This window comes from Mesorhizobium sp. WSM4822 (assembly GCF_055811155.1).
In genome coordinates this window covers 520963-751068 of sequence record NZ_JBVVQM010000001.1, presented here as the reverse complement: position 1 = coordinate 751068, position 230106 = coordinate 520963, and the positions used below count along the sequence as shown (strand labels likewise).

At 62.4% G+C, this 230106-nt stretch carries 218 protein-coding genes and 2 pseudogenes (1 of these 220 only partly in view); 104 read left to right on the top strand and 116 right to left on the bottom strand.

Features of this window, described 5'->3' with window-relative positions; genetic code table 11:
• The 3 genes in view from AC0L3E_RS03695 to AC0L3E_RS03685 are tightly spaced (at most 33 nt apart) and all read right to left on the bottom strand, a layout consistent with a single transcriptional unit that may run on beyond the window.
• A protein-coding gene (locus AC0L3E_RS03695; RefSeq protein ID WP_473604234.1) for an ABC transporter substrate-binding protein crosses the window boundary here: on the bottom strand, nt 1-1111 show its 5' portion. It extends 527 nt beyond the left edge of the window; only the first 1111 of its 1638 coding nucleotides appear in the window; its start codon is at nt 1109-1111; its stop codon lies beyond the left edge, outside the window.
• A gap of 33 nt (nt 1112-1144) precedes the next feature.
• Nucleotides 1145-1921 (bottom strand): DUF427 domain-containing protein, encoded by a 777-nt coding sequence (locus AC0L3E_RS03690; RefSeq protein ID WP_127320795.1) that lies wholly within the window; start codon nt 1919-1921, stop codon nt 1145-1147.
• A gap of 21 nt (nt 1922-1942) precedes the next feature.
• Nucleotides 1943-3301 (bottom strand): LLM class flavin-dependent oxidoreductase, encoded by a 1359-nt coding sequence (locus AC0L3E_RS03685; protein WP_128309317.1) that lies wholly within the window; start codon nt 3299-3301, stop codon nt 1943-1945.
• A 190-nt stretch (nt 3302-3491) separates the two neighbouring features.
• Between AC0L3E_RS03685 and AC0L3E_RS03680 the strand changes: the two genes are divergently transcribed.
• The 3 genes from AC0L3E_RS03680 (at nt 3492) to AC0L3E_RS03670 (ending at nt 9226) form a co-directional block, all read left to right on the top strand.
• The gene (locus AC0L3E_RS03680) at nt 3492-5300 is read left to right on the top strand and encodes a dipeptide ABC transporter ATP-binding protein (RefSeq protein ID WP_473604233.1); all 1809 of its coding nucleotides are present in this window, start codon (nt 3492-3494) and stop codon (nt 5298-5300) included.
• Between the two features lie 171 nt (nt 5301-5471).
• Complete coding sequence (locus AC0L3E_RS03675) at nt 5472-7334, top strand: ABC transporter ATP-binding protein (RefSeq protein ID WP_473604232.1); 1863 nt, start codon at nt 5472-5474, stop codon at nt 7332-7334.
• Nucleotides 7334-9226, top strand: coding sequence for an ABC transporter ATP-binding protein (locus AC0L3E_RS03670; RefSeq protein ID WP_473604231.1), 1893 nt, complete (start codon nt 7334-7336; stop codon nt 9224-9226). Before AC0L3E_RS03675 ends, AC0L3E_RS03670 begins: the two co-directional genes overlap by 1 nt.
• A gap of 26 nt (nt 9227-9252) precedes the next feature.
• Here the strand turns inward: AC0L3E_RS03670 and AC0L3E_RS03665 are convergent, their stop codons facing one another.
• The 8 genes from AC0L3E_RS03665 to AC0L3E_RS03630 all read right to left on the bottom strand — a co-directional run bounded on the left by AC0L3E_RS03665 (nt 9253) and on the right by AC0L3E_RS03630 (nt 17634).
• Nucleotides 9253-10035 (bottom strand): ABC transporter ATP-binding protein, encoded by a 783-nt coding sequence (locus AC0L3E_RS03665; RefSeq protein ID WP_128309989.1) that lies wholly within the window; start codon nt 10033-10035, stop codon nt 9253-9255.
• Nucleotides 10036-10045: 10 nt separating this feature from the next.
• A complete protein-coding gene (locus AC0L3E_RS03660; protein ID WP_473604373.1) occupies nt 10046-10885 on the bottom strand; it encodes an ABC transporter permease in 840 nt (279 codons plus the stop codon).
• A 28-nt stretch (nt 10886-10913) separates the two neighbouring features.
• The gene (locus AC0L3E_RS03655) at nt 10914-11921 is read right to left on the bottom strand and encodes an ABC transporter substrate-binding protein (protein WP_473604372.1); all 1008 of its coding nucleotides are present in this window, start codon (nt 11919-11921) and stop codon (nt 10914-10916) included.
• 200 nt (nt 11922-12121) lie between these two features.
• Nucleotides 12122-13420, bottom strand: coding sequence for a hypothetical protein (locus AC0L3E_RS03650; RefSeq protein ID WP_473604230.1), 1299 nt, complete (start codon nt 13418-13420; stop codon nt 12122-12124).
• A 106-nt stretch (nt 13421-13526) separates the two neighbouring features.
• Nucleotides 13527-14258 carry a histidine utilization repressor gene (gene hutC / locus AC0L3E_RS03645; RefSeq protein WP_128309920.1) on the bottom strand — a complete coding sequence of 244 codons (732 nt, stop codon included), beginning with the start codon at nt 14256-14258 and terminating at the stop codon, nt 13527-13529.
• A gap of 32 nt (nt 14259-14290) precedes the next feature.
• Entirely contained in the window at nt 14291-15316 is a 1026-nt protein-coding gene (locus AC0L3E_RS03640) for a zinc-dependent alcohol dehydrogenase (protein WP_473604371.1), read from the bottom strand.
• Nucleotides 15317-15331: 15 nt separating this feature from the next.
• Complete coding sequence (gene hisD / locus AC0L3E_RS03635) at nt 15332-16654, bottom strand: histidinol dehydrogenase (protein ID WP_473604229.1); 1323 nt, start codon at nt 16652-16654, stop codon at nt 15332-15334.
• Between the two features lie 206 nt (nt 16655-16860).
• Nucleotides 16861-17634: an SDR family NAD(P)-dependent oxidoreductase gene (locus tag AC0L3E_RS03630; RefSeq protein WP_128309466.1), complete on the bottom strand. Its 774-nt coding sequence runs from the start codon at nt 17632-17634 to the stop codon at nt 16861-16863.
• A gap of 130 nt (nt 17635-17764) precedes the next feature.
• Here AC0L3E_RS03630 and AC0L3E_RS03625 point away from each other — a divergent pair, with 130 nt between their 5' ends.
• On the top strand, nt 17765-18868 hold the full coding sequence (locus AC0L3E_RS03625; RefSeq protein WP_127396910.1) for a histidinol-phosphate transaminase: 1104 nt from the start codon (nt 17765-17767) through the stop codon (nt 18866-18868).
• 212 nt (nt 18869-19080) lie between these two features.
• The gene (locus tag AC0L3E_RS03620) at nt 19081-19341 is read left to right on the top strand and encodes a hypothetical protein (RefSeq protein WP_127321364.1); all 261 of its coding nucleotides are present in this window, start codon (nt 19081-19083) and stop codon (nt 19339-19341) included.
• 138 nt (nt 19342-19479) lie between these two features.
• Here the strand turns inward: AC0L3E_RS03620 and AC0L3E_RS03615 are convergent, their stop codons facing one another.
• The 5 genes from AC0L3E_RS03615 to AC0L3E_RS03595 form a co-directional block, all read right to left on the bottom strand.
• Nucleotides 19480-20163: an SGNH/GDSL hydrolase family protein gene (locus AC0L3E_RS03615; RefSeq protein WP_127271777.1), complete on the bottom strand. Its 684-nt coding sequence runs from the start codon at nt 20161-20163 to the stop codon at nt 19480-19482.
• A gap of 64 nt (nt 20164-20227) precedes the next feature.
• The gene (locus AC0L3E_RS03610; protein WP_473604228.1) at nt 20228-21181 is read right to left on the bottom strand and encodes an ABC transporter permease; all 954 of its coding nucleotides are present in this window, start codon (nt 21179-21181) and stop codon (nt 20228-20230) included.
• A gap of 3 nt (nt 21182-21184) precedes the next feature.
• Nucleotides 21185-22147 (bottom strand): ABC transporter permease, encoded by a 963-nt coding sequence (locus tag AC0L3E_RS03605; protein WP_473604227.1) that lies wholly within the window; start codon nt 22145-22147, stop codon nt 21185-21187.
• 8 nt (nt 22148-22155) lie between these two features.
• Nucleotides 22156-23667: a sugar ABC transporter ATP-binding protein gene (locus AC0L3E_RS03600; protein WP_128309172.1), complete on the bottom strand. Its 1512-nt coding sequence runs from the start codon at nt 23665-23667 to the stop codon at nt 22156-22158.
• Between the two features lie 81 nt (nt 23668-23748).
• Complete coding sequence (locus AC0L3E_RS03595) at nt 23749-24828, bottom strand: substrate-binding domain-containing protein (protein WP_023809403.1); 1080 nt, start codon at nt 24826-24828, stop codon at nt 23749-23751.
• A gap of 343 nt (nt 24829-25171) precedes the next feature.
• On the opposite strand from AC0L3E_RS03595, the gene AC0L3E_RS03590 reads away from it, so the two are divergent.
• From AC0L3E_RS03590 to AC0L3E_RS03550, 9 genes are all read left to right on the top strand, one after another.
• Nucleotides 25172-25822 carry an SGNH/GDSL hydrolase family protein gene (locus tag AC0L3E_RS03590; protein ID WP_128309170.1) on the top strand — a complete coding sequence of 217 codons (651 nt, stop codon included), beginning with the start codon at nt 25172-25174 and terminating at the stop codon, nt 25820-25822.
• A 57-nt stretch (nt 25823-25879) separates the two neighbouring features.
• The gene (locus tag AC0L3E_RS03585) at nt 25880-26974 is read left to right on the top strand and encodes an ROK family transcriptional regulator (protein ID WP_127272189.1); all 1095 of its coding nucleotides are present in this window, start codon (nt 25880-25882) and stop codon (nt 26972-26974) included.
• Nucleotides 26975-27109: 135 nt separating this feature from the next.
• Nucleotides 27110-27802 (top strand): helix-turn-helix domain-containing protein, encoded by a 693-nt coding sequence (locus AC0L3E_RS03580; protein ID WP_127267132.1) that lies wholly within the window; start codon nt 27110-27112, stop codon nt 27800-27802.
• 3 nt (nt 27803-27805) lie between these two features.
• Entirely contained in the window at nt 27806-28885 is a 1080-nt protein-coding gene (locus AC0L3E_RS03575) for an extracellular solute-binding protein (protein WP_127267131.1), read from the top strand.
• Between the two features lie 24 nt (nt 28886-28909).
• Complete coding sequence (locus tag AC0L3E_RS03570) at nt 28910-29818, top strand: ABC transporter permease (RefSeq protein WP_127319891.1); 909 nt, start codon at nt 28910-28912, stop codon at nt 29816-29818.
• Complete coding sequence (locus tag AC0L3E_RS03565) at nt 29815-30603, top strand: ABC transporter permease (RefSeq protein WP_256747891.1); 789 nt, start codon at nt 29815-29817, stop codon at nt 30601-30603. Before AC0L3E_RS03570 ends, AC0L3E_RS03565 begins: the two co-directional genes overlap by 4 nt.
• Nucleotide 30604: 1 nt before the next feature.
• Entirely contained in the window at nt 30605-31714 is a 1110-nt protein-coding gene (locus AC0L3E_RS03560) for an ABC transporter ATP-binding protein (RefSeq protein ID WP_127267128.1), read from the top strand.
• A gap of 28 nt (nt 31715-31742) precedes the next feature.
• A complete protein-coding gene (locus AC0L3E_RS03555) occupies nt 31743-33125 on the top strand; it encodes an NAD(P)/FAD-dependent oxidoreductase (RefSeq protein ID WP_473604225.1) in 1383 nt (460 codons plus the stop codon).
• Between the two features lie 9 nt (nt 33126-33134).
• Nucleotides 33135-33491, top strand: coding sequence for a cupin domain-containing protein (locus tag AC0L3E_RS03550; protein ID WP_127267126.1), 357 nt, complete (start codon nt 33135-33137; stop codon nt 33489-33491).
• A gap of 252 nt (nt 33492-33743) precedes the next feature.
• Here the strand turns inward: AC0L3E_RS03550 and AC0L3E_RS03545 are convergent, their stop codons facing one another.
• From AC0L3E_RS03545 to AC0L3E_RS03500, 10 genes are all read right to left on the bottom strand, one after another.
• Nucleotides 33744-34001: a BrnA antitoxin family protein gene (locus tag AC0L3E_RS03545; protein ID WP_127397291.1), complete on the bottom strand. Its 258-nt coding sequence runs from the start codon at nt 33999-34001 to the stop codon at nt 33744-33746.
• Nucleotides 34002-34097: 96 nt separating this feature from the next.
• On the bottom strand, nt 34098-36959 hold the full coding sequence (locus AC0L3E_RS03540) for a nitrate reductase (RefSeq protein WP_473604224.1): 2862 nt from the start codon (nt 36957-36959) through the stop codon (nt 34098-34100).
• Between the two features lie 3 nt (nt 36960-36962).
• Nucleotides 36963-37292 (bottom strand): nitrite reductase small subunit NirD, encoded by a 330-nt coding sequence (nirD, locus tag AC0L3E_RS03535; protein ID WP_127809692.1) that lies wholly within the window; start codon nt 37290-37292, stop codon nt 36963-36965.
• Between the two features lie 5 nt (nt 37293-37297).
• Nucleotides 37298-39748, bottom strand: a complete 2451-nt coding sequence (gene nirB, locus AC0L3E_RS03530; RefSeq protein ID WP_473604223.1) for a nitrite reductase large subunit NirB — start codon at nt 39746-39748, stop codon at nt 37298-37300.
• A gap of 4 nt (nt 39749-39752) precedes the next feature.
• Complete coding sequence (locus AC0L3E_RS03525) at nt 39753-40550, bottom strand: ABC transporter ATP-binding protein (RefSeq protein WP_027035388.1); 798 nt, start codon at nt 40548-40550, stop codon at nt 39753-39755.
• A gap of 11 nt (nt 40551-40561) precedes the next feature.
• Nucleotides 40562-41452 carry a nitrate ABC transporter permease gene (ntrB, locus tag AC0L3E_RS03520; RefSeq protein ID WP_127326483.1) on the bottom strand — a complete coding sequence of 297 codons (891 nt, stop codon included), beginning with the start codon at nt 41450-41452 and terminating at the stop codon, nt 40562-40564.
• A 70-nt stretch (nt 41453-41522) separates the two neighbouring features.
• Nucleotides 41523-42839 (bottom strand): CmpA/NrtA family ABC transporter substrate-binding protein, encoded by a 1317-nt coding sequence (locus AC0L3E_RS03515; protein WP_127276282.1) that lies wholly within the window; start codon nt 42837-42839, stop codon nt 41523-41525.
• 356 nt (nt 42840-43195) lie between these two features.
• Entirely contained in the window at nt 43196-44434 is a 1239-nt protein-coding gene (locus AC0L3E_RS03510; RefSeq protein WP_473604370.1) for a CmpA/NrtA family ABC transporter substrate-binding protein, read from the bottom strand.
• 2 nt (nt 44435-44436) lie between these two features.
• Nucleotides 44437-45039, bottom strand: coding sequence for an ANTAR domain-containing response regulator (locus AC0L3E_RS03505; protein ID WP_473604222.1), 603 nt, complete (start codon nt 45037-45039; stop codon nt 44437-44439).
• 82 nt (nt 45040-45121) lie between these two features.
• A complete protein-coding gene (locus tag AC0L3E_RS03500) occupies nt 45122-47191 on the bottom strand; it encodes an oxidoreductase (RefSeq protein WP_473604221.1) in 2070 nt (689 codons plus the stop codon).
• A 279-nt stretch (nt 47192-47470) separates the two neighbouring features.
• Between AC0L3E_RS03500 and argE the strand changes: the two genes are divergently transcribed.
• Nucleotides 47471-48631, top strand: coding sequence for an acetylornithine deacetylase (gene argE / locus AC0L3E_RS03495; RefSeq protein ID WP_473604220.1), 1161 nt, complete (start codon nt 47471-47473; stop codon nt 48629-48631).
• Nucleotides 48632-48637: 6 nt separating this feature from the next.
• Here the strand turns inward: argE and AC0L3E_RS03490 are convergent, their stop codons facing one another.
• The 9 genes from AC0L3E_RS03490 to AC0L3E_RS03450 all read right to left on the bottom strand — a co-directional run bounded on the left by AC0L3E_RS03490 (nt 48638) and on the right by AC0L3E_RS03450 (nt 57444).
• Nucleotides 48638-49594 carry a LysR family transcriptional regulator gene (locus AC0L3E_RS03490; RefSeq protein WP_127267113.1) on the bottom strand — a complete coding sequence of 319 codons (957 nt, stop codon included), beginning with the start codon at nt 49592-49594 and terminating at the stop codon, nt 48638-48640.
• 124 nt (nt 49595-49718) lie between these two features.
• Nucleotides 49719-51236, bottom strand: coding sequence for an aldehyde dehydrogenase (locus AC0L3E_RS03485; RefSeq protein WP_473604219.1), 1518 nt, complete (start codon nt 51234-51236; stop codon nt 49719-49721).
• Between the two features lie 21 nt (nt 51237-51257).
• Nucleotides 51258-51932 carry a DUF1028 domain-containing protein gene (locus AC0L3E_RS03480; protein WP_127326478.1) on the bottom strand — a complete coding sequence of 225 codons (675 nt, stop codon included), beginning with the start codon at nt 51930-51932 and terminating at the stop codon, nt 51258-51260.
• Nucleotides 51933-51936: 4 nt separating this feature from the next.
• Entirely contained in the window at nt 51937-52353 is a 417-nt protein-coding gene (locus AC0L3E_RS03475) for a RidA family protein (RefSeq protein WP_127380986.1), read from the bottom strand.
• A gap of 41 nt (nt 52354-52394) precedes the next feature.
• A complete protein-coding gene (locus tag AC0L3E_RS03470) occupies nt 52395-53669 on the bottom strand; it encodes a flavin-containing monooxygenase (RefSeq protein ID WP_128308587.1) in 1275 nt (424 codons plus the stop codon).
• 204 nt (nt 53670-53873) lie between these two features.
• Nucleotides 53874-54575, bottom strand: coding sequence for an ABC transporter ATP-binding protein (locus tag AC0L3E_RS03465; RefSeq protein ID WP_473604218.1), 702 nt, complete (start codon nt 54573-54575; stop codon nt 53874-53876).
• Nucleotides 54568-55353: an ABC transporter ATP-binding protein gene (locus AC0L3E_RS03460; protein WP_245469824.1), complete on the bottom strand. Its 786-nt coding sequence runs from the start codon at nt 55351-55353 to the stop codon at nt 54568-54570. Before AC0L3E_RS03460 ends, AC0L3E_RS03465 begins: the two co-directional genes overlap by 8 nt.
• On the bottom strand, nt 55350-56525 hold the full coding sequence (locus tag AC0L3E_RS03455; protein ID WP_127292336.1) for a branched-chain amino acid ABC transporter permease: 1176 nt from the start codon (nt 56523-56525) through the stop codon (nt 55350-55352). Before AC0L3E_RS03455 ends, AC0L3E_RS03460 begins: the two co-directional genes overlap by 4 nt.
• A gap of 1 nt (nt 56526) precedes the next feature.
• A complete protein-coding gene (locus AC0L3E_RS03450) occupies nt 56527-57444 on the bottom strand; it encodes a branched-chain amino acid ABC transporter permease (protein WP_023809431.1) in 918 nt (305 codons plus the stop codon).
• A 193-nt stretch (nt 57445-57637) separates the two neighbouring features.
• Between AC0L3E_RS03450 and AC0L3E_RS03445 the strand changes: the two genes are divergently transcribed.
• The 6 genes from AC0L3E_RS03445 to AC0L3E_RS03420 all read left to right on the top strand — a co-directional run bounded on the left by AC0L3E_RS03445 (nt 57638) and on the right by AC0L3E_RS03420 (nt 64440).
• Nucleotides 57638-58768 carry a branched-chain amino acid ABC transporter substrate-binding protein gene (locus AC0L3E_RS03445; protein WP_127271535.1) on the top strand — a complete coding sequence of 377 codons (1131 nt, stop codon included), beginning with the start codon at nt 57638-57640 and terminating at the stop codon, nt 58766-58768.
• 93 nt (nt 58769-58861) lie between these two features.
• The gene (locus tag AC0L3E_RS03440; protein WP_473604217.1) at nt 58862-59956 is read left to right on the top strand and encodes an ABC transporter ATP-binding protein; all 1095 of its coding nucleotides are present in this window, start codon (nt 58862-58864) and stop codon (nt 59954-59956) included.
• Nucleotides 59953-60852, top strand: coding sequence for an ABC transporter permease (locus tag AC0L3E_RS03435; RefSeq protein ID WP_128288829.1), 900 nt, complete (start codon nt 59953-59955; stop codon nt 60850-60852). The genes AC0L3E_RS03440 and AC0L3E_RS03435 overlap by 4 nt, the downstream gene beginning before the upstream one ends.
• Complete coding sequence (locus AC0L3E_RS03430; protein ID WP_127271529.1) at nt 60849-61637, top strand: ABC transporter permease; 789 nt, start codon at nt 60849-60851, stop codon at nt 61635-61637. Before AC0L3E_RS03435 ends, AC0L3E_RS03430 begins: the two co-directional genes overlap by 4 nt.
• Nucleotides 61638-61741: 104 nt before the next feature.
• On the top strand, nt 61742-62773 hold the full coding sequence (locus AC0L3E_RS03425; protein ID WP_128308734.1) for an extracellular solute-binding protein: 1032 nt from the start codon (nt 61742-61744) through the stop codon (nt 62771-62773).
• A gap of 56 nt (nt 62774-62829) precedes the next feature.
• Nucleotides 62830-64440, top strand: coding sequence for a GMC family oxidoreductase (locus AC0L3E_RS03420; protein WP_473604216.1), 1611 nt, complete (start codon nt 62830-62832; stop codon nt 64438-64440).
• 43 nt (nt 64441-64483) lie between these two features.
• Here AC0L3E_RS03420 and AC0L3E_RS03415 read toward each other — a convergent pair whose 3' ends face one another.
• Nucleotides 64484-64609 carry a hypothetical protein gene (locus AC0L3E_RS03415; protein WP_281062094.1) on the bottom strand — a complete coding sequence of 42 codons (126 nt, stop codon included), beginning with the start codon at nt 64607-64609 and terminating at the stop codon, nt 64484-64486.
• Nucleotides 64606-65061 (bottom strand): GntR family transcriptional regulator, encoded by a 456-nt coding sequence (locus AC0L3E_RS03410; protein WP_128308733.1) that lies wholly within the window; start codon nt 65059-65061, stop codon nt 64606-64608. Before AC0L3E_RS03410 ends, AC0L3E_RS03415 begins: the two co-directional genes overlap by 4 nt.
• Nucleotides 65062-65591: 530 nt before the next feature.
• Here AC0L3E_RS03410 and AC0L3E_RS03405 point away from each other — a divergent pair.
• Entirely contained in the window at nt 65592-66725 is a 1134-nt protein-coding gene (locus AC0L3E_RS03405; protein ID WP_473604215.1) for an NAD(P)/FAD-dependent oxidoreductase, read from the top strand.
• Here AC0L3E_RS03405 and AC0L3E_RS03400 read toward each other — a convergent pair.
• The 6 genes from AC0L3E_RS03400 to AC0L3E_RS03375 form a co-directional block, all read right to left on the bottom strand.
• Nucleotides 66715-67536 carry a carbohydrate ABC transporter permease gene (locus AC0L3E_RS03400; protein WP_128308731.1) on the bottom strand — a complete coding sequence of 274 codons (822 nt, stop codon included), beginning with the start codon at nt 67534-67536 and terminating at the stop codon, nt 66715-66717. The two genes, AC0L3E_RS03405 and AC0L3E_RS03400, sit on opposite strands and share 11 nt — an antisense overlap.
• Before the next feature lie 2 nt (nt 67537-67538).
• Nucleotides 67539-68405, bottom strand: coding sequence for a carbohydrate ABC transporter permease (locus AC0L3E_RS03395; RefSeq protein WP_473604213.1), 867 nt, complete (start codon nt 68403-68405; stop codon nt 67539-67541).
• Nucleotides 68406-68461: 56 nt separating this feature from the next.
• Complete coding sequence (locus AC0L3E_RS03390; RefSeq protein ID WP_245469870.1) at nt 68462-69757, bottom strand: ABC transporter substrate-binding protein; 1296 nt, start codon at nt 69755-69757, stop codon at nt 68462-68464.
• Between the two features lie 81 nt (nt 69758-69838).
• Complete coding sequence (locus AC0L3E_RS03385) at nt 69839-71338, bottom strand: putative N-acetylmannosamine-6-phosphate 2-epimerase (protein WP_245469873.1); 1500 nt, start codon at nt 71336-71338, stop codon at nt 69839-69841.
• A 131-nt stretch (nt 71339-71469) separates the two neighbouring features.
• A complete protein-coding gene (locus AC0L3E_RS03380) occupies nt 71470-72219 on the bottom strand; it encodes a GntR family transcriptional regulator (protein ID WP_128308727.1) in 750 nt (249 codons plus the stop codon).
• A 129-nt stretch (nt 72220-72348) separates the two neighbouring features.
• Nucleotides 72349-73188, bottom strand: a complete 840-nt coding sequence (locus AC0L3E_RS03375) for an IclR family transcriptional regulator (protein ID WP_206631227.1) — start codon at nt 73186-73188, stop codon at nt 72349-72351.
• A gap of 40 nt (nt 73189-73228) precedes the next feature.
• Here AC0L3E_RS03375 and AC0L3E_RS03370 point away from each other — a divergent pair, with 40 nt between their 5' ends.
• The 8 genes from AC0L3E_RS03370 (at nt 73229) to AC0L3E_RS03335 (ending at nt 83445) form a co-directional block, all read left to right on the top strand.
• The gene (locus AC0L3E_RS03370; protein WP_473604211.1) at nt 73229-74332 is read left to right on the top strand and encodes a succinylglutamate desuccinylase/aspartoacylase family protein; all 1104 of its coding nucleotides are present in this window, start codon (nt 73229-73231) and stop codon (nt 74330-74332) included.
• Entirely contained in the window at nt 74322-75260 is a 939-nt protein-coding gene (locus AC0L3E_RS03365; RefSeq protein WP_473604210.1) for a threonine ammonia-lyase, read from the top strand. Before AC0L3E_RS03370 ends, AC0L3E_RS03365 begins: the two co-directional genes overlap by 11 nt.
• Before the next feature lie 158 nt (nt 75261-75418).
• The gene (locus AC0L3E_RS03360; protein ID WP_292560352.1) at nt 75419-76438 is read left to right on the top strand and encodes a sugar ABC transporter substrate-binding protein; all 1020 of its coding nucleotides are present in this window, start codon (nt 75419-75421) and stop codon (nt 76436-76438) included.
• 116 nt (nt 76439-76554) lie between these two features.
• Nucleotides 76555-79098: an ATP-binding cassette domain-containing protein gene (locus AC0L3E_RS03355; protein ID WP_473604209.1), complete on the top strand. Its 2544-nt coding sequence runs from the start codon at nt 76555-76557 to the stop codon at nt 79096-79098.
• A 10-nt stretch (nt 79099-79108) separates the two neighbouring features.
• Complete coding sequence (locus tag AC0L3E_RS03350) at nt 79109-80131, top strand: Gfo/Idh/MocA family protein (protein ID WP_128307637.1); 1023 nt, start codon at nt 79109-79111, stop codon at nt 80129-80131.
• A 10-nt stretch (nt 80132-80141) separates the two neighbouring features.
• Nucleotides 80142-81116: an ABC transporter permease gene (locus AC0L3E_RS03345; protein ID WP_024503985.1), complete on the top strand. Its 975-nt coding sequence runs from the start codon at nt 80142-80144 to the stop codon at nt 81114-81116.
• A complete protein-coding gene (locus AC0L3E_RS03340; protein WP_127323041.1) occupies nt 81113-81919 on the top strand; it encodes a creatininase family protein in 807 nt (268 codons plus the stop codon). The genes AC0L3E_RS03345 and AC0L3E_RS03340 overlap by 4 nt, the downstream gene beginning before the upstream one ends.
• Nucleotides 81919-83445: an aldehyde dehydrogenase family protein gene (locus AC0L3E_RS03335; protein ID WP_128307636.1), complete on the top strand. Its 1527-nt coding sequence runs from the start codon at nt 81919-81921 to the stop codon at nt 83443-83445. The genes AC0L3E_RS03340 and AC0L3E_RS03335 overlap by 1 nt, the downstream gene beginning before the upstream one ends.
• Nucleotides 83446-83488: 43 nt before the next feature.
• On the opposite strand, the gene AC0L3E_RS03330 is transcribed toward AC0L3E_RS03335, so the two are convergent.
• A complete protein-coding gene (locus AC0L3E_RS03330) occupies nt 83489-85051 on the bottom strand; it encodes a GMC family oxidoreductase (RefSeq protein ID WP_128307635.1) in 1563 nt (520 codons plus the stop codon).
• Between the two features lie 418 nt (nt 85052-85469).
• On the opposite strand from AC0L3E_RS03330, the gene AC0L3E_RS03325 reads away from it, so the two are divergent.
• A complete protein-coding gene (locus tag AC0L3E_RS03325) occupies nt 85470-85988 on the top strand; it encodes a YciE/YciF ferroxidase family protein (RefSeq protein WP_127268257.1) in 519 nt (172 codons plus the stop codon).
• A gap of 125 nt (nt 85989-86113) precedes the next feature.
• On the opposite strand, the gene AC0L3E_RS03320 is transcribed toward AC0L3E_RS03325, so the two are convergent.
• A complete protein-coding gene (locus AC0L3E_RS03320; RefSeq protein WP_473604208.1) occupies nt 86114-86320 on the bottom strand; it encodes a hypothetical protein in 207 nt (68 codons plus the stop codon).
• Nucleotides 86321-86587: 267 nt separating this feature from the next.
• Between AC0L3E_RS03320 and AC0L3E_RS03315 the strand changes: the two genes are divergently transcribed.
• The 3 genes from AC0L3E_RS03315 (at nt 86588) to AC0L3E_RS03305 (ending at nt 87787) form a co-directional block, all read left to right on the top strand.
• On the top strand, nt 86588-86986 hold the full coding sequence (locus tag AC0L3E_RS03315) for a GNAT family N-acetyltransferase (RefSeq protein WP_245463656.1): 399 nt from the start codon (nt 86588-86590) through the stop codon (nt 86984-86986).
• A gap of 150 nt (nt 86987-87136) precedes the next feature.
• Complete coding sequence (locus AC0L3E_RS03310; protein WP_127268255.1) at nt 87137-87391, top strand: DUF982 domain-containing protein; 255 nt, start codon at nt 87137-87139, stop codon at nt 87389-87391.
• Between the two features lie 69 nt (nt 87392-87460).
• Nucleotides 87461-87787 carry a hypothetical protein gene (locus AC0L3E_RS03305; RefSeq protein ID WP_127322793.1) on the top strand — a complete coding sequence of 109 codons (327 nt, stop codon included), beginning with the start codon at nt 87461-87463 and terminating at the stop codon, nt 87785-87787.
• Between the two features lie 29 nt (nt 87788-87816).
• Here the strand turns inward: AC0L3E_RS03305 and AC0L3E_RS03300 are convergent, their stop codons facing one another.
• The 8 genes from AC0L3E_RS03300 to AC0L3E_RS03265 all read right to left on the bottom strand — a co-directional run bounded on the left by AC0L3E_RS03300 (nt 87817) and on the right by AC0L3E_RS03265 (nt 91359).
• Entirely contained in the window at nt 87817-88149 is a 333-nt protein-coding gene (locus AC0L3E_RS03300; protein ID WP_127292269.1) for a hypothetical protein, read from the bottom strand.
• Nucleotides 88150-88151: 2 nt separating this feature from the next.
• Nucleotides 88152-88511: a hypothetical protein gene (locus AC0L3E_RS03295; RefSeq protein WP_473604207.1), complete on the bottom strand. Its 360-nt coding sequence runs from the start codon at nt 88509-88511 to the stop codon at nt 88152-88154.
• Nucleotides 88511-89731, bottom strand: coding sequence for an Nramp family divalent metal transporter (locus AC0L3E_RS03290; protein WP_473604206.1), 1221 nt, complete (start codon nt 89729-89731; stop codon nt 88511-88513). The genes AC0L3E_RS03295 and AC0L3E_RS03290 overlap by 1 nt, the downstream gene beginning before the upstream one ends.
• Nucleotides 89728-90324, bottom strand: coding sequence for a hypothetical protein (locus AC0L3E_RS03285; RefSeq protein WP_292560326.1), 597 nt, complete (start codon nt 90322-90324; stop codon nt 89728-89730). Before AC0L3E_RS03285 ends, AC0L3E_RS03290 begins: the two co-directional genes overlap by 4 nt.
• Before the next feature lie 16 nt (nt 90325-90340).
• Entirely contained in the window at nt 90341-90571 is a 231-nt protein-coding gene (locus tag AC0L3E_RS03280) for a hypothetical protein (RefSeq protein ID WP_031212583.1), read from the bottom strand.
• A gap of 83 nt (nt 90572-90654) precedes the next feature.
• Nucleotides 90655-90873, bottom strand: coding sequence for a hypothetical protein (locus AC0L3E_RS03275; protein ID WP_473604205.1), 219 nt, complete (start codon nt 90871-90873; stop codon nt 90655-90657).
• Nucleotides 90874-90877: 4 nt separating this feature from the next.
• On the bottom strand, nt 90878-91096 hold the full coding sequence (locus tag AC0L3E_RS03270; protein ID WP_473604204.1) for a hypothetical protein: 219 nt from the start codon (nt 91094-91096) through the stop codon (nt 90878-90880).
• Nucleotides 91093-91359: a hypothetical protein gene (locus AC0L3E_RS03265; RefSeq protein ID WP_473604203.1), complete on the bottom strand. Its 267-nt coding sequence runs from the start codon at nt 91357-91359 to the stop codon at nt 91093-91095. The genes AC0L3E_RS03270 and AC0L3E_RS03265 overlap by 4 nt, the downstream gene beginning before the upstream one ends.
• 350 nt (nt 91360-91709) lie before the next feature.
• Between AC0L3E_RS03265 and AC0L3E_RS03260 the strand changes: the two genes are divergently transcribed.
• The 3 genes from AC0L3E_RS03260 (at nt 91710) to AC0L3E_RS03250 (ending at nt 94202) form a co-directional block, all read left to right on the top strand.
• Entirely contained in the window at nt 91710-92495 is a 786-nt protein-coding gene (locus tag AC0L3E_RS03260; RefSeq protein WP_473604202.1) for an SDR family NAD(P)-dependent oxidoreductase, read from the top strand.
• 126 nt (nt 92496-92621) lie between these two features.
• Nucleotides 92622-93800 (top strand): zinc-dependent alcohol dehydrogenase, encoded by a 1179-nt coding sequence (locus tag AC0L3E_RS03255; RefSeq protein WP_473604201.1) that lies wholly within the window; start codon nt 92622-92624, stop codon nt 93798-93800.
• A 162-nt stretch (nt 93801-93962) separates the two neighbouring features.
• Nucleotides 93963-94202, top strand: a complete 240-nt coding sequence (locus AC0L3E_RS03250; protein ID WP_027036326.1) for a hypothetical protein — start codon at nt 93963-93965, stop codon at nt 94200-94202.
• Between the two features lie 19 nt (nt 94203-94221).
• On the opposite strand, the gene AC0L3E_RS03245 is transcribed toward AC0L3E_RS03250, so the two are convergent.
• Complete coding sequence (locus AC0L3E_RS03245) at nt 94222-94602, bottom strand: response regulator (RefSeq protein ID WP_027036327.1); 381 nt, start codon at nt 94600-94602, stop codon at nt 94222-94224.
• Nucleotides 94599-97739 carry a CheR family methyltransferase gene (locus AC0L3E_RS03240; protein WP_473604200.1) on the bottom strand — a complete coding sequence of 1047 codons (3141 nt, stop codon included), beginning with the start codon at nt 97737-97739 and terminating at the stop codon, nt 94599-94601. Before AC0L3E_RS03240 ends, AC0L3E_RS03245 begins: the two co-directional genes overlap by 4 nt.
• Nucleotides 97740-97871: 132 nt before the next feature.
• Between AC0L3E_RS03240 and AC0L3E_RS03235 the strand changes: the two genes are divergently transcribed.
• On the top strand, nt 97872-98633 hold the full coding sequence (locus AC0L3E_RS03235) for a response regulator (RefSeq protein WP_245270268.1): 762 nt from the start codon (nt 97872-97874) through the stop codon (nt 98631-98633).
• A 105-nt stretch (nt 98634-98738) separates the two neighbouring features.
• Here AC0L3E_RS03235 and AC0L3E_RS03230 read toward each other — a convergent pair whose 3' ends face one another.
• Nucleotides 98739-99011, bottom strand: coding sequence for a hypothetical protein (locus AC0L3E_RS03230; protein WP_027036330.1), 273 nt, complete (start codon nt 99009-99011; stop codon nt 98739-98741).
• 209 nt (nt 99012-99220) lie between these two features.
• Here AC0L3E_RS03230 and AC0L3E_RS03225 point away from each other — a divergent pair, with 209 nt between their 5' ends.
• The 9 genes and pseudogenes from AC0L3E_RS03225 to AC0L3E_RS03185 all read left to right on the top strand — a co-directional run bounded on the left by AC0L3E_RS03225 (nt 99221) and on the right by AC0L3E_RS03185 (nt 108446).
• A complete protein-coding gene (locus AC0L3E_RS03225; protein ID WP_473604199.1) occupies nt 99221-100327 on the top strand; it encodes an NAD-dependent epimerase/dehydratase family protein in 1107 nt (368 codons plus the stop codon).
• Entirely contained in the window at nt 100324-101397 is a 1074-nt protein-coding gene (locus AC0L3E_RS03220; RefSeq protein ID WP_473604198.1) for an NAD-dependent epimerase/dehydratase family protein, read from the top strand. Before AC0L3E_RS03225 ends, AC0L3E_RS03220 begins: the two co-directional genes overlap by 4 nt.
• Nucleotides 101394-102686 carry a TIGR04295 family B12-binding domain-containing radical SAM protein gene (locus AC0L3E_RS03215; protein ID WP_473604197.1) on the top strand — a complete coding sequence of 431 codons (1293 nt, stop codon included), beginning with the start codon at nt 101394-101396 and terminating at the stop codon, nt 102684-102686. The genes AC0L3E_RS03220 and AC0L3E_RS03215 overlap by 4 nt, the downstream gene beginning before the upstream one ends.
• Entirely contained in the window at nt 102671-103771 is a 1101-nt protein-coding gene (locus AC0L3E_RS03210) for a glycosyltransferase family 4 protein (RefSeq protein ID WP_473604196.1), read from the top strand. The genes AC0L3E_RS03215 and AC0L3E_RS03210 overlap by 16 nt, the downstream gene beginning before the upstream one ends.
• Nucleotides 103772-103773: 2 nt before the next feature.
• Entirely contained in the window at nt 103774-104904 is a 1131-nt protein-coding gene (locus tag AC0L3E_RS03205) for a CgeB family protein (RefSeq protein WP_473604194.1), read from the top strand.
• Nucleotides 104901-105956, top strand: a pseudogene (locus tag AC0L3E_RS03200) (CgeB family protein); the annotation flags it as partial. The gene AC0L3E_RS03205 and the pseudogene AC0L3E_RS03200, both read left to right, overlap by 4 nt.
• Before the next feature lie 36 nt (nt 105957-105992).
• Complete coding sequence (locus tag AC0L3E_RS03195; protein ID WP_127320993.1) at nt 105993-107096, top strand: CgeB family protein; 1104 nt, start codon at nt 105993-105995, stop codon at nt 107094-107096.
• Between the two features lie 23 nt (nt 107097-107119).
• Entirely contained in the window at nt 107120-108166 is a 1047-nt protein-coding gene (locus tag AC0L3E_RS03190; protein WP_127398875.1) for a UDP-glucuronic acid decarboxylase family protein, read from the top strand.
• 94 nt (nt 108167-108260) lie between these two features.
• Nucleotides 108261-108446, top strand: a complete 186-nt coding sequence (locus AC0L3E_RS03185) for a hypothetical protein (protein ID WP_473604193.1) — start codon at nt 108261-108263, stop codon at nt 108444-108446.
• Nucleotides 108447-108455: 9 nt separating this feature from the next.
• Here AC0L3E_RS03185 and AC0L3E_RS03180 read toward each other — a convergent pair whose 3' ends face one another.
• Nucleotides 108456-110198, bottom strand: a complete 1743-nt coding sequence (locus AC0L3E_RS03180) for a hypothetical protein (protein WP_473604191.1) — start codon at nt 110196-110198, stop codon at nt 108456-108458.
• 155 nt (nt 110199-110353) lie between these two features.
• Here AC0L3E_RS03180 and AC0L3E_RS03175 point away from each other — a divergent pair, with 155 nt between their 5' ends.
• From AC0L3E_RS03175 to AC0L3E_RS03130, 10 genes and pseudogenes are all read left to right on the top strand, one after another.
• The gene (locus tag AC0L3E_RS03175) at nt 110354-111457 is read left to right on the top strand and encodes an inositol-3-phosphate synthase (RefSeq protein WP_128288167.1); all 1104 of its coding nucleotides are present in this window, start codon (nt 110354-110356) and stop codon (nt 111455-111457) included.
• Nucleotides 111454-112050, top strand: coding sequence for a histidine phosphatase family protein (locus AC0L3E_RS03170; RefSeq protein ID WP_128288166.1), 597 nt, complete (start codon nt 111454-111456; stop codon nt 112048-112050). Before AC0L3E_RS03175 ends, AC0L3E_RS03170 begins: the two co-directional genes overlap by 4 nt.
• 14 nt (nt 112051-112064) lie before the next feature.
• The gene (locus AC0L3E_RS03165) at nt 112065-113165 is read left to right on the top strand and encodes a CgeB family protein (RefSeq protein ID WP_128306972.1); all 1101 of its coding nucleotides are present in this window, start codon (nt 112065-112067) and stop codon (nt 113163-113165) included.
• Nucleotides 113165-113968, top strand: a complete 804-nt coding sequence (locus AC0L3E_RS03160; protein WP_128306973.1) for a sugar phosphate nucleotidyltransferase — start codon at nt 113165-113167, stop codon at nt 113966-113968. Before AC0L3E_RS03165 ends, AC0L3E_RS03160 begins: the two co-directional genes overlap by 1 nt.
• A 2-nt stretch (nt 113969-113970) precedes the next feature.
• A pseudogene (locus AC0L3E_RS03155) lies at nt 113971-114724 on the top strand (TIGR04290 family methyltransferase).
• Nucleotides 114717-115649 (top strand): glycoside hydrolase 5 family protein, encoded by a 933-nt coding sequence (locus AC0L3E_RS03150; RefSeq protein ID WP_127380957.1) that lies wholly within the window; start codon nt 114717-114719, stop codon nt 115647-115649. Before AC0L3E_RS03155 ends, AC0L3E_RS03150 begins: the two are co-directional and overlap by 8 nt.
• A 6-nt stretch (nt 115650-115655) precedes the next feature.
• Nucleotides 115656-116804: a glycosyltransferase gene (locus tag AC0L3E_RS03145; protein WP_128306975.1), complete on the top strand. Its 1149-nt coding sequence runs from the start codon at nt 115656-115658 to the stop codon at nt 116802-116804.
• An 8-nt stretch (nt 116805-116812) separates the two neighbouring features.
• Nucleotides 116813-117787: a GNAT family N-acetyltransferase gene (locus AC0L3E_RS03140; RefSeq protein WP_128306976.1), complete on the top strand. Its 975-nt coding sequence runs from the start codon at nt 116813-116815 to the stop codon at nt 117785-117787.
• A gap of 3 nt (nt 117788-117790) precedes the next feature.
• On the top strand, nt 117791-118705 hold the full coding sequence (locus AC0L3E_RS03135; protein ID WP_127320154.1) for a class I SAM-dependent methyltransferase: 915 nt from the start codon (nt 117791-117793) through the stop codon (nt 118703-118705).
• Between the two features lie 463 nt (nt 118706-119168).
• Nucleotides 119169-119345: a hypothetical protein gene (locus AC0L3E_RS03130; protein WP_127270589.1), complete on the top strand. Its 177-nt coding sequence runs from the start codon at nt 119169-119171 to the stop codon at nt 119343-119345.
• On the opposite strand, the gene AC0L3E_RS03125 is transcribed toward AC0L3E_RS03130, so the two are convergent.
• Nucleotides 119346-119909 carry a sigma-70 family RNA polymerase sigma factor gene (locus AC0L3E_RS03125; RefSeq protein WP_127326434.1) on the bottom strand — a complete coding sequence of 188 codons (564 nt, stop codon included), beginning with the start codon at nt 119907-119909 and terminating at the stop codon, nt 119346-119348.
• A 290-nt stretch (nt 119910-120199) separates the two neighbouring features.
• On the opposite strand from AC0L3E_RS03125, the gene katE reads away from it, so the two are divergent.
• The gene (gene katE / locus AC0L3E_RS03120) at nt 120200-122311 is read left to right on the top strand and encodes a catalase (RefSeq protein ID WP_473604189.1); all 2112 of its coding nucleotides are present in this window, start codon (nt 120200-120202) and stop codon (nt 122309-122311) included.
• A gap of 75 nt (nt 122312-122386) precedes the next feature.
• On the opposite strand, the gene AC0L3E_RS03115 is transcribed toward katE, so the two are convergent.
• The 3 genes from AC0L3E_RS03115 to AC0L3E_RS03105 form a co-directional block, all read right to left on the bottom strand.
• Complete coding sequence (locus tag AC0L3E_RS03115) at nt 122387-122878, bottom strand: hypothetical protein (protein ID WP_127270596.1); 492 nt, start codon at nt 122876-122878, stop codon at nt 122387-122389.
• Between the two features lie 87 nt (nt 122879-122965).
• Nucleotides 122966-124258, bottom strand: coding sequence for an Nramp family divalent metal transporter (locus AC0L3E_RS03110; protein ID WP_473604188.1), 1293 nt, complete (start codon nt 124256-124258; stop codon nt 122966-122968).
• A gap of 326 nt (nt 124259-124584) precedes the next feature.
• The gene (locus AC0L3E_RS03105) at nt 124585-125175 is read right to left on the bottom strand and encodes a LysE family translocator (RefSeq protein WP_128306980.1); all 591 of its coding nucleotides are present in this window, start codon (nt 125173-125175) and stop codon (nt 124585-124587) included.
• A 226-nt stretch (nt 125176-125401) separates the two neighbouring features.
• On the opposite strand from AC0L3E_RS03105, the gene AC0L3E_RS03100 reads away from it, so the two are divergent.
• The 3 genes from AC0L3E_RS03100 to AC0L3E_RS03090 all read left to right on the top strand — a co-directional run bounded on the left by AC0L3E_RS03100 (nt 125402) and on the right by AC0L3E_RS03090 (nt 129251).
• Entirely contained in the window at nt 125402-126412 is a 1011-nt protein-coding gene (locus AC0L3E_RS03100) for an ATP-dependent DNA ligase (protein WP_128306981.1), read from the top strand.
• A gap of 106 nt (nt 126413-126518) precedes the next feature.
• Entirely contained in the window at nt 126519-128273 is a 1755-nt protein-coding gene (locus tag AC0L3E_RS03095) for a thiamine pyrophosphate-dependent enzyme (protein ID WP_128306982.1), read from the top strand.
• A 96-nt stretch (nt 128274-128369) separates the two neighbouring features.
• Entirely contained in the window at nt 128370-129251 is an 882-nt protein-coding gene (locus AC0L3E_RS03090) for a cytochrome c oxidase assembly protein (protein ID WP_128306983.1), read from the top strand.
• Nucleotides 129252-129720: 469 nt separating this feature from the next.
• On the opposite strand, the gene AC0L3E_RS03085 is transcribed toward AC0L3E_RS03090, so the two are convergent.
• The 8 genes from AC0L3E_RS03085 to AC0L3E_RS03050 all read right to left on the bottom strand — a co-directional run bounded on the left by AC0L3E_RS03085 (nt 129721) and on the right by AC0L3E_RS03050 (nt 136524).
• Nucleotides 129721-130146, bottom strand: coding sequence for a c-type cytochrome (locus AC0L3E_RS03085; protein ID WP_473604186.1), 426 nt, complete (start codon nt 130144-130146; stop codon nt 129721-129723).
• A gap of 402 nt (nt 130147-130548) precedes the next feature.
• Nucleotides 130549-130752 carry a CsbD family protein gene (locus AC0L3E_RS03080; RefSeq protein ID WP_013533227.1) on the bottom strand — a complete coding sequence of 68 codons (204 nt, stop codon included), beginning with the start codon at nt 130750-130752 and terminating at the stop codon, nt 130549-130551.
• A 395-nt stretch (nt 130753-131147) separates the two neighbouring features.
• Nucleotides 131148-131876: an ABC transporter ATP-binding protein gene (locus tag AC0L3E_RS03075; RefSeq protein WP_473604185.1), complete on the bottom strand. Its 729-nt coding sequence runs from the start codon at nt 131874-131876 to the stop codon at nt 131148-131150.
• The gene (locus AC0L3E_RS03070) at nt 131876-132640 is read right to left on the bottom strand and encodes an ABC transporter ATP-binding protein (RefSeq protein ID WP_473604184.1); all 765 of its coding nucleotides are present in this window, start codon (nt 132638-132640) and stop codon (nt 131876-131878) included. The genes AC0L3E_RS03075 and AC0L3E_RS03070 overlap by 1 nt, the downstream gene beginning before the upstream one ends.
• Before the next feature lie 2 nt (nt 132641-132642).
• A complete protein-coding gene (locus AC0L3E_RS03065) occupies nt 132643-133602 on the bottom strand; it encodes a branched-chain amino acid ABC transporter permease (RefSeq protein WP_245466214.1) in 960 nt (319 codons plus the stop codon).
• Nucleotides 133602-134513, bottom strand: a complete 912-nt coding sequence (locus AC0L3E_RS03060) for a branched-chain amino acid ABC transporter permease (RefSeq protein ID WP_023809510.1) — start codon at nt 134511-134513, stop codon at nt 133602-133604. Before AC0L3E_RS03060 ends, AC0L3E_RS03065 begins: the two co-directional genes overlap by 1 nt.
• Nucleotides 134514-134631: 118 nt before the next feature.
• Nucleotides 134632-135741 (bottom strand): branched-chain amino acid ABC transporter substrate-binding protein, encoded by a 1110-nt coding sequence (locus AC0L3E_RS03055; RefSeq protein WP_128306988.1) that lies wholly within the window; start codon nt 135739-135741, stop codon nt 134632-134634.
• A 147-nt stretch (nt 135742-135888) separates the two neighbouring features.
• Nucleotides 135889-136524, bottom strand: coding sequence for an RraA family protein (locus AC0L3E_RS03050; RefSeq protein WP_473604182.1), 636 nt, complete (start codon nt 136522-136524; stop codon nt 135889-135891).
• A gap of 238 nt (nt 136525-136762) precedes the next feature.
• Here AC0L3E_RS03050 and AC0L3E_RS03045 point away from each other — a divergent pair, with 238 nt between their 5' ends.
• Genes AC0L3E_RS03045 through AC0L3E_RS03020 form a run of 6 tightly spaced genes read left to right on the top strand, consistent with a single transcriptional unit; the run spans nt 136763 to nt 142483 of the window.
• On the top strand, nt 136763-137539 hold the full coding sequence (locus AC0L3E_RS03045; RefSeq protein WP_164873809.1) for an SDR family NAD(P)-dependent oxidoreductase: 777 nt from the start codon (nt 136763-136765) through the stop codon (nt 137537-137539).
• Between the two features lie 6 nt (nt 137540-137545).
• Nucleotides 137546-138208: a 5-oxoprolinase subunit PxpB gene (pxpB, locus tag AC0L3E_RS03040; RefSeq protein ID WP_127322232.1), complete on the top strand. Its 663-nt coding sequence runs from the start codon at nt 137546-137548 to the stop codon at nt 138206-138208.
• Nucleotides 138205-139185 (top strand): 5-oxoprolinase subunit C family protein, encoded by a 981-nt coding sequence (locus tag AC0L3E_RS03035; RefSeq protein WP_473604181.1) that lies wholly within the window; start codon nt 138205-138207, stop codon nt 139183-139185. The genes pxpB and AC0L3E_RS03035 overlap by 4 nt, the downstream gene beginning before the upstream one ends.
• On the top strand, nt 139182-140345 hold the full coding sequence (locus AC0L3E_RS03030) for an epoxide hydrolase family protein (protein WP_473604180.1): 1164 nt from the start codon (nt 139182-139184) through the stop codon (nt 140343-140345). Before AC0L3E_RS03035 ends, AC0L3E_RS03030 begins: the two co-directional genes overlap by 4 nt.
• Before the next feature lie 38 nt (nt 140346-140383).
• Nucleotides 140384-141415, top strand: coding sequence for an Ldh family oxidoreductase (locus AC0L3E_RS03025; protein WP_292679780.1), 1032 nt, complete (start codon nt 140384-140386; stop codon nt 141413-141415).
• 42 nt (nt 141416-141457) lie between these two features.
• Nucleotides 141458-142483 (top strand): proline racemase family protein, encoded by a 1026-nt coding sequence (locus AC0L3E_RS03020; RefSeq protein WP_127266698.1) that lies wholly within the window; start codon nt 141458-141460, stop codon nt 142481-142483.
• 17 nt (nt 142484-142500) lie between these two features.
• Here the strand turns inward: AC0L3E_RS03020 and AC0L3E_RS03015 are convergent, their stop codons facing one another.
• The 5 genes from AC0L3E_RS03015 to AC0L3E_RS02995 are packed head-to-tail and all read right to left on the bottom strand — an operon-like array spanning nt 142501 to nt 146734.
• Nucleotides 142501-143274 carry a LamB/YcsF family protein gene (locus AC0L3E_RS03015; RefSeq protein WP_127266699.1) on the bottom strand — a complete coding sequence of 258 codons (774 nt, stop codon included), beginning with the start codon at nt 143272-143274 and terminating at the stop codon, nt 142501-142503.
• A 36-nt stretch (nt 143275-143310) separates the two neighbouring features.
• Complete coding sequence (locus AC0L3E_RS03010; protein WP_128306995.1) at nt 143311-143700, bottom strand: acetyl-CoA carboxylase biotin carboxyl carrier protein; 390 nt, start codon at nt 143698-143700, stop codon at nt 143311-143313.
• Nucleotides 143690-145063, bottom strand: a complete 1374-nt coding sequence (gene accC, locus AC0L3E_RS03005; protein WP_127269420.1) for an acetyl-CoA carboxylase biotin carboxylase subunit — start codon at nt 145061-145063, stop codon at nt 143690-143692. Before accC ends, AC0L3E_RS03010 begins: the two co-directional genes overlap by 11 nt.
• 4 nt (nt 145064-145067) lie before the next feature.
• The gene (locus tag AC0L3E_RS03000; RefSeq protein WP_127269419.1) at nt 145068-145523 is read right to left on the bottom strand and encodes an acetyl-CoA carboxylase biotin carboxyl carrier protein; all 456 of its coding nucleotides are present in this window, start codon (nt 145521-145523) and stop codon (nt 145068-145070) included.
• Between the two features lie 8 nt (nt 145524-145531).
• Nucleotides 145532-146734, bottom strand: coding sequence for a pyridoxal phosphate-dependent aminotransferase (locus AC0L3E_RS02995; protein ID WP_473604179.1), 1203 nt, complete (start codon nt 146732-146734; stop codon nt 145532-145534).
• Between the two features lie 204 nt (nt 146735-146938).
• Here AC0L3E_RS02995 and AC0L3E_RS02990 point away from each other — a divergent pair, with 204 nt between their 5' ends.
• Together AC0L3E_RS02990 and AC0L3E_RS02985 are read left to right on the top strand one after the other, a co-directional pair.
• Nucleotides 146939-148117 carry an NAD(P)/FAD-dependent oxidoreductase gene (locus tag AC0L3E_RS02990; protein WP_127318269.1) on the top strand — a complete coding sequence of 393 codons (1179 nt, stop codon included), beginning with the start codon at nt 146939-146941 and terminating at the stop codon, nt 148115-148117.
• A gap of 106 nt (nt 148118-148223) precedes the next feature.
• Nucleotides 148224-148877, top strand: a complete 654-nt coding sequence (locus AC0L3E_RS02985; protein WP_023809526.1) for a GntR family transcriptional regulator — start codon at nt 148224-148226, stop codon at nt 148875-148877.
• A gap of 46 nt (nt 148878-148923) precedes the next feature.
• Here AC0L3E_RS02985 and AC0L3E_RS02980 read toward each other — a convergent pair whose 3' ends face one another.
• From AC0L3E_RS02980 to AC0L3E_RS02960, 5 genes are all read right to left on the bottom strand, one after another.
• Nucleotides 148924-149388 carry a VOC family protein gene (locus AC0L3E_RS02980; RefSeq protein WP_245463670.1) on the bottom strand — a complete coding sequence of 155 codons (465 nt, stop codon included), beginning with the start codon at nt 149386-149388 and terminating at the stop codon, nt 148924-148926.
• 5 nt (nt 149389-149393) lie between these two features.
• Nucleotides 149394-150173, bottom strand: a complete 780-nt coding sequence (locus tag AC0L3E_RS02975; RefSeq protein ID WP_024503240.1) for an SDR family NAD(P)-dependent oxidoreductase — start codon at nt 150171-150173, stop codon at nt 149394-149396.
• 94 nt (nt 150174-150267) lie between these two features.
• A complete protein-coding gene (locus AC0L3E_RS02970) occupies nt 150268-151746 on the bottom strand; it encodes an aldehyde dehydrogenase (RefSeq protein ID WP_127395449.1) in 1479 nt (492 codons plus the stop codon).
• A gap of 8 nt (nt 151747-151754) precedes the next feature.
• Complete coding sequence (locus tag AC0L3E_RS02965; protein WP_473604178.1) at nt 151755-152342, bottom strand: thiamine pyrophosphate-dependent enzyme; 588 nt, start codon at nt 152340-152342, stop codon at nt 151755-151757.
• 5 nt (nt 152343-152347) lie between these two features.
• The gene (locus AC0L3E_RS02960; protein ID WP_164748823.1) at nt 152348-152860 is read right to left on the bottom strand and encodes a thiamine pyrophosphate-binding protein; all 513 of its coding nucleotides are present in this window, start codon (nt 152858-152860) and stop codon (nt 152348-152350) included.
• Nucleotides 152861-153021: 161 nt separating this feature from the next.
• On the opposite strand from AC0L3E_RS02960, the gene AC0L3E_RS02955 reads away from it, so the two are divergent.
• From AC0L3E_RS02955 to AC0L3E_RS02925, 7 genes are all read left to right on the top strand, one after another.
• Entirely contained in the window at nt 153022-153957 is a 936-nt protein-coding gene (locus tag AC0L3E_RS02955) for a LysR family transcriptional regulator (RefSeq protein WP_127267891.1), read from the top strand.
• A 104-nt stretch (nt 153958-154061) separates the two neighbouring features.
• Nucleotides 154062-155210, top strand: coding sequence for an acyl-CoA dehydrogenase family protein (locus AC0L3E_RS02950; RefSeq protein ID WP_128306998.1), 1149 nt, complete (start codon nt 154062-154064; stop codon nt 155208-155210).
• A gap of 9 nt (nt 155211-155219) precedes the next feature.
• A complete protein-coding gene (locus AC0L3E_RS02945) occupies nt 155220-155960 on the top strand; it encodes an NAD(P)H-dependent oxidoreductase (RefSeq protein ID WP_127318279.1) in 741 nt (246 codons plus the stop codon).
• The gene (locus tag AC0L3E_RS02940; protein ID WP_473604177.1) at nt 155953-157083 is read left to right on the top strand and encodes a CaiB/BaiF CoA transferase family protein; all 1131 of its coding nucleotides are present in this window, start codon (nt 155953-155955) and stop codon (nt 157081-157083) included. The genes AC0L3E_RS02945 and AC0L3E_RS02940 overlap by 8 nt, the downstream gene beginning before the upstream one ends.
• Nucleotides 157084-157093: 10 nt before the next feature.
• Entirely contained in the window at nt 157094-157936 is an 843-nt protein-coding gene (locus tag AC0L3E_RS02935) for an HTD2 family dehydratase (protein WP_128306999.1), read from the top strand.
• Nucleotides 157930-158742 (top strand): HpcH/HpaI aldolase/citrate lyase family protein, encoded by an 813-nt coding sequence (locus AC0L3E_RS02930; protein ID WP_128307000.1) that lies wholly within the window; start codon nt 157930-157932, stop codon nt 158740-158742. Before AC0L3E_RS02935 ends, AC0L3E_RS02930 begins: the two co-directional genes overlap by 7 nt.
• A gap of 25 nt (nt 158743-158767) precedes the next feature.
• A complete protein-coding gene (locus tag AC0L3E_RS02925) occupies nt 158768-160144 on the top strand; it encodes an MmgE/PrpD family protein (protein ID WP_473604176.1) in 1377 nt (458 codons plus the stop codon).
• Between the two features lie 937 nt (nt 160145-161081).
• Here AC0L3E_RS02925 and AC0L3E_RS02920 read toward each other — a convergent pair.
• A complete protein-coding gene (locus AC0L3E_RS02920; RefSeq protein ID WP_024504011.1) occupies nt 161082-161981 on the bottom strand; it encodes a LysR family transcriptional regulator in 900 nt (299 codons plus the stop codon).
• 188 nt (nt 161982-162169) lie between these two features.
• On the opposite strand from AC0L3E_RS02920, the gene AC0L3E_RS02915 reads away from it, so the two are divergent.
• From AC0L3E_RS02915 to AC0L3E_RS02905, 3 genes are all read left to right on the top strand, one after another.
• Complete coding sequence (locus AC0L3E_RS02915) at nt 162170-163453, top strand: serine hydrolase domain-containing protein (protein ID WP_128309407.1); 1284 nt, start codon at nt 162170-162172, stop codon at nt 163451-163453.
• A gap of 32 nt (nt 163454-163485) precedes the next feature.
• Nucleotides 163486-164367: an NmrA family NAD(P)-binding protein gene (locus AC0L3E_RS02910; protein ID WP_128309406.1), complete on the top strand. Its 882-nt coding sequence runs from the start codon at nt 163486-163488 to the stop codon at nt 164365-164367.
• Nucleotides 164368-164812: 445 nt separating this feature from the next.
• On the top strand, nt 164813-165313 hold the full coding sequence (locus AC0L3E_RS02905; RefSeq protein ID WP_164898793.1) for a sulfotransferase: 501 nt from the start codon (nt 164813-164815) through the stop codon (nt 165311-165313).
• Between the two features lie 364 nt (nt 165314-165677).
• Here the strand turns inward: AC0L3E_RS02905 and AC0L3E_RS02900 are convergent, their stop codons facing one another.
• Nucleotides 165678-166226, bottom strand: a complete 549-nt coding sequence (locus tag AC0L3E_RS02900) for a TetR/AcrR family transcriptional regulator (protein ID WP_024504926.1) — start codon at nt 166224-166226, stop codon at nt 165678-165680.
• Nucleotides 166227-166338: 112 nt separating this feature from the next.
• On the opposite strand from AC0L3E_RS02900, the gene AC0L3E_RS02895 reads away from it, so the two are divergent.
• Genes AC0L3E_RS02895 through AC0L3E_RS02885 form a run of 3 tightly spaced genes read left to right on the top strand, consistent with a single transcriptional unit; the run spans nt 166339 to nt 168693 of the window.
• Nucleotides 166339-167790, top strand: coding sequence for an amidase family protein (locus tag AC0L3E_RS02895; protein ID WP_473604175.1), 1452 nt, complete (start codon nt 166339-166341; stop codon nt 167788-167790).
• 49 nt (nt 167791-167839) lie between these two features.
• Entirely contained in the window at nt 167840-168373 is a 534-nt protein-coding gene (locus AC0L3E_RS02890; protein WP_024504925.1) for a DUF302 domain-containing protein, read from the top strand.
• Complete coding sequence (locus AC0L3E_RS02885) at nt 168373-168693, top strand: antibiotic biosynthesis monooxygenase (protein WP_032899530.1); 321 nt, start codon at nt 168373-168375, stop codon at nt 168691-168693. The genes AC0L3E_RS02890 and AC0L3E_RS02885 overlap by 1 nt, the downstream gene beginning before the upstream one ends.
• A gap of 866 nt (nt 168694-169559) precedes the next feature.
• Here the strand turns inward: AC0L3E_RS02885 and AC0L3E_RS02880 are convergent.
• The 15 genes from AC0L3E_RS02880 to AC0L3E_RS02810 all read right to left on the bottom strand — a co-directional run bounded on the left by AC0L3E_RS02880 (nt 169560) and on the right by AC0L3E_RS02810 (nt 187288).
• Nucleotides 169560-170252 (bottom strand): ABC transporter ATP-binding protein, encoded by a 693-nt coding sequence (locus AC0L3E_RS02880; RefSeq protein ID WP_128307782.1) that lies wholly within the window; start codon nt 170250-170252, stop codon nt 169560-169562.
• Between the two features lie 2 nt (nt 170253-170254).
• On the bottom strand, nt 170255-171049 hold the full coding sequence (locus AC0L3E_RS02875; protein ID WP_050580513.1) for an ABC transporter ATP-binding protein: 795 nt from the start codon (nt 171047-171049) through the stop codon (nt 170255-170257).
• Nucleotides 171042-172958 carry an ABC transporter permease gene (locus AC0L3E_RS02870; protein WP_024504921.1) on the bottom strand — a complete coding sequence of 639 codons (1917 nt, stop codon included), beginning with the start codon at nt 172956-172958 and terminating at the stop codon, nt 171042-171044. Before AC0L3E_RS02870 ends, AC0L3E_RS02875 begins: the two co-directional genes overlap by 8 nt.
• Nucleotides 172959-173035: 77 nt before the next feature.
• Nucleotides 173036-174253, bottom strand: a complete 1218-nt coding sequence (locus AC0L3E_RS02865) for an ABC transporter substrate-binding protein (RefSeq protein ID WP_081714392.1) — start codon at nt 174251-174253, stop codon at nt 173036-173038.
• Nucleotides 174254-174941: 688 nt separating this feature from the next.
• On the bottom strand, nt 174942-175964 hold the full coding sequence (rhaS, locus tag AC0L3E_RS02860; RefSeq protein WP_473604174.1) for a rhamnose ABC transporter substrate-binding protein: 1023 nt from the start codon (nt 175962-175964) through the stop codon (nt 174942-174944).
• Nucleotides 175965-176029: 65 nt separating this feature from the next.
• Nucleotides 176030-176911, bottom strand: a complete 882-nt coding sequence (locus AC0L3E_RS02855) for an MBL fold metallo-hydrolase (protein WP_024504918.1) — start codon at nt 176909-176911, stop codon at nt 176030-176032.
• Nucleotides 176912-177152: 241 nt separating this feature from the next.
• Complete coding sequence (locus AC0L3E_RS02850) at nt 177153-178325, bottom strand: serine hydrolase domain-containing protein (RefSeq protein WP_473604369.1); 1173 nt, start codon at nt 178323-178325, stop codon at nt 177153-177155.
• 14 nt (nt 178326-178339) lie between these two features.
• Complete coding sequence (locus AC0L3E_RS02845; RefSeq protein WP_024504916.1) at nt 178340-179167, bottom strand: ATP-binding cassette domain-containing protein; 828 nt, start codon at nt 179165-179167, stop codon at nt 178340-178342.
• Nucleotides 179168-179187: 20 nt separating this feature from the next.
• On the bottom strand, nt 179188-180225 hold the full coding sequence (locus AC0L3E_RS02840; protein ID WP_245469493.1) for an ABC transporter permease: 1038 nt from the start codon (nt 180223-180225) through the stop codon (nt 179188-179190).
• Nucleotides 180226-180324: 99 nt separating this feature from the next.
• Nucleotides 180325-181329 carry a substrate-binding domain-containing protein gene (locus AC0L3E_RS02835; protein ID WP_024504914.1) on the bottom strand — a complete coding sequence of 335 codons (1005 nt, stop codon included), beginning with the start codon at nt 181327-181329 and terminating at the stop codon, nt 180325-180327.
• Between the two features lie 149 nt (nt 181330-181478).
• Nucleotides 181479-182444, bottom strand: a complete 966-nt coding sequence (locus AC0L3E_RS02830) for an ABC transporter permease (RefSeq protein ID WP_128307777.1) — start codon at nt 182442-182444, stop codon at nt 181479-181481.
• Complete coding sequence (locus AC0L3E_RS02825; protein WP_024504912.1) at nt 182441-184009, bottom strand: sugar ABC transporter ATP-binding protein; 1569 nt, start codon at nt 184007-184009, stop codon at nt 182441-182443. Before AC0L3E_RS02825 ends, AC0L3E_RS02830 begins: the two co-directional genes overlap by 4 nt.
• A complete protein-coding gene (locus AC0L3E_RS02820; protein ID WP_024504911.1) occupies nt 184006-184932 on the bottom strand; it encodes an ABC transporter permease in 927 nt (308 codons plus the stop codon). Before AC0L3E_RS02820 ends, AC0L3E_RS02825 begins: the two co-directional genes overlap by 4 nt.
• Nucleotides 184933-185093: 161 nt before the next feature.
• Nucleotides 185094-186293 (bottom strand): substrate-binding domain-containing protein, encoded by a 1200-nt coding sequence (locus AC0L3E_RS02815; protein ID WP_164752878.1) that lies wholly within the window; start codon nt 186291-186293, stop codon nt 185094-185096.
• Nucleotides 186294-186583: 290 nt separating this feature from the next.
• Nucleotides 186584-187288, bottom strand: coding sequence for a GntR family transcriptional regulator (locus tag AC0L3E_RS02810; RefSeq protein WP_473604173.1), 705 nt, complete (start codon nt 187286-187288; stop codon nt 186584-186586).
• A gap of 260 nt (nt 187289-187548) precedes the next feature.
• On the opposite strand from AC0L3E_RS02810, the gene AC0L3E_RS02805 reads away from it, so the two are divergent.
• Together AC0L3E_RS02805 and AC0L3E_RS02800 are read left to right on the top strand one after the other, a co-directional pair.
• A complete protein-coding gene (locus tag AC0L3E_RS02805; RefSeq protein WP_024504908.1) occupies nt 187549-187953 on the top strand; it encodes a hypothetical protein in 405 nt (134 codons plus the stop codon).
• A 10-nt stretch (nt 187954-187963) separates the two neighbouring features.
• Nucleotides 187964-188833, top strand: a complete 870-nt coding sequence (locus AC0L3E_RS02800; protein ID WP_024504907.1) for an alpha/beta fold hydrolase — start codon at nt 187964-187966, stop codon at nt 188831-188833.
• 72 nt (nt 188834-188905) lie between these two features.
• Here the strand turns inward: AC0L3E_RS02800 and AC0L3E_RS02795 are convergent, their stop codons facing one another.
• The 7 genes from AC0L3E_RS02795 to AC0L3E_RS02765 form a co-directional block, all read right to left on the bottom strand.
• A complete protein-coding gene (locus AC0L3E_RS02795) occupies nt 188906-189673 on the bottom strand; it encodes a carbohydrate ABC transporter permease (protein ID WP_245469699.1) in 768 nt (255 codons plus the stop codon).
• A gap of 62 nt (nt 189674-189735) precedes the next feature.
• A complete protein-coding gene (locus AC0L3E_RS02790; RefSeq protein WP_024504905.1) occupies nt 189736-190656 on the bottom strand; it encodes a carbohydrate ABC transporter permease in 921 nt (306 codons plus the stop codon).
• The gene (locus AC0L3E_RS02785) at nt 190649-192064 is read right to left on the bottom strand and encodes an ABC transporter substrate-binding protein (protein WP_473604171.1); all 1416 of its coding nucleotides are present in this window, start codon (nt 192062-192064) and stop codon (nt 190649-190651) included. Before AC0L3E_RS02785 ends, AC0L3E_RS02790 begins: the two co-directional genes overlap by 8 nt.
• Nucleotides 192065-192075: 11 nt before the next feature.
• Nucleotides 192076-192897: a helix-turn-helix domain-containing protein gene (locus AC0L3E_RS02780; protein WP_024504903.1), complete on the bottom strand. Its 822-nt coding sequence runs from the start codon at nt 192895-192897 to the stop codon at nt 192076-192078.
• Entirely contained in the window at nt 192891-193376 is a 486-nt protein-coding gene (locus AC0L3E_RS02775; RefSeq protein ID WP_196815414.1) for a Zn-ribbon domain-containing OB-fold protein, read from the bottom strand. The genes AC0L3E_RS02780 and AC0L3E_RS02775 overlap by 7 nt, the downstream gene beginning before the upstream one ends.
• Nucleotides 193343-194473 (bottom strand): thiolase family protein, encoded by a 1131-nt coding sequence (locus AC0L3E_RS02770; protein ID WP_032899524.1) that lies wholly within the window; start codon nt 194471-194473, stop codon nt 193343-193345. The genes AC0L3E_RS02775 and AC0L3E_RS02770 overlap by 34 nt, the downstream gene beginning before the upstream one ends.
• Before the next feature lie 60 nt (nt 194474-194533).
• The gene (locus AC0L3E_RS02765; protein WP_473604368.1) at nt 194534-195184 is read right to left on the bottom strand and encodes an SMP-30/gluconolactonase/LRE family protein; all 651 of its coding nucleotides are present in this window, start codon (nt 195182-195184) and stop codon (nt 194534-194536) included.
• A 364-nt stretch (nt 195185-195548) separates the two neighbouring features.
• Between AC0L3E_RS02765 and AC0L3E_RS02760 the strand changes: the two genes are divergently transcribed.
• Together AC0L3E_RS02760 and AC0L3E_RS02755 are read left to right on the top strand one after the other, a co-directional pair.
• Nucleotides 195549-198197, top strand: coding sequence for a CaiB/BaiF CoA transferase family protein (locus tag AC0L3E_RS02760; protein ID WP_473604170.1), 2649 nt, complete (start codon nt 195549-195551; stop codon nt 198195-198197).
• Nucleotides 198198-198252: 55 nt separating this feature from the next.
• Entirely contained in the window at nt 198253-199110 is an 858-nt protein-coding gene (locus tag AC0L3E_RS02755; RefSeq protein WP_024504898.1) for a nitroreductase family protein, read from the top strand.
• 75 nt (nt 199111-199185) lie between these two features.
• Here AC0L3E_RS02755 and AC0L3E_RS02750 read toward each other — a convergent pair whose 3' ends face one another.
• From AC0L3E_RS02750 to AC0L3E_RS02720, 7 genes are all read right to left on the bottom strand, one after another.
• Entirely contained in the window at nt 199186-199797 is a 612-nt protein-coding gene (locus AC0L3E_RS02750) for a flavin reductase family protein (protein WP_024504897.1), read from the bottom strand.
• A 130-nt stretch (nt 199798-199927) separates the two neighbouring features.
• Nucleotides 199928-200575 carry a nickel pincer cofactor biosynthesis protein LarB gene (gene larB, locus AC0L3E_RS02745; protein WP_127269186.1) on the bottom strand — a complete coding sequence of 216 codons (648 nt, stop codon included), beginning with the start codon at nt 200573-200575 and terminating at the stop codon, nt 199928-199930.
• Nucleotides 200572-201360 carry an ATP-dependent sacrificial sulfur transferase LarE gene (larE, locus tag AC0L3E_RS02740; RefSeq protein WP_024504896.1) on the bottom strand — a complete coding sequence of 263 codons (789 nt, stop codon included), beginning with the start codon at nt 201358-201360 and terminating at the stop codon, nt 200572-200574. Before larE ends, larB begins: the two co-directional genes overlap by 4 nt.
• Nucleotides 201353-202594 carry a nickel pincer cofactor biosynthesis protein LarC gene (gene larC / locus AC0L3E_RS02735; protein WP_281062083.1) on the bottom strand — a complete coding sequence of 414 codons (1242 nt, stop codon included), beginning with the start codon at nt 202592-202594 and terminating at the stop codon, nt 201353-201355. The genes larE and larC overlap by 8 nt, the downstream gene beginning before the upstream one ends.
• On the bottom strand, nt 202591-203853 hold the full coding sequence (locus AC0L3E_RS02730; protein WP_246675078.1) for a nickel-dependent lactate racemase family protein: 1263 nt from the start codon (nt 203851-203853) through the stop codon (nt 202591-202593). Before AC0L3E_RS02730 ends, larC begins: the two co-directional genes overlap by 4 nt.
• Nucleotides 203854-204130: 277 nt before the next feature.
• Nucleotides 204131-205219 carry a 3-isopropylmalate dehydrogenase gene (gene leuB, locus AC0L3E_RS02725; protein ID WP_292459598.1) on the bottom strand — a complete coding sequence of 363 codons (1089 nt, stop codon included), beginning with the start codon at nt 205217-205219 and terminating at the stop codon, nt 204131-204133.
• A 169-nt stretch (nt 205220-205388) separates the two neighbouring features.
• Entirely contained in the window at nt 205389-206273 is an 885-nt protein-coding gene (locus AC0L3E_RS02720) for a LysR family transcriptional regulator (protein ID WP_032899521.1), read from the bottom strand.
• A 262-nt stretch (nt 206274-206535) separates the two neighbouring features.
• On the opposite strand from AC0L3E_RS02720, the gene AC0L3E_RS02715 reads away from it, so the two are divergent.
• Both AC0L3E_RS02715 and AC0L3E_RS02710 read left to right on the top strand, forming a co-directional pair.
• On the top strand, nt 206536-207288 hold the full coding sequence (locus tag AC0L3E_RS02715) for an SDR family NAD(P)-dependent oxidoreductase (protein WP_024504891.1): 753 nt from the start codon (nt 206536-206538) through the stop codon (nt 207286-207288).
• A 64-nt stretch (nt 207289-207352) separates the two neighbouring features.
• Nucleotides 207353-208591 carry a metal-dependent hydrolase family protein gene (locus AC0L3E_RS02710; RefSeq protein WP_024504890.1) on the top strand — a complete coding sequence of 413 codons (1239 nt, stop codon included), beginning with the start codon at nt 207353-207355 and terminating at the stop codon, nt 208589-208591.
• A gap of 579 nt (nt 208592-209170) precedes the next feature.
• Here the strand turns inward: AC0L3E_RS02710 and AC0L3E_RS02705 are convergent.
• The 6 genes from AC0L3E_RS02705 to AC0L3E_RS02680 all read right to left on the bottom strand — a co-directional run bounded on the left by AC0L3E_RS02705 (nt 209171) and on the right by AC0L3E_RS02680 (nt 215865).
• The gene (locus tag AC0L3E_RS02705) at nt 209171-210007 is read right to left on the bottom strand and encodes an SDR family NAD(P)-dependent oxidoreductase (RefSeq protein ID WP_024504889.1); all 837 of its coding nucleotides are present in this window, start codon (nt 210005-210007) and stop codon (nt 209171-209173) included.
• A 327-nt stretch (nt 210008-210334) separates the two neighbouring features.
• Nucleotides 210335-211834, bottom strand: a complete 1500-nt coding sequence (locus AC0L3E_RS02700) for a tripartite tricarboxylate transporter permease (RefSeq protein WP_127326386.1) — start codon at nt 211832-211834, stop codon at nt 210335-210337.
• Between the two features lie 26 nt (nt 211835-211860).
• Complete coding sequence (locus AC0L3E_RS02695) at nt 211861-212379, bottom strand: tripartite tricarboxylate transporter TctB family protein (RefSeq protein ID WP_081714390.1); 519 nt, start codon at nt 212377-212379, stop codon at nt 211861-211863.
• 181 nt (nt 212380-212560) lie between these two features.
• A complete protein-coding gene (locus AC0L3E_RS02690) occupies nt 212561-213529 on the bottom strand; it encodes a Bug family tripartite tricarboxylate transporter substrate binding protein (RefSeq protein ID WP_164752848.1) in 969 nt (322 codons plus the stop codon).
• Between the two features lie 403 nt (nt 213530-213932).
• Entirely contained in the window at nt 213933-214871 is a 939-nt protein-coding gene (gene trxB, locus AC0L3E_RS02685) for a thioredoxin-disulfide reductase (RefSeq protein WP_128307958.1), read from the bottom strand.
• Nucleotides 214872-215028: 157 nt separating this feature from the next.
• A complete protein-coding gene (locus tag AC0L3E_RS02680) occupies nt 215029-215865 on the bottom strand; it encodes a glutaredoxin domain-containing protein (protein WP_473604169.1) in 837 nt (278 codons plus the stop codon).
• Nucleotides 215866-216278: 413 nt separating this feature from the next.
• On the opposite strand from AC0L3E_RS02680, the gene AC0L3E_RS02675 reads away from it, so the two are divergent.
• The 16 genes from AC0L3E_RS02675 (at nt 216279) to AC0L3E_RS02600 (ending at nt 229905) form a co-directional block, all read left to right on the top strand.
• Entirely contained in the window at nt 216279-217025 is a 747-nt protein-coding gene (locus AC0L3E_RS02675; RefSeq protein WP_024504883.1) for an SDR family oxidoreductase, read from the top strand.
• A 438-nt stretch (nt 217026-217463) separates the two neighbouring features.
• The gene (leuC, locus tag AC0L3E_RS02670; protein WP_024504882.1) at nt 217464-218894 is read left to right on the top strand and encodes a 3-isopropylmalate dehydratase large subunit; all 1431 of its coding nucleotides are present in this window, start codon (nt 217464-217466) and stop codon (nt 218892-218894) included.
• Between the two features lie 2 nt (nt 218895-218896).
• Nucleotides 218897-219511 carry a 3-isopropylmalate dehydratase small subunit gene (leuD, locus tag AC0L3E_RS02665; RefSeq protein ID WP_024504881.1) on the top strand — a complete coding sequence of 205 codons (615 nt, stop codon included), beginning with the start codon at nt 218897-218899 and terminating at the stop codon, nt 219509-219511.
• Nucleotides 219512-219661: 150 nt separating this feature from the next.
• Nucleotides 219662-220504 carry a fumarylacetoacetate hydrolase family protein gene (locus tag AC0L3E_RS02660; RefSeq protein WP_024504880.1) on the top strand — a complete coding sequence of 281 codons (843 nt, stop codon included), beginning with the start codon at nt 219662-219664 and terminating at the stop codon, nt 220502-220504.
• An 81-nt stretch (nt 220505-220585) separates the two neighbouring features.
• Entirely contained in the window at nt 220586-220870 is a 285-nt protein-coding gene (locus AC0L3E_RS02655; protein WP_196815412.1) for a protein-L-isoaspartate O-methyltransferase family protein, read from the top strand.
• Nucleotides 220871-220926: 56 nt separating this feature from the next.
• Nucleotides 220927-221820, top strand: a complete 894-nt coding sequence (locus tag AC0L3E_RS02650; RefSeq protein WP_024504879.1) for a LysR family transcriptional regulator — start codon at nt 220927-220929, stop codon at nt 221818-221820.
• A 213-nt stretch (nt 221821-222033) separates the two neighbouring features.
• A complete protein-coding gene (locus tag AC0L3E_RS02645; RefSeq protein ID WP_024504878.1) occupies nt 222034-223137 on the top strand; it encodes an isocitrate/isopropylmalate dehydrogenase family protein in 1104 nt (367 codons plus the stop codon).
• A gap of 24 nt (nt 223138-223161) precedes the next feature.
• A complete protein-coding gene (locus AC0L3E_RS02640; protein ID WP_032899540.1) occupies nt 223162-223911 on the top strand; it encodes an SDR family NAD(P)-dependent oxidoreductase in 750 nt (249 codons plus the stop codon).
• Nucleotides 223912-223929: 18 nt separating this feature from the next.
• On the top strand, nt 223930-224697 hold the full coding sequence (locus AC0L3E_RS02635; protein ID WP_024504876.1) for a 2-keto-4-pentenoate hydratase: 768 nt from the start codon (nt 223930-223932) through the stop codon (nt 224695-224697).
• Nucleotides 224698-224746: 49 nt separating this feature from the next.
• The gene (locus AC0L3E_RS02630; protein ID WP_024504875.1) at nt 224747-225802 is read left to right on the top strand and encodes an amidohydrolase family protein; all 1056 of its coding nucleotides are present in this window, start codon (nt 224747-224749) and stop codon (nt 225800-225802) included.
• 174 nt (nt 225803-225976) lie between these two features.
• A complete protein-coding gene (locus AC0L3E_RS02625) occupies nt 225977-226648 on the top strand; it encodes an amino acid ABC transporter permease (RefSeq protein ID WP_024504874.1) in 672 nt (223 codons plus the stop codon).
• Between the two features lie 10 nt (nt 226649-226658).
• Nucleotides 226659-227315 carry an amino acid ABC transporter permease gene (locus AC0L3E_RS02620; protein ID WP_024504873.1) on the top strand — a complete coding sequence of 219 codons (657 nt, stop codon included), beginning with the start codon at nt 226659-226661 and terminating at the stop codon, nt 227313-227315.
• Nucleotides 227316-227378: 63 nt separating this feature from the next.
• A complete protein-coding gene (locus AC0L3E_RS02615) occupies nt 227379-228182 on the top strand; it encodes a transporter substrate-binding domain-containing protein (RefSeq protein ID WP_127268071.1) in 804 nt (267 codons plus the stop codon).
• Between the two features lie 79 nt (nt 228183-228261).
• Nucleotides 228262-228978 carry an amino acid ABC transporter ATP-binding protein gene (locus AC0L3E_RS02610; RefSeq protein WP_032899517.1) on the top strand — a complete coding sequence of 239 codons (717 nt, stop codon included), beginning with the start codon at nt 228262-228264 and terminating at the stop codon, nt 228976-228978.
• 145 nt (nt 228979-229123) lie between these two features.
• Nucleotides 229124-229636, top strand: a complete 513-nt coding sequence (locus tag AC0L3E_RS02605; RefSeq protein WP_245466209.1) for an alcohol dehydrogenase catalytic domain-containing protein — start codon at nt 229124-229126, stop codon at nt 229634-229636.
• A 95-nt stretch (nt 229637-229731) separates the two neighbouring features.
• Nucleotides 229732-229905 (top strand): hypothetical protein, encoded by a 174-nt coding sequence (locus AC0L3E_RS02600; RefSeq protein ID WP_292459478.1) that lies wholly within the window; start codon nt 229732-229734, stop codon nt 229903-229905.
• Nucleotides 229906-230106: the final 201 nt, after the last annotated feature.

Below are 230106 nucleotides of genomic sequence, written 5' to 3'. Positions count from 1 at the left end.
CCTCGGCAATGTCCTGCTTGCGCTGCGGCACCGATGGATCGGCCGAAGGGAAGATCGGCGCGAACGGGGTGTCGTTGCCGACGATGGCACGGCCCTTCAGCAGGCCCTTGACCACCGCCTCACGGTCGATCGTAAGCGCCAGCGCGCGGCGGATGCGCTTGTCGGTGAACGGCGCCTGGTCGGTCCTGAGATGCACCTGGTCATGCGAGCTTGCCTGCACGCTCAGCAGCTTGAAATTGGGATTGCCCTCGATCGCCAGCTCCAGGCGCGTCGTGCTCGGGATGACGTCGAGCTGGCCGGCCTGCAGCGCCAGCACCTGCGCCTGCTCGTCGTCGAAAAACTTGATCTCGACCCGGTCGGGCAGCGCCTTGTCGCCCCAGTAGTCTTCATTGCGAACGAAGCTGGCGCCTTGCTTGGGACGAAAGGATTCCAGCTTGAACGGACCCGTGCCGTTGAAATTCTTCTCGAAATCGCCGGCATAGTCGGCCGGCAGGATGACGGCATTGTAGACGTCTGAGGAGACATAGAAAGGGAAGTTGCTGTTTGGGCCGTCGAGATCGAAGGCGACGGTTTCGTCGTCGACCAGCTTGGCGCCGCCGTTGGACAGGATGCCCTTGTAGGCGGACAGCGCCGACGAGCCGCTGGCCGGATCGACCAGCCGCTCGAAGCTCGCCACAACATCCCTAGCGGTGACCGCGCGGCCATCGTGGAATTTCACCCCTGGCCGCAATTTGAAGGTCCAGCGACTGGCCGTCTCGTTTGCTTCCCAGGACAGAGCCAGCTTCGGCTGCAGACCATCCTTCGGATCGTCGAGGATCAGATACTCGCCGACCTGGCTGATCACCCCGATGCTGGCCGGATCGGTGACCGAAACCGGATCGATCGCCTTGGTCGGCTGGCCGAGCCCGACGCGAACCGTGCCGCCGGCAGCAGTCGAGGCGCGCGCGCCTCCAAGCCCTTGCGAAGCGGCAAAGCCGGTCAGGCCGAGCAGTGCGGCGTATTTCAGGAGATCGCGGCGCTTGAGAAAGCCGCCCTGATATTCGTCGACGGCGACATTCCAGATGTCCCCCGACAGATTGCGAACTGCGTCGATATCTCTGAGTTTGGTCATGTTAAACCCCTGCCTTGAAATGAAGATTGAAAGCTATGCGACGGGTTCGCCGTCGAGATGGATGCGGTCGACGGCCTGCGGATAGAACGCGATGAGGCCCTTGATCTTGGGCATTTCCTCTATGGGATCCCGGTAGCTCCAGGCGATGTCAGGGCGCACCGAGCCGTCGCTCAGCAGGCCGGACCAATAGGAGGCGATGCCCTTGTAAGGACATCGCGTCGTTGTGACGGACGCCGTCAGCCGCTCCAGCCGGATGTCTTCCGCCGGCAGATAAAAACGCGTTGGCAGATGCGTCTCGAACAGCAGAACCGGGCGGTGGCTGTCGGCGATCGGCTCGCCGTCGAACCAGACCTGCACATGGCTGGAGCTCTGCAGCACATCGATGCGTGCGTAGGGATCGCGGGCGTGGACGAAGACTTCCTCTTCCTCCTCGAACCATTGGTCGACGGCTTTCCAGGTGAAGGCGATGCGGCCGGCCAGAGGCGCCAGGTTTTCATCCGGTGGCGACACGAACGCCCAGGCCGCGTTGGCGCTGCGCCTGTCACCGCTGTCGATATCCCAATAGGCGGTTTCGCCACCGACCGGGTGCGGTTCGCGATGCAGTGAGGGTCTCAGCACCGACGGGTCGACCGCTGACGGCGGGAAGAAATAGATCGGCAGGAAATGGTTGGAGCGCAGCACGAGCACGTTGCGGCTGTCGGCGATGGTGCGGCCGCCGAACTTGACGCGCACGCGCTTGGGGCTGTGCAGGACATTGACGAGCTGCGGCGCGGTGGCTTCGCGCGGCTGCAATCTTGGTGCAACGGTCATGATCGTTCTCCCGGCCTGACGTCAGGACACCGCGCGCGCATTGTCGCGTTGTTCGGCGAAGCGATTGGCTGGCCGCGCCAGGCCGAAGCGGTCGCGCAGCGTTCCCGGCGCGTATTCGGTCGGGAACACGCCGCGCCGCTGCAGCTCCGGAACCACCTGTTCGGCGAAATTCACCCAGTCCTCGGGCAGCAGCGGGAACATCAAGTTGAAGCCGTCGGCGGCACCGGAAACGAACCAGTCCTGCAACTGGTCGGCGATCTGTACCGGCGTGCCGGCGACGGTCGGCACCGAACCGCTGTTGGCGAGTTTGCGGGCGATCTCGCGCAGGCTGAGATTCTGCTTCGCCCATTGCCTGACCCGGTTGAGCGACGTGCGTCCGCCGTTGAACGTGCTCTCGTCCGGCAGCGGCGGCAATGGCCCGTCCGGCGGGAACAGCGACAGGTCCAACCCGCTCCAGCTGGACAGAAGGTCGATGCCGACCTGATCCGGCAGCAAGGTCTGCAGGTATTCCTGCTTTTCCCGGCCTTCTGCTTCGGAGGCGGCGACAACAGGCAGGATGCCGGGCAGGATCTTGAAGCTCTCCGGCCGCCTGCCGTGGCGGGCCAGCCGCTCGTTGATATCCTGACGGTATTTGATGCCATCTTCCTTGGTGCTGTAGATGGCGAAGTGCGCATCGGCCTGGGCGGTGGCGAAGTTCTTGCCGTCCTCCGAGGAGCCCGCCTGGACGATCAGCGGATGGCCCTGCGGCGGCCGCGAGACGTTGAGCGGGCCGCGGACCTTGAAGTGCTTGCCCTTGTGATCGATGGGATGGACCTTGTCGGGGTCGGCGAAATAGCCCGACGCCTTGTCGATCAGCAGCGCCTCGTCTTCCCAGCTGTCCCACAGCGCTTTGACGATATCGAGGAATTCGGCCGCACGCTCGTAGCGGAACGCATGTTCGATATTGCCGTCGCGGCCGAAATTGCGCGCCTCCTCGTCCATCGCCGAGGTGACGACGTTCCACGACGCCCTGCCCTTGCTGATGTGGTCGAGCGAGGCGAACATGCGCGCCACATTGTAGGGCTCGCTGTAGGAACTCGATGCCGTGGTGATCAGGCCGATATGCTTGGTCACGCCCGCCAGCGCCGAGAGCAGCGTCAGCGGTTCGAGGCGGGCATTGGCGTAGTGGGCGACGCCGCTCTTGACCGAATCCCAAATCGAAACGTGGTCGGCGACGAAGATGGTGTCGATCCTGGCGCGCTCGGCCGCCTGCACGAGATCGCGGTAGAATTCGAAGTCCAGCACCTCCCGCCTCGGCGCCCTGGGATGGCGCCACGACATCCGGTGATCGCCCTGCGGGTTGAAGAAGAATGCGCTGAGGATCATGTGGTCTCGAGCCATGACGGCCTCCTTCCAGATCTGCTCCGGAGACCGTCGCGCTGCTTGCCTAAGCCGCGACAATCTCTGCTGATGCGAGAAAGGTAGATTGCGCTCCGGCTTAATCCGAGTAATTTTATAGAGATAATTCACTCCGAAAGCGGAAGCGATTGCCCTCGATGGCGGCGCTGGAAGAAAGTGGTTTCAAGTCCCCATGTCCTCCTCGGTTCTGAACGTAGACCAGCTGTCCGTCGCCTATGACGGGCGCAAGGGATCGCATCCCGCCGTCAGCGGCGTGTCGCTGCACATAGGCCAAGGCGAGGCGCTCGGCCTGGTCGGCGAGTCAGGATCGGGCAAAAGCTCTGTGGCGCTCGCCATCCTGCGTTATCTGCCGAAGAACGCCCGTATCGCGGCCTCAGCGCTTGAATTCCAGGGCCGCGAAATCCGCGACCTTTCCGCCGAGCAGCTCCGCCGGCTCAGGGGAAATCAAATCGCGGCCGTCTACCAGCATCCGGGCGCGGCGCTCAATCCAAGCATGACGATCGGCCGGCAGATCACCGAGACGATCATGCGGCACCGCCCGGTTCGCCTCGACGAGGCGCGCGAGCGTGCGACCGAACTGCTCGGCCGGGTCCGCGTCAGCCATCCGGAGCGTGTGCTGGATCTCTATCCGCACGAACTCTCCGGCGGCATGCAGCAGCGCGCAAACATCGCCATCGCGATTGCGCTCGACCCGTCGCTGCTGGTGCTGGATGAGCCGACGACGGCGCTCGACGCCAGCGTCCAGTCCGAGATCATCGCCATCCTCTCCGACCTGCGCAAGGATCACAAAACCAGTATCCTGCTGATCAGCCACGACATCCACATGATCCGCCGCTCCTGCAACCGGGTGGCGGTGATGCAGGCGGGAGCCGTGGTCGAAAGCGGCGTTGCGGGCGATGTCTTCGACAACCCCTCTCACGCCTACACCAAAGCGCTCATCGCCTCGATCCCGGCGCTCAACTACACCAAGCGGGACGGAAGACTGGCGGAGACGGACGGCATGCCAGCGCACCCCACAGCCCAAGGCGAAGACGCCGGCTTGCCAAAAGAACGCCGGATCGCGATCGCCTGCAAAGGCATCAGTCATGCCTTCGGCAGCCAGTCAGTGCTGCACGGCATCGATCTCGACATCGGCCAGGGCGAAACCTTCGGGCTGATCGGCGAGTCCGGTTCCGGCAAGTCGACACTGGCAAGGATCGTCACCGGCCTGCAGACGCCCAGCGCCGGATCGGTCGAACTGTTCGGCAGGACGGTCGCGCCGCGCGTCGAGAAGAGAAACCTTGCCGAACGCCGCGACGTGCAGATGGTCTTCCAGTCGCCGGATCGCACGCTCAACCCGCGCCAGCGGATCGGCCGCATCCTCGGCCGCCCGCTGCGCCGGCTCGCCAGCCTGCGCCGCAGCGAGGTGAGAGCCCGCGTCGGCGACCTGCTGGCCTCGGTTCGCCTCGCCGGCGCCACGGCCGAGCAGAAGTCGCGCTCGCTGTCCGGCGGCCAGCGGCAACGGGCGGCGATCGCGCGCGCCTTCGCCGGCGTGCCGAAGGTCATCGTGCTCGATGAACCGACCTCGGCACTCGACGTCTCCGTCCAGGCGACCGTTCTCAACCTGCTCAACGACCTGCAGCGCGACAAGGACACGACCTATCTGTTCATCAGCCACGACCTCAGGGTGGTGCGCTACATGGCCGACAGGATCGGCGTGCTCTATCGCGGACGCCTGGTCGAAACCGGTTCATCCGACCAGATTTTCAAAGGCCCCAACCACCCCTATACGGCCCTGCTGCTGGCCGCTTCTTCCGATGAGGCCGAGCCGAAGTTATCCGCTCAAGCCGAGGTCGAGGCAGCCGGCATCCCGAACACCGGATGCGCCTTCGCCAACCGCTGCCCCCTGGTCCTGCCTGACTGCCGAAAGGCAGAACCATCAGCCATGGAGGTTGCGGCTGGCCACCGGATCGCCTGCTGGCGGCACGGCCAGGGTTCCTGAGCGGCTCAACAGCAGCCTGACGGTCCACGGCAGCACGTTTCCTTTCAGGCACAGTGCGATGTCAGAATTGGCTCTTGAAGGGTCAACTCGGACGCGCGTAACATCGCGCCATCTGAATTGAGTCTGCTTTATTAGTCCGGACTAACCTCCGGATTGGTTTGGATATTTCCCTTGAACACGCAAGCAATCGGCGGCGCGCCGGAGCGCGGCAAATCGTTTGCCCATGTGGCGGAAGCCTCCTGGGGCAAGGGCCTCAGCACCTTGCTCCGCATCGTGCGCATGACGCTGCGCCATCCCTGGCAGGTCGCCATCACCATCGTCTCGACCTTTATTGCCGCGACCTTGCAGCTTTTCATTCCCCGCCTGCTGGGCCGCGCCATCGACCAGGCGCAAGGTGTGATGGCCGCGGGTGCCGGCGCTGCCGCGGAACAGGCGCTGTGGAATACGGCGCTGACGCTGCTCGTCGTCTCGATCCTGCGCGGCCTCTTCACAATGGCGCAGAACTACTATGGCGAGGCCGTCGGCCACCGCACCGGCTATGAACTGCGCCTGGCTTTCTACGAGAATATCCAGCGCCTGAGCTTCGCCTACCACGACAGGGTCCACACCGGCGATCTCATCACGCTCGGCCTGCTCGATCTCGACGGCGTGCGCATGTTCTTTTCCACCGGCATTTTGCGCGTGGTGCTGCTCGGCGTGCTGATCGGCGTCGGCGCCTATCTCCTGGTCAGCACCGATCCCGTGCTCGGGTTGCTCAGTCTGAGCTTCGTGCCGTTCGTCGCCTGGCGGTCCTCGGTCACCCAGCTCAAACTGCGCAGCACCTGGCTGACGTTGCAGGAGCGCCTCTCGGTGCTGAGCCGGGTGATGGATGAGAACCTCGGCGGTATCCGTGTCGTGCGCGCTTTCGCAGCGCAGCGGCATGAGCTGGAAAAATTCGATCGCGCCAAGCGCGATGCACTGGACCTCGCCAATCAGCGCGTCGACATCCGCGTCGCCAACACCAGCGCCATGAATTTCTCGTTCCTGGCTGCCATGGGGCTGGTCCTGTGGTTCGGCGGTCAGAAGGTGATCGCAGGCCAGATCAGCGTCGGCACGCTGGCGCAGTTCCTCACCTTCATGACCATCCTGCAGATGCCGGTGCGCCAGCTCGGGCTGATGGTCAATTCCTTCGCCCGCGCCTCGACCTGCGGCACCCGCCTGTTCGAACTGCTCGACGCCGAACTCGACATCGAGGACGCACCCGGCGCCAGGGATCTCGTCGTCAGCGACGGCGTGCTGCGCTTCGACAATGTCGGCTTTCGCTATGAGGGCGCGGGCGGCCGGTCGACACTGTCCGGCATCTCCTTCGAGGCCCGGTCCGGCGAGACCATCGGCATTGTCGGCCCACCGGGCGGCGGCAAGTCGACCATCGCGCATCTGATCCCGCGTTTCTACGACGTCACTTCGGGTTCGATCACCATCGACGGCCAGGACATTCGTGAGGTGACGCTGAAATCGCTGCGCAAGGCGGTCGGCGTCGTGCAGCAGGATGCGTTCCTGTTCACCACCTCGATCGAGAACAACATCGCCTATGGCAATCCCTGGGCGCGCGAGACCCGCATCGGGCAGGCAGCCGAGTACGCCCAGCTGCACAATTACATCATGGGCCTCCCGGCCGGTTACACCACGGTCGTCGGCGAGCGCGGCGCGTCGCTTTCCGGTGGCCAGCGGCAGCGCCTGACCATTGCGCGGAGCCTGATGCTGCGGCCATCGGTGCTGGTCTTCGACGATTCGACCGCGGCAATAGATGCCGGTACCGAACAGCGCATCCGGGCGGCGATGAAGCGCTTCGCCAGGGACCGCGTCACGCTCATCATCTCGCACCGGCTGAGCTCGCTGATGCATGCCGACCAGATCCTGTTCGTCGAGGGTGGCCGTATCGTCGAGCGCGGCACGCATGAGGAATTGCTGGCGCTCAGTGGGCGCTATCGCGCGCTGTATGATTTGCAGCTGCGGCCGGACGACGACCGGCCTGTCGTGGCGGGAGCCGCATGATGTCGACACAGGCCGACGACGACAAAGAAGATACCAGCCGCCGGCCGACAAGGGCTGTCGTGGGCTCGCATCGCGAAGAGGAAGAAGTCTTCGGCAAGGCCTACGACCCGCGCATCGTCAGGCGCATCTGGAGCTTCGTGAGACCGTATCAGAGCCGGATCTTCATCTCGGTCGCCGCGGTGCTGGTGTTCACGCTGACGCAATTGGCGATCCCGCTGGTCATCCGCTACGCCATCGACCACGGCATGACGGCAGGCAAGCTCGACCAGTCGGTGATGATCGCCGCGATCGGCGCTTTCGCCGTCATCATCCTGATCAACTACGCCGCCAGCTATGTGCAGGAAAGCGTCGTCGGCAAGGTGGCCGAGAATGTGCTGTCCGATCTGCGCCGCGCCATGTTCAGCCACCTGCAGCGGGTCTCGTTGAGCTTCATGGACAAGACCGAGGTCGGGCGGCTGATGTCGCGCCTGCAGGGCGACGTCAATTCGATGCAGGAATTCCTCGAAACGTCGGTCATGTCGGTGGGCGACATCGTGCTGCTGTTCGGCATCGTCAGCGTGCTTTTGTGGCTGGATTTCCGGCTCGGCCTGCTGACGCTGTCGACCATGCCGGTGCTGTTCATCGTGCGCCTGTTCTGGCTGCCGCGCGCCAAGGTCGCCTTCATGGCCGCGCACGAAACCAACTCGATCGCCAATGGCGCGCTGGCCGAAGGCATCCATGGCGTGCGCACCGTGCAGAGCCTGGAGCGCCAGCACGTCAATTTCGACCTCTATGACGAGAAGGTGCTGGCCAATCTCAATGCCCATCTGACCTCGGCGAAATACGCGCAGGTGATGGTGCCGATCGTCGATACGCTGACCGGCATCGCCATGGCGACCGTCATCGTCGTCGGCGGTTCGATGGTGCTGTCGCACAGCCTCGACATCGGCGTCATGGTGGCGTTCCTGTTCTACATCCAGCGCTTCTTCGACCCGATCCGCTCGCTGACCATGCAATACAGCGTCATGCAGCGCGCCATGGCTTCGGGCCAGCGCATCTCCGAAGTGCTCGACGTGCCGGTCGACGTCAGCGACAGGCAAGGCGCGGTGACGCTGTCGCGCGACATGGACGGCTCGGTCGAGTTCAGGAACGTCACCTTCGGCTATAGGCCGAACCAGCCGGTGCTGAAGAACATCTCCTTTCGCGTCAATCCGGGCGAGACCGTGGCCCTTGTCGGCCCTACCGGATCGGGCAAGTCCAGCTCTATGGCGCTGGTGCACCGCTTTTACGATGTCTGGTCGGGCGAGGTTCTGGTCGGCGGCCATGATGTGCGTGACCTGACCCAGGATTCGCTCGGCGATCAGGTGGCGATGGTGCTGCAGGAGCCGTTCCTGTTCTCCGGCTCGGTGCTGGAAAACATCCGCTACCACAAGACATCAGCCAGCCGCGAGGAGGTGGTGCGCGCCGCACAAGCCGTCGGCGCGCACGATTTCATCGAGAACCTGCCCGATGGCTACGATACCGAACTCGAGCAGCGCGGCGGCAATCTCTCGCTCGGCCAGCGCCAGCTGATCAGCTTTGCGCGTGCACTGGTGGCCGACGCCAAGATCCTGGTGCTCGACGAAGCCACAGCCAGCATCGATTCCTACACCGAGATGCTGATCCAGAAGGCGCTGATCACCCTGCTGGAAGGCCGCACCGGGCTGGTCATCGCCCACCGTCTTGCCACCATCCGCGGCGCCGACCGCATCATCGTGCTGCAGAACGGCGAGATTGTCGAAAGCGGTAACCACGAACAGCTAATGGCAAGAAAAGGCCTCTACGCCCGCCTCTACAACATGAATTACGCCTCCTTCGACGACATTTCCGAAGGCGAGCTGGAGTTGGATGCGGCGGTCGGCAAAGCGACGTGATTGGGCCTACTGATGACCACAGGCGCCTACGCCATTTCGGGGCGTTTTGAACCTTCGCGGATGGCCTTGTGCACGCCGCGCTGCAGATCCATGAATGCAGGGCTTTCCATCACCTCTTCGCGGCGCGGGCGCTCGATATGGACGTTGAAGGTCTGCGTGATGCGTCCCGGGCCGATCCCCATGACGACGATGCGGTCCGACAGATAGACGGCCTCCTCCACATCATGAGTGACAAACAGGACGGTCAACCTGTGTTCCTCCCAGATCTGGGTGAGCAGTTCCTGCATCTGATGCCGGGTCAAGGCATCGAGCGCGCCGAAGGGCTCGTCCATCAACAGCATCTTGGGCCGGTAGGAAAGCGCGCGCGCAATGGCGACGCGCTGTTTCATGCCGCCCGAGAGTTCGGCCGGATAGCGGTCGGCGCTGTCGGACAGCTTGACGAGTTCGAGATGTTCCAGCGCGATCCTGCGGCAGGTCGGGCGATCGTAACCGGCGGCCTTAAGGGCAAATTCGATGTTCTGCCGCGCCGTCAGCCAGGGAAGCAGCGTGTAGGACTGGAAGACGACGCCACGGTCGAGACCCGGCTGCAGGATCGGCGCGCCATCGATACTGAGATCGCCGGCGTCGAAGTCCTGCAGTCCGGCCACGATCGACAGCAGCGTGCTCTTGCCGCAGCCCGACGTGCCGACCAGGGAGACAAACTCGTTGTCGGCAAGATCGAGATTGATGTCGCGCAGCACTTCCGTGCGCCGCTCGCCGGTGCCGAAGCTCTTGTGGAGACCGGCGATCCGCAATTTGGGGGGGCTCATCGGCTGGACCTCATTGCGAGCGGCCCTCTTGCTTGAACAGCACCTTTTCCAGCGCCTTCATCACCTGGTCGGTGATGAGGCCGAGCAGGCCGAGCAGCAGGATGTAGCCGATGATCGTGTTTGTCTGGAAATAGCGCTGCGACACGGTGATGCGATAGCCGAGCCCCGAAGTCGCGGCGACAAGTTCGGCCAGCACCAGCCAGGTCCATGCCCAGCCGAGGCTGATGCGCAGCGTATCCCAGATGCCCGGCAAGGCGCTGGGAACGACGATGCGCGTCAGGATCTTGCGATCCGGCAAGCCGAGTGTACGCCCAAGGCCAATGAAATCGGCTGGAACCCGTTTCACATTGTCCATGATCATCAGCACCTGCTGGAAGAAGGTGCCGATGAAGATGATCAGGAATTTCTGCGAATCGCCGGTGCCCGCCCACAGGATGGAGAGCGGCACGAAAGCGACGACCGGCATGTAGCGGATGAAATCCACCAGCGGCTCGATGGCCGCTTCCCAGGAACGGAAACTGCCGATCAGCACGCCGATCGGTATCGACAGGGCCGAGGCGATGAGGAAGCCGATGGAGATACGGTACATCGAGGCTTTGAGGTCCAGCCACAACGTGCCGTCGGCGGCGAGCTTGGCGATCTGCATAGCTACGCTGCCCGGCGACGGCAGGAAGATCGGCTTTACCAACCCCAGTCCGGTCGCCGCCCACCAGGCAAGGCCGAGCCCGACGAACACGGCCACCGCGACGATCAGGAAGCGCGACCTGGCGATGGGCACGCCGATCCCGGAGGATCGGCGGCGCCTCGCCTGTTTCGCGATCGGTCCTGCCGCCGGTCGCTCCCCGGGCATCTGTGTCACCACCGCGATCCGGCCTTGGTCATTCCGCCGCCTTGACGAAGGCCGGGTCGATCATCTGCTCCGGCGTCACATCGGCCTGCAGCAGCTTGGCGTTCTTGGCGGCGGCCTCGACATCGGTGAAGGTCTTGGTGGTGAAATCGCCTGTCAGCGCCGTCTTGTTTTCGGCGAGTGAGTAGTAGCGTACGCCGTCAAAGGCGGTGTTGAGGTCCTTGACGTCCGAACCGACGGCCTTGGCGATGATGGCGCGTCCACCGGGCGTGTCGGCATTGTAGTCCTTGAGCGCCGCGTCCCAGCTCTTGATCATGGCCAGCACCTGGCCGGGCCGCGACTTGATCACCTCGTCACGCACCACCAGCACGTCGCTGATCAGGCCGGGATCCTCGCCGGCGGTGAACAGCAACTTGAGGTCCTTGTTCTGCGCCATGGCGACGGTGAGGTACGGTTCATAGGTCACCGCGACCGGCACCTGGCCGGCGATCAAGGCGCTGCCGGCATCGGACGCCGGCATCGGAACCGGCTTGACATCGTCGATCGACATGCCGTTCCTGGCGAGCGCGTATTTGAGCAGAATGTCGCTCGTCGTGCCTTCCTCGAAGGCCACCTGCTTGCCCTTGAGGTCCGCGATGGAGGTGACGTCCTTGCCGGCGATGATGGCGTCGGCGGTCATGGAGACGTCGAGCAACAGCACGATCTTCACCGGCAGGCCGGCCGCAACCATGCCCATCGCCGTGTGGGTCGCGATGTTGGCGGCGTCGAGCTGGCCGCTTGCAAGTGCTGCGTTGATGTCCTTGTCCTCGGCGAAATTGACGATCTGGACGTCGCTCAGCCCGTTCGTCTTGAACAGGCCCTTGGCCTCGGCGACATGCCATTGGCCATAGCCGAGCCAGGGCTCGATGCCGATCTTGAACGCTCCTGCCTCGGGCGTGGTGGGAATGGCCGCATCGGCTGCGTAGGCTGCCGGGGCGGCGGCCAGCCCGATGGCGGCGGCCATCACGAGCGCGCGAAATTGTCCTGTTAGGTTACGCATCATCTTTATTCCCCTTGATGATCAGACCGCTTTTTCTAACCCAGGCAGCCGGTCTGGTGAGACTGCGGGTTTCTGCTCTTGCGGCACTGTGCCTCGGCATCTTACCTGCCACTTCATGGTGAAGTGCGAGGATATTTCAGCGTCAGCGGGAGCGGATGTCAAGGCTAAAATACATACATGCATATACAAGTTAGAAAGACTCAATTTTCACGCTTTTCCGGATCGATCCGGTCTAGGAAATCGGTCACCCGATCGGCTCCGGCAACGGGTTCGCTGCCGACCATGACCGCGACTGAGAAGGCAATGAGGGAGGAGACCCGCGTGTGGCTGCGCGCGCCGGCCCGCAGGTTCATGACCAGCGTCGGCGACAGGAAAAGACCGGCCCGCAGCACCGCGCGCCAATCGGCCGGCAGCATGCCGCGCCGTTTGAGCTCCAGCAGCAATGGCCGCCACAGCGCGGTCGCCTTGACCTCCAGCAGGTCGCGGCGGACGGGGCTCAGGTCCCAGTCCGTGTCGACATGGAGCAGATTTCCGTCCAGCCGCGCCTGGGCGCGAAAAGCCTCTGTCGCGGTCGCCGGATCATAGAGCCAGAACGGATGGGCAAAGATGTTGTGGAACGTCGCCTTCACCTCCGCCAGCAGCGTCGGGATATGCGAGCCGGCAAAGGCGGGATCGAAGAAGGACAGTTCCGCCCTCCCCGCCTTAGCCGTGTACCAGACATTGGCGTTGTGGGCGTCGCCATGCGCGACCACGCCGCCGGCATCGGCAAGCCGGTCGGGCCGCAAGCGCACCGCGGCGGCATCGAAAAGCTCACCGACGCTGTGGGTGTACTGCTGGCCGTTGATGACGAATTTCAGCCGGGAAAACCGATCCCAATCCAGCTCGGCACCGGGAAAGACGAACGGCTTGCCGACATAGAAATCGGCCAGCCGGCCGCCTGGCGACAAGCGTGTGTTTGCATCGATCAGCCGCTCATGAAACAGCCTGTGGATCGGCTCCGCCGAGACCTCCGCGACAGTCACCGGATGCAGCGTCTCGAGATAGACCTTGAGCAGCCTGGCCGACAGGTCGCGCTCGGCAAGAACGGCTTCTTGCCGCTTGCCGGCATCGTCCTGCGCATCTAGCGCGAACAGCACATCCGAAAATCTCGGATCCGTGCGGCGGCGGTAGACAAGGATCTGCTCGCCGGGCTGCGCCGACATGTGTATGGGTTGGTCGACCGGCAGGCCGGCGCGCGACAGAATCTCGGCGCGGTAATACTCGCCCGTCATCGCCTCCTCCCGCTCCTCCTGATGGAACTTGAAGAAGTAGGCCTTGCCGTCGTCTTCGAAGAAGCCGTTCAGGGAATTGAGGCTGTATTTGTCGAAGTTGATGCGCACATTGCGGGGACTCATCGCGAACAGGTCGCCCAGCAATGCCGCCAGCGCGCTTTGTGCTTCGGCAACATCATGCTGCGCGAGTGCCCGGATCTGCGCCGTGCGACTCGGTGTCTGCGTCATCTGTTGTCCTTCTTGGCCCGTCCATTCGAGAGCGAAAGTGTTCTCGTCAGTACATGTATATACATTGACAACGAAACCGCTCCGACTTGCATTCGTCCTGCTTCCGTTAGCTGCTTTTTGAAGGGGAATAGCGGCTGCCGAGCGAGTAGCGGCTGCCGGCATAAGTCAGCTTGCTGATGGTGGCCACCACCGCGCCTGTCCATGTCCGGCGGTGCAGGAAAAGGCAGCAGGCGCCGACATCGATGCCCAGATGCCGCGCCGTCTCGGCGTCGGCCGGGATCGCCGAGATGATATGCTCGACTTCGGTCACCGGGGTTTTCTGCATGAGATAGTCGTAGGTCGCCGTCTTCGAAAAATCCTGCTTGTCGTAATCGGGAATGAGGCTCGGATTGACGAAGCGCTCTTCCAGCTGTACCGGCAGATCATTCTCGAAATTGACGACGACGGAATGATAGATCGAGACGCGCTTTGGAAACTCGAACGACAGCGCCAGCTCCTTTGTCGGCATGATGGTTTCGAGGACGAAAACTTCGGAACGATGCCTGTTGCCGCGCTCGACGATCTCGGCTGCGATGTTGTTGATCTCGATCAGCGTCGATTGCGGCCGCGGCGGCGCGATGAAGGTTCCCACACCTTGCAGGCGGATCAGGAACCCGGCCGAGGTCAACTCTCTGAGCGCCCGGTGAACCGTCATCCGCGACACGCCGAGCGACGCCACCAACTCATTCTCGGACGGCAGCTTGCGATCCTTGCCCCACCGGCCCGTTCCGATGTTCGCCAGGATGTAGTCCTTCACCTTCTCGTAAAGAGGGCTGGCCGTGTCGGGCAAAGTGATCATTTCAAAAGTCCTTTCCGGCGATTCATCGGAAATCACGACTGCTCAACAGGTTGCCGCATACGGATGATTGTTTTCAAGCCGTCGCTGCGCCCCGCCAACAGCCGCTCATAGGCAGCCGGAATGTCATCCAGGCCGATCTCCTGGTCGATCAGCGCCAGCAGCGGTTCGCTGAGTTCGCCCAGCATCCGCACGGCCTCGGGCAGCTCGTCGGCAAAGGCGTGGCATCCCAGCAACCCGATTTCGCGTTCGACCAGTGTATTGGGATCGATGTCGAGGCGGCCATGGAAGATGCCGACCATGGCGATCGTGCCGCCTGGATCGACAACGCCGAGCAACTGATTGAATGCCGCGATGCTGCCGGTCGCCTCGACGGCCGCCACCAAGGGGGCATTGGCGGTTGCGGCGGCAATGGCATCCCGGTTCAGATCGACAATCGTTGCCCCCGTGACCTGCGCCACCCGGGCGCAGCGGGCCTGGTTGCGGTCGGCGACGAGCACGGTGCCGGCGAAGGTTCGCGACAGCAATAGCGCGGCAAGACCGCCGATCGGCCCGCAGCCGACGACCAGCACCGAGCCGGCCGTTTTCGGCAGGCGCCGCACCGCGTGCAGCGCCACCGCCAGCGGCTCGGCCATCGCCGCGACCCGCTCGTCGAGCCCGGCATCAATGATATGCAAGAGCCGTGCGGGCAGCACCGCCTGTTCGGCAAACCCGCCGTCGCAGACCTCTCCGACGAAGCCCAGTGACGCGCAGAGATGCCGCCTGCCGCCATGACATTGCGCGCAGTCTCCGCACCAGAACCGGGAATCAGCGACCACCCTGTCACCGATGGCGAAGGCGTCCACGCCCGCGCCGATGGCAGTCACCGTGCCGGTCAGCTCATGGCCGGCCGTCGAAGGCGACCGGCTTATCCACTGTCCCGTGCGGAAATTGTGCAGGTCCGAACCGCAAATGCCTGCGGCGTCGACTTTGAGCTTCACCCAGCCCGCATCCGGCACGCCCGGCGTGGCGATGTCCTCGATGCGCAAGTCACCAGGTCCATACAGTCGTGCGGCCTTCATCACGATCGCTTCCGCTCAACCGGCGAGATAGCGGTCGCGGATTTCCGAGACCGCGTTCTCATGCGAGCTGAAGCCCTCGTAGCGGGCGAGCCTGCGGGCGTGCAGAGCGAGTTCCGGATAGGCCACCGAGGTGACATAGCCGACCGACGAGCGCTTGACGAAATCCGTTACCGAAAGCGGCCCGTAGGTCCGCGCCCAACGGCTGGTCGGCAGCACAGCATTGGGACCGAGAACGAAGTTGGCCAGCGTCACCGGCGTGTGCGGGCCCATCAGAATTTCGGCCGCCTCGGTGATGCGCCCGAGATGCGCGAACGGCTCCTTCGACAGAATCTCGAGATGTTCGGGCGCATAGTCGTTGATGAAGCGGTAGCTGTCTTCCAGCGACGCGGTCAGCACGATGCCGCCGCGCTTGCCGGTCAGCACCGCGCGCGAAAACTCGACACGCTGCTCGGTCATCCGCGACCAATGCTCGGGAAGTGCAGCAAGCGCTGCTTCTGCAACCTTGCGGCTGTGCGTCACCAGATAGGCCGAGGAATCCGGCCCGTGCTCGGCTTCGATCAACAGGTCGAGCGCGGCAAGGCCGCCGTCAACGCTTTCATCGGCAAAGATGATCGCTTCCGACGGGCCGGCCGGAAGGCCTGTGTTGATGACCGAGGACAGCACGCTCTTGGCCGCGACCACCCACGGGCTGCCGGGGCCGACGATCTTGAGCGCGGGCTTCACCGTCTCGGTGCCGTAAGCGACGGCGGCAACTGCCTGGGCGCCGCCGCATTTGTAGACCGTGCCCACGCCGGCGAGACGCGCGGCGACGAGCGTTGCCGCATCCACCGAACCATCCGATGTCGGCGGCGTCACGATGGCGATCTGCGGCACGCCGGCAATCACCGCCGGCACCGACGTCATCATCGTCACCGATGGAAAGGCGCCCTTGCCGCGCGGCACGTAGAGCGCAACGGATGCGATCGGCGTGTACCTGTCGCCGGCATAGGCGCCCGGCCGGACTTCCTTGAGCCACATCGTCTCCGGCTTCTGCTCCTCATGGAAATGCCTGATGTTGTCGATGCCGAACCGGATGCTCTGGACGACATCCTTTTCCACCTTGTCGAACGCCGCGTCGAACTCGGCTTCCGACACCTGCAGTTCGCCCTCGGCGACATTGGCCTTGTCGAGTTCCCTGGCGAAGCGGATCAAGGCGGCATCGCCTTCGTCCTTGACGGCCTGGATGATCGGCCGGACCTTCTCGACGAAGACCGTCAGATCGGCCTCGGCGCGCTTCAGCAGACTGGCGCGCTGGTCGGCATCGATGGATGACAAATCGTGGAAGCTGATGTCGGACATGATTGCTCGTCTCCTGGAACTCTTGGAACGCAATGACGGTTGGCCCGTGGATGGCCATAGTTCTGCGGGTCGACAGGCCGACCGGGGCAAGGATCAAAGCCGTCGAGAGGCTTCACCGGGCAAAAGTATATACATGTATGTATGATAGTCGCCAGCAATTTTTCCATCATCCTTCCCGTCGAAACTACGGAGACAAACCTGCCTCGTCAGATCGAGGCGAGAAAGCCGCCATCGACCGGAATGGACTGGCCGGTTATGTAGGCAGCCGCATCCGAAGCGAGGAACACGGCGATGCCATGCAGGTCGTGGAGGTCGCCGAAACGACGCTGCGGGATCTTGGCCAGCATGGAGTGCTGCCATGCCTCGTTGCTGTAGAAAACGTCGGTCATCGCCGTCCTGAAATATCCCGGCGCGATGGCGTTGACCCTTATGCCAAGCTCCGCCCACTCCGCCGCAAGGGCGCGGGTCATGCCGAGCAGGCCCGACTTCGACGAGCCGTATGGCACCGCGGTGGGAATTCCGACTTCGGATGTCAGCGAGCACAGATTGATGATGGCACCAGGACGGCCGGCATCGCGCATCTGCCGCGCGGCGGCCTGGGCGCAGAAGAACGCTCCCTTGAGATTCGTGTCGACGATCCTGTCCCACAGCGCCTCGTCGACATCGAGCGAGGGCCGCACCTCCTCCATCCCGGCATTGTTTACGAGAATGTCGAGACCGCCAAGCAGGCCGGCAGCCTCGTTGGTGGCTGCGCGGCAGCGGCCGACATCGGTGACGTCGAGAGCGATGGCGTGCGCCACTCCGCCGGCGGCGCGGATGGCTGCCGTTGTGTCCTGCAATGAGGCCAGGCTCCGCGCCGAGACCGCGACGTCGGCGCCGGCAGCACTCAGCGCTTCGGCGATGCTGCGCCCGATGCCTCGGCTTGCGCCGGTGACAAGCGCCTTCCTGCCGGAGAGATCGAAGAGAGAAGCGTTGCGCATGTGATCCTCCTTGCCGGCGTCGGTTTCCGCTTCAGCGTCGAGACTATCAGACCAAGTTACATATACAAGCATATACAAACTATTTCGACTACGGTACGGATGACGAAATCCACCGCAGAGGAGCCCGCCCGTGTCGAAAGCCTCGGACATGGTCCGCACCGAAGTCAACCGTTTGTCGCCCTACAATTCCGGGCTGACCATTGACGAGGTCATGGAGCGATACGCACCGGCCAGGATCGCCAAACTGGGCTCCAACGAAAACCCGCTCGGGCCCAGCCCGACCCTCGCCACGACGATGCATGCCGGCTCCGAGATGTTCCGCCTCTATCCGGACCCTGCCGGGCGCAAGCTGCGCCAGGCGATCGGCGACAAATATGCCGTCGCCGAGGGCCAGATTATCCTGGGTAACGGTTCCGAAGATCTTCTCTCCGTCATCAGCCGTGCCGTGTTGCGGCCCGGCGATGCCGTCGTCACCCTCTATCCGTCGTTCCCGCTGCATGAGGACTACGCGACGCTGATGGGGGCGACCGTCAAACGCGTTGCCGTCAACGGCGATCTCACCATCAATGTCGATGCGCTGGTCGAGGCGGTGCGCGAAAGGCCGCGCATGCTGCTGTTTTCGAACCCGATGAACCCGGTCGGCAGCTGGCTCTCCGGCGGCGATCTGTCGAGGGTTCTGGATGCGGTCGGCGACGAGACGCTGATCGTCATCGACGAAGCCTATGCCGAATATGCCAAGGGCGACGATTATGCGTCGTCCCTGCCCTATCTCGAAAAGCTGGGCCGGCCCTGGATCGTGCTGCGGACCTTTTCCAAGGCGTTCGGTCTGGCCGGATTGCGGATCGGCTTCGGCATCGTCGGTGACCCGGAGCTGCGCGCGCTGCTCGATCGCGTCCGCACGCCTTTCAACGCCAACGCGATGGCCCAGGCGGCCGCACTCGCGGCACTGGCCGACGACGAACACCTTGCCAGGGTCGTCGCGCTGGCCAATGCAGAGAGAAAACGCGTCGAGACTTTCCTGGCGAGCAAGGGCCTCGATGTCGCTGCCTCCAGGGGCAACTTCCTGTTCTTCAACTGCCGGCAAGATGCTTCCGCCTTCGTCGAAGGCCTGCTGCGTCACGGCGTCATCGTCAAGCCGTGGAAGCAGCAGGGTTTTGACACCTATGTGCGAGTCAGCATCGGCTCGACAGCGGAGAACGACCATTTCATGGCCGTTCTGTCGGAGCTGTTGTGAATACACGCTTTGGTCGGGATTCGGACGGGCAAGTTGACCCGCGCCTTGCGGCTGCGATGTGCCAGTTCGGACACGATGACACTCTGCGGCGCAGTTCGTTGAACGAAGGCAATAGATTTTTTGGGCTTCAAGCCGACAGCAGGCCTTAACTTTCGCGGCGTGGGTTTTTACATCTCGGGGGTCTGCAAACGATCGACGCTGAGGAGGCTCCCTTGCAGCAACCAGATGACATCGCCGCCCGCCGATTGGGCATTCTCATCGAGCAATATGTGGAAGCGCGCAAAAAGCGCTACGACTATGTGTCGACCGAGCAGGCCTATCGGGCCATCCGGCAGGTCCTCAAACCCGCCATTCCCGATCGCGAACTCGACGACATGGTCGCCTCGCTTGCCGTGAAGAACGGCCTGGCGGTCGTTTTCGACCGCCAAACCAAATCGTCTGCCGATCATGTTCCTCGGGGCACAAGGCCCTAGATCAACGCAGGTCTGCAGGCGTCGAGCGCCACATCGATACGGGGCCAAACGGCCCCGTATCGATGTGCATCGCCGGAGGAACGAGCGATACACCCGCGCCGTAGGCCTGTGTGCCGCAAGCCGACGGGCGTGGCGGCTTCAGGCGGCAGTGCTGACCTTGCCCGGCTCAAGGATCGACTTGACCTTGTCGGCGACGGCGCGTCCCAGATCGGCGTTGTTTCCGGCAGTAAAATGGATGCCGTCAACACCATCCGTGGTGAGGTAATCGCCGGCATTGAGGAAATCGATCTTCATGAAATCCGCCATCGCCTTGTACTGCCTGGCCAGATCCCTGGATTTTTCGTGCCCGCCACCAAACATGCCCTCGAACCACGGATCGGGCATCGGGGTCAGCGGCGGCGGCGCAATGACCAGCGCCTTGGGAGCCGGATAAGGGGTGCCGATGCCGCCGGCACTGGTCAGGATCTGCCCGACCAGTTTCGCCATTCCATTGGCGATCTCATAAGGCGTCCGGCGGAAATAAGACTTGGTGTCGTTGGTGCCGAGCATGACGATGACCAGGTCGAGCGGCAGATGGCTGGCGATGGCCGAGGGCAGATAGTTCGCCCCGTTCAGGCGCGGATCGTTGGGGTCGTCGAGACAGGTCGTGCGCGCGCTCAGGCCTTCTTCGATGATGTGGTAGCCCGCCCCCAGCGCCGCCGCCATCACACCGGTCCAGCGCTGATCATAAGGGTAGCGGTAGGTCGGCGACCCTTCCTTGACCGGAACCCAGCCCCAGGTCAGCGAGTCGCCGTAGCACATGATGTTTTTTGGCGGTGACATCCATGTTTCTCCATCTGTTTGCAATTGTCTGAACGCCGGCGCACTTGCTCTTCGCCGTTTCAAATCAGGGGTTTCGCACGCGCACTCCGTAGAAGATCGCCGCGCCGAGGATGATGACGCCCTGCGCGATGAGCTTGCCGGGCTCGTCGATGCCGAGCACCGTCATCACCACGAACAGCAGCGCAAAACACAGCGCCCCGAAGAAAGGCCCCCAGACGCCGCCGTCGCCACGACCGAAGACGACGCCGCCGAGGATCGTTGCCGCGACCGCCAGGATCGGCAGGTCGAGGCCGATACGGACGCTGCCGACGGCGATGGAACCGGTCTGCACCAGGGCGGCGATCGCCGCTATCAGGCCGGCGAGCGTATGCGCCAGGATGACCGTGCGCTGGACCGGCACGCCGGAAAAATGCGCGGCTTCGGCATTCTCCCCGACCGAAGCGACGTAGCGGCCAAAGATGGTCCGCGACAGAAGCAGCCACACCGAAGCGGTCAGCAGGACCCAGAACAGCACCGGCGTCGGAACCGACAGGAATTTCGTGTTGTATAGGTCGTTGAACAGCTTCGGCACATCGCCGGGCGGATTGCCGCTCGACAGGAACTGCACCAGCCCGACCAGGATGATGCTGACCGCCAGCGTGACGATGACCGCCGACACCCGCCGGTTGCCGATCATGAAGCCGTTGAACAGGCCGATGACGAGGCCGGTGGCGAGCGCCAGCACGACGAAGAAAGGCATCGACGCGCCGGGGAAAGTGCCCGACGAGATGAAATAGTTGATGAGCAGGATGATGCCGCCGCCAGAGAGGTCGATCGACTTCACCCGCATGACGACGAGCTGCCCCAGCACCAGGATGCCGAGCGGCACGATCTGCCTGACGAAGATGCCCATGATGTTGAGGTTGAGCATGTTCGGCCGCGCGATCCACAGCGTCGCCAGCAGCACGATGAAGACAAAATAGGACGGCGGGGTGCGCAGCAGACGCCGGGCGATCGGATTTGCGAGAACGGCGGCCATCGCTCAGAGCCCCATTTTCTTGCGGGATTGCAACCCGACCACCGCCAGCAGGATGCCGCCCTTGATCGCTGTCTGAACAAAGGGCGAGACGTTGGCGAGGTTCATGCCGTTAGCCAGCAGCGCCATGACCAGCGCGCCGATCACTGTGCCGTGCAGGCTGCCGATGCCGCCGGAGAGCTGGGTGCCTCCGAGCGCCACGGCGGTGACGGTATCGAGTTCGAAAAGCAGACCGACATTCGGATCGCCCGACACGATGCGCCCGGCCAGGAAGACACCGGCAGCGGCCGCGAAACAGGAGCAGACCACATAGGCGAGGATAATGTTGCGGCGGTCGGAGACGCCGAAATTGCGGGCAGCGCTTTCGGCGCCGGACGCGATGCCGCCGCCGATCGCAAACAGATGCAGCCCGTACCGGGATCCGTAGAGCAGTTTCCACGCTGCCAGGATCACGGCGAGGCCCCAGAAAACCGGATAGGGAATGCCGAGGAAACTGCCCGAGACGGCATCGATGACGATCTCCGGCACGGTGCCACCGGAGACGGGACGCAGGATGCGCGTGATGCCGAGCACGATGTACTGCGTCGACAGCGTCGCGATGATCGGATGGACGTTGAAGCGGGTGATCGCCAGGCCGTTGGTCAGCCCGATGAGTGCCGCCAGCACGAAGACCGCCGGGATCAGCACGATCGCCGGCTGGTCGAGCGCCAGCACCGCGGTGGTGAAGCTGATGACCGAACCGACCGACAGGTCGAGCCCGCCGATGAGCACGACGACGAGCTGTCCGATCGCCGCGATGATCAGCGGCATCGCCTGGGCCACCAGGTTGAAGAGGTTTTCGGCCGTGGCGAACTGTGTCGTCTCGACGGCCAGCCACAGCGAAATGAGCAAGGCGACCAGAAGCGGCAGGCCCCACAGGCCTTGCCGGGTGTTCCGGCCACTCAGGATGTTGAAAAGCGAACGATGCATGGAGGCCCCTAATGCTGGCGCGTGGAACCGCCCATCAGGGCCGCGTCGAGGATCTTGTGTTCTGTCGCCTGCGCTGCCGGCATTTCGGCAACGATGGTATCGTCGTGGACGACGTAGATGCGATCGCAGAGCCCGATCAACTCGATCGTCTCACGCGACAGCACCAGCACGGCGCCGCCCTTGGCGGTAAAGTCGCGCAGCAGGTGGTAGATCTCGGACTTGGCGCCGATGTCGACTCCGCGGGTCGGCTCCTCGACCAGCAGAAGATCGAGATCGGCGGCTAGGTAGCGGCCGAGCAGAACCTTTTGCTGGTTGCCGCCGGACAGGGAGCCGACCGGCGCGGACGGCCCTGCCGCCTTTATGTTCATGACCTCCATCATGCGGGCGATCACGTTTCGATACGGCCGCGCCGCCGCGAGTTCGGATCGCCTCGAATGCAATCCGATGGCGATGTTGTGGGCGATTGGCAAAGCGAGGAAGAGCCCCTCTTCCTTGCGGTCCTCGGGAACGAAGCCGACCCTCAGCTGCTGCAAATGGCGAACGCCTGATGATGGCGGGAGCGGCATTTTCAGCGCTTTGCCGTTGACGGAAATCGTCCCGGCGGAGGGATGATAGCGGCCGATCAGCGATCTCAGGAAGCGCTGCTGGCCCTGTCCCTCCAGGCCGGCCAGGGCGACGATCTCGCCCTTGTGCAATGTCAGCGACAGCGGCCGCGATGTCTCGGTGATCCTCAGGTTCTCGACGCGCAGGATCTCGTCGCCTTTGTTATCAGTACGATCGGGAAAAAGGTCCTGGAGTTCGCGTCCGACCATCATGGCGATGAGTTCGTCGGTGGTGATCTCGGACACCATTCTTGTGCCGACCAGTGCGCCGTCCTTCAGCACCGTCACCGTGTCGCACAGCTCGAATATCTCCTCCATGCGATGCGAGATGTAGACGATGGCTTTTCCCTTATCGCGCAGCCGGCGGATGTTGCGGTTGAGCACATCGACATCGGCCGCGTTGAGCGCCGCCGTCGGTTCATCGAGGATGAGCACGCCGGCGTCGGCCTGGATGCAATGCGCGATCTCGACGAATTGCCGCTCGGCTATGGTCAGGTTTGAAACGAGTTGCGACGGGTCGAGCGTGAGGCCGAGTTCGCCAAGCGCCTTGGCGGTCTGGCTGCTCATCACCCGATAATCGATCGAGCCGAACCGGGTCGTCGGCTCCCGGCCCAGAAACATGTTTTCGGCGATCGACAGATTGGGCAGCAGCGAGTGCTCCTGGAAAACGGTCGAAATGCCGGCATCGAGTGCGGCTCGCGGCGATTTCAGATCGAGCTTCTCCCCGTTCATGAAGATCTCACCGGAATCGGGCTGATGCACGCCCGCCAGGATCTTCATCAACGTCGATTTGCCGGCGCCGTTCTCGCCCATCAGGGCGTGGACGCTGCCCGCCTTGAGATCGAGGGAAACGGAATGGAGCGCCCTGCTCCCTCCGAACGCCTTCGAAATGTGGGACATCTCGATAAGATTGGTCACGAAACCCTCGAACGAACCGGATTCGACAGATGGAATGGCCTGCGGGGAATGCTTGTCCACTCCCCGCCAGCCACGGCGCCGTCACTTCTTGCCGTAATATTCCTTGAGCTTGTCCTCGGGCAGTTCGCTCGGCCACCAGACATTGGCGGTCAGGTCGTCGCGATAGTATTTTTTGGCCTTGTCCTGGTCCCATCCGTCGGGATTATAGACATAGCGTTTGTAGAGCTGCTTGCCTTCCAGAAGGGCAACGGCGGCGCGCACGCCGGCCGCACCTTGGGCGGGGCTGTATTCCGGCGAGATCGACTTGAACCCGTCCGTGATCCACTGGCCGAAATAGCCATTGTTGCCCTCGCCCGAAATCGGCGGAACGGGCGTGCCGAACTGCTTGAAGACATCGACGCAGGCGCGCGTCATGTCAGCGCCGGACGACCAGATGCCGTCGACCTGCGGATTGTTCAGATAGAGCGTCTCGCACAGCTTCTTGGCCTTGTCGTACTGCCAGTCGCCATGCTCCTCGGCGATGATCTGCACATGCGTGCCTTTAAGTGATTCCAGTAAGCCGTTGTAGCGGTTGGTGTCTTCCGGATGGCCGGCCAGGCCACGCAGGACCCAGATCTTGCCGTTGTCGCCGACGGTCTTGACCAGCCAGTCGCCCATCACCTTGCCGAAATGCTCGGCGCCGCCCTGGATTTCGGTGGTGTAGGCGTCGGAATCGATGCGACCGGTGTGAAGGATGACCGGGATGCCGGCGGCGACCGCCTTGGCGATGCTGGCATTGGCCGACGTGCTGGTCACCGGCTGAACGATGATCGCGTCGACATGCTGCGCGATCAGGTCCTCGATGTCGGCCACCTGCTTTTTCTGGTCGAAGCCGGCATCGAGCAGGATGAATTTCGAGATGCGCTTGTCCTTGGCCGCGGCGTTCTCCGCCTCATGCGCCACCTGTACTGTCCAGGTGTTGGCGTTGACGCCGAAGTCGCTCATGCCGATGACCCAGGGCGGGTCCTTCTTGAACGCACCGGCCGCGGTCATGCGCGTGTCGTCGGGGCGCGGCGCCACGCCGTCCATCAGCTTGATGTCTTCCGCATGCGCCAGCGACGTCACGGCAAGCGTGGACGCAACGAGCATCCCCAGGCCGACGGTTTTCAGCAATCCTAACATTAAACTCTCCTCCTTGTGGTTGCCCCGGCCTACGAATTCGTATGGCCGGCCGTACGAATGCGTACGGCCATGAGACGCTCTCCCAATGCATGCTCGTTGTCGCAAACCGACCGATGCACGCAATTCTCCCGCCCCCGAACACATGCGTGCCGAAGCCCAATTCCTGCTGGACGATGATGACGGTCGAGAACTCCTCCGGGCACTTTAGAAGCACAGCGGATTCGCCCTGTCAATAGTTAGTCATGTTGAATGACTATTCCCTTGCTTGCCTTTCATCGCTCCTCTATCCATCATGATTGGCGCTCGCCGGCTTCGGCGCGCTGTCAGTCCCGGCGGGAAAAACATGCGATCAGTCTTGTGCTACGGCGACTCCAACACGCACGGCCAGATCCCCGGCAGGGGGCCGCTCGAGCGCTATGGGCCGGGTGAACGCTGGCCGGGGATATTGCGTTCTCAGCTAGACCCCGACTGGTATGTCATCGAGGAAGGATTGAGCGGCCGCACCACCGTCCACGACGACCCGATCGAGGGCGCCCACAAAAACGGCAGAACCTATCTTCGCCCCTGCCTGCAGAGCCATGCGACGCTCGACCTCGTCATCATCATGCTCGGCACTAACGATTTGAAGATCCGCTTCAACAAGCCGCCGTCGGAAGTGGCGATGGGGATCGGCTGCCTCGTCTACGACATCAAGGAGCTGGCGCCTGGGCCAGGCGGCTCGACGCCCGAGATCATGATCGTGGCGCCGCCGCCGATGCAGGACGACGTCAAGGAATGGAAGTCCATCTTCGCCGGTGCGCCGGAGAAATCGCGCCTGCTCGCGCTCGAGTTCGAGGTTCTAGCGGACTCGCTCGAACTCCACTTTTTCGATGCCGGCTCGGTGGTCTCGTGCAGCGAAGCGGACGGCTTTCACATCGATGCCGAGGCGCACAGATTGCTGGGCACCGCACTTGCCCGCGCGGTCGATGCCATCGGCTGGAGCCGCTCGACATGAGCAACCATACCGCCGCGAGGCAGCGCGCTCTTACCGACGGGGCGACCCTTGCCTGACATGAGGTTCGCACCACCTAATCCCTTGCGCATCGCCGATCGTGCAAGCGGGCTGAATGCGTTGAGCGTCCGCAGCTACAATGAGCGGCTGGTGCTGTCGCTGCTGCTTCAGAACGAGGGCATTTCGCGGATGGAAATCGGCGAAAAGACCGGCCTGTCGGCGCAGACGGCCTCGGTCATCGTCCGTTCGCTCGAGCAGGAAGGCCTGGTCTCGCAAGGCGAAGCGCAGCGCGGCCGCGTCGGGCCGCCCACCATCCCGCTTTCACTCAATCCGGAGGGCGCCTATGCGGTTGGCGTCGGCTTCAGCCGCCGCAGGATCGACATCGCACTCATCGATTTCATCGGCACCGTGCGCTTCCACACGCAATTGCCGGCGGATGAAGCCAATCCCTTCCCGCAAAGCAGCGATCTGTTCGGCGCGATCAGGCAAGCCATGACCAGCCTGCCGGTCGAGGCGCGCAGCCGGGTTGCCGGCATCGGCCTGGCCGTTCCCGACGATGTCGACACGATGGCTGCAACCCGCAACGGATCGAGCACCTCGCTGAAAGCCTTGCAGGGGGAGATCGAGGAACAGATCAAGCTGCCGGTTTTCGTGCAGAACGATATCACCGCGGCAGCCGGCGGCGAGAGCATGTTCGGCGTCGCCAAGCCGCTCAACGACTATTTGTTCTTCTATCTGGGAGCACGGCTGCAGAGCAGGCTCATCCTCAACCACCAGATCTACAAGGGAAACTCCAGCGCCAGCTTCGATCATGGGCTGATGCGCCTGGAGAGCGAACTGACCAAGCGCCGGCGCCCGTCCGAAATCATCTGGAGCAGCAGCCCCGAGTGGCCTGACCTTGGCGAGGCCTACAGCGAATGGCTAGGGGAATGCTCCAACCGCCTGAAAGCCTCTATTTCCGCACTGACCCAGTTTGTCGAATTCAGGACGGTCGTCCTGTCCAGCTACGCGCCGCAGAAGATCGCCAAGGCCTTGTGCGCCGACATCGGCCGGGAATTCCCCGGCATCGAAGCGCTGCCCGCGCGGGTCAGCATCAGCCCGAAGGCCGTCGGCGCGGCAAGCCTGCCATTCAGTTCGCGCTTCATGATCCAGTGATCGAGCCGAACCGGCGTTGCCGGTCGGCCGATTACGGGCTCTCTGCAGGTCCATCGATGATTTTCAAATGACAAGGCGATTCCGCTTGCCAGGACGCCTCACTTAATAGCATGTTAAGTGAACCCTGAGATCGCCATGAAAATCGCTGCGGATCACGCACTCAACGACAATGCCGCAACCAGCGCCGAAGCGCGCCGCTCGACGGTATTGGGCGATCGCATCAAGGCCTATCGCACCACGCGGCGCCTGACGCTGCGCCAGCTCGGCGACATGATCGGCACCACCGCCAGCTTCCTGAGCCAGCTCGAGCGCGGCCTTTCGGGTGCCAACACCAGCACGCTGATGCTGATCGCCAACGCGCTCGGCATCAGCCTCGCCGATCTTTTCGACGAACGCGAGGTGTCGCCGCACGCGGTGCTGACACGGGCCGAACGGCCGGCGCTGCCGACCAGCGAAGGCTACCGCAAGACGCTGCTGTCGCGCCGGCCGATCCGCGAGATGGAAGTCTATTGCGGCGAGTTCGCCGTCGGCGGCTCCACCGGCGACGTGCCCTACACGCATGGCAACGCGAACGAGATGTTCCTCGTGCTGCGCGGACGCGTGCAACTGACGCTCGGCGACGAGAGCTTCACCCTCGAAGAGGGCGACAGCATCGAATATTCGACCTCGACGCCGCACCGGACGATCAATGTCGGCGATACGGTGGCCGAAGTGCTGTGGATCATCGCGCCGCCGACAAGCGGCGCTGTCGACCTCGATCAATATGTAGCCCGGAAAACGCTCGCGCCCGGCCTGCCAAAATCAAACAGCGAGCCATCGGAGGGTTAGAAAATGGGAAGCAGATCAAGATTGGCCGGGCTTGTCGGCGCCGCCGCACTGGCCTTGCTCGCGGCCGCCGCTCACGCGCAGAACGCGCCGCCGGCCGGGACCGTGGTGGACGGGTCGCTGAAGGGCAAGACGCTGACCTTCGTCTCCTATGGCGGCATCTACCAGGACGGCCAGGTTGCCGCGCTTAAGGAATTCGTCGACAAGAGCGGCGTCAAGCTTTTGAACGACGGACCGACCGAAATCGCCAAGCTTCAGGCGCAGGTCGAATCAGGCAATGTGACCTGGGATGTCGTCGACACGGATGATTTTCCGCCCTTCGTGCATTGCGGAAAACTGTTCCAGAAACTCGATCTGACCAAGCTCGACATCTCGCACATCCCGCCCGGACAGGTCGGCGAGTGCAGCGTGCCGGCGATGAATTACGGCATGGTCCTGATGTACAAGAACGACACCTACAAGGACAATCCGCCAAAGGACTGGAAGGATTTCTTCGACACCGCGAAATTCCCCGGCACCCGCGCCATCGACGGCAGCGGCAGCCCGCTCGGCGGCCTGATCGAACAGGCCATCCTGGCCGACGGCGGCAAGGTCGACGCCATGACGCCTGCCGATATCGACAAGGGCATCGCCAAGATCAAGGCGATCGGCCCCGACACCATCTTCTGGAAGACCGGCGCAGAATCCCAGCAGCTTGCCGAATCCGGCGAGGCCGACATGATCATCATGTGGACCGGCCGCGCCATGACGGCGGTCAAGAATGGCGCTGCCTATACGCCGGTGTGGAAGGACTGGCTGGTCGTCATGGATCAGCTGACCATCCCGGTCGGCGCCAAGGACCCCGATGCCTCCTACGCGCTGATCAACGCCTATCTCGGCAAGAAGTCGCAGGAGATCCTGACCGAGCAGACCTCCTACTCGCCGATCAACAACGAGGCACAGCCAAAGGTCGACGCGTCCGTCGCCGCCTTCCTGACCAACACGCCGGACCACGCCAAGCTCGGCTATCAGCAGAACATCAAGTTCTGGGTCGCCAACTTCGCCGCTGCGTCCGACAAGTGGACGGCGCTGATGGCCGGCAACTGAGCCGGCTACCACTGAGGTGACGGCGTGAGCCAGACATCGCATACGCCGACGGCCGGGGGTGATTATCCCCGGCCGTCAGGTGCCGTGCAGGGGCCGCAGCGGCGCCTGCGCCTTGCCGCCTATCCGTCGCTGCTGGCGATGCCGGCCCTGCTCCTGCTTATCGCGGCTATGGGCTATCCCTTGCTGACCGTCACGCTGCGCAGTTTTTCGGACCCGGCCTGGGGCCTGCAGAACTACGTCTGGTTCTTCTCCACGCCGGTGAACGTCACCGTCCTGTGGCGCACCTTTTCCATCGCCGCCTGGGTCACCATCGTCTGCGTCATCGCCGCCTATCCCTACGCCTATCTCATGACGGCGGTCGGGCCGCGCCTGCGGCTGGTCCTCATCCTGTGCGTGCTCGTACCGTTCTGGGTCAGCGGCGTGGTGCGTACCCTGGCCTGGGTCATCCTGCTGCAGGATTCCGGCATCATCAATTCGGTCATCAGGCTGCTCGGCTTCGACGGCGTGAAGCTGATCCGCACGCAGACCGGAGTCGTCATCGGCATGGCGCAGGTGTTGCTGCCGTTCATGATCCTGCCGCTCTATTCTGTCATGCGCGGCATCGATTTGCGCCTCGTGCAGGCGGCGCGCAGCCTCGGCGCGCGGCCCGCACGTGCCTTCCTGCAGATCTATCTGCCGCTGTCGCTGCCAGGCGTCTTCGCCGGCGCCATCATCGTCTTTATCCTGTCGCTCGGCTTCTACATCACCCCTGCCCTGCTCGGCGGCCCGCGCAGCACCATGCTGTCGACGCTGGTGCAGAGCCAGGTGCTCAGCCTGCTCAACTGGGGACGCGGCGGCGCCATGGGGGTCGTCCTGCTGGTCGCGACCTTCGTGCTTCTGGCGCTCGCCGCACCGCTGATGCGCCAGCGCCACAAGCAGGCGGCCAGATCATGAGGCTGGCCCCCTTCCGCATCCTGCTCGGCCTGTTCTGCCTGCTGGTCGCCGTGTGGCTGGTCATGCCGACGCTGGTCATCATCCCGATGTCGTTCAACGAGAAGAAGTCGTTGGCCTTCCCACCCTCCGGTTTCTCCTGGCAGTGGTACGCGAATTTCTTCACCAATCCCGATTGGCTGTCGAGCTTCTTCAATTCGCTGAGGGTCGCGGGCCTCGTCGCCGTTGCCGCCACGCTGATCGGCACGCTGGCGTCGCTTGGCCTCAGCCGCATGAAACATTCCGGCGCCGGCCTGCTGCGCGCTATCCTGATCACGCCGATGATCGTGCCCGGCGTGGTGCTGGCGATCGGCATCTATGCCGTTTACCTCGACTGCCAGCTTGTCGGCACCACCACCGGCTTCGTCATCGCGCACACGATGCTGGCGATCCCCTTCGTCATCATCGCCGTATCGGCAAGCCTCGAAGTCTTCGACGTGCGGCTGGAAACGGCGGCGGCCAGCCTCGGCGCCAACCGCTTCACCACATTCCGCACCGTGACCTTGCCGCTGATCGCGCCCGGTATCCTGTCCGGGCTTTTGTTTGCCTTCGTCACCTCCTTCGATGAAATCATCGTCGCGCTGTTCATCACCAGTCCCTACCTCAAGACCTTGCCGGTGCAGATCTTCACCAGCATCACCCGCGACGCCGACCCGACGGTGACGGCCGTCGGAACCATCATCTTCATTGCCACGACGCTGATCATCAGCGCCGGGCTGATCATCAGCTCGAAATCGACGAGGAGTTGAGATGACTGCGAGGGAACGTGGCGCGGCCATCGACATCAAGGGCGCAACCAAGCGTTACGGCAATTTCACCGCGCTCGATGATGTCAGCCTGCATATCGAGCCGGGCGAGTTCATGACGCTGCTGGGGCCCAGCGGCTCCGGCAAGACGACCACGCTCAACGTCGTTGCGGGCTTCACCGACCTCACCGCAGGCGATCTTGCCGTCGGCGGCAAGAGCATCGTCGCCCTGCCGGCGCACAAGCGCAACATCGGCGTCGTCTTCCAGCACTACGCGCTGTTTCCGCACATGACGGTCGGCAAGAACGTCGCCTATCCCCTCACCTTGCGCGGCATGGACAAGCAGGCGCGCGACCGTCTCGTTGTACGAGCACTGGACATGGTCAAGATGGCCGATTTCGCGCATCGCTATCCCTCCGAACTTTCCGGCGGCCAGCAGCAGCGCGTGGCGCTGGCGCGTGCCATCGTCTTCGATCCGCCGCTGCTGTTGATGGACGAACCGCTCGGCGCGCTCGACAAGAAACTGCGCGAATGGCTGCAGCTGGAGATCAAGCGGATCCACCGCGAACTCGGCACCACCTTCGTCTATGTGACGCACGACCAGGAAGAAGCGCTGGTGCTCTCCGACCGCATCGCTGTGTTCAATCAGGGCCGCATCGAACAGGTCGGAACCGGCCGCCAGCTCTACGACGAGCCGACGACCTTGTTCGTGGCCAAGTTCATCGGCGAATCGACCAGTTTGCGCGGCGAGGCCCAGGCGTCCGGAGACCAGACCAGCCTGACGATCGCCGGCCAGAAGATCGTGGCCTACGGCAAGCTCGCCGGCGGCCGCAAACCGGTGGTCCTGCTGCGGCCGGAGAAGCTGTCGCTTGCCGGCACCAACACGCCTCCCGCCGCCGGGCAGAACAGCCTCACTGGTGAGGTCAGCGAAGCGATCTATCTGGGGTCGGGTTCGAAATACCAGGTGACGCTTCGCGATGGCTCGGTCGCCATCGTGCGCTCGTCGCTGGAAGCCACACCGTTCTCGATTGGTGACACGGTCGATCTGCGCTGGTCCGTCGTCGATGCAAAACTTCTTGCCGACGACGACCGCGCCGACATGACGATGACCTGACCGCTCTTTTCCCCGCAGGATTTTAGACATGGACGCCAAAGTCAACGGCAACGTCTCGTTCTGGTATGCCGACATCGGCCTGCCGGCCTATCGCGCGCCGCTTCCGGGCGACCTCGAAGCCGATGTCTGCATCGTCGGCGCCGGCTACACCGGCTTGTGGACGGCTTATTACCTGAAGAAGGCCGATCCATCGATCCGCATCGCCATCGTCGAGAGGGAGTTCGCCGGCTTCGGCGCGTCGGGCCGAAATGGCGGCTGGCTGTCCGGCGGCTTCAGCTGGTCGCGCGAAAAATATCTGCAGACCTCGACGCGCGGCGCCGTCATCGACATGGAAACCGCCATGCATGGCACGGTCGACGAAGTGATCGCGGTGACCGAGACCGAAGGCATCGATGCCGACATCCGCCGGGTCGACAATCTGACGGTCGCCACCAATCCGCCGCAGCTCGAACGGATCAAGGCCGCCTATGCCGATGCGATCGGCTGGAGCGTTCCGAGCGAGCGTGTCAGCCTGATCGGTCAGGAAGAGGCCAGAGCCCGCATCAACATCAGAAATGTGCTTGGCGGCTATATCCACCACGGCACCGCGCGCGTGCAGCCGGCCAAGCTGGTGCGCGGCCTGTCCGAAGCCGTCGAAAGCATTGGCGTGCCGATCTACGAGCAGACCACCGTGACCGGCATCGAGAAGGGCAAGGTCACGACGAGCCGCGGCACCGTGCGCGCGCCAATCATCATCCGTGCCACGGAAGGGTTCACGGCCGGCATACCAGGCAATGAGCGGCTCTGGCTGCCGCTCAACAGCGCGCAGATCATCACCGAGCCGCTGCCGCAATCGCTATGGGACGAGATCGGCTGGGAGGGCCATGAGCTTCTCGGCGACGCCGCGCACGCCTATTGCTATGCACAGCGCACCAGGGAAGGCCGCATCACCATGGGCGGACGCGGCGTGCCCTACCGCTACGGCTCGCAGACCGACGTGCGCGGCCAGACGCAGCAGGCGACGATCGAAAGCCTGCACGCGATCCTCATCCGCCTTCTGCCACAGACAGCCAAGCTTCGCATCGACCACGCCTGGTGCGGCGTGCTGGGCGTGCCCCGCGACTGGTGCACGACGGCCGGTCTCGACCCTGAGACCGGCATCGGCTGGGCCGGCGGCTATGTCGGGCTCGGCGTATCCAGTTCCAACCTGTCGGGCCGCACGCTGCGCGATCTCATCCTGCGGCGCGACACTGAGCTGACCCGCCTGCCCTGGGTCAACCGCCAGGTCAGCAAGTGGGAGCCCGAGCCGATGCGCTGGCTCGGTGTCCACTCGATGTATCAGCTCTACCGCGTCGCCGACGAACGCGAGGAGGCCGGCCTCCAGCACACGTCGAAACTCGCCGCAATCGCCGATCGCATCACAGGACATTAAGAGACTGCCATGACCGATTTCCAGACCTTCGCCCATCTCGCCTCGATCGATCTCGGCGAGCCCGAGCCCAAGCCGACCTCGATCAGCGGCAATCAGTTCGAAGCAGCGAAGACGCTGTGGACCTCGCCCGACGGCACGCTGGAAGTCGGCGTCTGGGAGTGCACGCCGGGCCGCTTCACCGCATCGCGCGACAGCAATTCCGAAACGTGCCACATCGTGTCAGGCCGGGTCTCGCTGCATGGTCCCGATGGCCGCAGCAAGGACGTCGGCCCGGGCGAAATGCTGGTGCTGCCGAAAGGGTGGAAAGGCGAATGGACGATCCACGAGAAGACGCGGAAGCTCTATATCCTGCACTTCGAGGCGTGAGCCGACGTCCGCTTTGGCCGAAGCCTCCCCAACTTCGTCATCCTAGGGCGAAGCAGGAGCGAAGCTCCGTCGCGGAGACCCTGGGATCCATTCCGTGACAGCCATCGAGGAATGCAGCGGAACAGAATTCTGCACACCGCTGCAGCGCTTTGAGGTCGCGGCATGTATCCCTTGGGCTGCGGAGCAGCTCCAGGGGTCTGCGCCGCGTCGCTACGCTCCTTGCTCCGCCCGTGGATGACGAAGCGATGGGCGCTACTCGTCGTCCAAACCGCCGGCCGTCGGCTTGCCTTCTATCGCCTGCCGCAAGGCGTCGTTGATGCGGTCCTGCCAGCCCGGCCCATCCTCCTGGAAGTGGTCCAGCACGGCGCGGTCGATCCGGATCGAAACAAGCTCCCTGACGCCTGGAGCGGCCGGCGGCTCGCGCACCGGAGCGGCCGGCTTCTTCACCGGTTTGAAAGCCGCCTCGGCGGCCTCCATCGGATTTGTCGGTCGGCGCGGGGGATTTGCCATTGGGATGACCCTGACTGAAGACGATTCGTGCGCAGCACGCTTGCGCCCACCATAGCCCAACCAGCGCCGTCGCGCAGGCCCCTTTGGTCGGGACAATCACTCGGCTGCTTGAAGACTTTGCGCGTCGATGATGACCCTGATCTCCGCGCGGCAGGAGCCGCAATTCGTACCGGCATGCAGGGCCGCGCCGATCCCCGCGACGCTGCCGCAGCCGCGGCGCACCGCTTCGGCGATCTGGTTGGCGCCGACGCCGAAGCAGGAGCAGACAATGGCGCCGCGATCGACGTCGACCCCGCCCGGCCGTCCGGCCACGATCGCCAGCCTTCCGCGCCGGTCGACATGATCGGCACTTAACTGTTCCGCCGCCCAGCCGCGCGACACGGCGACCGGGCCGGGCGCGACGAACAAGGCGCCTGACAGTTGATCGCCGTCGAAGGCGGCGATGCGATGCTGGCCGGCGTCGCAGTCATGATAGGCGAGCATTTCCGCACCCGGTGACGCGCCGAACAGTGACCCGGCAAAGCCGGCCCAGTCGATGTCGTCTTCGGCAAAGGCAAGCTCGACCCGCCAGCCGCCCTTGCATTTGGCCACGGCCCAATAGGCCGCGGCATCGGGCGACGGCCTATGCCGCGTCACCGCAAAGCCGAAGGCTTTTGCGGCGAATTTCTCGATGCGGGCGGCGACATGTTTCAGCGCCGGCTGGCCGGAAATGGGATCGGTCAGCGGCGCGGTCAGCGTGTCGAGCCGGCCCTTTGCCGAGAACTGATCGGTCCAGTGCATCGGCGCAAACAGGCTGCCCTGGCGCTGGCGTATCGTCACCAGCGCGCGCACCAGCACGTCACCGCGCGGGCTGGAAACGCGCACGATGTCGGCGTCACCGATGCCGAAGCGCTGCGCATCCACCGGGTGGATCTCGACGAATGGCTCGGCGATGTGCTGCGAAAGCCGCGGGCTTTTGCCGGTCCGCGTCATGGTGTGCCAATGGTCGCGGATCCGGCCGGTGTTGAGGATCAGCGGATAGTCGGGACTGGTGCGGACTTCCGTGGTCGGGCGGATGGCGACGAAGCGCGCCTTGCGATCGGGTGTGTAGAAATTGCCGTCGGCGAAGAAGCGAACCTGGAGCCCAGTCGTGCCGACCCCTTCTGGCCAACCTCCAGCTTGAGCGCCCCCCTCTGGCCTGCCGGCCATCTCCCCCTCAAGGGGGGAGATTGGCAGCTTCGCCGACTGCCCTCGTTTTGCGACGTTGTGAATTGGCGAAGGCTGTAGTGACAGCCGATCTCCCCCCTTGAGGGGGAGATGGCCGGCAGGCCAGAGGGGGGCGCCTTGGCTCGGCGCCGGCCATTGGAAAGGCTCCAATGCGTCGTAGTCTTCTTCGTCAACCCCGGCATAATGGCCAATATCGAAATCCCGCGCACCGTCATTCTCGAACCCCGACAGCGCGGCATGCTCGGCGAACACCTCTGCCGGCGTCGCATAGGAAAACGCCTCGCCGAACCCCATCCGCTTGCCCACCTCGGCGACGATCCGCCAGTCGGGCAGCACCTCGCCGGGCAGCTCCAAAAACGCGCGCTGGCGCGACACCCGGCGCTCTGAATTGGTGACGGTGCCGTCCTTCTCGCCCCAGGCGGCGGCGGGCAGCCGGACATGGGCATGGCGGACGGTGTCGGTCCGGGCCAGCACGTCCGACACCACCACGAAAGGGCACGCCTTGATCGCCGCTTCGACGGCATCGGCGTCCGGCATCGAATCGACCGGGTTGGTGGCCATGATCCACAGCGCCTTGATGCGCCCGTCGGCCAGCGCCTGGAACATCTCGACTGCCTTCAGGCCGGGCTTTCCGGCCACAGTCGGCGCGTTCCAGAAGCGCTGAACACGGTCGCGATGGTCGGGGTTTTCGATCTCCATATGGGCGGCGAGCATATTGGCCATGCCGCCGACCTCGCGGCCGCCCATGGCGTTGGGCTGGCCCGTCACCGAAAACGGCCCTGCTCCGGGTTTGCCGATGCGGCCGGTGGCGAGATGGCAGTTGATGATGGCGTTGACCTTGTCGGTGCCGGATGACGACTGGTTCACACCCTGGCTGTAAACCGTCACCGTTTTCGCCGTCGCTGCAAACAGGCTGTAGAAACGGCCAAGCTCGTCCTCGCTCAGGCCGGTGGCGGCGGCGACGCCGGCCAGGTCGAGCGCGGAGGCCGCGAAAAGCGCTTGCCCGAAGCCGGTCGTGTGCGTCGTGATGTAGGCGCGGTCGAGCGCATTGTGCTGGCCGAGATAAGCGAGCAGGCCCGTGAACAAAGCGACGTCGCCATCGGGCGCGATCGCCAGATGCATATCGGCGATGTCAGCGGTCATGGTGCGACGCGGGTCGACCAGCACGATCTTCATCTCCGGCCGCTTTTCCCGGGCAGCCGCGATGCGCTGGTAGAGCACCGGATGGCACCAGGCGAGGTTGGAGCCGACCAGCACGATCAGGTCGGCCAGTTCCAGATCCTCGTAGGTTCCCGGCACGGTGTCGGAGCCGAAAGCGCGGCGGTGGCCGGCGACCGAGGAGGCCATGCACAGGCGCGAATTGGTGTCGATGTTGGCCGAGCCGACAAAACCCTTCATCAGTTTGTTGGCGACATAATAGTCCTCGGTCAGCAACTGGCCGGAGACATAGAAGGCGACCGCATCGGGCCCATGCTCGGCGATGGTCTGCGAGAAGGTCGAAGCGACCAGGTCGAGCGCCTCGTCCCAGCCGGCGCGGCGGCCATGGATCTCCGGATGAAGCAGCCTGCCGTCGAGGTCGATGGTCTCGGCCAGTGCCGAGCCCTTGGAGCAGAGCCGGCCGAAATTGGCCGGGTGGTCGGGGTCGCCACGCACGGACACCTCATCGTCCGCGGCGACCTTCGCCAGCACGCCGCAGCCCACCCCGCAATAGGGGCAGGTGGTCCTCACCTCGCGCGCTTCGTCGATCTCCATTGGTCAAGCCGCGCGGCTGGCCAGCGCTTCCAGCGCAATGAACAGATGCTCGCCTTCGACCCGCACCGGAATGGTGCGCACCGCGCCCTCGTCGGCGCCGAGCGCTTTGCCCGTCTCCAGCGAAATCACCCAGTTGTGCAAGGGACAGGTCACCGCCGCACCGTGCACGATGCCCTGGCTGAGCGGTCCACCCTTGTGCGGGCAATGGTCGTCGATGGCATAGACCTGATCGTCGGCGGTGCGGAACACTGCGATCTTGCCTTCCGGGGTGGCGACGCAGCGCGCGCCGCGGCGGGGGATGTCCGAGATAGAGCCGATTGATACCCAGTTCATGATTGTCACTCCGCCGCCTGCGCAAACCCGACCGAGGCCATCGGCCGGAATTCGTGCTTGTCCTTGCCGGAAACGCGTTCCGACCACGGGTCGACCTGGGCGAATTTCTGGCTGAAGACGAAGCGGTCGTAATAAGCCTTGCGCTTCTCGCCATCGTCCATGATCTGGCGCTTGATCTCGGGGATGCCGATGCGTTTGGCCCATTTGTAGATGCGCTCGAGATAGCGGCCCTGCTCGCGATACATCTGCGTCAGCGCCACGATATGCTCCAGCGCCTCATCCTCGGTCTTGACCAGGCCGAGCACCTCGGTGCCCTTGATGTCGAGGCCGGCCGCGCCGGCAAAATGGATCTCGTAACCACTGTCGACGCAGATCACGCCGACATCCTTGCAGGTCGCCTCGGCGCAGTTGCGCGGACAGCCCGACACCGCCATCTTGACCTTGGCCGGGGTCCACGAGCCCCACATGAATTTTTCGATGCGGACGCCAAACCCTGTCGAATCCTGCGTGCCGAAGCGGCACCAGTCCGAGCCGACGCAGGTCTTCACCGTGCGCAACCCCTTGGCATAGGCGTGGCCGGAGACGAAGCCGGCCTGACCGAGATCGGCCCATACCGCCGGCAGGTCTTCCTTGCGGATGCCGAGCATGTCGATGCGCTGGCCGCCGGTGACCTTGACCATCGGGATTTCGAACTTGTCGACGACGTCGGCGATGGCGCGCAGCTCCGCCGCGTTGGTGACGCCGCCCCACATGCGCGGCACCACCGAATAGGTGCCGTCCTTCTGGATGTTGGCGTGGACGCGCTCGTTGATGAAGCGCGACTGGTAGTCGTCGGCGTACTCGTCCGGCCAGTCGCAGACGAGATAATAGTTGAGCGCCGGCCGGCATTTGGCGCAGCCGCAGGAGGTCGTCCACTCCAGTTCCTGCATGACGGCGGGAATGGTCTTCAGGCCCTTGGCGATGATCAGCCGGCGCACCTCGTCATGGCCGAGCGTCGTGCAGCCGCACATCGGCTGCACCGCCGCCGGATTGTATTTGTCGCCGATGGTCAGCACCATCAGCTTCTCGACCAGCCCGGTGCAGGAGCCGCAGGAGGCTGACGCCTTGGTGTGGGCGCGCACGTCGTCGAGCGACGTCAGGCCCTTCCCCGTAATCGCGCCAGTGATCTTTCCCTTGCAAACGCCGTTGCAGCCGCAGATTTCCGCATCATCCGGCAAGGCTGCAACGGCCGCCATAGGGTCCAGCGGGGCACCCCCCTGGTAGGACTGGCCGAAGATGAGCGTGTCGCGCATTTCGGAAATATCGGTCTGCTTCTTCTTGAGGTCGTTGAACCAGGCTCCATCAGCCGTCTCGCCATAGAGCACGGTACCGATGATGCGGTCGTCCTTCAGGACAAGGCGCTTGTAGACGCCGGCGGCCGCATCGCGCAGCACGATCTCCTGGCGGTCCTCGCCCTCGGCGAAGTCGCCGAGCGAGAACAGGTCGATGCCGGTGACCTTGAGCTTGGTCGGCGTGTCCATATGGACGAAGGCCGCCGCCTCGTTGCCGGCCAGCTGGCTGGCTGTGACGCGCGCCATCTCGTAGAGCGGTGCGACGAGGCCATAGACCTGGCCGTTGACCTCGGCACATTCGCCGAGCGCGTAGATGTCGGGATCGTTGCTGCGCATGCCGGCGTCGACGACGATGCCCCTGTTGACAGCGATGCCGGCCTGTTTCGCCAGCGCCGAATTCGGCCTGATGCCGACGGCCATCACCACAAGCGTTGCTGGGATAATGGTGCCGTCGGCAAGCTCCACCTGCCCGACCTTGCCGTTGCCTGTGATCGCCTGTGTGTTGGCCTTGGTGATGACCTTGATGCCGCGCTGTTCCACCGCACGCTGCAAGAGATAGCCGGCCGCCGGATCGAGCTGGCGCTCCATGAGCGTCGGCATGACATGCAGCACGGTGACGTCCATGCCTTGCGCGTTGAGGCCCGCCGCCGCCTCCAGACCCAGCAGGCCGCCGCCGATGACCACCGCCTTGGCCCGCGACTGGGCGGCGAGCATCATCGCCTGCACATCGTCGAGGTCGCGATAGGTCAGCACGCCCGGCAGGTCATGGCCGGGCACCGGGATGATGAACGGTACCGAGCCGGTGGCGATGACGAGCTTGTCGTAGGGTTCGGTGACGCCATGATCTGACGTGACGGTCTTCGTTGACCGGTCGATCGTGACGATCTTGTGGCCCTTGTAGAGGGTGATGTTGTTGGCGATGTACCAGCCGTCGCCGTGGATGATGATCTCCTCATAGGCTTTCTCGCCCGACAGCACCGGCGACAGCATGATGCGGTCGTAATTGACGCGCGGTTCGGCGTTGAAGATGGTGACAGTGTAGCGGCCCGGCGCCTGTTCCAGCAGGTGCTCGAGCATGCGCCCGGGGGCCATGCCATTGCCGATGATGACAAGTCTTTCGCTCATGGTGCTACTCCGCGGCTTCGACGAAGCGGTGGCGTTCGTAGAGGAACTTCAGCACCGCCTCGCGGCAGCGCAGGAAAGTCCGGTCGGAAGAGAGTTCGACGCGCCGGCGCGGCCGCGCCAGCGGCACGGGAAGCACTTCGCCGATGGTTGCCGCCGGGCCATTGGTCATCATGACGATGCGGTCGGAAAGCAGCACCGCCTCGTCGACATCGTGGGTGATCATGATCGTCGTCGAGCCGAGCCTGGAGTGGATGTCCATCACCGCATCCTGCAGATGGGCGCGCGTCAGCGCATCGAGCGCGCCGAACGGCTCGTCGAGCAGCAGTATCTTCGGCTCCATGGCCAGCGCCCGGGCGATCCCGACGCGCTGCTTCATGCCGCCCGATATTTCTGCCGGGCGTTTATCCTTGGCATGCGCCATCTGCACGAGGTCGAGATTGCGCATGATCCAGTCATGCCGCTCGGCCTTGCTCTTCGAACGACCGAAGACCTTCGACACCGCCAGATTGATGTTTTCGTAGACGGTCAGCCACGGCAAAAGGCTGTGGTTCTGGAACACCACGGCGCGTTCCGGTCCGGGGCTGTCGACCTCCTTGTCCTCGAGCAGCACGGCGCCGGCGGACACCTTGGTCAGCCCGGCGATCAGATTGAGCAAGGTCGACTTGCCACAGCCGGAATGGCCGATGATGGAGACGAATTCGCCCTTGTCGATGGTCAGCCTGATGTCCTTCAATACCTCGCTGACCTGGGCACCACGCGTGAAGGATTTGTCGATATGGTCGAGTTTCAGATAGGCCGTCATCGCCCCTCTCCTCACTTTGCCGTTGTGCCGCGGGTGACAAAGGCGCCGACCGCTGCGACCAGACGGTCGAGGCAGAAGCCGGTGACGCCGATATAGGCGAGCGCGACGATGATGTCGGGCAGCCGGGACGAGTTCCACGCGTCCCAGATGAAGAAGCCGATGCCGACGCCGCCGGTCAGCATTTCGGCGGCGACGATGGCGAGCCAGGACAGGCCGATGCCGATCCTCAGGCCGGTAAAGATGTAAGGCGCGGCGGCCGGCACCATGATCTTCACGAAGAACTCGAACTGGTTGAGCCGCAGGATGCGCGAGACGTTGCGATAATCCTCTGGGATGTTACGCACGCCGACCGCGGTGTTGATGATGATTGGCCAGATCGACGTGATGAAGATGACGAAGATCGCCGACGGGCTGGAATCGCGGAACGCCGCCAGCGACAGAGGCAGCCAGGCCAGCGGCGGCACCGTGCGCAGGATCTGGAACACCGGGTCGAGGCCGCGCATCGCCCAGATCGACTGGCCGACCAGCGCGCCGAGCGCGACGCCGACCACCGCCGCCAGGCCGAAGCCGATGGCAACACGCTGCAGCGAGATCAGCACGCGCCATGCCAGACCGATATCCTGCGGGCCATTGTCGAAGAACGGATGCGCGATCAAATCGTAGGCCTCGTTCCACACCTGGGTCGGCGGCGGCAGGCTTGATGTCGGCGACGAACAGGCGATCTGCCAGACGACCAGCATCAGCGCGATGACGATGATGGGCGGCACCAGCGCGCTTGCCAGTTTGCCGGCGATGGCGAGCGGCTCGAAGCGACGCCGTGCCTTGGCAGTGAAGGCGATGACCTCCGCCGGCTTGGCAGGAAAGGCCTTCACCTTGGTGTCCTCGATAGTCTGGATCGACATGTCTGGGGAAAACTCCGTGGGGCAGATAATTCGAGCGACAAACGGCGCAATGCGCCGTTTGCGCAGGGGTTCAGGCCGATGCCTTGATCTTCAGGCTATCGAGATAGGCGGACGGGTTGGCCGGATCGAAGATCTTGCCGTCGAAGAAGGTCTCGACGCCGCGCGACGACGACGCCGGAACGTCGGCAGCCGCAACGCCGAGATCCTTGGCCGCTTCGCGCCACAAATCCTCGCGGTTGACCTGATCGACCAGCGCCTTGATGTCGGTGGTCGGCGCGAACTTGCCCCAGCGGATGTTCTCGGCGAGGAACCACGTGTCGTGGCTCTTAAAAGGATAGGAGACGCCGCCCTTCCAGAACTTCATGGAGAGATCGGTGCCGTTGGCGACGCGGCCATTGCCGTAGTTGATGTCGCCCTTGAGGCGGCCGATGATGTCGGCGACGGGCACGTTCATCCATTGCCGCTTGCCGATGATGGCGGCCATCTCGTCCTTGTTCTCAGCGGCCTCGCACCATTGCTGGGCTTCCATGACGGCCATCAGGATCGCCTTGGTGGCGTTCGGGTATTTCTCGATGAATTCGGCACGCAGGCCGAGCGCCTTTTCCGGATGGCCCTTCCACAATTCGCCCGTCGTGGCGGCGGTGAAGCCGACGCCCTGATGGACGAGCTGCTCGTTCCACGGTTCGCCGACGCAGAACACGTCCATGTTGCCGACCTTCATGTTGGCCACCATCTGCGGCGGCGGCACGACGATGGTCGAGACGTCCTTGTCGGGATCGATGCCACCGGCCGCCAGCCAGTAGCGCAGCCACAAATCATGCGTGCCGCCCGGGAAGGTCATGGCGGCCTTGATTTCCTTACCGGCCGCCTTCTTGGCGGCAAAAGCATCTTTCAGCTTCGAGGCGTCGAGACCGACACCGGTGCCGGCATATTCCTGGGCGACCGAAATGCCTTGGCAGTCGTAGTTGAGCCGCGCCACGATCGCCATCGGCATCGGCTGGTTGTTCTGCGTCACCTTGCCCGTGTGCATGAGGTAAGGCAGCGGCGTCAGGATATGGGCGCCGTCGATGCCGTTGGCCGCGCCGCCGAGCATCAGATTGTCGCGTGTCGCACCCCAGGAGGCCTGCTTGAGCACCTCGACATCGGGCATGCCGAACTTGGCGAACAGCCCCTTCTCCTTGGCGATCATCAGCGGTGCCGCATCGGTGAGGGCAATGAAGCCGAGCTTGGCGCCGGTGACCTCCGGAGTGGCGGTCGCAGCATAGGCACCGGAAGGGAAGAGCTTGCGGGCCGCCACGAACAGGCCGGCCGTCATCGCGCTGCTGACCAGAAAATCGCGGCGCGTCATGTCTTTGAGGGTCGTTCCAGTCCTGATCCGTTTCGTCATCGTCGTCTCCGGTTGGGCGCGGCTTGGGATCCGCGTCGTCGATTGCGTGTTGATCAAAACAAAAAAGCCGCCAGCCAGGTCATCGCGTCCCGGTGACCGGGAGCGCGCATTAACCTGAGCGGCAGCTTTGCCTGTGGCGCCCGCCATTGGACGCCTGTTCCGTGACCCGCGAAGGGCCTGTCTATTTCAAAGCAGGAACCGTGCCAGTTTCGAGAAAGGTGAAAAAGATCAATAAAATCAGCAGCCCGCGCCGATCGCGGGCGCGCCGGGTCCTATGGCCAACAGGCCAAAGATTGTTCACTCGGGCAATCGTGCGCACAATTTTTGTGCAATGCACAAGAGTGGCGCGGAAATGATCAGGCTTCCGCGCGAACCGATTTCTGGCCGGTAATGTACGCGTCGATCTCGTCCGGATCGAAGATCTGGCCGTCGAAGAAACCGTCCGGACCGAGCACAAGGCCGGCGCCTGTCGCGCCGACCGCGGTGGCAATTTGGAGCGCACCCTCGACCTTCGAATTGGCGCCGGGAAGTGCGACGCCAAGCGGCTTCAACGCCGAACGATAGAGGTCGGGACGATAGCAATCCCGCGCAATGGCGAGGTTCTCAGGCGTGTGCGCCACATGCCCCCAGCGCACCATCTGCGTGTAGAACCACAGCGCATGGCTCTTCCACGGAAAGTTCGCCGCCTTGTCGAAGGGCAGGAAGAAGTCGTCGATGCTCCGCTCCGCGCCGCCACCCAGTCGGAGATGGCCGGTCAGGATCGGCATCTGCACGGCCGGCGGCAGGCCGAGGAAGCCGGCCTGCGCCATGACGGCAGCCAATTCGCCATGGTTGGCCGGATCCTGGCACCAGCGCGCCGAGTGATGCAGCGCGCGCAGCAACGCCGCCAAGGCCCCGGCGTTTTCGTCTGCCCAGGCCTTGCGCACGCCGATCACCTTCTCCGGGCTGTTACGCCATATCCGCGCCTTGACGGTGACGATATGCCCGGTGCCGGCGGCAACCGCAGCACTGTTCCAAGGTTCGCCTGCGCAGTACCCGTCGATGCGGCCGGTGGCCAGCGCATCCGCCATGAAGGGCGGCGGCACGATGACGATCTCGATTTCGCGCGCCGGATCGATGCCGCAGGCGGCGAGCCAGTAGCGGAGTTCGTAATTGTGCCCGGAATGCGGATGCACCACGGCGAAGCGCAGCGGGTCGCCACCGGCCGCAGCGCGCTCGCGAATGAGCGCGCGCAACGCCGCACCGGCGCGCGCCGGATCAAGATCGGCTTCGGCGCCGTGCGCCACCATTCCGGCCCAGACGGTGTTGGAGACGGTGACGCAATTGCCGCCGAGCCCGAGCGAGAACGGCACGATGGTTTCCGAAGCGAGTGGCGTCAGCCCGAGATTGCAGGCGAGCGGCATCGGTCCCAGCATATGCGCGAGATGAAAGTGACCGATGGCGATGCGGTCGCGGATGTTGGCCCAGGACGTCTCGCGGTGTAGGGTGAGGTCGATGCCTTCTCGTGCGGCAAAGCCAAGCTCCCCGGCCGCGACCAGCACGGCGCTGTCGAAAAGCGGCATGAAACCGGCGGTGATCTGGTGCGCAGCAGTCATGCTCATTCGTCCTCCGGCGGTCCCAGCAGCCCGGCGGCAGTCACCAGGCTCTGGGCGATGTCGCCGATCTTGCGGTTCTGGTTCATCGCCGTCTTGCGCAGCAGCGTGTAGGCCGCCTCTTCGGAGAGGCCGCGCGACTTCATCAATATGCCCTTGGCACGATCGATCACCTTACGGCTCTCTAGCTCGCCGCGAATCTCTTCCAGTTCGCGCGCCATGCGCGAAAAAGCGTTGAAGCGGCTTACCGCCATGTCGAGGATCGGCTTGACGCGCTCTTGCCGCAGACCGTCGACGACATAGGCCGAAACGCCGGCATCGACCGCCGCCTCGATCGAGGCCTGATCGGAGCGGTCGACGAACATGGCGATCGGCCGTTTCACGGCGCGCGACAGCTGGAACATGTTTTCCAGCATGTCGCGGTTCGGATTCTCGAGATCGATGACGATGACATCGGGCTCGATCTCGGCGATCCGCCGCGCAATGCCGGTCACGTCATGGATGACGGTGACTCGCTCATGGCCGGCCTCGCGCAATCCCGCCTCGATGATCGCGGCGCGGATGCGGTTTTCATCGATCACCAGGACGGCGAGTGCGGTTCGAACCATGCCTGCATTGTGACCAAGCGAAGGAATTGTGCAATGCAGTATGGTTGAACAACCCGATATTCGCTGACCGGGCCGCCGGCGTCTAATCCGCCGCCAACGCCGTGACCTCGCGGCGGAAGGGCAGTGCGTCGCCGATATCGGCTTCGTCCAGCTCGCGGGCGAAACGGTGGCCGGCGTAGGTTGCCCAGGCGATCGGACCCGGCGCCTCGGCATCGCCGATGACTTTGATCGAGCGGATGCCGCTATCGGCCCATTGATCCCGCCGCGCCTTCAGTTCGCACCAGACGCCATCGTCCTGTTGGCGCGACGTCACGAGCACGACGGCGTCCGCGGCGAAGTCGCGTTGGCTGCCCGTATAGGCGCACGCAGTGGCAACCCCACCCGCCACGATGCGCGTCACGGCCCGGTTCAGCACGATCTCGACGCCGAGTTCGGCCAGCCGGCGATGGATGGCGCCCTGCTCCAGCGTGTTGCGGGTCCAGTCGGACACATAGGCCGACGGCGTCACCAGCGTCACCTTCGCGCCCTGCCGCGCCATCAGCTCGGCCAGGACACCGCCCATGTAATAGTGATCGTCGTCGAACAGCACGACAGTGCCGGTCGGTATATTGCCGCCCATCAAATCGTCCGGCGTGTAGACCGGCATGGCCGGGTCCACCGGCATCGGCACGACATGCGCGCGCGCCACGCCATCGCGGCGCCATGTCGAGCCGGTGGCGACGGCAATGTTCTGGAAGCCGAAGGCGAGGATTTCCTCGGCCGACAGCCGGCTTTCGAAATAGACGTCGACATTGGACATCTGGCTGATCTGGTACTGGCGATAGTCGCGCACACGCCCCCATGCCGAGAGACCGGGCAAGCGGCACTCGCGCGCCACGCGGCCGCCGAGTTCGGTTCCGGCTTCGGCGATGGCCACCTGGTAGCCGCGCAGGCCGAGTGCACGCGCCGCCTCCAGCCCGGCCGGGCCGGCGCCGACGATCAGCACGCTGTCGCTGTCGCCCTTGGCCTGCATCCGTTCGGGATGCCAGCCCTTGCGCCACTCCTCCATGAAGGTCGGGTTCTGCGTGCAGCGAGAGATCGACATGGTCATGTCGCCGGTGATGCAGATGTTGCAGCCGATGCATTCGCGAATGTCCTCGATCCGCCCCTCCTCCACCTTCTTCGGCAGGAAGGGATCGGCAATCGACGGCCGCGCGCAGCCAATGAAGTCCAGCGTGCCGGACTTGATCATCTTCACCATCACATCCGGCGAGGTGAAGCGACCGACGCCGACGACCGGCTTCGAGGTCAGCATCTTGATGCCGGACACCAGGCTCTCCTGCGCGCCCTCCTCCTTGAACCGCGACGGCCCCGAACAGTCCTCCCAGGCGCCATGCGCCAGGTCCCAGAGGTCTGGCAGGTCGGCATGCATCTCGATCATGTCGCGCACTTCGGAGTTGCCGAAGCCAAGCTCGCCGATCATCTCGTCCAGCGACAGCCGCAGCGTTAGGCCGCACGTGTCGCCGATGGCGTTCCTGCCCTCTTCGATCAGCTCACGCATCAGCCGCGAGCGGTTTTCCAGCGAGCCGCCATATTCGTCGCTGCGCTGGTTCGTGGCGGTGGACAGGAAGTGCTGGATGATGCCGAAGCCATGCGCGCCGTAGAGGCAGACCAGGTCGAAGCCCGCCAGTTTGGCACGCTTGAATGCATTGCGGTGCCAGCGGCGCAGGTCGCGAATATCCTGCTTGTCCATGGCGCGCGCCTGCACCGGATCGTTGGTGAAGGTTCGGATCGGCAGGGCCGACGGTCCGCGCGGTACCTCCTTGGTGTAGAGGTTGGGACCGTTGATGCCCGAATAGGCCAACTGGATGCCGGCCAGCGCGCCATGCTGGTGCATGGCCTCTGCCATCTTCGCCAGCGCCGGGATATCGGCGTCGTCCCACAGCCTGAGCTCGATGAAGGGCGTGATCTCCGATGTGTGGTGCATCTCGGTCTGCTCGGTGAAGATGACGCCCCAGCCGCCTTCCGACTTGATGCGGCGCATCTCGGCCGCGGCCGAAGGATCGCGATAGCCGCCGCCATTGCAATGCGGAACCTGATAGAAGCGGTTCTTGGCGGTCACCGGACCGATCTTCACGGGCTCGAACAGAATGTCGTAGCGCGGATCGCGCATGGAACGTGCCTTCCTGCCAGCGTCGCCTTGCACATGCCCGATCATGGTTTCGAGCCAAGGTGCAAGCCGGCCAGCCCAGTGGGTTGATGCCGTGAGACCATTCATAAGTTGCGGCAAGCGCCGGGAAACAACAGATTTCTTCTGTGCCGGTTAGGACGCGCCTAATCGGCAGCACTGCATGGATTAGCATCCGCTGAATCCCGGCTGAGCCAAATGCGACTTCAAGGCCGCCGCCGCGCAATGTTAGATAGCGCGCACGCCCAATGAGACACAAGACGCATGGACAGCATCCAGATCCTTGAAAAACTGATCGCGTTCCCGACGGTGAGCCGCGATTCGAACCTCGCCCTCGTCGGCTACGTGGCGGAGCTGCTGGACGCGCACGGCATTGCCAGCCAGATCATCCACAGCGAGGACGGCCACAAGGCCAATTTGTTTGCCACCATCGGACCGACTGATGCTTCCGGCATCATGCTGTCCGGCCACACCGACGTCGTCCCCGTCGACGGCCAGGCTTGGACGCTGCCGCCCTTCGAGATGACGAGCCGAGACGGCAAGCTTTACGGACGTGGCACAGCCGACATGAAGGGTTTTGTGGCCTGCGCACTCGCGGCGTGCCTTAAAGCATCGAAAATGACGCTGCGCACGCCGCTGCATTTGGCGCTCTCCTACGACGAGGAGATCGGCTGCATCGGCGTGCGCAGCCTGATCGACATGCTGCAAGCAGCCCCGCAGCGGCCCTTGCTGTGCATCGTCGGCGAGCCCACCGACATGCAGGTGGCGACGGGCCACAAGGGCAAGCTTGCCGCACGCGCGCTTTGCAAGGGACGCGAGGGCCATTCGGCGCTGGCTCCGTTGGCGCTCAATGCTATCCATCTCGGCTGCGACTTCGTCGCCGCCTTGCGCCGCGAGCAGGACCGGCTGGTGCGCGATGGCGCCCGCGACGGCGACTACGACATTGCCTACACGACCGTCCATGTCGGCAAGATCAACGCCGGCGTGGCGCTGAACATCGTTCCGAACCTCTGCCAGGTCGACTTCGAGATCCGCAATGTCGCGGCCGACGATCCGCATGAGATTCTCGACCGCCTGCGCAAGGAGGCTGCTCATATTGCTTCCGAAGCCTCGACCATCGCGCCTGAGGCGGCAATCGACATCGACATCACCAACACCTATCCCGGCCTGGACACGCCGGCCAGTTCGCAAGCCGTCGCTTTCATCAAATCGCTGACCGGCGCCAACAACACCATCAAGGTTGCCTACGGCACGGAGGGCGGCCTGTTCAGCCGCGATCTCGGCACGCCGACGGTCGCGTGCGGACCGGGATCGATGGCGCAGGGACACAAGCCGGATGAGTTCGTCAGCGTCGAGCAGATGCGCCGTTGCGATGGCATGCTGGAAAAATTGCTGCAGCGGCTTGCCGACCAGCAGTTGGCTTAACCGGGGCTACTTCTGTGGAAGTGCTGCCTGGCCGACAGCCCGCTCGGCGCCGAACACGCCTTGCTCGACGACGAAATGCCGGCAGTGGTCGATGAACGCCTGGACGGTTTGCGTGCGGTGTTCGGAACTGGGCAAGGCGACGCCCATGGTCAGCGGCCGCAGATCGCCGTCCAGCGGCACGAAGACCAGCGGCTTGCCGTCCGGCGCCAGCGTGTTGAGCGGCCGCATATTGGCGATGCCGTAGCCGAAGCCGTTGGCCACCATGGAACGCATGACGGCGATGTCGCCGGTACGCTCGGCAATGTTGGGGCGGATTCCCCGCTGGTGGAATGCCGACAGAAAATATTCGCGGCTGAACGGCAGGTCGAGCAGAACCATCGGCTCGTCGGCCAGCTCCTCCGTCGTGATCGACGCCTTTGCCGCAAAGCGATGCCCCGCCGGCAGCATGACGTACGCCGGCACCAGCATCAGCGGCTCGAAGGTCATGTCCTGCGACAGTTCGAGATCGTAGGTCAAGGCAAGGTCGATTTCACCGCGCTGCAGCATCTCGAGCAATTGCCCCTGATTGCGCTCGAACTGGCGCACCCGCACATCGGGATAGGCACGCTCGAACCGCATGCGCAGCGCCGGCAGCACGATCTGCGCGAACGTCAGCAGACATCCCACCGCCAGCGGGCCGCGCACCTTTTCGGCAAAATCGCCGGCGACGTCATGCAAGGCGTCGGCATCGTTGAGCAGCCTTGCGGCTTCCTTGAGGAAGATGCGGCCGCCGGCTGTCAGCGACAGGCCGTGCGAATGCTTGCGGACAAAAAGCTGCACGCCGAACTCGGTTTCCAGTTGTGCGATGGAGGCCGAAATCGACGGCGGCGACACATTGACCTGTTCGGCCGCCTTAGCGATGGAGCCGGCTTCGCCCACGGCGACGAAATATTCCAGCTGTCTGAGCGTGAAGCGTAGCGGCATGGCTGGCTATGTTGCTGGTTTGAGGGCTTCGATCAAGCCTAATGCATGTCGCGCAAAAGTGGGCCCGGTTTTGCGCAAATGACATGCATAGAGCAAAGGCCAAAAGCGCATCGCTTGAATCCGTTCAATCGCGATGCGCTTTAGGCGCCCAACAGTACTTGATCCATGTCGTTTTGAGCGCGGTGTATTTGTCGAGCGCATGCAGCGACAGGTCGCGGCCGAAGCCGGATTGCTTGAAACCGCCGAACGGCGTCATCGGGCTCAGCGCGTCGACCGTGTTGACGGAAACCGTGCCGGCATGCAGCCGGCCGGCGATACGATGCGCGCGCGACAGGCTGTCGGTCCACAGCGATGCGGCCAGCCCGTATGGGCTGTCATTGGCGATACGGATCGCGTCGGCCTCGTCGTCGAAGGCGATGACCGAAAGCACCGGCCCGAAGATCTCGTCGCGGGCAATCGGATCGGCGGGCGCGACATTGTCGAAGATGGTCGGCTGGACAAAGCTGCCGCGCCCGTTGACCGTGACCAGGTCGCCGCCCGCGACCAGGCGCGCGGTTTTCTTGCCGGCTTCAACGAAGCGCATGACATTGGCCGCGTGGCGGGCATCGACCATCGCGCCCATTTTCGAAGCTGGATCGAGCGGATCGCCGGGCTGCGTGGCCGCCGCACGTTGCACCAGTTTCTCCACCAGGGCATCCTTGATGCCGCGCTGGACGAGCAGGCGTGAATTGGCGGAACAGACCTCGCCCTGGTTGAAGAAGATGCCGAAGGCCGCCATGTCGGCTGCCGCGTCGAGATCGCCGCAATCGGCAAAGATGAGGTTCGGGCTCTTGCCGCCGGTCTCCAGCCAGACCTGCTTCATGTTCGACTGGCCGGAATACTGCAGGAACATCTTGCCCACGGCGGTCGAACCGGTGAAGGCGAGGCAATCCACATCCATATGACGGCCAAGCGCCTGGCCGGCGGTTTCGCCAAGGCCGGGCACGACATTGAGCACGCCTGCGGGCAGGCCCGCTTCCATTGCCAGTTCCGCCAGAAGCAGGGCCGACAAGGGCGACTGCTCGGCGGGTTTCAGCACCACCGAATTGCCTGCCGCCAGCGCCGGTGCGCATTTCCAGGTCGCCATGTCGAGCGGGAAATTCCACGGCACCACCGCGCCGACCACGCCAAGCGGCTCGCGCCGCACCAGCACCAGATCGCCTTCGCCGGTCGGCGCCACTTCGCCATAGATCTTGTCGATGGCCTCGCCATACCATTGGAAGATCGCTGCCGAGCCGGGAACGTCGACCGCGGCCGCATCCCTGACCAGTTTTCCCATGTCGAGCGATTCAAGCAGGGCCAGTTCATGCAGGTTTTCGCGCAGCAGCTGCGCCAGCCGCAGCAAGACCTCCTTGCGGTGCGCCGGACTGGTGCGCGACCAGACACCCGCATTGAAGCTGCGCCGCGCTGCGGCAACCGCCAGATCGATATCTTCCTCGCCGCAGGACGCCACTTCGGCCAGCACCTCGCCGGTAGCCGGATTGACGCTGGCGAAGGTCCGGCCCGAACGCGCTGCGACCGTCTTGCCGTCGATGAACGCCTTGTCGCGAAAACGGATCGCGGACGCCTTGCCGATCCAGTCCTTGTGACTGAGTTCGCTCATCGCAGGTGACCCCTGTCTTGACTATTCGTCGCCCGGCACGCCGTAGCTCGGCGCATCGGATGGGTTTATCGCGCGGGTCACATAGGCATCGAGCTGCGGTTTGTAGAGTTCCCACAGCGTCGCCAGTTGCTCGATCGGGCAATCGTCGGTCCAGTCGCAGCGCAAATCGGCGACCGGCCACGCCACCTCGCGCACCAGCTTCATACCGGCGGAATGGACAGGACCCGCCTCGCCGCCCGCTTTCAGCGCGGCGCGCATGGTCGCGATGAGGCGGTCGCCGAGATGCCCTTCCGACGCCAGGAACGCCTCGACCATGGCTTGCGGAACGCCGTCATGGGCCAGCATGTTGCCGCCGCAGGCGACATTGTCCGCACGCGCCTCCGCCCAGATGCCAAGCGCCTTGGGCCCTGAGTGGATAGCGGTCGTCCCGGCGGCATCGACAGCCAGCACCTGCCGGTATTCGGGATAGGCACCGGTGCGCTTCAATATGACAATCGCCTCTGCCGCCGACGCGCCGCGCGCCAGCAATTCGAGACCGCGCAGTCCCAGCGCAGGATCGGTGACGTTCTGACTGGCAACGGCGCCGGCGCCCGCCTGCGCATAGGCGCAGCGCGCCGCCACAGCAGGCGACGAGGAGGACACCGCGACCCCGAACATGCCGGTGCGGCTGCACCGCGCGACGATGGAGAATGTCATGACTTTAATCCGGGATAACTGCGGTGCCGTCGATCTCGACCAGCCAGTCCGGCCGCGCCAGGGCCTGCACGACTAGGCCGGTCGAGACGGGATGCACGCCTTTGATATACTCGCCCATGGTGCGGTAGACCGCCTCGCGATGGCGGACATCGGTAATGTAGACCACCACCTTGACCAAATGCTCGATGGTGCCGCCGCACTCCTCGATCAGCTGGCGGATGTTCTGCATGACCTTGTGCGTCTGTTCGACCGGATCATGGCTTTCGATATTCTTGGCCGTGTCGAGGTCCTGCGGGCATTGGCCGCGCAGATAGACGGTCCTGCCGCCCCGCGTAACGACCGCCTGGCACAGATCATTGTCGAGCTTCTGCTCGGGATAGGTGTCCTTGGTGTTGAACTTGCGAATTCTTGTATGGGCCATCTTGGTCTCCGTCAGTCGGCTCGAGGTCGGGACGTCCGTTTCTATGCCACTTTGGTCTCGCGCTTTGCGGACGCATGGTAGGCCAGGTACTTGCGCTGCGTGGAGATATGGTCCGCCACATGCTGGGCGTCGTGCCAGACGCCCCAGATGAAGCTCGACCCCCGCCGCGATTGCCACGGCAGTCCCAGGAAATAGATTCCCGGCTCGGTCGACACGCCGCGCTGGTGCTTCGGCTTGCCCTTTTCGTCAAACACATCGACCTTCAGCCAGTTGTAATCGACGGTGAATCCCGTTGCCCAGATGATCGAACCTATCCCGGCTTCCGCCAGGTTCAGCTCGAGAATGGGATCAGTCATGCATTGCGGGTCCGGTCCGATCTCGCGGGCCGCGGGCTCCTCGGGAAGGTCGAGGCCGTTGCGAGCGACATAGGCGTCGGCCTCGTCCAGCACCGACATGTAGTTCGCATCGCCGCGCGCGATATTTTTAGCCAGATCCGGAGCGAAGGTCATGACCCCTTCCTTGTAGGATTCCGTCCGGCCAACCAGCGTCATCCCTTGCGCGGCAAGACGCCGGAAGTCGATCGTCTGGCCGCCCCGCGCGCCGCTCACCGCGATGGTGACGTGTTCGGTGCCAGGCGCCGGCGCTTGGGCGTCCCATTTGCCCAAAACCCCCAGCCACCAGCAGAAGTCACGCTCGCGATAGGCCCGCGGCGGCCGATCATGCGGCCCGACCGAGAGGTAGACGCGCCGTCCCGCGCGCTGGAGTTCGTCGGCAATCTGCACTCCCGAAGATCCCGAGCCGACCACCAGCACCGCACCTTCGGGCAACTGGCCCGGATTGCGATAGGCGCTGGAATGGATCTGCATCGCTCCGGCATCCCCGGGGACAACCGCCGGAATGACCGGATGCTGGAAAGCCCCGGTGGCGGCAACCACGCTCCTGGCCTCGATCACGCCATCCGAGGTTTCGACCCGGAAGCCGGGACGGCCGACAAGCCTTTCCACGCTCCTGACCTCCACGCCGCAGCGGATGGGGGCAGCGATCATGCCGGCGTAAGCGACAAAATAGTCGGCGACCTTCTCCTTGCCGACAAAGGCGTCGGGACCGGCCTCCGGAAATTCCATGCCGGGAAAACGATCATGCCAGGCGGGACCATTGGCAACCAGCGAGTCCCATCTTTCGGTACGCCAGCGTTCGGCGATGCGGCTCCGCTCGAGCACGAGATGCGGCACCCCGCACTTGCTCAGATGCTCGCTCATGGCCAGCCCCGCCTGGCCGCCGCCAACAACAAGCGTGTCTACCGTTTCGACTGGCATTTCAGCGGCCCTTTCTGGCTCTCCCCGGGAGTGTCTGCGGATGTGGCGGAGATCTGATCGTTTGGTTTACTGGAGGCACCGGGCAGCGAAAATTATGATTTCATGTGGCAGTGGTTAGCTTGTCCCTAAATGCCGGGAAGCATGGCCGAAGATGTGGAGCGCGGGGCGTGGATCATCACTGTTGAGTCAGAAGAAACGGACGGCTCAGAGATAAAGGCTTCTGGCCGCCTTGGACGAGAGCAACTCCTTTGCCGGCCCCTCCTGGGCGACCTTACCCTTGACCAGCACATAGCCGCGATCGGCGATGCCCAGCCCCATTTCGGCATTCTGTTCGATCAACAGGATGGTCGTGCCTTGGCGATGGATCTCCCTTGTGATCTCGAAATACTCGCCGATGAGTTTTGGCGAGAGACCGAGCGACGGCTCGTCCATGATCACCAGTCTGGGTTCGCCGATCAGCGCGCGCGCCAGCGCCACCATCGCCTGTTCGCCGCCCGACAAAGTCCCGGCGACCTGGCGCAGGCGCTCCTGGATGCGCGGAAACAGCTTGCACATCTTGTCCAGTTGCACCCCGAAATTGGGTCCCCTGCCCGACACCGCGTCATAGCCCAGGCGCAAATTCTCCACCACGGTCAGGCCGGGGAACAGCCGGCGCCCTTCGGGAACGAGCCCGACGCCGAGCGACGCCAGGTTTTCCGTGCCGAGCGTCGCCATGTCCCTGCCCATCACCTCGACCTTGCCGCGCTGCGCCCGCACGACGCCGCAGACTGTCATGAAGGTTGTCGTCTTGCCGGCGCCGTTCGGCCCCAGCAGGCAGACCAGTTCGCCGGGGCGCACGCTCATCGCCACGCCGCGCAGCATCGGCACCGCGCCATAGGAAGTATCGACATCCCTGAGTTCAAGCATGGGCGACCGCCTTCCCGAGATAGGCTTCCTGGACGCGCGGGTCGGCTCGCACCGCCGCGAAGTCGCCCTCGGCGATCTTGCTGCCATAGTCGATGCAGGTGACATGCTGCGGGAACGCTTCGACCACCCGCATGTCGTGCTCGATCAGGACCACCGACAGAGCAGGGTTTTGTACGCGCAGCCGCGTGATGTCGGCCACCAGCGCGTCGGTTTCCGTATCGTCCATGCCGACCGAAGGTTCGTCGAGCAGCAAGAGCTTGGGCTGCGATGCGAGCGCTCGGGCAATTTCCAGGCGCCGCCTGTCGGCTTGGGCCAGTGTACTCGCTGGCCGGTAGCGTTGTTCGAACAGGTCGCCGGAGCCGAGCTTGAGCAGGGTTTCGGCCTTTTCCACGCAAGCCGCCATCTCGCGGCGCGATGCGCCAGGCCTAAACAGCGCGGTCAGCACGCCGGTCCTGGTGCGGGTGTGCATGCCGATGATGACGTTGTCGAGGACACTGAGGTCGGAGAACAGACGCGACGACTGGAATGTGCGGGCGATGCCGCGGTCGACAACTTCGTAGGACGGGCGGCCGGTGATCTCGGCGCCGTCGAAGGTCACGCGACCGGAGGTTGGCCGGTAGACGCCGGTCACGACATTGAACAGCGTCGACTTGCCGGCGCCGTTCGGGCCGATGACGGCGAGCACCGCGCCCTTGTCGATCGACAGGCTGACATCGTTGAGCGCGACCAGGCCGCCGAAGCGCATCGTCAAATTCTCGACCTTGAGAAGCGCGCTCACAGTCCGCCTCCGTAGCGCCGCATGCGTTGCGGGAACAGACCTTGCGGCCGGATCATCAGGAAGCCGATGATGACGACGCCGAAGAACAGCAGGCGGTAGTCGGCGAACGCGCGCAATTTCTCCGGCAGGATGGTCAGCAGGAACGCACCGACGATGACACCGAAAATATTGTCCATGCCGCCGACGATGACCATGGTCATGATGGTGACGGAGACCAGGAAGGTGAAATTGTCGGGAGAAATGTAGGAGACGTAGAAGGCGTAGATCGTGCCGGCGAAGGCGGCGAGAAAGGCGTCGACGGCGAAGGCCAGAACCTTGAACCACGCCACATTGATGCCTTGCGCCTTGGCGGCGATCTCGTCGGCGCGCAGCGCATTCCAGGCCAAACCGATGCGCGAACCGTGCAGCCGATGCGCGGTGACGATGGCGACGACGACCAGTGCGGCCGACAAATAATAGAAATTCGCCTGGCTCGGCAGCTTCCAGCCGAAGATCACCAGCGGATCGGCAAAGGAATGGCCGAACAGGCTGGGCGCCGGAATGCCGACCAGTCCGTTGGGTCCGCCGGTCCAGCTGAAATTGTTCAGCAATTGCTGGACCACGACACCGAAGGCGATGGTGACGAGCGCCAGATAAGTGTCGCGCGTGCGCATCGACGGGATGCCGATGATGAAACCGAACAGGGTCGCCGCCAGCGCCGCGACCGGCAGCGTCAGCCAGAAGCTGACGCCGAAATTGATCGCCAGCAGCGCCGACACGTAGGCGCCGATGCCGTAGGAAGCGCCGGTGGCGAAGTTCGGGATGTTGGCGCTGCCGAGCTGGAAATTGAGCGCCAGCGCCAGCACCGCATAAAGCTCGGCGACGATCAGCAGATGGAGGATATAGGTGTTGGATCCGACGAAGAACGGAAAGGCCAGCACGATGACCGCCGCAGTGATCATCGCCACGAGCGGAACCCGGGCAAAGCTCGCCAACGCATAGTCGGCGATCCACGGCAGCCTCTCCAGCAGATAGAAACCGAGGCCGAGCAAGGCCAGCAGGCCGACCACCTGCCAGCCGCCGTCGACTCTGAGGATGAGGTACAGGAACGCTGCCCCGATGATTTGCGAGGCGATGGCGAAGACCGTGGCCGCGGCTATGCCCGGCACGTCGGGTGAAGCACGACCCTGCATGCTAGACTTTCTCCATGACGGTGCGCCCAAGCAGGCCGGCGGGGCGGAAGATGAGCACGGCGATGACCAGCAGGAAGACGAAGACCAGCCGGTAGGAAGCGCCGTCCGGCACGAATGTCTGCGCCAGCACTTCGATGCCGGCAATGATCAGTCCGCCCAGTATGGCGCCCGGCATCGAGCCGAGGCCGCCGATGACCGCGGCGGAAAAGCCGAGCAGGCCGGCCATGACGCCGAAGTCGAACCGTGTCACGCCGGCATAGCTTGCGAACAGAAGTCCAGCGATGGCGCCGATAGCCGAGGCAATGAAGAACGTCGCACGGAAGACGCGTGCATCGCGGATGCCCATCATGCGCGCCACGACCCGGTCCTCCGAGGCCGCCCGGATGCGCAGCCCGAGCGGGGTCATGCGCAGGAAGACAAACAGCATGGCAACCAGCGCGACGGTCAGCACCACCACCAGCAGCGCGAACCAGCTGATGGCAACGCCGGAGATTTCGAAAGCCATGCCCGACACCAGGCGCGGGAAGGCATGCGGGTTCGATCCCTGCGGATAGAGATGGCGGATCAGCTCGCGGATGACGATGCCGAGCGCCACGGTCGCCACCAGCGCCATCATGGCGGGCGCATCGCGGAAGCGCCTGATGACCACCTTGTCCAGCAGGACGCCGATCAAACCGACGGCGAGCACGGCGACCGGAACCGCAAGCACCAGCCAGGCGGGGCCCGAGGCGCCAAGAGCGGTCGCCAACGCCTGGGCAAGCGCCAGCGTGATGAACGGCGCCGTCATCGCGACATCGCCGTGCGAGAAATGAATGACGTTCAAGACACCGAAGATCAGGCTGAATCCGATCGCCAGCAAGGCATAGATGCAGCCAAGGGTTATCCAGTTCACCAGTTGCTGGACAAGCAGTTCCGCCATGCGGTCGGTCTCTCGATTGAAGCCGACAGGTATCAACCGCCATCCCGGGCGGACAGAACGAATCTCCGAACTCACGAGTCACAATTTCCGAATTTCGTCACTGAATACGCGCCCGTACACTGATGATCAGCCGACGATCACGATCGGCCGGGTCGCTACGACGGCGGCAGATAATTCTGTTTGAGGTGGAACCATGCAAAACAGGCGCAGTGCGCTTATCCGCGTATCGTCAATTCTGGCCGGCTCTCTGTTTGCCATCGCCCTGGGCGCCGCCCAGGCGCAGGCCGACCAGATCAAGCTCGGCTTCATCGGGCCGCTCTCCGGCGGCAACGCCCAGCAGGGCCTCGGCGCCCGCAACGGCTTCCTGCTCGCCATCGAGCAGGCCAATGCCAGCGGCTATCCGCACCAGGTGGAAGGCGTCGTGCTCGATGACGCCTCCGATCCGGCCGTCGGCGTTTCGGCGGCGCAGAAGCTGGTCAACGATCCCGCGGTGGTCGCGGCAACGGGGCATTGGAACAGCTCGGTCGCGTTGGCGACGATCCCGGTCTTCAACCGCTCGCAGATGCCGTTCATCGTCTGGGGCGCGGTCAGCCCGAAGATTACCGAACAGAACTTCCCGAACGTGACCCGCGTCACGCCGACGCTGGTCAACGAGAACAAACCGCTGGCCGAAGCCATCGCCAAGCAAGGCAAGATCAAGAAGATCGCCATCATCTCCGACACCACCGACTACGGTGCGGCCAACACCAAATGGTTCGGCGATTTCTTCAAGGCGGCCGGCGGCGAGGTCGTTTCTTCGGATGCCGCAGCTGTCGGCACGACCGATTTCCGCGCCATGCTGACGACCGCGAAGGCAGCGTCGCCCGACGCGGTCTATTTCGGCGGTGTCGTCACCGAAGCAGCGCTGGTGCGCAGCCAGATGGCCGACCTCGGCATGGGCAATCTGCCGATGTACGGAATTTCAGGCATCTACGACCCGAAATTCATCGAGATCGCGGGAGCTGCCGCCGAGGGCACCATCGCCGGAACTCCGGCCGTCCAGTCGAACCCCAAGCTCGAGGAGTTCAACAAGGCCTATGAAACCAAGGCTTATCCCGATCCTGCCGGCTCCTATGCGAAATATGCCTACGAGGCGACGCAGATCCTGCTTCAGGTCATCAAGGAAAAAGGCCTCGACGACAAGGAGGCGCTGAGCAAGGCCATTCGTGACATCCACCACGACGGCATTCTGGGAGACGTCTCGTTCGATGCCAACGGACAGACCAACATGGCCATCGACATCGACATGTTCGTCGTCCGCAGCGGCAAATGGGAGAAGATGTAACTTACCTGATCGACGCCGCGCCCGTTCTCGGTGGCGCGGCGTCGATCACCTTCATCGCCGAGCTCGCAAAAGTCCTGACCGGAGCGCCTGACCATGAATGACGAGGCTGGCCACGGCGCACCTCGAAAGGCCGTCGAGATCAAGGGCGTCTCCAAGGTGTTCGGCACCTATCAGGCGCTGAAGCCTGTTTCCTTCGACATCTACGACAACGAGTTCTTCACGCTGCTCGGCCCGAGCGGCTGCGGCAAGACCACCCTGCTGCGCATGATCGCCGGTTTCGAGCAGCCGACGGCGGGGCAGATTTTCCTGCACGGCTCGGACATACAGGGACTCCCCCCGCATAAGCGGCGGGTCAACACCGTCTTCCAGAGCTACGCCCTGTTTCCGCATATGAGCGTCGAACAGAACATCGGCTTCGGGCTCGAAAACCTCGGCTGGTCAAAGGGCCGCCGCGATGCGCGCGTCGCCGATATGCTTCGTCTCGTCCATATGGAGGCCTTTGCCGGGCGCAAGCCGCAGCAATTGTCGGGCGGCCAGCGCCAGCGCGTCGCGCTCGCCCGCGCCCTGGCGCCGGAACCGGAAGTGCTGCTGCTCGACGAACCGCTCTCGGCACTCGACCTGAAGCTGCGCCAGGCCATGCGCGACGAGCTGCGCATCCTGCAGCGCAAGACCGGCATCACCTTCGTCTTCGTCACCCACGACCAGGAAGAAGCGCTCGACATGTCGGATCGCATCTGCGTTCTCGGCGATGGCGAGATCCAGCAGCTTGGCACACCCGCGGCGATCTACGAGGAGCCGTCGAACCGCTTCGTCACCGATTTCATCGGCGAGACCAACTTCCTCGATGCTGACGTGATTGCCGTGGACGGCGAGCAGGCAACCGTGAAAACGCAGCTCGGCATGACCTTGACGGCCTCTCACAAGAAAGCGGTCGCCGGCCAGAAGGCCTTCATCTCGATACGTCCGGAAAAAATCAGCCTGCCCGCGCAGGACAACCCGATCGCTGTCGACGGCACGATCATGAGCACCAACTATCTCGGCGGCTACACATACTATCTGATTGAAGCGGGCGGCACCAAGCTGCGCATCTCCAAGCGCAACAGCGTCAGCCGCGGCCAGATGTTCGAAATCGGGCAATCGGTAAAAGTCGGCTTTGCCGCCGAATCCGTGCGGATCCTCGGCGCATGAAGGCACGCACAAAAAGTCCCGACTGGAATGTCCTCGGCCTGCTGCCGGCCCATCTCATCATGCTGCTGACGCTGATCATCCCGATCGGCATCATCATCGTGGTGTCGTTCTCGACGCGCGGACCTTACGGCGGGTTCGAATATGTGTTCACCACAGCGCCCTACAAGCAGCTTTTGTTCAACGAAGGCTGGACCGGCGAGATGGAGTTCAATCCGCAATATCTCATCGTTGTTGCCAGAACGCTGGTCCTGTCGGCCGTGACAACATCGATCTGCCTGCTCCTGAGCTTCCCGGTCGCCTATTTCATAGCGCTGCAGCGGCCGGCGATCAAAGTGCTGCTGATCTATCTCGTCACGCTGCCATTCTGGGTTTCGATGATCGTGCGCGTCTATTCCTGGATCATCATCCTTGGCAAGGATGGTGTCGTCGAAAAGACCCTTCGCGGTCTCGGCCTCGTCGACAACATGGACTCGCTGCTGTTCGGCAACACCGCCATGCTGCTCGGTCTCGTCTACAGCTACATTCCGCTGATGATCCTGCCGATCTTCGCCTCGATCGAGAAACTCGACCCTGCGCTCATCGAGGCGTCGCATGATCTCTATGGCAACCGCGTCACCACATTGCGCCGCGTTATCCTGCCCCTCACCCGGCCCGGCATGATCGCCGGCGCGATCCTGGTGTTCGTTCCAAGCCTCGGCGCGGTCCTGGAGCCGACCCTGCTCGGCGGCGGCAAGACCATGATGATGGGCAATCTCATCCAGCTACAGTTCGGTGGCGCCCGCAACTGGCCGCTCGGCGCCGCCATCGCCATCGTGCTGATGGCCGCGGTCATGGTCTTCCTGATTTTCCAGGGTCTGCGCTCGATGCGCACCGAAGGCCTGGAGCGTGCGGCATGAACGCGGACGATGATGTCAGGCGCTATCCGGGCTTCGGTCTCTTCAGCGCGATCTTCTTCGCCTATCTCTATTTGCCCATCGCCGTCGTGGTGTTCTACTCTTTCAATGCGAACCGGATCGTCTCCAATTGGGGCGGCTTCTCATTGCACTGGTACGCCACCGCTTTGTCCAACGCCAACCTGATGACAGCGGTGAAGACCTCCCTGCTCGTCGCCACGGTCGCCACAGTCGCCTCGACCCTTGTCGCGTTGATGGCGGCATTGGTGCTGGTGCGCGGCCGCGATGTCCGGTTCCGCCGCATCTCCGAAGCGGTGGTGAACCTGCCGCTGCTCCTGCCCGAAATCGTCGTTGCTGTCGCCGTCCTGATCCTCTTCTCCGAGATCGGGCTCGCCAACGGAATGGTGAAGCTGATGATCGCCCACACCACCTTCTGCATCCCGTTCGCCTTCCTGCCGATACGCGCCCGCCTGCAGGGAATGGACTTCGATCTGGAGGAAGCCGCCCGCGATCTCTATGCAACCGGTTGGGTCGCCTTTCGTCGCGTCACGCTGCCGCTCATCCTGCCGGGTGTTTTCGCCGGCGCCATGCTCGCCTTCGTCATCTCGATGGATGATTTCATCACCAGCAACCTGTTGAATTCCGGCGGCGCCACCACGCTGCCGGTCTACATTTTCTCACTGATCAAGCAGGGCGTGTCGCCGCAGCTCAACGCAATCTCGACCTTGATCATGATTGTTTCGGTGGTGCTGGCGACCGTGGCCTTCCTGCTTCAGCGACGGCAGTAGCAGCGGCGTAGTTTTTCCTAATCAAGGCGTCGGGCAAATCGAATTTATCGAACCCGACGGTTTGTTATCGTCGCCCCTGGGAGAACAACAAACAGGGGAATGACATGACGACTAAAATTGCAGCGCTCACCATGGCCGGTGCCATGAGCCTCGCCTTTAGCGTGCCCGCTCTCGCCGAGGGCAGCCTGGCCATCTACGCATGGGCGGATTCCATCTCGCCCGAGATGGTCACGAAATTCGAGAAGGAAACCGGCATAAAGGTCACGGTCGACGCCTTCTCATCCAACGAGGACCTGCTCACCAAGCTGCAGGCCGGCTCGTCGGGCTACGACATCGTCACGCCTTCGCAGCACTTCGTGAAGATCATGATCGATAGCGGGCTGCTCGAGGATTTCGGCGCCAGCTCGATGGCGGCCTACAGCCAAGTCCTGCCGGACTGGCAGAAACCGTGGTGGGATGCGACAGGCAATCATTCGATCCCGCTCGCCTTCGGCAATGCCGGCTACACCGTCAACCGCGACCTCTACAAAGGCCCGGTCGACAGCTGGAAGACCTATTTCGAGCCACCGGCGGAGCTGCGCGGCAAGATCGCCAGCCTGGCGCAGCCCGACGAAGTCATTCCGGCAGCGGAAAACTATCTCGGCATCAAATATTGCAGCGAAGACCCACAGGAGATGAAGCGCGTGCTCGACCTCTTGCTGGCGCAGAAGCCATTCGTGGCGGCCTATTCCAGCGACAACATCGAAAACCGCATCGGCAGCGGCGAGGTTGCCGCCCATTTCTGGTGGGACGGCAACACCATGAGGCTTCGCCGCAACGACAAGGCCAATGTCGAATACGCGATGCCGAAAGAAGGTCTGGTCGGCTGGCTGGATTCCTATGTCGTGCCGAAGGGCGCGGCCAATATCGAGAACGCCAAGAAGTTCATCGATTTCATGACCCAGATCGACAACGCGACGGCGCAGTACAATTATTACGGCCACTCTTCGCCGGTGAAGATCGACGAGAGCAAGGCGCTCTACAACAAGGAGAACGCTCCGGAGCTGTTCCCGACCGTTCCCGTCAAGATGGGCCAGGCCTGCTCGCCGGCGGCGCAGGAACTCGTCACCAAGGTCTGGACGCAGCTTCTGCAATGAGCCGCTCAGCCGGGGCGCGCGCCGCCCCGGCATCTCCATTCTCAAAGGGGCTGGCCATGCAGACCGAAAATCTTGACTACGATTACATCGTCATCGGCGCAGGCTCGGCCGGTTGTGTCCTTGCCAATCGCCTGAGCGCCAACCCGTCCCACAAAGTGTGCCTGATCGAAGCCGGCGGCAGCGATATGGGGCTGCGGGTCAAGGTGCCTGCCGGCATCCTCTCGCTCTACGGCAATCCGAACTATGACTACTGCTATGTCGGCGTGCCTCAGCCCAACCTCAACGGCCGCAGGATTCCGGTCAATCGCGGCAAGGCGCTGGGCGGCTCCAGTTCCATCAACTCGATGGTCTACATCAGGGGCGCCGCGCAGGACTATGACGAGTGGTCGCGACTCGGCTGCGCAGGCTGGGCATTCAGCGACGTGCTTCCCGTCTTCAAGAAGCTCGAGCGCAACCTGCTTGGCCAGGACCCGCACTACCACGGTACAGGCGGGGAACTGCTGGTCGACAAGCCGCGCGATCCGAATGTGCTGTCGTCGATGTTCGTCAAGGCCGGCAACAATGCCGGTCTTCCGGCCAACAGCGACTTCAATGCCGAAAGCCAGTTCGGCCTCGGCATCTACAATGTCACCCAGGATCGCGGCCAGCGCTTCAGCAGTTTCACCGCCTTCATGCGCCCGGTGCTCGATCGCAAGAATCTCACAATCCTCAGCGAATGCGAAGTGATCGACCTCGATATAGCCGAGGAACGCGCGACAGGGGTACGGGTGCGGTACAAGGGCGAGCAGAAGACGCTGTCGGCCCGCCGCGAAATCGTGCTTTCGGCCGGGGCGATCAATTCACCGAAGATCTTGCTGGCGTCCGGCATCGGCGCAGCCGCCGAGCTGCAGGCGATCGGTATAAAGCCGGTTGTCGATCTGCCGGGCGTGGGCAAGAACCTTCAGGACCATATCGACGGCATGATCACGGTCCGCTCCTCGAGCACGAAGACGCTCGGCCTGTCGCTGCCCAACCTGCCCCGCGTGCTGGCTGCGCCCTTCCGGTATTTTGCCGGCCGCAAGGGCATGCTCACCACCAACTACGTCGAAGCCGGCGGCTTTGCCCGGACGAAGTATGCGAACGGCATTCCCGACATCCAGTTCCACTTCGTGCCCGGCTATCGCAGCCATCGCGGCAGGCTGGTGGAGTACGGCCATGGCTACGCAATCCACACCTGCGTGCTCAGGCCCAAAAGCGTCGGCGAACTCAAACTCTCAGGCCAGGCGTCGAACCGGGATGTGCTGATCGATCATCGCTTCTTCTCGAACGACGAGGACGCCAGGGTGTTGGTCGAAGGCATCAAGATCGCGCGTCAAATCTTTGCCGCATCCGAGTTCGACCCGATCAGGGGGACGGAGATGCTGCCGGGCAAGGATGTTCGCAGCGATGACGAGATCCTCGCCTATCTGCGTGCCGAAGCGCTCACCGTCTATCATCCGGTGGGGACGTGCAAGATGGGGACCGATGCGATGGCCGTCGTCGACCCGGCAACGCTCAAGGTGCGCGGCATCAGTGGCTTGCGGGTCGCGGATGCGTCCGTGATGCCGAAGCTGATCGGCGGCAACACCAATGCCCCCAGCATGATGATCGGGCACCGGGCAGCGGAGATGATCCTGGGCCGGGGATAATTTCTGTAGCGCAACTCCAGGAAAGGCGTGCAGCGGCCTTCCTTCAGTAGCCGCGCAAAAACAATGAGTTGGAGCGGTTCAGTGAATCAAACATTGAACCGGCGCCTTTGCAGCTGGGCTGCGGCGGGCACGCGCCGTCGAATTCAAGCGGCTTGATCGTCCCGCTCATCCGCCTCGCCGTTGATCTCGCGCAGCAGCCTTTCGATGTCGGCCTTCGGGAGACGGTTCGGCGAGTTGGTCGCGCATCAGCCGGCGCAACGTCGAGGTCAGCGCGCCCGGCGTCGCATTGTAGCGCGCCAGCAGTGCCCGCTCGCTGATGATCCATCCAGGACACCGAGTGCCATGTCGCGCATCACTTTCTCGTCGAGAGAAAGCGACCCCACCTGATCTCGGCGAGCGCCCGGCTGGATCGCTTCGAGCAATCAAGCCGCGGTTGGGCTCGTAAGTTACGACCCCTTCACCCTGCAATTGCACCAGAGCGTGACGCACAGGTGTACGCGAGACGCCAAGGGTCGCCGCGATCTCCGCCTCGTTGATCCGCTCACCGACTTGAATTCGCTCGAAGAACTGAGCCCGAAGCTGATTGCGAATGCGTTCCTGGAGCGGCGAGGCTGCGGTCATACTGACCCTGCATGCGCGCCGCCGGGCCGAGCCGGATCGAAGCCGAACCGCATGCGTATTCCGAAGACATGGACACGACAAACATGGCGCGCCACTACATCGCAACTTGGCTATCGTGGCCTTGGGAGACGCGGTTTACCACCGAAATGAAATCCGCGACCAGCTTGTCCGGCGTGCCTCGATAATCGATGGCGATGACGCATTCCTGCATGGTCGGGCTTATTTGGCAGCCTGATCGTAGCCTTCGTGCTGTCGCTCAATGGCCCGAATATCTCGTTCTACCCGGCGCCACGCCTACCATGCCATCGGTCGCCTGGAGCGCACTGCGCTATGGCGTCAAGCCGGAGCTCTATGCGCTTCGTCGATCACCAACATTATGGTATTTGCCGCAATCGCGGTGCTTTATTTCGTTGCACGCTCGGACAGAAACGGCCGATGGAGTGACATGTCATGCTTGTGGTGCTTTCGGCGGGCCGGAATTCTGGTGAGGCCTGCTTGCACGTCCTGCATTGTGCCCCAGGGGCTGGCGAATGACGATGGAGGTCCCCGACGAGAAAGTCGATTGTATCGTCATCGGCACCGGCGTCGTCGGCCTGGCGATTGCGCGGCGGCTGGCGCTCGAGGGACGCGAAGTTCTTGTCGTGGAGGCCGAGGACAGCCCCGGGCTGGGCACGTCGAGCCGCAACAGCGAGGTCATCCATGCCGGCATCTACTATCCGAAGGGCAGCCTGAAAGCGCAGCTATGCGTCGAAGGAAAGAACGCGCTTTACCGCTATTGCGAAGCGCGCGGGATTCCGCACAAACGCATCGGCAAGCTGATCGTCGCCGCCAGCGACGCGGAATTGCCGATCCTGGAGGGGATCCGGACCAAGGCTGCGGACAATGGTGTTGCGGACCTGGAGATGCTCAGCCGCGCGGATGTGGAACGCCTTGAGCCTGAACTGGACGTTGCCGGCGCGCTTTTGTCCCCAAGCACGGGGATCGTCGACAGCCGCGCGCTGATGCTGGGGCTACAGGGCGATGCCGAGAATGCCGGTGCCACCTTTGCGTTTCGCGCGCCGGTTCTCGGCGGCAGCGTCGACGAAACGGGCTGCGAGCTCCAGTTTGGCGGCGATATGGAAGGCTATAGGATCGCCGCAAATCTGGTCATCAATGCGGCCGGATTGTCAGCCCATCTCGTTGCCCGGAGCCTTGCGGGCGGGCATGGCGGCAAAATCCCAGATGTCACCTACGTCAAAGGCAATTACTTTGCGCTTGGACGCCGCCCGTCCTTCAACCATCTTGTTTATCCGGTTCCGGAACCAGGCGGCCTCGGAGTTCACCTGACGCTGGATATGGCCGGATCGGTTCGTTTCGGGCCGGACGTCGAGCCCGTCGATGAGGTCGGCTACGCGGTCGACCCAACTCGGGCCACACCATTTTACGCGGCCATCCGACGCTATTGGCCGGGGCTGAGGGACGGGGAACTGGAGCCGAGCTATTGCGGGCTGCGGCCTAAAACGAACGGGTTGCAGTTCGGCGATTTCGACATTCTGGCAGATCCGTCCGGACGGCTGATCAGTCTTTTCGGAATCGAGTCACCTGGCCTGACAAGTGCGCTCGCCCTGTCAGATAGGGTTGTTCAACTAGTCAGAACGACGAACTCGTCTTGCTTTAGCCTTTGACCGCTCCAGCGGTCATGGATCCTGATATCTGCCGATACATCACAAGACCCAGCAAGGCCGGCGGCAAGGCACCCAGCATCATGACCGCGGAAGCGGTTCCCCATTTTACGCCGCCGCCGCTTGCGGCGAAGAAGAAGGACGCGCCGACCGTCATCGGCACGGCACGGCTGGTTGTCAGCATGAGACCGAAGAGGAACTCGTTCCAGGCAGTGATGAAGCCGAAAATGAAGGTTGTGACGAGCGCCGGTCGGATGACGGGCCGGACGATCATCATCATCACCTGCAAGGAACTTGCGCCATCGACTTTCGCCGCCTCGTCGAGTTCGACCGGTACATCTGAAATCGCGTTCACCAGGATGACGAGCGCAAGAGGCGCGTTGACGATGGTCAGGATGAGCCCGAGCCCGATCTGCGTATCGAGCAGGCCCAGCCACTGGTACATCATGTAAAGCGGGATCGCGAAGATGATCAGCGGTACGGCGCGAAGATTGATGACGATCGGCAGGACCAAGCGCTTTCCCGCGTCGCTACGCGCGATTGCATAGGCAGCCGGGAACGCGAGCACGATCGCAAGGCCGGTTCCGATCAGCGCCGCCACGGTGCTGTTCAGCAGGTAGGCATAGATGTTGAAGCGGCTGGTCTGCGTCAGAACCTCCAGATAGTTGTCGAGCGTCGGCTGGCTGATCCACAAACCGGGGTTCGTCGAAAGCTCGCGCTGGCTTTTGAGCGATGTGATCAGCGTCACGATAATGGGGAAATTCATCGCCAGCACGGCGATGGCAAAAACGATCCAGCGCAGTGCCCTGACCATCGTCAACGCTTCCTGCGGCCGGCAAGCCGGTTAAGGCCGTGGAGAACGATGAACGACGCCAGGAACAGGATAACCGAAGCGGCGACCGCCTTGCCGATAGCCCCTTCCTTGAAGAAGGCCTGATAGATGTAGATCGACAAGGACGTCGTTGACCCGCCAGCGCCACTGCCGGTCAGCGCATAGACATTGTCGAACACCCGGAAACCGTCGATGAAACGGATGAAAAACGCGATGACCAGCGTCGGCTTCATCAGCGGCAGGTCGATCCACCGAACGATCTCAAACGGTGATGCGCCATCGAGCGAGGAGGCTTCGCGCACGTCGAGCGGTATGGCCGAATAGGCCATGTAGAAGAGCAGGAAGGCGAAAGGCGTCCATTGCAGCGTCTCCACGACGACAAGGGTGCGGAAGGCATTGTCGATGTCGAGGAAGGCCGGGCTGTCGCCAAACCATTCGAAGAGATAGTAGGGGACGGGGCCCGCGAATTCATGCAGCACCAGCCGGTACATGAGACCGACCATGGCCGGTGCGACCATCAGCGGCAGCATCAACGGCGCCATCAGGACTGGACGCTTGCACAGAAGCGGCGCCAGGAAGATAGCAAGGAAAAGGCCGATCAGACATTCCGCCGATGCGGTAAGAATACCGAAGCGCAGCGAGAACCAGGCCGAGCTCCAGAATTCGCGGTCGTTCAACACCGCGACATAGTTACCGAAACCGCTCAACACCGGACTGCGCAAGGTCTCGAATGTGACGGTCGAAACGGAATAGATCAGATTGACGATCGCCGGAAAGCCGAGGAACAGAAGCAGGAAGCCGACCAGCGGCGTCAGATACATCCTGCCTTCGGCACGTGTCACAAGGGCCATGTCGATCCGCCAAACGCGCCGGACACCGGGCCTCGGCCCGGCATCCGGCCAATAATTTATTTCTTCAGAAGGTCCTGCATGCCCGCCTTGGTGTGGGCGAGCGCATCCTCGAGGCTCTGCTGGCCGGACCAGTAGCCGGTGAACTCCTTTGCCTGCAGCTCATAGACCGGGAGCGCACTCGCGGACGTCGCTCCGGTCATGACATAGCCGTACTTGCTGGCGAATTCGCCGAGCTTGACGAGGTCGGGACGTTCCTTCGCAACCTTGGCCACGACATCGGGAGACAATGCCGGCGAACCGCCGTTGCGCGCATAGAGCAAGGCCGCATCCTCGGTGGCGAGCCACTTCAGGAACTTGACGGCGCCTTCCTTGTTCTTGGCGTTCTTGTTAAGGCCCAAACCAAGGCCGTGGATATGATCAGCGCGTCCGTCGGAACCTGCCGGTGGCGCGACGATCCCGGTCACCTCGGCGACGGCCGGGGATTTTTCGGTGCTGGTCAGATCCGCCGCCGCGGCATTCCACTGCAGCGCCGTCGCGGCCTGGCCGGATGCGAAGGCCGCGTTGGTTTCCGCATATTCGTAGCTCAGCGAATCCTTGGGTGAAGAACCGGCATCATAGAGTTTCTTGTAGAGCTCGAGGGCGGTCTTGTAGGCATCGGAATCCACCGTGACATTGCCGTTCTTGTCCATCCAGTCGCCGCCGTAGGAGCGCGGCAGGGACTGGAAGACCATCATGTTGAACAGCAGGTTCTTCATCTGCAGGACCGTGCCATAACGCACCGGGCTGTCGGGGTTCACCTGCTTGGCGAAATAGAGGGCGGTGGCCGCCCAGTCGTCCCAGGTCCAGCTGTCCGGGTCTTTCGGCTGCAGCGGCTTGCCGAGATATTTCTGGGCGATTTCACCATAGGTCTTCTTGGCGGCGTCATCCCCGATCAAGGCGTCGATGAGATCCTTGCGGTAGTACATGAAGTGCAACGAAAGGTCTGTCGGCACGCCGTATTGCTTGCCGTCGAACTGCATCGTCTTGAGAACGGATTCGCCGAAAACCTTGATCGCGTCCGTGCCAAGATCGACCGGCTCCATATAGGGCGCGTAGCGACCGAGCGAGTAGGTGGCGACGAGGTTCACGTCGAAGGCACTGGATCCGGCCGCCATGTCAGCCTGCAGCTTGTCGTAAAAGCCTTCCCGGTTGAAGAACAGCAACTCCACCTTGTCGGCATCGCTGGCCTGCTTGTTGTAGGTTTCCACGGTTGCCCGCAGTGCGGTTTCCTCGGAGCCGCCAGGCCAGCCGAGCACGGTCACGGTTGCGTTGGCAAAGGTCGGCAAAGCCGTCCCCGCAAGGAGGGTGGCCATAAGCGCAAAAGATGTCCTGCTCAATTTCATGATCGTTCCCTTCTTTTTTGATGATTTTTGCATGACACGACCGGGGCGCCGTTACCTTGCCCATTCGGCAAGATCGGCAACACCGATGACGCCGGCGTGGCCTCCGAGCTTCGCCGCCACGAGATGGGGGGAAAGGCGCGGCGGGACCTCGCTCAGATGTGCGCGCACCCGGTCGAGATAGCCTTCTGCAAGACCGATGCTGCCGCCGATGACGATCAATTTCGGATCGAACATCATCTGAATGTCCCAGCATAGCGCCGCGACCCGCGAGGCGCTCCGCGAGACGATGGCGCCGGCCCAGTCCTCGCCCTTCAGCGCGTGTCCGAACACATCGGCGGCGTCCGCCTTGGAACCGGCCTTGAGGGCCTCCGAAGCGATCCAGCGGCCGGAGGTGCTGTCTTCGAGCGGAGCCCGGTCTTCAGACAGACCACGGATCAGACCGAAGTGACCGGCTAGACCGGACAGCAATCGGTCGTTGCAAACGATGCCGCCGCCAATTCCGGTCGAGATGGTCAGAAAGACGATGTCGCGACCTTGCCCGGCGCCGAATTTGTATTCGCCCCAGGCAGCCGCCTGGGCATCGTTGAACGCACAGACCGGCTTGCCGAAAACAGCGGATGCCCTTTCGACCAGCGGGTAGCCGTCGGGAATGCCAAGGGTTGCCGGATTCAATGCCGACCAGCGTCCATCCTGCACCAGTCCGGTCACCGCAATGCCGATGCGGCTGAAGCGGCTCGACCAGGCTGACGTGCTTTGCGCGAGGGATGCCAGCCAGGCGTCGGGTCCAGCCTCTCGCGCGGTCCGCACGATCTTGTCCTCGATCACCGTGCCATCGTTGACCAGCGCGGCCATGGTCTTGGTTCCCCCGATGTCGATGCCCAGGACGGATGGGCCCAGGACGGTTGGGCCCAGGACACTTGTGCCAAGGGCGGTTTGCGCGCCCCTCGCCGCATAGGCGTCGGAAAGCGCCTGGTGGAACCATGAGGTGACGTGCTCGGTACGGGTGATCGCCGAGCCGACAACCACGGCACAGGCGCCGGCGCGCGCGGCGGCAGCCGCCTGCTCAGGCGACCGGATACGCCCTTCGGCAATGACGTAGGGGGTCAGGGTTCGCATTTCAGCGATGAGGGCGATATCCGGATCCTGCGGCTCCGGCCCGCCGACATAGCCGGAAAGCGTCGTGCCGACGAAATCGACACCCGCGGCAAGGGCCCGGCGCGCATCGTCAAGGCAAGAGCAATCGGCCATGGTCAGCTTGTTCCTGGCCTTGACGGCTTTCACAAGCGCTTCGACAGGAACGGGACGGACACGCTCCGTCGCATCGAAAGCGATGATATCGGCGCCCGCCTCGGCCAGGGCCTCGACATCGGCCAGATAGGGTGTGATGCGCACGGGACTGTCGGTGAGATCGCGCTTGACGATACCGATGATCGGCACGCGGACGGCCAGGCGGGCGGCCGCGACATAGGGCACGGATTCGATGCGCAGGGCCTTGGCTCCGGCTTCAACAGCGGCCCTGGCAAAGCCCGTCACGAACTGCGCACTGTCCATCGGGCCGCCGGGAACCGGCTGGCAGGACACGATGAGACTGTTGGCGATGTCTTCCCGCTGCACGTCGGCACTCCCTTGTCGCCATCACGATAAATGGAAAATACCAGATTACAACCAGTTCATAACTGGTATTATCTTTGCAGCTCGAAGACGAAATCGTAGACGTCGCCTTTGTAGCGTGTCTCGCAGTATTCCACGATCTGTCCGTCGGCGAGAAAGCAGCGGCGCTCGGTCATCAGCAGCGGTGCGCCCGCGTCACAATGAAGGTGCTTTGCATCCTCCAGCGACGCGCCGCGCGAGCGCATGCGCTGGATTGCCCTCTGAGGCATGAAGCCGCGTGCATCAAGCGCTTCATAAAGGGAATCCTGAACCATCTCGGGCGAAGGAAGGAAGCGAACCGGCACGGCCGAGACCTCGACGGCGATCGGCGCGCCATCGGCCGTCCTCACACGACGCATGCGAACCACATTGGTATTGCCCGCAATACCCAGGGCCATCATTTCGGCCGGGGATGGACGGCTTATCTGCTTGGAAAGCCATAGACATCCAGGCTTCAGGCCGCGCGCCAGAATGTCCTCCGAAAAGCTCGTCAGCGTCGAAAGCGATTTTTCGACCCGCGACCCGATCTCGGTTTTGGAACCATGCCGGCGATTGAGCTGCCCTTCCTCTTCGAGCAACGCCAGAGCTTTTCTCACGGTGACACGCGAGATCGACAGGGCTTCCGCCAGAACCCGCTCGCCCGGCAGAACCGCGCCGGCTTTCAAAGCATTGGAACGGATCGCTGCCTCGATCGCCGATTTCAACCGTCTGTAAAGCGGCACATCGGACGCTGTCGCTTCCATTTCCCGGCTGACAAGCCCGATCAGGTTCACGGTTGTCATTGCCCTTCCTCCCGCGCGAGAAGCACCCAGGATCAAAACATTCCTGACTGGACCTATACTGGTATTATCAATCCGGTGCAAACGGCCAGCGGACGGTGCTTCGCCGCGCCCTCAGCGCATCACGATCCCTTAGCGAACCCTCGGTGACAGCTTCATGGAGATGCGATCGCAGGCAGCCCGCAGGACCTCCAGAGTAAAGGCATGGCGGCTTTCACGCGTATGGCGATTGATATAGGCGACGATAATGGAGGCGACGGCGCTGCCGTCCGGTCCGATGACCGGACAGCAGATATCGGTGATGCCGACGAAGTCGCGGCTTTCGCGCATCCAGTAGCCGTCCGCGCGGATGGTACGAAGCTGCTTTTCCAGCGCGTCACGATCCAGCGGCGCCGGTGAATGCGCCGCACATTCATCGATCATCCGCGCTGCGACCTTTGGTGACTGGAAGGCAAGTATCACATGGCCGGAGGTCGCGTCGGTGGCCAGGCGGCCGTAGCCGAGGCGCAGCGTGAACGCCATGTCCTCGCCGCCGGGAGCGGCCGCGGTCACGACGGTCAAGCCATGATTGAAGACGACCAGGTGCGGCGACTGATTTGAGTCCCCGGCAATCTGCGTCAGCTCGGGCATGGCGGCGGACATGAGATCCTGAGCGCTCGGCGTGTGCAGCCCCAGCTTGAAAAGCTTGTCGGTCAACGAATAGGCGTCGGTCTCGGCGTTGCGCTCGATATATTGACGCTCCTGCAGCGCGATCAGCATCCGGAAAATCTCATTCTTCGAACGGCCGAGGCCTTCCGCGATCTCCTTCATCGTCAAGGGCGCCCGCGCCTCCGCCAGCAGTTCCAGGACATCCAGACCCTTGGTCAGTGCCGGGGCCGAATAGGTCGGTTTGCCACTCTCTTTTGCATCATCTGCCATTCGAAGAATCCCCGGTGGTCCCGCACGATAGAGACAAGAAATCGGAATTGCCATTGGTTTTATATCCAAACTTGACACCATATATAAAACTGACATGATGACGGGGACAATGAATTTCGAGGCCGACCCGATGACCGTACCGAGACCTGCAAACACTGTGCGCGCGACCATCACTCCCCGGAACAACAGTGTTTACACGTCGGTCGACTTCGATCGCGAGGGCAAGCAGATCGGTTTCTTCCATGTGCCTCAATCGCCGCACGACGATGCCTGGGGCACGGTCCGCGTTCCGCTCGCCGTCATCAAGAACGGTGACGGTCCGACGGTCCTGATCGAGGGTGGCAACCACGGCGACGAATATGAGGGGCCGATCGCGCTCGGCGAGCTTCTGCGCGAGATCGATCCACGGGATATTGCCGGACGCATCATTGCGATTCCGGCCATCAACATCCGGGCCGTCGAGGCCGGCACCCGCACCTCCCCGGTCGACGGGTTGAATTTCAACCGCAGTTTCCCGGGCGATTTCAACGGCACGCTGACAAGCCAGATCGCGGCTTACGTGCATGACGTCCTGTTTCCGATGGCCGACTACTTCCTGGATCTCCATTCCGGCGGTTCGTCCCTGATGATCCTGCCGAGCGCGATCATCGAGCCCTCCCCGACCGCGCAGGGGCATCGCAAGAACATCAGGGCGACGCTCGCCTTCGGGGCGCCGACCGTTGTCATGGTCGACAATCTCGGTGAAACCCGGACCTCGACCGCGTCCGCCAACCACCAGGGGCTGATCGTCATCGGCAGTGAGATGGCCGGCGGCGGCCTTGTCAGTCCGGATGCGCTGGCCATCTGCCGTAGGGGCATCCGCAATGTGCTGAAACATGCAGGCGTTCTGAAGGGCGCGCCTGACATCGCCCCTGGCGCCAACGCGCGCGTGCTCAAGGTTCCCGGAAGCGAAGGCTATCTGCTTTCCGAGGAGGACGGTGTCTTCGAACCCTTGAGCCCGCTCGGCAGTGCCGTCAGCAAAGGCGACCTTGCCGGACGCATTCACTTCCTCCACACGCCGTCACGCGCGCCCATCGATCTCCTTCACCCCATCGACGGCATCGTTTTCGCCAAGCGTCAGCCCGGCCGCGTGCGTCCGGGGAATTGCTGCTTCGTGCTTGCCAACGAATATCCGGAGGCACTGACCGATGAGCCATGAGGACATCATGGCGGCTGCCCGGCGCATTGCCCCCTTCATACGGCGCACCCCGGTCGTCAAGCTCGACCATGCCACGGGCGCAAACCTTCAAAATGATGTCTATTTGAAACTGGAATGCCTCCAGGTGAGCGGCTCCTTCAAGATCAGGGGCGCCACGAACCGGGTTAAAACGCTCGAGCCAAGCCGGATCGAAAACGGACTGATCGCCGCATCCGGCGGCAATCACGGCCTGGCCACTGCCTATGTGGCTGCCCGGGCCGGCGTTCCCGCCACCATTTACCTGCCGAACAATGCAAGCCCGCTGAAGGCGGAAAAGCTTCGCAAATGGGGGGCTGACGTTCGCTTCGAAGGCAATGTCTGGGATGAAGCGCATGAGGCTGCATCGGCCGAGGCAAAGGCGTGCGGCGCCTTCTACATGCATCCCTTCGCCGATGCCCAGATCGTGTCCGGTCAGGGAACCGTGGCGCTGGAGATGGCCGATCAGATGCCCGATGCCGACATCTATATCGTCGCGATCGGCGGTGGCGGGCTCATCAGCGGCATGTCCGAAGTCCTGAAGCACGTCAAAACCGAAGCCAGGATCATCGGTGTCGAGCCGACCGGTTCACCGACCCTTCACGCCTCCCTGGCTGCCGGCCGTGTCGTTCGCTTGCCCGAGATAACGACGAAGGTGGCGACCATGGCCTGCGGCCGCACGGACGAAAGCATCTACGAGATCGTCGCCAAGCACGTCGACGACATCGTCCTTGTCGAGGATGCGGACATGCAGAAGGCCGCTGAATTGCTCTGGTTCGAATTCGGCATCGCCGCCGACCTCAGCGGCGCGGCATCGCTGGCCGCGTTGATGAGCGGCGCTTTCAAGCCACCGCGCGGCGCTCGCATCGCCGGGCTTGTCTGTGGCGCCGGTGTCGAGGGCCTGAATGGCTGAGGTTGAGCAAGGCCGGTCCACGCAGACGCGGCCCTGACATGGATACGGCACGAGTGCCGCGAAATACCGCCGGAATGCCTGTCACTGGGACGGTCGTCGTGCGGGACATGAAAAAGAGGCGAAGAATCGTCCTGTCGCAACAAGAGGAGAACTGAAACATGCGCATTTCCCTGAAAGCATCCATTGCTCTGCTCGCACTCGCCATCGCGACGCCCTCGCTTGCCGCGGAAAAGGTTTTGGGGCTTGCGGCAATCGACCTGCAGAACTCCTTCTTCGTCCGCATGAAGGAAGCGGGCGACGTGGCTGCCGCCGACTATGGGGTGAAATCCACTTGGCAGAGCGCAGAGGGCAGTTTGGAAAAACAGGTCAGCATCATCGAGAATTTCATCAATCAGGGCGTCAGCGCGATCCTGATCGATCCGATCGACAAGAACGCGGTCATTCCGGTCATCCAGAAAGCCACCGCCGCCGGCATTCCGGTGATCACCATGGGCAACAAGGTCGAGGCCGGCTCGAACTACTCGACGCTCTATCCGGACTACGACAACATGTCGATGGTTGCCCGCGCGCTCGGCAAGTCGCTTGGCGGCAAGGGCGAAGTCGCCCTGCTCGTCGGTTCGCGTGGCAACTTCGTGTCCGACACGCGCGAAAAAGGCTTTGTCGAAACCCTGAAAAAGGAGTTTCCGGACATCAAGATTGTCGGCATCGAGCCGACCGGCTGGGACGCAGCCAAGGCAACCAATGCCGCCCAGACCTGGCTCACCACCTATCCGGATCTGAAGGCCATCGGCTGCATCTCCGACAGCCTTTGCCTGGCCGCCGATTCCGTTGCCAGCTCGATGGGAACCCAGTTGCTCTACGGCGGCTATGACGGCGACGCCGAGATGAGGCCGCTGATCGACGACGGCAAGATGGTGATGGACGTGCTGACCGGCGCCTATCGTGTCGGCTACTGGAACATCGCCGTTGCCGCTCGCCTGGCCAACGGCGAAAAGCTGCCGCAGGATCTCTACATGCCGACCTATTTCGTGACCTCGGATGCGACGGCCGCGAAGCTCAAGGCGGATGGCCTCACCTTCGAATACATCAACACCGACAAAGAGGCGGTGGAAGCCAAGAACTATACCGAGCAACTCGGTCCCAAGGTTCCGGCGACCGCCATGACCCTGGCAAAGTAACAGCCTAAAAGCGGCTCAAGCGCCGGATGACGTATCATCCGGCGTCCCCTTTTCCTGACGATCGCCGTCGCCGCTCCGTGGTGATCGCGCATGATGCTCGATAAGAGGACCGACCCATGTTCCAGTCCTGGACCTCTCCGTTACTGCGGCGCAACGAACCGGTTCTCATCGCGGTGCTGCTGGTCGCCATCGCCGTCTTCGGCTGGATCGATCCGCGTTTTCTGTCGACCGGCAATCTTGTCAGCATCGCGCAGCAGAGTGCGGTCATCGCCCTCATCTCTTTTGCCATGACGGCCGTGATCATCGCGCGCGGCATTGATATTTCCGTCGGCAGCAATCTTGCCTGCTCCGGCATCGCCGCGGGTCTTGCCTACACGGCAACCGGCTCGGCGAGCTTGAGCCTTCTCGCCGCGATCGGTGGCGGTGCCGCAATCGGTCTGCTCAATGGAACGCTGATCGGCTTTGCCGGCATCTCCCCATTCATCGCAACGCTCGCCACCATGGCGTTTGCGCGCGGCCTGGCGCTCAGCCTCTCCGGCGCATCCAGCATCGCGGTCGCCGATCCGGTCCTGCTTTTCGCGGGACGCGAGACGATCGGCCTCCTGCCGGTCTCCGTCATCATCGCCGCCATCTGCCTGGGCCTCTGGTGGTTCGTGCTCAATCGTACGGTCTACGGACGCTGGATCTATGCGGTCGGCGGAAATGCGGGCGCGGCGCGGGCCTCACTGGTTCCCGTCGACCTCGTGCGCATCTCCGTCTACCTGATTGCCGGTGCGACAGCCGGACTCGGCGCGATCCTCACCATCGGTCGTCTCGGTTCGGCACAGCCGCTTGCCGGCACCGGGCTCGAATTTACAGCCATCACAGCCGCGATCATCGGCGGCACGAAACTGTCCGGCGGCCAGGGCTCCATCTGGGGAACGGCGATCGGGGCGCTGCTGCTGGGCGTCATCAACACCGGCCTGTCCTTCCTGCAGGTACCGCAGATCCTGATCTATTTCGTGACCGCGAGCCTCATTCTGGTGGCCGTTCTCACCAGCCAGCCGGAGAGTGTCGCCGCCCTGTTCAAGACCGGTGGCCGCAAGTCCACCCCGTCGCCCCGCAACACCGCCGCAACACCGGTCGGCAAACACAGCATCGCCTTGCGCGGGCTTGGCAAGTCTTTTCCGGGCGTCAAAGCACTCGACGGTGTCAGCTTTGCCGTCTCGGCCGGTGAGGTAGTGGGACTTGCCGGCGAGAACGGGGCCGGGAAATCGACGCTGGTGAAGTGCATTTCCGGTCTGCATCGCCCGGACGAGGGTGAGATCATCATCGACGGCAACGCCGTCCAGTTCCACTCCCCCAGCGACGCCAAGGGCATCAGCGTCATCCATCAGCATTTCAGCCTTTCGCCGGACCTGACGGTGGCCGAGAATCTCTTCATCGGCCGCGAACCGCATACCCGCCTGGGATTTCTCGACCGGGCCCGGATGCGGCGAGATGCAAAATCCATCATGGACGAGCTGTCGCTCGACATCGACATTGGCGCGGAGCTGCGAACGCTTTCCGTCGGGCACCGGCAGATGGTGGAAATTGCCCGTGCCGTTCTGTCCGATGCCTGGTTCTTCATCATGGACGAGCCGACCAGCGCGCTCTCCAACCGCGAGCGCGACCAACTCTACGACCTGATCGACAGGCTGAGAGCTCGCGGCGCCGGCATCCTCTACATCTCGCACAAGATGGAGGAGATCTTCAGCCAGTGCGACCGCGTCGTCGTTCTGCGTGACGGACGCTTCATCGGCGAGCGCCAGACCCGCCAGACCAGCGAGGCCGAGATCGTCTCCATGATGGTCGGGCGCGATGTCGGCGACATCTTCCCCTATCTCGAAGCGCAAGTCGGCGAAACCGCGATCGAAATCAGCAACATCTCCGATGGCAAGCTCTTGAAGTCGGCCACGCTCAGCGTGTGCAGGGGCGAAATCGTCGCGCTCGCCGGCCTGATGGGAAGCGGCCGCTCCGAGGTGCTCAGGCTGATTGCCGGCCTCGAGACCATGCATGGCGGCACGCTCAGAATTTTCGGCGGGCAGCAGACCGGCGGCGACACCAAGGCCGCCAATCGCGCCGGCATCGTCTACATACCCGAAGACCGGCACCTGGAAGGATTCGTCGGCACGATGTCGATCAGGGACAACCTGTCCCTCGCCTGGATTCGCGACAACAGTCACTTCGGCCTGCTGAGACCTCGCCGCATCCTGGCACTCGCCCGCGATCTCATCGGCTCACTCGGCGTGCGGCCGGCCCAGCCCGACAAAATGACCATCGAGCTTTCGGGCGGCAATCAGCAGAAGGTCGTCATCGGCAAATGGCTTGCCACCAAACCGAAGATCATCCTGCTCGACGAGCCGACACGCGGCGTCGACGTCGGCGCGAAGTCCGAACTCCATCACCTGATCGCAAGATTGAAGGCCGAGGGCGCGGCGATCCTCATGGTGTCGAGCGAGTTGCCCGAGGTTCTCGGCGTTGCCGACCGCATCGTCGTCATGCGCGAAGGCCACTCTGTCGGCACGCTGGCTCGTGGGGCGACGGAAGAAGACGTGATGACGCTGGCCTTCGGTGATCGCACGATCACACCGCCAGCCTGCGCACCCCGGCCCAGCATCCAACCTGCACCATGCCTGTAAGGAGAACCCTTTGAGCAAGCTGAAGATCGCCATTGTCGGTGCCGGCTACATGGGCCTCCTGCATGCGCAGGTGGTTGCCGCGAGCCCTGTCGCGGAACTGTCGGCATTCGTTGATCCGAATGCTGCCACGGGGAGCAAGGCCGCGTCCGATTTCGGTGCCCGGCATTTCCGCGATGCCGCCACCGCGCTGGCCGCCAATGCCGCCGACGCCTATATCGTGGCGGCACCCGACACGCTGCATGAAGACGTCTGCCGCACGCTGCTCGATGCCGGCAAGCCGGTGCTGCTCGAAAAACCGATGGCTCACGATCTTTCCGCTGCCAAGGCGATTGCTAGAGCGGCGGAGAAAAACGGCGCGCGCCTGTTGGTCGGCCACATCCTGCGGTTCGACCCGCGCTATTGCGAGGCCGCGGCGGCGGTGAAATCCGGGCGGATCGGCGAGCCGATCCACGGCAGCAGCGGCCGTTTCACCAATCGCGAAGTCGGTCTTCGCATGAACGGAAACTCGAGCGTCTGCTTCTACCTCGGCGTGCACGACGTCGATGCGCTGCAATGGATCTCAGGTTCGGACATCATCGCCGTCTACTCTCGGCCCGTCGCCAAGCTCATGCCTTCGCTCGGAATTCGATCCGAAGACGCGATCTTCTCCACCGTCGAGCTGTCGAACGGAATGAGCGGACAGCTCTATTTCGGCTGGACGCTGCCACCGACCGTTCCGACCGGCATCTGGGCACGCACGGAAATCATCGGCACGGAAGGCATGATCGACCTCGACGTGCGCGACCACGGTCTACGCATCCTGTCGCGTGGACAGTGGTCGCAACCCGACGCCCTGCACTGGCCGACCGTCAATGGCCGTGTCACCGGGGATCTCTTCGAGGAGGTCCACCATTTCATTTCGGCGGTTCGCGACGACACCCCTTTCGTGATGCCGGTCGGCGACGCCCTGCGCGCCGTCGCCGTCAATGATGCCATCCTGCGCAGCGTCAAATCAGGCCTGCGCGAACCGGTCGAAGATTGGCACATCCGATGAGAGGATCCTCATGACCCGCCAACAGAACATCTGGTGCAGGCGCTTTCTCGACCTCTCGCCGTTGATCCTGCTGGTCATCCTGCTGGCGATCTTCGCGCTCATCGACGCCCGCATCGTTTCAACCGCCAGCCTCATCAACATCGTCGCCCAGGCGACCCCGATCGCCATCCTGGCGCTTGGGGCTCTGATCGTTCTGCTGACGGCGGGCATCGACCTGTCCGCCGGCGTCGGCGTCGCCTTCTGCGCCGTCTTCATCGCCAGCCTGATCGACGGCGGCGCCAGCCTGCCGCTTGCCCTGCTCGTCGGCTTTGCCGTGATGGTGGTGATCGGCCTCGCGAACGGCGCCGTTATCGCACTGTTGAAGATACCGCCCTTCGTGACGACACTGGCCACAATGGTCGCGCTGCAGGGCGCAACGCTTGCCGTTGCCTCCAAAGGCGTCCTGATGCTGAAGGATCCGACGCTTCGCGCGGTCGGCATCGAGCGCAGCTTCGGCATTCCCAATGTCATCTTCGCAACACTCCTGATCGTCGCCGTAGCAGCAATCCTGATGCGGCACAGCCGTTTCGGGCTGCGTACCTATGCGCTCGGGTCGGATGCCGGAGCCGCGGAACTTGCCGGCATCCCGGTGACGAAACACACGATCCTCGTCTATTGCGCCTCCAGTATCTTCGTCTTCCTGACGGCTGTGATCATGATCAGCCGGGTGCCTGTCGTGACGCCCAATATCGGTGGTACCTCGCTGCTTCTGGACGCGATCGCCGCTGCCGTGCTCGGCGGCACCAGTATTTTTGGCGGACGGGGAACGGTGTGGGGCGCGGTCGTCGGCGCCCTGATCGTCAGCCTGCTGACGACGGCGCTTCGGGTGTTCGGCACGGACCCGTCCAGCCTCGAACTCTACAAGGGGGCAATCATTATGGTCGCTCTCCTGGCCGATTCCGGCATGACCTACGCCAAGGCGCGGCTTGTCGAGGCAGCACGATGAACGAGCCAGCTCCGGCCTTGCCGATCCCGCCTGGATCCAGCTTTGCGCTGATGACCTCCCCGGATACGGAAAGACACGCGACAGCCGGCGTGCATAAACCCGTCGTCATTCTACCGCTCGGCGCTGTCGAGCAACATGGCCCGCATCTGCCGCTCGGCGTCGATTGCTGGCTTGCGGAAGCGGTTGCGCTCGCCGCGGCGGAAGGACAGGCTTCCATGCGTGTCGCCGAACCTTTCGCCTATGGCTCGTCCGAGCATCATCGCTCCTTCTCCGGCACGATGAGCCTCAGCCCGCAGACCTTCATCGCCGTTCTCGTCGATCTCTGCACCTGCCTTGCCGAAGACGGCTATCTGCCGGTCATGCTGAACGGGCATGGCGGAAACCGCGCCGCCATCCAGGTGGCGATCACCACCCTTGGTAAGCGTGGCATCGTCACGGCGGGTTTCTCGTATTTCGATCTCATCGCCGACCTGGCGGCGGAGGCCCTGCCCGATGCCGCTACAGGCACCGGTCACGCTTGTGCGCTTGAAACGTCGTTGATGATGCATGTGCTTGGCGACAGCGTTCGCCGCGATCTCATCCCGCCAGGCGGCACTCCGCCATCCTGGCCGGATCCTCACCTTTACGCCGCGCCGGCCGTCACCGTCTGGCGCCGTTTCGAAGCCATCCGCGGCAACGGCGTCATCGGTACGCCCTCGGAGGCGAGCGCGGAGGCCGGCAGCAGACTTTTCATCGCAGCCGTGGAACGCAGCCGCGCCGCCATTTTGAACATCCAATCCGAATTCGGCCAAAGGAACGCATGATGACAGTCCATTTCAAATCTTCTCTCGAAGGCCCCAACCTGCGCGGCATGGCGATCGTCTCGGAGCCGGAAGCAGCCGCCCGCATCGGCATCAACCGCATCGGCGGCGAGTGGATTGCCGGCAGCTCCGGCGAATTCCTGAAAATCGACAGTCCGTCGACGGGCGAGCATCTCGGCTATCTCTCGCTTTCCACCCGTGCCGATGTCGGCCGCGCGGTGAAAGCCGCCGAAGGCGCACGCGAGGCCATGCGCAAGATGGGAACCTTCGCGCGGGCTCAGCTGTGCATGCGCATCGCCGACGCGATCGACAGGCGCGCCGAGGAGCTCGCACGGCTGCTCTGCCTGGAACAGGGCAAGCCCTTCCACAGCGAAGCAAAGGCCGAAGCATCGGCGGCAGCTCTCGGTTTCCGCAATGCGGCAGAGCAGATGAAGTGGCTGGAGACGGCGGCGTTTCCGCTTGCCGATGCCAACAAGCGCGCCTTCAGCTTCCTGCAGCCGAAGGGCGTCTTTGCCATCATCACACCTTGGAATTTCCCGCTCGCCCTGCCCTGCCTCTATTATCTCGGACCGGCCATCGCAACGGGCAACACCGTCGTCTGGGTGCCGGCGCCGACGACGTCGCTGATTGCCACGGCACTTGTCGAATGCTTCATCGAGGCGGGCCTGCCGGACGGCGCCATCAATCTCGTTCTGGGTGACGGTGCGGAGGTGGGCGACGAGGCGGTCGTTCATCCGGGCACCCATGCCATCGGCTTCACCGGCAGTTCCGCCACCGGCGCGACGATCGCCCGGCGTGGAGCGGGCAAGCCGCTTCTGCTCGAAATGGGCGGCAACGGTCCGACCATCGTGCTGGCCGATGCCGATATCGACATGGCCGCCGCCCAGGTCGGGGCCGGCTGCTTTGCCAATGCCGGGCAGATCTGCACGGCCACCGAACGCGTGCTGGTGCATAAATCCGTCCATGACCGTTTCATCGAAGGTCTCGTGAAAGCGGCCGCGCAGGTGAAAATGGGCGACCCTTTCGATCCCGCGACGACGATGGGTCCGATCAACAATGCGGTGGCCGTCGACAAGGTGCTCAGCCACATCGCGGACGCCCGCGCGCGTGGCGCCGAGATCGTTACCGGCGGCAATGTGGCGTCGGGTTTTGCCACCAATCTCTATTTCGAGCCGTCGATCGTCACAGGACTGACCCGGGAAAGCCTGCTCAACGTCGAGGAATCCTTCGGGCCGATCGCACCCGTGCTGACCTTCGAGACCGACGAGGAGGCGATGGAACTTGCGGCGTCCAGCCCCTACGGTCTGTCGGCCGCGGTCTTCACCAGCACCATCAAGAACGCCTTTACCTTTGCTGAAAGCCTGAAGGTCGGCATCGTCAACATCAACGAGATGAGCTGCTATTGGGAGCCGCATATTCCTGCCGGCGGCGCCGCCGGGACGCAGAGCGGCCTCGGCCGCACCGGGGGTCGGCACACGCTGATGGAAATGTGCGACCTGAAGACGATTACCGTGGATATCACCCGCTGACATCCAAGGCCCGCGCCTTGTGCGCGGGCTTGCCCTCGAGCTGTCAGATGGACCGGCGCAGGCTGTCGGCCATTTTTTCGCCAATCATGATCGAGGTGAGATTGGTGTTTGCCTGGCAATCGAGCGGCATGATCGACGCATCGATAACCCGCAGTCCTTCCAAACCGTAGACCCGGCATTCCGGATCGACCACGGCCTCGCCGGGCCTTCCCATGCAACAGCCTCCGATCCCATGCTGCGCATCGGAAGACTGCGCCAGCAGGAAATTGTCGACCTCCTCGTCGCTTGCCGTTTCGAGCCATGACAAAGGCAGATCGGAATCCCCCAGCAGGACGCGCTCGGCGATCGCCTGGATCGGCGCCTGCCGGGCAATCTCGCCAAGGTGGCGATAGGCGATACGCATGCGCTGGAGATCCATTGGATCGTCCAGCATGTTCTCTTCCACGATCGGCTGGTCGAAAGGGTTGGCGGAACGCAGTTGCACGGTGCCGCGGCTCTTGGCCTCCATCAGGATCAGATTGACCATGGCCTCGCCGAACTGGGCGCTGTCGGACTCCACGCCGATACCGCCATGGTTCATGGCGACGTAGAGAATGTCGTCGCGCTCAGCGCCCGGCACGCCCGAACTCATCCGCACACAGCAGTTGGTATGCCGCGCGTCGACATCGGTCGCCTTGAATCCCGGCTTCAGCTTCAGTTCGATGCGGCAATAAGGATGGTCGAAGAAACCTTCGCCGACCGGCAGGTTGGCAAGCACCTCGATGTCCTTTCGTTTCAAGAGAGCCGCGGGACCGATGCCCGAGCGCTGCAGGATGACCGGAGAGTGGATGGCGCCGGCCGAGACGATGACCAGCGGCGCCTCGAATTTGCGAACTAGCCCGGCCACGATGGCCAAAACGCCGATCGCTTTCCTGCCATCGAAAAGCACCTTGTCCACCGTCGCCTGCCCGATGATGGTAAGGTTCGGCCGGTCGCGGGCAGCTTCCAGATAGCCGTCATTGACCGACACGCGCTTGCCGGCTCGACTGTTGATGGGATAGGTGCAAGCCCCTTCGGCATCCGGAGCATTGAGATCGTCATGCCAGGGATGGCCGAGAGCCATCGCGCTTTGGCGCATGGCCTTGTCGACGCTGCCCCAGCTTTCGACAGGCGCGCGGTAGATCGGAATCGGGCCGCCGCTGCCGTGAAAATTGGCCGCGATCGGGTCATCCTCCAGGCGGCAGAAGAAGGGCAGCACGTCGGCTCCCGACCAGCCCTTGCATCCGATTTCCTCCCAGCGGTCGAATGCATGGAGCACACCGCGAATGGCAATCTGCCCATTGACGGCCGTCGAACCGCCAAGCCCCTTGCCGCGCCAGTAGACCCGGTGTTCCTGCCGCTTCGTGCGACGAGCCATCAGGTCGGGATACATGTATTGTTGCTGAAAATGGTCGGGAAGAAGCAGGTTGAAGGGATTTGGGCTCGCCATCTCGGCAGGTTGCTCGCCGCTCCGGTAGTCCGGCCCCGCTTCCAGCAAAAGCACGTTCGTGGCAGCATCTTCGGTTAGCCGGGCAGCAAGAACAGCTCCGGCTGCGCCGGCTCCGATAACGATGACATCAAAGGGCATGCCGCACTCCCTACATCCGATCAATGCACGGCTGACTCGACCGCGACATCATGTTGATTTCATTTGCGCACGATCATCTGCTGGCATTCAGGCTCAGCGATGTACGCCGGAACCAACCACCTTAGCCGCGCTGCACGGCTGCAAGATCATCATGATTTGTTTTATATGTAAATATGATTTCGTATATGAACTACCATCTACTCCATATGGCGCGACGAACCCCGGTGCTCTCCGTCACTGCCGGCGATTCTCACACCGTCATCGTCCATCGCCTTTTGATAGCGATCGGTCTCGACAAAAGCGGTATTTGGCGTGCTGCCCCTTCCGAGTCGCGCCCAGGGAACAACTGCTTCCATGGAAAGTTAGTCCATGGCTACACCGCCGGTGAGCTTTCATGACAATCCAAGGGAGACAAATCATGGCGACTGCAAAAAGAGCGACGACAAAAGGACTGGAGGCTTTGTTCCTCGATGGGCTGAAGGACATTTACTACGCTGAAAAGAAGATACTCAAAGCCTTGCCAAAGATGGCAAAGGGCGCCGAATCCGAGGAGGTGGCCGCGGCCTTTGAGAAACATCGCATGGAAACCGAAGGCCAGGTCGATCGGCTCGAGCAAGTGTTCGAACTTATGGACAAACCGGCCCGCGGCAAGACCTGTCCGGCGATCGACGGCATTCTTGAGGAAGGGTCGGAAATTCTCGACGAATACAAGGGTGACCCGGCGCTGGATGCAGGACTGGTCGGCGCGGCACAGGCCGTCGAGCACTATGAAATCGCGCGCTATGGCACGTTGGTCGCGTGGGCTGAACAGCTTGGCAAGAGCGACGTGGTCAAGCTCCTCAACGAGACATTGAAAGAGGAGGTCGCGACGGACGAAGCGCTTTCCGGGCTGGGCGAAGGCGGTGTCAATGAGCGCGCCCTGCAACAAGCTGCCTGACTGGGTGTCGTCGCCCCGGCGCCAAGCCGCCGGGCGACTTCGCGACCCGGCCTCGCGCCCTCTTCGTCGGTACCCTTCAGATGCAATCAGACCCACCCCGATACTTCGGGGTGGGTCTGCTGAAATCACACGCGATCAGCGGTTTTGTGGCTTTGTTCGCCAGCTTTCACATGCTGTTCGTGGGTTCCACCACGCATGCCGGATCCATCGCCCTGCTGCCGTTGACCACCACCAGAGGCCTGCTGTTGCTGACGGTTTTTGTTGTCGGCGTTCTTGTGGCTCTGCTGGCCTGCCTTCACGTGCTGTTCGTGGCTACCACCTTGATTAGGCATTGTTCTTCTCCTTCGCAATCCGCGAGGCGACAACCGCCTCGATTGCCTAAGACGAGTCAGGCGCGAACGTTCCCTCACGTAATATTTTGTGAAGACCATCAGACAAAGCCCACGGCGTTCGAAGGCGCCCGAGATGGATGCCGGATTTATTTCTGGCGTTGGCAACGAGTTCATCTTGGCCGTGACCGACGTTGCCGGCGGATCTCATGCCTGTGCCCACCAGGAGGAAAATGCATGTCATTCCGATCCGAGAGATTTACAACCACTTTGACCTATAGCGACGATGAAAGAGCGCAGGCCGCCGCAGCGCTCTATCAATACAACATCGCACAGACCGGGATCGACGACCGAGCTGATATCGGAGCGGAGCTTCGCGACCAGTCAGGAAAGACCTGGGGCGGGCTTTGGGGCAGGACGGAGCTTGGGCTCCTGTTTCTCGACATGTTCTTCCTGCCTGAGCAGTTGCGTGGCCAATCCTTTGGCTCACAACTTCTCACGACGATCGAGGAAGAAGCCATCCGGCGGGGCTGCAAGAAGGCCGTCGTGGAGACGAGCAGTTTCCAGGCGCCGCTATTCTACATGCAGCACGGGTTCGAGGAATTCGGCAAAGTCGAATTCGGGATCCCTGGACATGCCCGAGTCTTCCTTCGGAAAGATCTGCTGTAAGTCTTGGGACAGGGCGCACGGATGGCCATCGGCTAGTTGTTTCAAACGCCAGATGCTCTGGAACAAATCGACGAGTGCGGAGTTAAACGCGTCGCGACGCGCAGTCTTGCAGCGACGTGTCGAATAGAGTGCATCCCGCTGGAGAGGCATGTGCGTACTGGACATTTCAGAAAGCCGATTATCATTCAACCTGGCCGGATAGACCGCGACAGGGTTGTGGTTTCGGTGTCGGACGCAGCCGAAGTGCTGCTGCGGGACTGGCCAAAGCCGACATCCGAGAGGCGTCTTGCCGCGATCAGAGCGTGCCTTGCCGTCATGCGAGGCGAAAAGCCTACAAGGACCGCACGACAGGCGTTCATCGTTGCGGCCAAGGACGCCAAGATTCTGCTGAGCGAGCAAGTCTGACCGTGGTGGGTCGCCTCGCCGGTGCCTGCAAGTGCGACTCTGCCGAGATTGGTTCGAAAGGGAGAAATCATGATCAAGGTTTCAAGTCCCACGCCTGCCGCGGCCAGAAGCGAAGTTCAGGCAGGAGCAACGCAGGACAAAACGCCGGGGTTCGATCCCGCCATTGCCCCGCTTGAGACAGACGCCGAGGCCGCGGACACGCAAAATCCGGTCGCTGGGACAAGTCCGCCGCGCACTCGCCCAAAATTCGAAAACGATGCCAGCTTTGCCAATGCCATGCGCCCGGTCGAAGGCGAGCCGGAACTGCGGCCCGGCGGCAACTGGCCGGTGTTGGTAATTGCAGCTGTCGTTTTGATAGCAGCCGTGGTTTTCCTGACGGCAGGCATGCTGCGCTGAGAATGATCCCGACGATGCGGCACCACGACCTATTCCTGGAGGTCTGGTGCGCCCTTCATGCCCGAGAGTTCGGTCATTGGGCACAGCAGCCGCGGTCGCGCGGGATCGGAAATGTCGAGCTTGTTCCAAGGGATGCGATATAGACCGTCGCGGCGGCGCAATCGGAAAAGATCCAGCACTGCCACGCCTATGGCCGAGGCCGAGAGGCGCTCGAAAGCGGCGTAGACCCCGACATGGAATTCGGTGACGACGAAATCGTCACCATCCCGTTCGGCGTGGATCTCCTCGATATAGCCGACATTCTTGCCGCGCTGCGAGAGTACGCGTCGCCCAGCCAGATGCTCAAGATTGACGGTGGTCATCATCAAGCTCCCGGAATGCGCCCGATGACATGGTCGCGCAACCAGTCCTGCCAGGCGAAGATCGACGTTTCTCGCACATCGATGTCGAACTCGATATCGATGCCGATATCTTTTACCTTGTGCCAGGCGATCCGATGGGGCTCGCCATGCTGCTTGCCACCCAGCTTGACCGCGAGCCGCGCCATCCACCGCCCAGGCCGTGCGCCGAGGCGACGTGCCAGGGTGATGGAGCCGAGCTCGATGGCAATGATCCGAGGCGGCTTGCCAGGCCGTAACTCCGCCACCAGCCCGTCGACCTTGCCGATCTTGATCTGCTCGCGGTTGACCACCTGCTTGTCGAGGAGATCACGCAGCAACTTCATCATGTGCCTCCGAATATCTGCAGCGGGATGGTCACCACCGCCAGTACGAAGCCGAGCGCGATGATGAAGATGACGGCGGCATTCGACAAAATGCCATTGCGATGCTCGCCGACATAACGTTTGTCGTTCAGCAGAAACAGGAAAGGAACGACCGTCAGCGGCAGGCTGGCTGCCGTCAGCGCCATGGAGAAGATGGTGAGCCTCAGCGGATCGAGACCAAGCGCGATGGGAATAGCCGCCAAAAGCAATGATATCGTGTAGGTGGCGCTGAAACCCGGATCGTCGCGCGGCTTGCGATCCTCGCCCCAATTCCAGCCGAAACCCTGGGCCACAAGATAGGCCTGCTGCAACCCGACCTCTAGTGCGGCGCCGAAGCAGGCAATGGCGAGGGAGGCAACAAACAGCACGAAGCCCCAGAAGCCGAATATAGGTATCAGCATCAACGGCAACTGGTGATAGTCATCCACTTGGGTGACGCCATGCGTGGCGAGCACGAGAGCGGCCACGATCAACACGCCGATCGAGATGGTCCCCCCGAAAGTCATGCCCAACCCCGCTATGGCCCGATTGGCTCCGAGATAGCTTTTGTCCCACCGATCCTCGATGGCCCCCGAGGAATAGAACATGAAGAGGTAGGGCGATATCGAGGCGCCGAGAATGCTGACCGCCATGAACCAGTAATTGGCGGCATCGTGGACCGGCAGCGAAGGCACGGCGCCCCTTGCGACTGCCGTCCAATCGGGTCTCAGCGTCACCGCTCCGACGACGAAACACAGCGTCACCAGACCGAGAATAGATACGCCCTTCTCGATGAAGCCGAACGTGCCTTTCCAAAGCAGCAGCCACGCCAACAAAGCCACCGGCAGTGCCCACCACTGGAAGCCTATGCCGGTGGCAAATTCGAGTGCAATGGCGACGCCGCCGATCTCGGCGGACAGCACCAGGAAATTGACCAGCAGGGCGGCAAGCAACGGCCATAGAAAGACATTGAAGCCGAATCTCTCGCGGATGCCGTCGGAGATCGTGTGATGGCTCACGGCCGCGAACCGGCCGGACATTTCGACAAGGAAGATGATGCAGATGGTGCCGAGCACCACCGCCCAGATCAACTGGAAGCCAAACATCGCGCCTGCCTGCGCCGCCGTCGCCATGGACCCAACTTCGAGGAAGCCGCCGACGCTGATGACGACGCCGAGGGATATTTCCAAGAGCTTCTTCATGGCTTCGGCGCGAAATAGTTGGCGTAGGCGGTAGCGAGCGAACGCGACGCCAGCCGTAGATCCTGTTGCGCATCTTGGACTTCCGGCCGGTCGCCCGCCTGCAATCCGGCCTCTGCACGTGCCACCGCGACCGACAAATCGTTGACTGCCTTTGTCAGCGAAGCTTGCTCGGCGGGTTCACTGGTTTCGGCGGACCGGATTTGCGCCCCGGCATCGGCAAGCGTCTTGCCGATCGATTGCAGCGTACCCGCCGTGTATGCGGTCGGCGCCGCCCCTGCCGCCCAGGCGTCCAGCGCCATCAACACGGTCTGCGATGCGGAGGCCGCTGTTCGTGATTGCTGCTCGATCTGATCGGAAGACGAGCATGCCGACAACATCATCAACAGCAAGCACAAGCAGTCGAGCCTGAGATAGCGGCGTCTAACGATCAAATCAGGCGTTTGGTGCGCCACCGAATAGTCTCCCCCGACCCAACAAAACCGTGGCCGGCGTAAATCTGATCTAGAGCGCTCGTCGGGTCCGTCAACGACCGCGCCCGCCGATCCGGAGCACGCGGCGGCGAGCCAGGTCCCGATCGGTTTCAATTGCCGCATCAGCGTAAGCTGAAGGTCAGGCGGGGCGATCCCCGTTCGGAGCGTCTTGGATTCTATATTCGTGAATGAGGCCGAGAACCTGAGTTCTGACTGTGTCGCGCGCGTCGGGCTGGATGAAAAACATCAGCCGTTCGACCGCTTCAACGACTGCTTCGGGCAGATCCGAAACCGCATCGGTGAATTCGCTGCCATGCTCGTACATATTGTCCGTCAGTTTCTTGTCGAGGTCGGAAAGGATGCCCATCATCCACACTCCAGATCCGTGCTGTATCGAACTCACTTCGGCACCGTCACCGCGACGCCGCCTCGCCTGTTGCTGCCGGCCGTCGATCACTGCTGCCCCGGCATTTCCGTGTTTTCCCTGGGATTTTTCTGGACGCCGGCAGCCGGGGCGGTATCCGCGGGGGCATTGCCGCCCTGGTTCTGCTCCGGCGCGCGTTTCAGCGGGGATGTCTGCCAGCCCAGATCAACGTAGAAAAAGCCGACGACGAAACCGACAATGATGACCGCCGCTATCACCAGCGAGATTATTGCGTTGCGTCGCTCCATAGGCCTAGCCGCCACTTGGCTTGGGAGATGCTGGCTGGGTTGGCTGCGTGCCCTGCTGCTCACCGCCGGTGCTGGTCTGCGGTGTCGGGTTGGTATCCGTCGTGGGATTCTTGTCGACCGGCTGGCTGTTCGTGGTATCCGTCTTGGACTTGGCTGGATCGGCATTGTCGTTGCACCCCGCCAAGGCGAGCAATGCCGCCAACATCAAAAACACTGCTCTCATGCTGATTTCTCCTGGGTGAGTCCGGGCGAAGCCGCCTGCCAATGGCCTATTCGGTCGAACCGCACCGAGAGCCCTTGTTTGACCGCGCTTCTAGCCAGCAGATGGTCCAGTTCGGCGTCTTCGATCGGGCTTCGTACGACCTGGCGAATGGCTTTGCAGGCAAGTTCGGTCGAGACGAAATCATATCTCCTGCTCCTGGCGACAACGTATTGTTCGACCAGCATCTTCACGCGCCTGAGCGCGATTTCTTCGGCGTATTGCATTTTGTTCCTCCTCGCGCCGAACTACGGAAGGGGTACGTTGTTCCCACCCGAACTTAAAAACATGACCGCCGACTTCACGGGAAAGCCCGCGCTCCCCTAGCAGGGACGCGCGGGCTGGATCAGGCTGAGGGGGACCCGATCGTGCAGCATCAAACAAGGGGAGCAAAGACGCTGCACGGATTTCGAACTCGCATAGACCTGAGTTGTTCCACCTCTCCACGCCGCGTTGTGCATGGCTTGGATGAACTCAAGAACGTTGTCACGGCCTGCATAGGCCACGCATTCAACCTCTCCGCACGGAACAATCAGCCCCTATAGCGGTTCGGCCGAAGCGAAGTTCGGAGGACGTGATGACGAATGAAAAGTTGGCCGTGGTGACGGGCGCCTCAAGCGGCATCGGCAAGGAACTCGCCAAACTGTGCGCCAAGGACGGCTACCACCTGATCATAGCCGCCGACGAACCCGCGATCCAGCAGGCTGCCGCGGCGCTCGGTTCGCATGGTGTGACTGTCGAAGCTATTGAGGCTGATCTGGCGACCGAGGAAGGTGTCGATCGTTTGATCGCCGGGATCGGCGATCGCGATGTCGACCTGTTGTTCCTGAATGCCGGACGTGGGCTCGGCCGTGGTTTCGTCGATCAGGATTGGAAAAAAATCCGCCGCGTCATCGACACCAACATCACCGGGACCGTCTATCTCGCGCATCAACTCGGAGCTAGGATGGCACGCCGCGGCCGAGGCCGCATCCTCTTCACAGGATCGATCGCTGGCTTCATGCCCGGCACTTTTCAGGCCGTCTACAACGGCACCAAGGCCTTCATCGATTCCTTCTCGATCGCACTGCGTCATGAGTTGCAGGACACAGGAGTCACCGTCACCGTGCTGATGCCCGGGGCCACACAGACGCGGTTCTTCGAACGCGCCGAAATGATGGATACCAAGGTCGGCACCGATGAGAAGGACAATCCCGCCGATGTCGCCAAAGCAGGCTACGAGGCGATGATGGACCGCGAGGAACAAGTCATCAGCGGTTGGAAGAATAAGCTGCAGGTCGCCGCAGCGCATGTGACGCCGGCAGGCACGCTGGCCGAACAGCACCGCAAGATGGCCGAGCCGGGTTCCGCATCCAAAGACTGATCAATCCGGCATCACGGCAGCAAATCCCATGTGCCGACCTGTATGTCGGCGGATTGCTGCAGACGTTCAGACGGTGCCTTTTACCCGATTTGCCCTTCAACCTTCTTCCAACAAAGGAGCAACCTCATGAAAGCGCTCACATGGCACGGCAAAGGCGATATCCGATGCGAACAGGTGGCTGATCCCGCTATCGAGGATGACCGCGACGTCATCATCAAAGTCACCTGTTGCGCCATATGCGGCTCGGACCTGCATCTGATGAACGGATATATGCCGACCATGGAATCTGGCGATGTGCTCGGACACGAGACCATGGGCGAGGTCGTCGAAGTCGGCCGCGGCCATTCGAAATTTAGAAAGGGCGACCGCATCGTGGTGCCTTTCAACATCTCATGCGGTGAATGCTGGTTTTGCCAGAAGGGGCTGTTCTCGCTTTGCGACAGGTCCAATCCCAATGCCAAACAGGCCGCCGAAGTGATGGGACAATCCCCGGCTGGCCTGTTCGGCTATTCGCATCTGGTCGGCGGCTATTGGGGCGGACAGGCAGAATATCTGCGCGTGCCCTTCGCCGATGTCGGTCCGATAAAGGTGCCCGATGGAATGGACGATGAACAGGTGCTGTTCCTCTCCGACATCTTCCCGACCGGCTACATGGCGGCTGAAAACGCCGGCATCGAGCCAGGCGATACCGTCGCTATATGGGGCTGCGGTCCGGTCGGCCAGTTCGCCATCCAGAGCGCATGGATGCTCGGCGCCGGCCGCGTCATTGCCATAGACAAGGTGCCGGAGCGGCTGGCGATGGCTCGCGAGCACGGCAAGGCCGAGACGCTCGACTTCAGCAACTCCGACATCTACGACGCATTGATGGCGATGACCGATGGCCGCGGCCCGGATCGCTGCATCGACTGTGTCGGGACGGAGTCCGATCCCGGCGCCAGTGCCGACGCCATGCTCGACAAGGTCAAGGCTGCCGTCTATCTCGGCACCGACAGGCCGCATGTACTGCGCGAAGCAATCTACTCCTGCCGCAAAGGCGGCACCATCTCGGTGCCCGGCGTCTATATCGGCCTCGTCGATCACATTCCGTTCGGCGCCGCCATGAACAAGGGCCTGACCTTCCGAATGGGTCAGACGCACACTCAACGCTATCTTGAACCGCTCCTGGCCATGGTCCAGAAGGGCGACATCGATCCCTCCTTCGTGATCACGCACCGGGCGGATCTCGAAGCCGGGCCGGATCTCTACAAGACGTTCCGCGACAAGCAGGATGGCTGCATCAAGGTGGTGATGCGACCGCATGGCTGAGACGTCGGGATCTCGCACCAGGTCTGCCCTGGGCAAGTCCGCGGCCGTGGGTCGCAGCGGAGCCATTGGCATCTGGAACCTTCGATCGCGGCGGCGGTTGACCTGCAGACTTCACGGCGGCGAGACTGCCGTGCCCCACCCGATGCAAAGGAAGGTGCTGCCATGAGCAATGAGAATTCCACATCGAAACCCAGCCTCCGGTCTCCGAACGCCGATGGTCTGCCGCACCCGAGACGGGATGCCAATGACACCGATGCCGGTGGCAAGCCGCTGACTCCGAAAACCGCAGGCACATCCCGGCCGTCGACCGCGCTGCTGGACAATCCGGTTGCCAATCGAAACGCCGGGCGGCCGCGTCAGGCGAGCACCACGCCTCGGCCGACGGACAAGCCCTTGGACTGATCGAAACCGCCTGTTGAAATCACGACGAATGCGTGTCGGGACGAAGCGCTGCCAGGTCGGTCAGGGTGTTGAGAAGGGCAGCGTCGCCTGCCGGCTTCGGCACGAATTTGCAATTTCGGAAGGGCGTGGGAACGTCGCGCGGCCCAAATCCGGTCATGAAGGCGAAGGGGATGCCGCAAGCCAGCAATGTTTCGGCCACGGGCAGACTTGTTTCGCCATTCAATTGAATGTCCAGCAGCGCCACGTCGACTTTGCCTGCATCGATAAGCCGATGAGCCGCGGCGACCGACGAGACCGGGCCGATCACCGGGTAACCCGCCGCGCGCAGGCGAGACGCGACGTCTTCGGCGATCAGCCATTCGTCCTCTACCACCAGAACACGCGGCCTGTCGTCGCTCACGGCGCCTCCTTCGGGTTTGCTGGAAACGCAATCTGGACGCTGAGGCCGTCCTTGTGGAACGCGGTTTCGACGTGGCCGCCGAGCCTGTAACCGATTTCTCCCTGCAACAGGGTCAGGCCAAAGCCGTTGTCCAACGGCGCCTTGACAGGAGGGCCGTCCTTCTCTCGCCAGCCAAATGTGAAACTGTCATCCTCGATCGACCATTGCACACTGACCTTGCCGTCGGTCTTTGACAAAGCGCCGTATTTGGCGGCGTTGGTAGCCAGTTCATGAATGGCCATACTGAGGGAAAGCCCCTGTTGCGGACCTAGTTTCACGTCCTCGCCATCGAGTTCGATCCGTTCGATGCCGAATGGTTCGAGTTCCTGCTGGAGCAATTCCCTGACCGAGGCTTCTTTCCATCTCTCCCGGGTCAGCAGGCCGTAGGCCCGCGACATGGCATGCAGGCGACCGATCAGCGCATCCGCGAACTCCTCCTTCGTATCAGAACTTTCCCGCGTGCGGCTTGCAATGCTGGCGATCACCGCAAGCATGTTCTTGACCCGATGGTTGAGTTCCGAGATGAGCACCTGCTGATGCTCTTCCGCTTCTGCCAGCGTGGTGACGTCGACAAGTGTCACCACCACGCCCTGGATCCTGTTGCCCTTGTCCCGATAGGGATTGATGCGGACCATGTGGAACAGGCCCCTAACATCGCGCGCCAGATGGTGATTCAGGATCTCACCTGTCTCGAAAACCTTGTCGATGTGCTGCTTCAACTCGGGGTAGTCGAGTTGGCTCGACAGATCCGTCAGCGGCCGGCCGACATCGGAGGGACGCAGGCTGAAGAAGGATGACGCCGCCGGCGTGAAGGTTCGCACCACAAGGCTGCGGTCGAGGAAGATGGTCGCGATGTCGGTGCTTTCGAACAGGTTGCGCAGATCGCCGTTGGCGTGGTCGAGCTCATCTATCTTGGCCGTCAACTCGGCGTTGATCGTGTTGAGCTCCTCGTTGAGCGACTGCATCTCCTCCTTCGAGGCTTCGAGTTCCTCGTTGGTGGATTGCGCCTCCTCATTGACGGAGACGAGTTCCTCGTTCGACGATTTCACCTCCTCCAGCGCGGTCTCGTATTCCTCGATCGTCGATTGCAGGCGCTCTCTGGTATCGCGCAGTTCCCGCTCGAGATCGACGGTGCTGTCACTGTCACGGCCGCCGCCGTCTTCCTCTGAGCGGGCCTGGGTCGGCCCCGACGGTTCGAACAGGACGAGATAAAGCGGCTCGCCATTGCCACGTTCGACGAGCGGTTCGATCGTCAGCCTGATCGGCTGGACCCGTTCGTCGTCTTCCTCCACGGTCAGGTTTTCCCGCACCACTGTGCGGCGCGTTGTCGTCGCTTCGCGCAGCGCGGCGCGGAGATCCAGCCGCAGCCCACGCCTAGCCATCGTCAGCAACTGCCGGCTGGGAATCCCTTGCGGCGCTTCGAGATATCTGCCGGTCCTGGCCGAATAGTAGACGACATCACCCTCGGCGTTGACCAGGACATGCGGCGGCGCGAACCGTTCCAGAACCTGCGCCTCCACTGCCTGCCGCAGGGGATAGCCGACAAGTCCCTTCTTCGAGCCGGCGCTTTCGGATGGGAAGACGCTGGAATGGCTTTCCCCGATCAGGGCCGGCAGTCTGATGTGCGGTGAGGCATGCTCCCGCGCCTGGAAGATGCGATGTTTCTTGTCGACGGTAGCGAACAGATCGTCGTGCTGCCCGACGCTTTCAGAGGTGCCGAGGAAAAGATAACCGCCGGGCTTCAGCGCATAATGGAAGACAGGGATGACGCGGTTTTGGATGATCGGGCCGAAATAGATCAGCAGATTGCGGCAGGAGACCAGGTCCATGCGCGAGAAGGGCGGATCGCGAATGACGCTGTGCGGCGAGAAGATGCACAGTTCGCGTATCTCATTGCTGAGGACATAGCTTTCGCCATCGCCGTTGAAAAACCGCTGTTTGCGTTCGGGAGAAAGACCTTGCAGCAAGGCTTCCGGATAGCGTGCCGCCCGCGCCACCGCCAGCGCCGGCTCGTCTATGTCGGTGGCGAATATCTGGACGCGCGGAACGACCGTAAGCTTCTCCATGTGTTCGCGCAGCAGCATGCCGATGGAGAACACCTCCTCGCCCGTGGCGCATCCGGGAACCCAGACCCTGACGGTGTCGCTGGCGGTCTTGCCGTCGAACAACTGCGGTATGATCTTTCGCTCCAGCAACTCGAAGGCATCGGGGTCGCGAAAGAAGTTGGTGACGTTGATCAGCAGATCGCGAAAAAGGTTCATCACCTCGCGAGCATCCTTCTTCAGCCAGTCTATATAGGCGCTGATGGAATGGACCTGGGCGATCTGCATGCGCCGCTTCACGCGGCGCAGAAACGTCTTGGTCTTGTAGCCCGAGAAATCATGGCCGGAGTGGCTGCGCAGAATGGCGTATATCTGTTCTCGCACCTTGTCGATGTCGGCCGTATGGTCACCATCCTCTTCCGCCAGCCCTTCCAGCGTGTCGAAGCCGCGGGCGAAAGCCTCCAGCTTCGCCCCGATCTCCTCGGCGGGCACAGCGACATCGACGAGCCCGCTGGCAATGGCGCTCTGCGGCATGTCGGGATTGCGCGGCCCGTAGCCGTCCGGCGCTTGCGCGACGGTAAACCCGCCCCGCTCCTTGATGGCCTTGGCACCCAGGGTTCCATCGGAGTCGCCGCCCGACAGGATGACGCCGACGGCATATTCACCCTGGTCTTCGCCCAATGCGCTGAAGAAGATATCGATAGGCTTGCGCTCCTGGGTGAGCCCATCAGGCCGTCGCAGGTGCAGCATCCCCGATTCGATCGCCAATGTTACGTTTTGCGGCATCACATAGACGTGGTCAGGTTGAACCACCATGCCGTCCTCGATCACAATGACAGGCATGTCGGTGTAGCGGCTGATGACCTCGTGCAACAGGCTTTCGCGCTTGGGGCTGAGATGCGTGATGATGACGAAAGCCATACCAGGCTGACCGGTCACGCCCTTGAAAAGGCCCTCCATCGCGGGAATACCACCCGCGGACGCGCCGATGCCCACGATGGGAAACCTTTTCGGCTGAGCTGTCACGTCATGCCCCCTTTTCGCCTGGTCCGGCATCGTCAAAGGTCGGATCAGACAGGACACAACCATATAGCGCGCGAGGAGGATGGAACAAGTCACCCCAGATAACGTTGAGCCCGATATCCATGGTGGGCTCAATGACAAAACGCTCTTCCGATATAAGGCTCCTTGCGCCGTCGGCGTCGGGAGCGTCAGGGCCACTCGGCTGCTCCGACGCACGGCCCGTCCCGGATCGCATTCTGGTGCTTGCGAAACGATTGCAGGCCGCTTTGGACGACCGAACTCTGGAAGAAAATCGGATGCATCCTAAACTCGGTTCCAGGAAAGGATGACGACGTGCGCGACCTGCGGGGGCTGCATATTCTGATAGTCGAAGACGAATGGACGATGGCGGGAGATCTTGCGCGGTTCTTCAGCAATATGGGCGCCATCATCCTTGGTCCCGCTGCTACCGTCGAACAGGCATCCAGACACACCGAGACGGCCGAAGCTGCAATCCTGGACGTCAACCTCAATGGCCGACGCGTGTTTCCAATCGCCGATGAGCTGATGCGCCGGGGTGTCCCCTTCGTGTTCTTCAGTGGCGATGACGACATCGCCATTCCCGATCATCTCCGCTACGCCAGCAATTTGCGGAAATCCTCGGGCAGCCAGGCGGTGTTCAACGCACTCTTTCCCTCGCAGGCATCGGGGCGGGCGATCCCCGTGCCGGACCCGTCCGACGACGTCTTCGCGCTTTTGCCCAAACTGCGACTTGCGGCGCGCCTTTTGCTGGGAGACGTCGACGCATCGGATCGGCTCGTCGAGAGGACGCTCGAGCAAGCGATCCGGGATGTCGACCGCAGACAGCTTGGTCAATCCACTGAAAACTGGCTCAACGGCATCATGCGAGAGATGGCGAAAAGCCGCGGCGCAAAACTGATGCATTAGTTTTACCTTCAAAGCCTCTCGGGCTGAAGTGCCAAGCCGCGGGGCCGTCATTGTTCACCACATCTCGAAAACTTGGCCGTACAGATCGGCCGCTTGGCCGCGTCATCAGCCCTTCTGACTGCGCTCGACGAATTTGTTGAAACGGCTGGCTTTCCCCTCCCCGGTCTTGGCCTGATACAGAAAAGCCAAATCATTCTCGTCGAATATCCGGAAGAATTCGTCCCATTCGATGGGTTCGAATGCTTCCTCGGGCTCGCCGAAGTCGATCCGCAGGATGCCGCCCTCGCCTTTGGTGCGCACCACTGCCGGCCGGCCATCCCGCTCCTCGGCCCATTTGCGGATTTCGTCGTGGTTGGTGGTCGTTTGCGACTGAGACATTGAAATCTCCTTTGATCGGCGTTGCCCCATAGGACATGAGGGCTGTCGGGCGTCCTAACAGCACAAGGGCGTCAATGTTCCAGCACCGCGCGGTGATCGCGATGCGCCAGCTCTCAACAAAACCGGCCAAAGGAACTTTGTTGAAGCAAGGGAACAAACCTTTTGCCGAAAAGTTCGGGGCGCCGAGGTTACTTGTCTGAGGAGTCGTCGTGAAACGCATATTGGTTACAGGAGGCTGCGGCTTCATCGGCCGGCATGTCGCACAGGAACTCGTCGAGCAGGATTATTCGGTTCGCATCCTCGATGCGCTGCTGGAGCAGGTGCATGCAGGCGAAGCTGTCGCGCTTCCCGCCGGGACCGAGCTGATCAAGGGTGATGTCCGGGACCGGGAGGCGGTCGCCAATGCGCTGGAGGGCGTTGACGCGGTCATCCATCTGGCGGCTGAAGTCGGCGTCGGACAATCGATGTATGAGATCGCGCGCTATGTCGGCGCCAATGATCTCGGTACCGCAACGCTGCTCGAGGCGCTGATCAAGCACCCGGTCGAACGGATCGTCGTCGCCTCGTCGATGAGCGTCTATGGCGAAGGGCTCTATGCAACGCCAGACGGCCGGCGTGTCGACAATGCTCGGCGCAAGGCAAGCGACATCAGGAGCGGGCAATGGAACCCGCTGTCGCCAGATGGAGACGCCCTCTCGCCGCTGCCAACGGACGAAGAAAAGCCGGTCGATCTCGCTTCCATCTATGCGCTGACAAAATACGCTCAGGAGCGCGCCGTGCTGATCTTCGGCGAGGCCTATGGCATCGATGCGGTTGCGCTGCGCCTGTTCAATGTCTTCGGCGCCGGCCAGGCGTTGTCGAATCCCTATACTGGAGTGCTGGCCAACTTCGCTTCGCGTCTCGCCAACGGCCAACGGCCCATGATCTTCGAGGATGGCGAACAGAAGCGCGATTTCGTCCATGTGCAGGACGTCGCCCGCGCCTTTCGCCTTGCGCTGCAGCAACGCCAGGCAAAGGGTCATGTCATCAACATCGGCAGCGGCCGAGCCTACGCGATCAGCGAAGTCGCGCGATTGCTGGCCGAAGCCATGGGAACACCGAACCGCTCGCCGGACCTGCTCGGCAAAGCGCGCTCGGGCGATATCCGCAACTGCTTCGCCGATATTTCCAAGGCCCGTGAGCTGCTCGGTTTCGAGCCGGCGCGGCAACTGGAGAATTCGCTCGGAGATTTCGTTTCCTGGGTGCGTAACAAGTCCGCCGTCGACCGCGGCGCCGACATGAAACGCGAGCTCGAAGAACGCGGGCTGGTGTCATGAACACACGCAATCGACGCGACGCGCCGGTCGCCATCGTCGGCGGCAGCGGCTTCATAGGATCGAACCTCGCCGACAGCCTGTTGTCGGATGGCGAACCGGTGCTGGTGATCGACAATCTCAGCCGTCCGGGCGTCCAGCAGAACCTTGAATGGCTGGCGCAAAAACACGGTGGTCGCCTCACGGTGGAGACCATCGACGTGCGGGACGCCGACGCCCTGGCGACGGCTCTGATGAGTTCGAAGGCGATCTTCCATCTGGCCGCGCAAACCGCCGTCACCACAAGCCTGGTCCAGCCGGGCGAGGATTTCGACATCAACCTTCGGGGAACGTTCAACGTTCTGGAGGCGGCACGACTGAGCGGTGAGCGTATCCCGGTGATCTTCGCCAGCACCAACAAGGTCTATGGCAGCCTGCCCGACGTCGCTGTCCGCGAGGACGACGATCGCTATGTGCCTTGCGACAGCGTCATCCAGGCGAACGGCATCGATGAGGCTCGGGGCCTGGACTTCTGCACGCCCTACGGTTGCTCCAAAGGCGCGGCGGATCAGTATGTGCTCGACTATGCCAAATCCTACGGCATGCCGACGGCGGTGCTGCGGATGAGCTGCATCTATGGACCGCGCCAGTTCGGAACCGAGGATCAGGGCTGGGTCGCACACTTCCTGCTCAGCGCGCTGACGGGACGCCCGATCACCATTTACGGCGACGGCAGGCAAGTGCGCGATATCCTGCATGTCTCCGATGCCGTCGCCGCCTACAGGGCCGTGCTCGATCGCATCGAGACCACCAAAGGCCAGGCATTCAATCTTGGCGGCGGCCCGGAAAATGCGGTCAGCCTGCGCAGGCTGTTGAGCGAGATCCGTAGCCTGACCGGCCATGACCTTTCAATCCGCCATGACGGGGAACGCACCGGCGACCAGCCCTTCTTCGTCGCCGACACCCGCAAGATCAAAACCGCGCTTGGCTGGATGGCCCATGTTTCATGGCGCGAAGGCATCCGCGACCTAGCCGACTGGCTGCAGCGCCACCGGCTCGAGGCTCGCCCGGAAGCCGTGAGGTACGTCGCATGAAAATCGCTTTGGTAAATCCATTCTGGACCTACGACGACAGCATCTATTTCGGCTGCCGCCAACCGCATCTGCCGCTGGAACTCGGCTATTCGAAGGCCCTGCTAGAAGCCGCCGGACATCAGGTGCTGATGCTGGATGGGCAGTTGCAGAAGCTCGACAATTCCGATCTCTGCGAGCGGGTGGCTGATTTCGCCCCGGCTATGACCGTCGTCAGTACCGCCCCGACCTATCTGTTCTGGCGTTGCGCACCGCCGGAATTGCGTGTGCCGGCCGACTTCCTCAACCGTCTCGCCGGGCGCGGAGGACGCACGGTCGCGGTCGGGCCGCACGGCTCGGCGACGCCGGCGCCAACCTTGCGCAAGCTCGGCGTCGACATCGTCGTGCGGGGCGAATGCGAAGAAGTCGTCGAGCAACTTGCCCGGCGCGACGATTGGAGCGCGGTGCCCTCAACGGCTTATCTACGGGATGCCAGGGTGGTTTCGAACGGCGGCGTCCACGCCAGCTCGTTTGCCGATCATCCGCCACTCGAATGGCCAGCGGACTGGATCGCGGCCCATTCGCATCACCATCACAGGTTTGACGACAATCAGGTCGGGTTCGGCGCGGAAGTCGAGGCATCGCGCGGCTGTCCCTACAATTGCAGCTTCTGCGCCAAGATCGATTTCCGTGATGCTTATCGCCGTCGAAACCACGAAGCGGTGGTGGCGGAGATCGATCGGCTGATCGCCCAAGGTGTCGGCTACATCTACTTCATCGACGAGATCTTCCTGCCGCAAAAAGCGTTGCTGGAAGCCTTGGTCGATCGCGATGTGAAATTCGGCGTACAGACCCGCATCGATCTGTGGAAGCCCGAGCTGCTGGAATTGCTGGGTGCCGCAGGCTGCGTCTCCATCGAGGCCGGTCTCGAAAGCCTGACCGTCGAAGGCCGGGCGATGCTGGCCAAGCGCTGTCGGCTGGGCACCGAGGAACTCGCCGCGCTGCTCGTCGACGCCAGACGTCACGTTCCATTCGTCCAGGCCAATCTGATCGGCGTGGTCGAGGATGATCCCGCCCTGGTCGAGCACTGGCGAACCCACCTGATCGACCACGGCGTGTGGGCCAACGAACCTGTGCCTCTTTACCCGTATCCGAGTTCGCCCAGCTACCGCGAACTTTGGGGTGAACCCGACGACCTTGCCTGGGAACGGGCGCATGACCACTACCTCGCATCCTTCCAGAAATTCAGTGACATCCAGGAGAGGCGGCCGCGGCCGCTGGCGGAACTGGAGGCGACATGTTGCGGACACTGACGCCGCGCTCGCGGCGCATCCTGATGACCGTCGATGCCGTGGGCGGCGTATGGCGCTATGCGCTTGATCTGGCGCGCGAACTTGTGAACGGCGGCGACAGCGTGGTGCTTGCCGGCCTCGGTCCGCAACCGTCGAGGCAGCAGGCTGCGGAGGCAGAGGCTTTCACGACGCTCATCTGGTTGAATACGCCGCCGGATTGGATGACCCGCAACGGCGGCGACCTCGACGCGCTGCCGCGGGAATTGCTTGCGCCCATGCGCGACCACGCCATCGACCTTGTCCATTTCAACGCGCCGACGCAGGCAGCAGGATTCGATGCGTCGTGCCCGGCCGTGGTGGTCTCCCATTCCTGCGTGACGACATGGTTCCACGCCGTCAGGAAACAGGCAGTGGATGGCGCATGGGCGTGGCAGAAGGAGCGCAACAGGCGTGGCTTCAATCGGGCCGACGCAGTCATCGTGCCGAGCCGCAGCCACGCCGACATGCTTGAGACCTGTTACGGCCCGATCGCGCGTCTGAGTGTGGTCGGAAATAGTGCCAGTCCGGTGCCGAAGACCGAAAAGCGCCAACCGCTCGTCTTCGCCGCCGCCCGCTGGTGGGACGAGGGCAAGAATGCGGCGGTGATCGACCAGGCCGCGTCGCTGACGCAATGGCCCGTCTTTGCCGCCGGTTCGATGCACGGTCCGAACGGCGGGCATGCTGGCTTCAACTATGCCGTTCCTCTGGGAGCACTGCCGTCTCACGAGGTGCGCTGCTTGATGGCGCGCGCCGGCATTTTCGTGTCGCCATCAATCTATGAGCCATTCGGTCTGGCCGCGCTGGAAGCTGCCCTTTCGGCGACGCCCCTGGTGCTTTCCGACATCGCAACCTATCGCGAACTATGGGACGGGGCCGCGATGTTCTTTGACGCGCGCAATCCGCACGACCTCGCCGCCTGCCTCAATCGTCTCTCCAGCGATGCCGAACTCAGGCGAGAGCTCGGCCAGGCAGCCATGCGACGAAGCCGCCGGTTTACGCTGGCCAGGCAAGCGGCGGCCATGCGAGGCGTCTACGACAAAGCGGCCCTGGCCATGGCTGGACGCTGACCATGCGCTTTCTGTTCTACACCCACTCGGTCGTTTCCGACTGGAACCACGGCAATGCCCATTTCCTGCGCGGTATCATGCGGGAGCTGGTCGCGCGCCGGCACCAGGCAGTGGCGCTGGAGCCGGCGGACGGCTGGAGCCGTTCGAACCTGCTGGCCGAGAAGGGATCCTTCGCCATCGAACGCTTCCGCAAGGATTTCCCAGAACTGATGCCGGTGACCTACGATACCGGGTTCGATCACGAGGCCTGGATCGCCGAGGCCGACGTTGTGATCGTTCATGAGTGGACGGATCCGGAGCTTGTCGCACGCATCGGGCGTGCCCGGGCCGCTGGCGGCAACTTCATCCTTCTGTTTCATGACACCCACCACCGGGCGGTATCGGCGACTGAGGCAATCTCGGCGCTGCGGTTGGAGCACTATGACGGCGTTCTCGCCTTTGGCGAGGCCTTGCGCGAGAGCTATCTGCGCGCCGGCTGGGGCAAGCGCGTCTTCACCTGGCATGAAGCCGCGGACGATCGCCTGTTCAAGCCGCACCCGGAGATTCACCCCATGTCCGATCTGGTCTGGATTGGAAACTGGGGCGACGATGAGCGGACTGCCGAACTCAAGGAGTTTCTGATCGAGCCGGTACACGATCTCGGTCTCGAGGCTACTGTCCACGGTGTCCGCTATCCCAAGCCCGCACTTGCGGATCTGGCCACCGCCGGACTGCGCTATGACGGATGGATCGCCAATGCCGACGTGCCGAAGGCGTTCGCCGCGCATCGTGTCACCGTCCATATCCCACGGCGCCCCTATCGTGAGGGGTTGCCTGGAATTCCGACGATCCGGATGTTCGAGGCGCTCGCCTGCGGCATTCCGCTGATTTCAGCACCATGGTCCGATGTCGAGCAGCTGTTCAGGCCCGGCGTGGACTTTCTGTTCGCCCAGAATGGCTCGCAAATGCGGCAGCACCTTCAGGCGGTGTTGGCCGATGCGGATTTCGCGGCTTCCCTGGCGACTTCAGGTCTCGAGACCATCCGCTCGCGGCACACCTGCCAGCACCGCGTCGACGAGTTGTTCGGCGTGCTCACGGAATGCACAACCGAACATACCATCAACAAGACCACCGCAAAGGAAGCCGCCGCATGAAGATGGCATTCTATGGATCGAGCCTCTTGTCATCCTACTGGAACGGCGCCGCGACTTACTATCGCGGGTTGCTGAAGGCGCTTGCCCAATTGGGCTACGAAATCACCTTCTATGAGCCCGACGTCTACGACCGGCAGAAGAACCGCGACATCGAGGCGCCGGACTGGTGCACTGTCGTCGTTTATGAAGCGACCCAGCACGCGCTGATGCAGGTGGCGGCACGTGCCGCCAGCGCCGACATCGTCGTCAAGGCGAGTGGCGTCGGTTTCGAGGACGAGGCGCTGTTGCGCGCCGTTCTCAATCACGCCCGCAGCGACGCGCTGGTGGTATTCTGGGACGTGGACGCTCCAGCAACCCTTGCCCAGTTGCGCGACGAACCGGACCATCCGCTCCATGGCGCCCTGCAGGAAATCGACCTTGTGCTGACCTATGGCGGCGGCGACCCCGTCGTTTGGGCCTACCGTGCCATGGGCGCGAACGAATGCGTGCCGATCTACAATGCGCTCGATCCCCAAACGCATCACCCGGTCGCCAGCGATGCGCGTTTCGCTTGCGATCTGGCGTTCCTCGGCAACAGGCTGCCGGATCGTGAGGCACGTGTCGAAGCGTTCTTCCTCGATCCCGCAAGCCAGCTTCCAAACCAGCGTTTTCTGCTCGGCGGATCTGGCTGGGGGGACAAGCCGCTTCCCGCCAATGTCGGCTGGCTTGGTCACGTTGGCACCCGCGATCATAATGCCTTCAACGTCACACCCAAGGCGGTGCTGAACATCAGCCGCGACAGCATGGCCGTAAACGGGTTTTCACCGGCCACGCGTGTCTTCGAGGCGGCCGGCGCCGGTGCCTGCCTCATCACCGATGCGTGGCTGGGCGTGGAACTGTTCCTGAAACCAAGCGAGGAGATCCTGGTAGCGCGCGACGGCGGCGATGTCGCCGAGATCATGCGCTCGCTGACCTCCAGTCGGGCAAAGGCAATCGGCCAGGCCGCACTTCGCCGCGTGCTGGCCGACCATACCTACGCGCTGCGGGCGGACGTGGCCGATGCCGTCTTCAAACGTCATTTCGAGCAGGGAACCGTGGAGGGCAGCGGAATGACCAAGCAACTGGACATCGTCTTTCTCGGCCTGTCGCTGTCCTCGTCCTGGGGAAACGGCCATGCCACGACGTTTCGAGGCCTGCTGAAAGGTCTGCACGAACTCGGCCACCGCGTGACCTTTCTGGAGCGAGACGTGCCGTGGTACGCCAACCACCGCGATCTACGAGATCCGGATTTCTGCGCCTTGCGCTACTACGAAACCACTGCGGAGTTGCAACGCGACTACGCCCGGTGCCTGGAGCAGGCCGACATTGTCGTCATGGGCTCCTTCGTGCCGGAAGGGCGCGTGGTCATCGACATCGTCGCTTCATTTTGCAAAGGGCGCTTCTGCTTCTACGACATCGACACGCCGGTAACCGTGGCGCAGCTTTCAGCCGATGATTGCGATTACCTGAGCTGGCGGCAGATTCCGTATTTTGATGTCTACTTCTCGTTCACCGGCGGGCCGATGCTTGGCCGTCTGGTGGAGGAGTTCGGCGCGCGCCGCGCCGAACCGCTCTACTGCTCGGTCGACCCGGAACGGCACCACCGGACCGGCGATCCGATCCGCTGGGATCTCGGCTATCTCGGCACCTACAGTGCCGACCGGCAGGCAACGCTGAACGCGCTGCTGCTCGAACCAGCACGGCGTATGCCGGACCGCCGTTTCGTCGTAGCCGGCTCGCAATACCCATCCGACATCACCTGGCCGGACAATGTCGAACGCATCGAACATTTGCCGCCGGCCGATCATGCCGCGTTCTACAGCCGTCAGCGTTACACGCTGAACGTCACACGCAGTTCCATGATCGCTGCCGGATGGTCACCCAGTGTGCGCCTGTTCGAGGCGGCTGCTTGCGGCACGCCCATCATCAGCGATCGCTGGCCAGGGCTCGACAGCTTCTTTCCCGCATCGGCGATCCACAACGCCGGGGAAACGGACGATGTCATCGAGATCCTCTTCGGCGAGTCCGAGCGCACACGCCTCGCCATGGCCCGCCGGGCCCGCGAACGCGTCCTCGCATCCCACACCGGTGCGGCCAGGGCCCGCGAATTCGTGACGGCGTTGACACAGCCAAGGGCGGCGGCCCTCGATTTCGACATCGGAAGCGCAGCATGACCGGCATACAGGAGAAAACGACGATGCGACAAAAAAGAAACGCGCAAAGGGCAAAGGCAGTGCTTGTCGCCGGCGGTGCGGGATTCCTCGGTTCGCATCTTTGCGAAGCATTGCTCCGCGACGGCTGGCGCGTGATCTGCGCCGACAATTTCCTGACAGGGCGCATGGAAAACATCATCTCGATCATGGATCAGCCGGGTTTCCGATTGATCGAGCAGGACATCTGCCGGCCATTGGATCTCGGCGAGCCCGTGGATCGCATCTACAACCTGGCATGCGCTGCCTCGCCGCCGCGTTACCAGGCCGACCCGATACACACCACGCGAACCTGCGTGATCGGCACGCTCAACCTGCTCGAACTCGCTGTCCGATATGGCGCGCGGCTGCTACAGGCCTCGACGAGCGAAGTGTATGGCGATCCGGAGCAACATCCCCAGAGGGAGGACTATGTTGGCCATGTGAACTGCACCGGCCCACGCGCCTGCTACGACGAGGGCAAGCGCACCGCCGAAACGCTTTGCTTCGACTATCTTAGAGCCGGCAAAGCCGACGTGCGCGTCGCGCGCATCTTCAACACCTACGGTCCGAGAATGGATCCGGCGGACGGCCGCATCGTCTCAAACCTGATCATGCAGGCGTTAGAAAAACGTCCTCTGACGATCTTCGGCGACGGCTTGCAAACGCGGTCCTTCTGCTATGTCTCCGATCAGATCGATGGATTGAGGCGACTGATGGATATCGATCCCAATCCGGGCAAGCCGGTCAATCTGGGCAATCCCGGAGAATTCACCATCGTGCGACTGGCGGCACTGGTGAAGGCGATGACCGGCACCAAATCGGATTTGAGATTTCTGCCGCTGCCGCAAGACGATCCTCGGCGCAGGCAGCCCGATATTTCGCGTGCAAAAGCGCTGCTCGGCTGGACGCCGAAGGTGCCCCTCAATGAAGGGCTCAAGCTGACGATCGATTATTTCGCGGCGCTCGAAGGCAGTCGCATCGGCGATCAGATGACAGGCTTTGCTAAAAGAGCGAGGCCGGCATCCGGCGGGCTGCAGAACCTTCCGGCGTGATGCGAGACGGCCGCCGAATCTTTCCCGAGATCGCGCGGAACATCCGCCCAAGCTTGTGGTTTGGCGGGAGGACCCGATACGGAGGATCATCCTCATGCAACCCAAGCGACCCGCGAGGGATATCGACCAGATGGCCGAACTCGAGACGGCTGCCTATCTGCGGCGCGCCTCGATCACCTATCTCGAGTGCTGCGTCAGCTTGATGATGACGCATCTGCAGCGTGAGGAAGTGGCCGCTATTCTCGAGCAGGAAGCAGACATGCTGCGAAGGCTGGACTGATCGGAACGATCATATCAGGCATTCGTCCAGGAACCCTATCAGTCGCATCCTATATCGGTCTGCCGTCGCGGCGAGCCTTGCTTCTTCCCGACCATTTTCGGATTGCGCAGCCGTGCTCCAGAGCCCGAGCTGGAATGCCAAATAGCACGGTTCGAAAAAGCCGATGTGGCCGGTGTCGATGGCAAGCTTCATTCCTTGGACCAGGGTCCTCACATCGCTGTCGGATAGCCCGTACTCGACACGGGCGCCGGCAATGTCCCACTCTATTGGCTGGCAGCCGATCAAATCGTGTGCCCGGCAATGGTCGACGGCATCTGTCTTGAGCACCCTGCCGTCGGCACGAACGAGAAACTCCCATGGTTGGAGCTTTCCATCGATTTCAACGCGCTGCAGCCCGCTCGCGGGGGCCTGTTTCGAGAGCCAACCGCGCAAGGCTGCCGCGCGTTTTTCGCCCACGGCTTCCGACGTATTGGAAACAGCCATCTCCGCGAGTGCAAGCAATGATGCACCCGGTTCGCAAGTTCGAAGATTGAGCGCACGCCAGGCCAGGTAATTTGTGAACTCCGCGATCAGTCTTTCCCTGGGTAGCGGCGCCTGATCCATCGTGGTGCCGTCAATCCACCGTTCAACCAGAAAGCCATGGCAAAGCGCGACAACTTGCGATCCGAACTCGGCTTCATGCAACATCGTCGCGGTTCGTTTCTTGCGCCGTCCGGTTTCGCCGAGGCCCGCGAATTTGACGAGCCAGCGGTCACGCCCGGCGGACGCCAGGAATTTACGCCGCTCGGTACCGCGAGGGCTCGGCGGCCAGCGCCCTTCGTCGGCGTAGTGGGCGGCCCGCCACTCGCCGCCAGATAGCTCGGTCAGGCCTAATTCCGGCCTGCCGACCGCCTCGGCCACCCAATCGCGCAACGTGGGAATTTTCGAGCTTTCGGAGAAGGTGCATTCAAACGCCGTCGCCACATGCTTCGGACAGCGCGACCATGTCTCCCGAGCCTCCCGCGACGCTTCGATGCCCGGGCCGCCTGAATGGCTGGGAAACAGGTGAATGCGGTCCGTATCGATACCCAGTTCACGCAGCCACACGATAACGGCATGCATCGAACTGCCGGACAGGCCAGGACCCTCGTCGACAACGGCGAAACGCGCCGATGGATTGTTCATCCAGGTGGCGATCGACTGCGGATCGGCGTTGATATACCTGCGGAAGGGATGGCCGATCGGGCGAACGCTGAATGGTGCCGGCGCACCAATCGAGGCCGCCACCATAGCTGCCAGCCCGAGGCCGATGCTGCGGACGCCGATCACACATGTGTTCGCATCGAGACCCGACTTCTGCGCCGCGTCCAAATAGCTTTCGGGATAAAGCGCATAGTGCGCATAACCCTCGGCAGAGCCGGTCACAACCTCGGCCTTGCAGTCGAGCCCGGCCAGCTGTTTGAGAAGTCCCGGATCGATGCCACCGCCGACGCCGAAACCGCTTTGCCACGACTTCGCCACCTCTGCCGCAAGTCCGACCAACAACTTGGCGCCTTGCTGTTGTCGCGGCGAAAAGATGTCGATGCCGCTGGTTTGGAAATCGACATCGGCAAGCGCCTGAACCAGCTCCGACACGCTGATGAATAGTCCGACCAATGCAGCATGGCGTTGGACGCCATGAGACATCCGATCCAGGCTTTCGGCCATTTCGTTTGCTGCTTCCCGAAGCTGCTCTGCGCTCTCGGTCTGCCTGTGGTCGCCGTAGACGATCATCGATCGGTTTTCCAATGTTGCCGTGCGGCAACGCATCGAATGCAGCTTCGATCCATGCAGTCTCGCGCAATTTTTCGATGGGCGGAGGAACATTCCGGCACGCTGATGGTTCGGCGCCAGGAACTTACCTTTGAACAACATAGGGTGGCGGTTTCGTGGGATCGAAAAAGGTTCGTGTTGGTATCGTTGGGGTCGGCAACTGCGCATCCTCCCTGGTGCAGGGCCTCTCGTTTTATCGTAACGCGAAAAGCAACGAACCAATCCCTGGGCTGATGCATGCCGACCTTGGCGGCTACCATGTCGACGACATCGAGATTGTCTGCGCATTCGATGTCGCCAGGAGCAAGGTTGGCCGCGACGTCGCGGAAGCGATCTACGCCGCCCCGAACAACACGTTCCGCTTCGCCGACGCGCTGACAACCGGCGTTCGCGTCGAGCGCGGGCCGACGTTGGACGGGATCGGCAAATATCTGCGCGACGAGATTGAAGAAGCTCCGGAGCCGGTTGCCAATGTCAGCGAGATCCTGCGCGACAGCAACGCTGACGTGCTGGTTTCCTACCTGCCGGTGGGTTCTGAGGAGGCAACTTGCTTCTATGCCGAATGCGCACTTGAGGCCGGCTGCGCCTTCGTCAATTGCATACCAGTTTTCATCGCCTCACGCCCGGAATGGCGCCGGCGCTTTGAGCAGCGAGGACTGCCGCTGGTCGGCGACGATATCAAGAGCCAGGTCGGCGCGACCATCGTGCACCGGCTGCTGGCCAACCTCTTTCGCGAACGCGGCGTACGCATCGACCGCACCTATCAGCTGAATTTCGGCGGAAACACCGATTTTCTCAACATGCTGGAACGCGAGCGGCTGGAATCGAAGAAAATCTCGAAGACACAGTCCGTGGCCAGCCAGTTCGATGTTCCCCTGGAGCCAGGCAATATCCACGTTGGGCCCAGCGACCACGTACCGTGGCTGACCGATCGCAAGTGGGCCTATATAAGGGTGGAAGGCACGACTTTCGGCGGCGTGCCGCTCAATGCCGAGCTCAAGCTGGAAGTCTGGGATTCTCCAAACTCGGCCGGCGTGGTGATCGATGCGGTACGCTGCGCCAAGCTGGCGCTCGATCGCGGCATGGCGGGAGCGCTGACCGGTCCCTGCAGTTATTTCATGAAGTCGCCTCCCGAACAGTTCACCGACGCCGAAGCGCGGCAGCGCACGCTCGCTTTTATCGCAGGCAAGGACGAGCCTTTGCTCGATGCCGCGGAATGACGACGACCTTCTTTCTGATCCGCCATGCGGCACACGACAATGTCGGCTCCTATCTGGCAGGCCGTATGGACGGCGTTTGCCTCGGGGATGCTGGTAAGACGCAGGCAACGCAGCTTGGCTGCCGCATGGCCCGGGAGCCGATTGCAGCGATCTTGTGCAGCCCGCGCGAGCGGACCCGAGAGACGGCCCTGCCAATCGCGCTCGCCTGCGGCGTCGGGGAAATCGCGATCTGTGCCGAACTCGACGAGATCGACTTCGGCGACTGGTCGGGAAAGACCTTCGATGAGTTGAGCGGCAACGCCGGCTGGCGAGCGTGGAACGACCAGCGGCAGGAGGCCAGGACACCAAACGGCGAAACCATGCTGGATGTCCAACAGCGCGTCGTCGCGGTGATGAACGCTGCCCACGAGCAGCATCAGAATCAGTGTGTCGCCCTGGTCAGCCACGCCGATGTAATCAAGGCCGCTGTCTGCAAAGTCCTTGGCTTGCCGGCCGGCGACTGCTTTCGCTTCGACATCGATCCCGCCTCGATCACCACGATCGTGTCGGGCGACTGGGGGGCGAAGCTGATCCGATTGAACGAAGTTGCCTGACGAGGATTTGCCGGATGCAGATGGTCATTTTCGGTCTTACCGTCACGTCTTCATGGGGTAACGGCCATGCCACCTTATGGAGGGGACTGATCAGAGCCCTCGCCCGGCGCGGCTGGTCCATCACCTTCTTCGAACGCGACACACCCTACTATGCCGGAACGCGCGATCTTGATCATCTGGACGGCGGCAACATCGTGCTCTACCCGGACTGGGAGGATATCCGCCGGGTCGCGGAGCAAACGATCAAACGATCGGATGTCGTTATCGTCACCTCTTATTGTCCAGATGCCGTGGACGCCTCGCGGCTGGCGCAGCAGGCAGGGCCCGGACTGCGGGTCTTCTACGATCTGGACACTCCGGTCACGCTTGCCCGCATCGAACAAGGTGAGCGTCCACCCTATTTCGGCCCCGAGGGTCTTGCCGATTTCGACCTCGTCCTGAGCTACACAGGCGGCCCGGCGATCGACGCGCTGAAGGCGGTTCTGGGCGCGCGTCACGTGGTGCCGCTCTATGGGCATGTCGATCCGGATCAACACCGGCCGGCTACGCCGCGGGCCGAGTTCAAGGCCGATCTCTCTTATCTCGGAACCTACGCGCCCGATCGCCAGGCGGCCGTCGAGAATCTGCTGGTGCGCCCAGCTGCGCGCTTGCCGGACCAGCGCTTCATCATCGGCGGCGCACAATATCCGCAGGAATTCCCGTGGAGCGACAACATCTTCTTCGTCAGGCACCTTCCGCCGGCCGATCACCCGGCGTTTTTCTCATCCTCTCGTCTGACACTGAATGTGACCCGCGAGGCGATGGCGCAAAAGGGCTGGTGCCCTTCGGGTCGGTTGTTCGAAGCAGCGGCATGTGGAGTGCCTATCGTAACCGACACATGGCCGGGCCTAAGCAGCTTCTTCGAACCCGGCAGCGAGATCCTGCTGGCCCACGACACCGATGACGTGGTCGCGGCGCTCGCCTTACCCGCAGGAGAACTCGATGCTATCAAAACCCGTGCGCGCCAACGGGTTCTCGACGAACACACTTCTGGCCGGCGCGCGGCGGAGCTGGACCAGATTCTAAACGACGCCTTTCAAAGATCTCCCGGCGAACCGATGATGGAAGCAGTCTGATGTTGGGCATTGTGCCCGCTGCCGGGCGCGGCAGCCGCATTCAACCGCTCGGCTTCTCGAAAGAGCTGCTGCCGGTCGGCAGCCGGATCGAAGGACAGACCGAGCGTCCCTGCGCCGTGAGCGAGTATCTGGTGCGGCGGATGGTGCACGCTGGCGTCGACAAGATCTGTTTCATCATTGGATCGGGCAAATCCGACATCCTCGAATATTACGCTGCCGGCTATGGTGAGGCCGCGGCTCTCTTCGTGGTGCAGCCCAATCCCGTTGGACTTTGCGATGCGATTTTTCGGGCAGCGCCTCTCGTCGCGTCCGATGAGGTCGTCCTGGTCGGCCTTCCCGACACGATCTGGTTTCCCGAGGACGGCTTCTGTCATTTGCCTGACGATCAGCTTTCATTTCTGCTCTTCCCGGTGGATCGTCCCGAATTCTTCGACGCCGTCGTTGTCGATGACCACGAGCGCGTGATCGAAATCCAGGTCAAGCAACAGGACGCCGCCACGAACTGGGTTTGGGGTGCGTTCAAGATGCCGGGCTCGATCCTGCATCAGCTTGCGGCACTCTGGCGTGAACGGGAATGCCGTGACGAATATATCGGCACGTTGGTCAACGCCTACCTTGCGGCCGGAGGTCAAGCCTCCGGCGTCAAGGCCGGGTCCGCCTATGTCGATGTCGGCACTTTCAACGGCTATCGCACGGCCCTGCGGCTGCTCGAGGACGGCGCCGCACCCGTCCATCACCAACCCGCCACGATTATGCCAGGTGCCCGTTCGCATGTGCCTGTCGTTCCCGGCGAAGGAGCCTGATCATGCTGCATTCCCATGCCGAAATCCGCCGCCGTATCGATGCTCTCGGCCCATGGTTCCACAACATGGAACTGGCGGGTGTCGAAACCGCTCCCAACCATTTTCTCGGCAATTATCCGCTGATCAAATGGCGCAAATTCGCCGAGGCCATTCCCGCCGATCTGACAGGCAAGACGGTGTTGGATATTGGTTGCAATGCCGGTTTCTATTCCATCGAGATGAAACGGCGAGGTGCTGCCCGTGTCCTCGGCATCGATTTCGATGAGGCCTATCTGGCGCAGGCCCGCTTTGCCGCCGAGATCGCCAATTGCGAGATCGAATTCCAGAAACTTTCGGTCTACGACGTCGGCGCCCTGGGTGAAACGTTCGATGTCGTGCTGTTCATGGGGGTGCTTTATCACCTGCGCCACCCCTTGCTCGCGCTCGACCTTATCCGTGAGCACGTAGCCGGTGACCTGATGATCTTCCAGTCCATGCAGCGCGGCAGCACAGATCTGCCCGAGATGGAAGAGAACTATCATTTCTGGACGCATGACCTGTTCGACCGGCCGGAATTTCCCAAGCTCCATTTCATCGAGCACCGCTATGCCGATGACCCGACCAACTGGTGGATACCCAACCGCGCCTGCACCGAAGCGATGCTGCGCAGCGCCGGCTTTGAAATCGTCCTGCATCCGGAGCAGGAGGTCTATTTCTGCCGCGCCGCCGGCGGCGCGGCGTCCCGTCTACCCCTCGAAAGGACAGCGTCATGATTGAAGCCGCGATGATCTGGAACGAGCCCAACAACAAATCGCATTGGGATCCCGAGCTCGATCCCGATTGGAGCCGCTTCGCCAGGATGGCAATCCTGGCGGCGGACGCAATCGCATCTGAAAACCCGGCTTTGACCAAAGTGCTCGGTGGCATCTCGCCGATAGATCCGGGGTTCATCACCCGCATGAAGGAATTCGGCGTGTTGGATCATGTCGATGCCGTCGCCGTGCACGGCTTTCCCCTCGACTGGAATCTGTGGCAGATCCAGGAATGGCCGCAGAAGATCGGCGAGATCGCGACCGTCACCGATCTTCCCATCTGGGTCAGCGAAGTCGGCGTATCGACCTTCGGCGCCGAGGAAATCCAAGTCTGGGGGCTCAAGCGCACAGCTGAATTGCTGCTCGGCAATGCGCCACGCATCCAATGGTACAGCCTCTACGATCTTCCGCGTGAATGGGAAGCAACGACGCGTCACCGCGAAGCCGAGGGCTCCTCTTATTACCGGCATTTCCATATGGGGCTGCTACGCCAGGACGGCACGCCAAAGCCCGCGCTGGAGGAATTCCTGCGCCATACACCCGCAATGGGCCTGGTGCAGTGGTTTCATTTCGAAGACCCGCGGCTGGACGATGCCGTCGCCTGGATGAAGCGGCTGGGTGTCACCAATATGCGTACCGGGCTTTCCTGGGCGGACAGTTTTCGGCCGAATGCGCTGGACTGGTTCGACCGGCAGATGGAAGCACTCGCCGATTTCGATGTGACGGTCACCTTCTGCTTCACACCTCAGCACCGCGGAATGATGCCCCACCACACCAGCCCGCCCCTGGTGCCGGAGGAGTTCGCTGAATTCTGTTCAACCATGATCCGCCGCTATGCGCCTGGCATGACATCCGCCTCGCTCCCCACGCAGCGGGCCTCGGCCGCGTGAAATGTCATGCTGCCCATGCATCAGATGCAGGACTTCGCGACGCCGTTGACGGGTGGAGATACGGCGCAGGGCAACGAGACGCGCCCAGGCGAGACACTCACCGTCCTCAATGTTGCCTACCCTCTCGCGCCCGTCGGCCCCGACGCTGTCGGCGGTGCCGAACAGGTTCTGTCGATGCTGGATCGGGCACTGGTTCAGGCCGGTCATCGATCTATCGTCATTGGCTGCCGAGGCTCCAGCGCGAGCGGCACGCTTGTGGAAATACCGGCCGAAAACGGCGTACTCGACGAGGCGGCGAAGAGCCGCGCGCAACAGGCCCATCGCGAGGCGATCGCGGCTGCCCGTGCCCGATGGCCCATCGACGTGGTTCATCTGCACGGCATAGATTTCGACGCTTATCTGCCCGACGATGGTCCGACCTTGGTGACCCTCCACCTGCCATTGGATTGGTATCCGGCCGCGGCATTGCGCCCGACGCGCGGTGACCTCTGGCTCCATGCGGTCTCGCCCACCCAGCAGAAAACCGCGCCATCAGACGCCCGGCTGACGGCGCCGATTCCGAACGGCGTTGACATCGAAGCACTGACCCTGCTGCAGTCGAAGCGCGACTTTGCCCTTGTTCTAAGCCGGGTTTGTCCGGAAAAGGGCGTCCACCTGGCGCTCGACGCAGCCAAACAGGCAGATGTGCAACTGGTCATCGGCGGCAAGGTCTATCCCTATGAAACGCATACGCGGTACTTTCGCGATGAGGTCCAACCTCGCCTCGATGGCCGCCGCCGCTTCCTTGGCCCTCTCGGCTTCACCGCCAAGCGACGCATTCTCAATGCGGCGCGCTGTCTGGTCATTCCGAGTCTCGCAGCCGAGACCAGCTCGCTTGTGGCCATGGAGGCCCTCGCCTGCGGTACCCCGGTGGTCGCCTTTCCAAATGGTGCGCTTCCCGATGTCATAGAGCACGGCAGGACGGGCTTTCTCGTCGATACGGTCGACGAGATGGCCCAAGCCATTCTTGCGGCGCCCAGCTTGGATGCCGAGACATGCAGGGCTGAAGCGCGACGGCGGTTTTCGCTGGAACGGATGATCTCGTCTTACATGGACGCCTATCAAGCGCTGGCACGGCTTGGCACTGGTCGCCGGCGCTTCGCGGCGACGCCGTGAGCTAAGCTGTGCTGCGCAGCGAAATCATCGGTGACCTCACACAATTGGACGCCTTAACGCCGCACTGGTGGAAACTGTGGCAGCAGAGTCCCTCGGCGACTCCGTTTCAATCTCCCGCCTGGCTGGTGCCGTGGTGGCACGCATTCGCACCTGGTGAACTGGCGACGGTCGCGGTCTGGCGTGGCGACGATCTGGTCGGGCTGGCGCCATTCTACCTCGAGCATGGGATATCCGGTTCGAAGCTGCTTCCGGTCGGCATTTCGCTCAGCGATTATCTGGACATTCTGGCTGTCCCTGGGAGCGAAGCCGAGGTCGTCGACATTGTCGCCGAGTCGATCCTCTCGATCGGGTGGGCGCAATGGATCTTGTCGGACTTGCCGCAGGACAGCCTCTCCCTTGCGATGACGCATCCCGAGATGGATTGGCCGACCGCCCATGCCGCCTGCCCCGTGCTCGCCCTCGCCGGCGACGAAACGCTTGCAGGCTGCGTCCCCGCAAGACGCAGACGCCAGTTGCGTCGGGCGCGTCAAGCCGCATCAAGATGCGGCCGGATCGCGCTGTTGTCGGCAAGCGGCAGTCCGCAAACTTTCCTCGATCAATTGATCCGCCTGCACAATATGCGCTGGGCCGAACAAGGAGGCGGTGTGTTGGCCAACGCCGCCGTCGAGCAATTCCATCGGCTCTCACTTCCCTTGCTCGACGCTCACGGTCTGGTGCGATGCTGGCTGTTCGCGATCGATGGCGGAACCGTCGGCGCTTATTACGGATTTCACCACCGCGGCCGTGCCTATGCTTATCTCGGTGGCTTCGACCCTGCTTATGCCGAGGAGAGCCCAGGTGCGATCCTGATTGGCCACGCAATCGCGGAAGCGATCCGCGAAGATGCGCGCGAGTTCGATTTTCTGCGCGGCCAGGAGGCCTATAAATATGGCTGGGGCGCCGTCGACAGGTGGACGATGCGCAGGGTCTGGACGCGGAGTTGATGCATGAGTGTAACCGCACCGAAAGCCGCCCGGCGCACGACATCGGTCAGGCTGGCGGTTGAAGACTGCATGGCCGATGGCATTTGCGCCGAAGGTGTTCTCGTCAGGCTGGCGCTCCACCTGCCGCCCACAATTGGAGCGGCGGAATTGGCGGAGGTCGTGCTGAAGGTCCAGCCGGCGGATGCCGGCGACGCAGCAAGGCTGCGAAAGGTCGCCGGACTGCTGCGCTGCAAACCAGACGTCTTCGCCATGTTGCGGGCAACGGGTGGCGCCGTTCGGCATGAGCGCGATGAGGACGAGACGAATGTCGCTGTCGTCATGCGGCTGGCCTCCAGCTTCGATGCCGCGGCAGCGATTTCGGGAGCCGCGAGTGTCCAACTGGCATCCCTCGGCGATGAGGCAAGGCTCACAGTCACGACCAATGAAATCGTCGCATGGCTGGAAGCGCGAGAGTTCACCGGAAGGGAACGAAGCATTCTCGACATCGGTTGCGGCATCGGCCGTTTCGAGCGCGCGCTGTGCACATCCTTCAAGCGCATGGTCGGCATCGACATATCGCCGCGGATGATCTCCATCGCCTCCGAGCAATGCGCCGCACTCGGCAATGTCGAGTTGCGACAAACCTCCGGTCTCGATCTGTCCGAATTCGCCGACGCCAGTTTCGATTGCGTGCTGGCGGTGGACAGCTTTCCCTATCTGGTTCTGGCCGGCATGGCTGATCGGCATTTCGACGAAATTGCGCGCGTTCTGAAACGGCCGGGCTGGCTCGCCTTGCTGAACTATTCCTATCGCGGATCACTTCTCTCAGACCGCGATGATATCGGCCGTCTGGCGCAAGCTCATCAATTGCGGGTCCTCATCGACGGCGAGAAGCCGTTTCGGTCGTGGGATGGCGACGCCTTTCTGCTCGCTGGGTGAAGCGGAACATTACAGCGCGATGCCAGTTCGGACGTCGAACAACGGGCACCGACGAGTGTCCCCTATTTGAAGGAGGATAATCATGGCATCCGGCGGTAAAAAACAATTCGGCCGCAGCAGCCAGGCAAGAGTGCCGGCGCCGGCGCGGTGACCTCCCCGGAGAAGGACGAGATCGAAGAAAACGCGGTCTTGTCGAATCGCAACAAGAAGCAGCATGGCCAAGAGCGCGGGCTGGACGGCAATCGGATCAAGCCCGATCAATATCAGGAGCACGCCGCTGACCGATTGCCTAGGGATTGAACGCCACCGCCGCGCGTCCATGGCCCGGGACGACGAAGGAGCAGCAAGGAAATAAACCTGTGCAAGGGGCCGCTGGTGAGCTTCTTGGCGGTTGACACCGCCTTGTAATGCCAGGCGCTTATCACCACACTAGGATCAAGGGACCCGCTATCAAGAGAATGTGATGTCTCGTTCGAGCGACGATACCCCGGATCCGCATGTCGAGATGGCTGTGGATCAGGAGATTGCTTCCCTGCTGGCCGCCATAGAGCAGGAAAAAATTCCAGACCGCCTGACCAAGCTGGCGATCGAATTGCAGAACGCGCTCGTCGAGAAACGTCGGCGCGACGTGAAGAACTGACTATCTGCGGCCGTCGACCTCGACATCGAGCTGACCATCCGACAGCTGGTTTCGTCTTTCCATCAATGTCTGCAGCGAACTCTCCCCCAGGAATTCAAGGATGTTGGCGCGCGCACGGTTCAGGCGGCTTTTGACCGTCCCGACCGCGCAACCGCATATGTCGGCGGTTTCCTCGTAGCTCACTCCCAAAACGCCGATCAGCATCAGGACCTCGCGTTGGTGTTCAGGCAGCCTTTGAATGGCGCCGTGAACTTCCTTGCTCTGAACGGTCCATTCCTGGGTGGCTTCCGAAATTGGTCTCGAAGACGCGCAGTCGAGCAGGCCTGGCGACTCCCGGGCAGCGATCTTGACCCGGGTGTAATAAGTGTTGCGCATGATGGTGAAGAGCCACGACTTCATGCGCGTACCGGGTTCGAACTTGTCGATGTTGGCGAGACCCTTGGTCAGTGTCTCCTGCACGAGATCGTCAGCGTCGTCGGGGACGCGGCAGAAGGTGCGCGCAAATGCCCGCAGGGCAGGTATCAGGTCAACGATGGAAACTTCATTGGTTTCCTGGTCGGCCAAAAGGCAGCCTCCGGATGACAATGGTCCAGCTCCCAGAAGAAAGAGTGTGTGAACGCAGCCCCAGCTAAATGCATGGAAGTTTGGTTCGTTCCTCGTGCTGGAGACAACTCTTCATAAATTGTGCGCAGGCGGAGATATCTGTCATCCGATCGGCGCGCACCATCGCCGCAGCAGTCACGGCTCCTCCGACAGCGGTGTCTCCAGCGTCCATTTTTACGGGAACAAAGCCGCTCACCGGCAGTTTGATGGCTTGACCACTTCAACCTTCCGGTATCGATCGAGGACCTGTCATGGCCAAATCCGCTCGCCCCTCCGCTCGCCAATCGGCAAGTGGACTGGATCAGAATAGCGCGCGCGGAAATGGCGGCGAGTTGCACCAGGTCGCGGGGGACGAAACGCCTGCGCTCACGACGGCGCTCGGAACGCCTGTCTCCGACGACCAAAACACATTGCGGATCGGTGAGCGCGGACCATCGCTGATCGAAGACTTTCACTTTCGCGAGAAGATTTTCCACTTCGACCACGAACGCATCCCGGAAAGGGTCGTTCATGCCCGCGGCTATGGCGCGCATGGTTTTTTCGAGACCTACGAGTCACTTGCCAAATACACACGTGCCGACATTTTCCAGCGAGTTGGTGAAAAGACGCCGGCATTCGTTCGTTTCTCGACGGTTGCCGGCAACAAGGGCTCGTTCGATCTCGCCCGCGACGTGCGCGGCTTCGCGGTCAAGCTCTACACCAAGGAAGGCAATTGGGATCTGGTCGGCAACAACATCCCGGTCTTCTTCATCCAGGACGCCATCAAGTTTCCCGATCTGATCCACGCCGCCAAACAGGAGCCGGACCGTGCCTTCCCGCAGGCACAGACGGCGCACGACAATTTCTGGGACTTCATCAGCCTGATGCCGGAATCGATGCACATGGTGATGTGGATCATGTCGGATCGCGCGATCCCGCGTTCCTTCCGCTTCATGCAAGGCTTTGGTGTGCACACGTTCCGCCTCGTCAACGCGAGGGACGAATCCACCTTCGTCAAGTTCATCTGGAAACCGAAGCTCGGCATGCAATCGGTGGTCTGGAACGAGGCGGTCAAGATCAATGGCGCCGACCCCGACTTCCATCGCCGCGATCTGTGGGAGGCTATACAGGCCGGCAATTTCCCGGAATGGGAGTTGACGGTGCAACTGTTCGATCAGGCATTTGCCGACAGTTTTGACTTCGACATCCTGGACGCAACGAAGATCATTCCGGAGGAGATCCTCGAACCAATTCCGGTCGGTCGGCTGGTGCTCGACCGGATGCCGGACAATTTCTTCGCCGAGACCGAGCAGGTGGCGTTCATGACGCAGAATGTGCCGCCCGGAATCGATTTCTCCAACGATCCGCTACTGCAAGGCCGCAACTTCTCTTATCTCGATACCCAATTGAAACGGCTGGGCAGCCCGAACTTTACCCATCTGCCGATCAATGCGCCGAAGTGCCCGTTCGCCCATTTTCAACAGGACGGGCACATGGCCATGCGCAACCCGGCCGGTCGTGCCAATTATGAGCCGAACTCATGGGGACTGGGACCGCGCGAGGATCCGCAGCGTGGCTTCCGTTCTTTCGCCGATGCCGAAGAAGGGCAGAAAGTACGTCTGCGCGCGGAGAGCTTCGCCGATCACTACAGCCAGGCCCGGCAATTCTTCAACAGCCAGACACCACCGGAGCAGCGTCACATCGCGATGGCGCTGACATTTGAACTGAGCAAGGTCCAGGCGCCGGCGATCCGCGAGCGCATGGTTTCGCATTTGTTGAACATCGATGAAACGCTGGCGACCACGGTCGCCGACAAGCTCGGCATCCGTGACCTGCCCGAACCTGCCGAAGCCGCCGTTCCGCCGCGCGATGACTTGCCGCCGTCGCCGGCGCTCAGCATCATCCAAAATGGACCCAATAGTTTCGAAGGCCGCAAAGTCGGTGTCATGCTCAGCGATGGAGCCGATGTCGCGCTGTTCGAGGAACTTCGTTCCGCCATCGAAGCGGAAGGCGCGGTGATGGAGGTGGTTGCGCCCAAGGTGGGTGGCGTCGAAGCCGCCGACGGCACCCACATCGAGGCAAGGCACATGATCGACGGCGGTCCGTCCGTATTGTTCGACGCGGTGGTGCTGCTCCTCTCCGAGGCGGGCGCCGAGTTGCTGGTCAAGGAGGCCGCTGCGAAGGATTTCGTGTCTGATGCGTTTGCGCACTGCAAGTTCATCGGCTTCACCCCGGGGGCCGAGCCGCTCCTGGCCAAAGCAGGCGTCGCTCCCGATGCCGATGAGGGGCTGACGCGGCTGGATTCGGCAGCTTCGGTAACTGCATTTGTGCGGTCATGCCGGAAGCTGCGGCTCTGGGCGCGGGAGGCGGCTGTCAAGCTTTGATGCGATGACGTCAGCTGTTTTCCGCTGGCATGTCCGCAGGCTTTGGTTTGCCGCCAACCCAGTCCGCACCCCGATCTACGAGCGATCTTCCTTGCTGGACGCTTGCCGCTGCTTTTCCAGGACCTCATCGGTCCCGACCAGCTTCTTTGCTCCGCCTGAAATGGTCGTGGACACCACTGAGGGCGGATCGCTCGCCGGAAAGGAATCCTCCAATCCCGCCTGCAGTTGGTCCTCGAGCGTGCGTGGTTCTTCGGAACGGCCGGGCGTTCTGCGTGTGTCTATCTTCTCAAGCGGCTGTTTCCTCTCTGGCGAATCGTTGGCGTTCCGGACCAGGGCGTAAAGTTGCTCGATCGCGAATTCCTTGATCGTTTCGAAATCGGCGCGATCGTCCTCTGCCGCCTCGATCTGATCAACCATGGCTTTCTCGAAGCGGTCGAGGCTGTCGCCTCCGCAGGCATGGGAAAGGCGCAACAGGGCTTCGTTCAGCATCAACGGAGCAAAATGTGCTGAAGCTTCAAGCCTGAGTTGTCTTAGACGATCCGGAGTGGCGGCCTGCAACTTTGACATGGACAACCTCCTTTCTCCCACAAGCGTCTCAACGACATTTGACCGCCGATGTTCCACTGCGCCTGAACATCCTTCCCGCCCGGCGAGCTACAGGAACCAGCTTGCCACCAGTCCCGCCGACGCCGCAAAGATCGCCAGGGTCGTCACGCCGCCCAGGATGTTCGTGCTTATGCTGTTGACCTTGTCGCCTATGATCTTGCGATTGTTGGTCATGATCAGGATGAGAAGCAGCAGAGGTGGCGTTGAAAATCCTTGCACGACGCCCGACCAGACCAGGGCTTTCATAGGGTTGAAGCCGAAGAAATTGAGACCCACCGCCACCAGCGTTATGATCCCCATCACGATATAGAATTTGGGAGCCTGCCGAGGTTTGGCATGCAAGCTATTCTTCCATCCCATCGCCTGGGCGAAATCGAAAGCGGCGCCAGCGGTCATGATCGGCACGGCCAGAAAGCCGACGCCAATTACACCGGCCGCAAAGAGAATGCCGGCAGCGTCGCCGGCAAGCGGCCGCAGCGCTTCGGCCGCCTGTGCCGCTGTCTCGATCTGCGTCTGCCCGGCCTTGTAGAGCGTCGACCCTGTCGAAAGGATGATGAAGTACATGATCAGATTGGAAAACGTCATGCCGATCAGGATATCGCGGCGGGATCGGCGCAGCTCGCCCTCGGTGGCGCCTTTGCGCTCTTCGAGGCTCGTTCGACCCTTGGCGATCTCCTCCTCCACCTCCTGATTGGACTGCCATGTGTAAAGGTATGCGGAGAGCGTGGTCCCGATGATGGCGACGAGGATGGACAGGTATTCTCGGGTGAACTCGATTTTTGGCAACAGCGTGCCACGCAGGACAGAGGCGGCATCCGGTTTGGCAAGCACCGCGGAGACCACATAGGCAAGCAGAGCCAGAGCCAGCCACCGGAACACATTTCGGATCAATTTATACGATCCGAACACCTGCAGGGCAAAAATGACGATCGCGACGACAATGACGACCAAAGGAGCAGGCAGAGGAACGAACAGCACGATGGCCGCCGACATGGCGCCAAGATCGGCGGCTGCCTCGATCGTGTTGCCAATCAGCACGCCCACCAGCACGGACCATAGCAGCCAACGCGGATAAAAGTCCGATATGACCTTGAAAAGCCCGCGACCCGAAACCTGGCCAAGTTTGGATGAAAGGTAGACGACGAGATACATCATCGGCAGCGTGACAGGTGCCGTCCACAGCAGATCGGGTCCGAACCGCGCTCCGGCGCTCGCGTAGGTACCGATGGCCGAGCAGTCGTCATCGGCCGCACCGGTAATCAGACCAAGCCCGAGAGCCCGAACGACGCCGCCTTTTTTTTGCTCGCTTGCCCTTTGGCCCTCGTCAGGTGGCTTGTTCATTGAAGGCGCGTCTTTACCGAGGCCACGCAAGAAATCATGACGAACATTCCAATCGGACGGCGATGAAGCAGCCGTTTCAAGCTGCATTGAGATCGAGGCTCGAACCTCTGGTCAGGCTTTTTGTTCCTGGACCAGTCCCGGCCCGCGACGATGTTTCATCCGATGCGGGTTCTTTCGGCGGAGCCGGACATCCAAGCGAATGCTCCGCTCCACTGAAGAAGGGTGTCGGAGCCTGTCATTCAGGCGACTTGGCACAAAACTTTCCCCGAAAGAAAATCCCGCGGCGCCAAAGTCGAGTGTTCGGCCCAGCCCGTTCATCCGCTTGGTCAGCGGCTCGTACCGCCGCCGATCGCCATCCGTAAGCCGAGGCCGATGATGAGACAGCCGGCGAGCCGCTGCTGCCAAAGCCTTGCGCGAGGGTGCCGCATGACCCATGCCCCGGCCGCGCCCGATGCCAAGGCATAGGCTCCCAGCACCAGCACACCGGTTATCTTCTGTGTTGCGCCAAGCAGCACCAGCTGCAACGTGACGGAGCCCCTGTGCGGATCCACAAACTGCGGCAGGAACGCAACCATGAACATCAAAGGCCAGGGATTGCTCAGATTGGCGATCATTCCTTCCCGGGCGGCGGCGAGCGGCCGCAGGGCCTTGAGGTCACCTGTGGGAATGGTTGCCGAGGATGAAAGCAGCAGCCGGACACCCAGCCAGACGATGTAGGCCGCCCCGGCCCATCGAAGCAGATTGAACGCCAGGGGCGAGGCGTGGACAAGCGAGGACAGGCCGAATGCAATCAGCGGAAGCTGCACAAGTCCGGCGCTCAGCGTCATGCCGAGCACCGTGAACAGCGCCACGTCGCGCCCCTGTCCGATGCCGCGGGCCATCACCAGCATGCTGTCGGGACCTGGCGGCACCTGCATGAGAATGACGGTTCCGACAAAAGCTATCCACAATGAGGGATCGATGGGGCATCTCCGTTAGCGCTGCCGATGACATCAAAGCGGCCAGCCGTCATCCGGATTCCGCGGCAAATGAAAATGTCCCATCGCGAAGAACCAGGCATGAACCGTCAGATGGAACGCGGTGCCAGTCCTGGAAGTTGAAAAAAGCCGGAGCCGTTCCTGAACCGGTTTTGGAGGCCTACCCGTGCATGAACCGATAAACGCCTTCCCGCTCCCGCTGGACACGTCTCCGATGGAGGCCAGGCTTGCCGATGAAATCCCCCGGGATGGAAACCGCTGGCAGTACGAGCCCAAATGGGACGGGTTTCGCTGCCTGGCTTTCAAGAGCGACGACACCGTTGACCTGCGCGCCAAATCCGGCAAGCCGCTCGGCCGCTATTTTCCAGAAATCACGGACATTTTGCGTGACCTCAAGCGCGGGCATTTCGTCCTCGACGGCGAGATTGTCATTGAGGTTGACGGTGAGCTTTCCTTCGAGGCGCTGCAGATGCGCCTTCACCCGGCACAAAGCAGAATCCGCAAACTGAGTTCGCAGACGCCTGCCAGTCTGATCCTCTTCGACATGCTTGCCAGGCCGGGCGGCGAGGTCATCACGGGCAAGCCACTTGTGGAACGGCGGCGAGCGATCGAGGACTTCATGACCTCCTCGAACAGTCCAGATCTTCGCCTGTCGAAGTGCACTTATGATGCAGCCACGGCGGCTCGATGGCTACACGGCTCCGGCCATGCATCGACCGACGGCATCATGGCCAAAGTGCTTGATGAGCATTATCTGTGCGGGGAACGTGCGATGGTGAAGGTAAAGCCGAGGCGCACCGCCGATTGCGTTGTCGGCGGTTTCCGTTATCTCGCGGACAGTCGTGAGGTTGGCTCGCTGCTCCTCGGCCTCTACAATGACGACGGCAAGCTCGATCACGTCGGCTTCACGTCGACCATCGCCAGGACCGACAGAGGAGCGCTCACGCGCCGGCTGGAAGGGCTGCGGTCAGAGCCCGGATTCACCGGCAAGGCGCCCGGCGGCCCGAGCCGCTGGAGCACGGAGCGCAGCGGACAATGGGAACCCTTGGAACCTGAACTGGTGGTGGAGGTCCGCTTCGATCACGTTACCGGCAATCGGTTTCGCCACGGCACCAAACTGCTGCGCTGGCGCCCCGACAAGGCGCCACGGCAATGCACGTTTGAGCAGATCGAATAGACCGCTCCTGGAAGATCGCTTCCAGAAACCTGTCACGATTTATTGTGACGAAGGAACCAACTCGGGATTCACCGGTTCGGACACCATCCACCGGGGCTACCCAGACATGCCAAATGCAGCAGAAATTCTCATCGATACGCTCGTCGCCTGGGACGTGGAGGTGGTGTTCGGCTTGCCGGGAGACGGCATAAACGGCGTCATGGAAGCGTTGCGGACGCGGCGCGACAAGATTGCCTTCGTTCAGGTCCGGCATGAAGAGTCGGCTGCCTTCATGGCATGTGCGTATGCCAAGTGGACAGGAAAGCTGGGCGTGTGCCTTGCGACGTCCGGTCCCGGCGGAACACATCTTCTGACCGGCCTCTATGACGCCAAGCTCGACCAGGCTCCGGTGCTGGCGATTACGGGCATGCAGTTCCACGATCTGATCGAGACGTTCACGCAACAGGATGTCGATCTGACGCGCGTGTTCCACGATGTCTCCGTTTACAATGCACATGTCGCCGACGCCGCGCATATGGAAAACGTCGCCAGCCTTGCCTGCCGAACCGCGCTGGCGCGCAAGGGCGTCGCCCATCTTTCGATTGCCAGCGACATCCAGGAGCAGGAGAGCGATCCGTCGAAGCGCTCCAAGCGCAATCGCCCGGCGCACACGCCGCAGGATATGTTCGCCGGTCACAGCGTACCGCTGGAGGTTGAGCTCGACAAAGCCGCCGCCATTCTCAATGACGCTTCGCGGGTTGCGATCCTGGCCGGACGCGGCGCCATCGGCGCGGCCGCCGAACTCGAACACACGGCGCGACTGCTGCAGGCGCCTGTCGCGAAGGCCTTGCTGGGCAAGGCGGTGCTGCCGGACGACCATCCCTACACCACCGGCGGGATCGGCATTCTTGGAACCCTGGCTTCGCAAGAGGCGATGGAGAGCTGTGACGCGGTGCTGATTGTCGGTTCGACCTTTCCCTATATCGAATACTACCCGCAGCCCGGGCAGGCCCGTGGCGTCCAGATCGACTGCGATGCGCAGCGGATCGGCTTGCGCTTTCCGGTCGAGGCCGGCCTTGTCGGCGACGCGGCCGAGACATTGCGCGCGCTGAACCAACGTCTGACGCAGAAGCCCTCCGATGAGTTCCTGCACCGTTCCCAGGAGACCATGAGGAAATGGCGCGAGATGATGCGGCAGTCGGAAGACATGCAGGCGCAACCCTTGAAGCCACAGGCGATTGCCCGGGCGTTCGGACAACGGTTGGCCGACGACACGGTGCTGGCCACGGATTCCGGTCAGAACACGGAACTGGCCGCCCGCCATGTCGATCTTCGCAGCGGCCAGGCATTTGGGGTGTCCGGATCGCTGGCGTCGATGGCTTGCGGTCTCGCCTACGCCATCGCTGCCGGCATCGCGTTTCCCGGTCGCCCGATTGCCGCCATCGTCGGCGATGGCGGCTTTGCCATGCAGCTCGGCGAATTCTCGACGGCGGTGCGCTACAAGATCCCGCTGAAGGTTCTGGTGATCAAGAACAACATGCTCAATCAGATCGCCTGGGAGCAGATGATGTTTCTGGGGAATCCGCAATTCGGTTGCGAATTGCAGCCGATCGATTTTGCCATGGCGGCGGAAGCAATGGGCGCAAAGGGTTTTCGCATCGAGCGGGCCGATCAGATCGAGACGGTTCTCGACCAGGCTTTCGCCACGCAAGGCCCTGTCGTGATCGAAGCGCTGGTAGATGCGTATGAGCCGCTGATGCCGCCCAAAATGCCGGCAGATTACGCCAAGAACTTCCGCCAGGCCCTGCCGCGGACACCGGGACACGAACGCATAGAAGAAAATATCGCCCGGGAGCCGGCGAAATCGATGATGGACGCCTAGAGGCACGGAGGTGAGAACAGCGCCTCAGTGGCTTCAATCTGGATCTTTCCAGATGAACCGGAGCTCCGGTGCTCTTCCGGCTGACGGATGCGGATCATGAGCTTCGACGCGCTCTTTTCGACCTCGATCTGCTATGGCAACGGCGCCCCGCAAGCCGGTTGGACACTGGCGCTTCCCATCACATTGCCGCTCCTGGCAGTCGTGTCGCTCTACACAGCGGGCGCCAGCCGACTGTGGCGACGGAGCGGACGCGGACGCCGCTTGCGATCACGGCAGGCCTTCCAGTTTGCTGCCGGCTGGGCCGTCCTGGCGTTCGCCCTTGTAAGCCCGATCCATGCGTTGGGCGAACATGTGTTTGCGGCGCACATGATCGAGCATGAATTGCTGATGGCGGTCGCAGCGCCTCTGCTGGTTGCCTCCCGCCCGACAGCGGCGATGATGTGGGCACTGCCGGTACAGCTGCGCCAGATATTCGGAGCGGCCGGACATGCAAATACGCTTCGGGCGATCTGGGCGTTCATCAGCCGCCCTGTGGTCGCGACCGTCCTGCACGGAGCCGCGATATGGATCTGGCATGTCCCGGCGCTGTTCGAGGCTGCCCTCCAGCAGGGTTTCCTGCACTATGCCCAGCATGCGAGCTTGCTCGGTACCGGGCTTTTGTTCTGGTGGGTGCTGCTGCCTCGCCCTGGCCGCGAGCACGCTTGCGGCAATGCGGTGATGCATCTCTTCTTCACCTCGCTCCACACCGGGCTGCTCGGGGTTTTGCTCGTCGTCTCGCCAAAGCTGTGGTATCCGGCTAATGCCGTCGGCTCGGATCTGTGGGGGCTCAGCCCGCTCGAGGACCAGCAACTTGCAGGCTTGATCATGTGGATTCCCGCTGGCCTGATCTATGGCGGAGCCGCATTGCTCTCGGTCGCTTTCTGGATTCAAACGAGCAGCCGGCGGCATCAGGCTCCCCAGGAGTTGCGCATCGTCTAACCCGCACCGCTTCACGTCGGTTTTCACCGGGCGGTGTTGCCAAGCATCCTTTTTCAGCCAGCTGCGTTATGGCCTTGGCAACGATGGTGGATCCTTCATGGCGAGGTGCATGAGTCCGTTGGTCCGCTCTCGCAGGCGGACATGACCGCAAATGTCGCTTGCCTTTACATGTCCAACGCAAATCCTGACTGGCATTGTTACGGGAAAGGCTGCGCAACCGCGTTTGAGGTGGGTCAGCGCAGCGTCGATGTTGGTACTGGCAGGATGCGGCGATCGGCAATCGGCCCTCCATGCACACGGTGCGAACGCCCGGAGAATCCTTGATCTGATCTGCGGGCAGGAACGACAACCAGCAAGACAATCATGATTCTGGCGGCTCAATCACTTGCGGCGGGCGCCGCCGTGTTGATGCTTGGCCTGCTGCTTTTGCTGGCAAGACGCCTGCGCCGTGGGATGAGTTCAGCGCGCCTCATGTTCTTGCATAGAGATAGGCGGTAATGTCGCGCGCCTCTTGAGGCGACAGATTTGTATTGGGCATGGCCGTCTTCGGGTCAACGTCCCGCGCCCTGCTGATCCAGCGCATCATCGCATCCGGGGTGGCTCGCGACGCCCCGATATATCCTCTTTCGACGACGCCTTGCAGGGACGGACCGACGGTGCCATGGGCGCCGGGCACCCCCGGGATTTCGTGACATCCGCCACAGCCGTTGCGGATCATTGCCGGGACGGCCCGTTCAGGGTCGCCGCCGATGGCCTGCACAATGGTGGTTTGTCGCAGACTGTTGCTGCGAACCGATCCACTGGCAAAGGCGGCAAAACCGATGACGACAGCCGCCGATGCTCCTGCCAACCACAAGAATTGGGGCGACGCTTGCTTGGCGGCCTGCCGGTTCATCTGCGCTTGTCACTCTCTGCGCTCAATGCGCTGCCGGATTCTGGCCGCATGCCCTCGCCTGAAGCATAGTTGCTCACTGGTGGCCCGTGCCGACGTCCCCGACCAACACCCGATCATCCTCCCGGATCGGATCGGAGACAGCTCCAATCATCGCCATGAAAGTCATACCAACGGGCCGAACACGAATGTAGCCAGTAGGACAAGAAAAACCACAGCGATAACTGCGATCGCCCACATGACAATTCTTCTTGTCCCCCGTTGCGCTTGCTTGCGAGAGATATTTTCTGCCACAGTACGAAATCCTTGCTGCGAAATTCAGCTACGACAAGGCTCAGCGCCTGCATGGTCCTGCCGGACTGTTGGGCCGCGTCCTGGAATTGGCCACAGCCGGGGCTCACATGCCTACCAACCCTGCCGCCCGTACCAATCATCGACATCGCGCCGCACACGGTCCTTTTCGATGCCGTAACGCTCCTGGATTTTGCCTTCGAGTTGATCGCGCTTGCCGGCGATGCGGTCAAGGTCGTCATCCGTGAGTTTACCCCACTGCTCCTTGACCTTGCCTTTCACCTGTTTCCAGTTTCCTTCCACGCGGTTCCAGTCCATGACACCGTTCTCCTTCGGTTTGAAAACGTCTAACCTCGGAGAGCAAACGCAAATCAACGACGGATGTTCCTGGAACTCGACGCTCGTCTTGCTCTCACAGGCCGCGACCCATTCCTTTACGCTCAGCCTGCGCCATCAATTGAGGTCGTCCTGCTCGAAGGCGACGCCATGACTTCGACCCAAGACGCCTCCACACCTTCCGCAACAGTTCCGCCACCAAGCAGGCGCAAGCGCTTTTCATCCTGTCGCCGCCGTCCGTCTAGAGGCACTGTCATCTTAAGCCAGCGTAGTCTGTCTCTGAGGGTCAGTGCTTCCTGCACAAATCAATATGTTAGGGGCTGGACTGGAGTGGCGGCCTCATTTTGTAAAAATCCGGGAGTTGGCAGCTTTGCCAGCTAAGCAGCGACGCCACCTAAATAGGCGCTGATGACCGCTTCGTTGCTCGCAAGATCACTGCCTGGTCCCTCAAGCACAACGCGCCCAGCCTTGAGCACATAGCCATAGTCGGCGAATTTCAGGGCGACTTTGCTATTCTGCTCCACAAGCAGGATGGTCACGCCTTCACGATTGAGGCGCTGCACGATGTTCATGACTTCCTTGATCAGTTGCGGCGCCAGACCCATGGAAGGCTCGTCGAGCAACAGCACCTTGGGCGCGGCCATGAGGGCCCTGCCGATCGCCAGCATCTGCTGCTCGCCTCCCGAGAGGTTCCTTGCATCGCCATTCTGTCTGCGCGCCAGGATGGGGAAGAGCTCGAAAACATGATCCAGCCGCCGGCGGCGCTCGGCGTCGTCGGCAAGCGTGAAAGAGCCCAGGTCAAGGTTCTCCTTGATCGTCATGTCGCCGAAAATACGCCTTCCCTCCGGGACGTGGACGAGCCCGCGATGCGGCAGGCGATGGGCAGGGACTTTGGTTATGTCCTCGCCCTGGAAGCGGACACATCCGGAGGATGCGACAACAAGGCCGGACAGCGTGCGCAGGGTGGTGCTCTTGCCCGCACCATTCGCGCCAAGCAGGGCGACGATCTGGCCGCGCTTGACCGAAAGGCTGACACCATGAAGGGCTTCGATGCCGTCATAGCGCGCGACGATGCGGTCCGCGGAAAGAACGATTTCGGCGTCCATCATTCCTCCGTACCGAGATAGGCTTCGATGACCCTGGGGTCTGTTCGCACGGCCTCCGGCGGTCCGTCGGCGATCTTCTGCCCATAGTCGAACACCACGATCTTCTCCGACACCTGCATGACCAGGCCCATATCGTGCTCGATCAGCAGGACGGTGACGCCGGTTTCGTCACGGACGCGGCGGATCAGGTGCACAAGGTCCAGCTTCTCGCGCTCGTTCAGGCCGGCGGCGGGCTCGTCCAGCAGGATGATCTCGGGCGCCGACGCCAGGGCTCTTGCGAGTTCGAGCCGCCGTTGATCGCCATAAGAGAGACCGCCGGCGCGGCGATGCGCATGCTGCTCGATACCGACAAAATCGAGCCAGCGCATGCCAGCCGCGCGGATCGCCTCCTCCTCGCGCCGCTGTGCCGGCAAGTGCAGGATCGCCGACATGATGCCGTGGCGGCTGCGGCAATGCTGGCCGGACATGGCGTTTTCCAGAACGGTCATTTCCTTGAACAGCCGGATGTTCTGGAATGTGCGGGCGAGGCCGAGCGCGGTGATGCGATGCGGCGGCAAGCCGGTGATTGGCCGGCCGCCCAGACTGATCGAGCCGCCCTTCGGCTTGTAGAAGCCGGTCAGGCAATTGAAGAGTGATGTCTTGCCGGCCCCGTTCGGCCCGATAAGACTGTTGATGGCGCCTTTCTCAACTGAGAACGAAATGTCGTGAAGGACTTTCAGTCCTCCGAAACTGAGGCGCAGATCGCGGACTTCCAGCAGCGCCATGGTCAAACTCGCTTGTCCGGCCACAGCCCGTTCGGCCTGAAGAGCATGATTGCCAGCAGCGCAACCGCAGTCACCAGGGGACGATAGGTCCCCGCGCCGCGCAGCACCTCCGGAAGCAGGGCCACCAGAACAGCACCAAGGACGACGCCGGGAATGCGGCCCATGCCGCCCAGGACGACGCCGAGAAGGATGAGCAGCGATTGGTTGAAGGTGAAACTCTCCGGCGAGATGGCCGTCATCTTGGCTGCGTAGAGGCATCCGGCCACGGAAGCGATCACAGCGCCCATCATATAGGCTTGCAGCTTGGCCGTGACACGGTTGATGCCGATGCCGGCGGCGGCGTCCTCATCGTAGCGAACGTAGAACCAGGCTCGTCCCATTCGCGATCGCTCGACGCTCAGACAGACGAAGGCGGTGAGCAGCGCAAGCACCAGGAACGCATAGTAGAAGTGCTGCACCTGCATCAACCTGAAGCCGAATATCTCCGGGCGCTCGATGCCGATGAGTCCGCTCGCGCCACCGGTGATGTCGAGGTTGCGGGCGATGATGCGCACGATTTCGCCGAAGCCCAGCGTCACGATCGCCAGATAGTCGCTGCGCAATCTCAATGTCGGAGCCCCGATGATGATGCCAGCCACGCAGGCTGCCGCCATGGCGACCGGGATGGTGAGCCAGAAATTGAACCCGAATTCGGCGGTCAGGATGCCTGACGTGTACGCGCCGACTGCGAAGAAGGCGGCGTAGCCGAGGTCGAGCAGGCCTGCATAGCCGACGACAATGTTGAGGCCGAGGCACAGAACGACATAGAGCAGCGCCGTGGTTGCCACCTCCGTCACATAGCCGTTGGCGAATTGCGGCAACACCAGCGCGACGGCGAGTGCCGTCAGGCCGGGCAGCACGACGGACCAGCGCATCAATTGCGGTTGCACGGCGGTCGGCATGGTTCTGACTTCGTCGATCATCACACCCGCTCCACGACAGAGCGTCCAAGAAGGCCGGTCGGCTTGAACACAAGGAACAGGATCAGGGTCCCGAAAACGAAGACGTCACGCCACTCCGATCCGACGAAGGGCAAGGACGAACCGAAAGCCTCGAGCAGGCCGAGCAGCAAGCCGCCGAGCATGGCGCCCGGCACGCTGCCGATCCCGCCTATGACAGCGGCGGTGAAGGCCTTGAGCCCCATGATGAAGCCCATGAAGAAATGGACACTGCCATAATAGGCGCCGGCCATGACCCCACCGCCGGCAGCGAGCGCCGAGCCCATGAAAAACGTCAAGGCGATCACCCGGTCGACATCGATGCCCATCAGGCGGCTCGCCCCCATGTCGATGGACACGGCGCGCATCGCCTTGCCGTACATGGTGCGTGAGACAAAGGCCTGCATGCCTGCCATAAGAGCAATGGAGGCGGCCACCAGAACCATCTGCGTGTAGGTGATATGAACGGTGGAAATGTCGACACCGGCAAAACCGAGGTCGGTGTTGAAGGCGTAATGCCGCCCGCCGGTCAGGGCGAGTGCCGTGCCGTTCAACACCATCGAGGCACCGAGCGCCGTGATGAGGATGGAGAGGCGCGGCGCGTTGCGCATCGGCCGATAGGCGAAGCGTTCGATGATGACGCCGAGCAAGCCGACAGCCAGCATCGACACAAGCAAGGCGCAGACCACGCCCAGCCAGCCATTGCCGACCCATATGCCGACAAAGGAGAACACGATGAGGCCGACGAAGGCGCCGTTCATGTAGATGTCGCCATGGGCGAAATTCAGGAGCTTGATGACGCCGAAGACCATGCTGTAGCCAAGCGCGATCAGGGCATAGAACGAGCCGACGATAAGACCGTTCACCAGTTGCTGAATAAGCAGGTCGAGCGTCATTGATGCTCCAGGGCAGAATTGAAAAAGTCTTGTCTGGGCGCAGCGTCGGCGCACCAGACAATCGGCGGTGACGCCGAGGCCGCCACAAGGCCTGCCTCGGCATCAATCCGGTTGGCCTTTATTCGACAGCCACCCACTTGCCGCCCTTTGCAATCACCGGGCGGAAGTTCGAGGTCTGGAGCGTGTTCTTGTCGGTGAACTTGATTTCACCGGCGAGGCCCTTGAAATCGCTCGCCTTGAGCGCCTCGATGATCGCTTTCTGATCCGCCGACTTGGCCCGCGTGATCGCATCGACGATCAGGTCGCCCACATCGTGGGAGAGCGCCGCATAGGCGCCGGCGTCGCGGCCATAGGTTTCCTTGTACTTGGCCTTGAAGTCGGCGGCGCCGGACAAGAGGTCGACAGTCGGCGGAGACAACAGGTACACGCCCTCACCGGCCGACCCGGCGATCTCCAGATATTCCGGTGAATTGTTGCCGTCGCCCAGCACGATGCCGCCCTGGAACCCGGCCTGCCGGAGTTGCTTGGTGAGCAGAGCGCCACCGGCATGGTAGGCGGTCCAGAAGACAGCATCGGCGCCGCTCGACTTGATCTTGGTGACGACCGCCGAATAGTCCTGCTCGCCGGCCGTGGTGGTCTCCTTGGCGGCAATTTCGCCGCCAGCGCTCTTGAAAGCTTCGGCGGTCAACTTGGCCAGGTCGGACGAATAGGCATCGCCTTCGTCCACGAACGCGAACTTCTTGTAGCCGTTCTTCTTGAAGAGTTCGACGGCTGTCGTCGCCTGCATGTCGCCGGTCGAATTGGCGAGGAAGGCATTGCCCTGATTGGCGGCGACCAGCTTGGTCGAGTTCGCTCCGATGATGACGAACGGAATGCCGGCGTCACCATAGATCTTCAATGTCGGCAAGACGGCGCCCGAGCAGTAGCCGCCGACGATGGCGGTCACGCCTTCCGAGACAAGCTTGCTGCCTGCGGTCACCGCCTGTTGCGGATCGCAGGCGTCGTCGGCGGTGGTGGTAGTGATCTTGTCGCCGTTTACGCCGCCCTTCGCGTTGACGGCATCGATCGCCATCTTCACGGCGTTCTCCATATCCTGCCCTTCACTGGCCAGTTGGCCGGTCATGGGGGCCACGATGCCGATCTTGATGTCGGCAGCCGCGGCCATCGTGGTCAGAGCCAGCCCGGCAAGGGCGGTGGCGCAAGCTAGCCTCTTGAAGGAAACAACCATCAATTCTCTCCATTTTCCCCTGTTGGTGCATCCAGGCGGCGTGCCCGAAATGCATTGTTTCGCCCCCGGTTAGCTGCGGAGCGGTTATGTTGAGCAGGATCGCCGGCCGGCCACACGATTGTCACCGGCAAGGACTGACCCGGCAGATCAGTGACTGCCGCTTGAAGCCCGGGCATAGGCTCCCTGATAACGGTTCTCCTGGATGCTCTGCATGATCTCGGCCTCGCGGGCTTCCTGCGCCCGGACGGCCGCCAGCAAGGCCGCGGCACCGTCGATTGGAAATGCCACGACGCCATCCTCGTCGCCGACGACGATGTCGCCAGGACCGACGACCATGCCGCCTATGCAGACGGGAACATTTATGGCTCCCGGACCATCCTTGTAAGGTCCGAGATGGATGGCCGACCGCGCGAAACATGGGAACGGATTGCGGCCGATGGCACCGGCATCGCGAATGGCGCCGTCGATGACAATGCCTGCGGCGCCGCGCGAAGCCGCGACACTTGTCATGATTTCGCCGACCAGCGCGCGCCCCTCATAGCCACCGCCGTCGACGACAATGACGTCGCCGGGCTGCAGCAGATCGAGCGCACGATGGATGAACTGGTTGTCGCCGGGGCGGGTCCTGACCGTCAGCGCCCTCCCCGCCATGACGCCGCTCACCCGATGAAACGGCCGTAACCCGACAGCCCCGGGGACACGAGCGAGATTGTCGCTGATCAACGGCGTCGCAAGGGCGCGGAACGCGTCGATCAGTTCGCTTTCCTGAGATCCATCCGCCATCGCCTACACTCCTCGCCGTCGTCACTTTATGAATATAGTATCCAATCACAATTAATTCAGTGGAGTCAACCGGCTTAAGATGGTTGGCAGAAAAAAGCCAAAAGCGGCTTAGGAACGGCAAACGGCTGCAGAACCGACCCAACAGATCCACTTATCCGGGGCTTGCAATGGCGTCGAAGTTCAAGATAGATTGGATAACATATCCACAAATGCGTAATTGTGAAAAAGGGATTGGGTTGTGAAGCACGCAGGAAAAGTCGTGATCGTCACCGGGGCGGCACGAGGCCTGGGCCTTGCCTGCGCCGAGCGCTTTCATGCCGATGGCGCCAAGGTGGTGCTTGTCGACATACAGGCCGATCGCGGGCGCGAGCATGCCGAACGTCTTGGTGAGCGTGCCGCCTGGCTATCGGCGGATCTCTCCGAATGCACGCAGGAAATGGCAGCTGATATTGTTGCCAAGGCCACGGAGCGATTCGGCGGCGTCGACGTCCTCATCAACAATGCCGGCATCATCCATCTGGACGATTTCGTCGACTTCCCCGAGGAAGCCTTCGACCTGGTTCAGCGGATCAATCTCAAGGCGCCCTTCCTGCTCGGACAGGCCGCGGCACGAGCCATGATCGCGCAGGGACGCGGCGGCTCGATCATCAACATGTCCTCGATCAACGCCATTCTGGCCATCCCCAATTCCGTCGCCTATGCCGTGTCCAAGGGCGGCATCAAGCAATTGACCGCGGTGATGGCCGTCGGACTGATCCCGCACAATATCCGCGTCAATGCCATCGGCCCCGGCACCATCCTGACCGACATGGTCAAGAGCTCGGTCATGGCCAGCGAAGCGCAGCGCCAGACCATCCTGTCGCGCACGCCGAGCGGCCGCTGTGGCGAGCCATCGGAGATTGCCAGCGTCGCTTCCTTCCTGGCCAGCGACGACGCTTCCTACATTGTCGGCCAGACCATCTATCCGGACGGCGGCCGTCTGATCCTGAATTATACGGTGCCGGTGAAGGACTGACCGCCCATGGTTGTCGGTACGCCCCACATCAGTCTTGCGGGATCGGGCGCGCTGCTGCTCGATGGAATGCAGGGGGCTTTCAACGATGCCACCCAGGAACTGGTCTGGGCGGTAGCGAATGCCGCGCTGAGCCTCGAAGGGGTGCGCGAGGCCGTTCCCGGCATGAACAACCTGCTGGTGGTGTTTGACCCGCTCGCCACAGACGCCCACAGCGTCGGAGATCAACTGATGTCGCTCTGGTCCGCCACCGATGCCCACCCGGTGACCGGCACGCATCATACGATTCCCGTTCACTACGGCGGCGCGCGCGGCGAGGATCTCACCGGCTGGGCCGCGCATTGCGGCCTGTCTGTCGATGAGACCGTCAGGCGCCACGCGGCGGCCCGCTACACCGTCGCCGCCATCGGCGCCATGCCGGGTTTTCCCTATCTGTCCGGTCTCGACCCGCTGCTTGCCTGGGCAAGGCGCAGCACGCCTCGCCTCAAAGTCGCTGAGGGCGCCGTCATCATTGGTGGCGCGCAGGCGGGTATCATGCCGATGACCGCGCCGTCCGGCTGGCACATCATCGGCCATACCGACGTGAAGCTGTTCAAGGCCGAGGCGGAATTGCCCGTGCTGCTCAGGCCCGGAGACAAGATTCGCTTCGCAATTGCAGGGATCGAGGCATGATCGAGATCCTCACCACCGGCCTGCCGAACACGGTCCAGGATCTCGGCCGGCCCGGTCATCTGGCGCTGGGGGTCAGCCATGGCGGCGCCATGGACAAGCAGGCACTGGCGATCGCCAATCTCATGCTGGGCAATGATCCTTCGGCCGCCGGGATCGAGGTCACGCTTCATCCGTTCCGGCTGTGCGCGCATATCGACACCGCCGTCGCCATCACCGGCGCTGATTGCGCCGTCAGCATCGGCGACCGGCCCTGCCCGCCCTGGTGGGCCATGACGATCCGCGCAGGCGAGACCCTTGTCCTCGAGACGCCGCGCGCCGGTGCTCGTTCCTACATCGCCTTTGCCGGCGGGATCGATCTGCCGCCCGTCATGGGGTCGCGCGCGACGGATGTGAAAGGCGGTTTCGGCGGGTTCGCTGGACGCGGCCTGTCGCGCGGTGACCGGCTTGCGCTCAAACCTGCGCAATGCCGCCTTCCCGCGGGCGGCATCGGCGCAGCGCTGGAGGAGCGACGAGGCGCTGCGGGCGCCTTGGCCTCGGCAATCGAATTGCGGGTTCTGCCGGCCGCCGAGTTCGACGCCTTCACGCCGGAGGCCCAGGCGGCTTTCACCGGCAGCGAATGGCGCATCACCAACGACGCCAACCGTATGGGATATCGCCTTGCTGGAGAGACGCTTTCGCTCCTCTCACCGCTCGAATTGCTCTCGCACGGCATCGTACCAGGCACAGTCCAGGTGCCGCCGTCCGGCCAACCGATCATCCAACTTGCCGATGCCAACACTTGCGGCGGCTATCCGAAGATCGCTACGGTGATCGAAGCCGACCTCTGGCGGCTGGCGCAAGCGCCGGTCGGCGCGCGCCTGCGTTTCTCAGCGGTCTCGATCGAAGCGTCGACGGAAGCGCTTCGCGCGAACCGGCAGCAAAGTCACGACTTTATCGCCGCCCGAAACCTTATGGCCGGCGAGCAGAGGGCTCCATGAAAATTCGCCCCTTCACCATCGAGATTGCCCAGTCTGAAATCGACGATTTGAAGAAGCGCATCTCGACCTGGCGCGAGCCGGACCAGTTGCAGGCAATAGGCTGGGCGCAGGGAACGGAGCATGAGCAACTGCGCCGACTAATGCAGCACTGGCGAACCGGATTCGACTGGCGCAAGCAGGAAGCCGCCTGGAACATCCATCCGCACTACCAGACGGATATCGGCGGCGAAGCCATCCATTTCATCCATGCGCGCGCCGCTGTGGCGACCAACAGAACGGTCATACTCACCCATGGCTGGCCAGGCAGCGTCTTCGAATTTCATGAACTGATCCCGCTTCTGACAGACCCGCTTTCGCATGGCGGAAGACAGGAGGACGCCTTCAACGTCGTGGCCCCCTCGATTCCCGGCTATGGCTTTTCAAGCCGACCGACCAGGCCTGGTCTCAACCTGTTCACCGTCGCCGACCTCTGGGCCGAGTTGATGAGCCGTCTCGGCTACAAACGATATCTCGCGCAAGGTGGCGATCTGGGCGCCGGCGTGTCGACCTGCCTGGCGCACGCGTATCCAGACAGTCTCGCCGGCGTGCATCTGAACTTCATCCCCGGCTCATACTCACCTCCTCACGATCCAGGCCCGGATGGCGACCTGAGCTTGGAAGAACGCGCCTTCCTGGAACGGAAAGCCGGATGGGCGGATCTTCATGGCGCCTATGCTCATATTCAAGCGACGCGCCCGCAAACGCTTGCCTACGGGCTGACGGATTCGCCGGTCGGACTGGCGGCCTGGATGATCGAGAAGTTCCGCGACTGGAGCGATTGCGATGGCGATCTGGCCAACGCCGCTTTTTCGCGCGACGACATGCTCGCCAACATCTCGCTCTACTGGTTCACCCGGACCGTCGCTTCGTCGATGCGGCTCTATTGGGAAACGCGCGCCCGTCCGCTTGCATTCGCGCCCGGCACGGCGATCAACGTCCCGCTTGCAGTGGCTTTGTTTCCCAAGGAATTGCCGATGCCGCCAAGGAGTTGGGTCGAGCGCGTCTTCAAGGACATCCGCCAGTGGACAGCGATGCCGCGCGGTGGTCATTTCGCAGCCCTCGAGCAGCCCGCTTTGCTTGCACAGGATCTAAGAGCCTTTGCCGGTGGTCTGGATTTTTAAAGGCAGCGTTTGCGCGCAGCCAAGCCCGAAGGCCAGAAATGACCAACACCACGATCACCACCGATGCCCTGCATGAGCGCGTCGATGCAATTTTCCGCAAGGCCGGACTGAACCCCATTCAGGCCAGCGCCATTACAAGGGTCATCGTCGCGGCGGAACGCGATGCCTGCAAGTCGCATGGCATCTACCGGATCGAAGGCGCCCTGCGGACGATCAAGGCCGGAAAGGTGAGCCCACACGCGGTGCCCGAGTTGTTGCCTCAAGACGCTCCCGCCCTCGTCAAAGTGGATGCGAAGCATGGTTTCGCCAACCCAGCCTTCGAATTGGGTCTGCCGGTGCTGATCGAGCGGGCACGGTCGTGCGGCATTGCCGCACTCGCGATCAACGATGCGGTGCATTTTTCCGCCCTTTGGGTGGAGGTCGAAGCTTTGACACAGGCAGGCCTGACCGGCCTGGCCATGTGCCCGAGCTATGCCACCGTCGCTCCGACCGGTGGCAACGGACCATTGCTGGGCACCAATCCTTTTGCCTTTGGCTGGCCGCGAGAAGAGCAGCCTCCCTACGTTTTCGACTTCGCGACCTCGGTTGCCGCGCGCGGCGAGATCGAGCTCCACCGCCGGGCAGGCAAGAAGCTGCCGGAAGGCTGGGCAATGGATTCTGACGGCAGGCCAACGACGGACCCCGAAGCTGCCCTGGCGGGCGCCATGCTTCCCTTCGGCGGGCACAAGGGCTCGGCCATCGCGACGATGATCGAACTGCTCGCCGGGATCATGATCGGCGACCTGACCAGCCCCGAGGCGCTCGAGCTGCTTGGCACCACGACGCTTTATCCGTCGCACGGAGAGTTGGTCATCGCTTTCTCGCCGAAAGCCTTCGCCGCCGGCCGGCCCGGCAATCCGCTGGGCCGAGCTGAAGCGCTGTTCGAGGCGATCTTGGGCCAGGGTGCGCGCCTGCCCTCGCAAAGGCGGTTCCTAGCCCGCGAGACGTCGGAGCGCGACGGTATCGTCCTCTCGCACCAGGAAATGGAACAACTCGATCGTTTTCTCGAACGGGGGCTCGACGCGGTCTGAATCGGTATCGCCAGGGCCAAGACCAATCACAGGAGGAGAAAAATGCGCTGGACGAAAACATTCACGGTCGTCGGCTGCCATGCCGAGGGCGAAGTCGGCAACGTGATCACCGGAGGCGTCAAGGACGTTCCGGGCAAGACCATGTTCGAAAAGAAGGAGTATCTCGAAGCGCATATGGACGACATTCGTGGGCTGCTCTTGTTCGAGCCGCGCGGTGCGCCCTACGTCAACGGCAACATCATCCTGCCGCCTTGCGATCCCTCGGCGGATCTCGGCTACGTCATAATTGAAAGCACGGAATACCCGCCCATGTCCGGCTCAAACACCATCTGCGTCGCCACAGTGGCGCTGGAGACGGGCATGGTGCCGATGAAGGAGCCTGAGACATTGCTGCGCATGGAAGCGCCGGCCGGCATGATCGAGGTGCGCTGTCTCTGCGAGAACGGCAAGGTGAAGCAGGTGGAGTTCACCAATGTACCGGCTTTTGCACTCCACCTCGACACGCATGTCGAGGTGGAAGGGCTCGGCACGATCACCGTCGACACCTCCTATGGCGGCATGACTTTCGCCCATGTCAATGCGCGCGCACTCGGCTTTTCCATAACACCCGACGAGGCCCACCAGATGTCGCTGATGGGCCAACGCATCAAGAAGGCGGTCAACGAACAGCTCAAGGTCGTGCATCCGGAGAACCCGAAGATCCGCGACGTGTCCAACGTGATTTTCGAAGGTCCGATCGAGCGCGTCGACGGGCGCGTGGAAAGCGTCAACGGCACGGTGTGCCTGCATGGCAGGCTCGACCGCTCACCGACAGGCACCGGCACCACCGGGCGGCTGGCGGTGATGTCGGCAAAGGGGCAGATCGTCAAGGGCGAGCTGTTCCGTAACAGATCGATCATCGGGACCCATTTCGATTCCCGCGTGATCGCCAATACGCGCCTCGGCGATCGCGACGCTGTCGTGGTCACCATCGCCGGACAAGCCTGGATCACCAGCATCGGCCAATATGGCCTCGACCCGACGGACCCTTATCCACGCGGGCATCGCCTCAGCGACGTCTGGTTCTGAAACGGACGCGGCCGTGCTCAGGCCGCGAACGCTCTGACCCTGACGCCGCTCGCCTCCAGCCGTCGCCGAACGCGCGCGGCGATGGCGACGGCTGCCGGCGTGTCGCTGTGGACGCAGATCGAATCGATCGGCGTCTGCAGCATCTGCCCGGAAAGCGTCTCGATGGCGCCTTGCTTGACCATCCGCACGACCCGTTCTGCCGCCTTCTCGGCGTCGTGGATGACAGCGCCTTCCAGCTTGCGCGAGACAAGAAAGCCTTCCTCCGTATAGGCGCGGTCGGCAAAGATTTCGGACCTGACCGTCAGGCCCGCGTCGCGCGCGATCCTGTCCTGGAAGCCGAGCGCAATGGCCAGGCAGATCAGGCCGGGATCGACGGCCTTGACCGCGCGCGTCACCGCTTCGGCGACGCCACGATCGGTCTGGGTAAGATTGCCTAGCGCGCCATGCGCCTTGACGTAGCGGATCGGGTGGCCGGCATAGGCGGAAAGCGCCTGCGCCGCGCCGATCTGGTAGGCGACCAGCCTTTCGATCTCATCCATGGAATGCGGAATGATGCGGCGTCCGAACCCCCACAGATCGGCGAAGCTCGGATGCGCGCCAACAGCAACGCCCTTGTCGCGCGCCATCGAGAACGTGGCCGCCATGATCTCGGGGTCGCCGGCGTGAAAGCCGCAGGCCACATTGGCGGAACTGACGATGTCGAGGATCGCCGCATCGTCGCCGAGCCTGTAGGCTCCAAAACCCTCGCCCATGTCGGAATTGATATCGACCTGCAATCCTTGGGCCGCCATGGCGCTTTCCTCAGTGGTTCGAACCATCGCCTTGCTTCACACCAGCTCGTAGAGCGGCGTGCCGTAGCCGACGACCGCTCCGTCCTCGATCAGCGCTGCACCCAGCACACCGTCTGCCGGCGCAACGATTGCCTTCAGGCATTGGCCGACCTGCAGGACGCCGACCGTCTCGCCCTTGCGAACCGTCTGGCCAGGTTCGGCGATCGGGCGACCGGTCGTCGGGTGATCGAGACGGAACACGCCGACGCCGGGCGCGCGCACGCCCTTGAAGGCCGTTTCGGCCTTCGGGGCTTCGGCCAGGGGTGTCGAGGCAACAACGGATTGCATGTGCAGGCGCAACGAAAAGCCGGCCTCCGACACTTCGATCTCGCCGATGCCGGCGCTAGCGCACCAGGCGGCCAGCCTTTCGATCTCCTCAATCGTCATCGCCGCCTCGTCCCTGGAGCAGACCGCCTTCAATGAGACGTTCGAGATGATGGATATCGAAGCCGCCGGCAGCGAAGCCGGGCTCGTCCATCAGGAGGCCGTGCAGCGGCGCGTTGGTGGCGATGCCGACAGCCTCCATCTCGCCCAGCGCGCCGCTCATGCGCCGGATCGCCTCGGCTCGCGTCACGCCATGCGCCAGCAGCTTGGCCACCAATGAATCGTAGTGCGGCGGGACGGTGTAGCCGGAGTAGAGATGCGATTCGACGCGGATTCCGGGACCTCCGGGCGGCGTCCAGCGCTCGACCCGGCCCGGATGCGGGCGAAAGCTGTATGGATCTTCAGCGTTGATGCGGCATTCGACGGCGTGGCCCTGGATGCGGATGTCTTCCTGGCTGAACGACAGGGGTTCGCCCCGGGCGATGCGGATCTGCTCGCGCACGATATCGATGCCGGTGACAAGTTCCGTGACGGGATGCTCCACCTGCACGCGGGTGTTCATCTCGATGAAAGAGAAGCGCCCGTCCTCGTAGAGGAATTCGAATGTGCCCGCGCCTGTATAGCCGATGGTCAGGCATGCCTGGGCACACAGCTCGCCGATCTCGGCAACCGCCTCGCGGGCGATGCCGGGCGCCGGCGCCTCCTCGATGATCTTCTGGTGGCGGCGCTGCATGGAGCAATCCCGCTCGCCGAGCCAGACCGCCCTGCCATGCTTGTCCGCCAGAATCTGGATCTCGATATGGCGCGGATGCTCGAGGAATTTTTCCAGATAGACTTGCGGGTTGCCGAAGGCCCGGTCCGCCTCTTTCACCGCCATTGAAACGGCTTCCATCAGGGCGTGCTGCTCGCGCACGATGCGCATGCCGCGCCCGCCGCCGCCGCCCGCTGCCTTGACGATGACCGGATAGCCGATGGCCTCGGCAATGGCGCGCACTGCCTGCTCGTCCTGCGGCAGCGCACCCTCCGACCCTGCAACGCAGGGAACGCCGGCGGCGATCATCGTGCGCTTGGCGGAGACCTTGTCGCCCATGGTGCGGATCGCCGCCGCGGACGGCCCGATGAAGATGAGACCGGCATTCTCAACAGCCTCGGCGAAGGCGGCGTTTTCCGAGAGGAAACCATAGCCCGGATGGATCGCGCCGGCGCCGGTAAGTTGCGCGGCCGCGATGATCTCGGCGATGTTGAGATAGCTCTCCGTCGCGGCCGCCGGTCCGATGCAGATCGCCCTGTCCGCCAACGCGACATGTCGAAGGCTCGCATCCGCTTCCGAGTGCGCCGCCACCGTCTTCAATCCGAGGTCGCGGCAGGCGCGCAGGATGCGCAGCGCGATTTCACCACGATTGGCGATAAGGACGGTGTCGAACATCGCCTCAGCCCAAATCTTCGAGAACGAACAGCACATCGCCGGACTGCACCGCGGCATGGTCGTCGAACGCGATCTGGACGATCCGCCCAGCGCGATCGGATTCCACGACATTGAACGTCTTCATGGCTTCGAGGACACCAACCTTCTGCCCTTCCACGACCATATCGCCAACCGAAGCGAGCGGCGGTTCACCTTCGGTGCCGGAGCGGTAGAACACGCCCGTCAGCGGCGCGCGGATCGAATAGCGTGCGATGGGCGGAGATGTCGAAGCCGGATTTGTGAAGACGGCAGGGACGGCGGCTGGCCCCGACTGCGACGCAGATTGCGCTTGCGACGCGGATTGCGCCGGCGCCATCTGCCTGGACATGCGGATGCGAACGCCATTGCGCTCGATCTCCAGTTCGGCAATGGGCGAACGCGAGACAAATTCGATCAGCTTCTGGACGAAGTCGAGATCCATCGCCGACCCTATCGCAGCGCTTCGACAGCCTTGGCGATTCGCCCGATCGCTTTTTCGATCAGATCCATCGACGTGGCTATGGAAATGCGGAAATGCGGCGACAGCCCGTAGGCAGAGCCCTGCACCACCGCGACCCGCGCCTGATCGAGCAGGTAAAGCGAGAAATCATCGTCGCTGCCGATGGGAGTGCCGTCGGGGCGACGACGGCCGATCAGGGCCGAGCAATTGGGATAGAGATAGAAGGCGCCCTCGGGCGTCTGGCAGGTAAGGCCGGGAATCTTGCGCAGCAGCTCCAGAGCGCGGTCGCGCCGAGCCTGGAATTCGAGCGCCCGAGGGCGAAGAAAGTCCTGGGGACCTTCCAGTGCGGCAATGGTCGCGGCCTGCGAGATGGATGACGGGTTCGACGTGCTTTGGCTCTGCACGGTGGCCATGGCGCGGATCAGCGGTTCCGGCCCGCCGGCATAGCCGATCCGCCAGCCGGTCATGGCATAGGCCTTCGACACGCCATTCACTGTCAGCGTACGGTCCTTCAGCCTCGGCTCGACGCCGGCGATGGTATGGAAGGTACGTCCATCGAACAGGATATGCTCGTAGATGTCGTCGGTCAGAACGTGCACATGCGGGTGATCGAGCAACACCCCGGCCAGGCCGGCAAGTTCGTCGGGGCTGTAGACGGCGCCAGTCGGATTGGAAGGCGTGTTGAGCAGCAGCCATTTGGTGCGCCCGGTGATCGCGGCTCGCAGGGCTTGCGGTGTCAGTTTGAAGCCCTGCGCCTCCGTGCAAGGAACGACCACGGGCTTGCCTTCGCCGAGCAGGACGATGTCGGTGTAGGAAACCCAATAGGGCGCGGGGACGACCACCTCGTCACCGGGGGCCAGCGTTGCCAGCAGGGCGTTGTAGATGATCTGCTTTGCGCCACCCGCGACGCTGATTTGCGAAGGCTTGTAGTCGAGGCCGTTCTCGCGCCTGAATTTCCCGGCCACCGCCTTCTTCAGCGCGGCGGTGCCGTCGACCGCCGTATAGCGCGTTTCACCCCTGCGCATCGCCTCGTAGGCCGCCTCGACGATGTGCGGAGGCGTTGGAAAATCCGGCTCGCCGGCGCTCAGGCTGATGACGTCGATGCCGGCCGAGCGCATTTCGATTGCCCGCGCGGTGACCGCCATGCTGGGGCTTGGCTTGATGACGTCAAGACGGGGAGCGATGAGGCTCACGGGAAATCCTCGGCATGGCTGCCGCGACGTTGCCGGGCAGGTGATATTTGGTACAAATTGGATAATGTATTCTGATTTTCGCGTCAAACCCCTTTTTCTGTGCCGAAGACCGGGTTATGTCTCATTCCAGTGGTGGGTCGATAGAGGAAAGTATCCAATCCTTCATCGCCGCGTATGACATTCGAGATAGGGAACACGATTGGAATGGGCACAAACTATGATGTGGTGATCGTCGGCGGCGGCGTTGTCGGCAGCTCGATCGCCTATTTCCTGTCAGCCAATCCGGATTTCGATGGCAGTATTGCGGTGATCGAGCGGGACCCCTACTACACGGCCTCCTCGTCTTCCTTGTCGACCAGCGCCATCCGCCAGCAGTTCGGCACGGCGCCCAACATTGCCATGTCGAAGTTCAGCATCGACTTCCTGCGCCAGGTAAAGACGCGGCTTGCCATCGGCGACGAGTTGGCCGACATCGGCCTGCATGAGCCCGGTTACCTCGTGCTGGCGACACCCGAGCGGGCAGACGCGCAGCGTGCCAAGAACCGCGTTCAGCGCGGCATGGGCGTCGACGCCGAACTGATCGAGCAGGTTGATCTGGCACGACGCTTCCCGTGGCTCAACACGGACGATCTCGCCCTTGGCTCGCTCGGCCTTGGCAGCGAAGGCTGGTTCGACGGCCCCGGCCTGATGCAGGCCTTTCGCCGCAAGGCGCGCACGCAGGGCGTGGACTATCTTGCCGCGACGGTGACCGGACTGACCATGGCGTCTCCCCAAAAGGTCGGCGAAGTGGTGCTCGACAATGGCGACCGGCTTGCCGCCGGCACGGTGATCAACGCGGCCGGACCGTGGAGCGCGGGCATCGCCAGGATGGCCGGCGCCGAACTGCCGGTTGTCCCGAGCAAGCGCTGCGTCTTCGTCTTCGAAACGCCGGCAAGGATCGAAAACTGCCCCTTCGTCTTCGACACGAGCGGCTTCTGGCTGCGGCCGGAAGGCCAGCTCTTCCTGTGCGGTATTCCGCCGGTGCGCGAGAACGAGCCGGACGATTTTGGCCTGGATGTGGATTACGACCTGTTCGACGAGTTGATCTGGCCGGCGCTCGCCCATCGTGTGCCCGGGTTTGAGCAATTGCGGATGTTGCGCGCCTGGGCGGGGCTCTACGAATACAACACCTTCGACCACAGCGGTATCATCGGCCGGCATCCCGAGGTTTCGAACTTTGTCCTGGCCACCGGCTTCAGCGGCCACGGCATGATGCATGCAGCGGCGACCGGGTCGGGCGTCAGTGATCTCATTGCCTATGGCGAGTACCGCTCTGTCGACCTGTCGGCCTTCCGCTACGAACGGATCGCTGGCAATCAACCTATCGAGGAACATGTCTACTGAAGCGAAACGGGCGACATGGCATCGCGGTGACAACGGTGCTATGCGTCCACTTCTTCAATCAACACGGCGCCAGTCAACAAACACGGCGGCCGCCTCAGGCTGATTCATGCTCGTACAGAAGAAAACCATCTCGACCCAGGTCGCCGATGCCATCAGGCAGAAGATCCTGATCGGCGAATACGAGGCCAACTTTCAGTTGCGGCAGGAGCATCTGGCCACCGAGTTCGGCGTCAGCCGAATTCCGGTGCGAGAGGCGCTGCATCAGCTTCATTCGGAAGGCTTCGTCACGCTGGTTTCCCACAAGGGCGCCGTCGTCACCTCCATTTCCCTGGACGAGATCCTCGAGCTCTACGAATTGCGGGCCCGGATCGAAACATGGCTACTGGCCCTCGCCATTCCAAGGATGACGGAGGCCGACCTCGCGCTGGCCCGCGAGCGCGCAAAGCAGCACCAGGAGCAGGGCAAGACCGGCGAGTATTCGAACCAGCTCAACTGGAACTTCCACGCCGCGCTCTACGCGCCGTCCGGCCGCAAGGCGACGATCGAACTGGTCGGGCGCATCTATCAGCAGCTGGAACGCTACACGCGCATGATGGTGACGCTCACCGAGATCCAGGCCCAGTCCGACCGCGACCACTGGCAGCTCATCGACCTATGCGAAGCCAAAGATACGCTGCGCGCCGTCGGCCTTTTGGAAATGCATATCATCACCAGCGGCAAATTCCTGGTCGACCGGCTTGAGGAATTGCGGGGCAGCTGATCAGTCGCCCCGTCTCCTTGTCCAGCCCCAATCCTTCGCGCGAAGATCATTTGCCGGGCAGATTGGTCGCCCTCGTCAGCAGGATCACGCCCGCCTTGTCGGCCGTATCGTAATAGGTGAAGCCGGTGCGGTTTTCCCGGCGCCCGCGCATCAGCACGGGAAGCCCGTCGTCCTGTGCCTTGGCCTCGGCTGCATCCGCATCGCGAACCTCAAAGCCGATATGGAAGACGCCTTCACCCTTGCTGTCGAGATGAATCCGCTGCGGTGAAGGATCGCCGTTCGGCTCGCACAGCTGCAGCTGAACGTTCGGCAAGTTGCAAATCCGGTATTGCATCGCCTTGAAACCCTCGGGGCTTGGGACCTGGAGTTCTTCGTATTCGGCCAGCGGCGGATAGGACTCCCATGGCCCGATGCCGATGGAGTCATAATAGGCCTGCGCCTTGTCGATATCGTGCACGACGATGCAGATGTGATGCAGCTTGTCGAAATTGCCCATGTCGTCACTCCCCATTCTTCTCACTCCTTGATCGGGACCGTATAGTTCAGAACGCGGCGCCCCCCGTCGGGGTAGATCGTCTCGCCGGTGATGTAGGAAGCGTCGTCGCTGGCCAGGAATGCCACGACCGAGGCGATCTCGGCTGCCGTGCCGAGGCGCCCGAGAGGTGTCCGCGAAAGGACCGCCCGTCGCATTTCTTCCGAGTCGATGAATGTCCCGTCCATGACCATGTCCGTGGCGATGGTGCCCGGCCCGACACCGACCACGCGGATGCCGTGGGGGGCGAAGGCGACGGCCGCGGTGCTGGTGACCTGGTTCATGCCGCCCTTGGAGATCGCGTAGGTGGCGACACGTGGGTTGGCGAGGCCCGAATTGATCGACGACATGTTGATGATGACGCCGCCTCCACCTTGCGCGATCATCTGGCGGGCTGCGGCCTGGGTGCCCATGAACGCACCTTTGAGATTGACGGCGAGAACCCTGTCGTAGTCCGCCTCTGTGATGTCGAGAAAGTCCTGGACCGGAGCGATGCCGGCATTGTTGACCATGATGTCGACACGGCCGAACTTCGCCACCGCCGCTGCAATCAGCCCATCGACCTGGTCCTTCTTGCTGACATCCGTGACGACCGCCAGGACGCTGTCGGTGGTACCGATTTCAGCGGCACATTTTTTTAACTCCACGGCATCGATGTCGCCGAGCACGAGCTTCGCGCCTTCGGCCAAAAAGCGTTCCGCGCAAGCGCGTCCGATGCCGCGCGCCGCGCCTGTGACAACCGCCACCTTGCCTGCCTGTCTCATGTCCAATCCTTCGATCATTTGTAAGTCGGCCACCGTCTCAGGGAGCATGGGCCGAGCTTGGCTAGGAATGGGGTTTCTCCCACCGAAGCCTAGCCTAGCGGATAACGAAGGGATTGGCGGTCTTGCCGGCGGTGTCTATCCACACCGTCTTGGTCTGCAGATAGGAATTGATGGCATCCTGCCCGCTTTCGCGCCCGATACCGCTCCTCTTGTAGCCGCCGAAGGGCGCCATGTAGGAGACGGCACGGTATGAGTTGATCCAGACCATCCCCGCTTCCATCGCGGCCGCGCCGCGCAGCGCCCTGCCCATGTCGCTGGTCCATATTCCCGCCGCCAGCCCATAGGGGCTGTCATTGGCAATGGCGAAGGCCTCGTCCTCGTCGTCAAAGGGGATGACGGACAGGATCGGCCCGAACACCTCCTCACGCGCGATCCGCATGGTGTTGTTCACGCCGGTGAAGATGGTGGGCTCGACGAACCAGCCCTCGGCCAGTTCACCCGAGGCCGGCTTGCCGCCGCCCAGCACGCAAAGCGCACCCTCGCGGCGCGCGATGCCGAGATAGGACAGCACCTTCTCGCGCTGGGCTTGCGTGGTGATCGGCCCGACCTGCGTCTCTTGCAGCGCCGGATTGCCCAATCGAGCGCTGGCCGCCAGCGTTATGACGCCTTCCACGAACCGGTCGTGGATTTTGCGATGCACCAGCAGCCGCGAACCCGCGATGCAGGTCTGGCCGCTGGCCGCGAAGATGCCTGAGATCGCGCCGTTGACCGCGCTCTCGATATCGGCGTCGTCGAAGACGATGTTGGCCGATTTGCCGCCGAGCTCCAGCGTGACGGTCTTTAGCTGTTCGGCAGCCGCCCGATAGACCGCGATCCCGCCAGGCTCACCACCGGTGAAGGCGATCTTGGCGACGTCGGGATGAGAGACGAGTGGCGCGCCGACATCAAGCGGCATGCCGGTAACGGTGTTGACCACGCCGGGCGGGAAGCCTGCCCGCGCAAACAGTTTCACGAACTCCAGCGTCGAGGCCGAGGCGTGTTCCGACGGTTTGATGACGACAGTGTTGCCTGCCGCCAGCAGCGGCGCGAGCTTCCATGTCAGGAGTAAAAGCGGCGAATTCCAGGGCACGATCGCTGCAATGACACCCAGCGGCTCGTGGCGGGTGAAAGCGAACATGCCAGCCTTGTCGATCGGCAGCACCGACCCTTCGATCTTGTCGGCAAGACCGCCGAAATAGCGGAACCATTCCGGGATATAGCGCAGCTGTGCCGTCATTTCGGTGAGCAGCTTGCCATTGTCGCGCGTCTCGATGGCGGCAATACGATCTGCGTTCTCGGCGATCAGATCGGCCAGCCGCACGAGCAGCTTGCCCCGCGCGGTCGGCGTGATGCCGGCCCATTCCTTCGACCGGAATGCTGCCTTCGCGGACGCCACGGCGGCGTCCACCTGGCTCGCTCCTCCACGCGGGATCAGCGCCCAGGGCCTGCCGGTGAACGGATCATGGCTCTCGAATGTATCGGCTGTCGATTGCAACCGACCGCCGACCGTGTTCTGGAAACTGACCAGCGCCATATCGGTCCTCAACAGGTGGCAAAGCCCAGATGGGCGCGAAAGCGGTTCTTGACCTCGACCGCGTCGCGCGGCGGCAGAGAGCGCGGCAGGTTCTCGGCGGTGATTTTCAGCACGAAAAGGCGCGGACCGTCGGCCGGGCGCCGAAGTTCTCCACAGAGCATGTCGACCTCCTCCTGCGTACGCAGCTCGGCGGTCTTCGAAAAACCGCAAGCGGCCGCGACCTTGTCGAAACCAATGCCCTTGCCGGTATGGCTGGACTGCATGCCGGTCTCGCCGAAATGCTGGTTGTCGAGCACGATCAGGTCGAGATTTTTCGGCCGCGCCACCGAGATCGTCGCCAGCGAACCGAAGGCCATCAACTGTTCGCCATCCCCGGTGATCACCATGACCCGCTTGGCGGGCTGGGCCTGGGCAATCCCCAGGCCGATCAGCGCAGCGCCGCCCATGGCGCCCCACAGATAATAGTTGTCGTTGCGGTCGCCGGCGGCATGCACGTCGTAGCTCGGCGAGCCGAGACCCGTCACGACCAGGGCTCCGTCGCGGGCGTCGAGCAGCTTCTTCACCGCAACCCGGCGGTCCATGGTCGGTAAATTCATGTCGCTCACCACTTCTTCTTGCCGAGCAGCCGCTGCCCGATCAGCACGGCAATCTGCTGGTCGGCGTCGAAAGCCATCAAGGCTGCCTGCGCCACCGTCTCCACCAGGTCGGGACCGGTTTCGGCGCGCAGCACCCTGAGCCCGATCGCCTTCAGCGACGCCTCCGTCGCCTGCCCCATCGGCACTTGCCACGGGTTGAACTCGGCCCATTCGCCCCGCATCGTCACCAGGACGAGCAAGGGGAAGCGCGCCTGCACGGGAAGCGACAGCATGTTGATGCAATTGCCGACACCGGAGGATTGCATGAGCACGACGCTCCGCTTGCCACCGAGCCAGGAGCCTGCTGCGATGGCGATGCCCTCCTCCTCCGTCGTCAGCACATTGGTGACGACTTCGGGATCCTCACTGAAAAGGCGGATCAATGTGGTATGACCGGCATCCGGCACATAGGACATGTGGCTGATGCCGGCAGCCTTGAGCACCTCATAGACCTGATCCGGCCACTGCCTTTCAGACACGGTCGGAGCGGCGGCAAGCGCTGCTGCTTCCGGAGGTTTTGCTTGTATGCTCGCCGTCACCTTGCATCTCCGAGATATTGGACTGGCATTAGACTAGCGCGCTTGACCTATGCAATCTTCGTCTCTTTCTCGTGATCAGATATAATGGTATTCGATAGCTCATGGAGTTATCGCAGCTACGCACCCTCATCCACGTCGCCGAACTCGGCAGCCTCAGCAAGGCCGCCGACCGGCTGCACATTGCGCAGCCGGCGCTCAGCCGGCAGGTGCGCATGCTGGAGGAGGAATTGGGCTTTGCCCTTTTCCTGCGCCATGGACGCGGCATGGTGCTGTCCGAGCAGGGCAAGGAGGTGCTGGCGCACGCCATGCGCGTGATGGCCGAGATCGACGAGATCCGCGCCACGGCCACGCCCGCCGATGCGCCGCTGACCGGCGAAGTGGCCATCGGCCTGCCGCCCACCGTTGCCGACATTATTTCGCTGCCGTTGGCTGCCGCCTTCGGCAAAGCCCATCCCAAGGCGAAACTCAGACTTGTCAGCGCCTATACAGGCTATCTGCTGGACTGGATGCACCGCGGCGAGGTGGACGTCGCGGTACTCTACGACCCGCGCATGGCGCGTTCGCTGCGCTCGCGCCCGCTGCTCCTGGAAAACCTCTTCCTGATCGGACCGCCGGATGCGGGATTTTCAACCGTGCGCGCCGTGTCGTTCGCCTCGCTCGCGGGCAAGCGCCTGCTGCTGCCCAGCATCAAGCACGGGTTACGCATCATCGTCGAACGCTGCGCCACGGATGCCGGCATCACGCTCGATGTCGGCATCGAAGCGGACTCCTATTCGGCGCTGAAGGACCTGGTGCGCAACGGCCATGGCTGGACGATCCTGCCGCTCGCTCCCATCCATGCCGACGTGACTGCCGGGCTGCTCACCGCCGCGCCATTGATCGATCCGGTGCCCGTGCGCCGCCTGATCCTTGCCTACCCGGCGGACCGGCCTGCCTCGCGGCTGGCGCGGTTTGCCGGACAAGCGATAGAGGACATCGCCAAGGATCTTGTCGGGCGGGCCGTCTGGGTCGGCCAACTTCTCGGCCCTCCGCCATAAGCATTCGAATTCCGTTATATCTGCTCACGTCCGCTCTGCATTGCTGACAGGGCATGGAGGCGCGATAGTGAGGCCGCAGCAAGACGAAAACCCGGACAAACCTCATGGAAGCCTATCAGGACATTCGCGATGCCGTCGCCAGGCTGTGCACGCGCTTTCCCGGAGAATACTGGCGCGCACTCGACAGGGACATGACCTATCCCGGTGACTTCGTCGCAGCGCTGACGCAGGCCGGTTGGCTCTCGATCCTGATCCCGGAGGCATATGGTGGCTCGGGCCTGCCGCTTTCGGCCGCCGCTGCCGTGCTGGAGGAAATCCAGCGCGCCGGCTGCAATGGTGGCGCCTGCCATGCCCAGATGTACACGATGGGCACGCTTCTTCGCCACGGCTCGGAAGCCCAGAAGCAGCGATACCTGCCGAAGATCGCCGCGGGAGAATTGCGCCTGCAGGCATTCGGCGTCACCGAACCGAGCAGCGGCACCGACACCGGCGCGCTCAAGACTACTGCTCGCCTCGACGGCGATCATTTCGTGGTCAAGGGCCAGAAGATCTGGACCAGCCGCGCCGAGCATTCGGATCTGATGCTGCTGCTGGCGCGGACCACGCCGCTCACGAACGGCATGAAAAAGACCGACGGCCTCTCCGTCCTCATCGTCGACATGCGCGAAGCCGTCGGCAACGGCCTCACAATCCGGCCGATCCGCACCATGATGAACCATGCCACCACCGAGGTCTTCTTCGACGATCTGCGCGTACCCGCCGAAAACCTGATCGGCGAAGAGGGGAAGGGATTCCGCTACATCCTCTCGGGCATGAACGCCGAGCGCATCCTGATATCAGCCGAATGCGTCGGCGACGCGAAATGGTTCATCGAAAAGGCAAGCACCTACGCAAAGGAGCGGCATGTGTTTGGCCGGGCGATCGGCCAGAACCAGGGCATCCAGTTTCCGATCGCAAGGGCCTACGCCAACATGCGCGCGGCCGAACTGATGGTGCGCGAGGCGCTGAACCTCTACGAGGCCGGCAAGAACCCCGGATCCGAAGCGAACATGGCCAAGATGCTGGCGGCCGACGCTTCGAACGAAGCCGCCAATGTCTGCATCCAGACTTATGGCGGGTTCGGTTTCGCGGAAGAGTACGATGTCGAGCGCAAGTTCCGCGAGACGCGTCTCTATCAGGTCGCGCCGATCTCGACCAACCTCATCCTGTCATACCTTTCCGAGCACGTGCTTGGACTGCCGCGTTCCTACTAGGAGTCGTCCGTGAACGTCCTCATCGTCTATGCACACCCGGAAGCAAAATCCTTCAACGGCGCCATGAAGGATCTGGCCGTGGAAACCTTGACCCGCGCAGGCCACGATGTAGTCGTCAGCGACCTCTATGCGATGGGCTTCAATCCTGTCGCAGGGCCGGGCGACGTATCGGGCGAGCGTAACGATCCGGACTTCTTCAGCCTGCCGCGCGAACAGACCGCCGCCTACGAGGCCGGCGCACTGTCGGCCGATATCAGTGCAGAGATCGAAAAGGTGAAGCGGGCGGACTTCGTGCTGTTCCAGTTCCCGGTCTGGTGGTTCGGAATGCCAGCAATGCTCAAGGGCTGGGCCGATCGCGTCTTCGCGCGCGGTTTCGCCTATCTGCCGGGCCGCAAATACGACACCGGCATGTTCAGGGGAAAGCTCGCCATGGTGGCCGCCACCACGGGCACGTCGGCCGACACCTACGCGCCCGACGGCATCGATGGCGACATCCTCACGGTGCTGTGGCCGATCCACAATGGTCTGCTGCGCTATTCCGGCTTCGACGTGCTGCCGCCCTTCGTCGCCTACATGCCGGGCCGCGTCGGCGACGATGGCCGCAAGGCCTATCTGGACGCCTACCGCAAGAGGCTCGAGGACATTGATGGCACGCCGCATCTGTTCTTCCACGCCGCCGAGGACTACGGCAAGAACGAGCGGCTGAAGCCTGGTGTGCTGGCGCGCTCGGGAGTGCAGCGCAATGTCTGACGGCGCCCGCCCACTGGAGGGCCTGTTTGTCGTTTCGATCGAGCAGGCCGTCGCCGCTCCGCTCTGCACGGTCCGCCTTGCCGATGCCGGCGCACGCGTCGTGAAGATCGAGCGTCCGGAAGGCGAAACCGCGCGTCATTACGATTCCGCAGTGGAAGGCATGTCGGCTTACTTCGTCTGGCTCAACCGCGGCAAGGAGAGCGCGGTGCTCGACCTGAAGAGTGAGCACGACCTGGCTCTCCTGCACCGGATGGTCGCGCGCGCCGACGTCCTCGTGCAGAATCTCGCGCCAGGCGCCATCGACAGGCTCGGCCTCTCGGCCGATACAATTGCGAAAGAGTTTCCTCGGCTGATAGCCATCAACATCGTCGGCTACGGGCAGGACACGCCCTACGCGGCCATGCGCGCCTACGACATGCTGGTGCAGGCCGAAAGCGGCATCTGCGCCGTTACCGGCACGCCGGACACGCCAAGCAAGATCGGGGTTTCCGCCGCCGACATCGCCACCGGCATGAATGCCCATGCAGCGATCCTCGAAGCCTTGCTGGCGCGCCAGAAGACCGGGCGCGGCCGCATTGTCGAGATTGCCATGTTCGACGCCATGGCCGACTGGATGACCGTGCCGCTGCTGCACTACGAATATGCGGGCCGCGAGACGCAGAGATATGGCCTGGCGCATGCTTCGATCTACCCCTATCGACCTTATGCCTGTCGGGATGGCAGCGTGGTCGTGTCCATCCAGCAGAACAATGAATGGAAGCGCTTCTGCACGCTCGTGCTGCAAAGGCAGGATCTGTTCGCCGACGAACGCTTCGCCACCAATACCTGGCGGGTTGCCAACCGCACGGCGCTCGACGCCGAGATCGAACCGATCTTCGGGGCAATCGACTGCGACGAGGCCATAAGCCGTCTCGACGAGGCGCAGATCGCCTGGGGCCGGGTGAGTGCAATGCGCGACCTGCCGCACCACAAGGCGCTCCGCCGGACGGAGGTGGCACTGCCGGACGGCAAGCGCATCGCAGTACCAATGCCTGCAGGGCGGCCGGAGGGATTTGCAACGGTTCCCAGCGTCCCCGCGCTTGGCGCCGATACGGACCGGATCCGGTCCGAATTCGCCGCCTGACGAGGCCCTCATGAGCCTGGACACAAGCACACTGCAGGAATGGGTTGGACGCACGCACGAGGTCGAGGATGTTGTGACCCCGCGCCTGCTGGCCAGCTTTGGCGCCACGCTTGGGGACCACGCGGCGCAGACTGCCGAGGGCGCGGCCGCGCCCGGACTGCATTGGTGCCTGGCGCCCGACATTGCCGCCATGCGAGAACTCGGACCTGACGGGCACCCGGCCAAAGGCGGCTTCCTGCCGCCGGTGCCGCTTCCGCGTCGCATGTGGGCTGCCAGCGACGTGCGTTTCATGGCGCCGATCCGCTCTGGCGACCGCATCCGCCGCAGCTCGACATTGACCGCCATAGAGGAGAAACAGGGCCGCACCGGGCCGCTCGCCTTCGTCACGGTCCGGCACGACATCGCCAACGATTCCGGTCCGGTCATCGAGGAGGACCAGATCATCGTCTATCGCGGCGCCGAAGCCGCTGCTGCGTCCCCTGCCCCGCCGGCCAATTCGCCCCTGGCCGCATCGCACGAGCGCACGATCGACATCGATCCCGTGCTGCTCTTTCGATATTCCGCGCTGACGTTCAACGGGCATCGCATCCACTACGACACGCCCTATGCCACGGGGGTCGAGCACTATCCCGGGCTCGTCATCCATGGCCCGCTGCAGGCGACGCTGCTGATGAACTTCGCCACCGCCATTGTCGGTCAGTCGCCGCGCCGTTTCTCATTCCGCGGCGTCCATCCGGCGAGCGGCCCACAGCGCCTGCTTCTTAGCGCAACATCCCCAGGCCAGGACGGCATGGCTCTCGAGCTGCGGTCGGCCGACGGCCATGTGACCGTGAAGGCCACGGCGCAATGGTGAGCTTCGTCACGCCTGTCGTACCGCTCTTCGTGCCGGGCTCGCGGCCGGAACGGTTTGACAAGGCCGACAGCAGCGGCGCGGACGCGGTCATTCTCGACCTCGAGGATGCCGTCGCCCCTGGCGACAAGGACCGCGCCCGGGACGCAGTTGTCGCTCGTGCGGCCACGCTGAAATCCGCAGTCGTGGTCCGCATCAACGCCGCGGGAACACCCTGGCACGAAGCGGACATCGACGCCGTGCGGCGCCTCGACGGCGTCTCCGTCATGCTGCCCAAGGCCGAACATCCGGAAGACATTGCCGATATGGCCAGGCACATGGCACGCAGCGTTTCCGTCATCGCGCTGGTCGAGAGCGCCGTCGGTCTCGCCAACTTGCCGGACATATTGGCCACCTCTGGCGTCGTTGCCGTCGCCTTCGGCTCGGTCGACTTCTCGCTCGATCTCGGTTGCGCGCATGATCGGCTGATCCTGCTTGCGGCTCGTAACGAAATCGTCTGGCGTTCGCGCGCCGCTGGCCGGGCCGCGCCGATTGACGGCGTAACGACCGACCTGAACAGTCCCGAAATCACCGAGGATGACGCCCGCCACGCCATTAAGATGGGTTTTGGCGGCAAGATGGCCATCCACCCGAGGCAGATCGAGCCGATTCGCAGTGGCTTTCGCCCGAGCGATAATGACATCACGTGGGCACGAGACATCGTCGGCGCAGCCTCGTCCGGCGAAGCTAGCCAGGTGAACGGCGAAATGGTGGATCGACCGGTCGTCGAACGTGCAAGGCAAGTCCTGCGCCGGGCCGCTTTGGTCTGAAGGGCATGCAGAGGAGAAGCAACCGATGAGCACGGACACCGCCGATTGGCCGACCGCCAGGCTTTGCGCCTTCATCGCCGAATTCGACTTCGAACAGATCCCGCCGCGCGTCGTTCATTTCGCGCAAGGACTGATGATCGACTGGCTCGGCTCGGCGCTGGCCGGCAAGGGCGCGCACCAGGTCGAGATGATCGACCGCTTTGCGCGTGCCATGGGGCCGGCGGACGGCCCAAGCACCATCATCCCGACGCGGCGGCGCACAAGCCCCTACTTCGCAGCGATGGTCAATGCGGCGGCCTCCCATGTCGTGGAACAGGACGACGTTCACAACGGCTCGGTCTTTCACCCGGCGGCGGTGATCTTTCCGGCCGTTTTGGCGGTTGCGGAGGCTGAGGGGAAGACCGGCCGCGAAGTCCTGACTGCCTGCATCGCCGGCTATGAAGTGGGCATCCGCGTGGGAGAATTCCTCGGACGCTCGCACTACGAGATATTCCACACCACCGGCACGGCTGGCGCAGTGGCAGCAGCCGCGGCGGTCGGCAGGTTGATCGGGCTGGACGCAGCCGGGCTCAACCATGCTGTCGGCTCGGCCGGTACGCAGGCGGCAGGTCTCTGGGAATTTCTGCGTGACGCTGCCGATTCCAAGCAACTCCATACCGCGCGAGCGGCCGCCAACGGTCTGTTCGCTGCCTATCTGGCGCGCGATGGCTTCAAGGGCGCCGCGCGGATCCTCGAAGGCCAGCAAGGAATGGCTGCCGGCATGTCCAGCGACGCCGATCCGGCCCGCCTGACGGACCGGCTCGGCAGCCGTTGGGCAACTGAGGAGACGTCGTTCAAATGGCATGCCGCCTGCCGGCACACCCATCCGGCCGCCGACGCGCTGCAGTCTCTCATGCGCCGCGAAGGGCTCGGTCCGGACGACATCACCGGCGTGGTGACCCATGTCCATCAGGGAGCCATCGATGTCCTGGGCGCAGTGGTCACTCCGCAAACCGTCCACCAGGCAAAGTTCTCCATGGGCACGGTTTTGGGGCTGATCGCCGTTCACGGCGTCGCCGACCTCGACGCGTTCGAACACCATGCACTTGCCGACACCCGCGTCGCCCGTTTCCGCGCGAAGGTGCGGATGGAACTCGACGCCGAGGTCGACACCCTCTATCCCAAGCAGTGGGTCGGCAAGGTGAGCGTCACGACCGTTGACGGCCGCAAATTCAATGCCCGCGTCGACGAGCCCAAGGGAGATCCCGGCAACACCCTTTCGAAACAGGAACTGGAAGCCAAGGCTGTACGCCTCGCCGAATTCCGAGGCGGGGCCACCGCTGACGAGATGCGTCGCTGCATAGCCCGCATCTGGAGGCTCGGTCAGCCCGGGAGCACGGCGCACATATTTGCTGAGAGTTAGCCCGCTATCGCGCCGAAGGACTGCACCCGCCCGAAACGGATGGAACGAGCGCATTGCAGGCAGTTCGATTCCTTTCGCGCCGCCCCGTGTTGTAAACCAGTTTGATCGGCAGTCCTCGGGAGCCCACCATAAATCAATGAATTCAATGAGATCGGCGGATTCGTCAACCTGATTTGGCTAGCCGAGGCAAATAAAACACGATACCTTATTGATAAATAAGATAATGGTGGTGCTGGCAGTCACTAGCGAACCAGTCTCTGTCTGATTTTCCCTGTTAGGCGCCGAACACAGCGAATTCTCGGCGATTCTTGACGCCCGAGCCAAATTCGACCTTAAATCCCGGAGCGGTTTCAATCTCTTGGGAGGAAATTCCCTATTCGGCCTAACAGGGAAACGAAAGCGCCCTAACAGGGAAGCGACTCGGATCTCGAGGGTTGTAAATGCGCCCTTGCTTGACTTTGAGCTGCGTTGCGACTGGGTTGCGTCATACCCGCCAAATCGCACAAAACCCAGATGCAGCACACTTTCACCCGCCAAGGATTGTATGACCTCGTTTGGTCGACGCCCATTGTCACGCTCTCTGAGCGGTTTTACGCCTTGGGAATGGCCCACGTAGACATCCTGGCGTCAGATGAGATCAGGACCAAAGGCTGACGTGGCTGGGTACGGGAGACTTTGGACTTCCGTTGGCATGTGGTCTGTCGGCTAAAGATTTTGGCAAGTCATCACGAAAAAGCAGATAAGAGCCAATTCCGAATTTCAAGCGGCCCAACCAGGCGATGATATCCAGCGGCTGAGGCGTCGATTGCATTCGGCCGCTCGACCGATGGTGACCGGCTCCCCGTCGGCTCATATGATCGATATGGAACACCATCATGCGAGGCGGCAAGCATTTTTTCCGGCGGCAGCTAGGGCCGTGCGGCAAGAATGCCCCGCGTTACTCCGCCGCGATCCGTTGAACAAAATCCAGAAAAGCGCGCACTTTTGCAGGCGGCATGTGGCGTGACGGATGATAGGCGTAAAGCGGAAACTGCTCGTCTGACCATTCCGCCAGGATCGTCGCGAGCGCCCCGCTCTCAAGCCACTCGTCGAGGCCGATGGCAAGGCTCTGGAATATGCCTTGCCCCGCGAGACCGGCCGCGACGGCGGCGGAGGGATCGTCCAAGACCAACCGCCCCGACGCCTTGATCTCGATGGCCCCGTTATCCCCTCGGAATTCCCAGGTGAACGGCCGCCCGGTCTGCGGGTCGCGGAATAGGATGCAATCGTGGTGCATCAGGTCGTGGGGCGTGGCTGGAATGCCGTGACGGTCGAGATAGCTTGGGGCGGCACAGGTCAGCACCGGGACGTCCAGCAGTTTGCGCGCGATCAGCGAGGATTCGTCCGGCGGACCGAAGCGCACGGCGACATCCGCGCCGCTCATCAACTCTTCGCGATAGTTGCTGGTGGTCAGATCGAGCGACAGTGCGGGGTAGCGTGCCAGGAATTCACCGATCCTCGGCGCCAGCACCATTCGCGCGAACCAGGGATCGATCGATACCCTGAGCCGCCCGCCCACGAATGCCGCCGAACCGGCGGCTTCGGAGGCCGCCTCCTCCAGTCCGGCCAGCAGCGGCATTATCCGGGCATGGAAGCGCGCGCCCTCCTCCGTCAGCGTGACCTCGCGCGGATTGCGGTCGAACAACCTGACACCGACACGTTGTTCGAGCCTCGCCACCGCACGGCTGACCCCCGATGGCGTGAGACCGAGAACATCCGCGGCCCGCACGAAATTGCCCGCTTCCATCACCGCCCCGAAAACGCCGACCCCGGTCAGCAGCCGCGTGTCGAAACTCATGCCCTAACTCCGTTGCAAGGTCGATGATCGTTAATAGCCCATCATGATGATTTTGAGTCATCTTATCTTTGATTTTATTGCGCGTGAATCATCGCGTCGCTTCCCATAGATGATTTTTGAGCGCCCGGACGGCGCCGGCGGCACACCGGACCGCGGAAGTCTCCGACCTTGCGAGAAGGAATTCATCCATGAATGCGATCTCACGCAGAAGCCTGTTGGCGCGTGGCGGCCTTTTGCTGGCGGCGGGCGCCGCCGCGGTGAACACGCCGGTTCACGCACTGGCGGCCAACCGGCAAGCGCGGTCCGGCAACTTCAAGTCCATCAACATGGCCATGGAACAGGCGGTGCGCGACGGGATCGTCGCCGGCGTCGTTGCCACCGCGGCAGGACCAGACAGCATGATCTACGAAGGAACCTTCGGAAAGGCCAGTACGGCCACCGGAGCAACGATGCGCGCCGATACGGTATTTTGGCTGTTGTCCATGACGAAGGCCTTCACCGCCACGGCCTGCATGCAGCTAATCGAGCAGGGCAGGATCAATCCCGAGGACGATGCGGCGAAATATCTGCCGGAACTCGCCAATCCGATGGTGCTGGAGGGCTTCGACGGCCACGGCCAGCCGCGCCTGCGTCCGGCCAAGCGGGCCATCAAGGTGCGTCACCTGCTCACACACACCTCCGGCTATACCTATTCGATCTGGAGCGATGCACTAACCCGCTACGAGAACGTCACCGGCATGCCGGACATCGCCACGTGCAAGAACGGCGCCTTCCTGGCACCGCTCGAATTCGACCCCGGCGAACGCTGGCAATACGGCATCAGCATGGACTGGGTCGGAAAGCTGGTTGAGGCGGTCAGCGACCAGTCACTGGAAGTCTTTTTCCGCGAGAACATCTTCGCCCCGCTCGGCATGACCGATTCAGGCTTCCTGATCGGAAGCAAGCAGAAGGCCAGGGTCGCCACCTTCCATAACCGTCGCGAAGACGGCGGCCTGACGCCCGCGCCCTTCGAAATGCCGCAGCGGCCGGAATTCTTCATGGGCGGCGGCGGCGGCTTCAGTACACCGCGCGACTACATGGCCTTCCTGCGGATGCTGCTGAACGGAGGCACTCATAAAGGCGTACGGGTGCTGAAGCCGGAAACGGTCGCGTCGATGATGCGCAACCAGATCGGCAACCTCGACGTCCATGCCATGAGGACTGCCCAGCCTGCCTATTCGCAGAGCTTCGACCAGTTTCCCGACGAGCCCCACAAGTGGGGATATTCGTTCGACATCAACACGCTGCCCGGTCCGAACGGTCGGTCGGCAGGCAGCATTTCCTGGGCCGGCCTGCTCAACTGCTATTTCTGGCTCGACCCGGTCAGGAAGGTGACCGGCGCCATCTTCACCCAGCTCCTGCCCTTCTACGACCAAAAGGTCGTGAAGCTCTACGGCACATTCGAGCGCGGCCTCTACGACGGCCTCGCCTGATCCATCCCGATTTCAACACAAGGAGACATATCATGTATGCGATTACAGGAATAACTGGCAAGGTCGGCGGCGCGCTGGCGAAAGCCCTGATCGAAGCCGGAGAACCGGTCCGTGCGGTGCTGCGCGATCCCGCCAAGGCGGAAATCTGGCGCAAGCGCGGGTGTGAAATCGCCTTCGCCGAGATGGGCGCCGCCGCCCAGCTTGCTGCCGCCTTCAATGGCGCCACTGGCGTTTTCATTCTGCCGCCGTCGGAATTCGACCCTGCGCCCGGCTATCCGGAAGCGGCCAAGCAGAATGAGGTGCTGACGACCGCTCTCCTTGCTGCGCGCCCGGAAAGGGTCGTCTGCCTCTCCACCATCGGCGCCGACGGGGAAGTGGACAATCTGTTGAGCCAACGGGCGATGCTGGAAGAAGCCCTCGGCGAGCTCGATTTTCCCGTCACCTTCCTGCGGCCCGGCTGGTTCATGGAAAATGCGGCCTGGGACGTCGCGCCGGCCCGCGACGAAGGCGTGCTGCACAGCTTCCTCCAGCCGGCTGACAAGACCTTCGCCATGGTGGCGACGCAGGATATCGGCCGGCTTGCCGCCGATCTGATCCGCGAGGGGTGGACCGGCAAGCGGGTTGTGGAACTTGAAGGCCCGTCGCGGGTCTCGCCCAACGATCTCGCCAATGCCTTCGCGTCGGCACTCGGGCATCCGGTGCGGGTGGAGATCGTCCCGCGGGAAAGCTGGGAGGGCCTGTTCCGTGCCCAGGGTACGCGTAACCCACAGCCGCGCATGCGCATGCTCGACGGCTTCAACGAAGGCTGGATCGACTTCAAAGATAACGGACAGAACAGCGTCAAAGGCAAGACACCTCTTGTGGAGGTGATCGCGGCGCTTGTCCGGCAAGCCGCCGCGACCGAGGCCGTTTGATTCCACCCTGAAAACACAGCAGACGGCACGGACATCCGCCGCCGCCCCCCTCGCAACCTGAAGGGAACTATGATGGAACGGCTGTGTAACGAGAATGCGGACACACGACCAACTGGTGCCCCCGAAATTGGCCGAAGCGACCCTTATCGGGGCTATGCTGGAAACAAAGGCTGCCGGCCTAGCTCCTGCGGCTCGGATCGCTATCGGCGCCGTAACCGGCCGGCCCGCTATGTAGCCTTCGGGCAGAGCGAGTTCGCCGCATCGCCCGACATGCCGATTTGGCCTCTCGGATTGAGAGCTAGGACCATCCTCCCTTTCCACCCTCTGCAATCTATGATCCGCTCCCGCCCACAGGAGGATCGCATGGCATTACCTGTTATCGGGGCTGGGTTCGGCCGCACCGGCACGCACACTCTGAACTTGGCGCTTGAAATGCTCGGTTCACATGGAGGACGTCAACTCTAACCCCGAGCACCGCGACCTGATCCGCGCCGCCGGGCGCCGCGAGCCGGTGGATTGGGACGTCGTCTATGTCGGCTACAAGTCGGCAGTCGACTGGCCGACGGCCTATTTCTGGCGCGAACTCGCCGAGTATTTCCCCGACGCCAAGCTCATCCTCACCGTTCGCAACTCCGAGGACTGGTATAGGAGCGCACGCGCCACGATCTTCAACGCCATGGGCGAGACCGACCCGCAAAGTTTTGGCCGGGCCGTCATAGAGACGAAAATTTTCGGCGGTCGCGCCTGCTGCTCTATCCAATGGCCGAAGGCTGGCCGAACCTGCGCGCCTTTCTCAGCGTGCCGATCCGGACCGAACCCTTCCCCCACAGCAGCACCACGACCGAATTCCGAAGCCGCTTCGCCAAATAAGCCCCGCACCGAGTTCGAAGCCGCAGCCCGGGTAACGCGCGTAGCAGCCTGTCCACGCCCGCTCCGATGCTTGTAACCAGTAGAAGGGGGTGTACCAGCAAGGGGAGGGTGGCCGCTGTTGGGCGCGAAGGTGCCATTGCGGCTAGCCGCTTGGATGTCCGCTTCTGGACGGCGGCCATTATAAGTTCGATGGCCGACTTCAGGCGCGTTGCGGACGACAGTTCTGGGGCCGGTTTACGGACAGCCAGCCTTTGGACGATCAGCGCGCGAAAGCTGCCTTCATCGGCTGGTTCCCAGCTTTGGACATCGGGTAGTACGTGGCCTAGTCAGTCAGAGAGCGACCGTCCTGCACCGACGCTGGGGCGGCCGTCTTCCGTAACGGACGTTCAGCCCGCAGGCCGCGAGTGGGCCGGTCACGGCGCTGTCCAGACGGGGCGCGCCTATCGACGCAGGCGCTTCCTTGCACGTTCAAGGATTTCCTCCGATAGTGGCGTCCCCGACGCGATTCGGGCCAAGGTCATTGCGCCGATCATGGTGGCGTAGTCCACCATGGCTTCGCCGCGGGCCTCCCCAGAAAATCGATCTTCGGCCAGCGCGTCGATCATCTCTTCGACGACAGCCACCGCCGCCGCCCGCGTCTTACCTGAGGACCGGGCAGCTTCGCTCCCCAACGCCGCCATTGGACAGGTAGGCGTACCCGCATCGCGATGCTCAGGGGACAGGTAGCGGTCCAACGCAGCGTTCCGCCCCTTTTCTGCCCGGACCTTGCCGAGCATGTCCGCAGATGCGTTGCCCGCAGCGACGAGCGCCTCGGCTATTAGCTGCTCCCTGTTGCGAAAATGCTTGTAGAAGCCGCCGTGGGTGAGGCCGGCAGCAGCCATAACGTCCGAAAGACTAGCCTCGGCGATGCCCGTGCGCCGGATGTAGTCAGCGGCCGCCGCAACGATGGCGCGCCGGGTTTCAGCGGCTTCCTTGTTTGACTTCCTCAACGACGCTTCCTCGCTACCACTCACGAACGAGCCTTGACAGGTTAGATGTTATATGACATCCAAATAGATGTCATGCAACATCTAACTGATTACTAATGAGAGGAGAGGCCTCATGCTGAACCAGCAGACCAGAGCCATCGATGCCAATGTGCCAGAAGCGGTAGAACTCACACGGCTGGGCGTGTCGGGCGCGGCGGAAGCCATTCGCCGGGGCGAGATCAGCGCCGAAAACTATGTTTCTGCCCTTCTCGCCAAGGCGCGGCGGAAAGAGGGCCTGAGAGCTTTCATCACCCTGGACGAGCCTGGCGCCCTCTCCGCAGCCCGCGAAGCCGACAAGGCCCGCGCCAAGGGCGTGAACGCGCCGCTGCTCGGTGTTCCCCTCGGCATCAAGGACAGCTATCTCACGGCCGGCTTGCGCACGACGCTGGGAGTCGGTTCGCTCAGAGACTTCCAGCCAACTGAGGACGCGGACGCCATTGCGACGCTCAAGGCGGCGGGCGCGATCGTGCTTGGGAAGACCAACCTGGTCGAACTTTCCTATGGTTTGACAGGCGACAACGGCCCTTATGGCCAGGTCGGAAACCCGCATGCGCCCGACCATGTAACCGGCGGTTCGTCGAGCGGTTCGGCGGCGGCGGTCGCCGCCGGCCTCGCTCCGGCGACGCTGGGCGGGGACACGATCGGGTCAATCCGCGTCCCCGCCTCCCTATGCGGCGTCGTGGGGTTCAAGCCGACAACCCGCCGCTGGCCGCGCGCAGGGGTCGCGCCGATCTCTCACACACTCGATACGACGGGGGTCTTCGCCCGAAGCGTCGAGGATTGCGTCCTGATCGATCAGGTCGTCACCGGTGCGCCGGCGGCGGAGCTGGACTCTCGCGCCGATCTCAAGGGGACCCGTTTCGCCTTTGCGCCGCGCCAGTACCTGAACCCAGTGGACCCCGAGGTCGAGGCGCGGTTCCGCAACACGCTCCTGCGCCTCGCCGAGGCGGGGGTTGAAATCGTCGAGATCGATCTCGGTGGGGACTTCCAGGCGCTGGCCCTTCGGACCACGTGGAGCCTCTTCTTCCGCGAGACCAAGGCCTCGCTGAGCGATTTCCTGGAGCGACACGCGATCCCCGTCGCCTTCAAGGATCTGCACGTGGGTCTGCGCGCAGGCGTCAAGGACGCCTGGGACCACTTCGTCATACCCGGCGCGCCGGGCTACCTGAGTGAGCAGGCTTATCACGCCCTGACTGCCGACCGCCTGGCGGTGAAGGAACGCATGAGCGAGATTTTCACGCGGCATGGTGCCCACGCGCTGATCTTCCCGACGACGCCCTGCACGGCACCGAGGGTTGAGCGCCAGATGCAATTCACCGTGGGCGGCCAGGCGGTTGATTTCCGGGCATTGGCCAACAACACCATTCCCGCCAGCGCTGCTGGACTACCCGGGGTCAGCCTGCCGATCGGCCTTGACAGCCATGGCCTCCCGATCGGCCTCGAGCTCGACGGGCCAGAAAGCGAGGATCGCGCGCTCCTTGGTCTCGCGGCGCGGGTGGAGAAGGTCCTCAGGGCTAGTCAATAACCTTCTAATCGCTCTCGAAATCCCGCCCCTCATCATTTGGAGACAGCCAATGGCCACCCCCACGGTCGAGACACGCCCGTTCACAAACGAGCACATCACCATCCGATCCGCCAATCCCTTCACCGAGACGAAGGCCAGGCTTGAGAGCCTCGTCCCGCGGATCGACGATGGGATATTCACACTACTGCGATACGGCGAGGCCGAGCGCGCTTTGCGCGAGCTCGAAGCTTCGGCGAACCTGTCGATTTTCGGCTTCCGGGACCATGGCGCGCTGTTGGCGATCGCAGGCCAGAAGCGGCGCTCCATCCAGTATGACATTGGCAACCCGCTTACGGCCTCGAAGATGACCCGCCACCAGCTTTCCGCCGGGATTTACGCACCCATCCGCGTCCTGTTGCGAGAGGACGGAGAAGGCTCGGCGTTCGAGTACGACCGGCCCGCCGCCGTTTTCCGCCAGTTCGGCGACCCGCTGGTTGACGTCGTCGCGCAGCGTCTCGACCAGGAACTGCAAGCCGTGCTGCAAGCTGCGGCGGCCTCAGGTTCTGAAGACGCACAGCCGCAAGTGGAAGGAAGGGCTTCGTGATGCCGAAACAACAGCGCCGCGTGATTCTGATCAACACCTTCCGGTTGAAGGCAGAAGATCCGGCGGAATTGATAGCTCTGCTAACCAAAGTCACAGAAGAGTCGGTCGCGACGGCCCTTGGCTTCGAAGGCGCGACACTGCATCTGAGCCTGGATGGCGAGCGGGTTGTGATGTATGCGCGCTGGCGAAGCCTCGCGGAATATCAGGCGATGCGCGCAGGCAGCAGCTCGATGAGCGCGCTTCGAGAGATCATGGTAACTGTGATTTTCGAGCCCGGCGTGTTCGAGGTCGTACGTGAGTTTCGGCCGCCGGACGTCTGACTTCACGGCCGGGCTTGTTCGTTTAATCTCAATTGAAAACTCCTCCGGAGGCGTCGGAACGCTACGTTCTCGCCCTACAACGACTGTCTCCGACCGAGTTCATAGGTGACGCGTCATTGCGGGGGCGAACGTCGGTGTAGCCGACATCTGGCGGAAAGCCGTCGCCGGTAATGGAACGCGTTCCCATGCTCATCCGCCAACGGCGTTCTCAGCCAATCTATGCGGCTGCTTATGACCCACCGTTCCCACAAAGCGGACTGACTGGATTATCCGAAGCCAGGCATTCCTAAGCGACCGCTTGCCCGGAGGAACGAACGGCCGCTTTTGGGGGGATCGATGCCGGTGAGGCCGAACGGCCGATATTGGGCGCAAAGCTGCCATTCGGTATGAGTTAAATTCGGGCAGCAAAATAGCTGGATCAGCTTCCTGAATCAAAATGGACGAACCGCTTCGTAAACCACTGACGAATAACGACTGTTTTAGCCTCTGCGGGTCAACTTTGCATACACAATCAATACGTAGAGGATGGTTAGCCAACCGGTTTCCTTCATATTCTCTCGTATGGTCCGGCGAACCTAAGACCAAGAAGACAACTAGTTTTTTGGGAGGGGTGCCTCAGTGCAATCCACAGAGAAGATCAATCACTGCATTTTGACCATAACGCTAAATTGGCTTGGCCCTCGCGCGTAACTCGGCTGTGTCGTTGCGATCGAGATGTCCTGGGACAGCGCAGGCCAGGATCGGCGACAGCGCGCATGAGCGTGCCCGGCGTTTTCGCGGTCGGGCAGCGAAGCTCGAGGATGGGCGTTGTCATAAGGTTTGATTCGCCATTGCCATCCGGAGCTCGACAACATCCTGGTCGTGCCTCACACTCCGAGGTGATCGAGAAGACTTTGTTGATCTTCGGCCATCTGATGGTTCGTCATTTCTCTGACGATTTTTCCATTTTCGATTACGTAGTACCGGTCGGCGACCTCGGCGGCGAATTGAAGATTCTGCTCGACTAAGAGAATGGTCAGTCCCGTGGACTTGATATCTTTGATCAGTGCACCGATCGCATCGACCACGACAGGTGCCAGCCCCTCTGTCGGCTCGTCGAGCATCAGAAACGAAGCGCCCATGTAAAGGGGCCGCGCTATCGCTAGCATCTGCTTTTCCCCACCCGACAACGACGCGGCCTTTTGCGAGCGCCGGGTTTTGAGGATCGGGAAATACTCATAGATCCGGTCGAGCGGCCAGGCGGTGTCTCCGTTCGCACGGCCGATCGTCAGATTCTCGTATACGTTCAGCGTCGAGAAAATTCCGCGGTCTTCCGGCACAAAACCGACCCGCATCTTGCAAATCCGCTCAGGCGAGAGATCGATGATTTCGGTTCCGATGAAGCGGATGCTCCCGGTTCGTCGGGGAATATCGCCGATGATCGACTTCAGCAGCGTGGTCTTGCCGGCACCGTTTCGCCCCACCAACGTTACCACTTCGCCAGTCTGGACAGACAAGTTGACGCCCTGCAAAATATGGCTTTCGCCATAATAGGCGTCGAGATCCGTTATCTCCAGCATGCTCAATGGCGCTTTCCCAAATAGGCTTCTATCACCCGGGGATCCTGTCGGACGTCGGCGTAGCGACCGCGCGTTAGAAGCGCCCCCTGCTGCAATACAATGATCTCATCGGCGACATTTGCGATGACACCGAGGTTGTGCTCCACGACGATGATCATGCGGTCGACGGACAGTTGCGCAATAAGGTCCGTCGTACGCGATACATCTGCCGTCGTCATCCCAGCGGTTGGTTCGTCGAGAAGGAGAATCGTTGGGTGTGCTCCCAGGGAAATCGCGAGCTCCAAGGCGCGTTTGCGGCCATATGGCAGGTCCCCTGCGGGTCGACCGCGCAAAGAGGACGGAATTCCGACCTGATCCAGCAGTGCCGACGCTTCCGGCCGGTGATCCTCATGCCAGTCGATCTTTGCGAAGGCCTTCGTACCCCCGTCTGCTCGGCGCTGCACCGACAGCACGACATTGTCCATGACCGAGAGATTGGGGAAGATGCTCGTGATCTGAAAGCTGCGCACGATACCTTGGCGAGCAAACTGCTCGGCTCGTAAACGAGTCATGTCCTGGCCGTTGAACAGCAGCCGACCACGCTTCGGCCGATAAAACCCGCTCAAGACGTTGAACAAAGTCGTCTTGCCGGCCCCATTAGGGCCGATGATGCCGTAAACCGGCTTTCTCTCGAATTTCAGGCTTAAGTCATTGATCGCCTTGAAGCCGCCGAAACTCATCGTGACGGACTGCAGTTCCAGTAGCGGCATCACGGTTCCGCCAGCGCTCTCGCCAATGTTCTGGCCACAATCAGGCATCGGCTGCATCTCCCGTAGCGACAACCCGATCGGGCTTCGATGCATATCGCCTGTCCGAGCCAGACATTTCGGCGGGTGGAACGCGGTCAACGGAATAATGCACGATTTCGCCGAGTATGCCGCGGCGGAACAGAAGCACAATGGTGACGAACAAAATGCCAAGGAACAGGCTGCCGCTGTCCGTTATCGACGAAAGCGTGCTGCGCATCATCAGGACGACGCCGCTGCCAACGAATGGCCCGAAAATGGTGCCTGCTCCGCCCAGAAGCGTCATCATGACCGGCTCTCCGGACGCCCGCCAGCTGACCATCTCGAGCGTAACGAACTGATGGTTCAGCGCATAAAAAGCGCCTCCGATCGAACATACCAAAGCCGAAAACACGTAAGCCTTCACTCGCAGGCTGTATACATTGTACCCAATGCTCATTAAGCGCTGCTCGTTCTCGCGAGCGCCGAGAAGCGCGAGCCCATAAGGCGATTTGAGAAGCCGTAGGATGGCGTAGACCACCAGTGCCACAGCGCCCAGAGATACATAGTAGAAGACCCTATCATCGCCCAGATCCAGCCCCAGGAGTGTCGGCCGAACCAGCCCATGCAGGCCATCCTCGCCCCCCGTAAAGTCGGGAAACTGGTTGATGATGAAATATACGATCGATGCGAACGCGAAAGTGATCATCGAGAAATAGATCCCCTTCTTTCGCGCGACGACCAAGCCGAAGAGGAGGCTGACAGCCGTACTGGCGGCGACACCCGTGAGCACGGAAAGTAGCATCGGGACCCCGAGCTTAACCATCAGAATGCCGGTGACATAAGCGGAAGTGCCCCAATAGGCCGCCTGTCCGAAAGATAGCAGGCCACCGAATGCGAACAGAAGATCGAAACCGAGGGCGAACAATCCCCATAGGATGATATCGGTCGCCAGGACCGGATAGATCACCCAAGGAAGCAGAAGGGCGGCAGCAAGCGCGACCAAGGCGGCAGGCCTGCTCAGGAATACCTGTCGCGCGCGCTCCGTCATCGGTGTGTAGTGAAGCGCGAAATGAGAGATGTCGATGCCCTGGAAGATACCGCCGGGCCGCACCAGCAGCACAACAAGCATAAGGATGTAAATGACTGCGGTGGACGCCGGGGCATAGAAGATCGCTGCGATGGCCGAGACGAGACCGGATGCAAAGCCCATGACCACCGAGCCGGCAATCGACCCCATCCCGCCGGCAACGACCACAGCAAAGACGAAATTGATCATCTCTTCGCCCATGAAGGGTGACACGTTGCGCAACGGCGCGGAGAGCGCCCCAGCCAGCCCGGCCAGAGCCGAGGCAAAGAAGAATGTCCCGGAAATGAGGAGGGGTACGTTCCCACCGAAGCATTTGAGGAGATCGGGCCGCTCCGAGGCCGCCCGAATAAGGGCGCCCAAACGGGTACGCTCCAGCGCGAACCATGTACCGAAACACAAGCCGATCGATACTATGACGACAAAGAGACGATATTTCGGATAGGAGACGAACCCAAGGTTGACGGCACCTTTGAGAAGGTCGGGCACAAGATAGGGCGCGGACGTCACACCGTAGAATATCCGGACGACGTCTTGCATGATCAGCGAGAGGCCGAACGTTAGGATCAGAACATACGCAAGGTCGAGGCCGTAGAGGCGCCGTATAAGCAGCCGTTCCAGCACGATGCCAGTCGTGCCAACAAAGACGGCTGAAACGAGGAAGCCGACCCACAACGAGAGGCCGAATTGAGACCCCAGAACCAACGCGGTGACGGCGCCAAGCATGAACATGGAGCCATGCATAAAATTGACCACGCGCATCATGCCGAAAATGATGCTCATTCCGAGGCTCATCAGCGCCAGGACCCCGCCGGTCACCAGCCCATTGAAGAGCAATATCGCATAATATGACATTAGGTAGAACTCCGGATCCCTGCAGGCCAGATGCGTCCCGGCGACGTCGATAAACCGATGCCGGGAACTATGTCGTCCTACTCCCAGTCGTGCTTGCAGGTGCTGTCCGTCTCCGGATAATACGCCTCGTCACCTGGAACCGAGCCGGTGATATCAAAAAAGTCACTATCGTTCTTCACGCCCGACGCGGGCTTGACCTGACCGACGAAGGTGCGCTTGACCACAAGATGGTCGCTCTTGCGCATGAGCGCGTCCTTCGCGAACATGTCGCTGAAACGTCGGCCTTCAAGGACTTTCGTCACCTTGTCGGGATCGTCGGTGCCGAGTTCCTGGACCGCTTTCAGCACCTGATAGACGGCGGAATAGTTCCCGGCGTGTATGTCGCCGGGATAGAAATTCAGTTTCTCATGGAAGCGTTTGGCGAATTTCCGGGTCTCGTCGTCCAGATCCCAATACCAGATCAGCGCGGCGTTAACGCCAGCCCAAGTGTCTGGGCCAAGAGCTTTGACGTCCGACAGATTCAACTGGCCGGGAACAATCTTTATACCGGCGTCCATCAATCCGAACTCTCGTGCCTGCTTGACCGCGTTGCGCAGGTCCTGACCTGATTCAAGAATGCCGATGGCCTGCGCGCCCGCCGCCTGCGCTTTCAGGAGATAGTTTGAGAAATCATCATTGGGGAACGGCACCATGTCCACCCCGACGATTTCGCCGCCATTCTGCTTGACAGCCTTTGAGAAAGAATCGAGCAGAGATTTACCGAAGGCAAAGTCAGCCGCGATAAAGTACCACTTCTTAGTGCCCTCCTTGGTCATTTGTTTGACTGGGACCGACATGGCTGAAGTATCGTAACCGTAGTGCCAAGTGTATTTACCGCAGGCCTCGTTGGAAAGTGCCATGGTTCCTGGGCTGACGAAAGTCGTCAGAATGTGTCGTTCGTTGGCAAGCTTGGCAACAGCGATCGCGGCCGCCGAGCTCGACACGTCCGTTATCAGATTCACGCCCTGGGAATCGATGATCTCGCGTGCCTTGTTGACGGACAGCGCCGGATCAAGCTTGTTGTCGACGACGATGACTTTTATCGGAACCCCGTTGACCTTGCCACCGAAATCTTCGACCGCCATCTTTGCGAATTCCACATCACCTGGACCTGAGGTTTCTGAATAGACCGAGGAAAGATCAGTCAGCATCAGAATGTTGAACGTGCTGCTCTTCATCTGGGCTGATGTCGGGACAGTACCGGTCAGAGCGATAGCTATTGTCAGGCCGACAGCAGCAAGTGTCTTCATTGGCATTTATTAATTCCTCCTCATTAATATTTGTCGTTTAAGGCGGTTTGGATTGTCGTGAACCAAGGGTTCGGGCGCATAATCGCCGCCAACCAGACTGTCTGGCGATGGCGCAAATGGTAGGGTTGCGGCAACGCTCCTCCCCCACGACAAATATCCGCCTACACCGTGGGCTCAGCCCAATTCTGTGGCTCGGGTTCTTTTCCAGGGTTTTTACCGCAACTGCCGGCGTGAGGGAGTCTCATATGGAAAACATGTCATCGCGTTTGGAGATGCACGCTGACGGGCTGGCTGCAGCAGGGTACTAGGGTTCGCCGCGTATCGCGGAATCATTTGCGAACTGTTCGCCCTCTCCACGGAGCAATTCCCTTGCACCCTACTGACAAGGCGAATTTCTGTGTCCAGACAGAAGCGCTCTGCGTCGAGGATAAGGTCGTCACGGACACGCCCGTAGCGCAGAAGCTTCAGCCCAGTGCCGCCCGGTAGGAATGCGAACGGCACGATCGGATCGGCATGCCGGCCCAGAGCGCCGAAACTTCCCCTGCGGCAAGTGTCCCCGGGGCAAACTTCGTTCAGATCGGCTGATTAAAAGCCCGCAATCACGACCTCCCGTAAAGCGCGAGAGTTTGCCCGTTGACGAAACTTTGGTTCGCTTCGAGATCACGCACAACCAGGCGTCCGAAACTCCTGACGCTTAAAATTTCGTCGCCCACTCTTCGATGTTCGACTTATCGAATACCAACAGGTCCTTGAGATAAGCGCTGCCGTCCGCCTCCACGGTCATGTCGCCGAGACGACCGATCTTGGTGGTGCTGTTGGCTGCACCGTCGGTTTGCCCACGCGCGAGCATGCCGGCATACATGACGGCCGCGTAGCCGAGATCAGCAGGACTCCAAAGCTGGAACGTATCGGTCACACCGGAAAGCACGTTTGGCTTCATCTCCGAAGGCAGGCCGTGGCCCGTAACAAATATCTTGCCCAACTGACCTGCATCGGTAACCGCCCGGCAGGCGGAGACAATGCCGACGGCGGTCGGCGAGATAATGGCCCTCAAATTTGGGTACGCTTTTATGAGTCCCTGCGCCTCGCGATAGCTCTTGTCCGCCGCGTCGTCGCCATAGACCACGCCGACCAGCTTTAGCTTGGCATATTTCTCCTTCTGCCACTCCTCCTTCATCTTCTCGATCCAGAGGTTCTGGTTGGTTGCCTGCGAGGTTGCCGACAGAATTGCGACCTCGCCTTCGCCACCGAGCGTCTTGCTGATCATGCGCACGTCATTGGCGCCGATTAAGTCATCGTGCGGGGCGTTCACATGCATTATGCGGCCTTCCGGCGCGATCGCAGAATCGAAGGAGATGACCTTTATGCCACGCTGCATCGCCTTCTTGCCTGTAGGGATGAGGGCTGTGGCGTCGTTGGCCGAGATGACAAGAGCGTCGATTTTCTGGGCGACGAGCGCGTCGATGACCGCAATCTGCTGTTCGACGGTCGCTGCGGTCGGACCCGTGTAAACGAGTTCGACATTGCCTAGTTCATCGGCCGCTTGCTGACCACCATCGCAGGTCACGTCGAAATAGCTGATGCCCATGACCTTGACAACCAATCCGATGCGCAGCTTCTGCTGCGCGAAGGCGGGCCGCAAAGGTGCCGTTGACGTAACGCCAGCGAGCGCAGCACCGGACACGAGTTTCAAAAGCCGACGGCGATCCGGATTCATTGCTTCCTCCCATCTAGTTTCAAGAGATCGATATTGGGGCGCTCCAACAGAGGGACGCCAAATCGTCAGACAACCGCGCGCCAGACCTCCGGAACGAAGGCATAGCCACCGCCTCGTCGCTCGACATGACCGAAGGCAGGAAAGTCCAGGTGAATGCCGGCTACGCGAAGCCTGTCTGCAGCCGCCATATCCAAGGCACGCCGCCTGGTAGCCACAGCCAGATCGCGGTCTATGTCAAGAATCGTTGCTGCCTGGGGCGCCGTAAATTGTAGATGCGGCATATGAACAATGTCGCCCCAGATCATTACAGAGTCACCGCCGGATTCAATGAGCCAGCCGGTGTGGCCGGGCGTATGGCCGGCCTGTGTGACAGCAATGACCCCTGGCATGACGGGTCCGTCACGAACCGTCCGGATGCGCTCTCCATACGGCCGGGTAGCCCGCCGGAACCCTTCAAAAAATTCCTGCGGTTCGCCATCGGGTGAGCGTGAGGGCGACATGGGATCTCGAAAGAACTGGAGCTCGGCCTCGTTGACGACAAGTTCTGCGTTCGCAAACACAGCCTCACCGGCTTCATCGATTAACCCATTGATGTGGTCGGGATGCATGTGCGTGATCAGGATGGTGTCGATGTCAGCGGGAACAATGCCGATTGCCGCCAAGTTCCGGCAGACCATGCCCAACGTCGGTCCCGAACGCGTTCCACAGCCCGTGTCGACAAGCGCCACATGATCGCCGGTCCGGAGCAGAAAGGCATTCATCGTCATTTTGGGCGGAACCGGACGGAACGCCGCTGTTTCGATGCGGATGCAATCCTCCTGATCGATACCCGCGATCATATCGAAAGTGGCCTGAAAGGTACCGTCATTGACCGCAGTCACCGTCATGTCGCCGATGGCGATGTGATAGGCACCCGACGGCTGGCAGTGTGGTTTGGCTGCTGTCACGTCACATTCCCAAGGTTCTTCGGGAGGGTGCAAGCGGAGCGGAGAAGCGCCCAATCTTCAGCGGGCCGTCAACGCAAGCGCTCGGCGAAGCCTGGGAGCACGACCGCCATCCTCCAAAACGGCCGAGATGGCGAACCGGACGACCGCCATTAGGTCTCTTAGGACATGGTCCGAAGGAACGGAAATCGTAAATTGCCAAGCAACCATCGCGTTCGGCGATGAGAGATGGGGGCGATCGTCGCTACGAAGGTTTGCTCGGTCCTAAGTAGAGACCGCGCTCGAAGCCTTCATAGAGTTTCAGAGTGATCGGATCCCCGAAAGGCAGTATCTGCGTCATGATCACGCCGCCTATGCTTCTGTAGCGATCCACCCAGAAATAGGTATTGGCAAGGCCAGCCCAGGTCATGCTGCCGGCGCTACGCCCATTGGGCGAATCACTCGTATTGAGCAGAAAACTCAATCCCCATTTCTGCGGCATGCCAGGGAAAAAATCAGTATCGTTGGCGAGATCCTTCAACACCGAGGTGAGCACGCCTGCCTTGATGTCGCCGATGCTATTCTGGCCCATGAGTTCGACGGTATCCGGCTTGAGCACGACAGTGCCATCCTTGGCTCGCCCGTCATTCAAGAGCATCTGGATATAGGACGCGTAGTCGCCAGCGGTTCCGTAGATGCCGCCGCCGCCCATGAAGAATTCGGGCTGCTGGGAGATCTCATGCTCGATCGGAACAAGCGAGCCGTCTGCTTGGCGGCGATGCACGTCCGCCAGGCGCTCGCGCCACGCCGGTTTTATCAGAAACGCCGTGTCGTGCATCCCAAGGGGCGCGAACAGGTGCTCGCGCAGATAGTCCTCGAGCGATAGGCCGCTGACAGCTTCGACGACCTGCCCGGCCCAGTCGATGCTGATGCCATATTCCCATTTCTCGCCCGGATCGGCCACCAGAGGCTGAGCGAGCGAACTCAACTTGCAGTCGACTAGCAGCGGTATGTGGTTCTCGCGCATATAGCGCTCGACCGCCTTATTCCAAATGTCGTAGCCATAGCCGGATGTGTGCGTCAGCAGATGCCGGAGTGTGATCGGCCGCTTGGCCGGCCGCACCATTGGCGTGCCGTTCGCGTCGAAACCATCGAGAACCTCTGGTGAGGCAAGCGACGGCAGGACGCTTCCGATCGGCTCGTCCAGAGCGACCCGCCCCTGCTCCACCAATTGCATCGCCGCCGTCGCCACCAGGGCCTTGGTCATCGATGCGTACCAGCAGACTGTGTCCAGCGTCATCGGTGCGCGCCTGGTAAGGTTACGCAGGCCGAAGGCGCCCTCATACAGCCGGGTCGTTTTGTCGACCGCGATGGCAACGACGCCGGGCACGTCACCGCGCTGCGCCGCCCTGCGAAGCAAGGCGTCGATCGAATGCACATCGCGTGTGGTCACTATTGCGTCTCTCCCAGGGGCGTTGTCGTAACTGTCGGCGCCAGAACGGCGAGCTCGCCCGCTATGTCCTCCATCTGCTCGCCTCCTGCCATCAGCGACAGCAGTTCCGTGCTGCTCTTTTCACCGCGCTTGAAACTGGCCGCAACACGACCCTGGATCAGGACGGTGAACAGGTCGCCCACGAGCGTGGCATGATGTGCATTGTGCGTTATGAAGACAATGCCGACACCCTCGGCACGCGCCGCCTGTATGAAGCGCAGCACGGTAGCGGCCTCCTTGACACCAAGTGCCGATGTCGGCTCGTCCAGAATCAGGACGCGGGCGCCAAAATACATAGCTCGCCCGATTGCAAGCACCTGTCGCTCACCCCCCGATAGCGATCCCACCAATTGGTTGCCGTCGCGCACACGCGTGATCCCGAAGCGCCTTATCTGCTCCACGGAGACGCGGTTCGCCTTCTCGATGTCTAGCCGCTGGAACGGCCAGACACCTTTCTTGGGCTCGGCGCCAAGAAAAAAGTTCCTGCCCACGCTCATCAGCGGAATGGTGCCGATATCCTGATGCACTGTGGCGATACCGCGCGCTCGGGCATCGCGCGGATCGGTGAATTGCGTTTCCACGCCATCAAGTAGGATCTTGCCTTCACTAGGACCGTGAAAGCCCGACAGGATCTTAATTAATGTCGACTTGCCGGCACCGTTGTCACCTAGAAGGCAGACCACCTGCCCGGCTGGAACGCTAAGAGACACGTCAGTAAGCGCCTGGACGCCGGCAAAGCGCTTGGAGACGCCTTGCAGTTCGATGAGGGGGCGGTTTTCAGAAGCCATGCAGAACCTCGCGCTGTCGGCTAGCCAGCGCTCATGGCGAGGCGCCGGAAGTAGTGATTGGTGATCACGGCCGCCATCAGCAGAACGCCGAGAAAGAGCTGGACCCAGTCGGTGCTCCATCCGGTGTAGAAGATGCCGATATTGATGACGCCGAAAATGACGGTGCCGAGAAACACCCCGAACGCGGAGCCGTAGCCGCCGCCGAGCAGGACGCCGCCGATTACGGCGACGATCGGTGCCTGAAAGACATAGCCGAGGCCGGCAGTCGCGTTGCCGGAATGATATCCGATCGCCTGGATGACACCGACAAGGCTCGCGCCAAGACCGGTCATCATGAACAGCACGATCTTGACAAAACCTGTCGGTACTCCGGCGCCGCGCGCCGCGACAGCGTTTCCACCGGTCGCGAATATCCAGTTGCCGAACGCGGTCCTCGCCAGTACCCAACCGCCAAAGATCGTGATGGCGAACCACCACAGGATCGAGATGTTTGCCTGGCCCCAGTTCGATGCGAAGACAGCATCTGAAAGCGGTGTCGACTTCACCGAGACCGAGGTGGTGTTGCTGAGCAGCCGCGCCAGGCCAAGTGACAGGCCGCCTATGCTGAAACTGCTGGCAAGCGTCACGATGAAGGACGGCAACCCGGTGCGCACGACAAGGAGACCGTTCAGGACGCCGACAGCCAGGCCAAGTGCAAGGGCGGCTGAGATCATGAGCCACACGGAAAAGCCAAACAATGTCGTGCCGATCGCAACCGTGATCGACGCCGCGCCTACCACCGCGCCGACCGACAGGTCGAACTCGCCCGCAACCATGAGAATGCCGACCGGTATGGCGATGATGCCGAGCTCGGCTGCGGTGTTGAGCCATCCGGCGGTGCCGTCGAAGGTTACGAAGCCGTACCGATAGGCCGTCGCCGCGAAGAAAGCATAGACGAAAACGGTGGCTACGAAGGCACCGAACTCGGGTCTGCGCACTAGACTGGACGGAGACCAGCTCCGCATTGGCCGGGAGGTGGCGGCCGATGCGTCACGCAGCGCCTGGGTTTCCAATGTCATGAGCGTCATCCGGCAAGTGCTGGGATTGGTTGAGAAGATCCGAGGGACAGTGAAGGCAGGATCTCGGGCGCGCCACGATCGCAGGGAGCTGGCGCGTAATCAGGACGCCCCTCTGACGCCGGGATAGGTCCCGTTGACTTTCAGCACCTCGTCAACATTGTCCTTGGTGATCATCAGCGGACCGGTTGATATCTGACCCATTGGCAGCATCTTGTATTGCACATACTGGTATGCCGCGAGCAAGGCGTAGTAGCCGTCGAGATATGGCTGCAGGTCGGCGATGAAGAGCAGGTCGCCGTTCTTCAAGGCTTCGAGCGAGCCGAGCGACAGGCCGAGCGAAGCATTGACGATCTTTCTTCCGCTCTGCTTGACGGCCTCCACGGAAGCAACGCCCTGCACGGCGCCAATGGTCCAGATCGCATCGATCCTCTGATCGCTTTGCAGCGCACCACGGATGGCGCTGCTGACAAAAGTGGGGTTGCTGGCATCGGAGAACTGGATGGTCAGGACCTTGGAGTCGCCTCCGGCCGCCTTGAAGGCATCGTTATAGCCGAGGCAATCCAGGTCCAGCGTGGTGTTGCCGGGAACGTGATTGACGCAAAGGCCGAATTTTGCACCGGCCTTGATCTCCCTCTCACCAACCGCGCGACCGAGGTCACGGGCGCTGAAGCCTACGTATGAAATCGCGCCGATATCCCGCCAGGAAGCGCCACCATCATGCTGAATGATGACCGGGATGCCGCTGGCCGTGATCTCCTTGATGATGGGGTCGAGCGTGTCCGGGAAGTAGTTGCCTATGACCATGGCGGCCGGCTTCTGGCTCGCGGCCTGCTTCACCAGCTTGGCGTAGTCGGCGACGAAATTGTTGGGATCGGTGCCGGTGATCCACTGGTAGTCGACATTGAGGTCACGAGCAGCGTCGTCGCCGCCCTTCTTCATCGCGCCGAAAAAGGGATCCCATAGCGGGCCGCCCAGCATGACGATGCGCGGCTTGTCCTGGGCGCTGGCGGCACCGGCCGCGCTTAGCGAAGCCAAGACGCAGACACCCAAAAACGCAACTGCGGCCACGCCGCGCCGTGCCAGCGAAGCTGGTAGCATGTTCATGATCTCCTCCCAAAAGAACCGGCCGATAAGACCGACATGAATTGGTCTAGGTCAAACGGCTTTGGGCGCTAAGTCGTGGTTGAGCATCCAACCATCGCGATGCGCGAAGCTTGCCGCGACGACTTGCTTGGCCGCGGAGGCAACGCGGCTCAGCCGAGCTGCTTTGTCATACGGACGCGCCGCGCACGCTCGCCGGCTGCGTTCAAGGTCAGCGCAACCAGAAGGATCAGGCCGTACATGATCTGGATGTAGAAGATCGAAACCTGCGCCAGCGTGAACAGGGTCTGGATCAGGAAGAGCAGCGTGCCGGCCGCGGCTGCACCCAGCATGCCCCCTCGCCCGCCGGTCAAGGCGATGCCGCCCAGCGCGACGGCAGCGATGGAGGTCAACGTGTACGGAACGCCGACGCGTGGATCACCCGAACCGAGGGCAGCGGTAAACACCAGCCCAGCGATCGCCGCCAGCACGCCGCCAATGACGTAGGCGATGATGCGCACGCCCGCCACATTGACGCCCGATGCGTAGGCAGCGCGCGCATCCCCTCCAACGGCGAGCAGGTTGCGGCGGTAGCCTGTCCGCTCGAACGCCAGCCAGACAAGGCCAAGCACGATGAGCAGGACGAGCATCCCCGAAAGTCCGCCATAGCTGCCTGCAAGACCGAGCAGCCATTGCGGCGCCAGACCGCCGGCCATGGGCAGCATCTCTAGCGTAATGCCCTGGAAGGCGAGGAACGTGCCCAAGGTTGCGATTATCGGCTGGACGCGCACGACTGCGATGAGGAAGCCGTTCAACAGGCCGGACAAGATGCCGACGCCCAGCGAAGCGCCGATGATTGTCACCGGATCGGCCCACCCATTCGGCACGAGGATCGACGTCACCATGGCATTGACGAGCCCCGCAAGCGGCCCGACCGAAAGGTCGATCCCGCCCTCTCCTGAAAGCACGGGCGCGGTCTGGGCCATGGCGGTGATGATGAACGGCGCCACGCCGATGAGCATGCCGTTCCAGTTCGTCACATCGGTAAAAGCGGGGCTAGCGAAGGCGTTGAGAGCAGTGAAAATGACCACCGCAATGAGCACGGGCCATGCGTAGCTGCGGTCGCCGAGCCACTTCATGTCGAGGTCTCCAGTCGGCGTTGCGAGAACATCGCATCGATCAATGCGCGTTCACTAAGGTCGCCGCGCTCGACGATCGCGCTGACGGCGTGATCGTGAAACACAACCACCCGGTGGCAAAGCAGGCACAGTTCCACCAGTTCGGTCGACAGCATCAGGATGGAAACGCCGCTCAAAGCGAGATTATTGAGCACCTCGTAGAGGTCGCGCTTGGCACCCAGATCCACACCACGCATCGGATCGTTCAACACCAACACACGCGGTTGGGTGGCGATCAGACGCCCGAGTAGCGCCTTCTGCTGGTTGCCGCCACTCAGCGCCGATATCGGCGTGTCGAGCCCAGCCATCTTGACCCTGGTCCGCCGAGTGACCTCGCCGGCGACCTCTATCCGCTTCCTTGTGCCCAGCACACCCCAACGGGCGAATGAGCCGAGCGCCGATACGGTCACGTTGTCGAGCACCGACAGCGGGGCGAAGATACCCTCGGATTTGCGGTCGCGCGGCAGGAACGCGATCTTCGCGCGCGCCGCGTCGCGTTGCGACCGTATGGTCATGGTCCCGACGTGCACTGTCCCCGTGGGCGCGCGACGCAGACCAGCGATGCACTCCAGCAGGGCGACCTGGCCGTGCCCCTCCAGCCCCCCCACGCCAATGATCTCGCCGCGACGAAGGTCGAGATCCAGTGTCGGCTTGCCTTCGAGAACCGACAGGCCTCGCACGCCGACGATCACCTCGGCATTGGCGGGAATAGTCTCGCCGCAGCCTTCGCCTTCCGCCGCCCGCGCACCTTCGCGCGTCGACATCAGGTCGAGCAGGATTTCGCTCGATACTGCGCCGCGCTCCAGCGATGCGACGCTCCGGCCAGATCGAAGTACCGTCGTGCAATCGGCAAGGGCGTGAATCTCGTCCATGCGATGCGAGACAAATAGGATCGATCGCCCTTCGCCACGGAAACTTCGTAGCACTTCGAAGAGACGATCGCGGTCTTCGATATCGATCGCGGAGGTCGATTCATCGAGGATAAGCAGGCGCCAGGGCCGCATAAGAGACCGTGCGACGCCGATCATCTGGCGGTTGGCGAGCGATACCGTGCCGGCCAGCCGCTCGATATCAAGATTGCCGATACCGACAGCCGCCAGTGCTTTCCGCACGGCTTCGCGCTCGCGCAAGGGGGTCATATTGCGACGGATCATGCCGTCCAGGCCCAACATGACATTGTCACGAATTGACATGTCTGGAAGGACCAGCGTCTCCTGGAACACCGTAGCAATGCCGGCGTCCTGCGCGGCACGCGGATTCGCGAAACTGGCTTGCCGGCCGAGCCAATCCAGTGTGCCCGCTTCTGCGCGGACGATGCCGCTGAGTATCTTGATCAGCGTGCTCTTGCCCGAACCATTCTCTCCGACAACGGCATGGATTTCGCCCTCGCGGATCGACAGCGAGCAGGAATCAAGCGCGATCGTTTCGCCAAATGTCCGGCGAAGCCCATCCGCGGACAGAAGCAGCGGCATGCCCTTGCGGTCGGCGGGCGGTTCTATCGCGCGCTGATGGACCGCGCTGTTCATATGCGCATACTCAGATGCGGTTCGCGGCCATAGAGCGCCACGAGCCCGACGATCAGGAAACCGAGGAATATCTGCTGTGCCGCCTGGTCGAGCCCGAGACCGACAAGGAGGGTGCTAAGTTCTGTTACGACAAGGCAGCCGGCAATTGTGCGCCCATAGCCGCCGCGCCCGCCGGTCAGCGGCGTGCCGCCGACGACGACTGCTGCGACAGTGGTGAAGAGGTAGGCTGCGCCGACGGTCGGATCGGCCGCTCCGCTGAAGCCTGCAAGTAGAATGCCCGTCGTCGCTGCCAGGAAGGCACTGAGCGCGTAGACACTCATCCAGACGAGCAGCATCGGCACGCCGGCCAATTCGGCGGCGCGAGGATTTGCCCCTGCGGCGAACATCCAGCGGCCGAGCTTGGTCTTGCGCTCGAGGAATAGGATGCCGCCGGCGATGAGCAGCCAGATCACCACGGAGCCGGGCAGCGGGATGGGACCGGTCTTGCCGATAACCGAAACCATGTTGACGAGCCAATCAGGCACAAAGCCCGAAACCTCGCCATGCGTCCCTGCCCAGATGGCGCCAAGGATGATCGAGCCACTCGCCAGCGTCACCACGAGCGGGTTGAGCTGCAGGTATCGGGATGCAAAGCCGTTTGCCAGACCGATCAGCGTCGCCAGCGCTAGAATGAACACGGCCGCAGCAAAAGCGGAATAGCCGGCGCCGTAAAGCAGCGCGAACAGCACGTTAGACAAGCCGATCACAGCCGGGATCGAAAGGTCGAAGCCGCCGATGACGATCGTCAGGGTCTGGCCGACCGAGGCGATGCCAAGCAGACTGGAAAGCAGCAGAAGCGACAGCAGGCTTATGACGCTGGCATAGCCGGGAATGAAGACGTTTATGACAAAGAAAAGGATGAAGGCGAGGAGAAACGGGGCCAAAGGCCCGGCCACTCGTTGGATGGTCTTGAGGGACAAGTCGGTCAAAGTGCGACTACCATTCATACCCGACGGGTGTGATCCTTTGAAAAGCAATGCCGCGCACGGTGCGCAACTCCCTTATGGGTGCCCGCGCTGAACGCGAGCACCCATCGTGGTGCATTTCACTGCGGCTGGGCGTTGGTCGAGACGATCTCAACCTTGGCTCTCGGCTCGCCGCCGGTGAAGAACTGCTCGAAATACGAGTCCGGCACGAGGTGCAGGTCCTTGCCGTTGGCGAAGCAGGTGCTTTGCACGGTCATGGAAGCGTCGTAGTAGTCATTGAAGTTCTCCGCCGTGATGCTGGGCAGCGGCATGAAGATGGTGTTCACCTTCGGTTTTTGCCCGGCCATCATGTGCAGTGCAGGAATGAAGGCGGAATAGGCCATCGGACCGCCATCCTGGACAAAGGTGTTGGCGGTGAGGTTCTTTTCCTTCCAGTAAGCAAGCAGGCTGCAAAGGTTGGTGACTTCGGTGATGATTGGAAGCGCACGGCCCGATTGCTCGAACGCTTGGCCCACGCCAACGCCCATATTGCCTGTCGAGAACACAGCGTGCACAGGCTCAGGATGCGTCGCCAGGAACTTCAGCACCTCGGTTTTGGCCACCGACCCGGTCCACATGCCAAACAGGCTGCCGGCGACCTTAATGTCGGGAAACGCCTCGACGGCCTTCCGGAAACCCGTCTCCTGAGCGACCGTGTTCGCGGTCCCGGGCTGTCCGTTCATGATGAGGGCGGTACCTTTGCCGCCCAATTGCTTGGCGATCCACTCACCTTCGTACTGACCGCGATAGTAGGGATTGGTCGCTACGTTCAGCGCTTCCGGGCAGGTGACCGTCGAGTCGATGGTTACGAAAAGGATGCCCTTGTCGAAAGCCTCCTTGATGCCCGCGCAAAGGCCGGTCGCAGACCCCGGATAGCTCATGATCAGGTCACAGCCCTGCGCGATCTGCGCCTTCAGCTGCGTGAGCTCGAGGTTGATGTCGCCGTTAGAGTTCGTGACGTTGAGTTCGGGTTCAGCGAGGCCTTGATCGGCCAATTGCTTGGTCAGCGCCTTCAGCTCCGCCACAAGGTTGGCGCGCCACGAATTCCCAAGATAGGAATCATTGTGGCAAATCTTCCATGGCGGCGCATGGGGCTTCCAGTTAGCGAACGGATCGGCGACTATATTGGTCGCATACCAGTAGCCGCCGTAGTATTTCTGCGCCTCCTTCGGCACGGCGGCCAGCGCGGCTGCCTGCTCCTCGGCCGTCGGATCGGCCGCGTGACTAGCCGCCAGCCCGACCAACGAAAATGCTGCCGTGCAGGCCGCCACGGTGATCACGCGGGCGAACCGTACGGCTCTGTTCTTCCAGGTAAGCATGCTCTCCTCCCCTTTTTATCATGAGGTTCGCAAACCGCCGGAAGGACGAATCTAACCCTCGCCATGAGGGGTCGCTCATAGCAAACGTTAAAGACCCTCCCTGCTGGCCTGTTTGGAACAGAACCCCTGCGATGGTTATAGGAGACACTGACAATTCAGCCGAAGTCGTCGTTGGCTATGCGGCCATCGCCCCAGACGATGTCCATGGGCGCGCTCCGCAGTTGGGACTGTCACTAGGTGAGGCGACTTCCTCAGGGCAAGACGGGCATCTTGTAGTTTGCCAGGAACTCCGACCAGCCTGTATTGATGTGCACTTCCATCGCACCCGTAGCGCCCTCAACATCGCCCCGCTCCAGAGCGGCCAGAAGCGTCACGTGTTCATCGAAAACGCGCGACTGCCTGCCCGGCATCTGGCTCAGCAAGTCGAGCGGATATTTGGCCCAGAGTATGCGCACGAAATCGAGCGTCTGCGCCTGGCCTGCCAGTTCGTATAGCCGGAAGTGGAAGCGAAAATTCTTCTCCCGGCAGGCGGCGCGGTCGCCAGCCCTGGCGGCCATGAGAAGATCGTGGTTGATGGCTTTGAGAACGTACAGATCGTTCGGCGACATGCGCCGCGCAGCTTCCGCGGTCAGGCGCGTTTCAAGCAACTGTCGTAACTGGTAGAGTTCCTCGGCACCTTCGATCAGGAAGGGTGCGACGATCGCGCCGCGATGGGCACTCACCGCCACATAGCCCTGGGCTTCCAGCAGCCGCAGCGCCTCGCGCACCGGCGTGATCGAGACGCCGAGCATCTTGGCGATCTCGGCCTGCTTCAGCTTCTGTCCACGCGCGAGGACACCGACGATGATCTTTTCGCGCAGCACTTCAGCAATCTGATACTCAGCCGTCGTCCGTGATTTCAAAGACCAGTCGCCGCTGTCGTCGGCGAGACTGCGCTTGCTGATCTGTTGCTGCAATGCGTCGAGCGGCTGGTGGTCAGTCATTCCTCATTTCCGAAGCCGACACTCGAAACTGCTGGTCGACCTACATCAGGATTTCCATGTTCGTCCCGTTCCCGCAACCACAATCGAGCGGTTCAGCGTTCGACGGGCATCAGAATATTGATTTCTTCAGCCGGACTCTTGAGATCGGTTGATTTCGGCCTCTTGGCGAGTTGGGATCACGGTGGATTTTTTCCCATCGCGCACCCTAACGGAAGCATGGAGGAGTATCGTCAGTGAGCGACAAGGACCAGTTGGTCATTCCCGTCAAAGCCGTCCGCGATGGCGTCAATAAGGACCCGGAGTTTGCGATTGCCGCCCGCTTCTGGAACGCCCGCATCCGCTTCTACAGCAACGAGGCGGACGAGTATTTCATGGAGATCCGGGATGGCCGCGTCGTGGACTTCCAGCAAGGAAGCGACGGCTACAAGTCGTCGACCATCTATGTCGGCGGGCCGCGGGAAACCTGGCGCGACATCCTGAAGCCGGCGCCGGCGCGCTTCTGCAACGACTTCTTCCCGGCGGCGATCCATCGCGGCATGCGGCTCGGCGGCGATCTGTCGTCGCTCTATGCATATTACAGCGCCTTGCAGCGAATCCTCGCCGTGATGCGCCAGGAGATCAACGGCGTGAAGGCTTGAGGGACGGATGATGGCAAAGTTTGCAAAGATGGAATGCGGCTATCTGTATCTGACCCTGGATGACACCGAGTACCGTATATACCTCGAACAGGCTGGCACCGGCATCCCGGTGCTGCTGCAGCACACGGCAGGCACCGATGCGCGCCAATGGCGGCACCTTCTCGAGGATGAGGAACTCACCCGGTATTTCCGTTTCATCGCGTGGGACTTGCCCTACCATGGCAAGTCGCTGCCTCCCCTCACCCACCGCTATTGGGAGACTGGCTACAAGCTCAAGATGGACTGGTTCCTGCGCTACGTGCTCGAGTTGTCAAAGGCGCTCGAGCTCGACAGACCCGTCTTCATGGGCTGCTCGATGGGTGGGCTGCTGGCGACCGATCTGGCGCTTTACCATCCCGAGCATTTTCGCGCCGCGATCGCGCTTGAGCCTCTTATCAAGAGCCCCGAGCCTGGCACGCTGACAGACTGGTACTGGCACCCAACGACATCCAACGACACACGCGCCGCCTTGCAACACACACAGTGTTCGCCGAGCAGCCCGGAGGTCTACCGCCGCGAGACGATCTGGATGTACAGCCAGGGGGCGCCGTCGGTCTTCCCGGGCGACCTGCACTATTATGTCGAGGAGCATGATCTCACGGATACGGCCAAGGATATCGACACGGCGAAGATCGACCTCTATTTGCTGAATGCCGATTACGACTGGTCGGCGACGGTCGAGGAAGGGCGTCAGCTTGCGTCGATGATACCCGGCTCGAAATGGGTGCATATGCGCGACATGGGCCACTTCCCCATGGCCGAGAACCCGGCGAAGTTCCGGGAGTATATCGTGCCAATCCTCGATGAGATCAGGGCGAAGTCAGCAAAGCGCACCGGCTGATACCGCCCCGGGAGGCCAGCGAAAAACGCAGGAAGCAAAATCGTCGACGCTTTTTCCAACCTGGGTCCTGGTTTACTTGACGCTGCCCGCCGTCAGCCCGCCGATCAGCCACCGCTGCGCGAACAGCCCGATCAGATAGACCGGTATAATGCCGGTGAGAGACGCTACCGCCATCTGGCCGAAATTTATCAATCGCTCGCCCTGGAAAAGAGCTATCGCCACCGGCAGCGTTCGGCTGCCTTCGTCATTGCTGAAGGCGGAGGCGAGCAGGAACTCATCATAGGCGAGGATGCCACAAATCAAACCCGTTGCCACGAGGCCTGGCGCCATGACTGGGCCGACAAGGCGAAAGATGATCGTGAAATACCCAGCACCGTCGATCTTTGCCGCTTCGTCGATTTCCACGGGCACCCGTCGCAGGAAGCCTGACAACAGCCAAAAGGCCACCGGCAGGTTGACTATCCCGTTGACCAGGATAAGGCCAGACAGGCTGTTGAGCAGACCAAGCCGACGCAGAAGCAGAAAAAGCGGAATGAGCGCGACCACCGGCGGCGCCACGTAGGTCGCCAACGTGAAGGCCGGAAGGAAGCGCCCGCCGACCTTCAACCGCACCATGGCGTACGTGGCTGGAAAGGCGACGGCGAGCGTCAGCAGGCTGCTACAAACCGCGACCAGCAGCGAGTTCGCCAGCAGGCGAAACAGTGGGATGATCTGGAAGGTGTTGATCCAGTTCGCCAGTGTCGGTGCCTGCGGCAGGAAATACCCGGTAAGCACCTGGTCTGGCGTCTTGAAGGAAACCGAGACGAGATACGCAATCGGCAACACAAAGAAGCCGACCATGACCGCGGCACACCCTGTTGCGACCCGGCCCCGCGACTTCCCCCCAGCTTGACTGGAATGGCTCATCCCGACCTCGTTTCGCTGCGTTTGTGAAGCCAGGTGATAGGCAGGGTGACAATACTGACGAGGATGGCGAACACCAGCGTTTGGGCTGCGGCCAGACCGACATCGAACTCCTGCATGGCAGTGCGCCATATGCGGAAGGTGGTGACGGTGGTGCTGAATCCCGGCCCGCCGAATGTCAGACCATAGACGAGGTCGAAGAGCTTGAACGCGATCACGACGCGCAACAGCAAGATGGCAAGCAGCGTCGGCATCAGCATCGGAAGCGTGATCTGCCAGAAGATCGTTCGCGGCGACGCGCCGTCGACACTTGCCGCCTCGAACACCTCGTCTGGCAAGGTCTGGAGCGCCGCATAAGCGAGGATCGCCACGAACGGCGTCCACTGCCAGGTATCGGCGACAGCGACCGAAAGGAAGGCTGCGGGCATGGTGCCGAGGAATGAGACCGGCTGGTCTATGATGCCGGTGCGCAACAGCACGCCGTTGAGCAGGCCGCCGGCGGGCGCAAGGATCAATTTCCAGGCCACGGCCACCATCATGGGCGGCGTCATCAGCGGCAACAGGATAAGGCTGCGCACCCACCTCGCCTGCTTCAGACTTGAATGCAGCATCATCGCGATCGCCAAGCCCAGTGCGAGCTGGATCAATGCGACGGGAATTGCGAAAATCGTCGTCCTCAACAGGGCCGCCTGAAAGTCGCCATCGCGCTGAATGGCGGCAAAGTTGGTCAGAACCGGCCAATGCTGGAACTGCCGCCCCAGCGAGCTCTTCGACAGCGACAACGCAAGCACGTCGAGAAACGGATAGATGGCAAAGGCGGAGAGGCCGAGCAGCAGCGGCGCGACCAGAAGGAACCCTGCCAATCGCGAGCCGCTTACCGTCGCTCCGGCCGATGTGGAAACCGGGTTGCCTCTATCCATTCAGCATTGCAACCCAAGCCGCCTGGGCATCATTCATAGCCTGCTCGGGGGTCTTGGTCTGAGCGAGAACCAATGCAAGTTCGTCAGCCAGGCCTTGCAGCATCTTGGACGCCAGTGCCCCGGTAGGCCAGGCAAGCGCGCCATTTAGTGCCTGGGCGCCAGCAGCCTGAACCTTCGGCGCCGCCGCCTTGTACTGGCTGCTGTCGAGAACCGACGTGAAGATCGGATCGATGCCACTGCCGGGAGTCAGTGTCAGCTTGAGGTTCATTTCCTTGCTGCAGGCAAACTTGACCAGTTCCCAAGCGGCGTCCGGCTGCTTCGAGCCGGCCGAGATCGCCAGGCCGAAACCGGCGTCGAGCGAGCCGCGATGCTGTTTGTTGGCGCCGCCAATCGGCATCTGCACCACGGTCCACTTGTCAACAATCTGCGACATTGCCGGATCCTGTGCGTTGACCCCGAGATCGGTCCAGAACTCGATCATGGCCGCCTTACCGGAGAGGAAGGCCGGCAATCCTTGCTCGAACCCGGTTTCCAGCGGCGTCGGCAGAGCATACGGAGCAACGTTAAGCATGGCCTGGACGGCCGCGATGCTGACTTCCGAATCGAGCAACGGCTTGCCGCTGGCATCGAAGAAATCGCCACCCAGACCAGCCAGCCGGTTGGTGTAGCTGCAGCCTATCATGAAAGGGTTTTTCACACCGAGCAGCGCGGTGCCGAAGATGCCGTTCGCTGTCTCGGCCTCCGTGATGACCTTCGCCGTCGCCAGATATTCGTCCCAAGTCGTGGGCGGCTTCTGGCCGCTCCGTTCCAGGATCTCGGTGTTGACGAACAGCACGTGCGAATCGCCGTCATATGGCACCCCCCAGCGCTTTCCCTTGTACAGTGTGTAGGGATCGTAGATCGACGGCAGGAAGTCCGCAGCGGCATAATCCTTGGCAATGCGGTCGGTAACGTCGACGACCGTGCCGTCTTCGGCGAGCGCGCCGAGCAGACAGTACCAGTAGTCGATGACGTCGTAGACGTTGGATCCGGACTGGACGTCGAGGGTCGCCTTTTGCTGGATCTGGTCGTTGGGAACCGGCAGTACGTTGACCTTCGCGCCGGTCGCCTTGCCGAACTCGTCTGCAACTATGCGTCCACCGGTGACGTGCGGCTGGATCACCATAAGATTGAGTTCGATACCCTTGAGATCGGGCGCGCTCCATGCCTGCCGCGGCATCAGAGCGGCTGCCCCCAGCATTGCTGACGTGCCGAGCAATTGCCGTCGTGTCAGCGACATTTGCTGCATGAGTTCCATCAAGTTACTGCTCTTCATTGCGCATTCCTCCACCAGCCTGCTTCTTAGTCGTTTTAGAAAGAGCCGCCTGGTAGCTCCTATTCCGCCCCGGCGTACGCATGTGGCGGTCAAGCACTTCGCCCTCACGCACCCCAGGCTTCTGCAGCGAAGTCACGAAGCAGCGCGGCGAACCTCGACCGACCGTCCGCGTGCCCGGAAACGGCAACGCCAATGCCGATCGCAGCAGGCGCTCCAAATCGCGCGGGCAACTGGATTGCGATGACGAGGTCGTCCTGGGCACTCAGATCGCGACAAACCGCGAAGCGATCGACGCGGTGCATTCGCAGCTCGTTGACAAGATCCTCCACATTGACCGCATGTGCAGCATCGCCGACGGCGTTCCCGTGCCGGAGAATGCCACGTACGTCATTCTCGTTCTCTGCTAGAAGCAGCATCCTGCCCAGGGCGTCCCTGCCAATCGGCAACTTCATGCCGGGACTCAGGCGATTCGTCCTTGGCTCGGCCGACGGCCAGGAGACATGCACATATTGAACGTGCACCCCATTGCGGACGCCAAGCCGGACATTTGCATTGGCCTCGATGCTCAACGCATCCAACGCCTGCAGCAGGCCGCTGCCCTGGAGAAACGTGTCGTGGACCCAGTTGCTCAACAGCACGGAGCGGACGCTCGGTAGGTATTTCCGCGTCTTGCGATCGCGCGCTATGAAACCTGCACCGCTCATGGCCTGTAGCAGCACGGACGAACTTGACTGGGGGATTTCGAGCGCGCAGGCGATTTCCGAGACCGACAGCGGGCGGCGGAGAGCAGCAAAGAGTTCAATGATTTCGAGCGGGCGCGTCGCCGATCTCAGGATGCTGCGGTTTGGCCGGGCTGGCAGGCGGCCGGCGTGATGACGATCGCATCCGGCCGCGCTCACTTCGGCGTCAGCTGCTTCGTTCAGCATCCCGGTTCGTCCAGAGAAAATTTCGGTAATGCGATGCCATCGGCGATGCGGTCGAACACCACATGGACGCGCGCACCAATCCTGAGGTTCGCCTGCCCGCCGACCAAATTGCTGACGACCAGCGGGCCTTCGTCAAGCCGCACCAGACATGTACGGTAGGGCAAGTCTGCCTTAAAGCCGTCCCAATAGGCGCGATGGAAATCCGCCCAGGACTGCAGCGTGCCTTTTCCGCTCGCCGGTTTCCAGGTCTGGCGGTCATTCAGGCACCGAGGGCATACCGGCGCTTCGGGAACATGAGCGTCGCCGCACGCATCGCAGGTCTGCAGCGCGTAAATTGACTTGAGCGCATAGTCCCAGAACGGCCTGTTCAAGGGCGTAATCTTGGGCAACGGCTTTGCCTCTACGGATTTCTCGGAAGCGGAAGCGCCATACGCCATGTCAGCCGTCACGCCCGCGTATAAACGATCGTGCGCGTGCATGGTGTTGCTTGCACGTACGTCACGACTTCACAGTCCTCAACCTGCCGATCGCCGCATTCGCCACGCAGTTGGCGCACCGCCTCGACGTTGAGGGCCCAGCCCTGCATATACGAATTGGACAGATGGCCGCCGTCCGTGTTGGTCGGCAGCCGGCCGCCAAGTTTCAACGCTCCGCCCTCGACGAACCGGCCGCCTTCGCCGCGCGGGCAGAAGCCAAGGCCTTCGAGGCTGAACAGCACGGTCGGACTGAAATTGTCGTAACACATCAATGCATCGACATCGGCGGGCTCGACGCCGGCCATGGCGAACGCCTCATCGCCCGATGCCGAGACCTGATCGTGCCAGAAGTCGATGTGAAAATTCTCTATGGACGAGTTTCGATAGGCCTCGCGCCCCGAAAATCCGCTGATCCGAACCGGCGGCTTGGCGAGATCAGCGGCCCGCTCGCTTGTCGTGAGGATCAGGCAGACGGCGCCATCGTTGATCAGGCAATAATCGAATAGGCGCAGCGGGGCGACGATCGGACGGGAACTCTCATGGTCGTCGATAGTCATTGCCTCCTTCATCACCGCGCCGGGATTGAGTTGCGCATGGCTGCGGAAGGCCACGGAAACTTCAGCGAGTTGCCGCGTCGTCGTACCGTAAAGCTCCATGTGGCGACGGAACATCATGGCGTGGGCGCCGCCGGGCGAGGTGAACCCCCAAGGGTCCCAATGGCCCGGCATTTCACCTCCGCCGTAGAAGACGCGGCGAGATCGGCCGATGTTGGCGTAAAGCAGCGCGACATATTTCGCCTGGCCGCTCGTCAAGGCGATCGTTGCCTCGATGAGGCCGATGCCCGACATGCGACCATGCCCCGGTAGGGTGATCGTCCAACGCGGATCAAGTCCCAGGACTTCGCCCATCCGGTAGTAGCTCGGAATACGACATGTAAGCAGGCCGTCGACCGCGCCCTTGTCCAGTCCGCAATCTGCAACCGCGTTGCGAAACGCCTCAGCCGCCAGGCCATACTCGTCCATGTCGGGAAAGTTGCCGTACGCCGTCGTGCCGACGCCCACCACCGATACTTTATCTCGAAGCCCAGAAAAGCCTTGCATCGTCCCTCCGTAATGGATGATGCATTTTATTTTATTTTGGTCAAGAGGTTCGGAACCATTTCAGAGGCCGCGTGTCCCGACATAAATCGAGTAAAGAGACGAGGCAGCGGCTATGAACAGGCGATTGCGCTTGGGCCGCCAAACGTCAGGTTTGTGACGGGTTTCCGGGACCGCAATCTTACCGATTAATTCCCCCTCGGGGCTGATGCAGTGAACACCATCAGCCGCCCTTGTCCAGATATTGCCATCGAGGTCCACGCGGAACCCGTCAGGCACCCCGGCATCGATCACGGCGAATGTCCGGCGGTTGCCAAGCCCACCATCGGCCGCTACGTCAAAAGCTAGGATCTCATGTGCGCCACCCAGGCGTGTGCGTCGCGCCTGAGTCGGCAACGAAAGGATTTTCTCGGTGGGCGAGAAGGCCAGACCATTGGGCTTGTCCAGTTTGTCCGTGGCGATCGCCAGCTTGCCATCGAGGGGATCAAGGCGGAAAACGCAGCGGCGCCCAAGCTCGCTGGAGGCGCGGTTTCCTGTGTAATCGCTGAGAATTCCATAATCCGGGTCGGTAAACCAGATCGAATCATCCGAGCGTACGACGATGTCGTTTGGCGAGTTGAGCTGCTTTCCATCGTAGCTATCGGCGAGAACGGTCTGCCTCCCGTCAAGTTCGGTGCGGACGACGCGACGATTGCCGCTCTCGCAGGTGAGCAGACGCCCTTGGCGGTCCCGGGTGTTGCCATTGGCGTTGCCGGACGGATGGCGAAAGACGACCGGTGGCTGCCCTTTGGCGACAGTAATATTTGCTCTGCCGGAACGTCGCTAAGAAGGAGAATCTCGAGATCCGCAAAACAGACCGGACCCTCCGCCCACATCATACCGGTGTGAAGACGCTCCAATGGCGCATTGGCCACGACATAGCGCCGGAAGCCTTAAAAATTCAGGATCGAAATTTCTTCTGCACTTTTTCCACCACCCGAGGTGAATTGGTTTGACCCCCGCAATTTCTAATTGACAGGCGCCGCTTCTCAATGCCTAATTTTATATAATGCATTATCTTGCCGAGCAAACTCCATAAATGTGGTTGCTCAACATCAACGCTGAGACGGTCCAAACACCCTTCATGACAGCTGCAAGAGTTGAACCCCGGTCGACCGCTCTGGCGTCCGACACCGCCCCCGGAATGCTGTCTGGCCTTCGAGTGATCGAGGTGGCGGACGAGACGGCGGAGTATTGCGGCCTGCTGCTTGCAGGACTCGGCGCCGAGGTGATCAAGATCGAACCAGCAGGCGGCAGCCCGACGAGGCGCATCGCCCCGTTCTGTTCTGAGGAGCCCGACCCCGAAAAGTCGCTCTATTTCTGGGCATACAACCGCGGCAAGAAATCCGCCGTCGCCGATCTGGATACCGCAGGCGGTCGCTCGATGTTGGTCCAGCTCCTGGGTACTGCCGACATCCTGCTGGATGCTAGCTGCGGCATGTTGAATGAACAGCTTGGGCTGACCCGCGAAGCCTTGGCGGCGCGGTACCCCTCGCTCGTCATCGCCCGCATGACGCCTTTCGGCGATGACGGCCCTTGGAGTACCTTCAAGGGGTCGGACCTGGTTCATCTGGCGCTCGGCGGCGTCATGATGAATTGCGGCTACGATCCGGATCCATCGGAACAGTACGACCTACCGCCTATCGCACCGCAAATCTGGCATGCCTACCATATTGCCGGTGAGCAACTCATGATTGGCATTCTTGCCGCTCTGATCGAGCGGACCACCTCGGGTCTCGGTCAGGATATCTCCTGTGCCATCCATGAGGCGGTAGCCAAGAGCACCGAGATCGATCTGATGTCATGGGTGATGCGCCGAGCGCCGCTCCATCGTCTGACATGCCGTCATGCCCTGGAGGCAGTGTCGCGTGTCCCCAACATCAGTCACACCAAAGATGGTCGCTGGTACATGACCTGGGGTGTTGGCGCCCGTGACAAGGCCAATCTCGTGCCGTTCCTCGAGCGTTTCGACATGGCTGCGGACCTCGAGGCGCCCACAGCCGATGCGGACTTTAACGCACGCAGCGTCCCGGGCTCGTCGAAGATGGACGACGCCACCTCGCACACGCTGGAAGTGGTTCAGCGTTTCGTCCGCGCCCACACATATGACGCGACGCCCTGGCAAGAAGCTCAGGCAGCGGGATTGCTCTGGGCACCGGTGCGCAAGCCGCATGAGAATGCACAAGACGAGCATTGGCTGAAGCGCGGCGCCATCACCAAGGTCGATCACCCTGAACTTGGGCGCAGCTTCCATTATGCCACAAGCAAATGGCTGAGTTCGGAAACACGATGGCAGGCCGGCAAGCGCGCGCCGCTGCGCGGTGAGCATACGGGCGAAGTGAGCAACACCTCAAGGCAGGCATCGCCAAAGGTAGCGGCAGAGGCGACCCTGAAACCGGCGCTCTCAGCACGCAATCGTCCCTTTCCTTTGCAGAACGTCCGCATCTTTGACTTCTCATGGTTTCTTGCTTCGGCGGGCGGAACGCGCTTTGCTGCTGCGCTTGGCGCCGAGTGCATCAAGGTCGAATGGAAGGAAAACCCAGACACACGCCTCGCCGCAATGGCACCCGTTGGCGGCCGCACGGCGCGCGAGGCCGCGACCGGCCCACTGCCGGGCGTCAGCGATCCCGACATGGGCGGCCAGTTCAACAATAAGAACACGGGCAAGCGCGGGCTCTCGCTCAATATCCGCCACCCGAAAGGTATCGATATCGCCAAGCGGCTGATCGCAATCTCCGACGTCGTCGCCGAAGGCTTCTCTCCGGGCGTCCTCGATCGGTTAGGCCTGGGGTATGACGTCCTGCGCAGCATCCGTCCCGATATCATCTACGTCCAGCAGTCCGGCATGGGCAGTTACGGCACCTATGGCCGACTGCGCACCGTTGGGCCTATCGCTGCCTCGTTTGCTGGGATGAACGAGATGTCCGGTCTTGCCGAACCGGCGATGCCTGCCGGGTGGGGCTATTCCTATCTCGACTGGATGGGGGCCTATGGCTTCGCCCAATCGCTCCTCGGTGCGCTGTACTACCGCTCGGTCACCGGCAAGGGTCAGCATATCGATGCGTCCCAATGCGAAGCGGGCATCTTCCTTGCCAGCCAGGCCATCCTTGATTGGTCGGCAAACGGGCGAGTGTGGCAGCGTACCGGCAACCGCTCCCCTTATGGCAATGCCGCGCCGCATGGCGCCTATCGTTGCCAGGGGGCGGATCGCTGGATCGCGATCTCGTGCTGCGACCAGCGGTCATGGGCGGCGCTCGCCCATGCCGCGGGCCATCCTGAATGGCTAACCGATCCACGCTTCGCCAATATTGCGGCTCGTCTTGTCAACCAGGATGCACTGGACAAGGTGGTTGGAACGTGGACCGAGGGCGTTGAGGCCTATGACTGCATGAGCCGCTTGCAAGCAGCTGGCGTGGCCGCTGGCGTATGCCAGACGGCGGAGGATCGCTGCGATCACGATCCGCAGTTGCGGAGGTTGGAGTGGCTGACCGAAGTGCCTGGGACAAGGATCGGGACGTGGCCCGTGGCCGAAGTGCCGTTCAAACTTGGCCGCACACCCGCGCATGCAGGCGGATTGATCAACCGCGGAGCGCCTTGTTACGGCGAAGACAACGAATATGTCCTCGGTGAACTCCTCGGCCACTCAACAGCACAGATCCGCTCGTTCAAGCACGAGGGCGTTATTTGACCTCGGCAAGAATCCCAGGCGGATCAAGCCAAACAACCAGATGGATAACAATCAGATGACCAGCAAGCAGCGAAACAGCGTCGCCGACGGTACAGCGGCACGTGAACGCGTCGGTACGCGCTACCGTGATCCCGCTCTCGCCGAAGAATTGTCCCACGTCACTTGGAACAGCACGCTGGATGTGATGCTGTCGCACCGGTCGGTGCGCTACTACCTCGACCAGCCCCTTCCCGCAAATACCCTTGAGCTCGTCGTGGCGGCCGCACAGTCGGCGGCTTCAACTTCCAACCTCCAAGCTTGGAGCGTCATTGCGGTCGAGGACAAGGATCGCAAGGCGCGGCTGGCCGGCTACGCCGCGGACCAGAAGCACATCCATGACGCGCCGCTGCTGCTCGTTTTCGTCGCCGATCTGGCTCGCCTGCGTGCGATCAGCGATGAGCGGGGACATGCCGGTGTCGCACTCGATTACATCGAGGCATTCATCTTTGCCATCGCGGACGCCGCGTTCGCAGCGCAGAATGCCGCTGTTGCAATCGAGTCGCTCGGCCTCGGCTGCTGCTACATAGGCGCGATGCGTAACGACCCTCAGGCCGTCGCCAACGAACTGGGACTGCCCGACGAATCGATGGTCGTGTTCGGCATGACAGTCGGCCGCCCCGATCCGGCGGTGGCAACAGACGTCAAGCCGCGCCTGCCGCAAGGCATAATCCTCCACCGCGAGCGGTATACCCAAATCGACCCGGAGCTTATGGCGGCCTACGAGGCACGCATGCGGGAATTCCAGGCCGAACAGAACATGCGCAACATCGACTGGACTGAACAGACCGCGGCGCGGATAAAGGACGTTGCTGCACTGACCGGCAGGCACGTGCTCACGGACTTCCTGAAGGCGCGGGGATTTGGGCTCAAATAGCTGCGGTTGCGCGCGCCAATGTTGACTGAGAGACAGGGGCTGCGACTTCGTCAGGCCTGCGAACCGCCGGCCCTGTCACGTCGCCGAGATTCTCGGCAACTCAAACGCGTCTGTCGTGCGGACATAGGTGTTTCCTTGTGCCCTGGCGACAAGGCGCAATTTTTGTGTATCGACATGGAAGCGAACCGGGTCGATCAGCATGTCGTCGCGTATATGCATCATCTGGACCGTTCCCAGGATGAGCGAGCGCGATACCCCGAGAGGAACAATGCTGTGCAGCACGCACTCCATGGAGACGGGGCTCTCGGCAATTCGCGGCGCGGCGATCGTCACTGAAGCTTCCTCTGCAAGCCCGGACCGCGAAAACTCATCGATTTCCGGCGCAAACTCGGCGGCGGTTATGTTCATCTGGTCCAGCCGATCCTCGTCGACCAGATTGACGACGAATTGGCCCGACATCCGGATATTGCGTCCTGTGTCCTTGTTGTCGCCTGCAGACCGGTCGACGATGCTGAAACCGACGACAGGGGGATCCTCGCTGAAGACATTGAAGAACGAGAATGGCGCTGCATTGCGCACCCCGTCCGACGCGACGGTCGTGACCCATGCGATCGGCCGTGGCGTGATCGTCGAGGATAGAAGTTTGTGCCGGTCAAGCGGCTTCAGCTCGGAGAAGTCGAACTGCATTGTCGTGGGGACCTCCGATGATTTGGCGGGGCAGACCAGTTTGGCTGGCGCCACGCCTTTCTAGCACCGGCAAAATCGATTGTTTGCTCTATATCGGAACGCGCGCATCGCGCTTAGCGAGGCTGGTGCGTCAACGCATTGAAAGCATCTTCACCGCGGCTGCCGCTGCGCCAAAGCCATTGTCGATGTTGACCACCACAACTCCCGGCGAGCAACTCGCGAGCGCTGCGTTGAGCGCCACATATCCGCCGGCGGCCACGCCGTAGCCGACAGATGTCGGTACAGCGATCAACGGCGCCGCGATCAGCCCGGCGAGCACGCTGAAGAGCGCGCCTTCCATGCCGGCGACAGCGATAACAACCCGAAACATCCGGATTTCGTCGAGCCTTTCAGTAAGCCGCCACAATCCGGCGACACCGACATCGGCGACGATAGGCGCGTCATGGCCGTTGAAGCAGAGCGCTCGGGCGGCTTCCCGTGCGACCGACATATCCGACGTGCCCGCCGCCACGATGCCCACACCTGTGCTTGCAACGGGCATGGACCCGCCCAGCACCGCAGTGCGCGACAGTGGATCATAATCAAGTGCACTGCGAATGGCGAAATCGAGCGCCAGAAAATGGCTTTCGTCGAGACGCGTGAACAACAGCCGCTCTCCTTTCTCGGAAGCAGCGACGATGATGGCGGCCACCTGGGTCGGGCTCTTATGCTCACATAGCACCGCCTCCGGCACTCCGGTGCGCCTGCTGCGTTGCCAGTCGAGTTGAAAGTCGTTCATGGGCGCATGAACATCGCGCCGCGGCTGTAGGGCCGGGCGCCCACGAAGACGCGTCCTGCCTCGGCGCAAAGCCGCTGCGTGATCTCGACCAGCAGATGCTTCTGCGCGGACACGCCGTCGCCGAGTTCCAGAACCACGCCTGACCGCGTAATCCGGCAGCGCAACGTAACGCCACTGGCGGCAATGTCAGCCAGATGCCGCTCGGCCTTCTCGATGAATGCGAGGTCGCGGGCATCGATCGCTATTCCCGTCTCGACGCGGCTTGCCAGGCATGGCTGGGCGGGCAATTCGGCGACAGAGCCCAGGCCAAGCTCGCGAGAAAGCGCGCGAATGTCGGCCTTGGCCATTTCCGCTTCGATGAGGGGATGTACCACCTGGCGCTCGGCGGCAGCCAGCAACCCGGGACGATAGTCGCCGAGATCATCGAGATTGGCACCCGACGCGATCACATGCGGCGTCAGTGTGCGTATCCGATCGTAGAGATTGGTCTTGCAGAAATAACAGCGGTTCGAGGGATTGTCCCGATAGCGTGAATCCTCGAACTCGCCAGTTCCGATGACGAGGGTCGTCCAGCCTTCGGTATCTGACAGACCCCGCACGCGTGCCGTCGCCTCTTCCGGAACGGCTGGTGAGGCGGCATGGATTACCGTCACCGCAAGGCCCGGCTTGCGATGTGCGAAGGCTGCCAGCGTCACTGAATCCACGCCGCCGCTGACAGCAATGGCGAGCTGTTCGAAACGGTCAAGAACGCGGTCAAGACGCTGTGCCGGCGCAATGTCATTCATCGTCGGTCGTCTCGGCCTGCCACTTCATGGCGCGGCGCTCGGCAAGGCTTCCGCCTCGAAGGGCATCGCTTTCCACCTTGCGTGTGATGCCCGATGGCCGGAGGACCGCCTTGACGGCAAGTCCGGCAGCCTTGACGTTTTCCCGGAAGAGGACCAGCCGGCGTTCCTCCCGCAGGCGCAAGCCAATTGTCGATGTCTCGGCAAAACACCGGGCCGTCACCTGATCGGCCAGTTCCGGTCTCGCCAGAAGCCGGAACGACGAGGCGGGACGCCCCTTCTTGCCGAGGCGCTGCCCCACGGAGAGATCCAACACGCCGTCCGTTGCCCTGAGGCGATCGCAGGCGACGCCCATCTCTTCGCCGGTCATGTCGTCGATTTCGAATTCGATGACACTGATGGTGTCGCTCGGAGTTGAGACTTCGTTCTCTAGGACGAGAACGCGAAGAATGTTCGGCATCCCGGGCAGGTGCCGCGTCCCCGCGCCTGTTCCGGACGACACAAGCCGGCCAGACGTGCCGCCAGCACCAGGCGCTGTGAGATGTTTAAGGATCGCCGCGCCGGTCGGCGTCACGCGCTCGCCTGATATGCCGTCGTCGCGCCATTCGAAACCGGTCAGGATCGCGGCCGTGGCAGGCGCGGGAACGGGCAGCAGTCCGTGGGCGGTGTGCACAAGGCCACCGCCTCGCGGCAGAGCCGAGACACTCCACACCGTCTTGTCGAGCGCCGCTGCGATGCTGCCGGCGCAGACGACGTCAACCAGGGAGTCCCAGTCGGCGATCTCGTGAAAATGTACCCTTTCGACCGGCACGCGATGGATGGCCGCCTCCGCCTCGCCAATGATCGTCAGTATCGCAATGGCCCTGGCAGCCGTTCCATCGTGGAGATCCGCGGCCTTGATGCGTGCCACCATGTCAGCAAAACTACCTGCATGCGCTTCATCAGGAATCTGGTTGCGATCGTGATGGTGATGGTGGCCATCATCATCACCATATGCGTTCGCATGGGCGTGTGGCGCTGCAGCCGACATCGCGCGCTTCGCGACCAGACCGAAGCGCCGCACGCGCATCGACAGGCTCTCGCCTTCCTCGAAGGCAATGCCACCGGCCTCAACCGGAAGCACTGCAGCGCCGTCGGCAAGTACGCGCTCTCGCAGGTCAGGCAGCGCGTCGAGCATTGCCGCGACGAACATGTCGCCGGCGATGCCGCCGACTGCATCGAGGTGGACGCGTCTCACAGTCCTGCCCGCCGATAGATCGGAATGACGTATGGTCCCTCCGGGATGATGGCAACGGCGGGGTCGCCATGGCGTTCAAGACTGGCCGCGATTGCGTCGTTTACCGAGGGGACCAGTTCAACTCCGGTGATGCGGCGTTCCTCGCGATCTAGCCCGGTCGTGTAGAGCTGGATCTTGCCCACCCGCATCGGCTTCAGCTGCATCTCCGTCTGCCATTCATCGATGTCGGCAAGCGTCTTCGCCGTAAGCGTGGCAAGGAATGGCTCGGGTCCCATCTCCACCAACCGCGCTTGCGCCTGGCGGAATTCGTGGCTGCCCAAGCCCTCCGAACATTCCGAGGCGATGATCAGCGTCCCGCCCGGGTCGAGAATGTCGATCGGCGTCACCATACCCTTGATCGTCTGGTAGTAGGTCTTGTCGAGGGGATAGCCTGCAGACGACGTCACCACGGTCTTGAACCGGCGCGGCACGTCGATCATCGTCGTGTCAGCGATGAAATCGACCGCAGCCAGATGGCTGGCTATGATCTCGCCAAAGGTCACGCAAACCAGATCGCGATCTTCATCGAGCACGGTGTTCAACGCATAGATTTCGCCAACCTTGCGTACGATCTGCAACTGTTCCTCATGGAGCGGGTTGCCGACCAGATTGCACTGGACTGACAGCGGGTCTTCCATGAAACGCGCCGAGTGGAAGGTGCGGATGGTTTCGTGGCCGGCAACGCCGGGGGCGACAACCTTTCGACCACCGGACCAGCCTGCCATGAAATGGGGCTCGACCAGGCCTGTAGCGATACGGAGGTCCGCATCCGCGAAAAGCCGATTGATCCGGATCGGTGTCCCACGCGTCTGCGTATGTCCCAGATCGACGTGGTCGTGTTCGTTGCGTGCGAAATGATTGGTGACGCGGACGGTCTTCAGAACCCAAGGATCGCCGACCAGTTCCTCCAGTTCCACACCCTCGTTCGGACGATGAAGGCCGGTGGCAACGAGCACATCGATCCTGTCCGCGGGAATGCCGCCTTTGATCATTGTCTCGATCATGACGCGTAGGAATAGCCGGTTCGGCACCGGGCGCGTGATGTCGCAGATAAGGATGCAGGCGCTCCGACGCCCGACCACCAGACGGGCTAAAGGCTCGGAGCCAATCGGATTCGCGAAGGCGGATGCAATTGCTGAAGAGGCGTCGAAGAGTTTTGGCAACAACGCCTTCCGGATTACTGTCGGCTCCGCGCCTTGCGGCAATGCCAGCTTCAGCAATCCACGACCGAAGGCAAGTTCGAAAGGACCGCCATGTTTCATCTGCCGTCCCTCGGCTCTCACGATCCGCCGTCCGTCGCTACGGCCCGGCACCTATGATGTTCGGCGGCTGATCCAGCCCTCTTCGGCCACGTGACGTCGCTCGAACATGTCTGGCTTGCCTTCGAGTACCGCTGGTCAGTCAACCGAAGTAAGTCTCGGTTTGGAGACCTGTCGTCGCAATCGGCGATGCGGACGCGACCGACTTGCCGCGAGAGCAGCAGGTCATAGCGGCCGGTCAGGCAAATTCCGCCTCCCCGCCAACCTTCTGCTTGCGGATCGCCTCGACAACTGCTTCACCCATGGCCCTCGTGCCGATCTTCCTGCAGCCGGGTTGATAGATGTCTGCGGTCCGATACCCCTCGCGCAGCACTGACCGTACGGCCTGCTCGATACGCGAAGCGTGCTGGTCGCGGCCAAACGACTGCCGGAGCATCATGGCAACCGAAAGGATTGCGGCCAGTGGGTTCGCCAAGTCCTTGCCAGCGATGTCCGGCGCGGTGCCATGGACCGGTTCGTATAGGCCCTTGTTGTGATCGCCGAGGGAGGCCGACGGCAGCATTCCGATTGAGCCGGCCAACATGGCCGCCGCATCGGAGAGGATATCGCCGAAGACATTGCCCGTCACGACAACATCGAATTGCTTGGGATTTCGGATCAAGGCCATGGACGCCGCGTCAATGTAGAGATGCGTCAATTCCACATCGGGATACTGCTTGCTGACTTCGATAACGACCTCGCGCCACAGCGCCATCGTTTCAAGGACGTTTGCCTTGTCAACCGAACACAGTTTCTTACGTCGTTTCGCGGCGGCCTGGAAGCCCGCATGCGCTATGCGCTCGATCTCGGCATCGGTATAACGCATCGTGTTGATGCCGACACGCGCGCCAGTCTCGTCACGAGAGACACCACGCGGCTGGCCGAAATAGAGATCGCCGGTCAGTTCACGCAAGATGATCAGGTCGACCCCCGTGACAATTTCGGGCTTGAGTGTGGAGGCGTCCACAAGCTCGGGATAAAGCACGACCGGGCGGAAGTTAGCATAGAGACCGAGGGCCTTGCGCAGCTTGAGCAGGCCGTAACCGGCCCCCTCGCTCGGCGCTCGCCTCTCATCCTCAGGAACGCCGGTTCCGCCAAGCAGAATGGCATCAGCTTTGCGTGAGATGTCGAGGGTATCAGGCGGCAGGGCATCGCCGAAGCGCTCCAGCCCCTCACCTCCGATTACGGCTTCTGTGAGTTCGAGCGGGAGTTCACTACCGATGACCGCGTGCAGCGCCCTTACTGCCTCCGCGGTCACTTCCTTACCGATCCCGTCTCCTGGGAGCACTACTATCTTCAAGGCCTTGCCTTTCGAAATTGAGTTGAAGAGGCGGGCGCATTCGCTCGGCCCTCTCTGCGGCAGGACTTATATGGGCCGACCCGGACCCTTCGAAGTCGTCCTTTGGAAAGCTCGCATCGTCGGACGCGACGCACCGGTTAGCCGGCGGACCAGCCTCTCAACTGTTGGTAAGGTGCTTCAACAGCAGCTTCACGGGTGGTGGCAGGCCCTGACTGTCCTGAACGCAGATGTTCCACTGCCTGACTGCCCAAGGCTCGTCGAGCGCGATTGCCGCAAGCATGCCACCCGTTACATAACGGGCGGCACATCCCGCCGGCACGAGGCCGACGCCCATCTGCGCCTCTACCATTGTCGACACCGTCTCGAACCCGTTGACCCGGATTGGCATTTTCAACGGTTTGCTCAGCTCAGCCGCAGCGCGAATGACGAGCATATCCAGAAAACTTCCCCTGCTTGGCCCGATCAGGTCATAATCCGGGAGGTCGGCGAACTTGACGGAAGTTTGCGAGCTTAGCGGGTGGTCCCTGTGAGCCAGCACCACGAGGCGGTCGCTGCGATAGGGGATGTATTTCAAACCGCGACGGGGCACGACGCCACCGAAGACGCCGATATCCGCAGCGTTCTCGGCCACCGCGTCCACGGCCTGCTGGCTGGTGCCCTCCTCCAGATCGATTCGAATGGCCGAATGCGTCCCCAGAAAGTTGCTCAGATCCGACGGCAGATGCTGGATGATCGTCGAAACACTCGCAAAAATGCGGACCTGCCCACTGACGCCACTGGCGTGATGGGCAAGCTCAATCTCCATCTGCTTCAAGTCGCGGAGCACGACGCGCGCATGGTGGAGCAGCGCCTGCGCTGCCGCGGTCAGCTCCAGTCCCTTCGAGCTGCGGTGAAACAAAGGCGTACTGAGGCGTATCTCGAGATCGGAAATCCGCTTGCTCACCGCCGATGCCGCGATGTGCTCGCGATCGGCCGCCTTGGCGATACTCTGCTCTTCGCAAACGGCGACAAACAGCTGAAGCGAAAGAAGGTCAAAACGCAATGTAGCTCCCCCTCTCCGGCATATTCCATCCATGCCAGGCCTGCGAAACACGCAGCCAGTCACTGCTAATAGCTGTTGACCGCACGGATGCAACTGTCGCAAGGGCATCATCGCGGATCGCGAAGCAGCCATTCCAAACTAAGTCTTTTGCGAAAGACCATCGCAGTCAATACGTTCTGGCACGCGCTTGTCGCGAAATCGCCACCGGTTCCCCCGTGGAACATGCTTCAATCAATAATTCAATCAGAGTGCGTCTTCGACCATGAATCGATATGATCTTGAGCAGCGCGTAGCGATTGTCACGGGCGGAGCGCAGGGCATCGGGTTCGCAGTCAGCGAGCGGATGCTGGCATCCGGTGCCAGGATAGCGATCTGGGATCGCGATGGCGCTGCGTTGCAAAAGGCTCTCAATCAGCTTGGACGAACCCGCGACGTGCTTGGGATTGAGACTGACATTGGCGACCTCGCGTCGGTGGAAGCGGGCTTTGCACACACGCTGGAACGGTTTGGCAAGATCGACATACTGATCAACAATGCGGCGTTGGTCGGGCCGAACATGCCGACCTGGGAATATCCACCCGAGGCCTTCGCACAGGTCCTGAGTGTGGGATTGATAGGGACTTTCAACTGCTGCCGCGCCATCGTCCCTCATATGCGGGAGCTTAACTACGGGCGCATCGTCAACCTCAGCTCCATTGCCGGCAAGGAGGGCAACCCCAACGCGGTCGCCTACAGCTCCATGAAGGCAGCCGTGATCGCCTTGACGAAGTCACTGGGCAAGGAACTCGCAGGGCAGAACATCGCAGTCAACTGCGTCACTCCGGCGGTTGCCAAGACGCCTGGGGCAATGGAGCAGTCACCGCAACACATCGAGTACATGCTTGCCAAGATTCCGCGCGGCCGCATGCTCGAACTTGGCGAAGCCGCCTCCATGATCTGCTGGCTAGCGTCAGAGGAGAATTCCTTTACCACCGGCGCGGTGTTCGATCTTTCCGGCGGCAGGGCAACCTACTGACCGTAGCGCCCGTCAAATTCCGCGGCGCACGTGGCGGCGCACCGATCCAACAAGGAGACTGCTGATGCCTTCCTACATATTCGAAAACGCGCGGATCGTTGACGGCTCCAATGAGGACGGCGAGCACGACCGTTTCGTCCGCGTCAGCGGCAATGTTATCGACGAGGTTTCAGACAAGCCGATCCGGGATAGCAACGCGCATCGCTTCGATCTGCGCGGGAAGACTTTGATGCCGGGCCTGATCGATTGCCATGTGCACATCAATTCCGGAGTTGCCGATCCGGCCGAAAACTCGTTTCTGCCAAACGAACTCGTCGCCTATCATTCGGTGCGGATATTGAAGGGCATGCTCAATCGCGGTTTCACCACCGTGCGCGACCTCGGCGGCGCGACTGTGGCTCAGGTCCATGCGATAGAGCAGGGTCTTATCGAAGGTCCTCGCCTGGTCATTTGCGGCAAGGCCATGGTGCAGACCGGCGGCCATTCGGACTATCGGACGCGCTACGACATGATCAGTGGCGACCGTCAACTCGACCAACTCGGCTCGGTAGGACGCATCGTTGACGGCGTCGACGACTGCCGCCGTGCCGCTCGCGACGAGGTTCGCAAGGGCGCCAGATTCATCAAGGTGATGGCCAATGGCGGCGCGGCATCCTCCCATTTTCCTCGGCCATATCTCGGCTATTCGATGGATGAGCTGCGCGCGTTCCAGGACGAAGCCGACAAGGCCAAGATGTATGTGTCGGTGCACACCCACACCGACGAGGCCGTCGCACGTGCACTCGAATGCGGTATTCATTCGATCGAACACGCGACACTTATTACCCCTCAAACCGCTGCCACCGCTGCGAAGCAAGGTGCGATCGTCACGCCGACGATCGCCGCCTATGAAGCGCAGATCCGCGAGGCCGATGCGCTGAAGCTGGATCCCGGCTTTGTGGAACGCCTGAAATGGGTGCGCGCAAGAGGTCCCGAATCGCTGGAGACGATGCGGGCAGCCGGCGTCAAGCTGGCTTACGGCACCGACGTGTTGGGCTCGATGCACAGCTATCAGTCCGAAGAGTTCCTGATCCGCGCGGAGGCGCTGCCGGCGATCGAGGTGATCAAATCGGCAACCCTTACCGCCGCCGAACTCGTCCGTATGGAAGGCAAGGTCGGCACGATCGCGGCAGGCGCCTTTGCCGACCTCCTCGTGGTCGACAAGGATCCCGTGAAGGATCTGTCTGCGCTGGGCAGTCAAGGCCGCTACATGTCCGCCATCATGAAGGATGGTGCATTCGTGAAGAACCAGCTCGCAGCCTAGGCTCACGCTGGGACCAATCACGCCGCCATCCTTTTGCCAGTCTTGAGATGTCCGCTCTGGGGGCGGACCGGCTGTGTCACTTGGATATCGACAAGTCTTCCGCGTTCACGCCTTACATCGTCGAACGCGACGAGGTCCATCCCATCGAAGGCTCTGAGCGCGCGTCCAGCCAACTATCCCAATGCTGAATTCGACCGCCCTGGTTTCCGCGCATCGCTGGAGGTCGCGCATTTGAGCGAAGTTTCAGTAACTGCTGAGTGGAAGGACATAGCTCGTTCGAAGAGGCGACGCCAAAGCTTTGAAGGGCTGCCCTATTTGCTGTTGGCGCCGATCGCCATACTTCTGGTTCTGGTGATCGTTTATCCGCTGGTTGAGGCCGTGCGGTCTGCCATGACGGACGCATCTTTTGCCCAACTGGGCACGCGCCCGCTTCAGCGGTTTTCAGAACTTCATCAAGCCGGTCAACGACCCGGCCTCCCTCGAGGAGAGCTGTCTTGCCGGAAAGAGGCAAATCCCTTGTCTGGCTGGTTGTTCCCCTCCCGCCACGCTGTACATGGGAGGTTAGTCCATGGAGGACATTCACCCCTTCTTCGGCGCCAACGCTGCGAGCGGAGTGGCTAGCTCCGGCCAGGCCGCAGTCCGGTGGGTCTGAAGCTGCGGGTCGCTGATCGTATTGTCCCAATCGACCGCGAGGAAGCGTTTGCCGGTTATTTTGTCGCCCTCGCTGGTCAAGAGCGCCAGAATCATCGGAGCCATCATCTCGGGGCGGATAAGCGTCTCGCGATCAAGGCCATCCCTATCGGGAACCATGGCCGTGTCTACCGGCCCGCCCGGCAACACGACGTTGACGGTGATGCCTGATTCATCGAGTTCGCGCGACAGCATCATCGACCATGCTTCGAGAGCCGCCTTTGACGGTCCGTAGGGGGAAAAGCCCGGCCGCATCATGGTCAAGTAGCTCGTGCTGACGTTAATGATGCGGCCCCATTTCTGCGGACGCAGGCGCGGAACGACCTGGCGCGACATGTTGAACGTGCCGCAGACATTGGTCAGCATGAATTTTTTCCACAGTTCTTCGCTGACGTCTTCGATCTGCAAGGGGAGAGTCTCGTAATGTGGGTGCACGGCGTTCATGCCGAGCGCGGCATTGTTGATGAGGACATGCAATCCACCGAAATGCTCTGCAGCAGCATCCACGCCCCGTTTGCAATTCGCCGGATCAGTGATGTCGACCTGCAAGGCAAGGAACTTGTCTTTCCCAACGCGCTGCTCAACCCGGCTCACACCATCCAGATTGATATCCATGCCAGCAACACGCACCCCTTCCTTGACAAGCGCTTCAGCAATGGCAAGGCCGATACCTGCACCGGCCCCCGTTATGATCGCAACCTTCCCCTTGAAATCCGAATACGGCATAAATCCTCCCAATTGCGTGGCTTAGTCCGTCGATCGGGAACGTTCCGATGACAACGGGCCAACTAGTCGCCCAGGAGGCGACGCAGTTCTGATAATGATACGACGGCGTTAGCCCCAGTCGCGATTGGGAAGTGATGCATCGTCTCGGACGATGCCACCAGCGCTCATCCTTGGCCACGGCGTCACTTGCCAATCGCGTCGGTCGACCGTCCGCAATTCGGATAGCTCCCATGCAACTCCGTCAAGACCTGCGCGACACCATTTTTGGAAGGACTCAATCGCTGGCTGAGATGCCTGACGCGCCGGGTTTTTCCCTCCTACCCGAAGTCACTCCTGAAACGCTTCCTCGCGCTTCGAGCGTATGCTGGGCAACAGCACCAGGACCAACAGTATCGCGGCCAGAACGATCAGCATGAGGCTGCCGGGCCGGGTGAGGAACACGGTCGGGTCGCCACGGGAAAGCACCATTGCCCGCCGCAGGTTCTCCTCCAGCATCGGTCCCAGCACGAAGCCGAGCAGCAGCGGCGCTGGTTCGAAGTCGAGCTTGATCAGGATGTAGCCGACGAGGCCGAACAGGGCCATTGTGTAGATGCTGAACGAGTCGTTGTAGACGCTGTAAGCGCCGATGCAGCAAATCGCAACGATCGCCGGAGCGAGGTAGTGGTACGGCACCATCAGCATCCGCACCCATATGCCAATCAGAGGCAGGTTAAGCAGGACCAGCATCAGATTGCCGACCCACATCGAGGCGATCAGACCCCAGAACAGGGCCGGCTGCTCAGTGGCGACATTCGGGCCAGGTGTAATGCCCTGGATAACCAACGCGCCGATCATCATCGCCATTACCGGGTTGGAGGGGATGCCGAGCGTCAGCATCGGGATGAATGAGGTCTGCGCGCCGGCATTGTTGGCGCTTTCTGGCGCCGCGACCCCTTGAATAGCGCCCTTGCCGAACTGCGACCGGTTTTTCGAGACACGGCTCTCGACCGCATAGGCCGCGAACGATGCCAGGACTGCGCCACCGCCGGGCAAGATCCCAAGCACGGTGCCGATGCCAGTCCCTCGCAAGACCGGGGCTATGACGCTCTTGAGCTCCGCAGCCGTCAACATGAGTTTGCTCACCTTGCGAACAATTACGTTGCGCTTCTGCTCATGCTCGATGTTGAAGATGATCTCGTTGATACCGAATACGCCCATGCTGAGCGCGACGAAATCGAGCCCGTCGGCCAAGCTCGGTATGCCGAACGTGTATCGCAGCGTGCCGCTCTCGACATCGGTCCCGACCAGGCCAAGCAGCAGGCCCAGCACGATCATCGCGAACGCCTTGAGCAGCGAACCTGACGCAAGCGTAACTGATGCAACGAGGCCGAGCACCATCAGGGAGAAATACTCTGCCGGGCCGAACTTCAGCGCAAAGCCGGCCAGCACCGGAGCGAACAGCGCCAGGATGAGCGTTGCGACCGTTCCGGCGAAGAACGAACCCAGTGCCGCCACCGCCAACGCCTGACCCGCCCTGCCCTGCTTGGCCATCTCGTAGCCGTCAATCGCGGTCACGATCGAGCCGGCTTCGCCCGGCAGGTTGATCAGGATGGCGGTGGTGGAGCTTCCGTATTGCGCACCGTAGTAGATGCCGGCCAGCATTATCATCGCCGTGTCGGGCGACAGGCTGAAGGTCAGCGGCAGAAGCATGGCAATTGTTGCCACCGGCCCGAGACCCGGCAAGACCCCGACAGCTGTGCCTAGCAGGCAGCCGACGAAGCAGTACAGCAGGTTCCACGGGTTCAGTGCCGTCTGGAAACCAAGCTCAAGATTGGAAAAGAAGTCCATGAAAAATGTTCTTCAGCTGGTGATTTTCACGGGCTGGGGGAAGCCGAAGGCCACCAGTAACCGAAAGATAGCCATTGCCCGATGATCGGGATGGGCAATCCGAGCGCATAGACGAAAAGGAAGGCGCAGACGAGAGACAGCACGAGGGCTAGCGTGATGGAGGGGATCCACTTCGTGTAGCTGCTGGCCATGGTCGTCGCCAGAATGCAGAGCGCCAGCGAGATGAACAGGCCGAGCCCTTTGAGGGTTAGGGCGAAGACCATGATCGAGCCCAGGACGAGGACAAGCGCACGCCAAGGGATCGTCAGCGCCTCGCCTGCCCCGCTTTTTGAACGCAATGCGTTAACGATGATGGCAAGCCCCAGAACGACCATCAGCAGGCTCAGAACGATCGGAAAGTAGCCCGGCCCCATTCGCGAAGCGCTGCCGACCGTCAACCCGCGACCGAAGTAAAGGAACGCTGCACCGGTGGCGAGCACCAGCGTCCCACTGATCACGTCTCTCGGCTTTTCAAGTTGAGATGGCATCGTGAGGACCCGGTGCATAAATCATAGGCCGAAGCAGCGGGAGCCATGGCAGGTCAGAACCTGCCTGGGTCGGGGTGGTTGATGCCGCTTGGCGATATGGGGCTAATGGCGGATTTCGCATCGAAAACTCCAATCCGCAAGCAACGTTCATGCCAGACTTAGGGCGGCCCAAAACGAATGAGCCGCCCGCGACGAACCGTCAATCGGTAATCCGGATGTTCTGCTTTTCGGCGATGGTCTTGAACGTGTCGAGTTGCTTGACCACGAAATCCTTGAACTCAGCGCCGGCAAGCGGCGAAGTATACAGGCCAGAGTCAGCCAGACGCTTTGCCACTTCCGGCTTGACCAAGGCGTCGGCGACGGCCTTGCTCAGCTTGTCGGTGACTTCCTTAGGCATGTTCGCGGGACCCATGAGGGCGAACCAGCCCGTGACGGTGGCGTCGCCGAGGCCGGCTTCGGCCAAAGTCGGCACATCCGGCACTACCGGTACGCGCTCGGGAGAGGTCACGGCCAGCAGCTTGATGGTGCCAGTGTTGAGATGGGCGGAGATGTCCTTCACCGTGCCGAACATGCCGTCGATCTGGCCTCCGACGAGGTCGGTCACAGCACCGGCAGCACCTTTGTAGGCGACGTGGGTGATGTCGATGCCTGCCGCCAGGGCCATACGCACACCCTCAATGTGCAGCGAACCGCCAACACCCGAAGAGCCGTAGTTGAACTTGCCGGGATTGGCCTTCGCGTATTCGACGAAATCTTTCATGGCGTTGAGCGGCAGCTTCGTGCTGACAGCGAACACCAGTGGAAACTCGACGACCCGGGAAATGAAGGTCAGGTCGTCCGGGATCTTGTAGGCCACGTCCGGCTTGACGGCCGGCAGTATCGCAATCGCGTCGTTGTTGCCAAACAGAAGCGTATAGCCATCTGGATCCGCGCGCTTGACGGCATCAACGGCGATCGCCGAAGAGGCGCCGGGGCGGTTATTGACGATCACCGGCTGTCCGAGGCTGGTCGACAGTGACTCGGCGAGGACGCGGGCGGCGAAGTCGGTTGCGCCACCGGGGAGGTAGCCGACGATTACTTCGATCGGCTTGTTCGGATAGTCATCAGCCGCCTTGGCGCAGTTGGCGCCAGCGAGCGACAGCAGTACCAGCGACAGCGCTGTCAGCATGGCATGGGCTGATTTTTTGTAGGATCCAATCATTCTTCTCTCCCTTTTTATTGCTTCTTCGAGGCTTCCATCCCGCAGCGAGACTTTGCTAGCGTCACGTCCCAAAGGAACCGTAGACAGCGCACCCGAGGTCCTGCCGCCAACTAAAAGCCCATCACCGTTCCTCTTGGCCTCCCGCGGCACTTCGCGACGGCATGGCCGACGGCGCAGTACGGCGACCTTATAAAAAGAAACGGCGCAAAAAGGTGAGTCGTAGATTCTTATGCCGGCATCGCACACTGCGAGGATAAGGCTTCTGCTCGGAGCCAGGTGCCGCGGTATGCTTTACCGATAGACGGCGGAGCGGAGAGAATATGGCAAAGCATGGTAGAGCGAGCCAGGCCCGGTTGCGCAGCCGCAAGCATTACGAATGAGGGTGAGCGAGGAACCGTTCCGCTTCGATGGCGGCCATGCAGCCGAGGCCGGCAGCGGTTACCGCCTGCCGATAGACATCGTCGCTTACATCGCCTGCCGCAAAGACGCCCGGAACGTTGGTGCGCGTCGATCCAGGCTCAACCCAGATGTAGCCACCGGGCTTCTGTCGGAGCTGGTCGCCAAAGACCCGGACGGACGGGCTGTGGCCGATCGCGACGAACAGCCCGTCGGCAGGCAGGTTCTGCACAGCACCCGTTCTGGCATGCCTGAGGCGAATGCCTTCGACGGAGAGCGCCGGTTCTTCGTTGCCCAGAACTTCATCCACTACATGCTCCCAGACGACCTCGATTTTCGTGTCGTTGAACAGTCGTTGCTGCAGGATTTTCTCCGCTCGCAAACTGGCACCACGGTGCACGAGCGTGACCTTAGACGCATATTTGCTGAGGAATAGCGCTTCCTCGGCCGCGGTGTTGCCCCCGCCAACCACCACGACGTGCTTGCGGATGAAGAATATGCCGTCGCATGTAGCGCAAGCGGAGACACCGAAGCCGCGGAAACGCTCTTCCGAAGGCAGGCCAAGCCACCTGGCCTGGGCGCCGGTCGCGATGATGAGCGCCTCGGTCTCGTAGCGCTTGCCGGACGACGTGATTACCCTGAACGGCCGCTCGCTGAGATCGGCGGTTTCGACATGGTCAGTGACGATAGTCGCCCCGCAGTGTTCCGCCTGTTTCTGCATCTGCTCCATGAGCCATGGGCCCTGGACGATGTCGGGGAATCCCGGATAGTTCTCGACATCCGTGGTTACCGTCAGCTGTCCACCAGGTTGCGGCCCACAGATCAGCACGGGATTGCACAGCGCGCGTGCCGCATAGATGGCGGCGGTGTAGCCCGCCGGCCCCGACCCGATAATGATGACCCGTGTGCTCATTCGTTCGCCCAGGATTGCTGGTGGGTTTGCCCGGCTCGACGGTATTGCCCGCCCGCCTCGGTTATCCGCTGCCTCGCGCCCGCTCCGAAAAGCAGCGGTCCGACGTAGCCATCAGCTGGCATGGCGGGAGAGGCCGTCGTTGGCAACCGCGGCGGCGCTATTCCCAGAGGGCGACCGGCATCGGCAGACCGTCATAGAGTTTCGCGTCGACAGTCTTGGAGAGAGGAATATCAAAGCCTTCGAGTACCGCCTGCAACTGGCGCGTATGCTGCGCCGAGTGCCAGGTCTGGCGCTCAAGTACCTCCCAGCCCGAACGCACGCCATAATAAGTCCGGACGGTCCATAGGCAGGCGCGGTCCTGCAAGCCATCCCACCAGCCCGTCAGGGTCGCGATCGATGCGTCGGCAAAAGCAAGGATGTCGGCATTGTTCTTCATGTCATCAGGCGCGGGAAGATTGACGTAGTGCGCCCAATCCTCGAATTCTCCCGCGACGTTGCGGACGAACACGTCAGGTATCTGGAAGATGTGATAGGCAAGGCCAAGGACCGTTCGCTCCAGGCGGTTCGGAATGGGATGGTGGCCGAGCTTGTCCATCGGAATCTCCACGATCAGTGATCTCGCTACCGCGAGAAATTCCTGCCAGCGCCGATGGAGCTCTTCAGGCGGCAGTCGCTCGACGCCGTCTCGCTTCCTGCCGACGAACTCGGCGACCTGGTCGAGCGACTGGGCAAAGGTGAACTTCTCGCCGCGCGATACTACAGGCAAAGACTTCGCGCCGAGCTTGGCGAGGTCGGCTGCGCCTTGCTCGTTCTCGAGCAGGTTCACGGATTCGAACGGCACGCCGAGACTGGTCAGGAACTCCTTCGTCTTGACGCAGGCCGAGCATCCAGGCACCCAGAAAACCCTGATCGGATCGGTGTACATGTATAAATCTCCTGCTCTTGAACCGAGAATCTTGAAATCCTTCGACTTGCGTGCGGCGCGGCGGACCACGCGATCCCAGTCGGGATCAGCCGGCAAACTGTAGCGTCCCCGGATTGTCTAAGGCGTCGTGGGCAGCAACTGAAGACGCCATTCGGGAAGGGGGGCATCGTGATCGGCGATGTGCCGGGCCGCGGCATCGTCGGGCACGATGCTTTCCTTCCCGTTTGCGACTTTCGATCATGGAAGCCTGCTTTTAAGAGAGGCCGAGACTGGCGCCACGTCCGCGTCGGCGCTCTCGTCTGCACCATGAAGGGGCAAAGAGAGCATTCATGCCGAGCAGCCGGTCAAACGCTATCAGAGCGGGGCATGCTCCATTTGGCCCGGGGGTGTGCCGGCGAAGATGAGCTGGGCTCCTACCACCCGCCGTTCCCGTAGGTTCTCACCACCAGACGGATGCGGGCGCCAACATTGAGGGATTGTGAATGCGACTTGCGGGTAAGACTGCGCTGATTACCGGCGGAACGAGCGGCATCGGGCTTGCTGCGGCGCGGACATTCGTCCGCGAAGGCGCGCGTGTGGCGCTCTGCGCACGCGACGGCAAGAAAGCCCAGGCGCTGGCAGCCGAGCTGGGTCCGGGCAGTGTCGGCGTCCATATGGACGTCTCCGACCTGGACTCCATCGCGGCTGGTGCGGTGCTTGCCTCGGAAGCGCTCGGAGGCATCGACATCGTCTTCGCCAATGCCGGCATCACCGTGTTCAAGCCGTTCGCCGACTGGACCGGCGAGGATTTCGATAAGCTTTTTGCTGTCAACACCAAGGGCCAGTTCTTCACGGTCCAAAAGGCAGCACCCTTCATGCGCGATTGCGGCGTGGTGATCCTGACGGGGTCGATCGCCGCCAAGACCGGTCAGCCCAATATGGCACTGTACGCGGCTTCGAAGGCTCCGGCCTTGGCCCTAGCCAAGGCGATTTCGGCAGACCTCTTGTCGCGCCGCATCCGTGTCTTCTGCCTGTCGCCAGGACCAACCAAGACCGCCGTGTTCACCAGCGAAGGACCGTTCGCCAACGGCGCCGAAAAGGCGCTGGCGACCGTTCAGGCACGCGTGCCGATCGGCCGCGCCGCCGATCCATCCGAGCAGGCGGAAGTGGCGCTTTTCCTCGCCTCCGACGCCTCGTCCTTCATGCTGGGCACCGAGATCGTCGTTGACGGGGGCAAGAGCCAGCTTTGAGATGACCGCTCGGCGGGCCTGTCCCTTGAAAGAGATGCGGCATCGTTAGGAGCCAGCTAACTGCACTGGCTTCCAAGCCCCAGGGGCCCCCCGTGTTGCTTGAAGAGAAGTAGTTTGGACGGTCTGTTCGGATCGACGCCCGTTGCAGGGAGTCGGGTTGGATGCGCCCGTGGACGAGCGTCGGGAGGGGAAGCTGTCCACCCGACACGCCTTGGCCAGAATCGATGGTGAGCCGATCAACTCGGTGCGACAATCGCCAGTCATCGCGCGTTGCGATGACACCCTTCCCAACAAAGACTCCTTGGGGCGGACGTCACTACGTTAGAAAATGGCCCCGAACGTATCGGCGGGCGCCATGCTACTCACCGGCTGCGGCTGAGCATCACCGCCTTTGGTTGCTTGCTTCGTTTGATCTGCTTCCTATGGGAGAAAAATATGATGAGCTTAGGCCGGCCTCGCGCGGCTCTCACCATGCTGGACAAGATCTGGTCGCAGCACAGCATCCTCGACCGCGCGGACGGTGAGACGCTGCTCTATGTCGACCGGCATCTCATCCACGACGGTTATCAGCCAGCATTCGAGTTCCTGCGGGCGCGCGGCTTGCGCCCGAGAGCTCCTCATCAAATTTTCGGCACGCCCGACCACTACGTGCCGACTGACGTGCGTCAGGTTGCGCGCATTCCCAGCGCCGAGCGCCGCGGCATGGTCGAGTCGCTGATGGAGAACGCCAAGGAGCTCGGCTTCACCGTGTTTGAACTTGCCGACAGCCGGCAGGGCATCGTGCATGTCATCGGCCCCGAGCAGGGCATCAGCCAGCCGGGCATGACCATCGTTTGCGCCGACAGTCATACCTCGACGCACGGCGCGCTGGGCGCTCTGGCGTTCGGCGTCGGCATGACGCAGGCAACGCAGGTGTTGGCCACCCAAACGCTATGGCAGCGCAAACCGAAATCCATGCGGATTTCCGTCGAGGGCGAACTGGGCTTCGGCGTAAGCGCCAAGGACGTCATTCTCGCCATTATCCGTAAGATCGGCGCCGCTGGCGCGGTCGGCTATGTCATCGAATATGCCGGCTCCGCCATCCGTGATCTGACCATGGAAGGCCGCTTGACTGTCTGCAATATGTCGATCGAGGCCGGCGCGCGCGCCGGCATGATCGCGCCAGACCAGGTGACGTTCGACTATGTGAGGGGCCGGCCCTATTCGCCCTCGGGAGAAGCCTGGGACAAGGCGGTCGAGCGCTGGTCGCAGCTCGGCTCGGATCCCGACGCCGTGTTCGACAGGGAAGTCACACTCGACGCGGCCGAGATCGCGCCGATGGTAACCTGGGGCACGAGCCTTGAGGACGTCGCTCCAATCGACGCGCTAGTGCCAGACCCGGATCGCGCCAACACCGCCGAGCGCCGCGAAGCCATGTCGAAGGCGCTTACATATATGGGACTCGAACCCGGCACGTTGCTGGCTGAAATCCCGGTCGACCGGGTATTCATCGGCTCGTGCACCAATGGCCGGATCGAGGACTTGAGATCCGCCGCGGCGGTCGTCAAAGGCCGGACGGTCCATCCGAGAGTCGAAGCTTGGATCGTGCCTGGGTCTGGCCTGGTCAAGGCTCAGGCGGAGGCTGAGGGGCTGGACAGCATCTTCCTCCACGCCGGTTTCGAGTGGCGCGAGGCGGGCTGTTCGCTTTGCCTGGGAACCAATGGCGAGACCGTGGCTTCCGGCAAGCGCTGCGCCTCGACCTCAAATCGTAATTTCGTCGGCCGACAGGGCCGCGGCGCACGTACCCACTTGATGAGCCCGACCATGGCGGCCGCAGCCGCTATCACCGGCCACCTCACCGACGTTCGCCAGTTTCAGCGAGGAGAATGACCATGGAACCGTTCAAGTCGGTCACGGCGACAGCCGTTCCCTTTCCTGGCGTCAATGTCGATACCGACCAGATCCTGCCGGCGCGCTTCCTTTCGAAACCCCGCGCCGAGGGCTTTGCCCAATATCTCTTCCACGATCTGCGCTTCGACGACGGCGGCAAGGAGCGGGAAAATTTTGTACTCAACACGCCACCCTATCGCCACGGCGAGATCTTGGTTGGCGAAGATAATTTCGGTTGCGGCTCGTCGCGCGAAAATGCCGTCTGGGCGGTTGCGGACTATGGTTTCCGGGTTGTCGTCGCGCCAAGCTTTGGCGACATCTTCTTCTCCAACAGCTTGAAGAACGGTCTGCTGCCAGTGGTACTGAAACGCGACGCAATCAGCAGCATCATGATCCAGCTCAAGGAACAACAGGGGGCGACCATTGAGGTCGATCTCGCCGCACAGACTCTGACCGCCCCGAACGGAGCGGTCCATTCCTTCGAGATAGATGAGTTCTCCAAGCACTGCTTGCTAAACGGCATCGACGAACTCGACTACACGCTGTCACAGAAGGACCAAATCGATGCCTTCGAGAAGCGCCACGCGGCCGAGCAGGGCTGGACCGTTCCGGACTGATAAGCGCGAATGCCTTCATCGCCCAAATGGCAGGTTTGGCGTAGCAAGGAACTTGTTGTCTATCGGCCGCGACCTTCCGGCTTTTGCGGCCGCCACGACTGCCGACTACGTCTTTAGAACGAGAAGTCATGTCGAGGAGTGACCCCTAAAATGAAGTTGTTGCATTATGGCCCGTTGGGCCAGGAAAAGCCCGGAATGCTCGATAAGGACGGCCGCATCCGCGACCTATCTGGCAAGGTGGCCAACTTTGCCGGTAGTACGTTGCTTCCGGAAAGTCTTGACGCACTACGCGCCATCGACCCGATGACCTTGCCCTTGATCGAAGGCAACCCGCGCCTCGGTGCCTGCGTTGCCGGCACCGGCAAGTTCATCTGCATCGGCCTGAATTATTCCGACCACGCCGCAGAGACGGGCGCGACGGTGCCGCCGGAGCCGATCATCTTCATGAAGGCCACGTCGGCCATTGTCGGCCCCAACGATCCGGTCGAAATCCCGCGTGGATCACTCAAGACCGACTGGGAAGTCGAGCTCGGCGTCGTCATCGGCAAGACCGCAAAATACGTGTCGGAGGCCGAGGCGATGGACTATGTCGCGGGCTATTGCGTCATCAATGACGTTTCCGAGCGCGCCTTCCAGGCTGAACGTCAGGGCCAGTGGACCAAGGGCAAGTCCTGCGATACGTTCGGACCGACCGGCCCGTGGCTGGTGACGGCCGACGAGATCGACGACCCGCAGAACCTCAAGATGCATCTCGAGGTCAACGGGCGCAAATTCCAGGACGGCTCGACCAAAACGATGATTTACGGCGTCCGCTATCTGGTGTCCTACCTGTCGCAGTTCATGAGCCTGCTGCCGGGAGACATCATCTCCACCGGCACCCCTCCTGGCGTCGGCCTAGGCCAGAAACCGAACATCTTCCTCAAGGCAGGCGACGTCGTTACGCTCGGCATCGAGGGCCTCGGCATGCAGCGTCAGGAGTTCTACCAAGGCTGACAGGGGCACACGCCCTGCACAGCGGCAACGGTTCGGGAAACTCGGCTACGACAACGTCGCGGTGCGCGCGGGCGACGCACCATGGGCTGGCCGGACGCCGCGCCCTTCGACGCCATCCTGGTGGCGGCTGCCGCGCCCGCCCCGCCGCCCGCCCTGCGCGAACAGCTCGACATCGGTGGCCGGCTCTTGATCCCGTCGGCGAAGACCCTACAGCCAGCGTCTCGTCAGGACCGCACGAAGGGCAGCCGCGACCTACAGGGAGGAGGATTTCGGCGGCGGCCGGTTCCTCCCGCTCATCGGCGAACAAGGCGGGCCCGAAGAGGACTGACGCGCGGCGCCAACCGTTCCCAATCCGGCCGCGCTTGACGCTGCCGGATTGTCGCTTAAGGACTAGCGGTTCCACCCAACAAAGGCAGAACGGCATGTTCCATCCCGATTTCACGACGCTCAGAATCTTCCTTGCCGTCTACAATCTGGGCAACATCAGCAAGGCGGCGGCGCGCGAGAACATCGCGTCGTCGGCGATCAGCAAGCGCCTCCACTCGCTTGAATCGGAACTCGGGGCGCCGCTGTTCTATCGGCATTCGCGCGGCGTCGAGGCGACGCCCGCCGGCGAGATGCTCGCCAAGCACGCGGCGACCCTGTTCAGCCAGATCAACCGGATGACCTCGGAGATGAGCACCTTCGCCTCCGGCGTCGCCGGCCAGGTGCGCATTCACGCGCACACCTCGGCCATCGTTCAATACATGCCGAGCCAGATCGCCAGCTTCACCAAGGCCTATCCCTCGGTGAAGATCATCCTGGTCGAGGATTCGAGCCTCGGCGTCCTGCAGGCGACGATCGAGGGCCTGACGGACATCGGTATCCTGGCGGGCAACATGGCCTTCCCGGATGCGCTGGATGTCTTCGACTACAGGCACGACAAGCTGGTGGTTCTGGTTCCGGCCGGGCACCCGCTCAGCACGTCGGGCGGGGTGCGCTTTGCCGACACGCTCGGCTTCGACCATGTCGGGCTCGCCGTCACCAGTTCGCTCGGCACCCTGCTCGCGGGTGCGGCCGACGCGCTCAGCATGACGCTGAAGACGTGCATCGAGGTGAAGACCTTCGAATCGGCCGTGCGTATGGTCGAGGCCGGGCTCGGCATCACTATCCTGCCGGACGGCGTGCTGGCCGACAAAGTTGGCAACGACCGGGTCTGCGCCATTCCGCTGCTCGACGAATGGTCGACGCGTCCGCACGTCATCTGCGTCCGCAACGACCGACAGCTGACGACCGCGGCGCTGTTCATGCTCGATCACCTGCGGTCCGTCCCATAGCGGTGATCGCCAGCCGCCGCCGATCGTCGCTGTTTGATAAGGGGGGCCTGCCGAACCGATACTGTCGCGTCGGCGGCAGCCATCATAACGTCGCGCCGTGTTCACCAGCATCGGGTCCAGGATCGCAAACCGGTCTTCGGCAAGCGCGATGCATCCATTCAAAGCGTGGGCGTCCATCCCCGTCGGGGAGATACGGCGCTCCGGGAGAATTTCATGAGAGAGAACTCTTTTCGGCTCGCGATCATGCCGGGCGACGGCATCGGCGTCGAGGTTATGGAGGCGGCGACGGCGGTGCTGGAGGCGATCGAGAAGCGTCACGACATCGGCTTCAAGATGGAGCGCGTCAATGGCGGCGCCCGCCAGTATCAGGAGACCGGCGTCGCCATGACCGAAGAGGGATTCGAGGCGGCCGAACGGGCCGACGCCATCCTGTTCGGCGCCATGGGTTCGCCGGACATCCGCCATCCCGACGGCACCGAGCCAGCCCCCCAGCTCGACATGCGCTTTCGCATGAAGCTCTACGCGGGCCTGCGCCCGATCCGGGCCATTCCCGGCGTGCCGCTGGCTCTGGCTTCGCCGCGCGCTTCCGAGATCGATTTCGCGCTGGTGCGAGAATCGACCGAGGGGCTGTTTGCCTCGCGCGGCAAGGGCATCGTGACCGACGACAAGGTCGCCACCGACACGATGCGGATCACGCGCGACGTCACCGAGCGGGTGTCGCACTTCTCCTTCAAGCTCGCCGAGCGACGCGCCCGGCGGCGCAAGCGCAAGGGCACGGTGACGCTCATCGACAAGTCAAACGTGTTCCGGTCGTTCGCCTTCATGCGCAAGATCTTCTTCGAGGTCGCCTCGCAGCATCCCGACGTCACGGCGGCCCAGCATTCGATCGACGCCACCGCGCTCGACCTCATCCGCCGGCCGTGGGATTTCGACGTGATGGTCACCGAGAACATGTTCGGCGACATCCTGTCGGACCTGGGGGCCGGGCTCGTCGGCGGAATGGGCTTCGCGCCGTCGGCCGATATCGGCGACGACCACGCTTTGTTCCAGCCCTGCCATGGCACCGCGCCCGACATTGCCGGCCAGGGCATCGCCAATCCGGTCGCGATGATCCTGTCGACCGCCATGATGCTCGACTGGCTCGGCGCCCGCCATAGCAGCGAGGCCTGCCTGGAAGCAGCCGACGAGATCGAGACCGCCGTTGACGCGGCGTTTGGCGCCGGCTCGGTTCGTCCCTATGACATTGGCGGCAGCGACGGCACGGGCGCGATCGCCCGGGCGATCATCGAGCGGCTGGCACCGCGCGCCAGGGTCTGAAACGCCAGCTTCAGGGTGGAATTCATGGCACTATCTCTTCCCGAAGCGCTCGACCTCAGCGGCCAGCGCATTGTCGTCACCGGCGCGGCGAGCGGGATCGGCCGGGCGACGGCAAGCGCTCTCGCCAGCCTCGGCGCCGACCTGCTGCTCGCCGATGTCTCGAGCCTCGACGCGACCTGTGCCGATCTCATCGCCCACAACGTCGTTCCCGAAACGGTCCAGGGCGACCTCCTGACGCCCGGCGCCATAGCCCGGCTCTTCGCCTCCGGGCCGGTCCGCGCGGTCGTCCATTGCGCGGGCATCGTTCCGACGCAGATTCCCTGGGACCAGGACCCAAACTGGGAAGCCCGCTTCGCCCGGACCATGGCGGTCAACGTCCGGCTGCCGATCGAACTCGGTCACGCCGGCATCGCCCACATGGCCGGGAACGGCGGCGGCCGGTTGATCCTCATCGGCTCGCTGGCCGGCTGGCACGGCGGCACGCTGACGACGACGCCGCCCGATTACGTCACCTCCAAGGGCGGGTTGCACGCGCTGGTCCGCCTGCTTGCCCGCAAGGCTGCGCCGGGCGGCGTTCTGGTCAACGGCGTCGCCCCCGGACCGGTCGTGACGCCGTTCAGCGCCAACATCGACTTTCCGCGCGAAAACTTTCCGCTCGGACGCATGGCCACCGCCGAGGAGATCGCCTGGCCGATCGCCTTCCTATGCACGAAGGGGGCGAGCAATTTCTGCGGCGAGATCGTCAACGTCAATGGCGGCGTCTTCTTCGCCTGATGACGGGCCGTTGACAACATGAGCGACAGCTTCGATCTCGACCGCGCGGCAGAGGGACTGGCGAGCGCATGGCGCGCCGGTGCGCAGCCGGCCGGATTGCGCGCCGACGTACGGCCGCGCAGCCTCGCCGAAGGCTACGATGTCCAGGACCGGCTGATCGCGCTCCTCGGCCATGCGGTCGTCGGCTGGAAGATCGGCCTCGCCGGGCGCAACTTCTATCGCGGCGCCGGTCTCTCCCGCCCGATCTTCGGGCGCATCCTGGCGCCGCGCCGCCACGTCAGTGGCGAAGACGTCATCGTGCCCCGCGATGCCAGCGTCACTATCGAACTGGAGATCGCGCTCGTGCTGGCGTGTGACGCCGGACCCGTCGTCACCCCAGACCTGATCGAATCCGCGCATATCGGCTTCGAAATCGTCTCCTCGCGCCTTCCCGACCGCCAGCGCATCGGCGTACCGGCCACGATCGCCGACAATTGCGTGTCGCATGCGGTGGTCCTGGGCCAAACAGTCGATCTTGACGCGATCGGCGACATCGCCGCACATGCCGGCGTCACGGTCGACGGCCATTTGCGCGCCCGCGGCCTGCGCGGCGACGATCTGCCCGATACGCTCGCGGTGCTCGGCCACCTGATCGCGCATCTGCGCGAACGGGGACAGGTCCGGAGGTGTAGCGGCGTGGTCTTCACCGGTACGCTGACGCAACCGTTCGACGTCGCGGCGCCGTGCGAACTCGCCGTCACCGGCACGGGATCGGCATTGCGTTGCCGGCTTGTGCCCGCTCCGTGAGGCCGCCGGCTTCACGGTCCACGGACAAAAAATGAGACAGGGAATACCGATGCGTTCGTCCAGACTGCCCACCCGATACGGCCGTATTTTCCCGCCGGACGAAGCCTGGCTGGCGACGGCAGAGCCGGAGGTCATTCTCGACCCCGAATTGGAGATCATCGACACCCATCATCATCTCTGGGACCTTCGCACCACCAGCGGCCACCGCTACATGCTCGACGAGTTCCTCGCCGATGCCAACAGTGGCCACACGGTCGTCGCCACCGTTCACATGAACGCTTACGAATGGGATCGCGCCTTCGGCCCGAAGGAGATGCAGCCCGTCGGTGAGACCGAGGTCGCCGCCGGCATCGCCGCCATGTGCGACAATGGCATCTACGGGCCGATCCGTGTTGCGGCCGGCATCGTCGGCTTCGCCGACCTGATGCTCGGCGACGGCGTCGCGCCGGTCCTGGAGGCGCATGTACGGGCCGGCGGCGGTCGTTTCCGAGGCATCCGCCACTCAGGCGGGTGGGACGCCGACCCGATCATCGGCAACAGCTTTCCGGGCATCGCGCCCGGGCTTTACGGGCAGCCGCATTTCCGCGCCGGATTTGCCCGGCTCGTCGCCATGGGCCTATCCTTCGACGCCTGGCTCTACCATCCCCAGCTCGCCGACGTCACCGACCTCGCGCGCGCCTTTCCGGAGGCCAGCATCGTCATGGGCCATTGCGGCTGCCCGCTCGGCTACGGCCCCTATGCCGGCCGCAAGGACGAGGTCTTCGCCGCCTGGAAGGCGTCGATGGCCGAACTCGCCACCTGCCCGAACGTCTCGATCAAGCTCGGCGGCATGATGATGCGGCTTGCCGCCTACGACTACAACACCCGGCCCGCGCCGCCGACCTCGGCCGAACTCGCCTCCATGTGGGGTCCCTACATCGAGACCTGCATCGAACTCTTCGGAGCCGACCGCGCCATGTTCGAGAGCAACTTCCCGGTCGACCGGATGGGCATCGGCTATGCCGCCCTTTGGAACGCCTTCAAGCGCATCGTTTCCGGCGCATCCGACGGCGTGAAACGCGGGCTGTTTGCCGGCACCGCGAGGCGCGTCTACCGGCTGGATTGAACCGCCGCGCGGGCGGCGCCAGCCAACACATTTGGCGAGGTGGGGGGAACCGAACCGATAATATCTCTGCATCGCGCCGCCGGCTTAAGCTTCCCCGATAGGGAGGCGCGCGCGGTCGGCGGATCGGAGCGTGGCGGGCAGGCATTTCTGGAGCAGCCGGAAGTTAGGGAGGTCATGCAGTATCAGCTCCTATTCGCGCCCGTGTTCGCGAACATGGACCATCTTCTAACGGGCGCGTGGATCACCATCCAGCTCTCGTTCGTTGCCATGATTCTCGGCCTGATCGTCGGCGTCGTGCTGGCCTTTGCCAAGACCGGCGGGCCGCCCCCGCTGCGCTGGCTGATCGACGCCTATATCGAGCTCGTCCGTAACACACCCTTCCTGGCGCAGATCTACTTCATTTATTTCGCGCTGCCGGAATTCGGCATCCGCATGACGCCGAACACCGCCGCCATCGTGGCGCTGGTGGTCAATGTCGGCGCCTTCGCCACCGAAATCATCCGGGCCGGCATCGAATCCATCGCCAAGGGCCAGGTCGAGGCCGGCGTCGCGCTCGGGCTCAACCGCCTGCAGATCTTCCGCTACATCATCCTGAAGCAGGCGGTGCGTACCATCTACCCGGCGCTGACCAGCCAGTTCGTCTACCTGATGCTGTCGACCAGCGTCGTCTCGGTGATCTCGGCGACGGACCTGGCCGCCGCCGGCAACGACATCCAGCAGCGAACCTTCACCGCCTTCGAGGTCTATCTTGTCATCACCGGCATGTACCTCGTCATGTCGCTCGGCTTCTCCGGCCTGTTCCGCCTGATCCAGCGCCTCGCCTTTAACTATCCCTTAAGCCGGTAGGAGCGAGGTCATGATCCGCCCCTTCGGCATACAGGAATTCTGGTTCATCATTCTGGCTGTCCAGTGGACCATCGCGCTTTCGGCCGCCGCCTTTGCCGGCGGCGCCGTCGGCGGACTCGTGGTGGCGCTGGCGCGGGTGTCGAAATACCGGCTGCTCTGCCTGCCGGCGCTCGGCTTCATTCGCCTGTTCCAGGGCACGCCGCTCTTGATGCAGCTCTTCCTCACCTATTTCGGCCTGCAGATCATCGGCTTCGGCGTCAGCCCCTGGGTGGCGGCCGCACTGGCGCTTACCGTGCACGCCGCCGCCTTTCTCGGCGAGATCTGGCGCGGCTGCATCCAGGCGGTGCCGGAAGGCCAGAGCGAGGCGAGCTGGGCGCTTGGCCTGTCCTATTTCGATCGGATGAAATCGGTGATCCTGCCGCAGGCCGCGCGCATCGCCTTGGCGCCGACCGTCGGCTTCCTCGTCCAGCTGATCAAGGGCACGTCGCTCGCCTCGATCATCGGCTTCGTCGAGCTGATGCGCGCCGCGCAGATCATGAACAACGCGACCTACTCGCCGCTCAAGGTCTACGGGCTGGTGACCATCATCTACTTCTGCCTGTGCTGGCCGCTTTCGGTCTACGCCCGGCGCATGGAAGGGCATTACGCCGCTCTGGCGACACGCTGACGTCTCGAATTGTCCGGACCCTCGATGTCGGGGATCCATTTTTTGAAAGGGAGGATACACCTGATGACACTCTGGAAAAATGCTCTGACGTTCGTCGCGAGCGTCGCGGTCGCGGCGGCCGTCACCGTGATGCCGGCTTCAGCCCTGACCTTGAAGGAAATCAAGGACAAAGGCACGATCACCGTCGGCTCGCTGGTCGATTACCCACCCTTCGGCCTGCTCGATTCCAACGGCCAGGCCGTCGGCTACGATCCCGATCTCGCCAAGGAGTTCGCCGACAGCATCGGCGTCAAGCTGACCATCCTGCCGGTGACCTCGGCCAACCGCATCCAGTACCTGCTGTCGGGCCAGGCCGACGTGCTGTTTGCCACGCTCGGCATCACCGAGGAACGCCTCAAGGTTGTCAACTTCTCGGTGCCCTATGCCGGTCTCGAGCAGTTCGTCTATGGCGACAAGGATATCGCCATCACCGACAAGGCGGGCCTCGCGGGCCAGACGATCGGCGTCACCCGCGGCACCACGCAGGACACCGCCGTGACGGCAATCGCCGCGGCCGACACCAACGTCCAGCGCTACGACGACGACGCCTCCTCCGCGCAGGCACTGATCTCCGGCCAGGTGCCGCTGCTCGGCGTTGCCGACATCGCGATCGGCCAGATCGAAAAGACGGCGCCGGACCGCTTCACCAAGAAGTTCCTGCTGCGCCAGCAGGCGCAGGGTATCGTCGTGCGCAAGGACTCGCCCGAGCTGCTTGCCGCCGTCAACGACTTCCTGAACGGGAAGAAGAAGGACGGAAGCCTGGGCAAGCTGCACGAGCAATGGATGAAGGCGCCGTTGCCGGACTTCATCGAAAACGCCGAGAAGTAGGTTCAGGCACGGCCGGCCGCAGGGAGATGTCCACGTGAGTTCAGAACAGGCGAACGCAACCGTCTCGCTCGCGGTGAGCATGGAAAACGTCGAGAAATACTACGGCGCTTTCCATGCGCTGAAGGCCGTCAACCTGACGGTCCGCACAGGCGAGCGAATCGTCCTTTGCGGCCCGTCCGGCTCGGGCAAGTCGACGCTCATCCGCTGCATCAACCAGCTCGAGCAGGTCCGCAGCGGCAGGATCGTCGTCGACGGCATCGAACTCACCGCGGGGCCGAAGAACGTCGAGGCGGTGCGCCGCAACGTCGGCATGGTGTTCCAGCAGTTCAACCTGTTCCCGCACATGACGGTGCTCGAAAACTGCACGCTAGCGCCCATGAAGGTTTCCGGCATCGCCAAGGCGAAGGCGGAGGAGACCGCGCGCAAATACCTCGCCCGCGTGCGCATTCCCGAACAGGCCCACAAATATCCCGCCCAGCTTTCGGGCGGCCAGCAGCAGCGCGTGGCGATCGCGCGCGCGCTCTGCATGAATCCCAGGATCATGCTGTTCGACGAGCCGACCTCCTCGCTCGACCCGGAGATGGTCAAGGAAGTCCTCGACACCATGATCGAACTGGCCAACGAAGGCATGACCATGCTCTGCGTCACCCACGAGATGGGGTTCGCCCGCCAGGTCGCCGACCGCGTCATCTTCATGGACCAGGGCGAGATCGTCGAGATGGGCGAGCCGGGCACCTTCTTCGACAATCCGAGGGAAGCCCGCAGCAAGGCGTTCCTCAGCCAGATCAGCCATTGAACATGGCGTGCGCCCTGTACTGAAGCGGCGACGGCAGATGCTGCCGGATACGAGGATTTGAACATCATGCGCGCCGTGGTTCTGCATGCCGAGAGAAGACCTGCGCGTCGAGGAAAGGGCCAGGCCCGAACCTGGCCCCTAACAGGTGCTGGTGCGGATCGCCAATGGCGGCATCTGCGGCTCCGACCTGCATTGTTACAACCATGGCGGCTTCGGGCCGGTCCGAGTGCGCGAGCCGATGATCCTCGATCACGAGATTTCCGGGCATGTCGCGGCGCTCGGCGCCGGTGTCGTGGGCGTGCAGTTGGGCGCGATGGTCGCCGTCAGTCCGTCGTCGCCCTGCGGCCCTTGCGGCTTCTGCCGCAGCGGCCAGCCGATCCACTGTTCCGACATGTGCTTCCTCGGCAGCGCGATGCGCACGCCGCTCGTGCAGGGCGGGTTTGCCGACTACATCGTCTGCGACGCCGCCAACGCCGTCGCCATGGCTGCCGGCGTCGACGCCGCGATCGGCCTCCTCCTCCTGCTTTCGGCGCGACTGGCGCGCGCGAAGTGGTGGTCACCGACATCCTCGACAAGCCGCTCGCCCTCGCCCCTTCGCTCGGCGCCGACCATACGGTCAACGTCGGGCGGTCGGGCCGGATGCGCTGGCCGGCTATGAGTCCAACAAGGGCTATTCGACGTCGTCTTCGAGGTCGCCGGCCAGTCGCGACCATCGCCCGGGCACTGCGCGCGACACAGCCGCGCAGCACCATCGTGCTCGTCGGCCAGGGCGCCGTCCCCGAACTGCCGATCTCGACCATCGTCGGCAAGGAACTGGTGCTGCGCGGCAGCTTCCGCTTCGCAGGCGCGTTTTCTCGCCGCCAAGCTCATTGGTTCGGGCCGGATCGACGTGGCGCCGCTGCTCAGCGCGACCATGCCGGTCACTGATGCCAATGACGCCTTCCTGCTGGCAGGCGACAAGAGCCGGGCGATCAAGGTACAGATCGCCTTCGCCTGAACGCAGTCGTGGGGGGGGGGGGGGGGGCGCCGCGCCCCGCCCCCCCGCCCGCCCCCCCCCCCCCGGGGGGGGGGGCCCCCCCCCCCCCCCACACCAGGGGGGGGGGCGGGGCGACACGAGGGGAGGGGTTT

Bases quoted from the DNA above. Each gene is read 5' to 3' on its own strand.
- AC0L3E_RS03365 (WP_473604210.1), top strand. From the start codon at position 74,322: ATGAGCCATGAGGACATCATGGCGGCTGCCCGGCGCATTGCCCCCTTC.
- AC0L3E_RS03135 (WP_127320154.1), top strand. From the start codon at position 117,791: ATGAGTGTAACCGCACCGAAAGCCGCCCGGCGCACGACATCGGTCAGG.
- AC0L3E_RS03060 (WP_023809510.1), bottom strand. From the start codon at position 134,513: ATGACGCTCGACCTGCTTATTCAGCAACTGGTGAACGGTCTTATCGTC.
- AC0L3E_RS03250 (WP_027036326.1), top strand. From the start codon at position 93,963: ATGAGCAATGAGAATTCCACATCGAAACCCAGCCTCCGGTCTCCGAAC.
- AC0L3E_RS03050 (WP_473604182.1), bottom strand. From the start codon at position 136,524: ATGGCGGATGGATCTCAGGAAAGCGAACTGATCGACGCGTTCCGCGCC.
- AC0L3E_RS03065 (WP_245466214.1), bottom strand. From the start codon at position 133,602: ATGATCGACGAAGTCAGAACCATGCCGACCGCCGTGCAACCGCAATTG.
- AC0L3E_RS02650 (WP_024504879.1), top strand. From the start codon at position 220,927: ATGTTCCATCCCGATTTCACGACGCTCAGAATCTTCCTTGCCGTCTAC.
- AC0L3E_RS02760 (WP_473604170.1), top strand. From the start codon at position 195,549: ATGTGGTTGCTCAACATCAACGCTGAGACGGTCCAAACACCCTTCATG.
- AC0L3E_RS03380 (WP_128308727.1), bottom strand. From the start codon at position 72,219: ATGACAACCGTGAACCTGATCGGGCTTGTCAGCCGGGAAATGGAAGCG.
- AC0L3E_RS03160 (WP_128306973.1), top strand. From the start codon at position 113,165: ATGTTGGGCATTGTGCCCGCTGCCGGGCGCGGCAGCCGCATTCAACCG.
- accC (WP_127269420.1), bottom strand. From the start codon at position 145,063: ATGTTCGACACCGTCCTTATCGCCAATCGTGGTGAAATCGCGCTGCGC.
- AC0L3E_RS03290 (WP_473604206.1), bottom strand. From the start codon at position 89,731: ATGAAGAAGCTCTTGGAAATATCCCTCGGCGTCGTCATCAGCGTCGGC.
- AC0L3E_RS02940 (WP_473604177.1), top strand. From the start codon at position 155,953: ATGTCTGACGGCGCCCGCCCACTGGAGGGCCTGTTTGTCGTTTCGATC.
- AC0L3E_RS03085 (WP_473604186.1), bottom strand. From the start codon at position 130,146: ATGAACCGGCAGGCCGCCAAGCAAGCGTCGCCCCAATTCTTGTGGTTG.
- AC0L3E_RS02970 (WP_127395449.1), bottom strand. From the start codon at position 151,746: ATGGCGCTGGTCAGTTTCCAGAACACGGTCGGCGGTCGGTTGCAATCG.
- AC0L3E_RS02755 (WP_024504898.1), top strand. From the start codon at position 198,253: ATGACCAGCAAGCAGCGAAACAGCGTCGCCGACGGTACAGCGGCACGT.
- AC0L3E_RS02825 (WP_024504912.1), bottom strand. From the start codon at position 184,009: ATGAACAGCGCGGTCCATCAGCGCGCGATAGAACCGCCCGCCGACCGC.
- AC0L3E_RS02645 (WP_024504878.1), top strand. From the start codon at position 222,034: ATGAGAGAGAACTCTTTTCGGCTCGCGATCATGCCGGGCGACGGCATC.
- AC0L3E_RS02885 (WP_032899530.1), top strand. From the start codon at position 168,373: ATGCCGAAACAACAGCGCCGCGTGATTCTGATCAACACCTTCCGGTTG.
- AC0L3E_RS03075 (WP_473604185.1), bottom strand. From the start codon at position 131,876: ATGGACGCCGAAATCGTTCTTTCCGCGGACCGCATCGTCGCGCGCTAT.
- AC0L3E_RS03105 (WP_128306980.1), bottom strand. From the start codon at position 125,175: ATGCAGGTGCCGCCAGGTCCCGACAGCATGCTGGTGATGGCCCGCGGC.
- AC0L3E_RS03650 (WP_473604230.1), bottom strand. From the start codon at position 13,420: ATGACGCAGACACCGAGTCGCACGGCGCAGATCCGGGCACTCGCGCAG.
- AC0L3E_RS03410 (WP_128308733.1), bottom strand. From the start codon at position 65,061: ATGACCGCAGCCTCGCCGCTCCAGGAACGCATTCGCAATCAGCTTCGG.
- AC0L3E_RS03385 (WP_245469873.1), bottom strand. From the start codon at position 71,338: ATGGACAGTGCGCAGTTCGTGACGGGCTTTGCCAGGGCCGCTGTTGAA.
- AC0L3E_RS02700 (WP_127326386.1), bottom strand. From the start codon at position 211,834: ATGGACTTCTTTTCCAATCTTGAGCTTGGTTTCCAGACGGCACTGAAC.
- AC0L3E_RS03220 (WP_473604198.1), top strand. From the start codon at position 100,324: ATGAACACACGCAATCGACGCGACGCGCCGGTCGCCATCGTCGGCGGC.
- AC0L3E_RS03515 (WP_127276282.1), bottom strand. From the start codon at position 42,839: ATGACGAAACGGATCAGGACTGGAACGACCCTCAAAGACATGACGCGC.
- AC0L3E_RS03305 (WP_127322793.1), top strand. From the start codon at position 87,461: ATGATCAAGGTTTCAAGTCCCACGCCTGCCGCGGCCAGAAGCGAAGTT.
- AC0L3E_RS03550 (WP_127267126.1), top strand. From the start codon at position 33,135: ATGACCGATTTCCAGACCTTCGCCCATCTCGCCTCGATCGATCTCGGC.
- AC0L3E_RS03545 (WP_127397291.1), bottom strand. From the start codon at position 34,001: ATGGCAAATCCCCCGCGCCGACCGACAAATCCGATGGAGGCCGCCGAG.
- AC0L3E_RS02950 (WP_128306998.1), top strand. From the start codon at position 154,062: ATGGAAGCCTATCAGGACATTCGCGATGCCGTCGCCAGGCTGTGCACG.
- AC0L3E_RS03580 (WP_127267132.1), top strand. From the start codon at position 27,110: ATGAAAATCGCTGCGGATCACGCACTCAACGACAATGCCGCAACCAGC.
- AC0L3E_RS03180 (WP_473604191.1), bottom strand. From the start codon at position 110,198: ATGATCGTCTACGGCGACCACAGGCAGACCGAGAGCGCAGAGCAGCTT.
- AC0L3E_RS02775 (WP_196815414.1), bottom strand. From the start codon at position 193,376: ATGCACGCGCACGATCGTTTATACGCGGGCGTGACGGCTGACATGGCG.
- AC0L3E_RS03680 (WP_473604233.1), top strand. From the start codon at position 3,492: ATGTCCTCCTCGGTTCTGAACGTAGACCAGCTGTCCGTCGCCTATGAC.
- katE (WP_473604189.1), top strand. From the start codon at position 120,200: ATGGCCAAATCCGCTCGCCCCTCCGCTCGCCAATCGGCAAGTGGACTG.
- AC0L3E_RS03490 (WP_127267113.1), bottom strand. From the start codon at position 49,594: ATGCCGCTACGCTTCACGCTCAGACAGCTGGAATATTTCGTCGCCGTG.
- AC0L3E_RS02750 (WP_024504897.1), bottom strand. From the start codon at position 199,797: ATGCAGTTCGACTTCTCCGAGCTGAAGCCGCTTGACCGGCACAAACTT.
- AC0L3E_RS03450 (WP_023809431.1), bottom strand. From the start codon at position 57,444: ATGGCGGAACTGCTTGTCCAGCAACTGGTGAACTGGATAACCCTTGGC.
- AC0L3E_RS03425 (WP_128308734.1), top strand. From the start codon at position 61,742: ATGACGACTAAAATTGCAGCGCTCACCATGGCCGGTGCCATGAGCCTC.
- AC0L3E_RS02715 (WP_024504891.1), top strand. From the start codon at position 206,536: ATGAATCGATATGATCTTGAGCAGCGCGTAGCGATTGTCACGGGCGGA.
- AC0L3E_RS03390 (WP_245469870.1), bottom strand. From the start codon at position 69,757: ATGGCCACCCTCCTTGCGGGGACGGCTTTGCCGACCTTTGCCAACGCA.
- AC0L3E_RS02915 (WP_128309407.1), top strand. From the start codon at position 162,170: ATGAATGCGATCTCACGCAGAAGCCTGTTGGCGCGTGGCGGCCTTTTG.
- AC0L3E_RS02790 (WP_024504905.1), bottom strand. From the start codon at position 190,656: ATGGATAGAGGCAACCCGGTTTCCACATCGGCCGGAGCGACGGTAAGC.
- AC0L3E_RS03020 (WP_127266698.1), top strand. From the start codon at position 141,458: ATGCGCTGGACGAAAACATTCACGGTCGTCGGCTGCCATGCCGAGGGC.
- AC0L3E_RS03335 (WP_128307636.1), top strand. From the start codon at position 81,919: ATGACAGTCCATTTCAAATCTTCTCTCGAAGGCCCCAACCTGCGCGGC.
- AC0L3E_RS03145 (WP_128306975.1), top strand. From the start codon at position 115,656: ATGCTGCCCATGCATCAGATGCAGGACTTCGCGACGCCGTTGACGGGT.
- AC0L3E_RS03615 (WP_127271777.1), bottom strand. From the start codon at position 20,163: ATGTCACCGCCAAAAAACATCATGTGCTACGGCGACTCGCTGACCTGG.
- pxpB (WP_127322232.1), top strand. From the start codon at position 137,546: ATGGTTGTCGGTACGCCCCACATCAGTCTTGCGGGATCGGGCGCGCTG.
- AC0L3E_RS03010 (WP_128306995.1), bottom strand. From the start codon at position 143,700: ATGACGATTGAGGAGATCGAAAGGCTGGCCGCCTGGTGCGCTAGCGCC.
- AC0L3E_RS03190 (WP_127398875.1), top strand. From the start codon at position 107,120: ATGCGACAAAAAAGAAACGCGCAAAGGGCAAAGGCAGTGCTTGTCGCC.
- AC0L3E_RS03640 (WP_473604371.1), bottom strand. From the start codon at position 15,316: ATGAAGGCCGCACGACTGTATGGACCTGGTGACTTGCGCATCGAGGAC.
- AC0L3E_RS03485 (WP_473604219.1), bottom strand. From the start codon at position 51,236: ATGAGCGAACTCAGTCACAAGGACTGGATCGGCAAGGCGTCCGCGATC.
- AC0L3E_RS03525 (WP_027035388.1), bottom strand. From the start codon at position 40,550: ATGACGGCCTATCTGAAACTCGACCATATCGACAAATCCTTCACGCGT.
- AC0L3E_RS02620 (WP_024504873.1), top strand. From the start codon at position 226,659: ATGATCCGCCCCTTCGGCATACAGGAATTCTGGTTCATCATTCTGGCT.
- AC0L3E_RS03115 (WP_127270596.1), bottom strand. From the start codon at position 122,878: ATGTCAAAGTTGCAGGCCGCCACTCCGGATCGTCTAAGACAACTCAGG.
- AC0L3E_RS02905 (WP_164898793.1), top strand. From the start codon at position 164,813: ATGGAGGACGTCAACTCTAACCCCGAGCACCGCGACCTGATCCGCGCC.
- AC0L3E_RS03370 (WP_473604211.1), top strand. From the start codon at position 73,229: ATGATGACGGGGACAATGAATTTCGAGGCCGACCCGATGACCGTACCG.
- AC0L3E_RS03435 (WP_128288829.1), top strand. From the start codon at position 59,953: ATGAAGGCACGCACAAAAAGTCCCGACTGGAATGTCCTCGGCCTGCTG.
- AC0L3E_RS03345 (WP_024503985.1), top strand. From the start codon at position 80,142: ATGACCCGCCAACAGAACATCTGGTGCAGGCGCTTTCTCGACCTCTCG.
- AC0L3E_RS02965 (WP_473604178.1), bottom strand. From the start codon at position 152,342: ATGAATTTACCGACCATGGACCGCCGGGTTGCGGTGAAGAAGCTGCTC.
- AC0L3E_RS02625 (WP_024504874.1), top strand. From the start codon at position 225,977: ATGCAGTATCAGCTCCTATTCGCGCCCGTGTTCGCGAACATGGACCAT.
- AC0L3E_RS03255 (WP_473604201.1), top strand. From the start codon at position 92,622: ATGAAAGCGCTCACATGGCACGGCAAAGGCGATATCCGATGCGAACAG.
- AC0L3E_RS02675 (WP_024504883.1), top strand. From the start codon at position 216,279: ATGCGACTTGCGGGTAAGACTGCGCTGATTACCGGCGGAACGAGCGGC.
- AC0L3E_RS02770 (WP_032899524.1), bottom strand. From the start codon at position 194,473: ATGCAAGGCTTTTCTGGGCTTCGAGATAAAGTATCGGTGGTGGGCGTC.
- AC0L3E_RS02865 (WP_081714392.1), bottom strand. From the start codon at position 174,253: ATGCCAATGAAGACACTTGCTGCTGTCGGCCTGACAATAGCTATCGCT.
- AC0L3E_RS03605 (WP_473604227.1), bottom strand. From the start codon at position 22,147: ATGCATCGTTCGCTTTTCAACATCCTGAGTGGCCGGAACACCCGGCAA.
- hutC (WP_128309920.1), bottom strand. From the start codon at position 14,258: ATGATCACTTTGCCCGACACGGCCAGCCCTCTTTACGAGAAGGTGAAG.
- AC0L3E_RS03595 (WP_023809403.1), bottom strand. From the start codon at position 24,828: ATGTTAGGATTGCTGAAAACCGTCGGCCTGGGGATGCTCGTTGCGTCC.
- AC0L3E_RS02925 (WP_473604176.1), top strand. From the start codon at position 158,768: ATGAGCACGGACACCGCCGATTGGCCGACCGCCAGGCTTTGCGCCTTC.
- AC0L3E_RS03690 (WP_127320795.1), bottom strand. From the start codon at position 1,921: ATGACCGTTGCACCAAGATTGCAGCCGCGCGAAGCCACCGCGCCGCAG.
- rhaS (WP_473604174.1), bottom strand. From the start codon at position 175,964: ATGAATCCGGATCGCCGTCGGCTTTTGAAACTCGTGTCCGGTGCTGCG.
- AC0L3E_RS03475 (WP_127380986.1), bottom strand. From the start codon at position 52,353: ATGGCCCATACAAGAATTCGCAAGTTCAACACCAAGGACACCTATCCC.
- larB (WP_127269186.1), bottom strand. From the start codon at position 200,575: ATGAACGACTTTCAACTCGACTGGCAACGCAGCAGGCGCACCGGAGTG.
- AC0L3E_RS03030 (WP_473604180.1), top strand. From the start codon at position 139,182: ATGAAAATTCGCCCCTTCACCATCGAGATTGCCCAGTCTGAAATCGAC.
- AC0L3E_RS02875 (WP_050580513.1), bottom strand. From the start codon at position 171,049: ATGCCTGATTGTGGCCAGAACATTGGCGAGAGCGCTGGCGGAACCGTG.
- AC0L3E_RS02830 (WP_128307777.1), bottom strand. From the start codon at position 182,444: ATGAAGTGGCTCGGCGACCGCAGCTACGCATGGCCCGTGCTCATTGCG.
- AC0L3E_RS02705 (WP_024504889.1), bottom strand. From the start codon at position 210,007: ATGCCGTATTCGGATTTCAAGGGGAAGGTTGCGATCATAACGGGGGCC.
- AC0L3E_RS03280 (WP_031212583.1), bottom strand. From the start codon at position 90,571: ATGATGGGCATCCTTTCCGACCTCGACAAGAAACTGACGGACAATATG.
- AC0L3E_RS03295 (WP_473604207.1), bottom strand. From the start codon at position 88,511: ATGAAGTTGCTGCGTGATCTCCTCGACAAGCAGGTGGTCAACCGCGAG.
- AC0L3E_RS03130 (WP_127270589.1), top strand. From the start codon at position 119,169: ATGTCTCGTTCGAGCGACGATACCCCGGATCCGCATGTCGAGATGGCT.
- AC0L3E_RS03405 (WP_473604215.1), top strand. From the start codon at position 65,592: ATGACGATGGAGGTCCCCGACGAGAAAGTCGATTGTATCGTCATCGGC.
- AC0L3E_RS03195 (WP_127320993.1), top strand. From the start codon at position 105,993: ATGACCAAGCAACTGGACATCGTCTTTCTCGGCCTGTCGCTGTCCTCG.
- AC0L3E_RS03560 (WP_127267128.1), top strand. From the start codon at position 30,605: ATGACTGCGAGGGAACGTGGCGCGGCCATCGACATCAAGGGCGCAACC.
- AC0L3E_RS03330 (WP_128307635.1), bottom strand. From the start codon at position 85,051: ATGCCCTTTGATGTCATCGTTATCGGAGCCGGCGCAGCCGGAGCTGTT.
- AC0L3E_RS03565 (WP_256747891.1), top strand. From the start codon at position 29,815: ATGAGGCTGGCCCCCTTCCGCATCCTGCTCGGCCTGTTCTGCCTGCTG.
- AC0L3E_RS03185 (WP_473604193.1), top strand. From the start codon at position 108,261: ATGCAACCCAAGCGACCCGCGAGGGATATCGACCAGATGGCCGAACTC.
- AC0L3E_RS03455 (WP_127292336.1), bottom strand. From the start codon at position 56,525: ATGCAGGGTCGTGCTTCACCCGACGTGCCGGGCATAGCCGCGGCCACG.
- AC0L3E_RS03610 (WP_473604228.1), bottom strand. From the start codon at position 21,181: ATGGCCGCCGTTCTCGCAAATCCGATCGCCCGGCGTCTGCTGCGCACC.
- AC0L3E_RS03685 (WP_128309317.1), bottom strand. From the start codon at position 3,301: ATGGCTCGAGACCACATGATCCTCAGCGCATTCTTCTTCAACCCGCAG.
- AC0L3E_RS03080 (WP_013533227.1), bottom strand. From the start codon at position 130,752: ATGGACTGGAACCGCGTGGAAGGAAACTGGAAACAGGTGAAAGGCAAG.
- AC0L3E_RS03055 (WP_128306988.1), bottom strand. From the start codon at position 135,741: ATGGTTGTTTCCTTCAAGAGGCTAGCTTGCGCCACCGCCCTTGCCGGG.
- AC0L3E_RS03480 (WP_127326478.1), bottom strand. From the start codon at position 51,932: ATGACATTCTCCATCGTCGCGCGGTGCAGCCGCACCGGCATGTTCGGG.
- AC0L3E_RS03340 (WP_127323041.1), top strand. From the start codon at position 81,113: ATGAACGAGCCAGCTCCGGCCTTGCCGATCCCGCCTGGATCCAGCTTT.
- AC0L3E_RS03655 (WP_473604372.1), bottom strand. From the start codon at position 11,921: ATGCGTAACCTAACAGGACAATTTCGCGCGCTCGTGATGGCCGCCGCC.
- AC0L3E_RS03300 (WP_127292269.1), bottom strand. From the start codon at position 88,149: ATGACCACCGTCAATCTTGAGCATCTGGCTGGGCGACGCGTACTCTCG.
- AC0L3E_RS02980 (WP_245463670.1), bottom strand. From the start codon at position 149,388: ATGGGGAGTGACGACATGGGCAATTTCGACAAGCTGCATCACATCTGC.
- AC0L3E_RS03445 (WP_127271535.1), top strand. From the start codon at position 57,638: ATGCAAAACAGGCGCAGTGCGCTTATCCGCGTATCGTCAATTCTGGCC.
- hisD (WP_473604229.1), bottom strand. From the start codon at position 16,654: ATGTCCGACATCAGCTTCCACGATTTGTCATCCATCGATGCCGACCAG.
- AC0L3E_RS03025 (WP_292679780.1), top strand. From the start codon at position 140,384: ATGACCAACACCACGATCACCACCGATGCCCTGCATGAGCGCGTCGAT.
- AC0L3E_RS03215 (WP_473604197.1), top strand. From the start codon at position 101,394: ATGAAAATCGCTTTGGTAAATCCATTCTGGACCTACGACGACAGCATC.
- AC0L3E_RS02870 (WP_024504921.1), bottom strand. From the start codon at position 172,958: ATGTCATATTATGCGATATTGCTCTTCAATGGGCTGGTGACCGGCGGG.
- AC0L3E_RS03270 (WP_473604204.1), bottom strand. From the start codon at position 91,096: ATGAGAGCAGTGTTTTTGATGTTGGCGGCATTGCTCGCCTTGGCGGGG.
- AC0L3E_RS03000 (WP_127269419.1), bottom strand. From the start codon at position 145,523: ATGGATCTCGACTTCGTCCAGAAGCTGATCGAATTTGTCTCGCGTTCG.
- AC0L3E_RS03325 (WP_127268257.1), top strand. From the start codon at position 85,470: ATGGCGACTGCAAAAAGAGCGACGACAAAAGGACTGGAGGCTTTGTTC.
- AC0L3E_RS02880 (WP_128307782.1), bottom strand. From the start codon at position 170,252: ATGCTGGAGATAACGGATCTCGACGCCTATTATGGCGAAAGCCATATT.
- AC0L3E_RS03285 (WP_292560326.1), bottom strand. From the start codon at position 90,324: ATGCGGCAATTGAAACCGATCGGGACCTGGCTCGCCGCCGCGTGCTCC.
- AC0L3E_RS02955 (WP_127267891.1), top strand. From the start codon at position 153,022: ATGGAGTTATCGCAGCTACGCACCCTCATCCACGTCGCCGAACTCGGC.
- AC0L3E_RS03555 (WP_473604225.1), top strand. From the start codon at position 31,743: ATGGACGCCAAAGTCAACGGCAACGTCTCGTTCTGGTATGCCGACATC.
- AC0L3E_RS03630 (WP_128309466.1), bottom strand. From the start codon at position 17,634: ATGCGCAACGCTTCTCTCTTCGATCTCTCCGGCAGGAAGGCGCTTGTC.
- AC0L3E_RS03470 (WP_128308587.1), bottom strand. From the start codon at position 53,669: ATGCCAGTCGAAACGGTAGACACGCTTGTTGTTGGCGGCGGCCAGGCG.
- AC0L3E_RS02910 (WP_128309406.1), top strand. From the start codon at position 163,486: ATGTATGCGATTACAGGAATAACTGGCAAGGTCGGCGGCGCGCTGGCG.
- AC0L3E_RS02985 (WP_023809526.1), top strand. From the start codon at position 148,224: ATGCTCGTACAGAAGAAAACCATCTCGACCCAGGTCGCCGATGCCATC.
- AC0L3E_RS02635 (WP_024504876.1), top strand. From the start codon at position 223,930: ATGAGCGACAGCTTCGATCTCGACCGCGCGGCAGAGGGACTGGCGAGC.
- AC0L3E_RS03210 (WP_473604196.1), top strand. From the start codon at position 102,671: ATGTTGCGGACACTGACGCCGCGCTCGCGGCGCATCCTGATGACCGTC.
- AC0L3E_RS03540 (WP_473604224.1), bottom strand. From the start codon at position 36,959: ATGGAGATCGACGAAGCGCGCGAGGTGAGGACCACCTGCCCCTATTGC.
- AC0L3E_RS03355 (WP_473604209.1), top strand. From the start codon at position 76,555: ATGTTCCAGTCCTGGACCTCTCCGTTACTGCGGCGCAACGAACCGGTT.
- AC0L3E_RS02660 (WP_024504880.1), top strand. From the start codon at position 219,662: ATGAAGTTGTTGCATTATGGCCCGTTGGGCCAGGAAAAGCCCGGAATG.
- trxB (WP_128307958.1), bottom strand. From the start codon at position 214,871: ATGAGCACACGGGTCATCATTATCGGGTCGGGGCCGGCGGGCTACACC.
- AC0L3E_RS03090 (WP_128306983.1), top strand. From the start codon at position 128,370: ATGAGCTTCGACGCGCTCTTTTCGACCTCGATCTGCTATGGCAACGGC.
- AC0L3E_RS03585 (WP_127272189.1), top strand. From the start codon at position 25,880: ATGAGGTTCGCACCACCTAATCCCTTGCGCATCGCCGATCGTGCAAGC.
- AC0L3E_RS03095 (WP_128306982.1), top strand. From the start codon at position 126,519: ATGCCAAATGCAGCAGAAATTCTCATCGATACGCTCGTCGCCTGGGAC.
- AC0L3E_RS03500 (WP_473604221.1), bottom strand. From the start codon at position 47,191: ATGCGCGATCCGCGCTACGACATTCTGTTCGAGCCCGTGAAGATCGGT.
- AC0L3E_RS02920 (WP_024504011.1), bottom strand. From the start codon at position 161,981: ATGAGTTTCGACACGCGGCTGCTGACCGGGGTCGGCGTTTTCGGGGCG.
- AC0L3E_RS03510 (WP_473604370.1), bottom strand. From the start codon at position 44,434: ATGACTGCTGCGCACCAGATCACCGCCGGTTTCATGCCGCTTTTCGAC.
- AC0L3E_RS02615 (WP_127268071.1), top strand. From the start codon at position 227,379: ATGACACTCTGGAAAAATGCTCTGACGTTCGTCGCGAGCGTCGCGGTC.
- AC0L3E_RS03150 (WP_127380957.1), top strand. From the start codon at position 114,717: ATGATTGAAGCCGCGATGATCTGGAACGAGCCCAACAACAAATCGCAT.
- AC0L3E_RS03360 (WP_292560352.1), top strand. From the start codon at position 75,419: ATGCGCATTTCCCTGAAAGCATCCATTGCTCTGCTCGCACTCGCCATC.
- AC0L3E_RS03440 (WP_473604217.1), top strand. From the start codon at position 58,862: ATGAATGACGAGGCTGGCCACGGCGCACCTCGAAAGGCCGTCGAGATC.
- AC0L3E_RS03320 (WP_473604208.1), bottom strand. From the start codon at position 86,320: ATGCCTAATCAAGGTGGTAGCCACGAACAGCACGTGAAGGCAGGCCAG.
- AC0L3E_RS02835 (WP_024504914.1), bottom strand. From the start codon at position 181,329: ATGAACATGCTACCAGCTTCGCTGGCACGGCGCGGCGTGGCCGCAGTT.
- AC0L3E_RS02845 (WP_024504916.1), bottom strand. From the start codon at position 179,167: ATGGCTTCTGAAAACCGCCCCCTCATCGAACTGCAAGGCGTCTCCAAG.
- AC0L3E_RS03275 (WP_473604205.1), bottom strand. From the start codon at position 90,873: ATGGAGCGACGCAACGCAATAATCTCGCTGGTGATAGCGGCGGTCATC.
- AC0L3E_RS03665 (WP_128309989.1), bottom strand. From the start codon at position 10,035: ATGAGCCCCCCCAAATTGCGGATCGCCGGTCTCCACAAGAGCTTCGGC.
- AC0L3E_RS02695 (WP_081714390.1), bottom strand. From the start codon at position 212,379: ATGCACCGGGTCCTCACGATGCCATCTCAACTTGAAAAGCCGAGAGAC.
- AC0L3E_RS02895 (WP_473604175.1), top strand. From the start codon at position 166,339: ATGCTGAACCAGCAGACCAGAGCCATCGATGCCAATGTGCCAGAAGCG.
- AC0L3E_RS03240 (WP_473604200.1), bottom strand. From the start codon at position 97,739: ATGCCGGACCAGGCGAAAAGGGGGCATGACGTGACAGCTCAGCCGAAA.
- leuD (WP_024504881.1), top strand. From the start codon at position 218,897: ATGGAACCGTTCAAGTCGGTCACGGCGACAGCCGTTCCCTTTCCTGGC.
- nirD (WP_127809692.1), bottom strand. From the start codon at position 37,292: ATGAACTGGGTATCAATCGGCTCTATCTCGGACATCCCCCGCCGCGGC.
- AC0L3E_RS02710 (WP_024504890.1), top strand. From the start codon at position 207,353: ATGCCTTCCTACATATTCGAAAACGCGCGGATCGTTGACGGCTCCAAT.
- larE (WP_024504896.1), bottom strand. From the start codon at position 201,360: ATGAATGACATTGCGCCGGCACAGCGTCTTGACCGCGTTCTTGACCGT.
- AC0L3E_RS03465 (WP_473604218.1), bottom strand. From the start codon at position 54,575: ATGCTTGAACTCAGGGATGTCGATACTTCCTATGGCGCGGTGCCGATG.
- AC0L3E_RS02840 (WP_245469493.1), bottom strand. From the start codon at position 180,225: ATGACATTGGAAACCCAGGCGCTGCGTGACGCATCGGCCGCCACCTCC.
- AC0L3E_RS02690 (WP_164752848.1), bottom strand. From the start codon at position 213,529: ATGCTGACAGCGCTGTCGCTGGTACTGCTGTCGCTCGCTGGCGCCAAC.
- AC0L3E_RS02975 (WP_024503240.1), bottom strand. From the start codon at position 150,173: ATGAGACAGGCAGGCAAGGTGGCGGTTGTCACAGGCGCGGCGCGCGGC.
- AC0L3E_RS03015 (WP_127266699.1), bottom strand. From the start codon at position 143,274: ATGGCGGCCCAAGGATTGCAGGTCGATATCAATTCCGACATGGGCGAG.
- AC0L3E_RS03660 (WP_473604373.1), bottom strand. From the start codon at position 10,885: ATGCCCGGGGAGCGACCGGCGGCAGGACCGATCGCGAAACAGGCGAGG.
- AC0L3E_RS03165 (WP_128306972.1), top strand. From the start codon at position 112,065: ATGCAGATGGTCATTTTCGGTCTTACCGTCACGTCTTCATGGGGTAAC.
- AC0L3E_RS03205 (WP_473604194.1), top strand. From the start codon at position 103,774: ATGCGCTTTCTGTTCTACACCCACTCGGTCGTTTCCGACTGGAACCAC.
- AC0L3E_RS03670 (WP_473604231.1), top strand. From the start codon at position 7,334: ATGTCGACACAGGCCGACGACGACAAAGAAGATACCAGCCGCCGGCCG.
- AC0L3E_RS03395 (WP_473604213.1), bottom strand. From the start codon at position 68,405: ATGGCCCTTGTGACACGTGCCGAAGGCAGGATGTATCTGACGCCGCTG.
- AC0L3E_RS03400 (WP_128308731.1), bottom strand. From the start codon at position 67,536: ATGGTCAGGGCACTGCGCTGGATCGTTTTTGCCATCGCCGTGCTGGCG.
- AC0L3E_RS03230 (WP_027036330.1), bottom strand. From the start codon at position 99,011: ATGTCTCAGTCGCAAACGACCACCAACCACGACGAAATCCGCAAATGG.
- AC0L3E_RS02640 (WP_032899540.1), top strand. From the start codon at position 223,162: ATGGCACTATCTCTTCCCGAAGCGCTCGACCTCAGCGGCCAGCGCATT.
- AC0L3E_RS03260 (WP_473604202.1), top strand. From the start codon at position 91,710: ATGACGAATGAAAAGTTGGCCGTGGTGACGGGCGCCTCAAGCGGCATC.
- AC0L3E_RS03505 (WP_473604222.1), bottom strand. From the start codon at position 45,039: ATGGTTCGAACCGCACTCGCCGTCCTGGTGATCGATGAAAACCGCATC.
- AC0L3E_RS03590 (WP_128309170.1), top strand. From the start codon at position 25,172: ATGCGATCAGTCTTGTGCTACGGCGACTCCAACACGCACGGCCAGATC.
- argE (WP_473604220.1), top strand. From the start codon at position 47,471: ATGGACAGCATCCAGATCCTTGAAAAACTGATCGCGTTCCCGACGGTG.
- ntrB (WP_127326483.1), bottom strand. From the start codon at position 41,452: ATGTCGATCCAGACTATCGAGGACACCAAGGTGAAGGCCTTTCCTGCC.
- AC0L3E_RS02935 (WP_128306999.1), top strand. From the start codon at position 157,094: ATGAGCCTGGACACAAGCACACTGCAGGAATGGGTTGGACGCACGCAC.
- AC0L3E_RS02890 (WP_024504925.1), top strand. From the start codon at position 167,840: ATGGCCACCCCCACGGTCGAGACACGCCCGTTCACAAACGAGCACATC.
- AC0L3E_RS02990 (WP_127318269.1), top strand. From the start codon at position 146,939: ATGGGCACAAACTATGATGTGGTGATCGTCGGCGGCGGCGTTGTCGGC.
- AC0L3E_RS03575 (WP_127267131.1), top strand. From the start codon at position 27,806: ATGGGAAGCAGATCAAGATTGGCCGGGCTTGTCGGCGCCGCCGCACTG.
- AC0L3E_RS03265 (WP_473604203.1), bottom strand. From the start codon at position 91,359: ATGCAATACGCCGAAGAAATCGCGCTCAGGCGCGTGAAGATGCTGGTC.
- AC0L3E_RS02930 (WP_128307000.1), top strand. From the start codon at position 157,930: ATGGTGAGCTTCGTCACGCCTGTCGTACCGCTCTTCGTGCCGGGCTCG.
- AC0L3E_RS02610 (WP_032899517.1), top strand. From the start codon at position 228,262: ATGGAAAACGTCGAGAAATACTACGGCGCTTTCCATGCGCTGAAGGCC.
- AC0L3E_RS03035 (WP_473604181.1), top strand. From the start codon at position 138,205: ATGATCGAGATCCTCACCACCGGCCTGCCGAACACGGTCCAGGATCTC.
- leuC (WP_024504882.1), top strand. From the start codon at position 217,464: ATGAGCTTAGGCCGGCCTCGCGCGGCTCTCACCATGCTGGACAAGATC.
- AC0L3E_RS02795 (WP_245469699.1), bottom strand. From the start codon at position 189,673: ATGGTCGGCTTCTTTGTGTTGCCGATTGCGTATCTCGTCTCGGTTTCC.
- AC0L3E_RS02630 (WP_024504875.1), top strand. From the start codon at position 224,747: ATGCGTTCGTCCAGACTGCCCACCCGATACGGCCGTATTTTCCCGCCG.
- AC0L3E_RS03170 (WP_128288166.1), top strand. From the start codon at position 111,454: ATGACGACGACCTTCTTTCTGATCCGCCATGCGGCACACGACAATGTC.
- AC0L3E_RS03415 (WP_281062094.1), bottom strand. From the start codon at position 64,609: ATGAGCGGGACGATCAAGCCGCTTGAATTCGACGGCGCGTGCCCGCCG.
- AC0L3E_RS03110 (WP_473604188.1), bottom strand. From the start codon at position 124,258: ATGAACAAGCCACCTGACGAGGGCCAAAGGGCAAGCGAGCAAAAAAAA.
- AC0L3E_RS02800 (WP_024504907.1), top strand. From the start codon at position 187,964: ATGGCAAAGTTTGCAAAGATGGAATGCGGCTATCTGTATCTGACCCTG.
- AC0L3E_RS03430 (WP_127271529.1), top strand. From the start codon at position 60,849: ATGAACGCGGACGATGATGTCAGGCGCTATCCGGGCTTCGGTCTCTTC.
- AC0L3E_RS03420 (WP_473604216.1), top strand. From the start codon at position 62,830: ATGCAGACCGAAAATCTTGACTACGATTACATCGTCATCGGCGCAGGC.
- nirB (WP_473604223.1), bottom strand. From the start codon at position 39,748: ATGAGCGAAAGACTTGTCATCATCGGCAATGGCATGGCCCCCGGGCGC.
- AC0L3E_RS03375 (WP_206631227.1), bottom strand. From the start codon at position 73,188: ATGGCAATTCCGATTTCTTGTCTCTATCGTGCGGGACCACCGGGGATT.
- AC0L3E_RS03070 (WP_473604184.1), bottom strand. From the start codon at position 132,640: ATGGCGCTGCTGGAAGTCCGCGATCTGCGCCTCAGTTTCGGAGGACTG.
- AC0L3E_RS02780 (WP_024504903.1), bottom strand. From the start codon at position 192,897: ATGCTGAACGAAGCAGCTGACGCCGAAGTGAGCGCGGCCGGATGCGAT.
- AC0L3E_RS02655 (WP_196815412.1), top strand. From the start codon at position 220,586: ATGGGCTGGCCGGACGCCGCGCCCTTCGACGCCATCCTGGTGGCGGCT.